This is a genomic window from Limnospira indica PCC 8005, assembly GCF_000973065.1.
Taxonomy (GTDB): domain Bacteria; phylum Cyanobacteriota; class Cyanobacteriia; order Cyanobacteriales; family Microcoleaceae; genus Limnospira; species Limnospira fusiformis.
Genome location: NZ_FO818640.1, coordinates 1495623 through 1726308 on the forward strand (window position 1 = coordinate 1495623; position 230686 = coordinate 1726308).

A 230686-nucleotide genomic window follows, 5' to 3' on the forward strand; every position below is an offset into this window, starting at 1 on the left:
TTTGAACCTGCGACGGCATCAAATGGACTTACATTGGTATTTGCGCCAACTAGAAGAAGTATTGATTCGGACAATTAGAGTTTGGGGAATTGAGTCCCAGCGCATCGAGGGTTTGACAGGGGTTTGGGTGGGGGAAACTAAAGTAGCAGCCATTGGGATTAAGGTCAGTCGCTGGATTACTATGCACGGGTTCGCTTTGAATGTTTGTCCTGACTTAACTGGATTTAAAGCGATCGTTCCCTGTGGTATTTCTGATTTCCCCGTAGGGAGTCTGGCTGAATTAGTCCCGGATATTTCCATCGAGCAAGTCCGGGATGTCCTCGCGGCCTGTTTTGCTGAAGTTTTTGGAGTCACCCTCAAACTTACTCGAGAGGAAAAGGCGCCCGGAACGATCGCCATAACTTGAGCCAAAGGAGCCCCACAAGGGTCTATTCACCCATCAAAACTAAGATTTTGACTGAATTGCTGGGGTAGATGGCTCATGCTTGCGGAAAGTTTCCTCCCATTGATTAGGAGATAGTCGGGGGATTAACCACTTGCCAAACTGGGTATATAAGGCTGGAATGACTAACAGGGTTAAAGCCGTAGAGGTGAATAATCCTCCTAATACCACGATGGCGAGGGGTTGTAGAACTTCATTTCCGGCCCCCTGTGCGATCGCCAACGGTAACATTCCCAGAGCAGAAGTTAAAGCCGTCATCAGGATAGGATTTAACCGCTCTAGGGACCCTTGAGTAATAACCTCTTTTAACAGCATCCCTTGAGCAAACTTCTGGTTGTAGTTATCCACCAACAGCAAACCATTGCGGACAGCCACCCCAAACAGGGTAATAAACCCGATCAGAGAAGCAATGGAGATTACCCCCCCCGTTAAGAGAATCGAGACAATACCACCCACCAAGGCCAGGGGAAGATTGAGCATAATCGCCACAGTTGCCGGGAGAGACTTAACCGAGAAGAACATCAAAATGGCAATCATAATCGCGGCCAGGAGGCTATACCAGACCAGATTATTGGTGGCTTTTTGTTCCGCTTCAAACTGTCCGCCATATTGGATAAAGTAGCCATTGGGTAACTGGACATTTTGGCGGATAGCAGCTTGAATGTCACTCACCACACTGCCTAAGTCTCTTTCCGCAACGTTGGCTGATACGACAATTAAACGAGACACATTTTCCCGATTCACCACATTAGCCCCCATACCATATTCAACTCTAGCCACAGCACTGAGGGGAATAATTTGTCCGGTGGGGGTAGAGAGGGGAATCGCCCCAATGGCATCTAAATTATTGCGTGAGGCGATCGGCAAACCGACGATAATATTAATCAGTTGTTGATTTTCCGGGACTTGGGACACCACTTGACCATTGAGGGCGGTTGCCACGACTTCAGAAATGGCAGCCATAGTTAAACCATAACCAGCCGCCGCCGAGCGGTCATAATGGATTTGAACTTGGCGGATGGGTAATTGGGGTTCTAATTGTAAATCTACCACTCCCACAATGGGTTTTATGGCATCGCGGACTTGTTCCCCGACTTGGCGCAACTGGACTAAATCAGGGCCAAAAATTTTCACAGCGATCGCACTTCTGACCCCCGATAAAACTTCATCCATGCGGTGAGAAATAAAACCGCCAATATTGGGAGCAACCCCCGGCAATTGCAGAAACTTCTCCCGCAGTTGCTGAACAGCAGCCTCTCGGTCTTCCAGGGCAACATCACTCAACTCTACATCCACATGAGCCATGTTCACCCCCGCCCCATCAGCATCCCCCGGAGCGCGTCCAGCGCGGACTTGTACCCATTCATAAAGGGGATTATCTTGTAGGGATTGAGCCAGAGCCATTCCCGCCCGATTGGTCATCTCCAAAGAGACACCAGGGAATAAAACCATAGAGTTGACCATGGATTTTTCCTGAAATTCCGGCAGGAAAACCCGTCCCAAGGAAGGCACAACGGCTAGAGTAGCCACTAAGGAGGCTAAGGCTAATCCTAAAATCAGTTGGGGAGTCCTCAGAGACAAATTGAGCAGAGGGCGATACCAACTTTCGGCCAAGCGTGAAATAAAAGTGCCTTCCTGGGGGAGTCTATGATGAGCCAATAAAATGGCACAGAGGGCGGGAGAAAGGGTCATGGCGACCAAAGTAGAGGCCGCAATGGAGAGCAAATAAGCCCAACCCATGGGGGCGAAAATTCGCCCTTCTACCCCCGTTAAACTAAAAATGGGGGCAAAGACGACGATGATAATAACCGTGGAAAAAATGACGGCTAAACGGACCTGAACCGAAGTGTCATAAACCACTTGAAAGGGGGGTTTTGGGGTTTCTTGGGTTTGATTCCGCCGTAAACCACGATAGCAGTTTTCCATATCCACAATGGCATCATCGACCACGGAGCCGATCGCCACCACTAGGCCGCCCAGGGTCATAGTATTGATCCCTAACCCCACAGCTTTCATCAACATTAAGCCAATCAGCAGAGACAAAGGAATAGCACTCAGGGTAATGATGGCCGTGCGCCAATTCATTAAAAAGAGCAACATAATCACCGAAACGATGATGATTCCTTGAATCAGGGAGCCGCTAACGTTGCCAATGGCAGAATCAATGAAGTTTGACTGACGGAAAGTGCGTTGAACTTCCACATCAGGGGGAAAGGTAGACTGTAGGGAGTTCATCACCGCTTCCACGGCTTGGGTGACGGTGGGGGTGTCTATATAGGGTTGTTTGTTAATCATCAACACCACCGCCGCCTGTCCGTTAAAGCTGGCATCTCCCCGTTTAAGTGCCGCTCCCGTTTTGACTTCAGCCACATCTTGCAGCAAAATCGGTTCACCGTATTGAACTTTCACCACCGACTGCTGCAAGTCTTCTAGGGTGTTAACCTGTCCGATGCCTCGGATGAGTAACTCTTGACCTCCACCTACGAGAAAACCCCCTGGGGCGTTGGAATTGGCTTCCCTTGCCGCTTCAGTTACTTCAGTAAGGGAGACTTGACGCGATCGCAACAGTTGCGGATCGACCAAAATCTGTTCTTCCCGTTCATCCCCCCCATAAATAGTCACCTGAGACACACCAGGAACCGAGAGAATCTGATTTCTGAGGGTAACATCCACCAAACGGCGTAAATCCATCAGAGACGTTTCTCCCTGACCATTCACCGTAAAGGCATATTGCAGAATCGTTCCCAAAGGAGAGACTAAGGGGGAAATTTCCGGCGGATGAATCCCTTGGGGAAGTTGACTCATCACCTGTTGCAGTCGTTCCGTTACAGCCTGCCGCGCTTGGTAAATATCAGCCTCCTGGTCAAAGACAACATGAACCATAGAGAGTCCCACCTTGGAGGAAGAACGCACCAGGGTAACACTGGGTAAGCCATTAACCGCACTTTCAATAGGAACCGTAATCTGAGCCTCTACTTCCTCGGGAGCCAAACCAACCGCCTCAGTTTGGATATCTACTTGAGGGGGAGCAAAGGGAGGGAAAACATCCAAGGGCATTTGCGTGATGCTCAAAAAGCCCCAGATGGTTATGACTATCGCCCCGATAACGATTAACCATCGTTGAGCAATGGAATTTTTTAGGGTCTGATTAAGGATGGTGTTAAACATCGACTAACAATAATCCTCCCTTATTTGTCGGAAAAGAGATTTTTGTTCCGACGACTCCCTGTCCAGAAGAAAATCCCACCGCAGAGGAGCAAAACTCCTCCCCCAACGGTAGCTAAAGTTCCCATCGGAAAGTTATTGCTTGTGGTTTCCGCCAGATTACCCTCAACATCCTGTTCCTGTGGGATACCTTGAGCTTCCGCTTGAGCATGAACTTCATCGGGGGGAGTGGTGGCGGTTTCTGGACTGGGTGCAGTTGCTGCTGTTTGGGTTTTGCGAGATTCAGCATAGAGGGACAAACTACCCTGGGTAACCAGTTGTTCCCCAACGGATAACCCTTCGATTACTTCGACAAATTCCCCTTCAGTTGCCCCGATTTGCACGGGAACTGGCTCATAAAAATTACCATACAAGACAAAGGCTAACTGTTTCCCATCGGCATCGACTAGGGCGGTCATGGGAACAAGAACGCGGTAACTCCCATCCGCCGCCGGAGCAATGGGGGTAACATTAATCCCTAGGAGGGAATCGGTTTCTGGCTTGACAGGAACCCGATCAATGCCGCCTTCGGCCTGAAACTCATCCCCATGTCCCACATGGGCTAAGGTTAGGGTGGGTGTGCCGAAAATTAAGCTCAGAGCGAACATTGAGCCAATCATAGAAGTTGTGTTCATTAGACCTCCTCATTAAAAAACATCTGGTTTTATGCCAAATCTTCCCCACTGTGCCAAAGAGGAGATGAAATCTAGGTGAAATCTCACCCCTTTTTTCTCGCAGTCTGTTAACCTCGATCCAAGCAGTCTCCCCCTTGCACACGATGCGAATTCTGTTGGTCGAAGATGAGGCGGAATTAGGCTTGGCCATTAAGCAAGTTCTGGTCAATGAGAAATATATTGTCGATTGGGTGACGGATGGAGTGCAGGCCTGGCATTGTTTAGAAAGTCAGTGGACGGATTACACGGTGGCGATTCTGGATTGGCTTGTGCCGGAGTTGTCGGGTTTGGAGTTATGCCAACGCATCCGCTCTCACCAGAACCCCCTACCGATTTTGATGTTAACGGCTCTGGGACAACCGGAAAATCGAATTACTGGACTTGATGCGGGGGCTGATGATTATTTAGTGAAGCCTTTTGTGATGGCGGAATTATTGGCTCGTTTACGCGCTCTCCAAAGGCGATCGCCCACCCTCCAACCCCAAACCCTGACTGTAGGCGCATTTATGCTAGATTACGCCAACAATACCATCTGTAATCGACTCACCCAACCCCCAAAAATGATTCCCTTAACGGTCAAGGAATTTCAGATTTTTGCTTATTTAATGCAAAATCCCGATCGCATTATTCCGGGGAGTAAAATCCGCTATCAACTGTGGGATTTAGAGGAGGAACCCATCAGTAATGTGGTGGCGGCGCAAATGCGCTTATTGCGGCGCAAATTAGCCAGTTATGGCTGTGAATGCCCCATTGAAACCATCCGAGGTCAGGGTTATCGTTTTAATACCTCCCCGCGATGAATAGCTATCAACTGTTTCGCCATAGCAGAATCCGTCTGGCGCTTTGGTATGCGTTAGTGATGGGTGGGATTTTGGGCTTATCGGGGTTTGGGGTGTATCGCTCTCTGATTCAGTCGAATTGGACAGCGATGGAACGGGAAATGGAATCAATCGCCGGGACACTTCATGATAGCTTAGAACCCATGCTCCCTCAATCGGGAGAGCCAACAGGTATCCTACGACAAATTTTTCCCGATTTATGCCTACAAGGACAACCTTGTAACCATCACCCCACCTTAATTCAGCGTCATACTATTGGCATTAGCGATCGCAGTACCTACTATATCCGGGTGTTCAATCATCGCGGTCAACTTTTAGCCTTTTCCCCAAATCACCCTCTCCCCTTACCCCAAACCCTAAACCCCACACCTTGGCAAACCTTTCGCAGTGCGAGAGGGACGCGCTACCATCAATTCACTACCATTCTCCACAGTGGCAAGGTTAATCCTCAAACGCCAATGCACTTAGATTCCTCTTGGGGATATATCCAAATTGGACGCACTTTAGCGACGTTTGATGCAGAAGTTAATCGAATGAGGTGGATTTTAGGTTTAGGGTTTCCCTTGGCGTTAGGTTTAGTCGTGGTGGCTGGTTGGTGGCTTTCTGGATTAGCGATGGGGCCTATTTACCAATCCTATCAACAGCAACAACAGTTTACCGCCAATGCTGCCCATGAACTGCGCTCTCCCCTCGCGACTCTTTTAGCAACTATTGAGGCTATTTTACGGGTTCCCCCATCAAATCCCCAGCAAATGCAGGCGATGCTACAAACCCTTGAACGACAGGGACGACGTTTAAGCCATTTAATCGCCGATTTATTATTTCTCAGTACCTTGGAACATCACACATCTAGCCAAATCTTTAAACCCTGTTGTTTAAATGATTTAATTCATGATTTAACTGAAGAATATGCAGAATTTGCAACTCTGGCGGAAATTAATCTAATGCCAGAAGTTCCTGCTGAGGAAATTTATGTGTTAGGTAATGAATCTCAGCTTTATCGTTTAGTGTCGAATTTAATCGCTAATGCCATTCAATATACGCCTAAAGCAGGGGAAGTGGTGGTGAGTTTAATGGTGCGCGATCGCACGGCTTTAATTACAGTCCAAGATACAGGGATTGGCATGGCCGTAGCAGCCCAAACTCGAATTTTTGAGAGATTTTATCGGGTGGATAGCGATCGCTCTCGCCCAACTGGGGGAACCGGATTAGGACTAGCCATAGCACAGGCGATCGCTTATCATCATCAAGCATCTCTGACGGTCAAAAGTGAACTGGGAAAAGGCAGTTTATTTACCCTGCAATTTCCTTGTATAGCAGAACCCAAGTTGCTTAAAAACTTCCCCTCTCTGAAACGGTGAGTCTTTCAAGGGGATTTGAGATTAGAAGGGAATCGGATCGTCATCACCCGGAGTATCTGATTGAGATGGTTCAGGGTTAGGAGTAACGGGAGAGCGAGTTTCCGGTGCATCATATTCTAATCCAGAGGTTGGGGGATTAGGGCTCGTGCGGTTACGACTACCAAGGGGGACCACATTACTCGGGGCGGAACTGGGGGCGGAACTGGGGGCGGAATGAGTGTTGATCGGGGTTTCTGGGTTGCCAGATATCAAACTACTGATAGTATAAATCCGCGTCGCGACCAATTCGGCTCGCTTCTCTTTAAAGCCTTCGGGTCTTTCCACCACGTTCATCCCCAAGCGACCTTCGATGAGTACACAATCACCCACATGATAGTTTTGTCCAATTTCTTGGGCTGTATTTCCCCACCCAATTACTTTTAAGTGTGATGGGGGGTCATTGGGTCGGTTACTGCTGAACTCGACTAACATTTCGGCAATGGGTATTTGATTATCGGCTGTGTAGCGCAGTTGTGGTTCCTGAATAATTTTCGCGGTCAAAATACAGCTATTCATGCAAATTATATCTCTTGAAAACAGTAGGTTACAGCTAGTTATCGAGAATCAGGGCTAATAGTCTTCTCGGTTCATACCTTGAACTTGATTTACAAAATCTTGTACCATATTTCGGTATTCTCTGAGGGTAGCATCAGCCCAATCTCGATCGTCGCTGTTGGCATAGATATGGATTAGGGGTTCTCCAGCATCAGGAAGAATCAAAATCCAATTATCGTCTTGGTAGTTAATGAGTTTGACTCCATCGATCAATTCTAAGTTTTCTGGCGCATGGGTTTCTACTAGATGTCGCATGAGTGCACCTTTGACAGACCAAGGACAACGAACAGTATAGCGACGGTGTATGACATGGGGGAGATCGGTGCGAATTTGACCGAGCGATCGCTCCTGTGTGGTCAGAATTTCAATCATTTTGGCAATCGAGAACATGGCATCAAAACCGGGGTGCATTTGGGGGAAGATGAACCCCATATCACCACTACCGCCGAGTACGACATTAGGATGAGCTTGACAGGCTTCCATTAAAGCCGTGGGGTTGGCTTTAGTGCGGATAACTATGCCATCGTGTCGTCGGGCGATTTGTTCCACGGCGGAGGAGGCTTGAACGGGTACTACCACCGTGCTTCTGGGGTGAGCGGTCAGAACCATAGTCACCATGAGGGCGGTTAGTTCTTCTCCCCGAATCAGGCTACCACTTTCATCTACCAAAATGAACTGTTCGCCATTTGCATAGACTTGAACCCCGAAGTTAGCTCTGAGGGCTTCAACTACCCGGCCTAGTTGATCCAGTAGATTTTCGCGATCGCTTGGGGAAATAGCAATTTGATTTAGACTAGCATTGAGGACCACCGCATCGCAACCAAACTTAGCAAGTAGGCGGGGTAAAAGGGCTCCCGACACTGCATAGACATAATCTATGACCACTTTAGCATTGCTGTGGCGCAGCCCATCGATATTGAGGTGTCTTTCAAAAGCCGTGCGGTAGGTGTCGATCACCTCGCTGGGGTAAGTCATGTTACCAATTTCCGCCACCCCGGCGCGTCGCAGGTCTTCTTTGAAGTAAGCACCTTCGATTTTTTTCTCTTTAGCTTTGGTGATGTTAATGCCTTTGTTGTCGAGAAATTCAATCAGAATCTGATCCGAGCGATCTGGAGATAGACGCACATGAATACCGCCCACAACAGTGAGCTTACGAATCACCGTGCGGACTACCGGAATGGCTGTATCTTCTAGGTTAAGGACATTGACTCCCACGGACATCAAGCCAGAAATTAGCGATCGCGTTACCATCCGAGAAATGCGGCGTTGGTCACGGGATACCGCCACCGTAGCCACTTGTTTAAGGGTTGACCCGTAGGCTGCTCCCAATTTAACCGCAAATTCCGGTGTAATATCAATGTTAGCCAGTCCGAGAACTCCCCGTTGACCGAAAAGGTTACGCCTAGCCGTGTTTCCCCAAATTAAGTTAATGTTGAGGGTAGCGCCCGATTCAATTTTTTTGCTAGGCCAAACCCGGACATTGGGGCTGATCAGGCTTTCTTCTCCTACCGTAGATAACGAGCCGACCACTGACCCCTCTAGGACATGGGCGCGGCGGTCTACCCTTGCTCCTCTAGCAATCACACAGGCGCGTAAGTGTACATCTTCACCGATAATGGCTCCGTTCCAAACAATCGGGCGTTTAAGGTTGGCATCACTCCCTATGGTGACATTATCTCCGAGGATGGTTCCCGCTTCTATATGCGCTCTAGCTGCAATTCTACAGTTATTACCAATAATCACAGGGGCTTCAATGCGGGCATAATCATCGATATAGGTGTTTTCACCGACCCAGACTCCTGGCGATCGCTCTCGCACGTGAAAATCTAGCTTAACTTTCCCCCGTAGTGCATCATATTGGGATTCACGATAGGCTTCTAAGTGACCCACATCGCACCAGTAACCCTCTGCAATAAAGCCATACATGGGAACCCCTTTTTCTAATAACAGCGGAAAAAGGTCGTTAGAAAAATCGCATTCTTGATTAGGGGGCAAATATTCCAGCACTTCCGGTTCTAGGACATAGATTCCCGTGTTGACCGTATCGGAAAATATTTCGCTAGTCGAGGGTTTTTCTAAAAACCGCTTGATGCGTTGATTTTCGTCCGTAATCACCACCCCAAAATCGAGAGGGTTGGGAACCCGGGTTAATATCAACGTAGCTTTCGATTGTTGGGAAGTGTGAAACTTAACCGCCGCGCTGAGGTCAAAATCAGTTATGCTATCGCCGCTGATCACTAAGAAGGTACTGTCTAGGAGTTCGGCAATGTTTTTCACACATCCTGCAGTTCCCAGGGGTTGATCCTCTTCCACCGAATAGGTGATTTGAACGCCAAAGTCGCTGCCATTATGGAAGTATTCCCGCATGATGTCCGGTAAATAGTGCAGGGTAGCGATAACTTCCTGGAAATGGTGCCGCCTCAGTAGGTTAATGATATGTTCCGCAATGGGGCGATTCAGTATGGGCACCATTGGTTTGGGTAAATCACAGGTAAGAGGTCTGAGTCGTGTTCCTGACCCCCCAGCCATCAGCACTGCTCTCATAGTTCCTCCTGGCGACTTATTAAAGACAATATTAAACTTTTTCGGCTAATATTTAGCTTTTCTTTAGATTCATTTTGGTTTTGCGGACCGAATGCTGCCAAATATGAGATTTTTATTAATTTAGCCGAAAAATTCGAGTGTACAGGGCTAGATTGTATTTAATTTTACCCCTTTATGGGCAGCTTAGTTGATATAACTAAGTTCCATTTCACAGATGATTTGGAGGCAAGTATGCAATACACATTTAACTTGGTGGGAGTTTCTCCAATTCTTTCGTTTTTTTACCAGCAACAGCAGCAACAGGAACAACAGACCAGCGGCATTGAATATCTGGGCCATCGTCAGTGTACCCTGGATATGTTTCTTGAGTCAGTGGAAATGGTGGCATCCAAGCGAGGATGGCAATGCGATCGCGTTGTGGATACCGTGATTAATTTTTGGATGAATAATTCTGAGAGTATCCAGTATTGGAAAGGCCGACTGGAGGATGCTGGTCACGAGAATTTGCTAGTGGCGCGGGTGGCTGATTTAAAGTCTTTGCGGACTACTTTTGAGTCGTTACTTGATGCTTAATTGGTAGATGGGTCGTGGCGGGTGGTTTGAGGAAAAACAGAAAAAACCCGCCCGGTAATAGTCCCACATAAATACCGAACTATTGATATCATTTGTGATCGCACTCTTGAGGTAGTTTGCTGATGGGTGCGAGTTGTTTCGTGGCTTGATCTGATGTCTCGTGCTAAAGCGCTGCAATTTTATGTGATTACTCGGCTGTTGTTGGCCCCGCTGATGTTGTGGACGATTACTTCCGTGGTGTTTCTATTGTTGCGGGCGACACCCGGTGATCCAGTAGATGCTATTCTTGGCCCTAGAGCGCCTAGTGCGGCTAAGGAAGCCTTGCGATCGCAGTTAGGTTTGGGGGGGTCCTTGCTAGAACAATATATAAGTTATATGGGCGCTCTACTGCGCTTCGATTTGGGCATTTCTATAACTACTCAAGGACAGTCCGTCTGGCAGATTATTGGTGATCATTTTCCCGCTACCGTCGAATTAGCAGTTTTTAGTATGTTGGTCGCCCTCGTCGTGGGAATTACTGTCGGGGCTGTGGCCGCTTTTAAACCTAATACTATTTGGGACACTGGGGGACGCTTATTTGGAATTATTACTTATTCGGTTCCCGCTTTTTGGGCGGGGATGCTGTTGCAGTTGATTTTTGCCGTGTGGTTGGGCTGGTTTCCTTTGGGGACCCGTTTTCCGGTGACCGTGACTCCTCCTCCTAGTTATACCGGACTTTATACCGTTGATAGTTTGTTGAGTGGCAATTTGGGCGCTTTCTGGACGACTATATATTATCTGTGTCTACCCTGTGTGACTTTGGGGATTTTGCTGAGTGGCATTTTCGAGCGCATTGTCCGGGTGAATTTGAGACAAACTCTACAAGCTGATTATGTCGAGGCGGCGCGGGCGCGGGGGGTCTCCGAGTTACGGATTTTGCTGGCTCATGCTCTCAAAAATGCCATGATTCCCGTGATTACCGTTTTGGGGCTGACTTTTGCCGCTTTGTTGGGAGGGGCGATTTTAACTGAGGTGACTTTTTCTTGGCCGGGATTAGCTAATCGCTTGTATGAGGCTATTCGTCTGCGAGATTATCCCACAGTCCAGGGGGTGGTTGTGTTTTTGGCCGTAATTGTCGTGATCGCTAGTTTGGCGATCGATATTTTGAATGCTTGCATTGACCCCCGGATTCGCTATTAATTGCTTCTCAGAAAATATACTTAGTTATTAATACTTAGTAAATTTTGAAGAGACTTTAATAAATTTTAACAAACTAAAAGGCACTGGCAGTGTATAAATGATATTTGAAGGGGTGAGAAGGAAGGCGAATGTTGGTTTATGAAGTTTCATTAACATTTGTATCAAAATATTAAATTCTTCTCATAAACCGCGTACAATCTTTTAAGATTTCAGAAAGTGTTCTAGGATACTTGAGAAATGGACCACGGGGCAATTGTGAAAAGCCTTTGTCCAGGGTTCACCCCGGAAGGGGTCTGAGGAGATGGCACCAGTGGATTGATTGTAGTAATCATTCATGGTGTGTAGAATCCCAAGCTAACTCTAAGCAAGTCAACAAGTAGGAGATAAGTCCATGTTTGATGCCTTCACCAAGGTGGTTTCTCAGGCTGATACTCGCGGCGAAATGCTGAGTACAGCTCAAATCGATGCTCTGAGCCAAATGGTTGCTGAAAGCAACAAACGTTTGGATGCCGTTAACCGCATTACTAGCAACGCTTCCACCATCGTTTCTAATGCTGCTCGTTCTTTGTTTGCAGAGCAGCCCCAACTGATTGCTCCCGGTGGAAACGCCTACACCAGCCGTCGTATGGCTGCTTGCTTGCGTGACATGGAAATCATCCTGCGTTATGTTACCTACGCTGTGTTCGCTGGCGACGCAAGTGTTCTCGAAGATCGTTGCTTGAACGGTTTGCGTGAAACTTACCTGGCTTTGGGAACTCCCGGTTCCTCCGTTGCTGTCGGTGTTGGCAAAATGAAAGAAGCTGCTCTGGCGATCGTTAACGATCCCGCAGGTATCACTCCTGGCGATTGTAGCGCTTTGGCTTCAGAAATCGCTAGTTACTTTGATCGTGCATGTGCTGCAGTTTCCTAATCAAGCAGATCCATAGCATATAACAATTGAAACAGTTTAGCTGAAGTCTAAGTGACTGGACTTCTGTTTGTTACCTAATTTTTTGTAAACCAATCGGGAGATAACTCGAGAATGAAAACCCCCCTAACCGAAGCAGTTTCTATCGCTGATTCCCAAGGTCGTTTCCTAAGCAGCACCGAAATCCAAGTGGCTTTTGGCCGTTTTCGTCAAGCCAAAGCTGGTCTGGAAGCTGCTAAAGCTTTGACCTCTAAAGCTGATAGTCTGATCAGTGGTGCTGCCCAAGCAGTGTACAACAAGTTCCCCTACACCACCCAAATGCAGGGACCTAACTACGCGGCAGACCAACGCGGTAAGGACAAATGTGCTCGTGACATAGGCTACTACCTGCGGATGGTAACTTATTGCCTGATTGCTGGTGGAACTGGCCCCATGGATGAGTACCTGATTGCCGGTATTGATGAAATCAACCGGACTTTCGAGCTTTCTCCAAGCTGGTACATTGAAGCCCTGAAATACATCAAAGCTAACCACGGTTTGTCTGGTGACGCTGCTGTTGAAGCTAACTCCTACCTCGACTACGCGATCAACGCCCTAAGCTAGGTCTTTTTTTGCGTTGCCCGGAACGGTAAATAGCTGTTAGCAATTGGGTTATCAGTTATTTAGCAGTCCGGGCATATTTTATTAAAGCGGGATCAGCTTGGTAAAATCGGTATCCGAGATTACCTAACCGATTAAAAAGAGTTTTTTCTCTATAACGTCAAAAAATCGGGAGAAGATTAATAATGGTTGGTTTAGCAGAAGCAAGTCGCCTAGGAATCAGAGCTTTTGAAGAGTCTGAGCGAGTGGAACTGCGCCCTAACTTCACCGAGGGTGATGTCCAAGCTGTGATTTGGGCTGCATATCGTCAGGTGATGGGTAATGAACACCTGATGCAACGGGAGCGCTTAACAAGTGCTGAGTCTTTGTTGCGCCAGGGTGAAATTACGGTGCGGGATTTCGTGCGAGCGTTAGCTGTTTCGGAACTGTACCGGAAAAAGTTTTTTTATGGGAATAGCCAAGTTCGGTTTATTGAGCTGAACTATAAGCATTTGCTGGGTCGGGCTCCTTATGATGAGTCAGAAATCGCGTTTCACGTTGACCTGTATAACGAGGAAGGCTACGAGGCTGAGATTAATTCTTACCTCGATTCTCCTGAGTATTTGGAAAGTTTCGGGGAAAATGTAGTTCCTTACTACCGTGGTTTTGCTACCCAACGGGGTCAGTGGACTGTGGGATTTAACCGGATGTTCCAACTTTACCGGGGATACGCGAATAGCGATCGCGCTCAAAATCAAACCCAAGGACGTTTAACTTGGGAAGTAGCTCGCAATACATCTTCGCCGATTTCTCCAGCCGGGAGCGGACAAGCTCTGGTGGGGGCTAATGGTGGCTCGCGCGGTCAATTGTATCGTGTGGTAGTAGTACAAAAGCCCACACAGTTGACACCGAGAATGCGTAAAGCTACAGCAGAGTATACAGTAGCCTACGAGCAACTTTCAGGACAGTTGCAGCGGATCAACCGCATGGGCGGACGGGTCATCAGCGTGACCCCTGCTTAGAACAGCAAGTTGTTAACTGTTAACCAGTTAATAACAATAGCATAATCAAGTTAGATTGTCTAGGACTAAATCCGCAAGTAATTCGGTTGTGATCATAGGAGGATTTTAGTGGCCATTACAACCCAAGCGTCTCGGTTAGGGACAACAGCTTTCCAGGAGAGTTCTCTGGTAGAGTTGCGCCCCAATTGGAGTCGTGACAATGCCCAAGAGGTAATTCGTGCGGTATACCGTCAATTACTGGGTAATGATTATCTGATGAGTTCTGAGCGCCTCACGAGTGCGGAGTCACTGTTGTGCGATGGTAGCATCACAGTACGGGAGTTGGTGCGGTGTGTGGCGAAGTCAGAGCTTTATAAAAAGAAATTCTTTTACCCGAATTTCCAGACCCGTGTAATTGAACTAAATTACAAACACCTGTTGGGTCGGGCTCCCTATGATGAGTCAGAGGTGGTTTTCCACTTAGACTTATATCAAAACGAAGGGTACGATGCCGATATCGATTCTTATATTGATTCTCCAGAATATCTGGAGAGCTTCGGCGAAAATATTGTTCCCTACTACCGTGGTTTCGAGACTCAGCGGGGACAGAAAACGGTTGGTTTTACCCGGATGTTCCGCCTATATCGGGGTTATGCTAATAGTGATAGCGCTCAAGGTGAAGGCACTATGTCTCGTCTGGCGCAGGAACTAGGTGCTAACCGCGCTTCTGTGGTAGTGGCTCCTTCTGGGGATTCGGATGGTTGGTCCTATCGTCCATCTGGACAGAGTGTGGCTCCTAGCACTGGATTCAGCCAAGGTGGAGTTCTGCAAGCGGGACGGACTTACCGTGTAGAGGTTTCTGGAATCCGTGAGCGCCGTTATCCCAGAGTACGTCGTTGCAGTAAGGCTTTTATTGTTCCTTATGATCAGCTTTCGGCACAACTGAGGGAAATTCAGCGCCAAGGTGGCACAATTGCCAGCATTACGCCTATTTAGAATGGCAAGAGAAAACTTGATTGTTTTGGGAGATTAATAGGGACAATGTTGGGTTACATCAGTGCCGGAAAAATGGGCAGTAGTCCTTCGGGCGCTCGCTTCTTCAAATATGAAGTGGTGGGAATGCGTCAGAATGACGAAACCGACAAGACAGAATATCAGATTCGCTCGAGTGGGAGTCAATTTGTAATTGTTCCTTACAATAGGATGAATCAGGAAATGCGGCGGATTAACCGCATGGGTGGTAAAATTGTTAGCATTGAGCCGATGACTACCGATAATACGGTGTCTGAAGCTGAGGGCGAATAATTTAGACCATTCAATTCTGATTTTCATGCAGGATTCTGAATCAAAAACCCCAGGTGCATCCCCCCTAGTGGGCGCAGATAATGCGCCTTTAACTGGGGGAGAAGCTGAAGGGGGTGATGCTTGGACAGTAGAACAGGCGATCGCCGCCCTAAACCATCAAGAACCAAATCGTCGCTATTATGCGGCTTGGTGGTTGGGGCGTTTTCGTGTGTGTGATGCGATCGCAGTTGATGCCTTAATTATGGCCTTGGATGATGAGTCCGATCGCACTAAGGACGGGGGCTATCCTTTACGCAGAAATGCGGCTCGGGCTTTGGGTAAATTGGGCGATCGTCGCGCGGTGACTCCCCTAGTCAAATGTTTAGATTGCCAAGATTTTTATGTGCGGGAAGCGGCGGCTCAGGCTTTAGAAGGTCTGGGAGACTCTAGCTGTGTTTCTGCTTTGCGTGGGTTATTGGTGGGTGGAGTAGAAGATACTGCACCGATAGCGGGTAAACCCCATTTAAAACAGCCTTATGACGCAGTAATTGAAGCCATAGGAACTCTGGGCGCAACTGAGGCGTTAACTGATATTGAACCTTTCATAAACCATCCGATCGCTAGAATACAGTATGCGGCTTTAAGGGCTATGTATCAGCTTACGGGTGATCCGGTTTATGGCGATCGCTTAATTGCAGCTTTGCGGGGGGAAGATTTACAATTGCGACGCAGTGCTTTAATGGATTTAGGGGCGATCGGATATCTTCAGGCCGCCGAACCTATCGCCAACACCCTAGCTGAAAATAGCCTGAAACTAATTGCTTTACAGGGAATTCTGGAACACCATCTCAGTCAAATTGGGGAAAAATGCCTATCTGAAGAGGCAGTTAAAATCATGAAGCTGATGGATTCTCTATTATGACAAAGGTTGAGGAACTAATTTTAGCGGTTGAACAGGCGGACTCTGCTGGAAAACTGATAGGCGCGGTGTCACAATTGGCCGCGACTGGTTCTGTGGATGCAGTACCAATGTTAATTCGTGTTTTGGGTTATAACAACCCTGGCGCGGCGGTGGCTGCAGTTGAGGGATTGATAGCCATTGGTAAACCTGCTGTGGTTGGTATACTAGAGAGGTTAGATGGTTATAACTATGGTGCTAGGGCTTGGGCGGTTCGCGCTTTGTCTGGTATTGGTGATCCTAGGGGTTTAGATGTTTTGCTGGAGGCGGCGGGTAGTGATTTTGCTCTGAGTGTGCGTCGTGCTGCGGCGCGGGGTTTGGGAGCAATTCGCTGGGAGGATATGTCACCAGAAGCAGTCTCTGAGGCTAAGGAAAGAACCCTAAAAACTCTGCTGCATACTTCTGAAGATACGGAATGGATCGTTCGTTATGCAACGGTTGTGGGTTTGGAAGGTTTGGCGGCTTCTGAGGTGGATAAACCCCATTGGTTTACACAGGTTTCGCAAAGGTTGGAGGGGATGGTTAATAATGATGAAACTCCGGCGGTTTCTGCTAGGGCTAGTCTGGCTAGGATGAACTTAGGGATTAGTTAATAATTAGTTGCTTTTGGGATGTTGAGATTATACCGTGACCTACGAACCGCTTCACCACAAATATCGTCCCCAAACTTTTGCAGATCTGGTGGGTCAAGAGGCGATCGCTCAAACTCTGACTAATGCGATCCGATCGCGGCGTATTGCTCCGGCTTATTTATTTACAGGTCCGAGGGGTACTGGTAAAACTTCTAGTGCGCGGATTTTAGCGAAATCTCTTAACTGTCTACAAACTTCTAACCCGACAGAAACTCCCTGTGGTATTTGCGAGGTCTGTCGGGGTATCACTACGGGAGCAACTTTAGATTTTGTGGAGATTGATGCTGCTAGTAATACGGGGGTTGATCATATCCGGGATTTAATTGAACGGACGCAGTTTTCCCCGGTTCAATGTCGCTATAAGGTCTATGTAATTGATGAATGTCTGACGGGTGATGCTCTGATTTTAAGCGATCGCGGATGGCTGAGAATTGATGATCCGACTCTCCAAGAATGTCGAGTTCTTAGTTATAATGAGTCTACTCAACAATGGGAATGGCAGCAGGTTTTACGCTGGCTTGACCAGGGGGTTCGTGAGACTTGGAAAATTAAAACCTTTCAGACGGAAATTAAATGCACTGGTAATCATCTGATTAGGACAGATAAAGGCTGGATAAAAGCGGCAAATATTACCCCTAAAATGAAAATATTATCACCGGAAATTGATGCGGCGGTCAAGACGGCATTACAAGATGTAGAATCTATCGAAAAGTTAGGGGTTAATCATGTCTATGATATTGAGGTAGAACATAATCATAATTTTGTGGCGAATGGTCTGCTAGTTCACAATTGCCATATGTTGAGTACAGCGGCTTTTAATGCTTTACTGAAAACCCTAGAAGAACCACCTGATCGGGTGGTGTTTGTCCTGGCGACTACAGACCCTCAACGGGTTCTCCCGACGATTATTTCTCGATGTCAGCGCTTTGATTTTCGGCGCATTCCTTTACAAGCCATGGCGACTCATTTAGAAACTATCGCCGCCAAGGAAAACATTGCTATTACACCGGAAGCGGTGATGATGGTGGCTCAAATTGCTCAAGGGGGATTAAGGGATGCGGAAAGCCTGTTAGACCAATTAAGTTTACTGTCAGGTGAAATTACGGTTGAACGGGTTTGGGACTTGGTTGGGGCTGTTCCTGAACGGGATTTGATGACATTATTAGAGGCGATCGCAGAGGGTAAAGCGACGGCAATTTTAGACCAAACCCGCGAGTTACTGAACCGGGGTCGAGAACCTTTAATTTTGCTGCAAAATCTGGGGGAATTTTACCGGGATTTATTAATCGCCAAAACCGCACCAAATCGCCAGGATTTAGTGAAACTTACTCAACCAACTTGGGAAAGTTTATGCGCCTTTTCCCAACGCTGGGAACATGAAATTATCCTGGCTGGTCAAAAACATCTCCGCGATAGCGAGGTACAGATTAAAAATACCACTCAGCCGCGTTTATGGTTGGAGGTGACTTTATTAGGGTTATTACCGGAGGCTTTGCGTCCTCAAACGGTATCTACAGGGGTGGTAAATGTACAGCCTCAGCCTATCTCAAATCAGCCTACCTCAAAAATGAGGTCACAGCCTGTTTCTCAGCCTCCTGCGCCTGCTCAACCTGTCTCACAAGCTGTTTCTGTGCCGGATGCACCCCCGCCGCCACCCCCGCCGCCACAGCCTACTACTGCTAATCAAGAGGAAGCAGTAAACTATAGTCTGGAGGAACTTTGGGAACAGATACTTAGTGCGATCGAACAATTGGGAACTCAGGCTTTGATGCGTCAACATGGCTGTTTGCGATCGCACCATGGTAATGTAGTCTGTATCGGGCTTAAATCCAATCCATTATTGAAAATTGCCCAGGCGAAAATCTCTAGTTTAGAAGTTGCTTGTCAGAAGGTTTTTAATACTAAAATTCAGGTAAATTTAGAAGTGGGAATGGGGGCAGTTTCTCCTGGGGTTGAACCCGAGAAAAAACCGATATCTGAGAGGGTACAATCGCCGCCACCCCCACCACCAGAACCCCCGCCACCTACTCGGAAACCAGAAACTGAGAGACCGCCGGAATTAACAACTCCTAAAATTGAGGATATTTCAGTTAAAGTAGCTGATAATGACAATAATTCTCCGGTTGATGATGTGGCTATGGCGGCTGAAAAACTGGCAGAGTTTTTTGATGGGGAAATTATCCCTTGGTATCCCGAAAATACACAGGTGACAACTGTTTCTTCTTCTTCTGTAGCATTGGAGGATACTATAGAGTTTTATTCTCCAGAAGATGATGACAGTGAAGATGATGTACCCTTTTAAGTCTTACTGGAAAAACCCGATTTCTTGACACTGTTGAATAAAAAATCAAGCGTATAGCCATAGTTACCCCTAGAGATAAGGATAAGCGATCGCCATAAGTTTGTCAAGAGGTTTGGGAGAAACTCGGTTGTTTTGAGAGATGCTTAGAAACCCGGTTTCTGGGAGAAACCGGGTTTCTTTAGAAGCGATCGCCATAAGTTTGTCAAGAGACTGGGAGAAACTCGGTTTTTTGGTTGACTCTCCAGTTCACAGGAGACTTTAAAATCAATGTATAAAATTGTCAAAGGTAAATTTTCGCTATGAAAACCACTCATTTACAAGTGGGGGGGATGAGTTGTGCATCCTGTGCATCCCGCATTGAAATAGTAGTGAATAGACTTGATGGAGTTAATCAATGTCAAGTTAACTTTGGTGCTGAACAAGCTGCTATAGATTATAACCCAGAAGCGGTCAGTTTAGAGGTAATTGAACAAGCGATTTCTGACGCTGGATATACAACCAAACCTTTAGGGGGTTTAGGAAACTTAGAAAAGCCGGGAGAATCCGAGAGTGATGCCGAGGAAAAAGCACTAATTAAGAAGGTGGCATTTTCGGGATTTGTGAGTTTATTCTTGATGATTGGTGGCTTACCAATGATGACAGGTTTAGACATCCATTTTATACCGGGTTGGCTGCATCATCCCTGGCTGCAATTTGTGTTAACTACTCCGGTGATGTTTTGGTGTGGTCAAGGTTGTTTCACGGGTGCAATTAAAGGATTTAAGCAGCGTAACGCTGACATGAATACTCTAACTTCGATTGGTACGGGTGTGGCTTATGTTTACTCGGTGTTTGTGACGTTATTTCCTAATGTTTTGTTGAGTCAGGGATTGAGTCCCGATGTTTTTTATGAGTCGGCGGCGATGATTATTGCGTTGGTTTTAGTGGGGAGATGGTTAGAACATCGCGCCAAAGGGAAAATGTCAGAAGCTATCAAAAAATTAATAGGATTACAGGCAAAAACTGCTCGTGTAGTTCGTAATGGTAAGGAGGAAGATATCGCGATTGAATTGGTGAAGGTTGGGGATATTGTGATAGTTCGTCCGGGGGAAAAAATCCCGGTTGATGGAGAGATAATCGAAGGGCGATCGACTGTAGATGAATCGATGGTGACGGGGGAAAGTGTCCCGGTAGAAAAGCAGATTGGTGATGAAGTGATTGGGGCGACAATTAATAAAACTGGTAGCTTTAAGTTTACGGCTGCACGGGTGGGAGAAGAAACTGTTTTGGCGCAAATTGTGCAGTTAGTAAGACAGGCGCAAGGTGCAAAAGCACCGATTCAAACATTAGCAGATCAGGTAACTAGCTGGTTTGTCCCGGTGGTGATAGCTATAGCGATCGCCACTTTTGTGATCTGGTTTAATTGGACGGGAAATATTACCCTAGCTATAGTGACTACGGTAGGTGTATTAATTATCGCTTGTCCTTGTGCGTTGGGATTAGCGACTCCGACCTCGGTAATGGTTGGGACGGGTTTAGGTGCGGAACATGGTATTTTAATTAAGGGTGGAGACAGCCTAGAATTAGCGCACAAAATCCAGACTATAGTTTTAGATAAAACGGGAACTTTGACGGAAGGTAAACCGAGAGTAATTAATTATATCACTGTGGGAGGAACCACTAATAATCATGAGTTAAAACTGCTGCGGCTGGTGGCGGCGGTGGAAGCCAAATCCGAACATCCTTTGGCTGAAGCGATTGTGGAATATGCGAAATCTCAGGAGGTGGAATTCCCTTTACCGGAAGTAGTGGAATTTGAGGCAATGCCGGGAATGGGTGTACAGGCTAAGGTGTCCGATCGCTTAATTCAAATTGGTACTTCTATATGGATGGAAGAATTGGGGATTGATACGAGTATTTTTAAGGAAAAACAAGGAAGTTGGGAAACCCAAGCACAAACGAAGGCTTGGATTGCTATTGATGGCGAAATAGAGGGATTATTGGGGATTGCAGACAGTCTAAAACCTGCTTCCGTAGCAGCGGTAAGGGCTTTAAAATCGATGGGATTACAGGTGGTAATGGTAACGGGAGATAATCAGAAAACTGCGGAAGCGATCGCCGAACAGGTAGCTATAGATAGGGTATTTGCACAAGTGCGTCCCGACCAGAAATCAGAGATTATTAAATCCCTGCAACAAGAGAGGCTTAAAAGCTCTCAAAAACAGGCGATTGTGGCAATGGTGGGAGATGGAATTAATGACGCGCCAGCTTTAGCGCAAGCTGATGTAGGAATGGCGATCGGGACGGGAACTGATGTAGCGATCGCCGCCGGAGATATTACTTTAATTTCGGGAGATTTACAGGGGATTGTGACGGCGATTAAACTGAGTCGTGCTACCATGAAGAATATCCGCCAAAATCTGTTTTTTGCCTTTTTCTACAATACAGCCAGTATCCCCCTCGCTGCTGGAGTTTTATTCCCGCTAACCAATTGGTTACTTAATCCTATTATAGCCGGGGCGGCGATGGCTATGAGTTCCGTTTCTGTGGTTACCAATGCGTTAAGATTGCAGCGAACTCGGTTATAGAAACAAATCCCAAATCACTAGGTAGATTAATCATGCTTTATGTACCCAGTAAATAGATCCGGAACCAAAATGAAAGTTAGAATAATCAAGAATTCTTTGACGATGTTAATGTTATTAGGTGCGATCGCATCTATTCCCGTGGAAGCGATCGCATCACCGCACCATCATGATCATGGTGGTGGAGAATATGGTAAATTTAGTAAAATCGAACAACCCCTAGGCTTAAAAGTAGGTATCACCCTAGCCGGGATAGGCTTAATTGGGTTAGAGTTGTGGTGGTTTATGTTCAGCGAACCTCCCAGGAAAAAGTCTAGTGATTAGGTTCGCCAAACCGCCATCTGTGAGAAGATATTGGTGAGACTATGTTGATCAATCAACCGTCCCCTGTCAACTCAGATTAATATGAAGCTGAAGTCGTTTTTCATTCTGCTAGGTATCGCCACTGCGACCCTGCTACTGGTAGGGGTGAGTTTCTTCCTGACGCTGTTAGGTGAAACTCCCCTATCATTATTGGGGGCTAAAGCCAAAACCATTCCCACAGCGACAGTATTTGTGCCAAAAAATGCGCCGTTTACAGCATCGTTGTTGGTCAACCCCGACCGCCTGGAAGCCTTCCGCCAGGTATTAGCTGAACCGAAACAAAGACAGCGATCGCATCAGGAATTTAACCGATTTAAAAAGATACTGCTAGGAAATACAGGACTAAATTACCAACGGGATATCAAACCCTGGTTAGGAGAGGAAATAACCCTGTCTCTGATCGCCGCAGATATTGATCGCGATAGTAGTAATGATAAACAACCGGGATATCTTCTTGCCCTCACCAGCCAAAATCCCCAACAGAGTCAGGAATTTCTGGAATTATTTTGGCAACGACAAGCGGTGTCGGGAGTAATGGTAACCTCGGAAACCTATCGAGGGGTAACTATTACTTACCGCCAAAGGGAGTCGGTAGAATTAGCGCCCACATTAGCGACAGCAGTATTAAGCGATCGCTTTATTTTATTTGCTAACTATCCAAAAGTATTGCGGGAAGCCATTAATAATTTCCAGGTATCCACCCTCAACCTAGCCAACTCCGAGAGTTATCAAAAAGCGATCGCCGCTTTAGACTCCAGCCAAATTGGATTAGTATTTTTAAATTTAGGGAATTGGGAATTAACCCCCGATGAAATCAACGCCCTACCCATTCAACCCAGTTTAGCCCTAGGACTGACCCTAAACCCCCAAGGATTATTAGCAGATACAGCCATAATTGCTACCACCAGCGAAGAATTTGAGCCGCCGTTATTGTCGGAACCCCCCACAGCCTTAAAGTATATCAGCGCCAATAGTCCCCTAGTAGTGACCGGACGAGATTTAAAAGATTTGTGGGCGCAAACCTCCGGGACTATCGGGAGTAATGAGACCTTGGGGGGAGTTTTAAGACGCGCGCAGGTTTCCATACAAGAAAGTTGGGGTGTTGATTTACCCGAAGATATTTTTAATTGGGTAACAGAAGAATACGCGCTCGCCTTAGTCCCCCACCCCATAGGCGATCGCAATGATTGGGTATTTGTTGCCAAACGGACTCCTTTAGCCGAAACTGCTATCGAGGCTTTAGACGCGATCGCCACTGAGAGGGGTTACAGTGTCGGGAGTTTTGTATTAGGGGACTATACCCTATGGGCTTGGACACAACTTAAAACTGTTCCGATCAAGTCTAAAAACAAGACCAGCGCCAGAAAACAGATGATTGAGGCGGAACCCAGAGGAGTTCACGCCACCGTTGGGGATTACGAAATTTTTGCCACTTCTGTTGAGGCGATCGATGCTGCAATTCATGGGGTGGAAACTGGAAACATTCTGACTAATCCTGAATTTAGCAATAGTCTCAAGTTACTCTCCGAGAAAAATGATGGCTATTTTTATATTGATTGGGATGTCAGTCGGGACATTTTACGCCAACAAATGCCTTTGCTAAGATTAGTGGAATTATCCGCCCAGCCTTTCTTTAATCATTTGCGATCGCTGACTATCAGCGCCAGAGGTCGCGAAAATGGCGTACAAAAAGCCACAGTTTTCGCCCACCTCCAATAAACTCCTAGTTAGTTGTCTATCCAAAACATCCAGGTTGGGCAATAATAGAAATAACTCCTCACACTTGATGTTAGCGCGTGTATTTAGGAGAATCATCAAATGAACCGTCGTCTTAATGTAGCCGGACTAGGTGTTGTAACTACCTTGTGTTTATCCTTGGTAGTACAGCCAAAAACCCTTAATGCTTCCGAAACAATTACAGGACTTATTCTCGCCCAAAATCGTCCGGCTGCTTCTACCTATAGCCCCGGACCTTGGCAACCTGTCGCGCGAATTAATCCACAACGGTCGGTTAACCTAACCCTAGTCAATCAATCTAGTGTCACCCTAGAGTATGGTTTGACTACCACCGAAACCGCCAATTTAGCCAATGGACAAAGGATTAGTTATAACAACATTCCCCTAGACTCCTATTTGGTGATTAACCCCTTAGTTGCTTCTTTGAGTCTGCAATATAACCTAGAAGTTGTTAATAACAACGTCACCCTTACAATTCGACCCAGTGGCGACCAAGCTGGGTTACGCACTGTTAATATTCAATCAACTGGAGGTATTTTTATTTACTAAATTCTGATTTAGTTAGTCACAGGTGCGTCAGTTACAGCCTGTTCAGAAATCATCTGATCACCTCTCAAAGTCCCTCTCCCTCTCTGGGATCCAGATTTAGGGTGAGGGCAATGTATTAAGCGACTGGTGAACAAGCTGTACAGCCTTTGCTGACGCACCCAACCCGTTATTAATAGCTGTCAATTATCCCGTGTTCAAATCGTGAAAATACCTTTGGGATTGACAGATAATAATGGTCGTCTTTGCAATCCTTCTTGGTGTATAATATCATTAGCCGCCAATAAGCCACTACTAACCGCCCTTTCCATTAAACCACAGGGAAAAGGCATTTTTACCCAATCTCCCGCAAATTGGAGATTAGGGACACCAGAATCAGTGCAAGGGCGATCGCTATAACTACCCGGTGGATAGCCAGAAAAGTTCTTTTGATTGACTAATTCTCGATGTAATAGAGTGGCGTTTTGCAGTTCAGGGACGATTTCATATAGTTCTTTTTCAAAGGTGGTTAGCAACGCTGATTGAGTAGGGAAATCCGCTTCTTTATAACAGTATGCGTGCAGTTCTACCACACTTCCTCCCGTTTGTTGATGCCATTGTTGATAAGTTTCTTGAATGCGATGATATAGGGTGATACTATCGGTTAATTTATAACCCGATACCGAGGTAAAATCGCTATGTTCCCAGGGGAAATCTCGGTCAAACCAGAATCGACACACCGCAAAAGGGTCAGCGATCGCCAATTTTTCGATTTGTTGTTGAACCTTCCGGTTAACATCCCCTATAGACAGGGAAAATAAAGATTTAACCCCCGGAACATCAGTAGCAAATATGTAATAGTCTGCTGCTAAACTAATCGTCGATTGTGTAACATATGTAACGGAAAGTTGAGAAGCCGCCATTTTAGAGTAGTGCGAGCTTACCTCCTGTTTTAGCTCCCTATTATCCCCCCTACCTTTGGGGGGTTTGTTGGTTTGAGCAATTAACTGTAGGCGAGTAGTGTCATATTTGAGAACCTTAAATCGGGGTAAATCCTGTTGAGTCGGACCCGAAATCACCCGACCTTGTTGATCATAAATAGCGCCATGACAGGGACAGTAAAAACGTCCATCAGACTCCTGATTAACAGTACAACCTTGGTGAGTACAGGTGAGGGAAATCGCTTCCGTTTTATCGGGGTTAACAGCATAAACTTCATCCGCAGCGCCAAAATATTCCCCAGTGTTTCCTAAACTGACATGACGATTTACCCAAAAAGGTGCTGACCCATGACGGTCTCCGGTGGTGTAGGTGAGGGAGTCAATTTTTCCATCTCGCCATTTCACCTCAGAAACTACCCCTCCGGTGATAATTTTACCCCCTTTGGCAATAATTGCATCGGCTATGGGTTGGACGAGACTGCTACCCATATCTTCGCGGGTCCCGTTAAAGGCTAGTCCTTCTGGGTTCCCGAAAAAGTAGAAATGGAAAAACTGCATTAGTTCTCCGGCGCTAAGAGAATCCGGCGCATTTAGGCTAGACTTAGCGAAGGGGAGAAAGTACAGGTCGTAAAGACCTTGGGGAAATTCTCCCTTTACCCAGTCGCTGACGGAGATCTGATCGAGTCTTTCAAAGCTGTCGGGAATGGCGAAACCACCAATTTCTCGGAAAACTTCCCAGTGTTGGCGTTTGGTGAGGTTAATTCCCCACCGGAGTCGGTTGGGTGATGCGATCGCTAAATCTACTATATTCCAGGGAAAGGCTGAATGATTGGGGCGAAACACTTCCGGCTCATAAGTGTTATTTCTCAGAACTACCGAGTAGAATTTAAGAGATAAAAAATTATCTCTGATGTGGAGTTCCTCAATGATGCGGTTGAGGTTATAATACTGGGGGAAAAACCCGTGGAACCCATGTTCCATCATAAACGTCTGGTTTCCTACCTGAATCGGCCAACTGGCAATTTTGCCACCGAGTTGGGGCGCGCGTTCCAATAAGGTCACTGCAAACCCCCGTTGGCTGAGTTCGTAGGCACAGGCTAAACCTGCTAATCCGGCACCGACTACAACAACTTTTTTAGGGTTGTTTAAAGTATAGGGAAGGGCAATTGAGTCTTTTTGGGCGATCGTAGGTTGGGTTTTTTTGAATCGGGAATAGCCTAGGATTCCACCAGCTATACTGACTCCCAAAATCTTGATAGCTTGTCTGCGAGAAATAGATGGCAAATTTAGTAATTGATGAAATTCAGGCATTGGCAACTAATTAGTTGATTGAGATTAAGATTACCAGTCCCAGTGCTATAATCAGCAGTTGGGGTGGAGTTTAAACGGCTATTTGATAGATCATAACACGCAGTCTAAATTTTAGTCAGTCGGATTTCAAGATTTGCTGATTCTTGTTGTTTAAGTTAAGGGTGTCTCTACAAAAACCATCAAAAGCTATTACTGAAGGTTGATTGATTTCGACCGATAGGATTGTGCTTGATTAACAAAAAGTGAGTTTTTGTATGATAAATAACCCTCCGAAAACTGTGCTGGTTGCTCAAATCTCGAAGCCACAGCAAATGATTTGGAATTTAATCTTGTCTTCTCAAGGTCTATCAGTTTACAACTACCATAAATCATCACATTTAAAGTTCTTTTTGCAGAAAAAAGCTCGAGAAAACCAGCTACCAGATTTATGTATAGTTGATGTCATGTATTTTATCAGGCAAGAAGAAAGCCCCTATGAATTTTGTCGTTGGTGTGATTTAAACTATCCCGAAGTTGAAGTTATTTTAACTCATGAAACCGCCCCAAAAGTATCACAAGCAGAACGTCTTTGGGCTATCAAACAAGGGGCGCAGGATTTATTACCCGGATTTCCCGCCCTACACTTACGGGCAGAAATTATTTTAGGATTACAACGAGTTTTAGAAGTGCTGGATTTACTACCTATTGACCAAATAGAATTAGGTTATGTATTCACCAAAATCCAGAAAATCATGTTTAATTACCATCAGTTAGACAGATTAAATATGGGATAATTCATGATAATTGAAAATAGATGTCAACCCGTAGGGTGCGTCAGATAGGGATAATTATCATCAAGGGAGGAAATGGATTTCTGACGCACCATGGCGATCGCTGTGCTGCGTCAGGCCCAAATTTTCCGGTTAGGATTCATATAGTCGGCTTCTGACGCACCCTACGCAGCCCGCTGGCTATGGGACTTTGGGACATGGGTTGAAAAGCAATAAGGAATATAGACAAAATCTGTAACCAAGAATACAATGGAGGGTGAGACCCCCCATAATAATTGCAATGGAACGTAGAAATGGAACATAAATGATCCGAAACGCTCCAATATTCCCCTGTAATTTCTAACTGTGCCGACTAGATGCAATTAACCGGAGTATCGCGAATTGTGAATAACCAGCCCACACAATCTTTTTCATCCCAGGAGACGGCATCAGTTAGCAATGGCTATAATTGTGGCTATAATTCTATGTATAGTGCAGCAGTTCCAGGGAGATCAGGAGATATACTATTTAATCAACTGATGGCATCAATGCCGACAGCGATCGCTATGGTCGATCGCCAAATGCGCTATATTGCCATATCTCAGCAGTGGCAAGACGAGTATAATCGTCAGGTGGCGGATAATTTATTGGGTGTATGCCATTACCAGCTATTTCCGAACTTACCAGATTGTTGGCATGAAAACGCCGGGGCATCTTTAGCAGGAACCTTAGACAGTTGGGAATTAGAAACCTGTCTGAGCCTGAGTGATGGTAGCATAGAATGGGTGAAATGGGTTGTCAGGCCTTGGAAAACGGAAACCGGGGCGATCGCTGGTTTAATCCTGTCCTTAGAAGCCATTACCGCATCGAAACAGTTAAAGGATACCCTACAACTGACCCAATTGGCGATGGATAGGGCGGCGGATGCGGTATTGTGGATTACCCTTGATGGTAGGTTATGCTATGTTAATGACACTGCCTGTAGGTTATTAGGCTATTCCCGGGGGGAATTACTAAAACTGAAAATCTACGATATTGATCCTGACCTATCCCCAACTATCTGGTCTGTCCAGTGCGAGGATATTCGCCATAAAGGTTCGCTGACTTTTGAATCACGCCATAGTTGTCGCCATGGCGTAATTTGTCCCGTGGAAGTCAATGTTAACTATTTAGAGGTTAAACCCTCAGATATTGATATTAAGGTTAATACTGCCATACAAACAGGCGATCGCCATTCTCCCACCTTACCGTTAATCTGTTGGTTTGCCAGAGATATCTCCGAACGTCAAGTGGCTTCCTCAGTCATTACCGAGTCGCGCGACCAACTCGAAGCTGTTTTAAATGCGGTACCAGGGTTAGTGTCTTGGGTAGGTTCAGACCTGAGATATTTAGGGGTTAATCAACACCTAGCTAATGCTTATGGTGTACCGACCCATCAATTCATCGGTAAAGAGGTAGGTTTTCTGCAAACCAGCCCAGAATTTAATGAATTTGTCTATGCTTTTTTTGATAGGAATAACTGGACAAGTTCTCGGGAAATTACTGCTAATGTTAAGGGTGAACCACGCACCTATTTAATTGTAGCTCAAAAATATCATCGGGGCGCGGCGGCGGTATTTGTCGGGTTAGATATTACCGAACGCCGTAATATGGAAATGGCGCTGCGACTAAGTGAGGAACAGGAAACTCGCCGCCGCAACGAGTTAGAAGCGGCTTTAGTACAGTTAAAACGCGCCCAAACCCAATTAGTGCAAACTGAAAAGATGTCTTCTCTGGGACAATTAGTAGCAGGAATTGCTCACGAAATTAATAATCCGGTTAATTTCATTTTTGGTAATCTGGGTCATGGATATAAGTATATTGAGGATCTACTGAGATTGGTAGATTTATATAACGAGTATTATCCAGAAACCCCGGAGGAAATTGAGGAAGAAATGGAGGAAATAGGTCTTGATTTTATCAAGATAGATTTACCCAAAATGTTTGAATCTATGCAGGTGGGGGCGGAACGCATTAGGGACGTGGTGCGATCGCTGCGTGTATTTACCCGTCTAGATGAATCCCAAATGAAGGAGGCGAATATTCATGAAGGCTTGGATAGTACCTTGCTGATTTTGCAAAATCGCCTACAGGCTAAGGGAGGGCGAGGGAGTATTAAATTAGTCAAAGACTATGGATATTTACCGTTAATCGAGTGTTATCCCGGACAATTAAATCAGGTATTTATGAATCTAATCACCTACCATATAGATCGGCTAGAAATGGCGATGGTAGGAGGCGATCGCATGGTTGATCCTACCCTGTCAGTCAGCACTACCATAGTGGAGGAGAAAGACAGAAAAAGGGTAATGATTTCCATAGCTGATAATGGTCCAAGTTTAAGCCCAGATGAATTTCAGCAGGTATTTGAACCATTATTAGCCGCGCCTACTTTTGGTCAAACAACCGCCCTAGGATTGTCTATAGCCCATCACCTAGTAGTTGAAAAGCATGGTGGTGAACTGGCTTGTGTTTCCCAACCCCAAGGCGGCTTGGAGTTCAGAATATATATACCGCTGAAGTCTAACTAGAGAACTTGGTGGGTGTAGGCGTGTTGTTTAACGTTATCTTCCGCGCTAACAATTCGTTCAGAATTAAGTAGGCGTTTGCGTTCGGTGGAAAAGTTCAATTTCTCGAAGGTAGTCCCGACTGAAATATGAGACTTAGCCACCTCACGGCGTTTGTAGGTACGCGCGGCGGCGATGGTACGTTCTCTAAAGTCGTCACAGAGTTGAGTTTCTGGGCTGAAGGCTTCAGGAAGTGTGACAGACTCATCGGTGAGTAAAGTTCCCAGGGTGACAGCAGAGGCGATTTGATAGGAGGTAGGAATACCCTTGATAATCGCTTCTAAGGCGGCTGAGGGGATGGGTTCGGCGATCGTAACCGGTTGGACTTCCCCATCTTCTTTAATAAAGCAGTGGGCTAAACCAATAACAATGTAATCATCACCTGTCAAATCAGGAGCATCGGAAAGTGTAGTTGCAGAAGTCATAGTTATTTGGCGATAAATTTAGCAACAGCTATAGAATATTTTGCCACACAAGTGGCAACGGACAATTGAGGTGAGCTATTGCCTCATGCTATCAGCGATTTGGTGATAACCGTCAGCGATCGCCAACTTGGCGCGTAATAAGCCAATACTAGCCCCAGGACAAATCCATTGTAACGTTTCCGGTGTAAATCTATCCAATAGGACCTGCACACTGCGAACTTGTCTCGACCAGTGAAAAGTTTTAGCAGTTCGTAGGGGGACTGGCTTACCCTTAGCATCAGGTAACAAATGGCGACCGGAAAACAAGATCCCGCCATACTGGGAAGTATAAACACAGGAGGAACCGGGAGAATGTCCAGGAGTCCAAATCACCATAATCTCTGGAGTTAGGGAAAATTCCCTTTCAAAAGATATGACCTCAGCTTCTGGTAACAGATAGGCTTCCTGTTCCTGACACAAAATTTGACAGTCAGTAGCTTTCTGAATTTCCCTAGCTTTACCCATACCGCCGCGATGGGTGATCACTAACCACTTTAGCCCCCCCTGTTGCTGGATAAACTCTTGTTCAGTTTCTGTCCAAGGCGGAGAATCGATCAAGATATTACCTGAGTTTTCTACAATGAAGTAAGCTGTCCCACCCAGAGTATCTCGGTTTGGTGAAAATCCATAAATTGTTTCAAAAATAGGTTTCGGTGGTTTGGTTGTAGACTGCTGCTGGGCCATTACGCTGTTTCCACTGGTGTTCCTATGGGCCATTTTTGAATCTCAACGAGTTATCGGTAAACTATACCAGATCCTTTTTTGTGGTTTCCCTGATTCCCGGTTACGGTGTTCCCTGCGATCAAAATATCATTATGCTTTTATTGCTACTAATTCTAGGACTTGTCACTTATTTGGTTTTGCGTCAAAGTGTCACCCGCATTACCAGGACTCCCGTGTGGATCTTGTGGTTGGTGATGATGGCACCTGCTTTCATCTGGACTGGCTGGGTGATAATTTATGGCAAACAGACCCCGATTCCGGCTTTACTGGTGATTATTCCATTTATTGTCTGTCCTTGTCTATATTGGGTTTTGGTGCATATTGGCCGCCAGTATCCTACCCCAGAAGATGCCGGAAGTGAAACAGATTCTTCTGTCTCAGAAACTACCAAAACTCCAGAACCTGTGTCACCTATCAGCCAGAGTGAGGAGACTAAATTAAGGGCTTGTTTCCCTTGGTCGGTGTTTCCGTTGCATGATGTGGAATATCGACCCCAGGCGGTGATTTGTCGGGGTCAATTGCGATCGCAACCTGATATAGCTTATCAAACCGTAAGAGAGAAAATTGAGGCAAATTTTGGCGATCGCTTTTTGGTAATATTCCAACGAGACTTATCTGATAAACCCCTATTCGCCCTTGTCCCTAATCCCCAACGTCACCCCGACGCTCCTCCCAAATCTGATCAAGACCTGCTGAGTCAGCCTCTGTTAGCCTTGGCGCTAATGGTGATTACCCTGTTTACAACTACTGTCGCGGGAAGCACAATTATGGGAATATCAAATCAGGATTGGCAGGATGATCCTTCCCTATTGTTGACGGGGTTTCCCTATGCTGTCGCTTTAATGGCGATTTTGGGGGTTCATGAGTTATGCCACTACTTGACCGCTAGACACCATCAGATTCAGGTAACCCCTCCCTATTTTATTCCAGTTCCCTTTTTTCTGGGAACTTTTGGCGCTTTTATTCAAACGCGATCGCCATATCCCCACCGCCGCGCTTTATTTGATGTCAGTGTGGCTGGTCCCTGGGCTGGTTTACTGGTGACCATTCCTTTATTATTCTGGGGATTTGCTCATTCGGAAGTCGTCGATATTGTGCCTGATCAGTCGGGAATTTTGACCTTTAATGCCCTCAATCCTAGGTTTTCGATGTTTTTGGCTATCTTGGCAAAACTGGCTTTAGGAGATGCTTTAAGCCGGGATATGGCTATCAGTTTGCACCCGGTGGCGATCGCTGGATATATAGGCTTGGTAGTTTCCGCTTTTAATTTACTCCCTATTGGTCAATTAGATGGAGGCCACATGGTTCATGCTATGTTTGGTCAGCGCCTCAGTCTAATTATTGGTCAAATTACCCGCTTTTTGATGTTATTCGTGGCTTTAATTCAGTCGGAATTTATGATTTTAGCCATCCTGCTATTCTTTTTACCCCTTAATGATGAACCAGCCCTTAATGATGTTAGTGAAGTTGATGATGTCCGAGATATCATCGGATTGATGACTTTAGGCGTTTTACTAACAATTATTTTACCTATGCCTCGCCTATTGGCTCAACTTTTGAATTAACCACCATTCACCACAATTCCTAAAGTTACACCCCATTAAGACAGGTCGAGGGGCCTGGTCATACTGTTCACTATTTGGCTCACCCGATCGCATTACCTAAAATGGTGAGGGCAGATGTCAAGTTTTGTCTGATCATCAAGATGGATGGAAAAAATTAAGAAAACTGACAGCAGGCAGATATGTCATCCGAACAATTCCCGGTGTTCGATGATGCCTAATTTACGGTTGGTGTGATTTGAGAAAGTGGGTAATAAACCCACAATAGTTGCTATACTAAGATGGTTGCTTGGAGTGAAAAAAGATGTTAAAACTAAGTCAATGGAAAGGTTTGCTGGTGGTAGCTACTTGTGCGATCGCTTCTCCGGTATGGTTTGCTAGTCAAGGTATAGCCCAGTCTGGGTCAGTAGTTTATCAAAATATTTCTGAACAATACATGGCTATGAATCACCCCATTGCAGATAGTAGCTGGAAACTCTCATTTTGGAGTCAAGCTGATAGGTTAGTTGATGTGGTTGCTGGTAGTGAAATCACCCTAGCTTTTGACCAAAATGGAATTAGTGGTTCGGCGGGATGTAATCGTTTAATGGCAGGCCATAAAGTCCATGATAATCGCCTAGAAATAAGTGCCGTAGGTAGCACGAGAATGGCTTGCGAAGAAGCCTTAATGAGCCAAGAGTTCCAATTTGTTAAAGCCTTAGAAGGTGTGCAAGAATTTCGGGTCAATGGTGATAATTTAATCATGAATTACCAAAATGATTCGGGGTCGGGTTTTATGGTGTTTAGCAAGTATGATGAACCTAGTGTTAACTCCATGTTAAATAAGCCGTGGCGGTTGTTGTTTTGGACAAAATCTGACTCCATGATTGATTTAGTCGCTGATAGCAAAGTCACCCTAGAGTTTGCCGAAAATAGCATTTCTGGAACTGGTGGCTGTAATCGTTTAATCGGTGGTTATGAGGTCAAAGAACAGCAACTAGAAATTAACACCTTAGCCTCAACTTCCATGGCTTGTGAACCAGAGTTAATGACTCAGGAATCAGAGTTTATTCAGGCTTTAGAAGGCGTGCAAGAGTTTCGGGTAAATGGTAATAATTTGGTGATGACCTTCCAAAACGCATCAGGTTCAGGTATCATGGTATTTGAGCATGATAATTGAGTAAGGATAATTGATAATTAGGCGGTTAATTTGACATCAACCGCCACCAAGAAACCTGGTTGATCTGTTAGCAATTATTTGCCACGGTCAAGTTCTTGGCTGAGTAGGGTCTAAAAATTGGGGACGGGTTGATAAACCCTGTCCCTAGCCCCTAGTCCCCGTTTCAGCAAAATTACGGCTATCCTTACTGCATTATTGCTAGAGTAGCGATAGAGTAGGGATAGGCAAAATACACAAAAGTTTACAAATCTTGGTGGTGTGATGTTCCTCCTGCACGGATCAAAAGCACACCCCAGGGTTAGCTAAGTACAATAGCTGGACGGGAAAAGCACAAATGTTTGAATATTTTTCAGATCAAGCGATCAAGGCCGTGATGCTGTCTCAGGAAGAGGCGCGACGTTTGGGACATAACTTCGTCGGTACTGAACAACTGCTACTGGGTATTATTGGAGAAGGAACCAGTATCGCCGCCAAGGTACTCTCAGACCAAAACCTAAACTTGGATAATACCCGCCGTGAGATAGAATCTATTATTGGGCGCGGTTCTGGTTTTATGCCACCAGAAATTCCGTTTACGCCTCGCGCCAAGAGGGTCTTTGAGTCGGCGATGAAAGAGGCTAGGCAGTTAGGCAATAATTATATTGCGCCAGAACATATATTGCTAGGCCTGTTGCAAGATGAAGAAGGCGTAGCAGCCAAGGTTCTGGAAAACTTCGGTATTGAGCGCCGACAATTGCGGACAGAATTGATTAAAAATTTAGGGGAGGAAGTCCCCGCCTCAGCCGGGGGAAACTCCCGCAGTCAGAGTCGTAAAACGGCGACCCTTGATGAGTTTTCTACTAACTTGACTCAGTTGGCAGCTCAAGGAAAGCTAGATCCTATTGTAGGACGCGATCGCGAAATAGAACGGGTGATTCAAATACTCGGTCGCCGTACCAAAAACAACCCGGTGCTAATTGGTGAACCGGGGGTTGGTAAAACAGCGATCGCAGAAGGACTCGCTCAACGTATTATTAATGGAAATGTGCCGGAACTTCTGGAAAATCGCCAAGTGGTGAGCCTGGAAATGGGAACTCTGGTGGCGGGAACCCGTTTCCGGGGAGAGTTTGAAGAACGACTCAAAAAAATTGTTCAGGAAATTAAGGCTAATGGCAATATTATCCTATTAATTGACGAAATCCATACCCTGGTGGGAGCGGGAGCCATTGAGGGAACTATGGATGCGGCTAATATGCTCAAACCGGCTTTAGCAAGGGGAGAATTGCAGTGTATCGGCGCAACGACTCTGGATGAATACCGGAAGTATATTGAGCGTGATGCCGCCTTAGAACGCCGATTTCAGCCGGTAATGGTGGGAGAACCTAGCGTTGAGGAAACTATCGAGATTCTATTTGGGTTGCGATCGGCTTATGAACAACACCACCGCTTGACTATTTCTGATGAGGCGGTTTTGGCGGCGGCGAAACTATCTCACCGCTATATTAGCGATCGCTTTCTTCCTGATAAGGCGATCGATTTAATTGATGAAGCTGGCTCGCGGGTGAGGGTGATGCACTCTAAGTTACCCCCAGAAGTGCGAGATCTGAAAGTGGAACTGTCCGACATTGTTAAACAAAAAGATGTCGCTGTTCAAGTTCAGGATTTCGATAAGGCTGGAGAATTGCGCGATCGTGAATTGAAATGCAAAGACCAAATTGAAGCCGCTTCCCAAGTGGAAACCAGCATCAAAACTAACTTAATTGTTACCGAAGAAGATATCGCCGATGTCCTCTCAGCCTGGACAGGAATTCCCGTCACTAAAATGACTGAATCTGAGTCCTATAAACTGATGCACATGGAAGATACCCTACATCAGCGCCTGATAGGTCAACATGAGGCTGTGAGCGCCGTTTCCCGCGCTATTCGTCGCGCCAGGGTGGGACTGAAAAACCCCAACCGACCGATCGCCAGCTTTATCTTTTCCGGTCCGACCGGGGTGGGAAAAACCGAACTAACCAAGGCTTTGGCTTATTACTTCTTTGGTTCCATGGAAGCGATGATCCGTTTGGATATGTCCGAGTTTATGGAACGCCACACGGTTTCTAAGTTGATTGGTTCCCCTCCCGGTTTTGTCGGCTATGATGAGGGTGGACAACTGACGGAGGCGGTGCGTCGTCGTCCCTATACGGTGATTCTGTTTGACGAAATCGAAAAGGCTCACCCCGATGTCTTTAATATGCTATTGCAGATTTTGGAGGATGGACGGTTGACTGATGCTAAAGGTCGCACGGTCAGTTTCAAAAATACTCTGATTATCATGACTTCCAATATCGGCTCGAAGGTGATAGAAAAGGGTGGCGGCGGTCTGGGTTTTGAGTTTGAGCAATCACAGGAAGAGGCTCAATATACTCGGATTCGCAATTTGGTTAATGAGGAGTTGAAACAGTATTTCCGACCGGAGTTTATTAACCGTCTCGATGAGATTATTGTTTTCCGTAAGTTGACCAAAGATGAGGTTAAACAGATTGCTGATATCCTGTTGGAGGAAGTGTTTGCTCGCTTGCGGGATAAGGAGATTGTCCTGGAAGTTAGCGATCGCTTTAAAGATCATATTGTTGAGGTGGGATATGATCCTAATTATGGCGCTCGTCCCCTCCGTCGTGCGATTATGAATCTGTTAGAAGATGTCCTGGCGGAAACCATGCTATCGGGTGCGCTTAAACCGGGTGATCAGGCTTTGGTAGACTTGGATGATGATGGACAGGTAAAAGTTCTCACTGGTGAAGAACGTCTGCGTCGGCTTCCTGAATATGCCACTACTAACGGCTAAGTAGTTTATATTTGGAGACAAGGAATTATCCCTTGTCTCTAATTTAGCCATGGATTTTACCTGATTTCAATAATGCGATCGTCATCAGATTTACAAATGCGATCGCATTTCTACACAATCTTACAGTTGCTTCCTCCGACTTCCCTATATCCCTTCTTATCTGGGTTTATCTGGGTGTTTCCCATTCTTTCCCTAGACAATTTTACCGATTCACCGTCGCCTAATACTCATCGGTACAGTCCAAGACCTCAACCCCTATAATCTAATTAGGGCAGACATCATCATAGTGATACTAGCATATCAACCTCCAAATAGTCAACATATTAATCCTAAATTTCCACATCTGATTTTAGCCAACCCACTCAAAGGAGGCGACATGGTAACCGAGATTAAAACCACTCCCCAAACCCCAATTATCTACCCCGAAAGCGACGGTCAACCTATGGCAGAAAACACCGAACAATTCCGCTGGATTGTCACCATTCAAGGAGGGATTGATGCCCTCTTTAAAGATGACCCTAACGTATTTGTAGCCGGAGATTTACTCTGGTATCCCGTAGAAGGCAACAATAAACTGCGAGTAGCTCCAGATGTGATGGTAGCCATAGGACGACCCAAAGTTAAACGGGGGTCTTATTTGCAATGGGAAGAAGATGATATCGCCCCCCAAGTAGTTTTTGAGGTATTATCTCCCGGTAATACCTTAACCGAAATGGCGAAAAAGCTGGACTTTTATCAGCGTTATGGAGTGGAAGAATACTATATATATGACCCCGATAAAATCGATGTCTGTGGTTGGATTCGCACAGAGAATCAACTGACATTAATTGACACCATAAAAGGCTGGATTTCTCCCCGGCTAGGGGTGAGATTTGAAATGTCGGAGTCGGGGTTAGAATTGTATCGTCCCGATGGTCGTAAATTCTCGACTTATATCGAATTGGACAACCAACGCCAACAAGCCGAAGAACGCGCTAACCGCCTGGCTGAAAGACTGCGAGAATTAGGCATTGACCCTGATGCTATGTAATCCCCTTTGACGACGAATACACCCATAAAGCACCCCAAGGAGGCCACATGGTAACCGAGATTAAAACCACTCCCAAAACCCCAATTATCTACCCCGAAAGCGACGGTCAACCTATGGCAGAAAATACCGAACAATTCCGCTGGATTGTCACCATTCAAGGAGGGATTGATGCCCTCTTTAAAGATGACCCTAACGTATTTGTAGCCGGAGATTTACTCTGGTATCCCGTAGAAGGCAACAATAAACTGCGAGTAGCTCCAGATGTGATGGTAGCCATAGGACGACCCAAAGTTAAACGGGGGTCTTATTTACAATGGGAAGAAGATGATATCGCCCCCCAAGTAGTTTTTGAGGTATTATCTCCCGGTAATACCTTAACGGAAATGGCGAAAAAGCTGGACTTTTATCAGCGTTATGGAGTGGAAGAATACTATATATATGACCCTGATAAAATCGATGTCTGTGGCTGGATTCGCACAGAGAATCAACTGACCTTAATTGACACCATAAAAGGCTGGATTTCTCCCCGGTTAGGGGTGAGATTTGAAATGTCGGAGTCGGGGTTAGAATTGTATCGTCCCGATGGTCGTAAATTCTCGACTTATATTGAGTTAGAGAGCGATCGCCAAAAAGCAGAAGAACGCGCCCAACAAGCGGAAGAACGCGCCCAACAGGAAGCAGAACGCGCTAACCGCCTGGCGGAAAGACTGCGGGAATTAGGTATTGACCCTGATACTATGTAAGGGAAAAAGTTGAACCACTTTATGCACAGAACTCACCCCAAGGAGGCAACATGGTAACCGAGATTAAAACCACTGCCCAAACCCCAATTATCTACCCCGAAAGCGACGGTCAACCTATGGCAGAAAATACCGAACAATTCCGCTGGATTGTCACCATTCAAGGAGGGATTGATGCCCTCTTTAAAGATGACCCTAACGTATTTGTAGCCGGAGATTTACTCTGGTATCCCGTAGAAGGCAACAATAAACTGCGAGTAGCTCCAGATGTGATGGTAGCCATAGGACGACCCAAAGTTAAACGGGGGTCTTATTTACAATGGGAAGAAGATGATATCGCCCCCCAAGTAGTTTTTGAGGTATTATCTCCCGGTAATACCTTAACCGAAATGGCGAAAAAGCTGGACTTTTATCAGCGTTATGGAGTGGAAGAATACTATATATATGACCCCGATAAAATCGATGTCTGTGGTTGGATTCGCACAGAGAATCAACTGACATTAATTGACACCATAAAAGGCTGGATTTCTCCCCGGCTAGGGGTGAAATTTGAAATCTCGGAGTCGGGGTTAGAATTGTATCGTCCCGATGGTCGTAAATTCTCGACTTATATTGAGTTAGAGAGCGATCGCCAAAAAGCAGAAGAACGCGCCCAACAGGAAACAGAACGCGCCCAACAGCAGGCAGAACGCGCCCAACAAGCCGAAGAACGCGCCCAACAGGAAGCAGAACGCGCCCAACAGGAAGCAGAACGCGCTAACCGCCTGGCGGAAAGACTGCGGGAATTAGGTATTGACCCTGATACTATGTAAGGGAAAAAGTTGAACCACTTTATGCACAGAACTCACCCCAAGGAGGCAACATGGTAACAGAGATTAAAACCACTGCCCAAACCCCAATTATCTACCCCGAAAACGACGGTCAACCTATGGCAGAAAACACCGAACAATTCCGCTGGATTGTCACCATTCAAGGAGGGATTGATGCCCTCTTTAAAGATGACCCTAACGTATTTGTAGCCGGAGATTTACTCTGGTATCCCGTAGAAGGCAACAATAAACTGCGAGTAGCTCCAGATGTGATGGTAGCCATAGGACGACCCAAAGTTAAACGGGGGTCTTATTTGCAATGGGAAGAAGATGATATCGCCCCCCAAGTAGTTTTTGAGGTATTATCTCCCGGTAATACCTTAACCGAAATGGCGAAAAAGCTGGACTTTTATCAGCGTTATGGAGTGGAAGAATACTATATATATGACCCTGATAAAATCGATATCTGTGGTTGGATTCGCACAGAGAATCAACTGACATTAATTGACACCATAAAAGGCTGGATTTCTCCCCGGTTAGGGGTGAGATTTGAAATGTCGGAGTCGGGGTTAGAATTGTATCGTCCCGATGGTCGTAAATTCTCGACTTATATTGAGTTAGAGAGCGATCGCCAACAAGCCGAAGAACGCGCCCAACAGGAAACAGAACGCGCCCAACAGCAGGCAGAACGCGCCCAACAAGCCGAAGAACGCGCCCAACAGGAAGCAGAACGCGCCCAACAGGAAGCAGAACGCGCTAACCGCCTGGCGGAAAGACTGCGGGAATTAGGTATTGACCCTGATACTATGTAAGGGAAAAAGTTGAACCACTTTATGCACAGAACTCACCCCAAGGAGGCAACATGGTAACAGAGATTAAAACCACTGCCCAAACCCCAATTATCTACCCCGAAAACGACGGTCAACCTATGGCAGAAAACACCGAACAATTCCGCTGGATTGTCACCATTCAAGGAGGGATTGATGCCCTCTTTAAAGATGACCCTAACGTATTTGTAGCCGGAGATTTACTCTGGTATCCCGTAGAAGGCAACAATAAACTGCGAGTAGCTCCAGATGTGATGGTAGCCATAGGACGACCCAAAGTTAAACGGGGGTCTTATTTGCAATGGGAAGAAGATGATATCGCCCCCCAAGTAGTTTTTGAGGTATTATCTCCCGGTAATACCTTAACCGAAATGGCGAAAAAGCTGGACTTTTATCAGCGTTATGGAGTGGAAGAATACTATATATATGACCCTGATAAAATCGATATCTGTGGTTGGATTCGCACAGAGAATCAACTGACATTAATTGACACCATAAAAGGCTGGATTTCTCCCCGGTTAGGGGTGAGATTTGAAATGTCGGAGTCGGGGTTAGAATTGTATCGTCCCGATGGTCGTAAATTCTCGACTTATATTGAGTTAGAGAGCGATCGCCAACAAGCCGAAGAACGCGCCCAACAGGAAACAGAACGCGCCCAACAGCAGGCAGAACGCGCCCAACAAGCCGAAGAACGCGCCCAACAGGAAGCAGAACGCGCCCAACAGGAAGCAGAACGCGCTAACCGCCTGGCGGAAAGACTGCGGGAATTAGGTATTGACCCTGATACTATGTAAGGGAAAAAGTTGAACCACTTTATGCACAGAACTCACCCCAAGGAGGCAACATGGTAACAGAGATTAAAACCACTGCCCAAACCCCAATTATCTACCCCGAAAACGACGGTCAACCTATGGCAGAAAATACCGAACAATTCCGCTGGATTGTCATGTCACCATTCAAGGAGGGATTGATGCCCTCTTTAAAGATGACCCTAACGTATTTGTAGCCGGAGATTTACTCTGGTATCCCGTAGAAGGCAACAATAAACTGCGAGTAGCTCCAGATGTGATGGTAGCCATAGGACGACCCAAAGTTAAACGGGGGTCTTATTTGCAATGGGAAGAAGATGATATCGCCCCCCAAGTAGTTTTTGAGGTATTATCTCCCGGTAATACCTTAACCGAAATGGCGAAAAAGCTGGACTTTTATCAGCGTTATGGAGTGGAAGAATACTATATATATGACCCTGATAAAATCGATATCTGTGGTTGGATTCGCACAGAGAATCAACTGACATTAATTGACACCATAAAAGGCTGGATTTCTCCCCGGTTAGGGGTGAGATTTGAAATGTCGGAGTCGGGGTTAGAATTGTATCGTCCCGATGGTCGTAAATTCTCGACTTATATTGAGTTAGAGAGCGATCGCCAACAAGCCGAAGAACGCGCCCAACAGGAAACAGAACGCGCCCAACAGCAGGCAGAACGCGCCCAACAAGCGGAAGAACGCGCCCAACAGGAAGCAGAACGCGCTAACCGCCTGGCGGAAAGACTGCGGGAATTAGGTATTGACCCTGATACTATGTAAGGGAAAAAGTTGAACCACTTTATGCACAGAACTCACCCCAAGGAGGCCACATGGTAACAGAGATTAAAACCACTGCCCAAACCCCAATTATCTACCCCGAAAACGACGGTCAACCTATGGCAGAAAATACCGAACAATTCCGCTGGATTGTCACCATTCAAGGAGGGATTGATGCCCTCTTTAAAGATGACCCTAACGTATTTGTAGCCGGAGATTTACTCTGGTATCCCGTAGAAGGCAACAATAAACTGCGAGTAGCTCCAGATGTGATGGTAGCCATAGGACGACCCAAAGTTAAACGGGGGTCTTATTTGCAATGGGAAGAAGATGATATCGCCCCCCAAGTAGTTTTTGAGGTATTATCTCCCGGTAATACCTTAACCGAAATGGCGAAAAAGCTGGACTTTTATCAGCTTTATGGAGTGGAAGAATACTATATATATGACCCCGATAAAATCGATGTCTGTGGTTGGATTCGCACAGAGAATCAACTGACATTAATTGACACCATAAAAGGCTGGATTTCTCCCCGGCTAGGGGTGAGATTTGAAATCTCGGAGTCGGGGTTAGAATTGTATCGTCCCGATGGTCGTAAATTCTCGACTTATATTGAGTTAGAGAGCGATCGCCAAAAAGCAGAAGAACGCGCCCAACAGGAAACAGAACGCGCCCAACAGCAGGCAGAACGCGCCCAACAAGCCGAAGAACGCGCCCAACAGCAGGCAGAACGCGCCCAACAGGAAGCAGAACGCGCCCAACAGGAAGCAGAACGCGCTAACCGCCTGGCGGAAAGACTGCGGGAATTAGGTATTGACCCTGATACTATGTAATCCCCTTTGACGACGAATACACCCATAAAGCACCCCAAGGAGGCGACATGGTAACCGAGATTAAAACCACTCCCCAAACGCCAATTATCTATCCTGAAAGCGACGGTCAACCTATGGCAGAAAACACCGAACAATTCCGCTGGATTGTCACCATTCAAGGAGGGATTGATGCCCTCTTTAAAGATGACCCTAACGTATTTGTAGCCGGAGATTTACTCTGGTATCCCGTAGAAGGCAACAATAAACTGCGAGTAGCTCCAGATGTGATGGTAGCCATAGGACGACCCAAAGTTAAACGGGGGTCTTATTTGCAATGGGAAGAAGATGATATCGCCCCCCAAGTAGTTTTTGAGGTATTATCTCCCGGTAATACCTTAACCGAAATGGCGAAAAAGCTGGACTTTTATCAGCGTTATGGAGTGGAAGAATACTATATATATGACCCCGATAAAATCGATGTCTGTGGTTGGATTCGCACAGAGAATCAACTGACATTAATTGACACCATAAAAGGCTGGATTTCTCCCCGGCTAGGGGTGAGATTTGAAATCTCGGAGTCGGGGTTAGAATTGTATCGTCCCGATGGTCGTAAATTCTCGACTTATATTGAGTTAGAGAGCGATCGCCAACAAGCAGAAGAACGCGCCCAACAAGCGGAAGAACGCGCTAACCGCCTGGCGGAAAAACTACGGGAATTAGGCATTGACCCTGATGCTATGTAATCCCCTTTGACAACGAATACACCCATAAAGCACCCCAAGGAGGCAACATGGTAACCGAGATTAAAACCACTGCCCAAACCCCAATTATCTACCCTGAAAGCGACGGTCAACCTATGGCAGAAAACACCGAACAATTCCGCTGGATTGTCACCATTCAAGGAGGGATTGATGCCCTCTTTAAAGATGACCCTAACGTATTTGTAGCCGGAGATTTACTCTGGTATCCCGTAGAAGGCAACAATAAACTGCGAGTAGCTCCAGATGTGATGGTAGCCATAGGAAGACCCAAAGTTAAACGGGGGTCTTATTTGCAATGGGAAGAAGATGATATCGCCCCCCAAGTAGTTTTTGAGGTATTATCTCCCGGTAATACCTTAACCGAAATGGCGAAAAAGCTGGACTTTTATCAGCGTTATGGAGTGGAAGAATACTATATATATGACCCTGATAAAATCGATGTCTGTGGTTGGATTCGCACAGAGAATCAACTGACATTAATTGACACCATAAAAGGCTGGATTTCTCCCCGGCTAGGGGTGAGATTTGAAATCTCGGAGTCGGGGTTAGAATTGTATCGTCCCGATGGTCGTAAATTCTCGACTTATATTGAGTTAGAGAGCGATCGCCAACAAGCAGAAGAACGCGCCCAACAAGCCGAAGAACGCGCCCAACAGGAGGCAGAACGCGCCCAACAGGAGGCAGAACACGCCCAACAGGAGGCAGAACGCGCCCAACAGGAGGCACAACGCGCCCAAAAAGCAGAAGAACGCGCTCAACAGCAGGCAGAACGCGCCCAACAGCAGGCAGAACGCGCCCAACAGCAGGCAGAACGCGCCCAACAGGAAGCAGAACGCGCCCAACAGGAAGCAGAACGCGCCCAACAGGAAGCAGAACGCGCTAACCGCCTGGCGGAAAGACTGCGGGAATTAGGCATTGACCCTGATGCTATGTAAGGGAAAAAGTTGAACCAGTTTAGGCACAGAACCCACCCCAAGGAGGCAACATGGTAACAGAGATTAAAACCACTCCCAAAACCCCAATTATCTACCCCGAAAGCGACGGTCAACCTATGGCAGAAAACACCGAACAATTCCGCTGGATTGTCACCATTCAAGGAGGGATTGATGCCCTCTTTAAAGATGACCCTAACGTATTTGTAGCCGGAGATTTACTCTGGTATCCCGTAGAAGGCAACAATAAACTGCGAGTAGCTCCAGATGTGATGGTAGCCATAGGACGACCCAAAGTTAAACGGGGGTCTTATTTGCAATGGGAAGAAGATGATATCGCCCCCCAAGTAGTTTTTGAGGTATTATCTCCCGGTAATACCTTAACGGAAATGGCGAAAAAGCTGGACTTTTATCAGCGTTATGGAGTGGAAGAATACTATATATATGACCCTGATAAAATCGATGTCTGTGGCTGGATTCGCACAGAGAATCAACTGACCTTAATTGACACCATAAAAGGCTGGATTTCTCCCCGGTTAGGGGTGAGATTTGAAATGTCGGAGTCGGGGTTAGAATTGTATCGTCCCGATGGTCGTAAATTCTCGACTTATATTGAGTTAGAGAGCGATCGCCAAAAAGCAGAAGAACGCGCCCAACAAGCCGAAGAACGCGCCCAACAGGAGGCAGAACACGCCCAACAGGAGGCAGAACGCGCCCAACAGGAGGCACAACGCGCCCAAAAAGCAGAAGAACGCGCTCAACAGCAGGCAGAACGCGCCCAACAGCAGGCAGAACGCGCCCAACAGGAAGCAGAACGCGCCCAACAGGAAGCAGAACGCGCTAACCGCCTGGCGGAAAGACTGCGGGAATTAGGCATTGACCCTGATGCTATGTAAGGGAAAAAGTTGAACCAGTTTAGGCACAGAACCCACCCCAAGGAGGCAACATGGTAACAGAGATTAAAACCACTCCCAAAACCCCAATTATCTACCCCGAAAGCGACGGTCAACCTATGGCAGAAAACACCGAACAATTCCGCTGGATTGTCACCATTCAAGGAGGGATTGATGCCCTCTTTAAAGATGACCCTAACGTATTTGTAGCCGGAGATTTACTCTGGTATCCCGTAGAAGGCAACAATAAACTGCGAGTAGCTCCAGATGTGATGGTAGCCATAGGACGACCCAAAGTTAAACGGGGGTCTTATTTGCAATGGGAAGAAGATGATATCGCCCCCCAAGTAGTTTTTGAGGTATTATCTCCCGGTAATACCTTAACGGAAATGGCGAAAAAGCTGGACTTTTATCAGCGTTATGGAGTGGAAGAATACTATATATATGACCCCGATAAAATCGATGTCTGTGGTTGGATTCGCACAGAGAATCAACTGACATTAATTGACACCATAAAAGGCTGGATTTCTCCCCGGCTAGGGGTGAGATTTGAAATCTCGGAGTCGGGGTTAGAATTGTATCGTCCCGATGGTCGTAAATTCTCGACTTATATTGAGTTAGAGAGCGATCGCCAACAAGCAGAAGAACGCGCCCAACAAGAGGCAGAACGCGCCCAACAGCAGGCACAACGCGCCCAACAGGAGGCAGAACGCGCCCAACAGGAGGCACAACGCGCCCAAAAAGCAGAAGAACGCGCTCAACAGCAGGCAGAACGCGCCCAACAGCAGGCAGAACGCGCCCAACAGGAAGCAGAACGCGCCCAACAGGAAGCAGAACGCGCCCAACAGGAAGCAGAACGCGCTAACCGCCTGGCGGAAAGACTGCGGGAATTAGGCATTGACCCTGATGCTATGTAAGGGAAAAAGTTGAACCAGTTTAGGCACAGAACCCACCCCAAGGAGGCAACATGGTAACAGAGATTAAAACCACTCCCAAAACCCCAATTATCTACCCCGAAAGCGACGGTCAACCTATGGCAGAAAACACCGAACAATTCCGCTGGATTGTCACCATTCAAGGAGGGATTGATGCCCTCTTTAAAGATGACCCTAACGTATTTGTAGCCGGAGATTTACTCTGGTATCCCGTAGAAGGCAACAATAAACTGCGAGTAGCTCCAGATGTGATGGTAGCCATAGGAAGACCCAAAGTTAAACGGGGGTCTTATTTACAATGGGAAGAAGATGATATCGCCCCCCAAGTAGTTTTTGAGGTATTATCTCCCGGTAATACCTTAACTGAAATGGCGAAAAAGCTGGACTTTTATCAGCGTTATGGAGTGGAAGAATACTATATATATGACCCCGATAAAATCGATGTCTGTGGTTGGATTCGCACAGAGAATCAACTGACATTAATTGACACCATAAAAGGCTGGATTTCTCCCCGGCTAGGGGTGAGATTTGAAATCTCGGAGTCGGGGTTAGAATTGTATCGTCCCGATGGTCGTAAATTCTCGACTTATATTGAGTTAGAGAGCGATCGCCAACAAGCAGAAGAACGCGCCCAACAAGAGGCAGAACGCGCCCAACAGCAGGCACAACGCGCCCAAAAAGCAGAAGAACGCGCCCAACAGGAGGCAGAACGCGCCCAACAGGAGGCAGAACGCGCCCAACAGGAGGCAGAACGCGCCCAACAGGAAGCAGAACGCGCCCAACAGGAGGCAGAACGCGCTAACCGCCTGGCGGAAAGACTGCGGGAATTAGGCATTGACCCTGATGCTATGTAATCCCCTTTGACAACGAATACACCCATAAAGCACCCCAAGGAGGCAACATGGTAACCGAGATTAAAACCACTGCCCAAACCCCAATTATCTACCCTGAAAGCGACGGTCAACCTATGGCAGAAAACACCGAACAATTCCGCTGGATTGTCACCATTCAAGGAGGGATTGATGCCCTCTTTAAAGATGACCCTAACGTATTTGTAGCCGGAGATTTACTCTGGTATCCCGTAGAAGGCAACAATAAACTGCGAGTAGCTCCAGATGTGATGGTAGCCATAGGAAGACCCAAAGTTAAACGGGGGTCTTATTTGCAATGGGAAGAAGATGATATCGCCCCCCAAGTAGTTTTTGAGGTATTATCTCCCGGTAATACCTTAACCGAAATGGCGAAAAAGCTGGACTTTTATCAGCGTTATGGAGTGGAAGAATACTATATATATATATGACCCTGATAAAATCGATGTCTGTGGTTGGATTCGCACAGAGAATCAACTGACATTAATTGACACCATAAAAGGCTGGATTTCTCCCCGGCTAGGGGTGAGATTTGAAATGTCGGAGTCGGGGTTAGAATTGTATCGTCCCGATGGTCGTAAATTCTCGACTTATATTGAGTTAGAGAGCGATCGCCAACAAGCCGAAAAACGCGCCCAACAAGCGGAAGAACGCGCACAACAGCAGGCACAACGCGCCCAAAAAGCAGAAGAACGCGCCCAACAGGAGGCAGAACGCGCCCAACAGCAGGCAGAACGCGCCCAACAGGAAGCAGAACGCGCCCAACAGGAAGCAGAACGCGCTAACCGCCTGACGGGACGGAAAGACTGCGGGAATTAGGCATTGACCCTGATGCTATGTAAGGGAAAAAGTTGAACCAGTTTAGGCACAGAACCCACCCCAAGGAGGCAACATGGTAACAGAGATTAAAACCACTCCCCAAACCCCAATTATCTACCCCGAAAGCGACGGTCAACCTATGGCAGAAAACACCGAACAATTCCGCTGGATTGTCACCATTCAAGGAGGGATTGATGCCCTCTTTAAAGATGACCCTAACGTATTTGTAGCCGGAGATTTACTCTGGTATCCCGTAGAAGGCAACAATAAACTGCGAGTAGCTCCAGATGTGATGGTAGCCATAGGAAGACCCAAAGTTAAACGGGGGTCTTATTTGCAATGGGAAGAAGATGATATCGCCCCCCAAGTAGTTTTTGAGGTATTATCTCCCGGTAATACCTTAACCGAAATGGCGAAAAAGCTGGACTTTTATCAGCGTTATGGAGTGGAAGAATACTATATATATGACCCCGATAAAATCGATGTCTGTGGTTGGATTCGCACAGAGAATCAACTGACATTAATTGACACCATAAAAGGCTGGATTTCTCCCCGGCTAGGGGTGAGATTTGAAATCTCGGAGTCGGGGTTAGAATTGTATCGTCCCGATGGTCGTAAATTCTCGACTTATATTGAGTTAGAGAGCGATCGCCAACAAGCAGAAGAACGCGCCCAACAAGAGGCAGAACGCGCCCAACAGGAAGCAGAACGCGCACAACAGGAAGCAGAACGCGCTAACCGCCTGGCGGAAAAACTGCGGGAATTAGGCATTGACCCTGATGCTATGTAATCCCCTTTGAGGAGGAATACACATAGAAGTTAAAGGAATCTGCCGATTGTGTTCTGGGTGTGTTTATCGCGCCTTAGTTATGTTCGGATAAGATGAGCGATCGCTGTTAGACACACAAGAAACCGGGTTTCCATAATAACCTTAGCCACAAAACCTAGGGTGTCAACCCAATATAAACCCGGTTTGTCTGCTCAAATACGAGGATGTTGAATGCTTCCATTCAATCTCAATCGGCGATCGGTTCTTAATCCCAACGACTATACAATTTCATAGTAATTTTCTCCAGAGAAGCAGTCGGAAACATAATGCCTGATTTTTTAGTTGTAGGATTCAAAGTATTAAATACCCTGTCCCAAAATCCATGAATGCCATAGTTTCCCTTGAAATTGGTATGATGCAGATCGTGAAAATCTGAGGATATGAAAAATATTGACAATGCACTATGACCTTCTAAGTTGTAAGCATTACCGACAAGAGTCCAAGCCAATAGTTGTGTGATATCATATCCAAAGATAAAGATAGGTAAAATATCTGTAATCGTAACGATAATATATTCACCAAAACTCTTATGACCAGCCACAAAACTGGACGAGTCAGAAAATTGATGATGTTTGAGATGTATTTTCTGTAAAAATCTTCTGTGGAATAGCCAATGGGTGACATAAAAACAGAAATCCGCAGCCATTATTCTCATCAAGAACCATCCCAGATTCAGAATAAAATCATTACCTCTATGGACTTCTGGTGCTAGGTAGAGGATAATTAATGCGGCGATAAAACTCTTTAATTCTCCAATCACAATACCTTGAGTAGTAAAGGCAGGGTAAGGTTGTTTTTTGACTTTCTTAGTTCTAGTATTCCTCTTAACTCTAAAATAATCATTTTTTTTAAGTACCTTTTCTATGAAAATACCTATGGCATAAAATGAGACTGAACCAACCAGCCAGTATAGGACAGGACTACTTGGGTGATAAAGTTGACTTCAATATCATGCAATATCCAGTAAAAGAGTTGCTGAAAAATTGTGCAAGTTATCGCAACTTTCAGATAAAATTCTATCTCAAACAATAAATTAAAAAGTTTTTGCATCTGTTTAATCTCTGAACATTAGATAGTTAGCAGTCATTCCATTTATAGTGGTAGATAGAGTTAACCTTTAAAGCAGAGTGGAGACCTAGCCAAGATAGAGCCAGATGATTATACCACATTATCAGTACGTTCGCCTCAGATTGTCGCATCTATGGGCAACTCAACTATCGGCAGCCAGAGTAGAGAGAATGGCATAGCGTGCAAATTACTATTAGAGAAAACACTGGATTCGTTGGCTCGGAGTATGCGATCGCTCCATGAATTGGCCACAGCTCGAATGAGGGATTGCTGACAATAATTAAGTTAGTTGTTCAATTAAATTTTTCCTAACGCTGGCAATGTTTGAATATCTTGTTTTCAATATTCTACATTATAATGAATGCAGATATTGCGACTGTTAATGGTAGCACTAACCCCGCCAGATGGTAGGCGCGATCGCCCGTTAGTTATGTTCGCCTCAGATGAGCGATCGCCTAATTTTCCCGAAAGAAAGGGGGTTTCTGGGGGTTCCCAAAAGAAAACCGGTTTCGGAAACCTCCGCGATAACTAACCTGATGATGAGGAATATACCCCATTTATGCTTCGGTATAGATATTTGGTTTTATAAAACCTCCAATTCCATTGAATTCTGAATATTTAATTCCAGTATTCCATCACCTATTTGATTCGGGACTACTCCCATAACTTTAATCTCTTTATTCTGAAGTTCCAGCAAATTCGTAGCACCAGGAACTTGATTGAGAATTTGCGAAGATACTACCACCCGATAAAGTTGATTACCTTCTGCCATCAAATTTAACCAAACTGTGTCAACAGTCGGCCGCCTCCAGCCATTGACTCGACCCCTGATCTCATTCCCACCATGATTAACTGTTGTAGGAACTGTACCCACCCCAGTTCCACAAAAGAAATTAACGGGATTCTGCCTAAAATTAGAACAAACTAAAATTTCTTCGGTTCTCCGGATAATTCCTCTGAAATTGGTATAATCTGGTTCTGAGCCTGGGCCATAGTTGGCTTGTTTTTGAAGGTCTGGAGGGGCGTTGAGCAAAACTCTTTCGATTACCTTTCTGTCTGATTCTGAAAGTTCGGGAGAGAGATATACTCCTGCACCCGGAATAGCTCGACTCAGGTGGATGATACGGATATCTGGATCGTTTTTGACTGTATCACCTAAAGCCCCCGCACCCAAATCGGCTTTTCCAGTCCTCACCATTTCCCGAATATTCTGCCCTCGGTGTCCCATATCTACGGTTAGAGTTTTGCCATACAAATCGTAAACGGGCATATAAAAACTCGATGCTGAGTTGAACCCGCCCAAGGCAATTACGGTGCTTGGTGTTATGTCATTGATAGATTGAATTGGGCTGTCCGCTCTGACGTACAATGCAGAATAATAATAAGGCGGACCTTCAGGAAACATTAAAGCGGCAAACGTATAACTGTTATCTTTGGCAGCAACAGAAATGATCGGAGACAGGGTAAAGACGACATCCCACTCTTTCTTGGCTATTCTATCCTTGGCTTCTTGGTAAGGTAGATTATGGTCACCATCGATCGCCAAGTCTACTTTTTTACCCAGAAAAAAATCAATAAAATTACTGGGGATTAACTCTTGTCGTAAATAATCTACTAGGTCGGTGTTGTACTTGGGATTGCTTAAACTGCCAATTGTTAAGGATTGGGCTTGTACTTTCGGTTTCCACAGGTAGGGAAGCGATCGCCACCCCAACCCCAGAACAACCAGAGAAACAATCGTCGATAGAACCAATAGCCCACGTTTTGTTGATGTCGATGTGGGTTGTGGTGCAGGAGCGGGAATATTATTATTATCGGGCTGCATATATGTATCCGTAAGGGATTTCAAGGCATCGAGCATTTCTTTGGCGCTAGAGTAGCGATCGCCAGCGTGGGAGCGAACTGCTTTATCTAACACATTGGCTAAACCGACACTCACTTCTGGTGCATCTTGTCGCCAAAGGATTTCTGCCGTCCCAGGATCCATCGCCAAATCTTGCGGCAGCTTACCTGTTAGCATATAAATCGCGGTCAGTCCCAAACTATATAAATCACTAGAATAAACAGGTCTACCGATTGCCTGTTCAGAAGCCATAAACCCAGGAGTACCAATTATAATGGAGTTAACCGCATTTCCTTGGGTATTGAGCTGGGTACTCATGGCTTCCTTAACCGCACCAAAGTCAATCAACACTGGCTTGCCATCTTCCTGGCGCAAAATAATATTGTCCGGTTTGATGTCGCGATGGACTATTTGCTTGCTGTGTATGTATTGAAGCACTCCCAACAGACTGGTCAAAATTTCCCTCACGGCACTTTCGCTGAGTTTACCCTCCCTTTGCACCTTCGCTTCTAGGGTTTCACCCTCGATATACTCCTGCACTAAGTAAAACTTGTTCAGCTCCTCAAAGTAAGCGTACAACCGAGGAATCTGGTTATGCTGCCCCAAAGTTTGCAATGTTGCCGCTTCCTGCCGGAATCGTTCTTTAACAATATTGTTAAACTGGCGTTGAACTTGGCGCTTGAGTTGCTTGATCACATAGTGTTGCTGCAAGGGCATCTGGGTGTCTTGTGCCAGGAATACCTTGCCGAAACTACCGGTTCCCAGGGATTGTATAACTTGATAGCGACCATTGATAAGTTGATGCTGATTATTTAAGGGCGTTTGCATGATCGGTACTCGTGGCTAGGGCTGATTCGGTGAGTGGGACGGACTGGACGGACGGAACGATCGCCTTTTAACGTCAATCATAAGTTCTGCTAATTATCCATTAAAGCCGTTCTGATGTTTCCAGACATCAGTATTTTCACGGAATTTCCTTGACACATAAGCAGGGCGGGGGAGCGATCGCTTGTAAATTGACAATCCGCATGACTCCTGAAATTGTAGGTGATACCTACCTATCGCCTTCGCGGATAACTTTTACGCAAATTGGGAAAAATTTTTGGGGTTAATCGTTAAACAGCCCAGAAACCCCGTTTCTCCCGTCGAGACTAACGACAACAACCGCCGATCGCCTCATTAGCTAGATGACCCAAACCAATAGATTCCAGAAGTTCCGTCCACCCGGCGGCGATATCTGCATTTCCTGCATTATCCCGACGTAATTCGGCGAGAGTCGTGAGGGTATCGTGCCATAACCCATTCGCCGCATAGATTTCCACCCGCTGCATGGGTGTTGTTGCCGCTTCTAGCTGACTGGTTAGACTTCTCGAGGCGGCAACTCTTTCCACCATTGCTTGTACATAGTCATCCTCAGCCCTAATTCTGGGATGACATCTATAGGAGAATTGCCACAAATATTTTTTGCCAATTTCCAAGGGGGGGAGGCTGTCCGGTAGGCGGAAACTCACAATTCCCGGTGTATCGGTAATCCTCACGACGGTTTGGTAAACTTCGGTTTCTTGTTCGTCCAATACCACAAATTCTACCTCACGGGTTAGCTCGGAGGAATAAGGTACATAAAACCAGAATGTGGGATGTCCCGATAGGGTGTAGTTCACTTGACTGGGAATTAATGCGGTCAGAGGTTTATCGACGGCGGGACAAGAGGTGCGACTCCCAGAACCTTCCCGATCTTCTGGGGGTTGGGGGTCTGGTACGTCAAAGGCTGTGGCGACAAGGGTATCGGATAATGGCAATTGATGATTTTCCGGGCGTAATTCCCTGCTATAAGTGCCGTAAACTCGCTGTATTGGCACTATCCCGATTAAGAGAATCAAGGCGATGGATAACTTAAATTGGCGGGGTTTTGGGGGTTTTCTCGAAGGACTGGACAAGCTGCTACTCCTGGGTAGTTGGGGTTATATTTACTTATCGCAGTCAGGGCAGAAATTTACGCAAAAATTTCGTCAAAAAAGGACCGATCGCCAATGTTAATAGTGGGGGGAGGAGGGGAACCCAGGTTCCTTGCAGGAATAGCAGATAGCAAAGGATATATAGGATCGCGATCGCTATCACGATCGCGGCGATCGCCCATCCCCGATGGCTGATATACAATGCGATCGCACTTCCGGCTATTGACCACAATACCACCCAAATCACTTCTTGCCACCAAAGCCATACCCTAATCAGCGGACGACCGTTAAGGGCGGCACTAAGAATATGGCTGACCATCTGTGCTTGGACCATGACTCCTGGTACTTGCTCAGAAGGAGATTTTCCGGCGCGGTAGGGGGTGCTAAAAAATTTGGCGTTGACTCTACTGGTAAAACCAATCAGCACAATTCTGTCTTTGACTAGGTTGGGGTCAAAATCTCCCTGCAAAACTTGGGTGAGGGTCAGAGTTCTGGCTATGGGAAAAGAACGATAATTTAACATCACAGACCAACCTCCGAGCGCTATATTTTGGTATCCTCCTGTATGGGGACTTTGCAGAGGGTGAAAAATGGCTTGACCGAATTTTAATGGGTTGTTTTGATTGCCTTGATTGTCGGGAAAAATATTCTCAGACTCCAGATATTTGCGGGCTAATTGAAAGCTCAAGGAAAAAGCGGTGTTACAGTCGGGGTTGGCTCTCATAAAGAATAGGTGACGGCGCAAAATTCCATCAGGATCGACTAGGACATCATCGAATCCTAAGCGATTTTTGGGGATGACATCAGGCGATCGCACTGCGGGTTCATTAGACCTTGGGAAACTACATATAGCAAATAAATTGTCTTGTTCCTGCATTTGTGTTCGCCATTCTGACTCCCCAGGAGGAACGGGAAAATCTCGATAAATGGTTAACCCGATCGCTCTGGGTTCATGGGGTTCTAATTGCTGCAATACTTGACTAAGAGTGCCATCTGAGATAGAATATTCTTGTCGCAATTGTAAATCATTTTCGGTCACTTCAATGACTAAAATTCGGGGGTCTGGTGGTTCGGGAGGACGCGATCGCATTAAGTGGTCATAGAGTCGCAATTCCCACCCTTGTAAAATTCCCAATTGCCGGATAATTAGAATCATTAAAGTTATCGCCAAACTGGTTAACCCAAAAGAGCGATCGCCCCTTGGTAAAAAATTCCGTTTTGGCGGTGGCGGTTGCTGTCGCCAGACTATGGGTGATTCGGCAGGATTTTGACAGATAATTGGCAACCAACTCGCACAGGGGAATTTATCTTCTAAACCCTGTAAACGTTCCCGGGCTTCTCGCACTGCTAAATAAAAAGAATATCCCCTCGAAAAAGCCTGGATAAATTGCGCCAAAAAGGCATGGGCTACCCTGTCCGACACGGGTTCTCGCATTACAATAATTTGGGGAATATGTAAATCCGCCAATTCTGTAGCTAACGCCAACCCCTGGCAAGAATTAAAAATCGCCAGTTGTAAACCTCTGCTGATAGCCTTTCTTAGAGATAATTTTAGATGAGAAATGCCGATTTTCTCGGTGGAATTAATCGCCAATAACCCCCCGTTCCCATTTTCTTCACTCTCACTATGACCAGCAAAAAATAAAATATCCCAACCGCGATCATCCCATAACTGTTGGTCAACTTCTTGACGGGAAGGTTTCCACAAAAAAACAGTTTCCGCATCATCGTTTTCTGACAACACCTGGCGATCCGCCTCTATGTCGAGACCGTTATCATTGCCTAGAATAGCTAAAATTCTCATCTTTTTTCTGGGGTGCAACTTCTTCTTTACTCGATGATATTCGGGGACGCTTAAAGCAATTTCGGCTTGGGGATAATCAGACAAAAAATCCCACAAATGCCACGGTAAACGCCTCACTAATTCGTCATCGGTTTCCAGAATTAATTGGATTTCGTCATCATGGTAGAGATGCGATCGCAATTGGCGATCGATATTTCTAAATGTCTCTGCACCCAACCACTGATTAATTACCTCAATATACTGCTGGCAAATGTCCGCAAATTCTACCTCAGAAACATTGGTGATATCTTCCTGATCTATTTGAATGCGTGGATACCATCCCGGACGGCGATACAGTGCTTGATAAATCAAATTCCAGCGACGATAAATCCCATCCAATTCCGGGGCGGGAGGTAACGCGCCAGTAAACTTGAAGGGACGGTGATTTTCTGATTCCCAAAGCAGTGCGGTGACATGGGGAAAACCGGATAGCAAATTCCCATATCCTAAATTAATGACGACAAGAGTTGATTTTTGGGGGCTGGTCATTAAATTTGAAAGTTCTCTATAATCATGGCATTTTCTAGGGCGACTTGAATAGAAAAGCGTTCCCCTATTTCTCCGCTAAAGCGGGGTAGTTGGATATAATTATCATGACGGCGCGATCGCACTTCTTCTAAAGTATCCGCCTGGTCTGATAGTAATGCTAACCGTAAATTATGGGGTAAATAAATTTCTCCATCAGGGGGATAAAGTCGCACTCTGACTGCCATGGTGTCAAATTCTGGTGTTAGCGCCACCAACAATACTACCATTTGACTGCCCAACTGCATTTGCAAATCAATCAATTTTGCTTTTTCTATCTCGGCTTGGCTATCTGGTGGAGAATTGCGGAAATTGTAGGCGATATTTTGAGTGCTAAATATTGCCCCCAAATCCTGCCACGTTTCCTCAAAGATGCCTTGGCACCATTGACTAAGGTTAACCAAATTCTGCCGACGCAACCCAGATAAAGTGATCAGCAGTGCTTCTATGGGTTGCAACTGACTCCGGGGAATTTCTGGGCGATCGATATTATTCATAAATCCCAGAATATTGGCGGCTTTTAAAGAATCTTCAATTTCCACGACTACATAGCCAATGCGATCGCCCCAAACTTCTGGGGGAATTCGGCAAATTTGCTGATTTTCGCGGATCGGACGACATTCGAGAATCCCCAATCCGGTCACCTGTAGATCTGCCACATCACTAGCCAAGCGGGCGATCGGATTCCAACTATCACCAGCATTAACTTGGGTAGCAATTCCCATCCACTCTAAATAATTACGCACCACACATACCGCCAGAGTGTTAAAATAAACCTGTTCAGCTTTTTGGCGATTGGGTTGTTCCCTCGCAAATTGTTGGGCGAGGCGGCGCGAATTGATGCCGATCAACATGGGTAAGGCAGAATTTTCGATTTGTTGGGTATGATTAGCCATAATTGTTATTGGTGTAATGACCTTTTTATAGATATCCGGCTGATTTGCCAAATTTACGCAATTGTGGCAGACATTTCCGCTGATAAAAGCTGCTGAGGGTAGAAACTGGTAAACCCAACTGTGCGGAAAGATCCTCCCAGGTAGTTTCTGGGGGTAAACGCCGTAAAATCAACAGTTGACAGGTAACATCTTTTCGACCCCGGAGGTGGACACGCTGCAATTCTCCCTCTGGGTCAGTTTCCGCCCACTGGCGGGTCGCTTGTAGGATCGGCGGGATATCTGGCGGCGCTTCTAAGGTATCCAAAAAGGTGAGGGTGTCATCATCACATAACGCTTGTGAAGCGGAAACCATTTGCTGTTTCTGTTTTTGCTGTTTGATAGCCCTATCTTTGAGGCGCATTTTTAGGTAAACATTTAGCCAGGTGGTGATGCTACTGCGATCGCTATCATATTTCTCTTTCCCGGTGGTGGCTTCACAGAGATTTAGGCAAAAATACAGCCAAGTTTGTTGCCAGACTTCCTCATAATAGGGGGTTTTTTCTCGCCATAGCTTGCCTGAATTGACAATGATTCGATACAGTTGAGTTAACCCTTGCTGCCGTTTGAGGCTGCCGGGAGGGTGCCGACAAGTCTCGGCAATTAGCAATTGTAACTGGTCATTCATCATTTAACTAAAATGCCTCTCAAAAAAAATTGGTCCTGTGTGTTCCTGATTGGGTTTCTGACTCTGGGTAAAATTGAGTTTATCAAATTTCTTTCCTTCCCGGTAATAGGGCTGCCAGTTTTGGCACAAGAAAGGGGAGAAGGTGGGGTCAGTGAAGCGATAGAATTGTATGAACACGGATATAAACAGGTCGATCGCGGTGAGTTGAAAGAAGCGTTGATAACCTTCGATCGCGCTTTGCAAAAGGTGCGTTTTGAAGGCGATCGCCAACTAGAGGCGGTAATCTTAAATGAGATCGGTATTGTCTATCGCCATTTGGGCAATTATCCCCAGGCTGGGCATTTTTTAAACGAGGCTTTAACTATTAGCCAAAATATTAACGACAGACAGGGAATTAGCCAAACTCTGATGAATTTGGGGGCGCTTTATTACTCCCAAGCTAACTATCCCGCCGCCCTGGATATTTATCAGCAAGCCATGGAAGTTTTGCCAGCAGAAGACTATTATGGTTGGGCGGTTATTTATAATAATCTTGGGAACATTTATCGGGCTTTGGGACAACCTCAAAAAGCCCTGATTTATTTTCAACAAGCCGGGGCGCTATTTGCACAAGAAGATGATGATGTTGCGGTGGGAATTACTATCGCTAATATGGGGGCGGTTTATCATGCTCTGGGGGAATATTCCCAAGCGTTAGAATTCTATGCCAAAGGGTTAGCGATCGCCTCGGAAAGAGGAGATGCTGTCGGGGTTGGTCAAACTCTGTTGAATATGGGGGCTGCTTATGAGAAATTAGCCAACTATTCCCAAGCCTTGGAATTGTACAACCAAGGATTAGAAATTATGAGGGCGATCGGTGAAGAAGATTCCCAGGGTCAAGCCTTGAATAATATCGGCTCAGTTCATCGATTAATGGGGGACTATTCCCAAGCGATAGAATTTTACGATCGCGCCTTAGAAATTAGGCGAAATTTACGGAATACAGCCGGAATTGCTGTCACCCTCAACAATAAAGGTGTCGCCTTATTTGAAGCTGGAAAAATCGCCGAAGCTACCCAAACCTTATACGCCGCAATTGACGCATTAGAATCTCTGCGACCCGGCTTGAGCGATATTAATAAAGTCTCGATTTTCGATAAATATCGGTCTAGTTATAGTATACTACAAAAAGCATTAATTAGCGCCAATAAACCGGAAATCGCCTTAGAAATTGCGGAGAGAGGACGCGCCCGTGCTTTCCTGGAATTAATCGCCCAGCAATTATCTCCTGAAGCGGTCGCAGAATATGCGCGGGTAAATAATCCGCCGATGACAATTTCGGACATTCAAAAAGTGGCAGGACAGCAAAATGCTACCCTAGTTCAATATTCGATTATTAGTGATAATTTCGGGGAAAATTCGGCTTTGTTTATCTGGGTGGTGCAACCGACGGGAAACATCACATTTCGGGAAGTCAATTTAAGCCAATTAGAAACCTTTAGGGATACTTTAGTGCCTTTTTTGGCGGAGGGGACGGACTCGGAAGGGGAAAGTTTACTAACGGCTTTGGTGCGGGGAACTCACCAGGTGATCACGGAAAATCTGCCGACGATTTCTACCCGAAATCTCCGCGAGAGTCACCTGCGACAACTCCATGATGTGCTGATAAAACCGATCGCCGATTTACTCCCCCAAAATCCAGAAGAGAAGGTGATATTCATCCCCCACCAGGAGTTATTGTTTGTGCCGTTTCCGGCGTTACTGGATGAAAGCGATCGCTATTTAATTACTCAGCATACTATTCTGATCGCCCCAGCAATTCAAGTGTTAAAATTGACTCGCCAACTGGCAGAAAACCGGATGCCCAACAGAAGCACTAACCCCATAAATGCTCTAGTGGTGGGCAATCCAGTGATGCCAAAATTGTCGATACAACCGGGAGAAGGACCGGAGAGATTAGCTAATTTACCGGGTGCAGAAGCGGAAGCGATCGCCATCGCCTCTATGTTGAATACAGAAGCGTTAATTGGTAGTGCAGCCACGAAATCAGAGGTTTTGGAACGCATTAATGCGGCGGCGATCGTGCATTTGGCAACCCACGGCTTATTGGATGATTTTAGTGAGTCTGGGGGTGTTTTAGGAGCGATCGCACTAACTCCCAGTGATGGCGATCAAGGGTTTCTGAGTTCCGAGGAAATCATGGGATTGAATTTAACAGCTTCCTTGGTGGTTTTAAGTGCTTGTAACACAGGTGGCGGCAGAATTACAGGTGATGGTATCATCGGATTATCTCGTGCGTTTATTGGTGCGGGGGCGGAAAGTGTGATTGTCTCTTTATGGCAAGCCACCGATGAACCCACGGCAAAATTAATGCAGGAATTTTATCGACTTCTACCCGAAAAAGGCGATCGGGCTGTGGCTTTACGACAAGCGATGTTGACCACTATGGAAGAATATCCTCAACCCAAACATTGGGCAGCTTTTACCCTCATTGGGGAATCTCTCAAATAGAAATACAACCCCGTTTCTGACTCCTGGTTTGTGACCCCCCTACCGGAAACTGTAGCGGGGGAGGAAATTTCCCGGTGAATGAATGACCGTTACCAGACCGGGAGAAACCGCTAGGGGGAGGAAAACCCGATCGCCAGGGCGCAATGCCCCACCAAGGGGATATGCTGGTAATGGTTTATACTAATTAACAATTGTTCATCTTCACACTAGGAGTATTTATGACGGCTACACAAGTTTCTGCACGCGAACTTTTCCGGGCGGCTTATGAAAATCGCTACACCTGGGATGCCGATTTCCCAGGCTATACTGCTGATATCACCTACGAACATGATGGCAAGGTGATTCATGGTCGCGCGAAGGTAGGGGCGGACATGAAGGCGGAAGTGTTAGATGTTGCTGACGAGGCGGCGCAAAAGGCTATCCATGGACAACTTTGGGAAACGGCGATCCACCGGGTACGTCGGGATTTTGAATCGGTACATGGAGAAAATACGTTTAGCTATGGCGAAACGGACGAAACCGGGGCGGTGGAAATCATTATCGGCGGGAAAGGAGAAGGCGATCGCTACCAACTCCGCAATAATGAGGTCTGCATGGTGCATCGTCACATTCACGGGGTGGTAGTGACCATCTACACCCACAGCAGCCACCAAACGCCGGAGGGTTATCTTTCCCACCGTTATGATTCGGTTTATCATGACCCCAAAACGGGGGAACAGAAGGGGGAAAAAAGCGATTTTGAAGATTCCTATACCCAAGTGGGTAAGTATCAAATCCTCAATCAGCGGATTATCCACAACCCAGAAAGTGGTCGAAGCGATCGCTTTACCTTCTCCAACATCCAACTTTTGAACAAAGCCACGACGTAGGGGCAGGTTCCGCCGGGAATTCCAATTCACAACCCGGATTTTGATCAACCCGCCCCACCCCGATTTGGTGAATAAACCCGCCCCACCCCGATTTGGTGAATAAACCCGCCCCACCAGGATTTGGTGAATAAACCCGCCCCACCCAACGTAGGGGCGGGTTCCGCCGGGAATTCCAATTCACAACCCGGATTTTGATCAACCCGCCCCACCCCGATTTGGTGAATAAACCCGCCCCACCCCGATTTGGTGAATAAACCCGCCCCACCCAACGTAGGGGCGGGTTCCGCCGGGAATTCCAATTCACAACCCGGATTTTGATAAACCCGCCCCACCCAACGTAGGGGCGGGTTCCGCCGGGAATTCCAATTCACAACCCGGATTTTGATCAACCCGCCCCACCCCGATTTGGTGAATAAACCCGCCCCACCAGGATTTGGTGAATAAACCCGCCCCAACCGACGTAGGGGCGGGTTCCGCCGGGAATTCCAATTCACAACCCGGATTTTGATAAACCCGCCCCACCCCGATTTGGTGAATAAACCCGCCCCACCAGGATTTGGTGAATAAACCCGCCCCACCCAACGTAGGGGCGGGTTCCGCCGGGAATTCCAATTCACAACCCGGATTTTGATAAACCCGCCCCACCCCGATTTGGTGAATAAACCCGCCCCACCAGGATTTGGTGAATAAACCCGCCCCACCCAACGTAGGGGCGGGTTCCGCCGGGAATTCCAATTCACAACCCGGATTTTGATAAACCCGCCCCACCCCGATTTGGTGAATAAACCCGCCCCACCAGGATTTGGTGAATAAACCCGCCCCAACCGACGTAGGGGCGGGTTCCGCCGGGAATTCCAATTCACAACCCGGATTTTGATAAACCCGCCCCACCCCGATTTGGTGAATAAACCCGCCCCACCCGATAATCCCGATCCAGTTAATCACCTAGGGGCTGTGGTTAGTTGATGCAGCTACAGCCTTTTCCCAAGGAGGCGGCTGGGCGCCCAGAAATCGCCCAAATGTGGGAAGCCGCCTCTCTGTGGATTGGCGAATTTAGCCTAGCTTTGATCGCCTCGGTTCATGCGACGCAAGTTGAGAACATCACTGATATTTTTAATTTGTAGACAGGTCTGCTCAAATTGATTGCGATCGCATATTTCGATACCCAACTCAATTAAAGCCGGAGCGTCGCGAAACGTCTTAACCTGAGCGCTACAAACGTTGATATTGTTGTCTTTGAGTCGAGATAAAATATCATTGAGTACCCCCACCCGGTCTAATACCTCAATCTGAATTTTCACCGGATAAGTTTTGGGTCGTCCTTGGTCAATGGGGGTAGGATTCCAACTAACTGGAACTAGGCGATCGCCACTAACCTTGCTAACATTATGGCAGCCTTGGCGGTGAATGGAAATGCCACGAGTCCGGGTCACAGTCCCAATAATTGGCTCTCCAGGAATCGGATTACAGCATCCCGCGATATGGTACATTAACCCCTCTACCCCGGCTATGGGAGACTTGCTAGTAGATGTAGAAGTAGGTACAGACCCATGTAATGTATTTCTAGGGGCTAAATTCTGCATTTGTAGGTTATTAGCCGCCTGTTCCATCGAAACTTCTGGAACCGGACTATTAGCTTTCACGACATCCTGGAGTCGATGCACCACCTGTTTCAGGGTAATTTCTCCATAACCCAAAGCAGCTAATAAATCATCAACACTGTGATAATTGCAGCGATGAACCACTGTTTGCATCGGGGCGGATTTCAGTAGAGATTCCAAACCATTCCGACCCATTTCTTTCTCTAAAAGTTCCCGACCTCTGGCGATATTTTCATCACGATGCGATCGCTTATACCATTGACGGATACGATTTTTAGCCGTGCTAGTTCTGACAAAATTCAACCAGTCTAAACTCGGGTGGCTATTTTTATTGGTTAAAATCTCGACAATATCCCCATTTTTTAACACCGTATCCAGGGGAACCATCCGTTCATTAACCTTCGCCCCCTTGCAATGATTGCCCACTTCACTATGCACCCGATAGGCAAAATCTACCGTAGTGGCACCATTGCTCAAAGCCATCACATCACCATCAGGGGTGAACACATAAACATCCTCATCAAAGAGGTTATTTTTAACCGTATCTAAATATTCCTGAGCATCTTTCAGATCGCTTTGCCATTCCAGTAGTTGCCGTAACCAGGTAAACTTCTCATCGGTTTCTGTTAATTTGCCAAATTCCGAACCGCCAGTTTCCTTATATTTCCAATGGGCAGCAATTCCATATTCCGCTATATGGTGCATTTCTACCGTGCGAATTTGCACTTCTACCGGGCGACCAGTGTTCCCGATAACTCCCGTGTGTAGAGACTGATAACGGTTGGGTTTTGGCAGTCCGATATAATCTTTAAAACGTCCGGGAATGGGGCGATAAGAATCATGAACTATGGCTAAAGCCCGATAACATTCCTCATTAGTTTCTACGATTAAACGCAGGGCGGCAATATCATAAATCTCATGAAACTGTTTGTGACGTTCTTGCATCTTTTTATAGATGCCATAAAGGTGCTTAGGACGACCGGTTACTTCATAACATCGAATCCCCGATTTTTCCATGCGATCGCGTAAAATATCCGCCAAGGCTGCTAGTTTTTCTTCCCGAGTAGCGCGGCGGTCAGCTACGCGGATTTGAATTTCGCGGTAGGCTTCCGGTTCTATATATTTAAAGGCTAAATCTTCCAATTCCCACTTCAGACGACCAATCCCCAAACGGTTCGCTAACGGGGCAAAAATTTCGCGAGTTTCTAAAGCAATACTTCGCTGTTTCGATTCTGACATAAATTCCAGAGTTCGCATATTATGGAGGCGATCGGCTAGTTTAACCACAATCACTCGAATATCTTGAGCCATAGCCAGAAACATTCGCCGGAAATTCTCAGCTTGGCGTTCTGTGGTATTAGAAAAGTTAAACTTAGATAGTTTGGTCACGCCTTCCACTAAATGGCGGACTTCTGGCCCGAAGTGGCTTTCTAATTCTTCCGGAGTGACATCAGTATCTTCGATGATGTCGTGTAGAAAACCCGCCGCCACCATAGCCGTATCACTACCTAAAAATCTCAGGATACCTGCTACAGCAATGGGATGGTTAATATAAGGTTCCCCTGATTTGCGATATTGTCCCTTATGTAGTTGGTAGGCGAATAGGAAAGCGCGCGAGATCAGATCATTGTCTGGAGAAAATGACGGCGTATCTGATGACTCCAGGCTGTGGGAGTTGTCCAAACAATGTTGTAGCCAGTCGGGAACTAAGCATTCGTAGGTGTTTGAGGATGATAGAGTTTTGATGTTCATGGTATTTATGCCTATTCAATTACAGATACTTGATGACTTTGTAGTTTTGGATACAAAATATGTGGGACTGGGGACCCAGAGTAAAATAGGGCTTTCTCCTGACTAACAGCAGTCAGTATGGAAAAAATAATCGATGATTTGACCGCTGGAGTTTCCACAACCCCGGCGGCGATGCTACTATTGGGTTAGCGATTCATACTCCCACACACAGGCCTTTAGCTGGTGGTTCCGGGAGCGATCGCTCTGAATAGGGGATGTTTTCACGCTTTGGGAAATATCCTAACTTATCCGCCAGATATTCCCCACATATCCCTGTATACCCCTATAGGGCGATCGCCCATAGCCGCGAACCACAACAATTCACCCAATTGGATGCTAATTGCATAGGGATCACGATTAAGCTAGATTAACCTGGGGTAGGCTGGGTAGCTGTTAGGTACAATTTTTGTCTATGATGGTTAAATAATAGACAAACTTCTTAACATTATGTTAACAAAGGAGTTCCATAAAGCGATCGCACAATTCAGGCAATCTTTGGAAAAACTCCAAAAAACCATGGTTTCTGACCAATCCGATGTAAATCAGATGACTGAAGCCTTTGGCGAGGTTCAGACGGTGTTTGAGAGTCGAATTATGCAGCTATGCGATAGTGACAGCCAGCTACAACTTCAGTCCTACATTACAGAAACCCATAAGCAGATGCGATTGTTGGGATTAGACCTAAGATTTCTGAAAGCCTCGCGCCATAGTGCTACCACCCGGGAGCGACTTGCTTCTATGCGCGATCGCATTTCCATTCTAATTGGATATTCCACAGTTGTGTTAGACAAAACCACAGATAATTAAGGATTAATTAAGTCCCCACGATTAAAACTAATCGTGCTAAAACAGTAAATGCGATCGAGTACAGCAACAGCTCCCGATATTGATTTGGATTTAACAGGTTTGACCATGACTGCTACCACTTCCGCCATTTCCTACATTCCCTCACTCGTCCGTCAACCCACCACGGTTGCTGTGCTTGCATCCCTTGGTTTACACGCCGTATTTGCTCTCAACCTGGAAAATATCCGTCTTTATCCAAATACTGTGCAATTACCCCCCAGTGTAGAACTGGTGGAACTATCTCCTAGTCAAATTGACCAGGTTTTTCCAGCACCGCCGCCCCAATTTTCCTTTACCCCCTTTCCTGAACCTCCGTCCTTAGCGATGTGGGGTAGCGCCCCCACCCCATCCCCATTTCCTCCCTCAGCCCAACAACTTCCCGTTTTTCCCTCCACATTGCCACAACCGAGGGATTATCCTTTTGGTGTCGTCCCCAGTGGACCCCCCCAAATATTCAACAATCCCAGCAATAGTACATTTTTACCCCCTGTTCAGACTTCCTCCCCGCCGCCTGCTCAATTTAGTTCGCCGCCACCTATTGAGTTTTATCAAACCCCACCTGCTCAACCCAGTTTTCCATGGGACCGAAACAGTGAGGAATTGTCGCGCCTACAAAATAATCCTCGATTTAGTCATCTGTCACCGGAGGAACAACGATTACTCGAGGAGCAGTTTTCCATGTTGCCACCCCCTCCGCCTAGGCCTCGGTTTCCTGAACATGACCCTAACTATAATCAACCTCCCCGAATACCTAGGGAATCTGGGGGCTCTGGGGAACCTACCCAGGAGTTCACCCCGGAAACCCAAGTACAACAACCTGATGGGCGGGGTTCAATATTAGCTAGACTAGAGGCAGACAACCAGCGCCGCGCCGAGGCTGTTGGTTCTCCTTCTTCTGATGATGCGGTTGCACCACCTACCCCTACCGGGGAGGTTTCCGATAGTCAATATGCCATGTTAGAAGGGGGAGGAGCCTATGTAGAATGGGTGCTGTCGATGCTGCCAGATTATCCTGACTTGGACACCAGCCAACCTCGCACTATCTCGGCACTATATCCAGCAGAAGCCTGTGAGCAAAATCTCAGCGGTCAAGCCTTGGTCGGTGTGATGATTGGTTCTGATGGTGGCGTAATTGCCGGACCCCGCTTATTAAGGGGAACGGGTTATCGGATTTTGGATGATGCGGCGGTGGCAGCTATTGCCAATATTCCCTTTGAGGGTCAGGGTCGCCCTATTGCTTATCAGTATGCTTTTAATTTCGATAGCGAGAATTGTCGGTCAATGGCTCCGGCTCCCGCTGCGGCTCCGGCTCCGGCTCCGGCTCCGGCTGCTTCCCCAGAATTAGCCCCGGAAAGTGTCCGGGAACCACAACCGCAACCACAACCGCAACCACAACCGCAACCACAACCGCAACCACAACAGGAATTTAACCCAGAATTAGCCCCGGAAAGTGTCCGCGAACCGGAACCACAACCGCAACCACAACAGGAATTTAACCCAGAATTAGCCCCGGAAAGTGTCCGCGAACCGGAACCACAACCGGAACCAGAGGTGCATTCTGGCTCAATACTTCAACAACTACAGGATTCTCTCGAAAATCCCGAGCAATTTTCGGAGGAATTTATTGATTAGTGATGAGTTATGAGAGTTGGAGAAGGGGCAGTTTTCCGATGAGAAAATAGAGGATTGAGGACTATTTTTCTAAGGGTTCTCCTGCTTCTTTCCAGCCATTAATACTGGGGGCAAATCCTTTGATATTGTTGTAGCCTAATAGTTGTAAGGAAGCTACGGCAATGCCTGTCCGGTAGCCACTGGAGCAGTAAATAACCACCTGGCGGTCATGGGGAATATCGTCTAGGCGTTCGGTGAGGGTCCGTAGGGGAATATTAATTGCTCCTTGGATATGACCTTGCCTGTATTCGGAGGGTTCTCGGACATCAATAAATAAAGCGCGATCGCTTTGGGAAAGTTTTTTAACCTTGGCGATTTTATTTATGTTATAATAGTCGCGGGGCAACTTATGAATAAACTGATCAACACCCTGGGAAACTTCCTCGCTGGGGGTAATAATGACGGGTGTTTTGGCAGCCTCAGCGGGGGGAATTATCCCCCAATTCCACACCGGAAAAAGTAATCCCCAGCAGCAGATACTAATTACTAAAAGCGCTTTTTTGAGTTTCATAATTCCAAACCAGATCAATGGTCGATGGTTGTAGGGTAGCCACAAAACTACCCCCAACCCTATTAAACCATATCGGCATCTGTAAAGTAGATTCCCAGCCTCAGAGAGATTAACCTGCGAGACCAACAGCCACCAATTAAGTAGAGGTAGTAATATCAGCTTGGGTGACAGGTTGCTTAGGACTTTCAAGCATAGTTGATGCTGGTTGTACCCGCTGAGTCAAAGCAGCCGCCATTAGGAAAAATACACCACCAATAATCACAGCAGATAGGCGGTCATTATTCAGGAGATTTCGCATCACCCAACCAAACCCGAGAGAGACGGTGATTTGTGGTAAGACGATAAAGAAATTGAAAATCCCCATATATATACCTGTCCGGTCTGGTGGTAGACATCCCACCAACATAGCATAAGGCATAGATAGAATACTAGACCAAGCAATACCTATACCAATCATTGGTAGGAATAGGAAGTATTGATTATCAATGGTCGCCAGAGAGAATAATCCAACCGCCCCACATATTAAGCAGAAAGAATGGGCAATTTGGCGATTAGTGGATTTTGCTATTTGGGGTAAGATAAAGGAGAACCCGAAACAGACGGCATTATAAGCGGCGATACAAAGTCCAGCCCATTCTATCCCCTCAGAATATAATAGGGAATCCTGATCAACTGCGCCAAAAATATTGCGGGCAACTGCTGGGGGGAAATACAGGAAAATACAATACATTCCCATCCAGGTAAACCACTGTACCCAGGACAATTGTACCATGGTTTCTGGCATATCTCGGAAAGCATCCCAAATGTCTTTTATGCCTTGGAGAATACCGCCTTTATTTTGATTGTTGAAGTTCTGGATATCTTGGGGTGGATATTCTTGGGTGGTTAAGACAGTCCAGAGGACAGTCCCCAAAAAAACGGCCGCGCCGATATAAAAGGAAAATTTGACGGTTAAGGGAATTGCTTGTCCGTCTATTCCGACTGATGAGATGTCAAAAACATGGTTTAAAAACCAGGGGAATACGGAAGCAACTACAGCCCCTAAACCAATGAATAGACTCTGCATAGCAAAGCCTCGCGTTCGCTGGTTTTCGGGTAGTAAATCCCCAACAAAAGCCCTAAAGGGTTCCATGCTGATATTAACGGAGGTATCTAGTATCCATAAGAGACCAGCAGCCATCCAAAGACTGGAGGAACTGGGCATGAAAATTAAGGCGATCGCACTGAGAATAGCACCGACTAAAAAGTAAGGTCTTCTGCGTCCTAAAAAGTTCCAAGTGTTGTCACTCATGTGACCGATAATTGGCTGAACAAATAGCCCGGTGAGTGGTGCAGCCAGCCATAAAATGGGGATTTGGTGGGCTTGAGCGCCTAGGTGTTCAAAAATGGCGCTCATATTTGCCATTTGCAACCCCCAGCCAAACTGAATGCCGAAAAATCCGACACTCATATTGATGAGTTGAAAGAATGTTAAATGTGGTTTTTGGGATGTCATTAATTTAATCGTTATTCAGCAGTTATAGGTCATATTTTGAGAGAGTATGGGTTGAATTAGTTGGGGGGTGTTGAATGTGTAACTATGATTAGATGCAGATGTGCGTTTTTTGCCTATAGGCTTACTCCTATTATACCAAATGTCGATCGCTATATACAGCTTGTTCACCAGTCGCTTAATAAATTGCCCTCACCCTAAATCCTGGATCCCAGACAGGGAGAGGGACTTTGAGAGGTGATCAGATGATTTCTGAACAGGCTATATATCTATCTAAGGTTCAGGTTAAGTTATTTGAATTTCATAGCCAATAATGCCGCGCCTAATGCAGGTTCGTGACGGGGCCATACTATTTCAGCTTGGGGAGCGATCGCATTAATTCCAGTGATAAATTCGGAGCGTAAATTTGACCAGCCGCGCCAAATACCACCTACTGTTACAATTTCGCAAAAATCACCGGAATTAAATAAATCAGCGATCGCCACTTGAGTAGCCAAAACCAATTCCTGAGCCACATCAGTTATGATAGTTTCTGCTACGGGGTCTCCCTCAGCCGCCACGCGGTCAATAATAGTAGATAATGCCGCCATATCTCGCACCCCTAAACCACGCCTATAAACGGCTTCTATGAGCCTTTCAGGAGACTTTAAACCGAGTTCATTGAGTAACTCTTGAGTCAAGCGAGTTGGCGGTAAACGGCCATCAAACGATCGCATAACGGCGCGCAACCCCCGGACAGCGATATCATAACCGCCGCCTTCATCACCCAAAATATAACCCCAACCACCAACCCTTTTTATTTTCCCGTGGTGGTTACGTCCAAACACCTGAGAACCTGTCCCAGCCATAGCGACAATTCCGACATCATGACCCAACCCTCCCACGAGTGCGATCAGACTATCGCCGCCAATAAAAAAATTTTCCGGTGCAATATTCCAATTAATTTGTAGTTGTTCATTGGACTGAATTTGTCGCACCAATTCCCGCACAATTTCGATATCTTCGGGGCGACCCACCCCCGCCAAACCCAACCCCAAACTACCAATACAAATCCCCGGTTGGTGATAGCTAACGGCTTGAGAAATAGCGTTTTTAATAGCCATTGTGGCGGCGGACAAACCGATACTTTGATAATTCGAGGGTCCAGCTTCTCCCCTACCTAAGACCTGATAGCGATCGTCAATTAACAGACAAACAGTTTTCGAGCCACCCCCATCAATTCCTAGTCCATAAACCATCAATAAATCACCATCACTTTATCAGTTAATTCACGGGTTCGGGCAACTAAAAAGCTGCCCGATTTTCGGCGATATTTAAGCTGTAAGTAACTTGCGAGCCCTTTCGGCGCGTGCTTCGGCAGAATCCATCACTTCGGGGAATTTATCGACAATTTCCCCGGGGTAATTTTCCAGAAGTCGAGTAGAAAGAGACACGCGCTGGCGACCCTCTTCTAGGCTAATAACTAAGGCTTTGACGGTTTGACCTATGGTAAATATATCAGGGAGAGAACCGACATATTTTTGGCTAACTTCCTTAATATGAATCAACCCAGTTACGCCTTCTAGTTCGATAAACACACCAAAAGGTTTAATACTTCCGACAGTTCCCTCTACCAGTTGACCAACTTGAAGCTGGCTAAAGGAAACGGATTGAGAAGCCATACGTTGAGACAGTACCAGCTTTTCACGATCGCGATTAAATTCGAGAACAGTGACGGTGATAGTTTCACCGACCAAAGCCTCTAAATTATCCCGAACCAGGAGATGCGATCGAGGAATAAATCCGCGCAAACAATCGGCATCTACAGTCACGCCGCCGCGATTAACGCCAGTAACTACTACCTGTAAACTTTCGGAATTTTCGGCGATTTCTGACAAATTATCCCAAGCCTTTTCAACTTGCAATTTTCGCAGAGACAGTAATACCTGACCATCGGAGTTTTGGTCACGGATAATCAAAAACTCTTGTTCTTCACCTAGGGGTAAAATCTCCGATAGATTATCCCCTGCGGTGAAGGAGATTTCGGACATGGGTAAAAATCCGGGTGATTTACCACCTTTGATTTCAATATATGCACCATTAGAATCATACTCAAATACCCTACCTGTCACGATTTGCCCTTTTTGTAAATCATAATTATGAGCTTCTAGGGCTTTGGCAAAATCATCAATTGAAAACGACTGATTTCCTGTAGTCATAGAATAAACCAACCCAACACAAATTCACACTGTAACCCGTTCTCGCACTTTCCCTGGATTTCCGAGTTTTGGCTGCTCTCTGAGAACAAAAGTCTAAGATATCCTAAGATGAGAAGCCATTTAGTAGACCGAATTGAAAGGGTTAAGCGATATGCGATCGCCAACCCCTCAAGGGTTCCCAAGTTCCTAAGAGCCGGTTAGTTCCTGAGCGAACAGTTCCCTAACTTGTTTCCAGGCATCTTCAGCAGCATCTTTATTATAGCTATCTCGCTGCTCACAGAAAAAACCGTGGGTGGCTTGATAACGAAAAATACGATGGGGAATCTTATATTTTTGCAGTTCCGCCTCAATTTGGTCAACCTCAGAATTAGGGATTAAAGGATCTTCGGTACCAAAGAAGCCATACAGAGTCCCTTTAATTTCGGGAGTGCGAGTGACGGTAGCAGGTCCGCCGCCGGGAGTTCCGGTAACAATTCCCGCGCCATAGAAGGAAGCGATCGCCCCCAGGTCAGGGAGGGTAGCAGCCAAATAAGTCACATGACCACCAAAACAGAAGCCAATAGCCCCAAAAGGCGCATTTTTGACATGATCTTGCTGTTTGAGGAAATCAATAGTGGCTTGAATATCGCTCAGGAGTTCCAGGGCTGTAGTTTGTTCCTTGTATTTGCGTCCCAATTGCAGATCGGCGTCGGTGTAACCGACCTCAAAACCGGGAGCCAAGCGTTGGTAAATAGCAGGAGCGATCGCCACATATCCTAGCCCAGCAATGCGATCGGTAACATCTCGGATATGGGAATTGACCCCAAAAATTTCTTGGATCACCACCACACCGGGATAGGGTCCCCCCTGGGTAGGTTGCGCCAGATAAGCCGCGATATTCAGATCGCCATTTTTAACGGTAACATGATTGGTACGAATTTCTAAATCTGCCATAATTCCATGATTCAGTTATTTTCGGTAACACAGGAAAGCCAGCCCCAAAATCATCCATGGGCTGATCATGCTTTACTGGTTACACTTTAAAGTATCTCTCAAACCCGACAGTTCCCCTAACCGTCAAACCCCACCGCAGGCTAAAGTCTGCTCATACCGACCCTCTGGAAATTGGTTATGGTTCAGTTTTACATTCAACCCGATAGCGACATTCCTGCTTCCAATCAACTTTTTAACCAAATTCGGTTTGCCATAGCTTCTCGCCAGTTTCCCCCAGGACACCGCTTACCCAGCACCCGTCAACTGGCGATGCAGACAGGACTACACCGCAATACGATTAGTAAAGTTTATCGACAATTGGAAGACCATGGTTTAGTAGAAGCCCAAGCCGGGTCAGGAATTTATGTGAAAGCCTTGGGTCATGAAGGCGGTTCCCGGGCTAGTTCTCCCATTTTGGAGCATTACCCACAAGCTAACCAAATTATTCAACAGAGTTTAGATAACTTATTATCCCAAGGCTGTAGCCTCAATGAAGCCCGCGAACTATTTTTAGCGGAAATTGACTGGCGGTTACGTTGTAGCGCCCGCGTCTTAGTCACAGCCCCCACCCAGGATATTGGTATTGGTCAGTTAATGGCTCAGGAGTTAGAAGTCGCCCTAAAAATTCCGGTCCAACTCATACCCATTGAAAAACTAGCAGAAACCATAGAACAGGTTCCGTCGGGAACTGTGGTCACCAGTCGCTATTTTATCGGACAAGCGGAAGCTGTAGCAGGTCCGAGGTCGGTGCGGGTCATTCCGGTAGACATTTATGATTTTGCTAAGGAAATTGCTTTGGTTCAACAGTTACCCAAAGGAACTTATTTGGGAATTATTAGCCTCAGTTCGGGGTTGTTACGAGCCACGGAGGTGATTATTCACAGTCTGCGGGGGGATGATGTATTAGTTATGACTGCTCAACTGCCAAATGACTATAGAATTAATGCTATTGTTCGCAGTGCTAAGGTCGTGATTTGCGATCAGGCTAGTGTCAAAGCTGTTAAGGATGCCATACTGGCTAATCGTGAGGAGATTATCCGCCCCCCTCAGTTGGTCTGCTGTGAAAATTATATCGGTAGCAAGTCGATTAATTTGCTCAAGCGGGAACTAGGCTTAAATTAATGGCTCGCTACAGCTTGTTCACCAGTCGCTTAATAGATTGCCCTCACCCTAAATCTGGATCCCAGAGGGGGAGAGGGACTTTGAGATGTGATCAGATGATTTCTGAACAGGCTGTAATCTAACAATTTTCCTATTATTACGTTAGGAGTGAAGCATGAAGGCAACCCTTCAAGAAAAACCATCATTGACTAGAAACTATCCGACAACGGATACATCTGTCGCCCCGGATTTACCCAATCCTTTTGAGCATGAGTCGGAGTATGATACTGCGATCGATGATGCTGAAAATCCTTTTGACCCGCAGGATTTGGAAGATTTGGTTCTGACTGATGGCTCGGAGGGTGACTCTGAGAAATCTCCGGGTTTACTCAGGAAAATTCTGCTCTCTCCTCAAATGGGGGTTGGGGTGGTGGTGGCTTTGGCTTGTTTGTATACTCTCACCCGTCCCTGTGTGATTGGGGAATGTCGGGAAATTGACCAGGCGAGGAGTTTGGCTCAACAATCCCAAAATACTATCGAAACTGTACCGACGGCGAGAGCGCCGGGATTGGCTCGTCAGGAGTTGGTAGGAGCGATCGCATTACTGCAAAGCATTCCCTGGTGGTCTCCTCATCATTTGGAGGCGCGGATGCTATTGAGGGATTATCAGTCTGAACAACAGAATTTAAGTTCTGTGGTCACGGCTTTGACTATGGCTGGGGTGGCGGCGCAAATGAGTCAAAATCCCCCCCACCCTATAGATGATTGGCTGAAAATGCAGCAGTTATGGGAAGATGCGATCGCTCAACTACAAAAAGTCACCCCAGAGAGCATTATTTATCCCTTTGCTGAAACCCGCTCAACTCAATATCGTGCCAATTTAGCCACAGTCCGTGGGCGGCTCTCATTGGAGCGAGAAGCCCAGCAAACCCTGGAAAGGGCAAAAAACACCGCACAGGTCGCCAGGGCGCGTCAGGGGGTCGCTAGACACGCGCAAAGTTGGCAATCAGTCTATGATACCTGGCAAAGTGCCACCAATATTCTGGCAGCGATTCCGCCGGGTACTATGGCTTACCAGGAGGCTCAATTATTACGGGTTCGTTATCAGCCCAGCTTGGAAGATGCTCGCGATCGCAAAACTATTGAACAGGTCGGTTTGGAAGCCTATAACCGAGCGGTAAATAATGCTGACCAAGCCCGCATTTTTGAAGAAAGGGAAGCCTGGAATGAAGCCTCTCGCTCCTGGGGTCGTGCGATTTCTTTTGCTAATAATGTGCCTCAGAGTAGTTCCTATTACCTGGAAATGCAGTCCCTAATACGAGGTTATAATGAAGCATGGCAACGGGTACAGGCTCAGGTGCAAATTGAATCGCGGTTAGAAAAAGCACGGGGGGATCTCAGTCGCACTTGTGCGGGAAATCCGAAAGTCTGCAATTATGGCATTAGTCGTGATTTGATTACAGTCCGGTTAACTTCTGAGTATGTTCAGCAAATTAAAAACTCGGCAATTGCTGGAGATAGGGCGGGAAATCCACAGCCGCGATCGCAGGCGAGAAACCATGTTAATACACTGATTGTAGCTTTGGAGTCTATTAGCGATAATGCTAAGATTCCCCTACAAGTTTATATGCCAGACGGTCAGAAAATCGGCACTCATTTTCCCTCAATGTAATACCCCTATTAGCATATTGGGCGGGCGAAGACGACCATAACCCGCCCAAACATAGCACCCAACCAAACACGCCAATTATCAATTACTTTGTTGCAGGGGAAAGGTAACAGTAACGGTTGTTCCCTGATTAATTGCACTTTCCACCTCAATTTTACCTCGATGATGATCAACGATCGCTGATACGATCGCCAAACCTAGCCCGGAACCTGATGTCTGGGGGGTGTCGGAAATCTGAGTAACTTCCCCAGATTTTTCCGCCTCTAAATTGGGGCGGGCTGGATCTACTCGATAAAAGCGATCGAAAATGTGGGGAATAGCTTGTGGGGGGATACCAATACCATTATCTTTGACTATCACCTGTAAGCCCTCAAACTGTTCTTGCCAATGGTAGTATTCTTTGGAGTTACCATGATGCGGCGATCGCTTATTTTTGGGGAGATATTGCAGAGTTAAAGACACCTCTCCCCCTCTGGGAGTATAGCGGAGACTATTACTGACTAAATTAATCAACAACCGAACCAATTGATCGCGATCGCCCTCCATAGTAAACCAATCAGTTTCGGTTTCTGGGGGTAAAGTATCACCCGCCGACAACAGGGAAGGAGGATCGACCAAATTCAGTGATAAATTAATATCAGCCGCCTCGGCGTTAGCAGACTGTTCCTCCATGACTTCCATCAGCAAAGCATCGAGGGGAACAGAAGTAAACTGAGATTCCACAATTCTACCATCGGTGCGGGCTAAAAATAGCAAATCATCCACCAAGCGACCTAAGCGTCTGGTCAACCTTTCAATAACCTGTAATTGCTGATGAATATCTGCATTAACATCAGTTTCTGCTAAAGCCACCTGGACATTAGTTTGAATAGTGGCGATCGGGCTACGGAGTTCGTGGGAAGCATCAGCCGTAAACTGTTTAAGATGTTGATAGGATTCTCGCACAGGTTCGATCGCTAATTCCGATAAAAACCAACCAATAGCCGCCACGGAAATTAAAATCATCACCCCCCCCATAGCCAAATCGGTTAATAATTGACGAATAGGCTTTGTGACCTCAAACCAGGGATGACTGACCCGTAAATATCCCAACACCTGGCGACCTCTTTCTACGCGGTCTGTGACCTGTCGCAAGACGACTTCCTGAGAGGTGAGGTGAGAATTTCCAGAAAGTTGACTAGCCAAAGACCAATGATGATCGGTTAGCCTGACAGTTTCGCCATTGCGGTGGGTATGGAGGGGAATATCAAGGGGTTGAGAGAGGGTAGACCATAACAACTCTCCGGTGGGGCTGAACCATTCTAAATCAATATGGTCATCATCAGCAGCAGCATCAACATTATTGCCAAAACTGGCTTCGACATTAACAGTGATAAGCCCCACCCCCTGGGAAGATGGGGAAATGGTGCTGAGGGCGGGTTCAATGACAAGCGATCGCTCTACTACCTCGACGACATGGTTGAGAGTGTCATCAATGCGATCGATTAACGTATTGCGGACATACAGATAAAACCCACTAGCAAATAACAACAACAAAACCGCAGTTACAGCAGTGTACCAAATCGCTAAACGTCTTCGAGTAGCTTGGAACATAGGGGGAGACCATAACCAGAGAAAGTGGGGGTTTTTTGCCCCCACAAGTACCTAGTTAGTATACAAAAGTGTCGAAGTTATTTTGGCTAATGGTATTAGCATCGACACCCAAAAGTTCCGCCAGCACTGCTGACCCAAACAGAATCTGAGTTTGACCCCCAACAGAGGCGATCGTCAGTTCCTCAAAAGTTAATCCACCATCAAGGAGAATCGTATCCTGACCAACGGTGAAATCAGTAATCGTATTAGTGCCATAGGTAGCAGCAATCACAAAGCCATTCCGACCTCCTCCACCTGTCAGCGCATCATTACCTTCCGCACCAATCAGGATATCATCACCTTCTCCACCAAAAATCAGGTCATCACCTTCTTCACCGAAAATGGTGTCATTTCCTTTGTCTCCGAATAGAGTATCATTTCCCGAACCTCCGTGGATGAGGTCATTTCCTTGACCGCCATAGATAAGGTCATTGTCTGAACCACCGAAAATCGTGTCATTACCCTGGTTTCCAAACAAGGTATTATTACCCTCATTTCCTTGGATGAAATCATCACCAATATCACCAAAAATCAGGTCATTTCCACCGCCACCAGAAATGGTGTCATTTCCTTGACCACCATAGATTTCATCATTGCCAGAGCCACCAAAAATCAGGTCATTTCCTTGGTTGCCAAACAGGGTATCATTTCCCGGACCGCCAACAAGGGTATCGTTACCCATTTCGCCGAAAATCAAACTATTGCCATTAGCAATAACCATGTCATCCCCTTGACCGGCGAGGATAGTATCATCTTCTTCAGTACCTACAATCACATCATCCCCTTCTGTTCCCTGAATTACGCCATCATCACTGGTGAAAATTCCGGGAGTTGGAGACATCATTTCCGGCGATAACAACAGAGGGAAGGAGATAGGAGCAACGAAGTTAGCCGGGTTGTATAAGGTAGAAACACGGGGTACTGTTATCGGTGTTTCTTCAGTGTCCTCAGCAATAGGTTCGGGAGTCGGTTCACTCGGTGGCATTGGAGGCATCGGAAACACAGGAGGAACAGGAGGAATTGTGGTAATCACATCATCTTGTACAGGAGTTTCCTCGTCTACAGGAGTTTCCTCGTCTACGGGAGTTTCCTCATCAACAGGAGTTTCCTCGTCTACGGGAGTTTCCTCGTCTACGGGAGTTTCCTCATCAACAGGAGTTTCCTCATCAACAGGAGTTTCCTCGTCTACAGGAGTTTCCTCATCAACAGGAGTTTCCTCGTCTACAGGAGTTTCCTCATCAACGGGTTCATCCTCGTCTACGGGTTCCTCCTCGTCTACAGGAGTTTCCTCATCAACGGGTTCCTCCTCGTCTACGGGAGTTTCCTCATCAACAGGAGTTTCCTCTTCTACAGGAGTTTCCTCATCAACGGGTTCCTCCTCGTCTACAGGAGTTTCCTCATCAACAGGAGTTTCCTCATCAACGGGTTCCTCCTCGTCTACGGGTTCCTCCTCGTCTACGGGAGTTTCCTCATCAACAGGAGTTTCCTCTTCTACAGGAGTTTCCTCATCAACGGGTTCCTCCTCGTCTACAGGAGTTTCCTCATCAACGGGTTCATCGTCGTCTACGGGTTCATCGTCGTCTACGGGTTCATCGTCGTCTACGGGTTCATCGTCGTCGTCTACGGGTTCATCGTCGTCGTCTACGGGTTCATCGTCGTCGTCTACGGGTTCATCGTCGTCTACGGGTTCATCGTCGTCTACGGGTTCATCGTCGTCGTCTACGGGTTCATCGTCGTCGTCTACGGGTTCATCGTCGTCTACGGGTTCATCGTCGTCGTCTACGGGTTCATCGTCGTCGTCTACGGGTTCATCGTCGTCGTCTACGGGTTCATCTAAGGTGAAACCATCAGATGCCTCAGAGATGTTACCAGCAGCATCGGTGGCTGTAGCTGTCAAAATTCCGGCACTGAGTTCCTCACTACTGGTAAATGTCCAGTTTCCATCCCCATCAGCCGTAGCTGTACCGATAGAGTCACCGTCTAGGAAGATTTCGACTGTGCTTCCGGGTTCGGCTGTTCCTTGAATCACGCCGTTGGTGATATCACTGGTGGTAATCGTCGGTGCATCGGGTGGGGTAATATCGATGGTTAAGGTAACTGGGTTAGAAGTCCCAGAAACATTCCCCGCAGCATCGGTGGCAGTAGCCGTGAAGTCAAACTCACCTTCGGCTAAGTCGGTGTCTGGGGTAAATGTCCAGTTGCCATCCCCATCAGCAATGGTTGTCCCCAGAGATGTTCCACCTTTGAAGACTTCGACGGTGCTTCCGGCTTCGGCTTCTCCGGTAATGTCTGGGGTGGGGTTGTTGGTGACACCCGTGCTGGTAATCGTCGGTGCATCGGGTGCAGTGATATCATAAATCCGAGTTAACTGGGGGGCAGCAATATTACTATTCCCTGCTAAATCATCTGCCCCACCGGCGGCAATATCTACCGTAACATCACCCTCATTCGTAGGAGTGACCTCAAAGGTGTAAGTCGTAGCATTAACTACCTCAAAATTACCGACTGTGCCGTTAGCTACGGTAATATCCGAGGCGTTAAAGTCAGTGACATCTTCACTGAAAGTGGCAGTCACGGTAAAGGCAGCATTCACTGTATCCGCTGCATCGGTAGTTAAGGTTACTGTTGGGGGAGTAATATCCGCTGTCCGAGTTAACTGGGTGGTGGCAGGAATATTAGGATTCCCCGCCAAATCCGTTGCCACATCTGCCTCAATATCTACAGTAACCTCACCATCATCCGTAGGAGTGACCTCAAAGGTGTAAGTCGTAGCATTAACTACCTCAAAATTACCGACTGTGCCGTTAGCTACGGTAATATCCGAGGCGTTAAAGTCAGTGACATCTTCACTGAAAGTGGCAGTCACGGTAAAGGCAGCATTCACTGTATCCGCTGCATCGGTCGTTAAGGTTACTGTTGGAGGGGTGATATCATAAATTCGAGTTAACTGGGTGGCAGCCAGATTACTATTCCCTGCCAAATCCGTTGCCCCACCGGCGGCAATATCTACAGTGACATCACCCTCAGCGGTAGGAGTAATATCAAAGGTGTAAGTAGTAGCGTCAACTACCTCAAAATTACTGGCTGTGCCGTTAGCTACGGTAATATCCGAGGCGTTAAAGTCAGTGACATCTTCACTGAAAGTGGCAGTCACGGTAAAGGCAGCATTCACTGTATCCGCTGCATCGGTAGTTAAGGTTACTGTTGGGGGAGTAATATCCGCTGTCCGAGTTAACTGGGTGGTGGCAGGAATATTAGGATTCCCCGCCAAATCCGTTGCCACATCTGCCTCAATATCTACAGTAACCTCACCATCATCCGTAGGAGTAATATCAAAGGTGTAAGTCGTAGCATTAACTACCTCAAAATTACCGACTGTGCCGTTAGCTACGGTAATATCCGAGGCGTTAAAGTCAGTGACCTCTTCACTGAAAGTGGCAGTCACGGTAAAGGCAGCATTCACTGTATCCGCTGCATCGGTAGTTAAGGTTACTGTTGGGGGAGTAATATCCGCTGTCCGAGTTAACTGGGTGGTGGCAGGAATATTAGGATTCCCCGCCAAATCCGTTGCCACATCTGCCTCAATATCTACAGTAACCTCACCATCATCCGTAGGAGTAATATCAAAGGTGTAAGTCGTAGCATTAACTACCTCAAAATTACTGGCTGTGCCGTTAGCTACGGTAATATCCGAGGCGTTAAAGTCAGTGACATCTTCACTGAAAGTGGCAGTCACGGTAAAGGCAGCATTCACTGTATCCGCTGCATCGGTCGTTAAGGTTACTGTTGGAGGGGTGATATCATAAATTCGAGTTAACTGGGTGGCAGCCAGATTACTATTCCCTGCCAAATCCGTTGCCCCACCGGCGGCAATATCTACAGTGACATCACCCTCAGCGGTAGGAGTAATATCAAAGGTGTAAGTAGTAGCGTCAACTACCTCAAAATTACTGGCTGTGCCGTTAGCTACGGTAATATCCGAGGCGTTAAAGTCAGTGACATCTTCACTGAAAGTGGCAGTCACGGTAAAGGCAGCATTCACTGTATCCGCTGCATCGGTAGTTAAGGTTACTGTTGGGGGAGTAATATCCGCTGTCCGAGTTAACTGGGTGGTGGCAGGAATATTAGGATTCCCCGCCAAATCCGTTGCCACATCTGCCTCAATATCTACAGTAACCTCACCATCATCCGTAGGAGTAATATCAAAGGTGTAAGTCGTAGCATTAACTACCTCAAAATTACCGACTGTGCCGTTAGCTACGGTAATATCCGAGGCGTTAAAGTCAGTGACCTCTTCACTGAAAGTGGCAGTCACGGTAAAGGCAGCATTCACTGTATCCGCTGCATCGGTCGTTAAGGTTACTGTTGGAGGGGTGATATCATAAATTCGAGTTAACTGGGTGGCAGCCAGATTACTATTCCCTGCCAAATCCGTTGCCCCACCGGCGGCAATATCTACAGTGACATCACCCTCAGCGGTAGGAGTAATATCAAAGGTGTAAGTAGTAGCGTCAACTACCTCAAAATTACTGGCTGTGCCGTTAGCTACGGTAATATCCGAGGCGTTAAAGTCAGTGACATCTTCACTGAAAGTGGCAGTCACGGTAAAGGCAGCATTCACTGTATCCGCTGCATCGGTAGTTAAGGTTACTGTTGGGGGAGTAATATCCGCTGTCCGAGTTAACTGGGTGGTGGCAGGAATATTAGGATTCCCCGCCAAATCCGTTGCCACATCTGCCTCAATATCTACAGTAACCTCACCATCATCCGTAGGAGTAATATCAAAGGTGTAAGTCGTAGCATTAACTACCTCAAAATTACCGACTGTGCCGTTAGCTACGGTAATATCCGAGGCGTTAAAGTCAGTGACCTCTTCACTGAAAGTGGCAGTCACGGTAAAGGCAGCATTGACTGTATCCGCTGCCTCGGTCGTTAAGGTGACTGTTGGGGGAGTCCTATCAAAAGTTACACTACTAGAGTCAGTTGTATCTGTTACTGCCGTTCCTGCATTACCGGCCACATCGCTAAAGGTAATATTAATCGGTAAATCCCCTTCGGTATCTGCGGCTTGCAGAGTATAGGTGGCGCTGTAATCATTATCACCAGTATTCGTCACTGTGGCAGCTTGACCACCAATAGTCACCGCAGGCAACTCACTGAGGGGTTCACTAGCGGTAAAAGTTACTGTCACCGTATCCCCAAGTTTGGCTAAATCACTGTTGGCATTACTAGAAGCTATGGCTACTGAGGTTAAAGTGGGGGCTACGCCATCAACCAGGATGGCTGTGGTATCGCCGATATTATTTAAGGTTCGGTTAGCCGTGAAGCCATCGTCATTTTGAATGGTGGCACCGGCAGGTAAGACTAAAGCCGTACCAACCTCGATGCCATTGGTATCCTCATCGCCCTCATTAACCGTGTAACGGAAAGTGTGGCTGGTAGAAGATGACCCATCACCCACCAGGGTGGCATTCACCACACCTCCTGTGTCTAGGGTAATGGGCAAGGAGACCGCACCGGTGATAGTCACCGCCTCTGAGAAAGTGACGGTAAATTCGAGTTCCTGTCCGATACCGTAGGTTTGGTCATTGGGTACGGTGACTTCGGTGATGAATGTCCCGATGGTTCCGAAAATATCATTATTATTTTGGTCTTCGCCGACCCCATCTGCGGGTGCAGTCCCGTCGGCGTTGGCTGCACTGTTAGAGGTGAAGCTAACGTTGCCGAGTTGTACGACTGGCAAATCGCTAGGCATTCCTTGGTGGTTACCGTTCGTGTTGGTGGTGGACTTCATGGCGAAGATAGCACCGCCGAGTCCCTGACCCTGGTTAGCCCCTGTTCCACCTGTGGTGCTGTTATTACTGAAGCTGGTGTCCGAAATGCTCAGGCTGCCACTGCGAATGAAAATCGCACCACCGAATCCCGCGCCGCCGCCGCCGCCGCCGCCGCCAAAGCCGCCGCCAAAGCCGCCATTGCCAAAGCCTTCGCCAAAGCCGCCGCCGCCGCCATAGCCACCGAAGCCGAATTCGCCGCCGCCGCCGCCAAAGCCGCCGCGACCGAAGCCGCTGTCGCCGCCGCCGCCGCCAAAGCCGCCGCGGCCGCCGCCGCCGGGGCCGCTTCCGCCGCCAAAGCCGCCTGGGCCGGGGCCGGGGCCGCCGCCAAAGCCGCCATAGTCACCGAAGCCGCCATAGCCACCGAAGCCGTCAACGCCGGAACCACCAAACAACCCGCCGCCGCCGCCGCCGCCAGCATCACCAAACATCCCGCCGCCGCCAGCGTCCAATTCATCTACAGCACCATTCCCACCCTGGGCAAGGTTGTTGGTAAACTGAGCATTCTCAATCGTGACCGTCCCATCATAAATGAACAGCGCACCCCCCATCCCGGCACCCCCGCCGCCCCGGTTACTACTGCCACCCAAGGCTTTCCCCTCGGTGAGAGTCAAGTTGTTGAGGTTGACGGTTCCTGACTTGACAAACAGGGGGCGAAACTTGTCACCACCGCTAATGGTGGCTGTCTCTATTTCCGGGGTATCCGGGTCATCCCCGGTAATGGTGATGTCGCTGTTAATCAACCGCTTCATCACACCTTCAATGGTCACATTGGTTTCTAGGACAATTGTGGCGGCTGCGGGGTCTTTATTCGCCTCAAATATTGCCCAGCTTAGGGTTCCTTCTGTATCGCCTAAACCATTATCTGTGGCTTGATTAACTCTAAAAATTGCCATGATGTTGACCTCCTTTAGATAAATAAAAATGACTGATGGGTGAAAACAGAGTGCAGCTTAGGATGCCTCTCCCGTCTGTGGGGGGAGGCAGGCTAAAGGCTAGGCGGACGAGCTAAATTGGGTTTCACGCTCAGGAGTCTCCTGTTACAGTGGGTAAGAGTCCCGGATAGAACAACTCGTAAAACCAGCGATAAGAGGTTTGCAGTTCGAGTTGCATCCGAGAGGAAATCGGATGTTTCCCTGGGGGCTGAATTTGGGGATAGGTTTGATGGAGATATTTGAAGCGGTAATAACTGTCGGCTTCTGAGGGTCGCACCGTTAGGTTTTGGGGGTCAATCTTCACGGGTTCTAGGTTCAACCAGGTGAATAAGTCCCCCATGACTTCCAGGGGTTGGCTCATCAAATGCTCGAAAACCACGAAAAATAACCGTTCTTGCTGCTCTGGAGTTCTCTCCTGTAGCCCCTGAATCGCTCCCAGAGGACCGCCAACCACTCCTTGAGGGGCAAACAGCCGCTCACATCTTTGGTAAGGGGCGAGATTGGCTAAGTCATCGGGAAAGTCTAGCAGGAGAGTCTTCTGGTGTTGCTGTTCAATGGAACCATAGATTTGTCCCAGTTCCCTGACACAAACGACCATGCGACAGTTGGGGTCTAGGTGTAGGGCTAAATCCAGGGAGTTCAGCCAACCTCGATTTTTATCAACGACCCAGTTTTTCTCCGTTTCGGCAAACCAACCGTTGATAAATCCCCGATAGGCATTCAACAGCCGTTGATAGACGGGTTCAAATTGATGGTCGAGTTGGGAGAGCAAAAACTCGTTATCACTCAGGTGGCGTTGCAGGGTTTTAATCCCACTGAGTAAGGGGGAACTGTGACCGGGACTATAAATGGCTGGATGTTCTCCCAGCAGTTGACAGGTGAGAGTTGAACCGGACCGGGGTAATCCGGTGACATAGATGATATTTTTATGGAGGGTTGGGGTTGATAAAGACATTTTGGCTCGGAATTTTAGACTTGGGCAGCTATGGACTCAAGATGCAGTGGTAGAGGGAAAAACTGTTTTTCCAGCCTGCTCCTGTTGGGGAATGAGGGGGTGGGTCTGAAGTTCTATGACCCTGACTCCCTCCGGTCTGGGGTCGGGTCCAGTGGGGTGAGTGGCAGCCAGGACATAGAGGCGGTCTGAGGTAGCCTGAAGTGCCATGGGAGGGTCAAATTCCCAGATGGGGTGTAGATTTGGCGGTCGGGTTGGAGTCCTCTGAGACAGAGGCGGTTGGTTTGATAGGTGGTGAGTCCTAGGCTGAGTTGCTGTGGGTCTAGCCATTCTCGGAAATGGCGGGAATACGGAATGGTGAAAGTTTTGGGATTTGACATCATCTTAGTTATGGCTGTGTTTCCCCTTTATTTATGAGTCAGGAAAATCATCTGGAATAAGTTGGGGATTGGCTGATAATAGTCAAGAGGTTGGCAGGTTTAATGGTTGGTGTGGGATTTTTGACAGCACAAAAAACCCCCATCAATCTGCATGGGAAAAAACTCAACTACTTGAGCCAAATACAGCCTCGGAGAGAGACACGACGTGAATCTCGGAAACTGGTCGTAATTATCCAGATTATTCAGTCAATAAATCGCAGCCCGTCTGTGTTCAGCTAACAACTGCACACACAGCTTGATTGAGAATATATTGGATTGTTTCCTGACCAGATGGGATTAGGTAGACTCGATTCCCCTGAGCTTCAGAGGATAACCCCGAAACCAGCGAGGAGTCATTGGTCTCGGTTTCTGATTGGGAAAACGAGATGATTAACTAGGGCTTTAGTAAGCCAACCAGATAACTCTATCACACCTCCCTCAATTTTGTAAAACTTTTTGAGGGCTGGGACTGGGGTCTGATGATGCCGGATAGTTGATGTGAAATAGCCCTTTGATGCGGGAGCCAAAAAGCGATCGCTCTACTACAGGGAATCCTATTAAGCGACGATATCCCATTAATAATACAGTATGGGGGCGGGATAATTTATAATGGATAATAAATTGACTCTATTAATCTCATGCCATGACAAGAACTGATATATTATCAATGCTAACCTGGGACTTACTGAATTTGATGTGGATAGCCTGCGGGTTATTTGTGGCAGGAGTTTTAGAAGCATTCTTATGGAAAACTCCACCGTTTCAATTATTAAACTTCCCGGTGCAAAAAGAATGGTTTGGCGAAAACAAAAAATGGCGGGGTCTCATTAGTCTACCCCTCACTTTTATGGTGAGTGTATTCGGGTTTCAATTCCTAGAATCATTGGCGGGAATTAACCCGGATTTTCCTATCCATTTCCAAGACTTTAAGGCGGTTGAATTTGGGTTGCTAACGGGGTTGGTATTTAACCTGTCAGAATTGCCCAACTCTTATATCAAACGTCGGCTAAATATTGCCCCGGGAGAAGAAGCGAATATCATTACTTATCTGTTTGACCATATAGACTCGACCTATGGAGTTCTGATTTTATGGTATTTTTACTTCCACTTTCCCCTACATTTTATCAGTGTGGGTTTAATCGCCACTCCCTTATTATTTATGGGTGCAACTTGGCTACGAAAAAGGTTAGGGTTGAAGTAATATCATACCATATTCACGAGTAGAGGCGGGTTCTGGAGTTGGCTATATTCCTCCCCAAAAGCAGGACATACCCGCCTGTTATAGGCGGGTGAGACTCTCTAAAAAATCAGAAAATCATCGGGTGATAACTCGGTTATCCCTGTGATATTTTGGAGTCTGGCTAAAATCTGGGAGTCGTCCCCGGTAGTATTATCACCATCACCATCATAAATGATGTAAGTATGGCTACCATCATCATAAGCAAACAGATTATTTCCATCCAAGACATTAGATGAAATATCAGTTTGAACGGTTAGGAGAATGCGGTCAGTATTGGGAATCAAATCACTAGATAAAGCGATCGCATCTCCTTCGGTTTCTCCCAGACCTGTGAAATCGGCGATCGTATCATATAACCCCGTACCAATTTGTTCAGTAATACTACCTGTACTATCAGCATTAAATGCTGTGCCGCCACCATCATCAGGACTCTGGTATAAAAAGCGATTATTTCCCTCTCCTCCTACCAAAGAATCACTCCCCAAACCACCAAATAGCGTATCATTACCGCCCAATCCTGATAAGGTATCATTACCAGTACCACCATATAACAAGTCACCAAAATTACCGCCTTCAAGACTGACAGGAGTATCCCCAGGTGCGGGTCTCCTATCAACGATAACTGTGGCTGTTGCTGACTGGCCATCCGCACTCATAGTGTATGTAAATCGATCCTCCTCGGTAAAAGTACCAACAACGGTGTACCTTATTTCATTAGGTGCTTCCGCCGGCGAAAGTATAGTAGGTGATTCGAATTCGCTTTCGCTTAGAGTCAAAGTAGGATTCACACCTTCTGGAAAGATATCATTAGAGAGTATATCAATAAATAATACCTCAAATTCCGATTGGATATTGGTAACAATCGGACCAACATCATTAGCAATCAGAGGAACAAACATATCAATAGTTGTCCGAGGTTGATTACTGTCATCACTGCCATCATTCACGACCACTGTTACTATCCTGTCTGTGGTATTAGGACGGTTTGAGGTATTGTTGTAAAACACGCGGGAAATAGCTGTTTGATAGTTGGCTAAAGAGGCACTACCAGAGAGGCTAAGAACCCCCGTTTCGGGATTATAGGTTTCGGCAGTGATACCCCCCGGAAGTCCGCCAATGACGGATAAACCCTCATCTTCCCCATTGATGGGATTGGTCAGAGTAATAGTTGCGGATTGGATGGTAGTATTATCTGGGTCGGTAATGCTGACATTATTGGAAGCGATCGCCACTGGCTCTCCTCCCCTTTCAAAGGTAGTAGCGAAGTTGTTACCGCCGACGACACTGTTAGTGGTATCTAAATCAATTACAGGGGGGTCATTAACCGCCACGACAGAAATAGTGCTAACAGCTAGGGGGTTATTATCATCCCTGCCATCATTTACCACGACTTCAATAATGCGATCGCTTGTATTTGGATCGAGGGAACGATTTATATATGTTACCGTTGCCAAAACCTCTTCGTAAACACTCAGGGAATTTTCCCCAGAGAGTGTTAACACCCCCGTAGTTTGATTATAATTAGCCGTAATATCGGTATCACCCGTATTAACTGCTAATTCCTCAAAATCCCCATCTAACAGATTAGTAATCCTGACAGTAGCGCCCACTAGGCTATCATTATCAGGGTCGGTAATCCTAACACCATCACCAGAAGCGATCAAAACTGGTGGCTCTTTTTCGGTGAAAGTAGTGGCAAAATTAAGGGTTCCCGAATCATCAGGACTCAGATCCACAACAGGAAGTTCATTAACCCCGGTGACAGTAATGGTGACGGTAGCCGTGGCTGTAAGACCCATATCATCAGCTACTGTGTAAGTAAACGTATCTTCTAAAGTTTCCCCTTCCTGCAATGCTATAAATGATTCTACCTCCCTTGGGTCAAAGGTGTAGCTACCATTAGGATTAACCGTAACTGTAGCACCCCGAGAACTATTAGAGTCAAAATCAACCACCTCTAACGGACCCCCTTCCGGGTCGGTATCATTAACCAAAACTCCTTGAGCCGCATTTACAGTTAAGACTGTATTCGCCAGGATACTATTGCTATCATCGACAGCAACAGGAGGTTCATTAACTCCAGTTACAGTAATGCGGACGGTAGCCGTAGCCTGATTACCATCAATATCCTCGATAGTGTACGTGAAAGTATCAACTATCTCCTGTTCTTCCCGCAACGCCAATAAAGCATTAGCATTTCTGGGGTCGAATGTATAACTACCATCGGGATTAACTTGTACTGTAGCACCCTGAGCGCTCCTGCCATCAAAAGCCACAACCGTTAACGGATCCCCGTCTAAATCGAAGTCATTGGCGAGAACTCCCTCCGATGACTCAACACTCAAAATTTGGTTAGCAAGGGTGTTATTCTCGTCATCAACAGCCGTAGGGAGAGATTTTACCAGCACCGTCACTGTGGCTGTGTCAGTACCTGAACGTCCATCACTAATGGTGTACTCAAAACTAGCTTCTCCGAGAAAGTCCGAGTCCGGGGTAAATAACACATCACCCGCTTCTGGGTCTAGTTCTACTGTACCGTTATTAGCATTAGCCACTTCTATGATGGTCAGAACATCACCATCAGGGTCGCTATCATTAGCTAGTAAAGTTTCCCCAGGGATGTTTATGGCAGTATTTAGTAAAGCATCAACCTGATCATCTTCCGCGACGGGTGGTCGGTTTAGGGTTTCAATGGTGATGGTATCTGTAGCCGTTAAAGGATTATCAGGATCTCCACCACCTTGGTCATTAGTCGTAATTTCCAAGCTACCATTTTCGTTGAGAAACTCTGGTAATGGGGTAAATGTTAACCCTTCTAAGGCTTGGTTAATAGCTGAGAGAGTACCAGTCAAGGTGAGAGTTTCCGTGTTTTCGCCAGTAACTTCCACCGCTTCGGTATTTTCCCCAGGGGTAACTGTCCCATTGGTCGCCACTATAGTCACCACTAACGGGTCATCCCCCGCGTCTGGGTCAGCAATGGTAATAGCATTATCAGTTTCTGTGCTAAATACCAGCGGTGTATCAGTATTAGTGGCTTGGGTTTCTGGTACGTTGTTACTGGGTGGTTCATTAACCCCGGTGACAGTAATGGTGACAGTAGCGGTGGCTGTACTACCCATATCATCAGCTACTGTATAGGTGAAGGTATCTTCTAAGGTGGCACCAGCCCGCAATGCTATAAATGATTCTACTGCGGTTGGGTTGTAGGTGTAGCTACCATTAGAATTAACGGTAACTGTAGCACCCCGAGAACTATTAGAGTCAAAACCAACCACTTCTAACAGACCCCCTTCCGGGTCGGTATCATTAACCAAAACTCCTTGAGCCGCATTTACAGTTAAGACTGTATTCGCCAGGATACTATTGCTATCATCGACAGCAACAGGAGGTTCATTAACTCCAGTTACAGTAATGCGGACGGTAGCCGTAGCCTGATTACCATCAATATCCTCGATAGTGTACGTGAAAGTATCAACTATCTCCTGTTCTTCCCGCAACGCCAATAAAGCATTAGCATTTCTGGGGTCGAATGTATAACTACCATCGGGATTAACTTGTACTGTAGCACCCTGAGCGCTCCTGCCATCAAAAGCCACAACCGTTAACGGATCCCCGTCTAAATCGAAGTCATTGGCGAGAACTCCCTCCGATGACTCAACACTCAAAATTTGGTTAGCAAGGGTGTTATTCTCGTCATCAACAGCCGTAGGGAGAGATTTTACCAGCACCGTCACTGTGGCTGTGTCAGTACCTGAACGTCCATCACTAATGGTGTACTCAAAACTAGCTTCTCCGAGAAAGTCCGAGTCCGGGGTAAATAACACATCACCGGCTTCTGGGTCTAGTTCTACTGTACCGTTATTAGCATTAGCCACTTCTATGATGGTCAGAACATCACCATCAGGGTCGCTATCATTAGCTAGTAAAGTTTCCCCAGGGATGTTTATGGCAGTATTTAGTAAAGCATCAACCTGATCATCTTCCGCGACGGGTGGTCGGTTTAGGGTTTCAATGGTGATGGTATCTGTAGCCGTTAAAGGACCGCCTTCTCCGGTGTTTCCGAGGTCGTTGGTGGTAATTTCTAACTGTCCGTTTTGGGCATTAAATCCCTCGGTGGGGGTAAAGGTTAAACCATCTAGGACGCGGTTAAGTGAATCTATTACACCTGTAAGGGTTAGGGTGTCGGTGTCGCTGCCGTTAATTTGCACCCCTTCTGTATTGGTGCCGACTGTTAAAATGCCGTTGGTGGCAACTAGGCTAACTTCTACTGGGCTACTACCAGCATCAGGGTCGGCAATACTAATGGAATTGTTGTTCTCTTCACTGAATACTAAGGGGGTTTCTCCATCGGTTTCTTGTGGTTCGGGAACTGTATTTTCCGGGGGGTTATTAATGGCGGTAATCCTAATGATAGAATTGGCGGGATTACTGTCTTCAATGCCATCACTAAGGATGACGGTAATTAGGCGATCGCTTGTCCCTGGTGCTAGGGATGTGTTATTATAAAATATTCGGGAAATGGCATCTTCATAAGCTACGGGAGGCGCAGTTCCAGTGAGTAGTAAAACCCCCGTATTTGGGTCATAAGCATCGGCGGTAATATTGGGAGATAAAAGCCCGGTAATTGATAAACCTTCTTCCTCTCCATTGGCGGGGTTGGTAATAGTAACAGTGGCTGAAACTATATCATCACCATCTGGGTCGCTAATGCTAATACTACCCAGTGCGCCAATACGGACAGGAGAATCTCCTTCGGTAAAGTCGGTGCTAAAATCGTTCCCAGGTGCGGCAGAATTGAGGTCAATAACAGGAGGCTCATTAACTAACTCTACATTAATGAAAACTGTAGCAGTAGCAGTTTGACCAGCACTATCTCGCACCGTATAAACGAAACTATCTACCCCCACAAAATCCCTGGGTGGTGTATAGATAAAAGATGAATTAGTCCGCTCGATTGTGCCACCTTCGCTGGTGGTTGATGGTAGATCTGTGATGGTGAGAATATCCCCTGGTCTTGACGGACTATCATTCTCTAACAGAGTGGAATTATTAACGTTTAATGAACTGTTCTGTGCCACACTAAGGGTATCATTTCCGGCTTCAATACCATCAGAAGGAGTCGGAGTCGGAGTCGGGGTCGGAGTCGGAGTCGGGGTCGGGGTTGGCGTGGGAACCGGGGGAGGAGTGGGAACAGGAGGAGTGGGAGTCGGTTCAGGACTAGGAGTCGGAGTCGGAGTCGGACTAGGTTCTGGCTCTGGGTCGGGTTCGGGTTCTGGGTCGGGTCCGGGTTCAGGTTCGGGTTCGGGTTCGGGTTCGGGTTCAGGTTCAGGTTCAGGTTCGGGTTCAGGTTCAGGTCCGGGTTCAGGTTCAGGTTCAGGTTCAGGATCTACTAAAGGTCCGTCTGGGTCGATGAGAAAATCTGTTTCGTCCAGCATGGCTGGATCTACATTTAATAAAACTGCTAAAAAGTCTCCGGTATTGCGGTCTATGAGCAATGTATTTCTGATATTGGCACCTTCACCACGACGAATTTCAATATCCGCAAAGGTGAGTCCTCCGGTTAATCCAATTTTGTCAACACCAGCTTGAAAGTCGGTGATCAAATCTGCTAATTCTGGGGAAGCGCCGCCAGTGGTACCTGTAATTACACTACCACCACCTTCAGACGCACTGACAACTAAGCCAACAACAAATATATTTCTACCACCACCACCAGTGAGGGTATCAACACCACGACCGCCTTCTAGTAAATCATTACCTTCATCTCCAAAGAGGCGATCGTTACCCTTTCCGCCTCTTAATATATCATTACCATCACCGCCAAAAATTATGTCGTCACCGGGACCGCCAAAGATAGTATCATTCCCCTTACCACCAACGAGTTCATCATTACCATCATCACCAAAGAGTAAATCGTTACCAGTCCCACCAAACAGGAAATCATTATCAGCGCCACCATAAAGGGTATTATTGCCACCACCAGCTAATAATGTATCGTTACCCTTATCGCCAAACATCAGGTCGTCATTTTCACCCCCTATGAGGCTGTCATTACCTTGACCTCCATACATGGTGTTATTACCAGAGACACCGAAGAGGATATCAGCATCTTTATCACCGAATAACAGGTCATTCCCACCTTCACCAAAAATCAGATCATTACCCTGACCACCCCGGATACAATCATCTCCGTCGCCACCATAGATGGTATCATTACCGGCATTGCCATTAATGGAGTCTGCACCATCACCCCCTCGGATAAAGTCATCTCCCCCTAAACCGAAAATGATGTTATTACCACCTACACCATCGATCGCATCATTAAAATCACTACCCAGAATGGTATCGTTTCCCTCTGTACCAACTCCTGAACCTTGTATGGTGATGATTTCTGGTTCTGGGTCGGGTGCGGGTTCTGGGTCGGGTGCGGGTTCTGGGTCGGGTGCGGGAGTTGGTGCGGGAGTTGGTGCGGGAGTTGGTGCGGGAGTTGGTGCGGGAGTTGGTGCGGGAGTTGGTGCGGGTTCGGGTTCGGGAAACTCAAAACCCTCTGGTCGAAAAAGAATTTCCCCGCCACCACCAGGTAAAGTTTCTCCGACTTGTCCTGTGAGACTTTGCAAGCCTGAGTCAGTTTGTTCAAGATAAACAATGGAACTGGTAGCGATCGAAACAGCTTGTAAAACCGGTTGTTCAGGAATAAATAAGAGTTCCCCATTGGCTCCGGTCATGGTATCCCCGATAGTCCCCCCAAAGGTTTGAAATTTACCAGGAATGGGGTCAGCCGGAAAAATTAATTCAATATTATTAGTGTTTAGTAGACTATTACCAGGAATAACTCGGCGAGAGATGAGAGCGAGGGTGGTAGGGATATTAACACCAGTCATGATGGAACTCCTTAATAGTGATCAAGTATTAGGGGGAATATTGAAACAGGGGAGGATATGGGTTTAACTGTTCTCCCCGGCTTTGGGAAATCAGGAACTATGGCTAGATGATGATGAAATCATTAGAGCCGAGAATGGTACTAATGTTATCGGTCGAAGGATCAATTGATTGCAGAATAGCCAGGTCAAAGGCGGGTAAACTATCATCAGATAAGTCCGGGTCAAAACCGAGAATATAGTTACCTTGGAAACCTGGATAGGTGAGGTTATTCCGGTAGAGGAACAAAGCGGAACCGCCATCTGAACCCCTTTGATTTTTGAGCGCGGCGTTAACGGCTTGAATATTATCAAAGGTGTCTTGGAAGATAATTAATTGTCGTCCGCTAATGTCGGTACCTTCGGAGCCTAGAGCGCTAATGATAGCACTTTGGAGGGGTGCGGCGGCGGTGCCAACGGTGGGAACTAAGCCATCAAAATTGTTTTCTCCAGATACAATTAAGAAGCGATCGTTTCCTGGTTGTTTAAAATCAGTGATGATATCGACTCCCTCGCCGGGGTTGAGGTAGTAGAAGACATTGTTACCGGAATTTCCTGTGAGTAGGTCAGAACCTGCTCCCCCAGATATGGTATCATCTCCAGTGCCACCAAAGATGGTATCATTGCCACTGTCTCCGAAGATGAGGTCGTTACCATCACCACCAAAGACCTGATCATTACCTGGTCCAGCAAATACGGTATCATTACCGGGTCCGGCTATAATCGAATCATTCCCAGCGCCGCCAAAGATGCTGTTATCACCGCCAATTCCATCAATGGTGTCGTTACCTTCACCACCAAACAGGGTGTCATCTCCCTCGCCGCCAACGATAGAATCGTTACCCAGTCCACCAAAAATGGTGTTATTACCAGAGCCAGCAATTAGGGTATCATTGCCTGGTCCGCCTTGAATGAGATCTCGACCAATTCCACCGAAGATTAAATCGTTACCGTCATCTCCAAATAATTGGTTATCGCCTCGCTCAGTAATTATGGTGTCATTACCATCACCACCAAAAATGGTATCGTTACCTGTGCCACCAGTGAGGGAGTCATTACCAACACCACCACTGAGTAAATTACCATCATCACCGCCGATAATGGTATCGTCTCCACCTTCTCCAAATAGACTGTTAATTCCGCTACCGCCAATGATGGAATCGTTACCGGGTCCACCAAAGATGGAGTCGTTACCTTCGTTACCCAATAGGGTATCGTTTCCTTCTCCACCATCAATGACATCATTACCACTTCCCCCCACTATGGAGTCATTTCCCGGACCTCCATCGAGGATATTTCGACCGCCAACACCCACGAGGGTATCATTACCACCAAATCCTTGAATGTACTCACTCAAGGCGGTACCCTCTATGTTGTCATCTTCATCAGTTCCCTGAATGAAGTCATCCACGACTGAGATACTAAAGATTTGCTGGGGTAAGGTGGCCACACTATCTGTGAGTCGGAATACTAAATCATCTACGCCAGACTCTCTACCAGAGGTATAGATAATAGCACCAGTATTAATGCTTTCTTGGCTGAATCGATCGCCAGTTCTAATGCGATCGGTGGAAGTAGTCCCCAATCTCTGCATAATACCAGCTTGAGGCTCTCTTAATACCTCATAAAATACCTCAGTCGGAAGATTGTCTGGGTCTTCGGCAAATAGGTTATTAACTGTGATGGTTTGTTGCTGAGTTGGCAGTAGGATAATCCCGCGATTAACTACTAATTCTGGCGGTTGATTAACCTGTATAAATACAGTGGCTTGGGCAGTGTTACCACTACCATCAGTTATGGTATAGGTAAAGGTTTCCGGCTCTACAAAGCCAGGATTAGGAGTATAAGTAAATGTTCCGCCTCTGGGGTCAGCAGGACTTTGGATTAAGTCCCCCCCTGTGGTCATGGTAAATTCAATCACCCTAATAGGTTGCCCTTCTGGGTCGCTATCATTGGCGAGTACGTCAAAGGTCACTGGTTGGTTCACTGCTCGTCTCACCCGGTCATCAACTGCGTTAGGTGGCAAGTTGATAGGGGGTGGGGGTGGCGGAAGTGGAGGTACAGGAGGGGTCGGTGTGGGTGTCGGTGGTGTCGGTGTGGGTGTCGGTGGTGTCGGTGGTGTCGGTGGTGTCGGTGGTGTCGGTGGTGTCGGTGGTGTCGGTGGTGTCGGTGTGGGTGGTGTGGGTATGCCGATGTCCAAGCCGACGACGGGGACAAAATCGGAGGCGGTTAAGTTATTGCTGTTAACCCCAATGAGAACTGCTAGGAACTCTCCATCACTACCATTACGGATAATAGCATTCCCGGCGTTTTCCTCGCTTTGGGTAATGCTGAGTTGTTCAAAGGTGAGGTTCCCCAACAAACCAATTTTATCAGTCCCACCAGTGAAGTCATTAATGACATTAGCTTCTTCTACGCTACCGCCGCCACTACCTTCGGCGATCGCAAAGGTGTCACTACCGGAACCACCTGTGAGGGTATCGGCTCCGAGACCTCCAAATAATAAATCATCTCCCACTTCTCCAGCAATTTGATCATCACCTTCGCCGCCGATGATAGTATCGTTTCCTGGTCCACCAAAAATGGTATCGTTTCCAACTCCCCCAAATAATAGATCAGCACCATCATTACCGAAGATTAAATCATCTCCTTGGCCACCATAAATCGTGTCGTTGCCGTCATCTCCCCAGAGGATATCATTACCTTTGTCACCAAAAATCAAGTCATTCCCAACACCACCCCGAATGCAGTCGTTGCCGTCCCCGCCATACATAGAATCTGCACCAGGTCCCCCCAATAGGGTATCGTTGCCGAGGTTGCCGAATAGTAAGTCATTACCATCCCCACCAATAATCAGGTCATTGTCCTGACCTCCATAGGCGGTATCATTACCCGGTCCGCCGTCTAGGGTATCGTTGCCTTGGTTGCCGAAGAGTAGATCGTCGCCTTCGTCACCTTGTAGGAGGTCGTTTCCAGCTAAACCGAAGATGGTATCGTTTCCAGCTAAACCATTAATGACATCATCCCCTGATGAGCCGATAATGGAGTCATCTCCGGTGGTTCCTTGACCTATTCCTTCGATAATTTGGGCTAAATCGCCAGGTTGAACTGAGATCACCACTTGCGCTAGGTCGGAGTCTGTCCCGTCGGTGACATTGTAACTAAAGCGATCAGTACCAAAGAAGTCTGGGTTAGGTCGATAGGTGAATATTCCCGCACCGTTGAAGATTAAGGCTCCGTTGGCGGTGCTGCTGAAGTTTTGAACGCTGAGGGTATCTCCGTCTGGGTCTGTGTCGTTGAAGAGTACATCAAAAAAGGTGTCTTGTCCCTGGGTGGTGGTGACAAAAACATCGTTGGCTATGGGAGGTTGATTTTCTCTGGGTTCTGGGTCTGGGTCAGTTCCTGGGTCAGTTCCTGGATCTGGTGATGGGTCAGTCCCTGGGTCTGGCTCTGGGTCTCCTGCATCGTCAGGGATAAAGACAAAGGAGCCGTCTGCACGGCTTTGGAGTCTACCGGGTTCTCGATTTAGAACGGTGAGGAATCCTTGGTCTTGTCCGCCGGCTCTAACTACTATTACGGTTTCACTGCTACCTTGAATTGTAGCTTCAAAGCCTGGCTCATCGGGAACAAATAGTGTGACTCCTCCCTCTCCGAGTAGGGTATCCCCTAAGCCGTTGGAGGCGGGTAATATGTTGGTGATGGACCCAGGGAAGGTTTCAAATCTGTTGGGTATTGGTTCGGCGGGAAAGATGAGGACAACTTGGTTGAGGCTGAGAATTTGATCTCCAGGAGATACTCGCAACGCAAGTTGAGCGGGGGCGGTGGGAATGGTTGAACTGGTCATGAGGTGACTCCTAATTGGTGATGACTTGGGAATTTTGGCATAGACAAGGGGTTATTTTAACGGTTAGGCTATTTAAGTTTTTGGGGGCATGATTTGGGGAAGGTAGCCACATGGGTGATTTGAAGTCATCGCCATAAGATGAATGGCTATCAATTTAAACAGATTAATGATGGCTCAGTCAATGCCCGTATACTAATATCGCAGAAACTGTGACTTTTAATCATAAATTATTGAGGTTTTCCGGTGACTGATTCTGGAAAATCAAGAGGTATTATTGAGTATATTTGTCATGCACAAACACTGAGAATTTACTGGTTCAGGGTGAATTATAGCTGAATTGGGAATTAATCAGCATTAAAAAATATTTGGTATGATTGAGATTATCTGATGAGTTTAGGGGGGTATTGAGCGGGATTTCATAAATTTAATTTGATTCATATGGCGGTTTTCCTAACTTCTCTCTTGGCAGAACTGATATATATACTACCCAGTTTTATCTGAGGTTTATCGACGGTTTCAACTATTGGGGAATGTAGGGTCGCAAAATTTTTCGCCCCTACAGATTAGGTCTAGGGGCGTATTGTACACTATTAACGAGGGGTAGAAGAGGTCCGAGTTGTTCTTGACCGTTAACTGATAATTCACTATGACACAGGTAAAGGCGATCGCTAACCCGACTTAATAAATCCCAGACTATCCTTTGTAGTCTTTGTTGGTTTGCTGCCATCATATCCTCACTGGTCCAAGGCTGTCTCTGCTGTTGAATATCTCTGAGAAACAGAGGCGCACCCCAAAGGCTACTGGCTCCCTCTTGGAACCAGAGGGGTGAGGCCACATCTAGCCAAAAGTGCCAGGAATGGGATTGGTGATTGACACGGTATTGGAAAATGGTGGCGAGGGTGACACGATGAGGTTTAACAGCCATTTCTCCCATGGGATAGGGGTTGGCGGTCACAACTCCCCGGCGCAACAGTTCAATAAATTGGCGAGTGATTTCGACGGTTTCTAAGGGTGATGGCTGGGGTTTGTCTCTGGTATAAATATTCCAAAAGTGGATGGCGGTTTCCATTAATTCCCGCAACAGGTCGATTTGTGCAAAAACCTTTAAGGCTGGGCGATTCATATCCATAATTAAGTAAGATGAACCTGTAGCCCTAGGAAGGAAAAATTCCTGGATGGCTCGCTCTAATAAGGCGACAGGACTGGGGAGGAGGTTCTGATGATACTGCTGTTGCTGTAGGGCTAACCACTCACAAATATATTTATAGGTGTTGGCTGCACGGTAGCCGAGGCAGTCCCAGCGTGGAAAGGTATTAATTGGCAGTAATTTCGGATTTTGCACATCAAGGGCGAAACAGTGATCAGCTAATAAACCGGCTCGCACTGGATCGATCGCATTCTGGATGGGAAAATTGGCCGCGGGTGAGTCGGGGTCTGATGTGCTGCTGTGTTTACTCTCTGGGATATGGCTACTGATAATGGTCAGCATTTCGGCGATCGCATCTCTATCTACTAACCGCCCTAAGCCTGGATATACTAAGGCGAGTAGGATAAGTAGCGATCGCACTACGGAAGAAGTGATCAGCGGTTGCTGTGGTTGGATTTCTTCTAGTGCAATACCCTCATGGGTTAAAATTTCCCGAATGCTATAGCGGGCGATCGCATCTAGCCCCGGAGCGATGATAGCAATATCCTGGGGCTGTACTTCATCATTTTTAATGGCTTCTATGATGGTTGTAGCAGTCCGCCGCAATAGTTCAGCCCTAGAGGTGGTTTCTATGGCAAAAACTGACTGCTGAGAGTTGCTCAAGTCGGGAAAGTGACCATAATCTTGATTTATCCATGACACCACCTGAGTACCGAGAGTTTTCGCTAAACCCTCGACAGGAGAAAGCTGTTCTATCTGACAGCGATCTTGCAACTGTGCTAGATATTTAGGATCTGCCCCTAAACCTAGTCTCACTGCACCTTGGGGATTGTAAGTAAATGCTCCCATCACTTGATTCTCTAATAAAAACTCGAATACATGGCGGGCGATCGCTGGGTATTCATCCACATCATCGGCTAAGATAACTCGATGCTGATTGAGCAGATGCTTTTGATAGGTGGGATGCTTTAACAAATGTGGCCAATATAAATCTGCTATAATCCCATAAGTCAGTAATCCCTTTTGCTGACACCAATTTTGCCAACGCAGGAGCATCTCGGTCATACAGGTATAGGTTGTCTCAGGAATGTCATCAACAGCCTCATGGCGTTCTAAAATACTAGGCAGATCTTCAACAGGCGTGCCGCTGAGTGCTGCTAGTTGTAATAGATCGAGGGTTGTACGGACAATGCGATCGCGTCCTTTCCCAAGGTCCGTTAATTTTCCGCTATCGATTTCAGGACTCCAAAGTTGGCTGGCAAGTTCCTGTTCTAGTTCAGGACGCAACCTCTGGGGAAATTGGGCTCTCAGGTCTAGGGCTTCAATTAGCAGGGGCCAGAACAAAAGCACTTCCTGCTGAAAAAATCCCATAATGGTGATGGCGGAAAATGGATATTGTCCAGCAGATGCTTGGGTTATCCTATCAACTAAATGGCGTTTATTGGTTCCATTAGCAGCTAAAACTAGGGGACGCAAGCCTTGTAGAGGGTGCTTGGGCTTAAATGGGGCTGAATAGGGCGCTTTGAGAGCGCCTAGATACATTTGACTCCAAAGACAAAATTGCTCTACCAAACGGGTAGTTTTACCTGTTCGTGAGCCTCCGGTAATCCACAGTGATTGCCAAACCACAGCCATTTCAGTAAAAGTGCTAATATACCCCGTACATTACCATTTTTTCGCGCCTAACCTCAAATAGGTGTTTATGGCAACTCACTATGACATCCTCAAATTGGACTCAGTTTAAGCGGTTTCTCAATCGCGCTAATCAGTGGTTTCGTGATACTCCTGATCGAGCTTTAGATCAGGCATTAGATGCGGCTCTCAAAATCCGCTCTCTGGAAAATGAGCATTTTCATGGTGAGGCGATCGGGTCGTCTTCTGATGAGTATAGCGATCGAGTCTTGTCTTATTTTAAATCGGAGGTTAATAGGTATTTACAAGTCATTCAAATGCGGTTGGCAGAATTTAACACTAGCCGCTCTATTTTCGCCATTTCCGAACAAATAGACCCCGCCGAACTTAATCGAAAGTTGCGGAATCAGGATGATATTTACGATCGCCATCAAGATGCCGATACCATTGCGATCGTCTGTGAAAAACTAGAATTTATTGATGCTGTAACTAGCCGTTATCATCAAAAAAAATCCCCAAGCAAAGTACCATCAACATCTAAAGCACTGGTAAAACTTGAGGACTTAGAAAGCCGTTCTCTGATACCTAACGATCCAGAAAATGGACTGGTTTCGCTTCCCCAAAAGTCTAAGTCTATTCTCAGTTCAGATATCCCTATTTCTCCCCCCAAAGCGGATAATAATCTTAAAGATAACCTCCAATCTGAAAACTCCGGCACTAGCTTTCTACCTCGAACTTTGCTCAGAACTGTGACTCGCATTAAACGGGAACTTAACCCAGAGTCAGAAGAACAGGTCATTAAAGATTATCGGAAATCGAAAGTTAAAACTATTATTGCAATTAGATTTATTCTCATTTTGATTTTAGTGCCGCTTCTGACTCAGCAATTGTCGAAAAACTTTGTGGTTGGTCCCTTGGTCGATAGATTTTGGGTAAATGAAAACACGCCCATATTTATGAATGTTGACATGGAAGAAGAAGCATTGATGGAAATCGAGAGATATGAGGCCAGGTTAAAGTTTGAGATGATGGTGGGTTTCATACCAGAATTAACCGAGGAAGAGTTGGAGGAAAGAACCCAAGCCAAAGCCATCAAAATTGCCGAGGAATATCGCACATTAAGTTCTAATGCTATTAAAAACATTTTTGCTGATATTATATCAGTGTTTACGTTTGTGTTAATTTTGTCTAACAACAAGCAAGAAGTGCAAGTTTTGAAATCATTTATGGGGGATATAATTTATGGTCTCAGTGATAGCGCCAAGGCATTTATCATTATTTTGTTAACTGATATGTTCGTAGGTTTCCACTCCCCCCACGGTTGGGAGGTAATTCTGGAAAGTGTGGCTAGACATTTCGGAGTAGCAGAAAGTCGAGATTTTAACTTTCTGTTTATTGCAACATTTCCGGTTATATTAGATGCGGTATTTAAGTATTGGATTTTCCGCTACCTCAACCGCAGTTCACCTTCCGCAGTATCGACCTATAAGACTATGAATGAATAACAGCAGCCCCGAGTTGGATCGGGTTTATTAATATGGTGGGGTGGGAAGGCGATCAACTAACAGAACCCGCCCCCATAATTATTAATTATTAATTATTATGGGAGGTAATTATGGAAAGTGTGGCTAGACATTTAGGAGTAGCAGAAAGTCGAGATTTTAACTTTCTCTTTATTGCAACTTTTCCGGTTATATTAGATGCGGTATTTAAGTATTGGATTTTCCGCTACCTCAACCGCAGTTCACCTTCCGCAGTATCGACCTATAAGACTATGAATGAATAACAGCAGCCCCGAGTTGGATCGGGTTTATTAATATGGTGGGGTGGGAAGGCGATCAACTAACAGAACCCGCCCCCATAATTATTAATTATTAATTATTATGGGAGGTAATTATGGAAAGTGTGGCTAGAAATTTAGGAGTAGCAGAAAGTCGAGATTTTAACTTTCTCTTTATTGCAACTTTTCCGGTTATATTAGATGCGGTATTTAAGTATTGGATTTTCCGCTACCTCAACCGCAGTTCACCTTCCGCAGTATCGACCTATAAGACTATGAATGAATAACAGCAGCCCCGAGTTGGATCGGGTTTATTAATATGGTGGGGTGGGAAGGCGATCAACTAACAGAACCCGCCCCCATAATTATTAATTATTAATTATTATGGGAGGTAATTATGGAAAGTGTGGCTAGAAATTTAGGAGTAGCAGAAAGTCGAGATTTTAACTTTCTCTTTATTGCAACTTTTCCGGTTATATTAGATGCGGTATTTAAGTATTGGATTTTCCGCTACCTCAACCGCAGTTCACCTTCCGCAGTATCGACCTATAAGACTATGAATGAATAACAGCAGCCCCGAGTTGGATCGGGTTTATTAATATGGTGGGGTGGGAAGGCGATCAACTAACAGAACCCGCCCCCATAATTATTAATTATTAATTATTATGGGAGGTAATTATGGAAAGTGTGGCTAGAAATTTAGGAGTAGCAGAAAGTCGAGATTTTAACTTTCTCTTTATTGCAACTTTTCCGGTTATATTAGATGCGGTATTTAAGTATTGGATTTTCCGCTACCTCAACCGCAGTTCACCTTCCGCAGTATCGACCTATAAGACTATGAATGAATAACAGCAGCCCCGAGTTGGATCGGGTTTATTAATATGGTGGGGTGGGAAGGCGATCAACTAACAGAACCCGCCCCCATAATTATTAATTATTAATTATTAATTATTAATTGTTAATTATGAGATTTCGGGGGGAATGGGGACGACAGGGGGTTCCTAAGCAAATTTGGGCTGCTGGTAGGTCACTGAAGACGCTGGATCTAGCGCCGACAACTGTATTAGCACCGATCGCCACACCCGGTCCGATAAAGCAATCTGTAGCCACCCACACCCCAGGGGCGATCGCGATTGAGGCGGTTTGTAGACCAAAAGCGGGGTCATGGATATCGTGGCTTCCGGTACACAAATAGGACTTTTGAGAAATCACGCAATGCTCACCGATTTCGATACGGTCTAGGCTATAAAGTACCACATCATCACCAATCCAACTATAATCACCGATCGCCACTTTCCAGGGGTAAGTAAACCTAGCGGTAGGTCGAATAATTACCCCTTGACCAATTTTGGCCCCAAACAGTCGCAAAATCCCACAGCGAATGTTATTAAACGGGTGAGGAGTGAGGGGAAAGGCGATCGCCTGAACCAGCCACCACAGCAAAATAAACCATCCTGGCTTCCCCCGGTCAAACCCAGATTGATCATACTTTCGCAGATCAACCCAGGCTTCTGTCGATGTGTCGGTTTTCGTCATTTTTCCACTGTTTGAGGTACAGACTGAGGCGTGACCGTGTTTGTGGTGGTTTTAGCCACATTCAACTGACCACCAAATTGACGCAATTCGTACAGTTTCACCCCAATTTGATATTCATATTGGCTCAATAGTCGGCCATAAATATAGCCAGCGCGACCATCCAAAAAACCCAGTTGGATAATATAGAATAGGATAAATCGCAACAGAGGCTTAAAGGGCAGTCGGACCCAAATAGTTTTTAAAAAGCGTTTCCGCTGGACTGCATCTCCAAATAAATCAGCCCCAATGGTTTTACTATCGTCCTGACCCGTGAGGATATTGTAGTAAACCCGTGCTTCCCAGTTAGAATAACGGTTATGGCGTTCTATCCAGTGGAACAAATCCCGGAAATCCTCATGAAGCATATCTTCTTGAAGATAACCGACTTTTCCTTCCGAGATAACTACGTGCTCGTGTACTTCGTTATCTCCGGTATTGCGGACATTCTCCGTGTTTAGATTTTCGTAGCGACCTAGTTTATGCTTGAATAGACGCAGGTTCCAGTCGGGATATTTACCGCCGTGGCGAATCCATTTCCCCAGGAAGAATACCCGACGATTAATGTAATAGCCAGAATATTCCGGGTCTTGGATTTTTTGGGCAATTTCTTGCCAAGATTCGGGGGTGATGCGTTCGTCACAGTCCACAATTAGCACCCATTCATTACGAAAGGGGAGGTTTTCTAAGGACCAGTTTTTCTTTTTCGGCCATTGACCATTGAAGTGGAATTGTACAACTTTAGCTCCCAGACTCTCGGAAATTTCCACAGTGCGATCGCTACTTTGAGAATCGACCACCAAAATTTCATCAGCCACAGCCACACTAGCTAGACAAGCGGGGAGGTTTTCCTGTTCATTTTTGGCAGGAATTAGCACGGAAACGGGAATTTTGGATGCAGTAATGCTCATAACACAATGTTGATAAGTAGACCATTAAGATAGGTGATTTCTCATGTTTTGGGTTTGGTGGCTGTGTTGTTGATGTTTAACAAACCAGCGATCGCCGCTCCTAAATAGCCAATTTGACCATAAGCATAAACCAAATTATCAAATCGGGTAGCTGGATCGTTAAAATACTTTAGGGATTTGTAAAGTCCTCTGACCATATTCTCGCCGCCCCGCCCTAATTGTCCCCAGTTGGCGCGTCCTGACAGTTGTTCACGGTAACACTCACTAATTCCCTGCCACCAGCCTCTCTCCATGAACCAACTGCGCTTAACTCTTTCCGGAGCGACATTATGAGCCACCAAAGCATCGGGAATATAAGCCACCTCCCAGCCTCGGTTGAGAGCTTCTTCTGTCATCACCAGTTCTTCGTTAGAAAGCAGCCGTTTTCCCACTCTACCTAGATTAGGGTCAAAGCCTCCAATTTGGTCAAGAAAGGTGCGGCGGATAGAGTAGTTTAGTCCTCTGGGGGTTAAGCCGGGATTAGTGATATAAAGGATATCATCTCCCAGGTTATATGCTCCTAAGTTTTCGGCTAAACCGGGGGATAGCCATGGGGGTGGGGTGATGCCTTCTGGCCAAATTAAGGTAACGCGACCTCCTGCTACGGCTAGTTTATGGTTGTCTTGATACGCTCTGTAGAGTACCCTTAGCCATTGGCGACTAGCGACGGCATCATCGTCTAGGTAAGCTAAAATTTGAGCCTGGGCGGTTTTGGCTCCGGTATTGCGGGCGACGGACAGACCTGTGATCGGCTCGTAGACATAACCGAGTTTAGGGTGATCGAGTTTGCTTTCGACTATTTCACGGGTGCGATCGCTCGAAGCATTATCTACCACTATCACCTCAAACTCATCAAATTCCTGGTCTAGCAAGCTATCGATCGCCGCCCCTAAGTAGTTGGCTCGATTATGGGTACAAATGATCGCAGAAATCAGCGGTTCAGACATAACTAGAGTTCCTAGAGGTTGCTGATGGGTTTCCCAACCGTTGATGCAAATTCCCTGACCACTAATCTGGGTTAACTTAGTCCCCACGGGTCGCAGTTACGAGCCTAGATTAGGATGCTATCATTTTACACAATCTTTATCAAAATTCCCATTATTTTTACAGAACCCCCTGTTAAATTGGTCTAGCCTTGGTGTTTAATCATCCTCGCGGGGATTAAATAATTTTGATAGCGTTCCTCCCTATAACATTAATTACAGCTTGTTCAGTCTTGAATTTTTACAGTAGCAGCATTTAATAAACCAGTTGGTAAAGGCATTTGTTTCAATGAGCATCAGACCGAGTTTAATTACAGCTAAATGGGAAAGAATTGTTGACTTGTGTTGATGTTGGTATTATAATAGAAGTAACTGGTTGTTTTTCATAAACCTAGCGATCGCTGTAAAATTGAGCGAAGGGCGATCGCTTTTTTTGTGATGTTAGCCTTGAGGGAGGTTAGACAGAGGTTAGACCAAGGTATCGCCATTGGAGCATGATTTAATCTCAAATTAGGTTAATATTTTAGGGCAATAGGGTATAATAAGCGAGAAGGGTTGAGGATAAACCTATTGCCAGATATGTCAAACCCAAGGAAGCGGCCCAAATCCTTCGAGTCCATGAAAGAACACTCCGCAGATGGGACTCCAATGGCTCAATCGAGACCATCAGAACCCCCGCTGGGCAACGACGATACAACGTTGAGTGATATACTGCCAAATCAGGCAGTGACAAACGCAAAGTCGTTATCTATGCCAGAGTTAGTAGCCGCGCCCAGCAGTCAGACCTCAACCGACAGGTGGCCGCACTGTCCAACCTCTACCCCGAAGCAGAAGTCGTCTCAGAAATCGGAGGCGGGCTCAACTTCAAGGGAAAGAAAATGCTGGCCTGACTGGGACATCATTTGTCAGGAGATGTCCGCATGGTTGTCGTTGCCCACCAAGACCGATTGGCAATATGGGGATTTGACTTGTTTCGATGGCTCTGTGAGCAAAACAGTTGCTCACTCATGGTTCTCAACGAGACAAGTCTCAGTCCAGAACCAGAAATGGTTGAGGACATCCTCGCCCTCCTCCACTGCTTTAGCTCCAGATTATACGGACGGAGTAAATACAAAACTCAGGTCAAAGAAGATCCGGATTTACCCCAGCCCGGAGCTAAATCAAGTCTGGCGCCAATGGTTGGCCGCTTGTCGGTATTGCTACAACCAAGCAATTGCATTATCCCGGAGTGGTAAACGACTAAGCAAGTTAAAGTTACGCAATAAAGTGATGCAGAGTGACTTACCCGAATGGGTCAAAGAAACACCCTGCCATATTCGGCAGAATGCTATCTTTGATGCCTATCTCGCCTTTTCAGCCAGTCCTGGCGCAAGGTTTAGGAGCTGTCGGGATAGTTCTCAAGCCATCAAGTTTAACGATGCTAATTTCTCTTCAGGGAGTTGGTATCCAAGACTCACGAAAGGATTAACTTTCATGGTTTCCGAACCCATCCCTAAAACTTGCGGGCAAGGGACTCAGTTGGTGTTTACCAAAGGTCGATGGTTGGCGATTTTCCCTGAACCAGTTGCCGTTACCACAACTGACGCTACTGGCGTGATTGCATTAGACCCGGGCGTCCGAACTTTTATGACCGGGTTTGATGGTTCACGATTTCTGGAATTGGGCTCCGGGGATATTGGACGCATTACTAGGCTATGTCAACATTTGGATGATTTGATGAGCCGAATCGCCAAGGAACCCTGTCGTTCAAGAAGGCGACGGATGAGGCAAGCGGCTCAACGAATGAGAACCAAAATCCGCAATCTAGTTGATGAAGCCCACAAACAAATTGCTCACTACTTGACTCACAACTACAGCCTAATTTTTTTGCCGACCTTCGAGACTTCCGATATGGTTGCCAAGGTGAAGCGTCTAATCAGGTCTAAGACTGCCCGCGCCATGCTGACATGGGCGCATTATAGATTCAAACTAACCCTGAGACATCAAGGGGAAATAACTGGAACCACAGTTGTAGATGTGACGGAAGAATACACCAGCAAAACCTGTACTCACTGTGGTCATGTCCATTCCCAGCTAGGTGGCTCAAAAGTGTTCCGATGTCCTGAGTGCGGGTTCACTCTACCCAGGGACTGGAACGGTGCTTTTGGAATCTTTCTAAAAGCTTTGCGGGATACCGCCTCTGTTACCTTAACGGGTAATAGTGCTATCGTCGCATTGTCAGGCAATAGCCGGATAAATGTCGCGTAAATGTATCAGTCTACTAATCCAGAAGACCGGGCGCTTGAGCCGGAGAACTGTGATTGTGCTAAGGTTTGAGGGAAGGTATGCGTTTAGATTAGCTGGTAGTCAACAACAGCTAGTCAGTTTCCCAGCTAATGGAGATATTGCATGAGTTTACCATCAACCAATGCCCAACTCAAAATTCACAGCAGCACATCTGTTTCGGAAATACTCATTGATAATGGGGTAGCTTCCATTGGTCGCGCCCCCGATAACACCGTAGTATTAACAGATATGAGTGTTTCGCGGCATCACGCCGAGATTAAACTAGAAGGCGATCGCTATGTAATTGTGGATTTAGGCAGTACCATTGGCACACTGCTAAACGCAGATACAATTCCCCCCAAAACGCCACAACCCTTAGCCAATAATGACACCATCCAAATAGGCGATACTAAACTAACCTTTTGCTTTAGTTCCCTGGCTGTAGCCCCAACCCAAGCCGCCGCCCCAGCCAGATCAGAAAAAACAGTGATTGATAACACTATAGGGCAGAGCAGTGGCACGGTACTAAGTTTTACCCTAGAGTTACGGGGAAAAGATCTAATTACTATTGGTCGCGATGGGAGTAATCATACAGTCATTAATCATCCCTCCGTGTCTCGCCACCATGCCCAAATTGCCCGGAAAAACGGGTCTTTTGTGTTAACAGACCTAAACTCTACCAATGGAACCTTTGTCAATGGTAAAGTAATTACAGGCGATCGCTCCCTGGCGGTGGGAGATAATATTCGCATCGGTCCTTGTCGGTTCACCTTAAACATTGATGAGACCCTAGTACAGGTCAACGAAGAAGGTAATCTGCGCCTCGATGCGGTAGGCTTAAATAAACAGGTTTCCAAAGAAGTTAACCTACTCAATGATATTTCCCTATCGATACAGGCGCGGGAATTTGTGGTAGTGGCTGGGGTTAGTGGCGGCGGTAAATCTACCCTTCTTGATGCCCTAAACGGCTTTCGTCCAGCTACGGGGGGTCATGTATTAGTCAATGGGGTTGACTTGTACAAAAACTATAACGCCTACCGCACCGAAATTGGTTATGTTCCCCAAAAGGATATTGTCCATACTGAGTTAACTGTGACTCAGGCTTTGGATTATGCAGCCCAATTACGAATGCCTGCTGATACCACTGTAGCAGAAAGACAGAAACGGGTTGATGAGGTTCTCCAGGATTTGGGATTATCTCACCGTCAAGATGTTCCGATTAAAGCCCTCAGTGGCGGTCAACTCAAGCGGGTATCTATTGGGGTGGAATTGTTGACTAAGCCTAGTTTATTCTTTTTGGATGAGGCAACCTCTGGCTTAGATCCGGGTACAGAAGCTGATATTATGAATCTGCTGCGAAATCTGGCAGACCAAGGTAGGACGGTGATTTTGATTACCCATGCTACCGATAATGTGATGCTGTGTGATTTAGTAGTCTTTTTAGGTGCGGGGGGTCGGATTGCTTATTTCGGCCCTCCTCAAGAAGCCCAGGAATATTTTGGGGTTGAGCGCTTTAATCAAATTTATCATAAGGTGGAAAGGGAGCGATCGCCTGAAGATTGGCAGCAGGATTATCTCAACTCTTCCCAATACCAAAGGTTTGTGGTTAAACGCCAAAATACTCTCAGCAATGTTCAGGCTGAAACTAATGGTAATAGGCGATCGCAACAGGTTCCCGGCGCGACAATTAAACGGGTTTCCGCTTGGCGACAGTTTCTGATTTTATCGAATCGGAATTGGTCAATTTTAAGGCGCGATCGAGCTAGTTTAATCTTAATGTTAGCGATCGCGCCTATTCTCGGTATACTGGACTGGTTTACGTGGAATCGCTATATGTTTGACGATACCAAAGGCGATTTTGGGCAGGTCATTACCATGCTATTTGTTACCGCCTTAGTCGCCGTCATGGTCGGTAGTATCGCCACCATGCGCGATATTGTCAAAGAAGCCGATATCTACCGCCGGGAAAGGACTATTGGTTTACAAATTCTTCCCTATATTCTTTCCAAGGTTTGTATAGCTTCAGTATTCGCCTTATATCAAGCTGCAATTTTCCTATTGTTTAAACTGATAGCTGTTCAGATTCCTGGTGACTTTTCCGTTTATGGTTCCTTGTACATAACCTTAGTTTTGGCTACCATGGCAGGAATGGTAATGGGACTATTGGTTTCCGCTATTTCTCCCAATCAGAATATCGCCCCTTTATTGACCATTATCTTTTTGGTTCCTCAAATTACTTTTGGCGGAGGAATGCTACCTATTAACACCTTGGGATTACCAGGACTCATTATTAATCATCTCACCCTCACCAAATGGCCGTTTGAATCCTTTGTTACTATCACTGGAGTAGGTCGAGATGTAGCTGAAGACCCCTGTTGGCAGTTAGATGAGGATGAACGCGATGCCTTAACTGATGCCCAAAAACAGGACTGTATTTGTTTAGGAACTAGCCTATTTAGTCAATGCAGTTTTCCCGGTATTTTAGCTAAGTATAATCCGGCTGTTGACCAGCCAGAACCCGTCCGTCCTGAATCTCCTGGCGACCCTCCCCAACAACCTACTAGACCTGATAACCCATCTTTTCAGGCGCAACTGGACTATGAGGATGAGATGGATCAATATCAAGCCGATTTAGAAGCCTATCAAGACCGGGTTAATGAGTACCAGACAGCTATTCAACAATGGCAGGATGAGTATGGAGAATGGCGAGGTAAATATGAGGGTGCTTTAGGCGAAGCGGAAGGAACCATTAAGCGTTTTTTCCAGGACTATGGTTCCATGTTTAATGTGAATGTCGGCAAATATTGGGGGATTTTGATAGGTTTAATTGCGGTGATGTTTGGCTTGTTATTAGTCGTGCAAAAACGCAAGGACGTAATTTAACAACCCTGATACAATTGAGGGTGGGGGTGAAACTAGATGTCAACGCAACATCAAGTATTAATCTCACCCCCATAGTAACTTGGTTGAAACGCAGAAAAGTAGGTTGGGTGAAACCCAACAGAGTAGGTTGGTTGAAACCCAGAAAAGTAGGTTGGGTGAAACCCAACACAGTAACTTGGTTAAAACGCAGAAAAGTAGGTTGGGTGAAACCCAACACAGTAACTTGGTTGAAACGCAGAAAAGTAGGTTGGGTGAAACCCAACACAGTAGGTTAGGTGAAACCCAGAAAAGTAGGTTGGTTGAAACCCAACACAGTAGGTTGGGTGAAACCCAACACCAAGCCAGGATTGTTCAAAGGTAAGCAATTACACTGATGACGCTGGTTAATTGGTGGATGATAATAGGACTAAGCTAGAACAATTGCTTAATTAGTTAAACCATTGCTGGCTGAATATTTGACCTAATTAATTCTGGAGTCAATCAATGAGTGCCAAGAAACTGTTGCTGTCTGCTGGTCTATCTATGGTTATGATAGCTGCCGCTGTAGTTCCGGCTTGGGCTTATCCGGCGCGTTTATTTGCGAGGGATCCGGGGTCTCAAATTAACATTCGTTCAGGACCTGGAACTAACTATTCTATAGCTCATTATGGTTATGCGGGAGACTATGTTGATGTGATTAATGAAAGGGTAGTTGGTGGCTATAGGTGGTATTATGTGGAGTTTCCAGCGTCTAAGGCTCGTGGTTGGGTTCGGGGTGATTTTATTACCTATAAGAACTAGGTATTAAAGTTTAATTAATCGCGACAAAGTGGGGAAGAAAGCCAATTTTACCCCTGGTTTACTCGCGTTTTCCTTTGAGCAAATAAGTGGTCATTTCACCCTTGCCTTTAATGGGAATTGTGCCGCGCTTTTCAAAGATATAGCGATCGCAAAGTGCCATATATGTTTCTTCTGTCACCTGAATTTCATCAGCGATACCATGGGACTCCATTCGGGAAGCAATATTAACGGTATCTCCCCACAGGTCATAAATAAACTTTTTCAAGCCAATTACCCCCGCAATAACGGGACCGGTAGCAATACCAATACGGATTTTAAAACCCTGTTGATGTTGTCGGTTGAACTCCCGGAGAGTCCGCTGCATATCCAGAGCCATATCAGCGATCGCTTCCGCATAATTGTCTCTAGGTAAAGGCAACCCAGAAACCACCATATAAGCATCCCCAATAGTCTTAATTTTCTCCAAACCGTGTTGTTCTGCTAACCCATCAAATCTGGAAAAAATACCATTTAGCAACTGCACCAAATCCGTGGGACTAAACCTGGTTGAAATCTCGGTAAAACCGACAATATCAGCAAAAAGCACCCCCGCATCGGTAAAATCATCAGCAATAGTTTTAGGGTCTTGTTTAAGGCGTTCGGCGATAGGATATGGTAGAATATTAAGTAGCAGTTTTTCGGAATTTTCCTGTTCTTGTTTAACCTGTTCGTAGGCAGTAACTAAGGCTTTACGGGAGTTAAACTCAGAATGGGCGAGACGGTCATATAAATAAACCGACAAATTGCAAATAACACAGATCCAAAAAAAGTATAACACCAGAAAATCCTGAGTCATCCAATCCACAGGTAACCGGACTGGAAGATCTAGGATAATTTGAGTGCCAAAATAATAAAGTAATACCCCCAATTGAGAAATGAGATGTAACCACCAGCAGATAGGAAGCAGGGTAGCTTGGGAAAAGAACATGAGGGGCCACTCAATAATCGCGGGTTGAGATATGCCCAAAAATGTTGCCCGAATTTGGGGGCTGAGTGTGACCATCCAGGATAATAGCAGAAAAATCAAACCTGGGTATTGGCGACCGATCGCGGTTCGTAATAACACTAACCCTACCAATACCCCCAATTGTACACATACCTGAGTAATTAACCAATCTAGGCGAAAATCTTGGGGATAGAATAGCCAATTCTTGATTTGGGATAGGGAAAAGGTCAAATAGACTATCAAAGCCAGCCATAGTCCCAAACCCAGGCGCTGACGCATAAAACTATGTTGCCAGGTTTGATAGTTAGCCGCTTTAATGATGTCGGGGGCTTTAAATATCTGTTTCATTGTGCGATCTAACCATGGACCCAATTGGCGATCGCCTGGGGTATATTTACTCATAATTTGACCGAGTTTCAGGCAGCCGATAGAATGAAATTAACTGCCATATCGTGATAACTGGTAATTATCGGCCGATACGACCCGTAAAGCCAGAAGCCTTAAATTGCTTAAACTTAAAGGGCTTTTCCAGATTAGAGGCTATAGAAATTCGGATTTCAAAATCGCTAATACCTGGAGGGACAACATCAATACTACCGAGGCGGGTGCGGTTTTGCATTACCCGATTATCGTTAGCATCATAGATCCGCCCGAAGATATCGGCATCGACAACGGTTTTACCAGAGGTATTGTTAGCTTTTCCGGTAACAATAAAACAGTCTGCCTCTTGGATAGAACCACTAGAAACCATACCTTCTGATAACTCTGCCGGACAGTCTTGATAACCGATATCAAATAATTCGATCTGAATCATCGCCCACGCGGGGGGGGTCCACAGCCAACTGAGGAAGCCGATAATCACAGAAGCCAAGATAACTGGAAAGAATCGCGATCGCATAAACTCACTCATTACTACTGATTTTGATAGTTTAACTCAAGTTTAGCCATTGCTAGGGTTCAGCAAAATCAGCGGGTTGGTAAACCCCAAAGGGTTTCAGTGGATATGGGGAATCGGTGACGCGCCCCCATAAAGGCTGATATATGATGGTTAACAATATCAGCATTATAAAGACTGAAGGAGCGATTTGTGAGTCCAGAAACTTTAATCAGAGATGACGGTCTAGGAACGGGGGCTGAACAGTTCAGTATCGATCGCTTTAACGCGAATGTTATGAACACTTATGGGCGGTTTCCTATCGCCCTGGAAAAAGGTTCTGGCTGTAAGGTGTGGGATACAGAGGGGAAAGAATATCTGGATTTTGTGGCGGGAATTGCTACCTGTACCCTCGGACACGCGCACCCCAAGTTAATAGAAGCGGTAACGGAGCAAATCCAAAAGCTGCATCATGTCTCGAATCTCTACTATATCCCGGAACAGGGAGAGTTGGCAGCTTGGTTAACTGAGCATTCCGCAGCCGACCGGGTTTTTTTCTGTAACTCTGGCGCAGAAGCCAACGAGGGGGCGATTAAACTAGCGCGTAAATATGCCCACGATCGCCTTAATATTGAAGATCCGGTAATTATTACCGCCCACGCTAGTTTTCATGGTCGCACTCTGGCTACAATTACGGCGACTGGACAACCCAAATATCAAAAGGGATTTAGTCCCCTGGTTCCAGGTTTTGTCTATACTCCCTATAATGACCTTCCGGCTTTGGAAAATGCGATCGCAGAAGTTGACCAAAACGGTCGCCGGGTGGCGGCTATCCTTTTAGAAGCCCTACAGGGTGAAGGGGGAGTGCGTCCGGGAGATGTGGCCTACTTCCAAAAAATTCGCCAGATTTGCGATGAAAAGGGAATTTTGCTGATTCTCGATGAGGTACAGGTGGGAATGGGTCGCACTGGTCGCTGGTGGGGATATGAAAATCTGGGTATAGAACCGGATATTTTTACTTCCGCTAAGGGACTCGGTGGGGGTATTCCTATCGGTGCGCTGATGTGTAAGTCTTTCTGTGATGTGTTTGAACCGGGAAACCATGCGAGTACCTTTGGTGGTAATCCGTTCGCCTGTGGTGTGGCTTTGGCGGTGTGTCAAACTCTGGAAAGGGAAAATATCCTTAGCAATGTACAACAGCGGGGAGAACAGCTCAGAAACAGCCTACAGGCGATCGCTTCTGAGTATCCTGATTTAATTGCTGAGGTTCGCGGTTGGGGTTTAATTAATGGGATGGAATTAAAACCAGATGTGGAATTGACTTCTATTGATCTGGTTAATGCGGCGATCGCACAAGGGGTTTTATTAGTGCCAGCAGGTCCGAAAGTTGTGCGATTTGTACCTCCTTTAATTGTGACGGAGGCGGAAGTTAATCAAGCCTGTGAGGCGGTAGCTCGCGCCTTACACAATCGATAATGGGGAAGATAATGTAGGGGGGTTGGGCTGTTAATTACCTCTGCTAACCAGAAGATTAATCAACCAGCCTCCTCTTCAATTAATAATTAATAATTAATAATTAATAATTAGGGAGCGATCAGGTTAATATAGCTGCCCTCCGGGAAAGGGAGGATAGGTTTAGGGGCATGATTTATGGATAATATTAAACTGGGGAAATATCTGTTTTTAGAAGAGTTTTGTACTTGTACAAAAACTTATGCTAAATATAGCGATCGCATTAATCCTTACCCACAACAGCCAGAAAGTATCGAGGCGATCTATTTAATTAATAATTAATAATTAATAATTAATAATTAGGGGGCGTTCAGGTTAATATAGCTGCTCTCTGGGAAAGGGAGGATAGGTTTAGGGGCATGATTTATGGATAATATTAAACTGGGGAAATATCTGTTTTTAGAAGAGTTTTGTACTTGTACAAAAACTTATGCTAAATATAGCGATCGCATTAATCCTTACCCACAACAGCCAGAAAGTATCGAGGCGATCAAGGACTTAAATCAAGCAATTCTCGACCCAATTATTGATGAATTTGGGCGCGATCGCTTTCAGTTAACCTATGGATTTTGTTCTAAGGACCTGAAAAGATACCTAGAAAAAAAAGATGACCACACCGGAATCAAAAACGGTAGGGTTGCCCCTAACCTAGACCAACATCTAGCCCATGAACTTAACCAAAAAGGCAAATATTACTGTTCTCGATTAGGGGCTTCCTGTGATTTTATGATCATAAATCTGGAAAGTAACCAACTGGTTGATTGGATTATAGATCATCATTTACCCTTCGACTCTTTATATTTTTATGGATGCGATCGCCCCATTCATATTAGTTATGGTCCCCAACATAAGCGGGATATTTGGGGATTTACCGCATCAGGAAAACCCACTAAAAGAGGAATCGAGACTTGGCTAACAAAAATCATCCCGCCGCCGTCAACAGGGAAGTAAATTAATGTGCTTGAGGGCTTACATAACGCAACCTATCAAAAATAGAGGGTCGCTTGAGGGTAGTGACAATTTCTTCTAGGGGTAGGACACGAAACTTAGAATAGAGTGCATTCACCTGATACACCGTATTAGTATCAAGTTCCAGGGCTGTTAGCCAACCACTCTTAGCATGATAAACCCCTGTATCTATACCCAACCAACCTTGTCCTTGGACAAGATTTCCTGGTTCCACCCCATCAAAAGTAAAAGTGATCGTGTGACCGATAATAATCTGTTTTTTGTCAAAATAGGGTTTTGGGATAGAATGGAACTCTTTACGAATCCAGCAAAAATCGGAAGCAGTTTGCTGTTCAATTGGTCGCCTGGGGTTAACTCCGGCATGAACCAGCCAAGTATCTCCGAGGTCGAGAAATAGGGGCAGCGATCGCATCCAATGCAGATGGTCGCGAGGGATAATTTCCGCCTCTTGATAGGAAGCCACAGTAGTTTGACCACCACTATAAAGCCAAGCCTGCCAAGCCTGTTGATTTCTACCTACTTCCGGGAGGGCTTCCAACATGAGTTGTTCATGGTTACCCATTAAGCACTTATAGGGGCTATTTTTGACAAATTCAACCACCTGAGCGCTTTTCGGGCCGCGATCGATGAGATCCCCAAGAAAGTAGACCTCATCATCACTATTGGGAGCCACCTTGTCAAGAAGGGCCATCATTCCTTTATAGTGGCCGTGTATATCACCAATAACAATCCGCCGCTTAGACATTTTCTTTCTTTATGTCTCAATGAATTGCCCTGAGTGAAAGGTGGCTTATCTACTCAAAGCATTGATAAAACTTTGCAGTTCGGACAGAAAACCTTTTTTCTTAGCAGGTGGTAGGTTGGGTGTAACAGATGACGGGTCATCTCCCTGGGTGGCACGAGCCAAGATTTGTTCTAGCTGATCACCCACAGGTTTAGTTGATTGTTCGGTAATTTTTTGGTATTCCCCCTCAATTTCTAGCCAAACTTCCCAAGTTCCTGGATAGCAGCGAAATAAAGCCGCGCCATCGAGAGGCTTGAGATAGTAGCAAGACTCAATAATGTTTAGGAAGCGTTCCCGCAGTTGGCGAGCCGCGTATCCTATGCCTATGATAGCAACATCTTCTAAACGGGGATTAAGAAGAACCACCGAGCGATCGCCTGCCAATTTATGCAGATTTTCGACTTGGTTAACTTCTACAGGAGATGGAGACACGACCAAAAACTGCCCATCATCGGGTTGTAGGCGAGTTTCTACGGGGGAACGACTGGTTCCTATATCGGTGACTCGGAAAGGAGTTTCTCCCCAATCTCGACGAGCCAAAGCTGCCGACCCTGCATCGGGAAAAAAGACTTTAAGCAGGGTGTCGGGTTTTTCGAGGGCGGGGATAAACTGGGAGGCGATCGACTGAGCTTGAAGTTCAATTTCTGGGAATACCAGTTCAACTTGAATCAATTTGTAGCCATCATCGAGAGCAGCAGTTGCCGCTTGTTTGGCTTGTTCGATCGCTTCAGATAGGGTAGTTGGGAGTTGTGTCATCTCAAAATTCTGTAGGTCGAACCCTTGAATGATACCCACACGGGTTAAAGCGCGGAAATAAATACCGCCTTAGACTCATTCTACCAAAGAATCCGGGACTATGAGGACTATTTTTTCCTAAACTGGCTATCTTGAATGGAAGAACCAATACCTTGAATAATACCGCGGCCAATCAAGCCTATACCCCGACCTAGCACCTGAGTTAATAGATAAACTGCTGTGCTACCAATAAAGGATATAGCTGTTCTCACCCTAGGGGCGATCGCATCGCGACCTTCTAAGACCAATGTCACCGCCAACTGAATGCCGGAAAGTTGTTCTAGTTCTTGGCGACGGGAGGCATAGATTGTCAGTTTTTCAATCCCGCGATCGCCTAAAATGAATAATGTATAGCTACTTTCAAAAATCGCCTGGGGTTCACTCATATAGCGTCTCACGCGATATCGCCAGGACAAGTTATTCCTAAATTTTTCAATTTCCCTAGTTGACAGTAGCCGCCGATCATAGAATGTTTGTTTAACTTCCTCCAGATCCGCAAAATGATTAAGTAAAGGCTGCATTACCCCATTAGCGACTTGAATCACCCAATGTTGCAATAAGGCTTCGGCGCGTCGTGTGGCTTCCCAACTACCTAGGGCATAAACTTGATTATCAATGGTTAGGGGTTCTCCGAATAACAAATGAGCCAGTAAATCCCTAATCAGGGGAATATGATTAAGAATTTCCTTTTCCACTAGGGGAGCATCCCTCAATAATACCGGTACTACTTCCACTTGAGCATCTCTGACATTGAGCGAATAATACTTACCAAAAAAATCGGCGATCGCTTCTTTCCACAAATCTATAATCAGGCTATAACTTTTTCTATCTAGCTGTTCTGGCTGTATCTCCGACAGCCTTAATTCATTGATTAAATCCTCGGATTTACGCAATATTGTATAAATCAGCTCTTGTTTTTTAGTTAGTTTAAGTATATCTATTTCTAAGGGGATACCAGTATAATTAACCAAACCTGATTGCAGTTTAGCCACAGTCACATCAAATAATAGCGACTGTACATCCACCGTAGAAGTCTCAGTAGCTAATACTAAACTAGAATCGTTTGTGGTTGCTAATTGACCAGGGTTGGGGGGTTGGTTAGTTCCTGGGGATGATGGTTGACTAAGGGGGTCTGGGGGTGAGGGAGGATTATTAACAGGGGGTGGTAATGGTGGTATTAACTGACTCACCAGCCACCTGGCGGCGCGTAACTCCCGATAGCGACCCCTAGTAATCAGCAAGTTTAGCATCATAACCTTATCACTAGGGATAGATTCAGCCTCCTGGAGTTCTTTGGTTAATTCTTGTAGCGCTTGTTCAATCGACCTTAGCCCCGGTTTAACTAAACCATAGCGAAATTTTTGCCAACTGGTGAGCGCGCGCTGTGGGTTTCTCTGGGAAGATAGCGCCGCCCCAGAAATAGGACTGACCCAATAGCGTTCTCCGGCTGCTACTTGTCGCAGTGCGATCAAAAGTTCTTCTAATCCTACTCCCTTGGGACAATAACCCTGGACTCCTAAATCCCGGAGAGAGATTAGTAAGTTAGGATCTGATTCCGAGGTAAATAGCAACAGGGGTATATTTTTATAAGAGGCTTGGATTTGCTGACAAAATGCGATCGCTGAACGTTGCTGATTCAAAGTACCCTGATTTTTTTGGGCAGTTAAATCTTTAATCCTCAACTCCAAAATCGCCACTTTCACAGTATCAGGAATCACTCCCGATGTAGGCGCGACTGGTGGCTTTACCCAATTATCTAACACTGCTAAAGCCTCTCTCAGAGTGACCGCTTCTGCAATCACTTCCAGGTCAGAAAATGGCTCACAAATTGATTTGACTCCCATTCTAAATATAGGATCATCATCAATCAGCAGCAGTTGAATAATCGATTGGCTCATATCCAGTCCGAGCAAAATAATAAAAGTATTTTTGTCGTTGGTTTCAGGGACTTATACCTGACCTGATGGCATCAGTACCCAAGCACAACCACCATCGGGAACCATTTTTTTGAGCCTCAACCTACAACCAGAAATCACCTGAGGAATCTTCTCAAAATGTGATTTGTGTTACTCCAAGAAAAAATTAGAATCGGGAGCGCTGTAATCTCCAGAAATAGCCGGCGCTGGGGCTGGTTCATAGGCGGGCGCTGGGGCGGGTTCATAGGCGGGGGCGGGGGCGGGTGCTACATAATCAGAATAACCTGACGAGTAAGAATCCCAATTATTAGAATAACTTGACTCGTTTGAACCCCAATTATCAGAGTAACCTGACGAGTAAGAATCCCAATTATTAGAGTAACTTGGCTCGTTTGAACTCCAGTTATCTGAATAACTTGGCTCGTTTGAACTCCAGTTATCAGAATAACTTGACTCGTAGGACCTAGAGTTATCGTAAGACTGACGAGCCGGAGCGCGGTAAGATTCCTCTGCTGCTCGTTGACTTGCCCAAATAGCGTTGCGTTCTGCTGACCATCGAGCGATCGCATTTCGAGCCTCAAAATATAAAGCGCGACCAGAACCAATCTTAGAGGCTTCGTTAATAGCTGCTGTCAGGCTACCCCGACTTGCTAATGAGTAGGCGCTATCCAAAATTGGCTGATCTTCCGCCGTTTGAATGGTTGTCACCCATGCAGCAATTTTCTCCTGAGCGTCGTTATATAGGGCGCGACCTTGGTCAATTTCTGAAGCCTTTTTCACCGCCTCACTCAATTTATTATCTTGAGCCAGGGCTAATGCTTCGCTAAAAATGGGTTGATCTTCAATAATCTGAATCCGTTTTGTCCACTCGGCAATTAGAGTTTGGGCTTCAATGCGTAAAGGTCGCCCAAGTGCCACATTTTCAGCATAGGCTACCGCTGTCCTAAAACCATCGACGGTTTCCGTTCTGGCTGCTTCTCTCGCTATGAGGATATAGGGTCTATCCTGTATCCGTTGTACTTCATTGCGCCAATGTGCTACTAAGGTTTGAGCCTGAAGGCGACGGGGACGCTCTGGGGCAATCATCTGGGCTTGATCTATCGCCAATTGTAAAGCCCAGGGATGGTTGACTTTAGCTATGGTACTGGCTAATTGTATGCCTACTAAATCCTGAATTTTTGCCGAGGCATCATCCACCATGGCCTTAGTTTCTTGATACAGAAGGCGATCGCTTGGTATTCTTTCTAGCGCCGCTTGACCCTCAATTAACGTGGCCATTTGTAGCAGAGGCTGTCCTAGGGATTGGTTAGAAATCACCTGTTGCAGCTCAGTTAGTAAGATAATATCCTTCGCTTCCCTGTGAACCGGAGAATACGAGGGAACCATTCGGGCGATTTTAATCCCCTGATCAAAATCTTGTTTCTCAGTCGCGGATACCGCCAACTCTAAGAGTTTCTGACTCCAGGAGGTAATTTCTTTTTTGGCTAACGAAACTATAAACAGTTGCTCATCAACCTTGTTAGCCAGTTCTATCGCTTCAACTAAACTCTCGGGAGTAGAACGCTTGGCTATGTTGGCAGCTTCTTTGAGGCGCTGTTCTCCTTGCCTTTCTAAGCTAAGGCGATCGAGTAGTTCATTAAATCGCTTAGTGTTCCAGTGTACATTATTGAGCTTACCCACAGCTTGAATATAGCGGAAAGCCTGATTCCAGTCCTGGGATTTCATCGCGTTTTCCGCTTGTCTGGCTAAATTTAAACCCTCATCCCAATAATTCTGCCAACCCACCATGGCTCGCTGTACTTCCTCATAGGCGGGGCTATCAATCGGGACCACCGCCACCAAATCTAAGGCTCCTTGCAAGTCTCCCGCTTCTAGTCTTTGATTGGCGAAGAATATCAGCCTCTGAGACCATTCTCGCATCATGTGTCTTCCCTGGTTTTTCAGGGGGTGGTCTTCTGGCCAACCGTTAACTAGGGCAAATGCTGCTTGAATATCCTCTAGTTTACCGGATTTTGTACTTTGGTCTGCACAATGTAGGCGATCGCCTGCTGCCGAAATTGCTGAGATTTCTTCACAATTAGGAGGGGGTGGCGTAGTCAGTAGCCATAATAATGCACCCGTTGCCGTCGTTCCGAAACCTAATAGGAAAAATAACCAAAGCAGTTGCCATCCCCAAAAACCCTTGGGGACACCCGGCCTTTTGCCTCGCTTTTTCGGGTAAACTATAGGTTGACTTGTTTCTGCAATCATTCCCGCATCACTAGAGACAACCACATCACTGGATGCACTTGCTTCTAATGCAGGTTGGCTAGAGTGTTCAAATTGGGGAGTTGCCATAACTTCATCTTCCTTTGGTGCTAATGGTTCAGCCTAACCATGGTGGGTGGGTTCCTTTAGTTGTCCCCTGGTTCTGCCCAAGGTTACTTAAAAACACCATTCTAGGGCAACTTGATGTTAACAGATCAATTCCCTTTGAGCATCATTGTTAAGTTTCCCTGGAAACTTCCCAGCTAATGGCACTGTATGTTAGCCTTAATACTCAGGCAATTTTGGCTAACCGCAGCTATACCGATTCCTTTGTCAAGCAATGATAAAATTAAAGTAACCCGCTAATTGTAGCTTGGCCCAAGTTAAACTTAATGACCATTAGAATCACACTAGACTCCCACTGCATCAATCATCTGGATATCTCACCTGTTGACAAGGTTGTTGAGCAACTGATTCAGGAATCACAGCTCAGAAGTGCCGAACCAGAAATCAGCTTTGAGATTGACTATCCCCTAGATGACCAAGACCCCCGCGAGTTGTCTGAGGTGCCAGAGGTTCGACTGTGGTTTATTTGTCTTGATAGCCAATATCCCTGGCTACCTTATGCTTTAGACTGGCGATCGGGAGAGTTGGCTCGTTATGTCGCTATGCTAGTTCCCCACCAGTTTCACGGTCGCGAAGGCATACAATACAATCCAGAAGCTCTGGAGATTTTCCTGATGCAGAAAATTTTTGTGATTACCCGTTGGCTTCAGGAGATGGGATTACCAAGTCGCTCCCGGCTTCAGTCTATGGCTCAAATGTTAGGTTACGATCTCGATGAGGGTTTATTTGATGTGATCGAACAGCGATCCTAAAACACTTTCGATTAACAAGTTAAACTATAGCTATCGGTTCTAGTCAGGGAAGGTCTTAGCCTATACCCTTAAACTAGCTGACTTTAACCAGACTGATTATTCTCAGTCAATTATACACCATTTAAGGAAAAACAGCGCCATGGGATTATTTGACCGTATCGGCCGAGTTGTAAGGGCCAACTTGAATGACTTGGTGAATAAGGCAGAAGACCCGGAAAAGATACTTGAACAAGCTGTTATTGAAATGCAAGAAGACCTGATCCAGTTGCGCCAAGCCGTCGCTCAGACCATCGCCCAGCAAAAACGTTCTCAACAACAGTATAATCAAGCCCAGTCCCAAGCTAACCAATGGCAGTCTCGCGCGCAACTAGCTCTACAAAAGGGCGATGAAAACTTGGCGCGGGAGGCCCTCCAGCGCAAAAAGGGCTATGTCGAAACCGCTAATACCCTGGAAATGAGTCTCAGGCAGCAAACTGAACAGGTAGAGACTCTCAAGCGGAACTTGGTTAGCTTAGAGAGTAAAATTTCCGAAGCCAAGACTAAGAAAAATATGCTCAAGGCTAGAGCTCAGGCGGCTAAGGCTAATGAACAGCTCAATAATCTCCTTGGTGGTATTAATACCAGTAGTGCTACCTCGGCTTTTGAACGCATGGAGGAAAAAGTCATGATTCAGGAAGCCAAGTCTCAAGCGACGGCTGAGTTGACTAGTAGTGGCTTGGAAGAAAAATTCTGCGCCCTGGAAGCGGGAAGTGATATTGATGATGAGTTGGCGGCTATGAAGGCTCAACTGGCTGGCGCTCCTGCTAATCAGCCTCAATTATCACCTTCTGAGCCTACTGATAGTTCGGCTTCTAATCCGGAGATTGACAACGAACTTGAGGAGTTGCGTAGAGAACTTAATAAATAAGTTGCTGTCTCGGAGGCTTCAGTCTGGGGTCGGAAAACCGGGAAGTAGTAGGGTGTAGGGTTTTTTGGGGCGTGGGGTGTAGCGCCCTGCTTTGGGCAACTGTTCCCTGCTCCCTAAATCTTCCCCAGGTTTGAGTGTGGCTAATTCTTTGACTTTGGGGACTAAATCAGCAATAATCTTGTTGAATCCGAATCAAGCACCTACTTATGTTGTTTGGGGTTATAACCATTGGTAAGCATAAATTAACTTCTCATTCTACGATCTCGATGAGGGTTTATTTGATGTGATTGAACAGCGATCCTAAAACACTTTCGATTAACAAGTTAAACTATAGCTATCGGTTCTAGTCAGGGAAGGTCTTAGCCTATACCCTTAAACTAGCTGACTTTAACCAGACTGATTATTCTAAGTCAATTATACACCATTTAAGGAAAAACAGCGTCATGGGATTATTTGACCGTATCGGCCGAGTTGTAAGGGCCAACTTGAATGACTTGGTGAATAAGGCAGAAGACCCGGAAAAGATACTTGAACAAGCTGTTATTGAAATGCAAGAGGATCTGATCCAGTTGCGCCAAGCCGTCGCTCAGACCATCGCCCAGCAAAAACGTTCTCAACAACAGTATAATCAAGCCCAGTCCCAAGCTAACCAATGGCAGTCTCGCGCGCAACTAGCTCTACAAAAGGGCGATGAAAACTTGGCGCGGGAGGCCCTCCAGCGCAAAAAGGGCTATGTCGAAACCGCTAATACCCTGGAAATGAGTCTCAGGCAGCAAACTGAACAGGTAGAGACTCTCAAGCGGAACTTGGTTAGCTTAGAGAGTAAAATTTCCGAAGCCAAGACTAAGAAAAATATGCTCAAGGCTAGAGCTCAGGCGGCTAAGGCTAATGAACAGCTCAATAATGTCCTTGGTGGTATTAATACCAGTAGTGCTACCTCCGTTTTTGAACGCATGGAGGAAAAAGTCCTGGAAATGGAAGCTCGGTCTACTGCGGCGGCTGAGTTGACTGGTGGTGGCTTGGAAGAACAATTCCGCGCCCTGGAAGCGGGAAGTGATGTTGATGATGAGTTGGCGGCTATGAAGGCTCAACTGGCTGGCGCTCCTGCTAATCAGCCTCAATTATCACCTTCTGCGCCTACTGATAGTTCGACTTCTAATTCGGAGATTGACAGCGAACTTGAGGAGTTGCGTAGAGAACTTAACAAATAAGTTGCTGTCTCGGAGGCTTGAGTCTGGGGTCGGGAAACCGGGAAGTAGTAGGGTGTAGGGGTTTTTTGGGGCGTGGGGTGTAGCGCCCTGCTTTGGGCAACTGTTCCCTGCTCCCTAAATCTTCCCCAGGTCTGAGTGTGGATAATTCTTTGACTTTGGGGACTAAATCAGCAATAATCTGTGTAAATCCAGATCAAGCACCTACTTATGTTGTTTGGGGTTATAACCATTGGTAAGCATAAATTAACTTCTCATTCTTTGAACTTATGATGCTCAAAGTTCGATTTTTAACCATCAGTGCATTTGCGGCTGGTTTTGGTCTATGTTCTATTGTATTTGCTCTATTTACGGTGGTTTCCGAGTTGAGTTTAGCGGCGGCTATTAGAACCATTTTAACTTCTTTGTTTTTTGGAATCAATATGGTTTTTATGCTGCACTATTATACATCAATATATAAGGAGCAAAAATTAATTTCGCGACTGCGTGCCGAAGTTAAAAACATGAACTATATTAATTATAATTAATCTGAGTTTTTGCTAAATAATAGGAGTTGATAAAATGCTAGATTTTCTGAATAATATTATCGGCAGAAATCCCGGTAAATTCAAGGCTAAGGTTGAGGTGTACAGTTGGCAAACCTGTCCTTACTGTATCCGCGCCAAACTGCTGCTGTGGTGGAAAGGGGTTGAATATACTGATTATCAAATAGATGGCGATAATAATGCTAGAGAAGCCATGGCACAACGGGCTAACGGTCGGCGCACGGTTCCCCAAATTTTTATCAATAATCAGCATATCGGCGGCTGCGACGACCTCTATCAGTTAGACAGTGAAGGGAAATTAGAACCGTTATTAATTCCGCCACTATCTTAACATTTGGGCTGGGATTGTACATCTAAAATTAATGGTTGGAGAAGTTAAATTATGTCTTTTGTAGGACTGCATATTCACAGTGACTACAGCCTCCTTGATGGTGCTTCTCAACTCCCACAGTTGGTCAGTCGCGCTGTGGAATTAGGAATGCCAGCGATCGCTCTTACGGATCATGGGGTGATGTATGGGGCGATCGAACTTATTAAAATCTGCCGCAGTAAGGGTATTAAACCTATTATTGGCAATGAAATGTATGTCCTCAATGCTGATGTGACAGTTCAACAGCGAGGAATTAAAAAATATCATCAAGTCGTCTTGGCTAAAAATACCCAAGGCTATAAAAACTTGGTGAAATTAACTACTATTTCTCACTTAAAAGGTTTTCAAGGAAAGGGAATTTTTGCTCGTCCTTGTATTAATAAGGAACTATTAGAAGAGTATCACGAAGGCTTAATTGTTACCAGTGCTTGTTTGGGTGGTGAGGTTCCCCAAGCTATTCTTCAGAGGCGCATGGATATCGCACGCCAAACTGTTGAGTGGTATAAAAGGGTGTTTGGGGATGATTACTATTTAGAAATTCAAGATCATGGTTCCCCAGAAGACCGCATTGTTAATGTGGCTTTGGTGCAACTGGCGAGGGAATTTGAAGTCAAAATTGTAGCGACTAATGATTCACACTTTATTTCCTGTAATGATGTGGAAGCACATGATGCCTTATTATGTATTAATACACAAAAGTTAATTACTGAGGATAACCGATTACGTTATAGTGGCACAGAGTACCTAAAATCGGCGGAAGAGATGATGCAACTGTTTCGAGATCATCTCCCAGATGAGGTGATTAAAGAAGCGATCGCTAATACCTTAGAAGTGGCGGAAAAAGTGGAACCCTATACCGGAATTTTAGGGGAACCTCGTATTCCTGATTATCCGATACCTCCGAATCATACCGCTGATACTTATTTAGAAGAAATCGCCTGGGAAGGCTTGAAAAAACGATTAAATGCTCAAGGGCGATCGGAAATTAAGCCCGTCTATCGAGAAAGGCTCGAATATGAATTAAAAATGATGCAAAAAATGGGTTTTGCTACCTATTTTTTAGTAGTTTGGGATTACATAAAACACGCTAGAGATAATCATATCCCTGTCGGTCCTGGTAGGGGTTCGGCGGCGGGTTCCTTGGTCGCTTACGCCTTACAAATTACTAATATTGATCCGGTTCATCACGGGTTACTATTTGAGCGTTTTCTGAACCCAGAACGAAAATCTATGCCGGATATTGATACAGATTTCTGCATAGACCGCCGTGATGAAATGATTAAATATGTTACCTCCAAATATGGGGAAGAGAAAGTTGCTCAAATTATCACCTTTAACCGCATGACTTCTAAGGCGGTACTCAAAGATGTTGCTAGGGTGTTAGGAATACCCTATAGCAAATCGGATCAAATGGCAAAAATGATTCCGGTATCTCGTGGTAAACCGACTAAATTAAAGGTGATGATTTCTGACCAAAGTCCATCCCCGGAATTTAAACAAGCATACGATAATGACTTTGTACCCATTAAAAATGATGCTGGTGAGGAAGTGGGAACTATTGCTGTGCGCCAGTGGGTTGACATGGCAATTCGTATTGAAGGGACTAACAAAACCTTTGGAGTTCACGCAGCGGGGGTGGTGATTTCTAAACAGCCTTTAGATGAAATTGTCCCTCTTCAACGGAATAATGATGGGTCGGTCATTACTCAATATTTTATGGAAGATATAGAAGCCCTGGGTCTGTTGAAAATGGACTTTTTGGGCTTAAAAAACTTGACGATTATTCAAAGAACTTTAAACTATATTTCCCAAAATCATCACATAGATATTGACCCCTATAATTTAGCCGCTGAGGAACGTAAAGCCATGGATATTCTGGCTAAAGGTTCGGTGAAAAAAATGCCGGAGGATGTGGCGAAAACCTATAAGATTTTGGAACGAGGAGATTTGGAAGGTTTATTTCAACTAGAATCTTCGGGAATGCGTCAGATTGTGAAGGACTTAAAGCCTTCCAGTATTGAGGATATTTCTTCTATTTTGGCATTGTATAGACCCGGACCTTTAGATGCTGGTTTAATTCCTCAGTTTATTAATCGTAAGCATAAACGAGAACCAATTCGCTATGAACATAAACTTTTGGAACCTATTTTGAATGAGACCTATGGAATTTTGGTCTATCAAGAACAAATTATGAAAATGGCTCAAGATTTGGCGGGGTATTCTTTGGGTCAGGCGGACTTGCTGCGACGTGCTATGGGGAAAAAGAAAGCATCGGAAATGCAGAAGCATCGGGAAACTTTTATTGATGGTGCGACGCGCAATGGAGTCCCCCAAAATATCGCAGAACATCTGTTCGACCAAATGGTTAAGTTCGCTGAATATTGTTTTAACAAATCCCATTCTACCGCCTACGGTTACATTACTTATCAGACGGCTTACTTAAAGGCTAATTATCCGACAGAGTATATGGCGGCTTTGCTGACGGAGAATAGTGGCAATACTGACAAGGTTAGGGCTTATATTGAATCCTGTAAGCATTTGGGTATTGATGTAGTTCCACCTGATATTAATCGCTCTAATGTGGATTTTACGCCTATAGAAAATAGGATTGTATTTGGGTTGTCGGCGATTAAAAATGTGGGAGATGGCGCGATTGAACATTTGCTATCTGTACGAGAGGAAGGGGGACCTTTTCGCAGTTTGGCGGATTTGTGCGATCGCATTAATCTACAAATGGTTAATAGTCGCGCTTTGGAATCTTTAATTAAATCGGGTGCTTTTGATAGTCTCCATGCTAACCGCAAGCAATCAATTGAATATTTGAATATAGTTATTCCTTGGGCGCAAGATAGGGCGAAAAATCGAGAAATTGGTCAAACGAATTTGTTTGATTTGGTCAATTATGCAACTACTGAGAGTAATTCACCTTCGGGAGAACCTGCTTTTCCGAAAGGTGATGATTATGCGCCTAAAGATAAGTTGCAATTTGAGAAGGAATTACTAGGCTTTTATGTTTCGGATCACCCTCTCAAGTCTTTGTTAGACTCAGGGATACTCCCGGATAATGTGACTTTGGATAAACTGCCAGAACAAAAGTCAAAAGCTGCTGTTAAGGTGGCGGTGATTTTAATTAATATTAAGCCCCATTTGACTAAAAAAGGCGATCGCATGGCGTTTCTACTACTAGAAGATTTGACGGGACAAATTGATGCTGTGGTGTTTCCTAGTAGTTATGAGGCGGTACAACAGGAGTTAAAAGAAAATGCGGTTGTTGTGGTTGAGGGTAAGGTGGAAAAACGGGATGATCAGACTCAAATTATTGTGGACGCTATCAAGTCTGCTGATGAGTTAATTAAACCGAATAATCAGCCAGGTTCCCCCTCGCAACTTCCGCCTAATTTGGCTGCTTCTTCAGTGATTCAACTCTGTTTAACTCCTGAAGAAATTTGCCAATTGGAAAGGTTACAAATTCTCAAAGGCATTTTGGAAGAATATCGAAGTAATCAAGGCTTGGGAAGGGTTCCTATTCAAGCCATTGTTGATGGTCAAGTTTCGCCTAAACCATTGGTACGCTTTGGCTCTCAATTCTGGGTAGAAAATCAAGAGGCGATCGTACAACAGTTAAAAACTTCTGGTTTTACCGTTGATATACTATCAATTGATAATGAATAACCCACCCGGCAATTATTAATTATTAATTATTAATTATTAATTATTAATTATTAATTATTAATTATTAATTATTAATTAGATTGTTGATGGTCAAGTTTCGCCTAAACCATTGGTACGCTTTGGCTCTCAATTCTGGGTAGAAAATCAAGAGGCGATCGTACAACAGTTAAAAACTTCTGGTTTTACCGTTGATATACTATCAATTGATAATGAATAACCCACCGGCAATTATTAATTATTAATTATTAATTATTAATTAGATTGTTGATGGTCAAGTTTCGCCTAAACCATTGGTACGCTTTGGCTCTCAATTCTGGGTAGAAAATCAAGAGGCGATCGTACAACAGTTAAAAACTTCTGGTTTTACCGTTGATATACTATCAATTGATAATGAATAACCCACCGGCAATTATTAATTATTAATTATTAATTATTAATTATTAATTAGATTGTTGATGGTCAAGTTTCGCCTAAACGATTGGTACGCTTTGGCGCTCAATTCTGGGTAGAAAATCAAGAGGCGATCGTACAACAGTTAAAAACTTCTGGTTTTACCGTTGATATACTATCAATTGATAATGAATAACCCACCCGGCAATTATTAATTATTAATTATTAATTATTAATTATTAATTATTAATTATTAATTAGATTGTTGATGGTCAAGTTTCGCCTAAACGATTGGTACGCTTTGGCGCTCAATTCTGGGTAGAAAATCAAGAGGCGATCGTACAACAGTTAAAAACTTCTGGTTTTACCGTTGATGTACTATCAATTGATAATGAATAACCCACCCGGCAATTATTAATTATTAATTATTAATTATTAATTATTAATTATTAATTATTAATTATTAATTAGATTGTTGATGATAATAGCCATGACCTGTCCTAATGCTAACCCGCCATCATTGGTGGGAACCTGTTTAGACCAATAGTGAATAATGCCTTCTGAAGTTAGTCGCTGGATAGTCTTTTCTAATAAATATCGGTTTTGAAAACATCCTCCAGTCAAGACAAGGGGAACCTCTGGAAACTTTTGAGATACCATAATGATTCCCTCTATTAAGGTATTGTGAAATTTAGCAGAGATCAGGCTGACAGGAACATGATTGTTAAAATCTTTAAGTACCTGCTTGACCATGGGTTCCCAATCTAAAATGATTTTACCTGAACTTTGGTGCAAATTAATTGGGTAATGCTCATCAGTAATTACATCGCCGATCGCAAATTCTAAGTCCATGGCGGCTTGTCCTTCAAAACTGATATTGTCGCGATGACCGACCAAAAAAGCGATCGCATCAAATAACCTCCCGACACTAGATGTTCTAGGTGTATTAACTTTCCGGTTCAGCATTTGCAAAATTAACTTTAACTGGGGGAAATTCCCTAAGCTAATTTTCTGCTTATTCAAATAATCCCATAACTGTTCCCCCCACAATTCATATAATAATCCTAAGCCTAATCGTCGGGGTTCTAAGACGGCTTTATCACCTCCAGGAAGTGGGAAATTTCGCCAATGTCCGACTCGCTGAAAGCCGATTTTATTAATTAGTAGAAACTCTCCCCCCCAGATGGTTTCATCTAATCCATAACCAGTCCCGTCCCAAGCTACTCCTAAGACGGGAAATGATAATTGATGTTCTGCCATAACCGCCAAAACATGAGCATAATGATGTTGTACTGGAATGACGGGAACTTGCCGTTTTTCTTGTTGCCAAATATCAGCAGCTAATTGATACGCAAACTCAGTGGAAATATAGTCTGGGTGTGCGTCACAAGCAATCACATCAGGCTTAAAATCATAGATATTACTGAGGCTGTTAATTGCTTCTTTAAATGCCTGAAACGCTTGTGGACTCTGCAAATTGCCAATATATTGACTGATAAAAACTTGTTTTTCTACGGCAATAGCAATGGTATTTTTTAAGTGTCCACCTACTGCCAAAATATATGGGTATTGACAATTAGAAATGCTCTGTGATAGAATAGAATCATGTGTTGTATGGTGGCTATCTTTGTCTAAAATTGTCACAGGTAGGGGTGCATAACCTCTAGCGCGGCGAATAACCATCTGTTCACCCAAAACACTCCGCACGACGGAATCATCTACTGGTCGGGCGATAGGGCGGTTGTGAACCAGAAAGATATCGGCAATTTTCCCCAAACGGTGGAGGGCTTCCGTCTGGTCAGTACAGATAGGCTCGTTGGAAAAATTACCGCTGGTGGCAACAATGGGAAAATCTAACTCAGCCATCAACAAATGATGGAGGGGGGTATAAGGTAACATAACCCCCAAATTAGGATTACCGGGAGCGACATTATCCGCCAAAGCGGATGCACCGGGCAGCCTTGATAATAGCACAATGGGGGCTTGAGGCGATCGCAACCATTGTTCCTCGGCGGCGGATATATCACAAACCTGGGCTATTTGCTGTATACTGCGATACATTACAGCAAAAGGTTTATGGGGTCGATGCTTACGGACTCGCAATTGTTCAACGGCGGCGGCATTAGTAGCATCTACAAGTAACTGGAAGCCTCCCAAACCCTTCATGGCGACAATTTGACCGCGACCCATGGCGGCGGCGGCTTGTAATAAGGCATGATGGCGGTTAGCCAAAACCTGTCCCTGATGATTCCATAATTCTAAAATGGGACCACAGACGGGACAAGCATTAGGTTGAGCATGAAAACGGCGATCGCCAGGGTGGTGATATTCGCGATCGCAATTAGGACACATTGGGAAGGCGGCCATAGTAGTATTCTCCCGGTCATAGGGGAGAGTTTTAATAATGCTGTAGCGCGGCCCGCAATTAGTACAATTGGTAAAGGGATAGCGGAAACGGCGGTTATGGGGGTCAAAAATATCTTGTAAGCATTGGGGACAAGTGGCAAGATCTGGCAAAACGATCGCTGATTTAGCGCCCTGAATAGTTGACTGAGAAGCTCTAATCTCAAAGTGAGAATAGCCAGCCAGAGGCAGCCAAACGGCTTCTAAACTGTGAATATGCGATATTGGTGGTTTTTCTATTTGCAGGCGCTGTTGGAAGCGCTCAAGACTCTCTGAACAGCCTTCGACTTCAATAAAAACCCCCCCCACGGAATTATTTACCCAACCTTTGAGGTTCAGTTGGGTAGCGAGTCGATAGACAAAGGGCCGAAACCCGACACCTTGAACAGCACCGCGAATAGTTAAACTGAGGCGAGACAGATTTTGATCAGAAGTAGACAACATAGGAGATCGGAGAAACACTAAACTCAAACTCTCGAAAATTTATCTGATTGGTTAAAATAAGTCCGAATTGATGAGTTAACAGAAGAAACAGAGATTAATGATACAATTACCAGAGTACGCGATGACTGGTGTTCACGGAAAAAGCCGTCAAATCAAACGACTGACCAGCAGCTTGTTTTTAGCACTTGCTGCTGTGTTGCTGATTGTAACTAAGCCAGCGGTAGCCTTTCAAGTTCAAGTTAGCCCTACCTCCCCTCAGTTGGGAGATACTATTTCGGTGGTGATAAGTGGGGTCAATAGCCAGGAGTCACAACCAACAGTGACAATGGGAGGGAAAAACTATCCTCTGTTTGCGCTGGGTGGCGATCGCTATCGCGCTTTAATTCCGACGACTCCCCTAGACCAACCGGGTGCGAAATCAATTCAGATTAGCAATGGTAGCCAACAGAGTAATGTGAGCGTGCAATTGCGCGATCGCCGTTTTCCCACCCAGTCAATTTGGCTTCCACCAGATAGCGCTGGGCTGCGAGGTACAGACCATGAGTTTGACCGGGTTGATGAATTTAAACGAATTGTTACTCCCAAAAGACATTGGAATGGGCCGTTTTTGCGTCCAAGTTCCGGTGAGGTGACAACAATTTATGGGGTCCGAAGATACTATAACGGGAAGTTCGCCGAAAACTATTATCATCGAGGGGTTGATTATGCCGCTCCGACCGGTTCTCCGGTGATAGCACCAGCAGCGGGTCGGGTGGCTTTGGTGGGGCGTGAGTCCCAAGGATTTGAAATCCACGGTGACACTATTGGTATTGATCACGGTCAGGGAGTTACCAGTATTTTCCTTCACTTGAGTCGAATTGATGTACAGGAAGGACAAATGGTGACAGCAGGCCAGACCATTGGGGCGATCGGATCAACGGGGGCCTCTACGGGACCACACCTTCATTGGGGTCTTTATGTTCACGGCCAATGTGTAGATCCAGTCCCTTGGCGGTTTGACGGTATAGAATAAATGATTCTCTTGATGGTGATTAGAAAATTTAGTTTTGTGGAGTTTGAGTTAATCAGTGGTTGATTGGTGTAGAACTAATTTTATTCTCTGGGCGAATCACGCAACGGAGATTCGGGAATGAACCAAAAGTTCTCACAGGCCTAGTCAAAGCGCCCCTATAGGTGGCTCGAAGGCTTTACTTTTTTTCGATGTCCATTTTGCCCCTCGCCGATGAAACCACTTTGCTACCGAACATTTCTGCATTATGCAAGTCTGCCCTCACGGGATGTTAAGCCCCTAAATAGACGGGGCTATCAAGCTACTGCGTAAAGATTGTCGGTTTCTATCCTACAATTCGTGGCGTATAGTTAATTAATTTGTAAAGCCGTCCTAGAAGGACGGGGTTTTAGACCCAGGAGTTTCGATGAGTATTGAAAAAATTGTTGATCAGGCTTTACAGGATGGTTATTTGACACCATCTATGGAAGCAGAGGTAGGGCGGATATGTAATACAGCTTCAGAATTATCCATCGAGGAGTATATGGCTCTCGATCGCCTCATGGGTGCTTTGTTGACGGGGGAAGTGGTTGTTTTACCCCGCAAGCAGTTTATTAATGTGATGGAAGAGTTAGTTCTCAGTGAGGCGATCGCTCAAGTGGCCCAAATTGATGAAGTAAGCGAGCAGTCTTTGGATGTGGGGGATATTGCCGCCTATGCTCTCAACCGCTTACCCCCACTGTATGCTACTACAGAGGAGGGGGCGCAATATCAGAGGTCTCGCGCTAAGGAGGAACTACAAGCCCTCATTTCTAGCCAAGTGAAAGAGGCTATTGCACGAAACTTAGACCGCGCCGCCCAAAATCAAAAAGTGTTAGGCCAGATATCCGATAGTTCTCTATTGGGACAAATGAGCGGTTTACTGAAAGCCTACGCGGAAGACTACGAACCGGATCACGAAACTAATACCCCAAACTAATTTAAGGCGATCGCTCAGTTGGTGCTAACTAATGCACCTATTGCGATCGCCACCGATAACCACTGGCTTAGGAATCAGACACCTGATCATCTTTGCTAGGGTTCTTGCTACCAGAGGTGGCAGTTTGGCTTTGGGCGGCCCTTTGTTCCCGCTTCTTGCGTTCAGCTTGGGTCATCTCCTCTACCATTAACCGCGCCTGAGCGACCTTTTCTAGGTTGGTGCGGTACAGGTCTAAATCCTTCTCCAGCTTGTCTTTAGGTAGCCTTAAAGCCTCACTAAAATCAATAATGATGTTTTTTAACCCTTCCGAGTCCTGAGCCGCTGTGACATCGCTTTTTTCTAGGAGAGTATATAAACCAATGGCAAATAGCCGAGAGTATTTGAATTTAGGGTTATTGGCGATCGCATGAAAACAGGACTGCAAAGGGTCATCCCCGGAACTTTCCTGAGCTATCTTAGCCCTTTCGGTCAAATCTTTCACAGAAAGGGTCGCCGCTTGTGCCTCTAAAGCCGTAGCATCAGCCCGATATTGATTAGGGTCGCTTTCTTGGGCCATAATCAAAGCCGCCCAAATCGACAATTTATCGGCTTCGGGGATGTATCCTTGCATAAAGCGATCGAAGGCCGTGACCACACCCAGGGCATAAATGGGGTCATATTTAAAATCGACATTGACGGACAACAGGTGCATTTCCACCATTAACTCCTCAACCACGCGACGATAGATAGAGTTAATCGGCCGAGTATGGATGTTGTAAAAAGCTCGCTTGGTATCTGAAACAGTGCGGATATTGTTCACGGTTAAAATTTCTAAAAGCCCCGCGTCTATGTGACCGGGAGGGACTTAAACTAATTGTCCCCTGAGACGGTAAATTTGCCAAGACTGTCAATAGTAGTTAGAGCAATCAGCGATGATTAGCACCAACAACCGGGACTTCGTAGATGAACCCCCGGCCATTCTTGCCTAACATGAAGCTCACCCCACCTGCCCAAGGCAGGTGGGGGTGTCGGTGCTAACCTGGAACCGTGCTAGTCCACAGGTCACACAAACAAGCCCAGCTTCTAGGCGATCGCCCTCGAACTTTGGATCGAGGGTTCCTCACTGTCCTTTCGGCGAGTGAGCTGAAGAATACCTCGTGCAGCAATATTGAGCGCCCCATTGAGGTCGGCATTGTATCGCTTGCCCGAGGAAAATTTAGCCAGAGCATAGTTGTTGGAGTCTCGCCCTTTCGACTCCACTGCCGTCATAAGCCAGTTTTGAGGTATAGGCGGCTACGACATCAATGACCTTACCGCCTATTTCTTGCCACTTCATCTCGGTCAAATCTCGAATCATCCCTTTGAGCCATCCATGAAAGCGTTGGCGCAGTAAGGAGCGTTTGCGCCCTCCCTTAGCCTTCCATCCTTTCAGGTTCTCAAAGACAATGGCATCGGCATTGAATTGTTGGGCAATCTGCACGATACGCTTGGAGACAATCTGCGCAATTTGACGGTTGATATTACGACATTTGCGGTAGGTATGAGAGCAGAAGCCTTTCTGGAGACTTCCACCTAGCCCCATCGTCTTACTAGCTCGTTTAGATACCGATTTCAGCCGCTTATCCCGACGGTCGCCGTTCCGCTGGACGCAGGTTCGAGCGGCTGCGGCGACTTCGTCTATGTCTCTGGCTGGATGAATAAACTCCCGATAGGTTACAGTGCCGTCAAAATTCACGACTGCCACGGTAGCGGTGGTGTTGATACCCAGGTCAACACTTACAACTCGACCCTCTCCCTCCCGTTGAGGTGGATGACACTCAAATGGAACTGAGAGATGACAGGCTTTTTTCTGCTCATTGAAGATAAGGGACGGTGACAGCAGCTTGTTACTATCTACGGTATGCCGTTCTCGTAGGCTGGTTATCTCAATGGTAGTCCAGACCCAATCAGTTCCGTTAAATACCTTGATGTCGATGCGGTCATAGCCATGGAGTTTATAGCACTGACCCTTATACAGGGTCGGATAACAGCCACTGTTGGGATTGAGTACGGGAGGTTTAGCATCCCGACGTTGACGAGTTCCCGATTGCCATTCCCGATATCGGGTCATGTAGCTACTGACTTGGCCAGCGGCGAAGACGATGGCAGCCCTTCGGTAGTAGCTGGGGAACTTGTAAAAGGTCTGGTCAAATTGCCAGTATTTGGGGTTGGGGTTCTTGGCGGTTTGGTGAATCAGTTTCTCAACGGCTAGAACCCGTTTTTGACTCGATAACCCTCCGATAGACGGCCAATGGGTTAAGAGAATTCCCATCAAATGCCGACAGACACCTAGGGAGACCTCAACCGTTTGGCTCAGAAGCACTCGCGCTGCTGCTGTCGGGTTAAGATTCCATCGGTCTGTACGGATGATTGATGTGGTTTGTGCCATCACGCGCTTGCTATCCCAAGGTTTGTCAGATCGGCGGCTCCTTGACCCCCACCTGCCGTTGGGCGAGGTGGGGGAATGCGTGGCTATTTTTGTTCAAACTCACCGCCTTAACTAGCTCTGACACCGCCCTCTAAGGCTTCCTTTTCCGTCTCAAAAATCTCAAACACAGAATCCATCATCGTCACTTCAAATACCAGTTTGGCTTCTGGGTGAACATTACAGATGCGGAAACTACCCTTAACTTTATCAGCATCTCGCATACCAGCCACTAGGGAGGTCAACCCGGAACTGTCGATAAAGTTCACCTGACCCAAATTCACGACCACATGACGACTCAGCTTAGATATACATTCTTGCAGTTTGAGACGAAACTGCCAGGCGGTGGTGATATCTAAGCGTCCTGTTGGTGCTAATACTATGACCTTAGTGCCATCCTGGGTCGTATGTTCCTTTTGATCGATATGAATCACTGACCGTCCCCTCTGAAATTCTTGATTTTGCGATGGTTGCTTCTTTGACTGTGACAGTCCCCGCCAAAACTGTGACGGGGATTTTCCTTGGTGATTTATACAGTAACCTGCTGGCTGCTGAGTATTCACCCAGTCACCATAATGGTTTTTCTAGGCAGCCTCAAGCCGAAAGAAAATGAAAGTTCTTGGAGCTATCAAAGACCCCATCCCTCAGAAAGTATAACCCCAACAGAGGCGCAAACCTTCCCAACCACAGCTCTTTGTTCACCAAGCGCGTTCTAGTCAGCATCAGGCCAATACCAGCCAAACTTGGGTCTAGCAACAGCATTGACCCTTGACCAAGAATACCATTGCAGTTATCAGATTCGCTGTTGTCCGGGGACTGAATCAAGATCAATTTCTGTCCTTTTCCCTCCATCTGGCAGTCAGTCCCCCCTAGCAAGTCCCATGAGACTTACGGTTGAACCTAGACCTGTGACTGAGGATCCGTCCAGTTAGACCAATCTTGAGGTTTCAAGAACGTCTCATAGAGTTCAGCTTCCGGCGTACCCGCTAATGGTTGATAACCATATTCCCATCTTACCAAAGGAGGTAAAGACATGAGAATCGACTCAGTGCGACCCTTGGTTTGCAACCCGAAAATTGTGCCTCGGTCGTAGACTAAATTAAATTCTACATATCTTCCTCGACGATAAAGCTGGAAGTTCCGTTCACGATCGCCATATTCTATAGAATTACGGCGCTCTACAATCGGACCGTATGAGGGTAAGAAAGATTTACCACAATCTTGGATAAAACTAAACAAGCCCTCCCAGTCCCGTGATTCCGGTGCGCCCATGCGATCGCTATAAGTCGCCGCCTCGCTTTCAGTCTCCTGCCCACGATACAGCAAACCCTCACCGCCTTGGTAATCAAAGAAAATGCCACCAATTCCCCTGGCTTCATTGCGGTGTGTCAGATGAAAATATTCATCACACCAGCGTTTAAACACCGGGTAATATTCGCTATGATGGCGATCGCAAGCCTCCTTTAACGTCTTATGGAAGTGAGCTGCATCTTCCGCAAACGGGTAGTAGGGAGTTAAATCAGCACCCCCACCAAACCACCACACCGGGCCCGCCTCGAAATAGCGATAATTCAGGTGAACAGTTGGCACATAGGGGTTACGGGGATGTAACACCATCGAAGTTCCCGTCGCATAAAATCCATTACCCGCCGCCTCTGGACGCTGGCTTAAAATCGACGGTGGCAAATTCTGGCCCCAAACCTCCGAAAAGTTAACTCCCCCTTGTTCAAACACATTACCTTCTCGGATCACCCTAGTCCGACCGCCACCCCCTTCCGGGCGCTCCCAAGCATCCTCTACAAAGGTTTTCGCCCCATCTAGTTTCTCTAATCCGGCGCAGATTTCATCCTGAATTTGTTTCATCCACTGACTCACGCGCTCCCGCGAGTCCGCCGGAGGGGGTGATTGAACTGTAGCCGTATCAGAAGCCGTCGAAACTGTCATAATCTAATTAAGCTCTTGTATGTTAATATTTTCGCACTTGATGAGCCACCAACTCACAGAAAGCGAAATTATTTCATCTTCCCCGCTTATGGATTCCTCAGTCAAGTTGTTTAACCCATAAGTCCATATAACTTAACAGTTAACTATGGAAATCTGCCCGGTGGGACTACCATTTGCCACTACCAGCAGTAACAACACCCTTTCCCAGTTAAGCTATTAGCAGTATTACCAGATAGCAACAGCCATATATCATGCCAGATAAGTTAGATGCCAGTTCCGTACTGGAAGTTTTAAGACCCGTTCAAGACCCCGAACTACAAAAGAGTTTGGTGGAATTGAATATGATCCGTAATGTGAAAATCACTGGCGGAGATGTCCGTTTTACCCTGGTTTTGACCACCCCCGCTTGTCCTCTGCGCGAGTTTATCGTCGAAGATTGTCAGAAGGCTGTTAAACAGCTTCCCGGAGTCGAAACCGTCGAAGTAGATGTCACGGCGGAAACTCCACAACAAAAATCTCTCCCAGACCGTCAGGGAATTAGCGGGGTGAAAAATATCTTCGCTATTTCTAGCGGTAAGGGTGGGGTTGGTAAAAGTACCGTTGCGGTTAATGTGGCCGTCGCTCTCGCCTCTACCGGCGCTAAGGTCGGTTTGATTGATGCTGATATCTATGGCCCCAATGACCCCACTATGTTGGGTCTGGCTGATACTCAGGTCATGGTTCAGCAAACTCCCGAAGGCGATCGCTTGGAACCCGCTTTTAACTATGGCGTTAAGTTGGTGTCCATGGCTTTTCTGATTGACCGCGATCAACCTGTCATTTGGCGCGGTCCTATGTTAAATGGCATTATCCGACAGTTTCTCTATCAGGTGTATTGGGGTGAGTTGGATTATCTCATTGTCGATATGCCACCCGGAACCGGAGACGCTCAGTTAACCCTCGCACAAGCTGTTCCTATGTCTGGGGCGGTCATTGTTACTACTCCCCAAGAAGTCTCTCTGTTGGACTCCCGCAAAGGCTTAAAAATGTTTGAACAGTTGGGTGTGTCTATTTTGGGCATTGTCGAAAATATGAGCTATTTCGTCCCCCCAGATCTCCCCGATCGCAAATATGATATCTTTGGCACGGGCGGCGGTCAGAAAACTGCTGATGATTTGGGAGTACCACTATTGGGCGCTATTCCCCTGGAAATGCCTGTCCGACAAGGTGGGGATTCTGGGGTTCCTATTGTGGTCTCTCACCCCGACTCCGCCTCCGCTCAGGAGTTGACTGCGATCGCAAAAAAAATCGCCGCTAGGGTCTCGGTTATGGCTCTGGCTTAACTCTCTTCCCTTCCCGGCACCAGGGATAATTGACCTTCATCAATTCCTCTGGCTGCCTGGCTTGCTCATACCTCACTCAGTATCTGAGAAATTACACCATTCTTTTTGAGGATAATAAACACATGATTCTACCAGGTTCCGCCGTTCGCGTTATTAATGCTGATGATACCTACTATGAGTTTCAAGGACAAGTCCAAAGACTCGCTGACGGCAAAGCTGCCGTTTTATTTGAAGGCGGAAATTGGGATAAATTAGTCACTTTTAAACTCTCTGAACTAGAGGCGATCGACACTACCACTGGACGCAAAGGTAAGTAGTTTACATCCTCTCGCTAGAATTATGTTAAGTTTTGTAACGGCCCCGCCTCAGTGGGGTGGGGTGGCTTTTTCCTGACCCCCGTGCTACTATATTAGATAATGGGGATATTCGCAATTTCAAAATTTGTTAACAGATTACCATTATGCTATAAGAGTATGTCAATATCTTACCATGATTTTCCGCCGCCTGTCAACCCCCCAACCCATCTATAATTGATACCAAGATTTCCCTTTTCCCCCAAACCAAAATCATGTTAATTCCTCTAGTCTATGCGACCATAGTTTTTCCAACAGATGCGGGTGTAGTGGACGTGACCACCTATGGCGCTATTCCTAACGATGGAAAGGACGACACGGAGGCAATTCAACAGGCATTAAACGACCACCCAACCGGAAATCATATTTTCTACTTTCCTGATGGAGTGTATAACGTTAGCGGTCAAATTAGATATGCGGGAACCGAAAAACGGAACATTCTACAAGGTCAAAGCCGTGACGGAACCATTATTAAACTTGATGATAACTCCGGTTTAGATACATCAGTAATTTGGACAGGTTCCCCACCAGCGCAAAGATTTCGGAACAGTATTCGAGACCTGACCGTTGATATTGGTCGCGGTAATCCTAACGTTAATGGGATAGATTTTATTGCCAATAATCAGGGTTCAATTCGCAACGTTAAAATCATCTCAAGAGATGGTCAAGGGAGAATCGGCTTAAACCTTTCCATCGATGAAAATGGGCCCCTACTAGCTAAAGATATTCATGTAGTTGGATTTGATATCGGCATCCAAACCTGGAACCCTACAGCCAGTCAAACCCTGGAACATATTACCCTAGAAAACCAAAATCAGTACGGCTGGAAAAATTTTAATCAAAATGTTTTTGTCCGAGGCTTACAGAGTACCAATCAAGTGACAGCAATTTGGAATATGCCTGATGGTGGTAGTGTTTTTACGCTGATTGATTCTGAGTTAACTGGATTCGGTTCTGCTTCGGAATTGCCAGCGATTCATAACCAAAAAGCAATGTATGTTCGCCAATTGAGAACTTCGGGATATCAACAGGCAATTTGGCAGAATGATAAAGGTCGTGGTAATGCTTCTCAACCTGATGGTTATGTGAAGGAGTGGATAGCTAGGGGAGAGTTTCAGAGTCTTTTTGACAGTCCCCAAACTATGCTAAATCTGCCGATTAAAGAAACCCCAGAATTGCCTTGGCATGATTTATCAGAGTGGGTAAGTCCCCTGGCTTATGGGGGGAATCCTAATGATGGTATTGATGACACACAAGCGATACAAGCTGCTATTGATTCGGGAGGGAAAACTGTTTATCTTCCTAATGGGGTTTGGGATGTTAATGGCACTTTGGAATTAAGGGGTAATGTACAGCGGTTAATTGCTACGGAAGCTAGAATTGTTGGTGATGGTGTCATTAGAATTGGACAAGGAACATCCCCGACGGTGATTATCGAAAGAGTAGAGGCAGCTTCTATTTCTATTGTACATGAAAGCGATCGCACTTTGATTATTTCTAGTTCTCTTGTCAATAGCTATAGTAGTACCCAAGGAAACGGCGGAGATGTCTATATTGAAGACGTTGGCGGCGGTCCCTGGGTGTTTACTAATCAAAATGTGTGGATGCGTCAAATTAACCCGGAAATTACACATAGTCCTAGGATTACCAATGATGGCGGGTCTCTGTGGATTCTTGGATATAAAACCGAAGATGAGGGGACTTTGGTTAAAACCATTAATGGCGGGAAAACAGAAGTATTAGGCGGCTTGATTTTAAATGGCAGATTTGCAGATATTCCCGGATTTATTAACATTGATTCATCCCTGAGTTATGCTAATGTTGGGTTTCTCACTTTTAGTGGCGGTTCAATACCTATTGGAGTGGCAGAAACCCGTAATGGTGTCACCCTCATGACTGACCAACTACCACCCTACTACACTGGTTATCAGCAGCCAACATCCTCCCGTCAATCTGAAAATTTCCTAGTCAGTTGGTGGCGGTTTATACTCCGACTATTTGCTATGGTTTAATGGCGAGTTGGGGTAGGCAGTTTACGGTAAAATTAGACGACTTGACCTCAGTAACTCAGGATTAACAACGCCTGAAAACTACGGAAAAATTATTGGCAGGCATGGGGACGGTTTCCACCAATTCTAGGTTATAACCCTTGGCTAATTCTACCACATCATCAAGGTTTCTGACACCCCACTTGGGGTTAGAAGTTCGCAAATATTCATCAAAGGAAGCGTTACTAGGTGCGGTGTGTTTTCCACCGATTTTATAGGGTCCATAGAGATATAAAATTCCCCCTGTTTTCAAAATGCGATCGCTTCCCGCCATTAACCCTTCACAAGCCGACCAAGGCGAGATATGAATCAGGTTAATTGCTACAATAGCAGTGATGGGAAATTCCGATAATTCCAAAGGTAAATTATTCCCTTCGACTGACCAGGGGTTAGCTTCTACGTCTAACCCTAGGGGAGGGTAGAGATTATCTGAAGGGTAATGAGTTTGCCATGCTTTAATACTCTGTTGTAACAAAGGTTGCGGGTCGGAAGGTAGCCACCGCCTAGGTGAGAGACGGGGAGCAAAAAAAACCGCGTGTTGTCCTGTGCCGCTGGCTACTTCTAAGACGGTTCCCGTGGGGGGTAACACCCTTTTTAATACCTCTAAAATCGGTTGACGGTTTCTTTCCGTGGCTGGTGCATTTTGTCGCAAATCTTCGGAAAAATTCATGATTTAATCTGGTCATATATTTGAGATTTGGGCGGCTTTGATAAACCCGAATATTGAGAAATAAGTGATTATCTCCGCTACCCCGATTATACATCTTTTGATGATGCTTGAATGTTAATTTTTACCCAATCTTTGAGATTGTTTAATCCAGGTTTGGATGACATCAACAGATGGACATATTTGGCGAGATTTAATGGTTCCTACATATAGCCGTAAAATCTGTTTATGTAGTTGTTGAATAGACATATGAGAAAGTTGATTGACTGAACTTACGCCACTATGTAATAAGACACCACAATATTGATAACCAATACTGGGAACCCTGGCTAAGTCGGACATTGCTACCCATTTACTGATATTTCTGATGTTGATACCTAGTTGGTTGGATAAGGCGATTTTATGAGCATTATTACTCCCGCGCGCGAGAAGTTGCTGGGTGTTTTCAATACCACATTTATTCAGGAGTTTAATATTATCTGCATCTAACCCAGGTAGTTGAGAAATTTCCCAATAACAGGAGGTAATTTTTGGATGCTTAGTTGTGGGATGATTCATAATTAATTATTTGGATTCAGAATGGTTGTCCAGTCTCAAAGATTTAGCCATCAAAATATCAGGTTTCCCGATACCATTAGCATCGGGGACTACTCCCATAATCACAAAACCGCATTTATGATAAAACTCATAGGGATGGCGACCATGATTTTTTATATTAGCAATATGTTCCCAACAGTGGGGGTATAATTCGACACCAGATAGGGAGGTTAAATGATTTTCGTCATCGGTACCCAACCATAAAGTTAAGCCTCCTTGTAACCGCACATAATCCTCTAAATGAGCGACCAATTTTCGCCCTATTCCCAACCCTTGATAATCCCTTCTGACTACCAAAGGATGTAATTCCCAAACATGACCTTGATATTGACTAATCCCACCAATCCAGCCTAGAATATTATCATGGTCATCGACGGCGACCAGATTAACTCTACCGTCGCCAAAAGACTCCATAACCTCGGCTAAACCACGTTGATAAGTCGGCCAAGCATTCGGCCAATTTTCCCGAAATTCTGCGACTAATAAAGTAGCCGCCTGGTGGATATGATGTTGATGATTAGGGCTGAGATTAATAATCCTCATCCTCAACCTTTGACCCCCGTAGCTGTATCTGTAGGGACAATATACCGTTGTACTATTAAAAATAGTAGTAACACAGGGGCAATAGAAATGACGGAACCGGCGGCGACTATCCGCCAATCGAGAGAGAAAGTTCCGGCTAGATTTGCTACCCCTAAAGGCATGGTATAATATTCTGGGCGATCGACTACAATTAAGGGCCACAGAAAATCACTCCAAGACCCGATAAAGACAAAAATGGCTAAAGTCATTAAGGCGGGACGGACTGAGGGTATCATAATATGCCACCAAATGCCTAATTCTGAACAGCCATCAATTCTGGCTGCTTCTTCTAACTCTTTGGGAACTCCCATAAATGCCTGTCGCAAGAGAAATATACCAAAAGCTGAGGCTAAGGATGGAAAAATAATGCCTAAATAAGTATTTCTTAATCCTAACTGTACGGCTAGAATATACAGGGGAATCATGACAATCTGAAAGGGTATCATGATGGTGGAAACGATCGCACTTAGGAGAAAATCGCGACCCCAAAAGTTTAATCGCGCCAAAGGATAGGCGGCCAAGGAACAAAATAGCAGATTTAATCCGACGGTTAAAACGGCGACGAGGGTACTATTAAATAAATAGCGACCAAAAGGATTAGTTTGCCAAACTCTGACAAAATTCCCGAAAGTAGGTTCCCGAGGAATAAACTGGGGGGGAACCTGAAAGATGTTTTCGGTAGGGGATTTAAAGGCAGTTCCCACCAACCAAAATAGGGGAAATAGCATAGCGATCGCTATAGCAATGAGTACCATATAAGTAGCGATCGCCCGATAATTTACGCGGCCACCAGAAGTTATTTTGACAACTCCCATATACCCTCCTCAGTACAAACCGCGGCCAAAGGTTGGTCCCAACTATCCCTAGGGAGAGTATCCACCCTGGCGGCCGCAAACACAATTCCCACCGTAGGAATTTTAGACCACTCAGACCGACTCAACATCCGGTCATAAAATCCTCCCCCATATCCTAACCGATAGCCACAGCCATCACAGGAAACGGACGGAACCAGGATTAAATCGACCTGAGACGGCTGCAAAACCGGTAAGCGGGGGTCCGGTTCCATTAAACCAAAAGACCCCCTTTGGCGGGCATTTTCCGGCCGCCAGTGATGCCAAATCAAAGACCCATCCACACAGCGAGGAAACCCCCAGACCTTTTCTGGGGAGACGTACCAGAGAGGACTCAAATCGGGTTCTTGGCGAAAACTAAAATAAGCCAAGATAGTCTTGGCTTGCTGAAATCGCCACCAACGGCGTAGATGGTCAGTAATGCGATCGCTATTTTGTCGCCAAACAGTCGTGGCTAGAGATTGGCGATCGCTTAACAAACGGCGGCGTAGTTGAGACTTACTCACAGATCAGGATTTTGTCGATACCAGTCAATAGTATTTTTCAGACCCTGGCGAAACTCGACCTCAGCCACAAACCCAAACCTTTCCTTAGCGCGATTTGTGTCTAAACAGCGGCGCGGTTGACCATTAGGCTTATCAGTTTCCCAGACAATTTCTCCCTGAAACTCCATCAACTCACAAATCAACTCTACCAGGTCCCGAATAGTAATTTCATAATTAGTCCCCAAATTCACCGGGTCTGGTTCGTCATAATGTTGGGTAGCCATGACAATTCCCCGCGCCGCATCAGTCGAGTAGAGAAACTCCCGACTAGGACTACCATCACCCCACACCGGAAGCTGTTTATCCCCCCGTTGTTGTGCTTCATAGACCTTACGCACCAAAGCCGGAATCACATGGGAACTTTTCGGGTTAAAATTATCCTCTGGGCCATAGAGATTCACCGGCAATAAGTAAATCCCATTAAACCCATACTGCTGTCGGTAGGCTTGCAATTGCACCAATAGGGCTTTTTTGGCTATACCATAGGGGGCATTAGTTTCCTCTGGGTAGCCATTCCATAAGTCATCTTCCTGGAAGGGAACCGGGGTAAATTTAGGATAAGCGCAGATAGTCCCCACACAGACAAATTTCTTGACCCCTACTTGATAGGCTGAGTGAATCAACTGAGCCCCCATCATCAGGTTATCGTAGAACAACTCAGCGGGTTTTACCTGATTTAAGCCGATACCCCCCACATGGGCCGCCAAATGGATAATGATATCCTGACCTTTAGCGGCTTGTTGACAGGCTTCTAAGTTTCGCAGGTCACAATTATGCGATCGGGGCACCGAAATATTTTCAGATTTAGCCCCCGCCTTCAGAAGCTGGTCAATCACCTGTTTTCCCAGAAAACCAGCCCCTCCCGTAACCAAAATCCGTTGGTCTTGTAAATCCAGAGTATTCATGTTATTTACCCGTCATTTAGTCTAAAAATTAATCAAAATGGTCTCCCTCTTCATGAGGTTCTTCCAATAGTGTTAGGTCACTATCAACCATCAGCTTTACCAATTCCTCAAAAGACACTAACGGCTTCCAACCCAAGACATTTTGGGCTTTAGTCGAATCCCCAATCAGCAATTCTACCTCAGCCGGGCGTAAATAGCGTTCATCAAATTTGACATAATCATGCCAATCCAAATTGACATAATTAAAAGCCACATCCAAAAACTCTCGAATTGAATGAGTTTCATTAGTTGCCAACACATAATCATCCGGTTGATCATGTTGCAACATCATCCACATTCCCCGGACATAATCCTTAGCATAGCCCCAATCCCGTTTGGCATCCAGATTACCCAGATAAAGTTCCTTCTGCATTCCCTTCACAATCCTGGCTACAGCGCGGGTAATTTTGCGGGTAACAAAAGTCGGACCACGGCGGGGACTTTCATGATTAAACAGGATACCATTACAGGCAAATAAACCGTAGGATTCCCGATAATTAACCGTTTGCCAGTGTCCGTAAACCTTCGCACAAGCATAGGGACTACGAGGGTAAAAAGGTGTAGTTTCTTTCTGGGGGATTTCCTGAACTTTCCCAAACATTTCCGAAGAACCTGCTTGATAAAACCGCACCTGAATCCCTGTGCGCTGCTGATAATCTCGAATAGCTTCTAATAGTCTTAATACCCCTAAACCCACCGTATCAACAGTATATTCTGGACAGTCAAAACTGACCCGCACATGGGATTGAGCCCCCAAATTATAAATTTCTACCGGCTTAACCTCTTCTAAGATACGACGCAGAGTAGTACCATCTGTTAAATCCCCATAGTGTAAGAATAACCGAGCATTAGGATTATGGGGGTCTTTGTAAATATGTTCAATGCGGTCTGTATTAAAACTAGAACTACGACGAATAATTCCGTGAACTTCGTAGCCTTTTTCTAATAGTAACTCACTCAGATATGAACCATCTTGACCTGTGATACCTGTGATTAACGCTGGTTTACTGTTTGACATCTGACTATTTTCCTTTCCATACGAATCAGCCCGCCCATGGCGGTTGTCTATACTCTATTATGCACCCTCATGATTATTCCCTAGTGGGGCAAGTTTGCCACTGGCACTCATTATAAAAAACCCGGTTACTTAGACAAGAACCATAAATATCTTAACTCAGAAACCGGGTAGGACACATAATTTCTGATGACTCACCCCTCCAGGTTAATAAGCACCATTATCCTTGGGAAAAATTACCACACCAATAGTTTTGATAATGATCCATAAGTCAATCCAGAAATTCTTGAAATTAACATAGTGCAAATCAATCTGAACTCGACGAGGATAGGGAATATCATTGCGTCCTGAGACTTGCCAGAGTCCAGTGATTCCCGGTCTGATGGTCAGAACCTTATCCATGTGACGACCATATTTATGTAATTCCTCGGCTACCAGGGGTCTAGGGCCTACTACACTCATATCACCTTTGAGAACATTCCAGAATTGGGGAAACTCATCAAGGCTAGTCACACGCAAGAATCTACCTATCCAGGTAATTCGAGGATCATGTTTAAGTTTAAACGTATCCTGAAACTCTTGGCGGAGATTAGGAGAGGTTTCCATGATCTCCATCAGCATCTCATCTGCATTACTAACCATGGTCCTGAATTTGATACAACCAAACCGTTGGCGATTTTTGCCGACTCTTTCCTGGACGTAAAACACGCTACCAGGGGAACTCAGGGCAATTAACAAGCTCAGTATCAAATAAACCGGAGAAAACAAAATCAGAACCGATAGGGAAAACACAATGTCAAATGAACGCTTAAAAAAATCTCCGTTCAGACTCTGTACCAGAGACAGGGTTCGTTGCTGACGCGGACGCACTAAGGGTACAAAGCCACGCCTTGTAAATGCACGTCGAAGTCCCCTACCGAAGATAAGTTGGCTATTGGCAGTCATCTTACTCCTTCAATTCACACCACACACAGTCATGATCATAAAGCCTTGAGACACTCAATAAGGATGATTGAGTATCTTGTACTCATATACTAAGATCCCAGATGGCAGGTCGTCACCGGGGAACCAGTCTGGACAATCCACCTAAATTAGGGCTTTTCAGCTTTTCTGGCTCTCTTAAATACTTTGGCATTTTAGCTGAAATTTTGGGAGTCCATTGTGTTCAAACACTTATCTACGAAATTAAGATAGTCCTCCCGAAACCGACTTTGATCAAATTGACTCGCATGAGTTCGGATAATTTCAGGATGAAATTGCCCATTGAGACTTTCAAAGACTTGGACTGTCTCCATTAAACCTGTTTCTGTTTGCGGCGTAAATAATAACCCGGTCCCGGAGTCGGGATATTTGCGAATATCTCGCACGGTTTCTGTCGCGCCTCCTACTCCTAATGCGATCGCAGGTGTTCCGCAAGCCATGGCTTCTACGATCGCCATTCCAAAGTCTTCGCAGGCGGCATAGACAAATGCTTTGGCTTTGGACATATATTCCCCTACTGCCTGATCACTTTGCCAACCTAAAAGCTGGATATTATCTTTGGCAATTTTCTTGATGCGATCGCATTCGGGACCTGTGCCAATTACTACCAGCGGATAACCCAATTCGTTAAAGGCTTTGACAATTAGGGAAATTTTCTTGTAACTCACCAGACGGCAAACGGTCAGATAAAAATCTTCTTTTTGGGCCTGAAATTTCATATTGTCCATCGCCACTGGGGGATAAATTACCTTCGCCTCACGACGGTAACATCGCCATATCCTCCGGGCTGTATGTTGAGAGTTAGCAATAAAATAATCAACCCGGTTGGCTGAAATCACATCCCATTGCCGTAGTTGGTGCAGCAACACACGGGTTAACATACCGGGGACTCCTGAGCCGACAGAGCTACCTCTGAGATAGTCAAAGGTGAGATCCCAAGCATAGCGCATAGGAGTGTGACAATAGCAAATATGCCTTTGTTGAGGCGTTGTAATCACTCCCTTGGCTACAGCATGGGATGAAGATAATATTACGTCATACTCCCGCAGGTCCAACTGTTCGATCGCTAACGGTAATAGCGGTAAATATTTCTGTACACCATTTCTCGCCCAGGGAAAGTCCTGTAAAAATGTGGTCCCAATCTTTCGCCCATATAGATAACTGTCAGGATTACTTGATTCAAAATCAATCAGCGCATAAACTTGGGCATCAATATGCTTGAGAATTTCTCGCACCACTAACTCTGACCCCCCTGTGGCTTTCGGTGTTAACCATTCATGGACCAGAGCATACTTCAACGACACAACAGATATCTAACCCCTAATGCCTTCAGAATTTACTATCTCACAGGGCGGAAATTAATTGTGAACTGTGTTAATTTTTTTTAACCAACCCCCCGACCCACACCCTGGACCCACACCCGTGGCTGTTGGAGAAATCACTTTCCACTGGGTCCCCCATAGCCGTTTCTTACGGTCTATTTAGTGGTAGCTTGGCGATTATTTAACATAGTGCGATCGCCTCTTTAATGGTATCATATCCAACTCATAATTTAACTACAATTCAGGCAGAATTATATCACTGGGAATTAATTTCCGCCATTAACTGATCTAAAAACTCCCGAACTTGGTTCAGCTTGCACATTCGATAATCCCAATGTCCGAATCGACCATCGCTGTTAACAGCTTTCACCCAGCGCAAAGCCGCCGCCTTTTTCTCCTCGGTTCCCTCGTAGATATAACCCTTGGTTTCCAGGATAACGTAGTGGGTGGCGGTAGTTTTCAGACGGATGATAAAATCCGGGTGGTAGTCGCGATCGCTGCCATCATAATAATAGGGAATAGTAAACCCTAGCCGTTCATTTTTCACGAATGCCTCAGTAATTGGGTGAGTGTCGATGATGTAGGCGCTGGCTTGTTCCCATTGATCCGTATCTGCTACCACACAGTTGATATGGCAATGCTGGACACTGTAGACTTTCTTACTGGTCCAGAAATTGATATCATCGGTTGAGCCATTACCGCGATTAGCTTCATATTTGGGAATTTCTGGGGCTTCTCCTGCGTCAGTGTCAGGGTAAATCGCACCGTTGAGATTTTCGATCACCCAACCATAATAGGGGGCTAACCAAACATCAACCAACTGACACGGCTTGACCACCTTGATTTTTTCGGTGAGGTAGCGATCGCAAATAGTTCGCAGTTGAGGGAAGAGAACATGAGGCGGCGCTTCACAATTGGGATTTTGACAATAGGTTTTAGTCAAATCTGCGGCTAACTTAAATACTAACTCTTGCAGCCTTTTCCCTTGGCGGTAAGGATTGAGATCCAAACTTTTTAACTTACCTGGGCCACAAAGACTGGGGCGACCTTGATTATTGGGGAGAGTGGCTTTAATCTGCACCTCTGGTGCAATATTGAACGGGTCAATTGTCAATGGTGCGATCGCATCCCAATCCACAGTCACGCGATTTTGGATACCCTGACAGAAGCCTTCCACTCTGGGAAATTCGATGCGGTATTGTGTCTTTCCCGCGACCGAGTAAATATGGTGGCGTTTTTCAGGTTTCTTGAGTTTTCCCCCTTGGGGATTGGCTTTAAAGGGGACAACCTCAAAGGGAACCCCGAAGATATTAGCGGTTTCCTCGGCAAATTTACCGTCTTCGGTGAGTTCATAGCTACGTCGCCGCAAACCTCTCCCCACCACTTGCTCACAGAGTAACTGAGACTGAAAGGGTCGGATACCGATGATGTGGGTCACAGTCCGAGAATCCCAGCCTTCGGTCAGCATTCCCACGGAAATGATACAGCGGATATCCCGACCTGGTGGATGAAGCGATCGCCCTAATTTCATAGCCAGGTCATAGAAATCTTCCGGGTAGATAGGTCTTCCTTGGTCATCACAGGGCCAGTTAACCTGACCCACTGTATCCAGGGTAAAGCGCATCCATTTCGAGTCATCGGATCTGCTGTTCCCGGACTCCAACTCTTCCACCACTTTCGAGTCTACGCGAATGGTATTGGTTTCGGTTTCACTATTGCGAAGGGATGCCAAACCTAATGAGGGGATGTAACCTGGTTTAATATCCTCAGCAATCCATTCATAGAGGACCTTGGCAATTTTGGTATTTTTGCAGACGATGATAAAAACTGGCGGTCTGGGGTCATCGGGGTTTTCTGCCCACAGTTGACGGGTGTTTTCCCAATTCCCACCTAAGATGATAATAGGGTGTTGAGTATGTTTTAGTACAGCTTCCGGTTTCGGTGCGCTGCCTTTTTTACCCCGTTCTGTTGGGGTCATTTGGTTGGTAATCCATTTCCAAATGTTAAAATAGGCTAGTTCTGCCATTTTAGCTCCGGTGGTATCTCGCGCGGGAAGCTGGGGGATTTTCACTAACCCCGATTCAATGGCATCCATCAAGCTAAAGTCACTGACTACCCAAGGAAACGGTTTATTGCTGTCTTTTCCAGCGGCTTGTAAATAGTACGGGGTAGCCGATAAATCTACGCACAGATTCACCGTCCGGTATTTGTGGATGCGATCGAGTCCTTCCACCCAGATAGTGGCTTCCTTTTGGCTGTAGTCGGTTAGTTCCTCATCCTCATCTTGCTCTGACTCAGCTTGTGCGATGCGGTAGGCGTGATGTGCTTCATCATTCAGAACTAGGATGCGTTTTTTGTTCCCAATTTCAGCGGTCAGTATGCGCCGAATCCAAGCCGCGTCACTTTCTAGGTAGCGGGTTTGTTCAACTTTCACAGTTTTGAGATTTCCTTGGCGATCGCGGTCTTCCTCCAAAACTTTAATCTGTCCCAGGTGTTGCTGTTGTTCCAACTTTTCCAGGGTCAGGTAGCGGGTCCCTCGCATGGTGTCATTTTTTGCGCCAATCTTAATGGCTTCTGTGGTAGTAACCGGAACTCCCACTTTCACCACTTTGGCTGACTCATTCCCTGGGGTGGGAGGCGATCGCTTTTCAAAAATATGCCAATTAGTCACCAACACTTTCCCCCGTCTCAGTTTATCCATCAGGTGAGGGGGAACCAAGTCTCGCATTCTGTACAAGCTGGCTTCCCCATTCGCCGGGTTTAATTCTTCTAAGCGTCTCTTGATAGTCACGTTGGGACAGACAATCAACACCACATCAGAGAATTTGGGATTTTGGCGATCGCTCACTTTATTGAGAATTGACCACGCCGCCAACATCCCCATTACCGTCGTTTTTCCCGAACCCGTAGCCATTTTGCAAGCGTAGCGGGTGAAGGTTTTGAGAGTTACATCAGCAGGTGAGTCAATGGGAACATCAATTCCTTGCTTTAAATCTCCTCTGGCTTCGGTTAGGAAAATAATTGTTTCCGTCGCTTCCATTTGTGTAAAAAATAGACGGTGTTCTCTCCCTTCTCGCTGCCAGTAATTCAGCAAGTCTAAAGTAGTCCGGGTTACGCCGGGATAACCGAGCGATCGCCATTCTTTGACCCTTTCCCTCAGTTGGTTAACCAGCGTCATTTCATACCCCGGATAAAACTCTTCCACCGGGGATGGTTTCAGAACCTCCCCCAAATCCCAATCTACATTACCTTCTAGTGGTGGATAAGCGATCGCTGGACGACGACCCTTAATCAGTTCCGGTTCATAGCCATCTCGGATAAACCAATAGTGGGACGGTTCATCAAACGGCGAATTAAGGATTGGTTCGTTTACTTCGTAGGTCATCGTTATAATTCTCCATTTCTTTAAACTAAATATTTTTGATAAATTCTCCCAGATTATGAGCCTAGAAAACAATCTTTTCTTCAATCCCTTCACCGATAATCAGTTTTGGCTTATCAATCCTTATCGGTTTCCTCATTATCTCATCTCCAAGTTCAAAGCGATAGAAGTTTCAATATTTTCTTGTTCATAAATCGCAGCTTGAATAAAATTAGTTTCCGGTTTTCTTTCCAGTCGAAAATATCGAAAGTCATAGCTTGCTAAATTCTCAAAGGCTTCGTGAGCAGAATTAATACATTCCTGGCTATGAGTTGTGGCAAAAATTTGGGTGTTAAATCTCTCGCTGGCTGCCGCTATTGATTCCCAGATTTTAGCCATTACCGAATAGTGTATGCCATTTTCTATTTCGTCGATTAAAACCGTCCCTCCTGAAGCATTCATGATAGATAAAACCATCGATAATAACCGACTCATACCCTCTCCCATTAACGAAACAGGAATTAAATAATTCCCTCCGATATCACCATTAATCATAGGGACTCCCCCTGTCACCAACACAGATAAGCGTTTTAGTCGTGGTTCTAATATCTTCAGTATTTCGACAATTTCATCCTGCTTATTTTGAGCCTCCAAAAAGCTAAATCTTTCCGCGTCTTCAGTTGGGGAAATTCGCAGGCGACTACTAATAAAATAGCTGGGGGAAAAAGTGGGAATTTCTAAGTCTTCCGGTGATTCATCTTGGTTGACTATACCTAAACGTGGCGTATCAGGTTCTTCCTTGTCTGGTGCTAAAAACATGGTAAATTGTAAAGGTTTTTGGTCTCCAATTTTGAACTCTAATTTCAAATCTTTAAGGGTTTTGCGTCGGTGAGAAGTCAAAGTTAGGGGAAATAGTCTGGGACTCGCCGCTTTTTCTAGGCTTAATTTCAGTTCGCTTTTAATGTCTTGTTCATCGATAACTTGGATTTTAATTGCTTTATTGGCTTTTTTTTGGTAGAATAACCATTCACATATTTCTTCTACGTCAAAAGTCCTGGGACTAAAAACTCCCCTATCAAAGTTTAGCTTCAAGGGAATTTCCATAGAACCCAAGCTGGTCATTAAATAAATGGCTTCCAATAAAGCAGTTTTGCCAATATTGTTCATTCCCCCAATTAAGTTGACTCGCTCTATTTGGCTAATAGTCAAGTCTTCAAAACATCTAAAGTTTTTGACTGTGATACTTTTAAACATAATGGAAAACTCATATCTACTTCGATACAATTTCAATTTTTTATGCTGAGAATTATTCGTTAATTGTTAACTCATCTACTCTCACAATTAAATCTTCTCAGTAACTAACAATTCATTGCCTCGGTCATCAATCACCTTAACCGCAATTTCTTTATACTCCCCCGGTTCAAAAGGTGCGCTTTTGGTTCCCGCCAAATGTTCCCAAACTTCATCATCATAGGTTCCTTTTAGTGCTTTTTTAATACCCTCCCAAGCACTGGTGCGGGGGAAGAATGCTTGATTAACGTGGAAACATAGACCATTATAGTCCGTGTCGAGAAACCATGCGGGGACATTTTTTCCGGGTTGTGATTCCACCTCCATTGTGGTGGGGTCGAAAACATCCAAGCCTAGTAACTCTACTTGATATTTTCCATCCTCCGTCCTGTGTACTTTAATTTCAGGGAGTCCACAGACACTAAAGATTTGAGAACTTTTCATGTGTTTGAGTAAGTCCCCCATCAATAAATCAGGGGTGGCTTGAATATAAGTAGCCGGAATACTCATGGTGTCTTGGCAGTGTTCCACAAACTGACGCGCGATCGCTGAAATAGCAAAGCCAATCACAAATAAATGAGCATACTTTTTCGAGTGTGCTTCCCGCGCCGCTTCAAATACTGTCCGTTCCGCGATCGCTCCATTTTCTGGCCCAAACAGGAAGGCGATCGCTTTCTCAGTTTCACCGGTTTCCGCAATTTCTAAATCCCTTGCTTGAGTCATCGCTTCTGCTGATAAATTTCGCGATCGCGCCGTTTCCCGAACTTGATAGAGCCTAATCGTGCGATTTTGGGGAAGGTGCAATATCGGAGACTTCCTGAGAATTTCCAGCATTCGCTGTTCATAAGACCTACTATTTTCAATCACCACCGCTTCTGTTTCCGGTTCCTCTTGGTTTTCCATATCCACCGGAGGCGGTATCGTTCCCTCAATGGTAAACGGACTACACACCCGCACAATACTGTTATCCATTTCGGGACGGTCTACTAAAATTTCCTCCGCCGGAGGTTCATCATTAGCAATACTCTTGAGGGTAATATGCGGCACAATTCCCCCCACTTCTTCCCCTTTCTTGTTCTGCTTCCGTTTATACACAAACCCACCACTGGGGGAATTACCGTCTTTTAGTTCATACCACGGGAAAGTTGCGGTTAATAGTCTCTGTCTTGCTAAGGCTAACGGAACTCTACTCACATCACAAGTTATCCACCTTCTCCCCCACTGTTCCGCTACATAAGCAGTCGTCCCACTTCCGCAGGTTATGTCGAGGACTAAATCACTGGGGTCTGTGGTCATTAATAGACAGCGTTGGATGACTGTAGAAGTGGTTTGAACTACATACATCCTACTTCCAAACTCAATTGTGTCTTGCCATGAATTAATTAGTGAGGTATAGCCAAAATCACTAAGGTACAGTTTATAGTAAAGTTTATTCCCAAGGGTAAATAGTCTATTTTTATTTTTTAAACGTTCAATACCCTCTTGAGTTGTTCTCCAGCTTTTTCCTTTAACAGGATAAAATGTTTGATTATCAAAAACAATAGGAAAAGTGCATGAAGGAGTATAACCAGATGAACTTAAGTTAGAACGCTTAAATATTTTATTTTCCCTAGCGGTATTTTCAAAGTCAAGCATTTCACTTTTGTCTAACTTGCGATATTTGCCATTGTCTACATCAGCGAAAGAAAACTCTGTCCCTATCCCTACATTTTTGGGAACAAAAATATTTCTATATTTAATCGAATTTGAATCTTTGGCATACCAACAAATATAGTCAAAAACTGACTCAATATTACCAGACTCTAATGGCATCATCGTTTTAAAATTTATGTTGGCAACAAAATTCTCCGCCCCAAAAACCTCATCCATAATTTCCCGGACATGATGAACATTCTCATCAGAAATCTGGACAAAAACACTGCCACTCTCAGTTAATAACTCCCGCGCCAATAATAACCTATCTCTTAAATAAGATAAATAACTGTGTAACCCCAATTCCCAAGTATCGCGGTAGGCTTTAACCATCTCCGGTTCGCGGGTGAAGTGTTCATCCTCGTTGTGTTTAACATCCCGTTTTTTCACAAAAGGCTGAAAATTCGAGCCAAACTTCACCCCATAAGGCGGGTCCATATAAATCATCTGTACTTTCCCCGCCATGCCTTCATATTGTACCAGAGAATTCATAGTGATTAAAGAATCCCCCAAAATCATGCGATTAACCCAATTTCCTTGGTATTCGTAAGCCCTCAGAATTTGGTCAGTAATCGACCATTGGGGGTCATTAAATAGGTCGAAAAGATTAAGTTGATCACCCCCAATTTCATGAGATTTGAGAGTTTCAATAATCGCCCTAGTCGAAAGTCTTTCATGCACAAATAGTGGCAATGTTGGCACTTCCAAACTGCTGCGTTCTGCTTTTCCAGACCAATTAAGGAAAGGTTCCCCCATAGACTTCAACTCAAGCGCGGCGGCTTGTGCTTCTTCCAAACTGGTAGCATTGAGAATTTTAGTAATTAAAGCCTCCGCTTTTTCCCTGGCTGGGTTTTCATCCCAATTTAACTCCGGTGCGAGGGAAGAATCATAGCGATAGGTAACGGGAGGTTTAGGCTTCTGAAATTGTGATTCTGTGCCAATATCCGGTCGTTGGGGATGTTGTTTATTGTGGGTGTAGTCCTGAACTTCTTTCAGCTTTTTGGGAGTGTTTTTTCTAGGCATAATTACTCCAGGGGTCTAGTCTGGTAGATAGCAGTTGAGCGAACCCAATCCTCTCTCAGACAGTATACACTCTCCGCTGACATCATAAATATAAAGATTTTCCCATCATTATTCCCCGTCAAAAACCAGGAATTTTAAGATTAATTTAACAATTGCTGAAACCGACCAATCACAGCCTGTCAATTGTCAATCCCCAACCGCCAAGAAATCCCCACCCCAAAGCGATCGCACCTATTGGGACAGCCATATCATTATGCGATCGCTTCTGAGATTTGACCATGAACCGAAATTAAACTCTGATCAAAAACCACAGAAGTCATTAACTATTATGGCTAACAATTAGACAAGTTTAACCGTCACTTAATAGCTACTTTAGCTTGTCCGATTTCACAAGTCATTCCTTGACGACACCAACCCGCCCCTATTATATCATTGAACATCACATCTACATCAACTACAGAAACTTTAAATTCCGCATTTGGGGGCGCACTGAGGCTAAATCTGCATAGATAAGAATTGGAACAGTTAGGGTTCTTAATACTGTCAGGTGTAGAACCATCAGGAATACAAACAGTTCCCAATCTTTGATTAGACAAACAAATTGCCAAATCCGGGGCTCCATTTAATACATCCCAAGACTCATTGTTATATTTGCTCTGTTCCACTGCAACATCAACGGTTATTATATCAGCATGAGACGGTTCAGGAAAGCCGAATACAATTAAAACTAGCAGGACTAGACATAACACATAACTCCTGAACAAATTACGGAAATCCCAGGGTTGATAAATCCCTTTATTTCCTAGTAATTTGGCTAGTGGCGGCCGATATTTAAGGTTAATTTGATGCAGTGTATACATGGAATTTCACCGATTTATAGTTAGTGTTACTATCATTCTGCCAGCACAACCCGCCACTGACAGCATACCCCCTATTGGAGAGGGTAGCTAATCGCCGAACGGCTGTACAAGACGCGAACCAAATCCTCTGTCAGACAGTATACACTCTCCGCTGACATCATAAATCTAAAGATTTTCCCATCATTATTCCCCCTCAAAAACCCCGATTTTTAAGATTAATTTAACAATTGCTGAAACCGACGAATCACAGCCTGTCAATTGTCAATCCCCAACCCCCAAGAAATCCCCACCCCAAAGCGATCGCTCCTTTATTCTCCTTCCCCATAGCCGTTTCTCACCCTCTAGTTAGTGGTAGCTTGGCGATTATTTAAAAGGTGCGATCGCTCCTATATGCTACTTGATTAATCATGTAATACATCCCACGCAGTCCCTCTCCCACCTGGGGAGAGGTATTGAGGCTTAGGGTAATATTTTCAGCCAATTCTCAACAACCTGTCATCTCCAATTCCACCTCAATTAATCGCGTTTTTTCGGGTTACTTTTACTCATTTCTTGACTCAAAGATTCTAAACTCAAAAATTCATCATTATCATCGATTTTTGATGATGATTTATTTTCCGCCTGTTCAAAACTGCTCAAGATATCATCAAGAGTTACATCAGAATCACCCCATTCCGTCAAAGGATTATCTGATACAGTTGCCGATTTTTCGGGTTTACCCGCCGAATTAGAAGCAGCAGAACGCGATGTTTTAACACTCGAATTTAGCTCGCCAAACAAGTTATCAAAAGTAATCATTTCCTCCTCAGAAGGCATAGAAATCGGTTGATAATCCTCCCCGGAATCTTCAGCTAAGATATCTTCAGCTAAGATATCTTCAATCTCATTAGATTCCGGGCTCTCTAACCTAGCCAATTCTGCCTCTAATTGTTCCAGGGTACTCTTATCAACTAACAGCCGAGAATCCATCGATTCATCATCATCGCTACCATCATCAACACCCGGAAGCAAATTCTCATCAGGAGAAGCATAGATAAACTGTTCATCCTCCTTTAAATTGGGTTCTTCAAAGATATTACTAAAATCTTCAAAAGTATCCTGACTAGCAGATGGAGAAGCCTTTTGATTGGGCGTGTCTCTATTCATCTCTACTGGCTGATTTTGATTGATATTTTCGCTCAAAATATCGTCATCCTCCCAGAGAAGTTCCTGAGCATCATCTGGCTGTAAACTTCCGTATAAATCTAATTCTTCCGACACAGAGAAGCCATCAAACGGGTCTGACTGGCTACCATTTCCACCCCCCGCAGAAGATACATTTCTCCGAGTTTCTCTCGCCACTGGTAGCTCTTCCTCTGGGGTATCCTTAAACAAATCTTGAGTATCCAACCTCAGATCTTCCTCATCAGGTTCTGATTCTGATAAATCTGTAGATGTCTCTGTAGATGTCTCTGAGGTATCCCCAAATAAATCCTCAGCATCCCAACCCCCATCATCTACCGATTCAGGAGAGATATCAGCAGCAGTTTCCGCCACTATATCATCACTATCATCAGCCTCATCATCACCGAATAAATCAGCACCCCAATTCCCCTCATCTACGGGTTCAGGGGGGATATCAGCAGCAGTTTCCGCGACTATATCCTCTTTTGGTTCCGGTCGTGGTTTTGATTCGATGGGAGTTTCGGAAACTCTAGTGGGTAAGGGAAGTTCCACCCCCGCAAAAGGAAAGAAATCATCGTGATCGGGAACAGAAGATATCTCTGGAGACGGTTGAGTTTCGGGAGTCATAACCACCCCCTGCTGACCGATCGCATTAGGTTTAAGCGGGGGAGTACCCTGTCTAGGTTGTAGGTCAAGCAGTTGTATAGAAGATTGAAGTTCAGAGGTTGTAGCCTGACTCAACTGCTGGGTGAGATAATTAATCCAAGCCGAAAGAATCACCTCTCCCTGTTGTCCCAAACCGTGCATTTTCTCAATATTTTGGGACAGAGATTCCTGATAAGTTTGTAAATTGCTTTGTAGGGCTTCAAAAATGACACTTAAACTAGAATCAAGGGTCATCAGCATCTGATCAGACTGAGCCTGTAGAGTCCGCATTTGTTCCAGTCGTTGGGCTGGAGTGAGTCGGGGTAACATCTTAGAAGTTTCCAACTCCTCCGCATAGTCCCCACCAGCATCAGAAAAAACCCGAACATCGCGGCTACTGTTTGCGCCTTCACCTCCCCGACGACCCAAAGCCGTAGTGGACTCACTGGGGGTAGTCTGAACAGTATCCCCCAACAGCAGGGCGTTAATAACCTGTTCCTCCAGGTTACTGAGGGTTTCGCTAACACTCTCAGTGAGACTTTCCTGAAGACGATTCATCAATTCTTGCAGAAACTCTGTAATAATTTGCTGCTGGTCGTGGGATTGGTCAACGGAGAGCAGATTTTCCTGTCGCCGCAGTTCTAAAGCTCTGATATCCTGTAATAGCAGTTGTCGCTCATGGCGTAACTCTTCTACCTCAGACTTTAGCAAAGCCGAAAGTCGCGATCGCAAATAACCCATTTCTTCCCGCAAGGCTTGCCAAAAATTCTGCTGTTGGGACTCCGAAAGAGATGATGGGTCAGCGGAACCTGTAGATCTCAGGGACAATGAAGAGTCATCAATATCTTGTTGAAGAGATACGAGATAATTCCGAACACGCTGCAACACTTGACGGGCGCGGGTCACGGTTTCCCCAAAAGCCACCCAAGGTAGCCTGGGGCTGGGTTGACTCAGTACCTCGTCAATTTCAGCAATAAGAGTCTGAATTTGATCCTGATGAGAAGTCAAGGGAGGGACCTCAATTTACTAGCGTTTGACGAGAAAATTTAACCGGGATATCAATATAGTTTGAGTTTCAATAGTCCAGATTTAACCTTTAAAATAGTGTTGTTAGGAGTAGGCGTAGCTCGATGCTGGGCCCAAAGTTGGGGGGACCACCCCCAGCTCACATCTGTGAGTTAACATCCAATTTAGGTTAATTTTGGTAGGATACAGTGATTTTGACTCTATATCCCTTTAAAATGATAACCTGCCTGTGCCAATCTAGTTCTCAACTCATCCCTGGTTAGTCTACTGTGTAGGCTGATGCCCTCAATTATAATCAAAGCCAATCTCGGATTACATCCGTAGTCAAACCTTAGCTATTGTAGTTAAGTACAACGAAACTCCACAATAATAGTGGTATCGTTTGACTAAAGTTGGCTCTGTGAATGGTGACAGTCAATTGTCTATTGGACAACTCCTGCTAACTAGCCACGGATAAGCGCTAATTTCAAACATCATAGCCCAATGGAAGATCGGTACTTCTCCCGCGAGTCACAATCAGATATCACCCGGATGATTCTCTCGACTGCCTTTTTTGAGGGTTTACCCGACGAGGTAGCCGAAAGAGCCACCTCTCATGTGGTGGGTCGAAGCCACCCCCCCAATCAAGTGATTTTGCTGGAGAATGATTGGGGTAGCTCAGTATATTTTATCTTAGATGGTTGGGTCAAAATTAGGACCTACAACCTTGATGGTAAGGAAGTTACACTCAATATTTTGGGGAAAGGTGAATTATTTGGAGAAATGGCAGCCCTTGATGAGGTCCCCCGATCCACAGATGTAATTACCCTCGCCCCAACCATGATTGGCAATATGCCAGCTCAGGATTTTGTCCAACTGATTAACACGGAACCATTGGCAGGTATTAGGTTGGCTCAGTTAATGGGCCGCCGTCTGCGTCAGGTTAATCGGCGGTTACGGTTGCGTGAGTCAGATAGTGCTTCACGAGTGGCAGATATTTTGTTGTTTTTGGCAGAAGGACAAGGTAAAACCACAGAATCAGGAACGACAATTCCTAATTTACCCCACCGAGAACTCAGCAGTTTGAGCGGACTAGCTCGCGAAACTGTGACTAGGGTACTCAGTAAACTGGAGAAAAAGGGATTAATTCATCGCGATCGCGATCTTCTCAGCATTCCCGATGTTCATGCCCTAGAGAGGATGTTGGTTTAACATGGGTTAGCGGTCTTGGTGCTACCATGGCCTCGCCTAACCTCGTTCCTGACCTAAGATAGCATGAGTGATTTTTCTAACCATAGCCCCCAACCATCTCCTAAACCATCGGACAGTTTCCCTTCTGTCTCCCCCCTCGTCATGGTGGAAACTGCCTTTCTGGCATCCACGGCTAGTTTGATTTGGTTTATCAACTACTACTTTCCTCTCGGTCCTCTGTTGCGAGTCTTTTTTCCCCTACCTATTGCTTTGCTATATTTGCGCTGGGATCGACGGGCGGCGATTATGGGTGCTGTAACCTCTGGGTTACTTTTGACAGTTTTAATGGGTCCTACACGCAGCATTCTCTATGTGATCCCCTATGGTTGGATGGCTGTGGTTTTGGGCGGCTTGTGGAAACGAGGAGCCAAATGGCCGGTTACTGTGGCGATCGCCTCCTTAATTGGCGCTATTGGCTTCTTTTTCCGTTACTGGCTGCTGTCAATTCTCTTGAGTCGGGATTTGTGGGTTTATGCGACTACCCAAATTGCACAACTGCTAGAGTCTATCTTTATTCGTTTGGGGATACTTGCACCCCCAAGTTTACTATTTATTCAGATTGTGGCTGTATTGATGGTTTTGGCTAATAATATCGTTTATCTGTTTTTGGTGCATTTGGTGTCTCTGTTGATGCTCGATCGCCTTAAAAGTCCTATTCCCCGCCCCCCCCGTTGGGTACAGATTTTGCTCGACTATGAGGAATAATGGCAGTCCGAATTTATACACAGCCCCGTAATGGTCAGGCTTGGTTAAGCCAATATCGACACCAAAAGCCCATTTTTGCCTGTGTTTTGGGATTTACGGAAACGGGTTTAATTCCCGGAATTTCCGCCGCTGGCGCTACACCTGCCGATCGCCGCCGCACCTATCTCGCAGACGCTGAATTTCTGGTCACAGGTCCTGTGCCATCTCCCCGTTATCCTTTACCGCCTTTGGTGGCTGGTGCTTCCCCGGTATTGATTTCGCGGGCTGTAGTGGCGGCGCTGAATATCCCGATTAACTTATTTAATGCTGGGGTTCCGGTAATTCCTTGTGTACCAACTATCGACCTGGGAGGAGTCCCGGCTAAGTGTCTCAGTTCCGGCGCTGCTTTGAACTCTACCATAGTTCAACATCTATTTGAGTCGGGGTTGGCTTGGGGCGATCGCATTGCTGCTATGGCTGATGATAGTTATGTGATCATCGGAGAATGTGTCGTCGGGGGAACTACCACCGCTCTGGCTGTGTTGATGGGTTTGGGAATTCCCGCGGCCGGAAAAGTTAACAGTAGCCACCCCCAGTGTAACCATGACCAAAAATTAGCGATAGTTACGGCGGGACTCCGGGCGGCTCAAATTACCCCAGGTCAAGTCGATCCCCTGACACTGGTTGCTGCTGTTGGCGACCCTATGCAAATTGCGGTTGCTGCTATGACTATTGCTGCTAGTCGCCGGGTAGGGGTTCTTTTGGCGGGGGGAACCCAAATGCTGGCTGTTTATGCTTTGGCTGAGGCGATCGCTTCTGCTAAAAATCTTTCCTGGTGTCCGGGACGGGTCGCGGTTGGTACTACTCGCTGGGTTGCAGAAGATACCACAGGGGATACTGTCGGACTCGCTAAGGCGATCGGTCCGGTTCCCCTATTGGCAACCCAACTTGATTTTACCCATTCCCATTACCCCCAACTACAAGCATTTGAGCAAGGATATGTTAAAGAGGGTGTCGGAGCCGGAGGATGTGCGATCGCTTCCTATCTGTGCAGTCAGTGGACATTAAGCCAGTTACTGACACAAATTGAACAGCTTGCTGGCCATCTCTAACCCCTCTCCCTTCAAGCGCGCACCCGCCGAGACAATAACTGCTCTTCTAAGGCGGCAATACGATTGTAAGCAGCAGTAAGCTGCGCTGTCAAACGCTGGATCTGAACATCTGCACTAAACATGGTTTCTTGGCTTACCATAGTGCTGCTATTTATATAGTGATCATCACTTAAAATATCTTTGTGTGTACCCTGGCGTTCCTCAAATCTTACAGTCATTGCTGGGGAAGGAACTGGGTATAATCCACTATTGTATTTGCGATCGTGCAGCTCCGATTCTTCCATCACCACACTGCTATCTGTCAGTCCTTCCTCAGCAGTCCGAGTCAATGAAAACATTTCCGAAAAACCATGATCATCCCTAGGAATATTTCGGCGTAGCTGCATGACTACCTCATACAGCGCATCCACTTTATTTGTTAAGGTCATGACTTGTTCTGTCAACATATCCATAGATACTCCATGCTAGGTGATTAATAATCTTTGCCCCCATCCTAAAACAAGATTCCGCTAACCCCTGATTACTTCCGATTTATTTAACCTTTTAACTTCCCATTGAAGTTTACCCAATTCCTGGGGCGATATACTCCTATACCAGAGTCAATCTCTGGCAGTTCAAACCTTAATATAACTTAAAGAATTCCCCCATATATATTCATAATCATGGGCGAGACTATTTCCCACTAATTTGCATAAGTATATTTACGGTTGAAGGCTGCCATCACTCCACCAATTCCCAGCCCAGAGGGCTTGACTAAATATTTGACCAGAATTAAATCCGATAATTAAAGCAAGTGTTGTGTCTGATGTTACCAAATTTTCTCTGATGAGATTTAAGCCAGTAATGACAGTACAATGGTTCTAAACAACAAAGTGGCAACCCATCGCGATCACCCCCGTACAGGTGAGGGTCAAGAATCGGGGAACGCCACCCCACCTTATAAATATGTCACTGAACCGACGATCTTTCCTGTGGGGAACAAGTCTATTAGCACTGGCGGAATTAATCGGGGGATGTGATACCCCCACAAATTTTCGGGTCGAGTTGCTAAATGGCTCTGTTCCCGTTCAACTGGTAAACCGCTTTCGCCGCCAACAACCGCAGCGGCCTGGGTTAAGTTTTGTACCCAAGTTTAATCTCGAAGACCTCTACCAGGAATTACAAGCGGAAGCCACTAGCAACCCCGCTGATTTAGTCATGATTGGCGACTATTGGCTATCAGCAGCCATTAGAGAGGAATTAATCGAACCCCTCAACCCAGAGGATTTATCCCAGTGGCAGCAATTACCCGAAAACTGGCAAAACCTAGTTAGACGTAACCCAAATGGAGAATTGAGCAACTCCCCAGAAGGTCAAATTTGGGGCGCTCCCTATCGCTGGGGGACAACAGCGATCGCTTATCGGGTTGATAGATTTGAGAAATTAGGCTGGACTCCAACCGACTGGCAAGACCTATGGCGGTCTGAGTGCCAGGGTCGTATCTCCCTATTAGATCAAGCGCGAGAGGTGATTGGTTTAACCCTGAAAAAATTGGGCTACTCCTACAACACCCCTGATCTGGATCTAGTTCCCGACTTGAAAGCGGAATTGGAACAACTACACCAAAATGTCCGCCTCTATGATTCTAATAACTATCTCAAACCCCTAATTTTGGGTGATACTTGGCTGGCTGTCGGTTGGTCGGGAGATATTTCTCCCCAAGTGCAACGACAACATAATATAGCGATCGCTATCCCTAAATCTGGTACTGCTTTATGGTCTGATGTGTGGGTCAAACCGATCGCCACCAGTGCCACGAATAACCCCCTAGTTCAAGCCTGGATTGATTTTTGTTGGCAACCTGAAATAGCTACCCAAATGTCATTATTGACTGGCGCAACCTCTCCCATAGTTTGGGGAATGTCGCGAGCCGATTTACCCAAGGATTTACGGGAAAATCCGCAACTGTTACCGGATACCGATATTTTAGAACGCAGTGAATTTTTGCTGCCCCTAACTGTTGCCAGTATGCAACAATATCAGCGCCTCTGGCAGCAGATCCGTTCCGTAGTGCGATCGTAGCGCCTTCCCCGGCTACAAAGCTAGTAAGACACTGATGATGATAATAATCACAATAGCCAGCCCTAGGGGGTTTCTTCGTACCCATTCACCCACAGAGTGTGGAAATCTCCCCTGGTGGTTGACAAACGGCTGAGGCACAATTGGTTTACTCCGGTCTTGATAGAGAGTGCATTCCCTGGCATAAGGACGTTTGGGAAAGTTGCAGGTGTCGTCTTCATGATAAAGACAACTCTGGCACAGAAACTCCCCTTGATCAGCGCGGTGTAACGGAATACCCGGATGACCAAAAGCCTTGAGTTCATATTTGCAGTAGGGACAGGCGATCGCCTGAGAATCAACGGGTTGACGACAACGGGGACATTCTGGCATAGGAAAATCAATAGCGATCGACAGTAGGGGGCTTCCAACAAAAAAAGTGAAAAGTGATACAGTTTGTTTGACCGTAAATCTAGCTTAAATTGTACTAGATACTTAAAAACCTATGGATGACAACAATTTACTCAAACAGCTTTTGATGATCGGCATTGGTACCACCTCCCTGGTAGCCGAGAAATTGCAGGAGGTTACAGATCAGTGGGTCAAAGAGGGAACCCTTAACCCAGATGATGCTAAACGCTTTATTGATGAGATGATGCAGCGCCTGAAAATGGATCAACAAAGCCTGGAAGAGTTGATGCAGCGCCAGATTAAAAATATGATGCAGGATATCGGTGTTCCCCGCCAGGCAGAACTTGATGAGTTGCGGGGACGCTTAGACCGTTTAGAACGTCAGATGCGAGATTTGGAAAATCGCCACTGGCGCTAAGGACCATAACCTGTCAAACTGGAATAGTTACCACCAGTTTTTCTGTCAAATTTCAGGTGTACTCAATGGGGTCATGTTCATCAAAACTTAGGAAGCCAGAACCCTTGGCTATGTCCCCATGGCGGAATGACTCCCCTTGATGTATCTGAATCAACAGTTAGCCGGTTCTTGGTAAAATGATTTTCCCTAACTTAACTGAGGAGGACGATAAAAGGTGCGAGAAATTTTGATCAGCTTTGGGGTAATTGTGGCCTGTTCCCTGGTTCTCATTGTTGCTCAAATTACCTATTCTGGAAAAGAAGCTAATGCTTCCAATATGGGAACCCAGGTCAGACCTGAAACCGAAATCAAGGTTCAGGAAAGGAAGGTTTCTACCAATTCCTTGCTGTCAGGAGGTATAGCAGCACCGACAGCTAATTTCACCATTGCTCAAAATATGACAAATACAGAAGAAAACCTAGTTACAACAGATTCCGGTCTCCAGTATGTGGATTTACAGGAGGGAACTGGTGCTAGTCCCCAAGCGGGTCAGACAGTTACGGTTCACTATACCGGAACTCTGGAAGATGGCACTAAGTTCGACAGTTCCCGCGATCGCAATCGGCCTTTTTCCTTTACAATTGGGGTTGGTCAAGTCATTAAAGGCTGGGATGAGGGAGTCGCCTCTATGCAAGTAGGGGGACGCAGAAAACTGATTATTCCTGCTGACTTGGGATATGGCGCTCGCGGTGCGGGTGGCGTGATTCCTCCGAATGCTACCTTAATTTTTGATGTGGAATTATTGAAAATTTCCTGATAGCAACTCACAGCTAAACTAGGGCAAAATTGACTCAACACCCAGATCTCATCCGGTTAACGGTGGTTAGATTTGCCCTGGTTTTCCCTAGCCCAGCACTTGACAAAACCATTTATTAATGGTAGGGATTTAAAAATTTGTGATCAATCCCCTTTCCCAACCCTAGGCTTGGTATAACCCTGGTGCTTCCAAGGTACAATCGCTGTTTGATTAATTAACAGATCTGTCGCTGCTGTCAATATCCTAAACTTGGCATCTAGGCAGGACTTATTTTAACTTAGGAGTCGAGGAACAGATTGCTTGTGGAAAAAATTCGGATCGCAATTGTTGGTATTGGTAACTGTGCGAGTTCTTTAATCCAAGGGATTGAATATTATCGCGACAAAAATGCCCAGGATGCCATCGGACTTATGCACTGGGAAATCGGCGGCTACAAACCCTCTGATATGGAGGTGGTCGCCGCCTTTGATATCGATCGCAGAAAAGTTGGCTTAGATGTGGCAGAGGCAATTTTTGCCCCCCCTAACTGCACCACAGTTTTCTGTTCTCATGTTCCCCCAACTGGGGTTAATGTGTCAATGGGTCGCATTCTCGATGGTGTAGCAGAACACATGGTTGATGTAGATGAACGCTACAGCTTTCAACCCAGCGCGCGACCTGAACCCTCGAAAGCAGAAGTAGTCAAAATTTTACAAGACTCCCGCGCAGAAATTCTAGTTAATTATCTGCCTGTTGGTTCCCAGGAAGCTACCGAATTTTATGCCGAATGTGCCTTAGATGCTGGGGTCGGTTTCGTCAACTGTATCCCCGTATTTATCGCCAGTAATCCCCTCTGGGAGGATAAATTTAGACTTAATAAGGTTCCTATTATCGGCGATGATATTAAATCCCAATTAGGCGCAACTATTACTCACCGCGCCTTAGCTAATCAATTCCAAAAGCGAGGAGTCAAAATCGATCGCACTTACCAAATTAACACGGGCGGAAATACGGACTTTCTGAATATGTTAGACCGTCGCCGCCTCGACTCGAAAAAAGAGTCCAAAACTGAGGCAGTTCAGAGCGTGGTGCGAGAACGTCTAGCCCACGAAAATATCCACGTCGGACCTAGCGATTATGTTCCTTGGCAAAAGGATAATAAAGTCTGCTTTATCCGCATGGAAGGACGACTATTTGGAGATGTTCCCATGAACATCGAATTGCGCCTGTCTGTGGAAGATTCTCCTAACTCAGCCGGAGTAGTTATCGATGCTATCCGCTGCTGTAAATTAGGACTAGACAGGGGACTTGGCGGCGTGTTGGACTCTCCCTCAGCCTTTTTTATGAAGCATCCGCCAAAACAGTTCGTTGATGATGAGGCATACGAAATGACGGAACGATTTATCGCCAACCCATCCTAAAAATGGCGATCGCGTAACTCAACTCTGGGACACCCGTTAACCTGCGGGTTCCTAGGGCTTCTAGTTATGCTTATGTTCTAGTTCAGCTTGTCGCAAGGCTTCCAAAACAGACCCGGCGACAAATCCCATCATGGCTCCCCCTACAGTATATGCTTGGGGATGCCGGGACTGGCTGTAGCCAACATCATTATGAACAGAAACCACGCCACAGCATTGATAGGGTTTTGCTGCTATATGAGACATAGCCAAACCAAACACAGACCCTATACCAGCCATGACAATTCCCGAAAAAATCACTAGCCTTATATTCATGGAAACTCCTGGGTCGGAAACCCCGTCCTTCCAGGACGGCTTTACAAACCGCCTATCTTCAGGCTAACAGAGAATCATCCTATATAGGCGAAAAATTAACGAAAATTAACGATACTTCCCCAATTGTGGCAGGCTAGTTAGGGTTACCTATCGATCAAATTGCCTAGAGAAAGATAAAGGAAGCAATCAGCATGAAAAGTGTACCAAAGAAGAGTATATGATTAATCCAATCATCGGATGACCAATCTTTAAACATTAGCTTATTCTTGAATTAATTAAGGGTGAATTTTGCGAAAAAATGTGATTTATTGTAACCCTTAATCCTGGGTTTTTCCATAGGTGGGGTGCGTCATAAGGATGAAATATAATATTAAGGGGAAGATTGATAACTGACGCACCAGAAACACGCGCAGGGTGGATTAAACGCCACATCGAATCAATCTGGCGAGGAAATAGACTGCCATTTTAGCACCATAAGCCGATCGCCACCAGTTAGAAGGATGACATCCAGGGGGGGCAGATATAGTAAAGTTAAGGTCTGGATAATCTAACCATTTATGTTCTTCGCGCCACCCCAAGCGATCGCTTACTTGAGTAAGCAAATCTATGTCAATCTTAGAGATATCATCATCTCCCCCTAAGTCGGTATAAATTTGTCGTTGAACGCTAAAGCCAAAGCGATTATTGCTATACTTAACCCAGAGGCTATCGATAAGATGTAGAGCGCTACAGGGAAAAATCATGACATCATCAGGCTTCAAATCATCATGATAAGCCTGAGTAGCAATTTCCAACATCACCTTAGTAGTTTCTAAATCTGCTTCTCGCCAATTTCCCTCAGCCAGCAAATTCTGTAACCGTCCGTAACGGTACTTATCACTAAGCAAAGACAAAATCTGGGCTAAAGTATCCTCCAATTTAGTAACTCTTTCCTCAAGGGAGGAGGAACTAACCGGAGCATGGGAAGTTTCCGAGGTTTCCAGAGGTAAATTTGGGGAAGGGGTAGGATCTTCAGAAGGTAGATCGGTAGATTCAAATTGCTGTGTATCTTCAGACATAATCAGTTTTATAGGTAATGCAGGTGCTAATTTTCGGTAAGGGTATGATCTAAGGGTTGACTTTGTGGTTGGTGTTGTTGATGTCCATTGGTCTGAGAACCATTAGAGCCAGAACCATTAGAGCCAGACCCATTAGGTCCAGACCCATTAGGTCCAGAACCATTAGAGCCAGAACTATCAGAAGGTTGAGGCTTTTCACCTTTGAGGAAACGAGCCTCAAGGGTTTTAATAGCAATATAGAGGTTAGGAGTAATCAAGAGACTCAATAGAGTTCCGACTAACATTCCGCCAAAGATAGCAGTTCCCAAAGACCAACGACTAGACGCACCGGCACCGGAAGCAATTACCAGAGGCCAGAATCCGACCAAAGAAGAGATCGCGGTCATCTGAATAGGTCGGAAGCGTTGCTCTGCGGCTAGTGCTGCTGCTTTCTGAATATTAAGTCCCTTGTCTCGTAGTTGGTTAGCAAACTCGACAATGAGAATGGAGTTTTTAGAAGCCAAACCAATCAACATGACGAGAGCGACCTGAGCATAAACATCATTGTTAACTACAGGCCAAATGCCGCCAGCCATCAAGACATTAGAACGGAACCAAATAGCAGCCAAAGCGCCCAAAACAGCGAGAGGGACGGCTAACATAATAATGAGGGGGTCGATGTAGCTTTCATATTGTGCGGAAAGGACTAAAAAGGCAATGACAAATCCGAGTCCGAAGATGACGATCGCCGCACCGCCAGCAGCTTTTTCCTCTAAAGCGCTTCCTTGCCAAGCATAGCCGAAAGATGGGTCAAGGGTCTCGGCGGCGGCTTGTTCAATAGCTGCAATGACCTGTCCAGAACTGAAACCCGGAGCGGGGTCAGCCTGAATTCTCATAGATCGATAAAGATTAAAGCGGGTGATAATTTCCGGCCCGACTATTTCTTCAAACTTAACCAAGTTTTCCAAAGGAATTAAGTTCCCATCAAGCGATCGCACTGATAGGCGGCCGATATCAGAAGGATCAGCCCTAAACTCGGATTCTGCTTGAGCCACAACCCGGTATTGTCGTTGTCCGAGGACAAAATCATTGACATATAGGGAGCCAAAATAAATCTGTAGGGTGCTAAAAACATCACTGATATTGACATTGAGAGCCAGAGCGCGATCGCGTAATACCTGGATATTTTTCTGACCCTTAGATGCAGAAAACTGGCTAAAAGCCCTACCCACAGCCGGATATTTATCAGAGTTCAACTGAGCCAGTAAGCGATTACCATTTTCTACCAAAGCAGAAATCGGCAAATTACCACTGCGGTCTTGAATTTGGATTTCCACCCCCCCAGTGCTACCCATACCAGGAACCGGAGCGGCATTAACCGCAAAAGCCTGTACTGCTGTAACCCCTCTCAAAGCTCGATTAATGCGACCGAGAACCCCATAAACGGACTGTTCCGGGGTGGGTCTTTCACTCCAAGGCTTTAGCTGAACAAACATCACCCCCTGGGATGGATTAAGACCATCAAAACCAAACCCCGCCGCCGCGAATACTGATTCAACTTCTGGTTCTTCTAAGATCAGATCAGTAATTTCCTCAGCAGCATTAGCGGTGTAGTTAAGGGATACGCCATCAGGACCCTGTAGAATTACCAAAAAGAAGCCTTGGTCTTCTTGGGGAACAAATCCAGTAGGTACCCAGCCATACATAAGGACAGTCAGCACCAAACCACCGACAAAAATCCCCATCACCAGGGTATTAATCCGCACCAGAAACCGAATCAACTTGGCATATTGATTTTGTATGAAGCCAAAACCTTGGTTAAATTTCTCAAAAAACCATCCTAAAGGCCCCTTAGTTTTCTTAGCCGGACGCAATAGCACCCCAGCCATAGTCGGAGAGAAGCTGAGGGCGTTAAATGTGGAACAGATAATCGCAAAAGTAATGGTTAGGGAGAACTGCTGAAAGATGATTCCAGTAGTTCCGGGGAAAAAGGCAACGGGAATAAATACAGCCAGCAATACTAAGGAAGTGGATATGGTAGCGCCAGTGAGTTCTTCCATTGCGTCTAAGGCGGCTTGTCGTGGCTTCATGCCCTGAGCAATTTTACTAGAAACTGCTTCCACAATGACGATCGCATCATCAACGACCAAACCCGCAGCCAATGTACAACCAAACAGTGTGAGGGTATTGAGTTCAAACCCCATCGCCTTTAGACCTGCCATTGAGCCAATGAGTGCCACTGGGATAGCAATAGTAGGAATTAGGGTTGTGCGCCAATCCTGCAAAAACACAAAAATTACCAAAATTACCAGGGTAATAGTTTGCAGGAGGGTGATCACCACTTCCTGTAGGGAGGCTTGCACAAATAGAGTTGTATCATAGGGAATGGCATATCTAACCCCTGGAGGGAAAGATGCACTCAACTCTTGCATCTTTGACTTGACCGCCTCGGCTGTTTCCAAGGCATTACTACCGGGTCTTTGGTAAACAGCCATCCCCACGGCGGCTTGATTGTTATAGGTTGCGTCAAGGTTATAGTCCTGTGCGCCTAACTCTACCCGACCTACATCTGTAATTTTAATCAGAGTGCCATCGTTTCCGACACCAACCACCAATTCCTCAAATTCGGAGACATCTCGAAGGCGACCCTGAGCGCGCAAGGGGATCTCAAATCTTTGCTCCGGGGGGGTGGGGGCCTGACCAATTTTACCAGCGCCGACCTGAATATTTTGCTGTCGTAAGGCGGCGACTACATCTTGAGCAACTAATCCCCTAGCTGCGATTTTTTGGGGGTTTAGCCAAATACGCATGGCATATCTACGTTCCCCCAAAATGGTTACACTCCCGACTCCAGGAGCGCGGGTAATTTCATCAAGAACATTTAAATCTAGGAAGTTACTGATAAAAACATCGTCATAAATAGGCTGGTTATTTTGATCAGTATCTGAATAAAATCCCAGTACCAACAGGATACTGGGTGAAGATGCTTCTACGGTGATACCGACCTGTTGAACGACATCAGGTAAACTTGATGCTGCCTGAGATACTCTATTGTTAACGTTAACCTGGGCAATATCTCGATCAACGTTGACAGGGAAGGCTACAGAGACATTAGAAACCCCATTATTAGCGGTGTTTGATGAGATATATCTCATGTTATCAACGCCGTTGATTTCCCGCTCTAAGATGCTAGTCACAGTGGTTTCTGTGGTTTCGGCATCAGCACCAATATTGACTGCAGTTACGTTGATTTGAGTGTTAGCCAGTTGTGGTAGTTGAGAAATAGGTAGCAGCGGAATAGATATCACCCCTACCAATACAATGAGAATGGAGCAAACTGTAGTGAGAACGGGGCGCTTGATGAAGGTGCTAACAAATAACAGCATAGACAATCAAATATAGGTGGTTAAGCATAGCGATCAAGATAAGGAACTTAATTTAGAGCGAGGGGGGGAAAGTAGCCTGATTATCAATGTTATCAGCCAGAAACCAAAGCAACTCTCCCCTATATGAAAGTTGATAATACCCGATTATGGCAATTTTAGGGCTTAGTTATTGGCGGGTGGTATCTAGTATCGGGGTTCCATCTCGCAATTGTAGTATGCCTTCGGTAATAACGCGATCGCCTGCTTGCACCCCAGAAAGCACCTCAAAACTCTGTCCTTGAATGCTTCCCAGTGTTACCGGAGCTTGTCTAGCGACTAAAATGGTTTCCCCGGAGGGGGTAGCTTGTTGTTGTGCTAAAAACACAAAACTCTGTGCGCCAATGCGGGTGACGGCATTAGTGGGAACTGTCACCCCAGTTTCCTGTTGCCAAATTACCCTAGCTCGGACTACTTGATCGGTGCGGAGTTCATTATTAGTGTTAGGGTAAATGGCTTTAGCCAAAATAGTCTGAGTCCCACTTCCGGCGTCAGGAGCAATATAGGATATGCTGGTGGTGCCAATGACTTCCCCAGTTTCTTGGCTTATCAGTTGTACAGGTATCCCCACCCTCAACTGAGGTAATAGGGAAATGGGGATATTGATATTAACCTCTAGGTTCTGGTTTTGTCGGATAGTGGTAACGGTGGTTTGGCTATCGACCAAATCTCCCGCTTTAATCGGCACATTACTGACAATGCCGGAAATAGGAGCGACGACACTATAGTAATCTAACTGTACTTGTTGAGCGACAGCCCCAGACCTAGCCCCTTGGATTTCTCTACCTATGAGGGCTATCTGTGCTTGCTGGGCTTCAATAGCTTTCTCCTGGCTGGCTATTTGAGCCTCTAGGGTAGCAATTTGGCGTTCTAGATCTCGGCGGGAACTTTCCACACTCGCCCTAGCTGCTTCAATGGTGCGCCCTTGACGAGATAAATTCATCCGAGCAGATTGGACTCTAGCGGTGGCGGCGAGAACTTGTTGTTCTTGGTTAGCTACCTCAGCCTCGCTGGTTTGTCTGTCCCGCAGTTTTTCATCATATAGCTCGCTGGAAACTACGCCTTCCTGCCATAATCTCTCGTAGCGCTCGTAGGTAGCCTGTCGCTGTTGTCGCACTGCTTCGCGTCTATCTAATTCGCGACGGGATCCTTCTAGGTTGTCTTGGGCGTTTTGTAGTTCAAATTCTAGTCTTTCCTGTTCTTCAATCTGAGCCTCTAACTCCCGCTCGGAACGCTGTAAATTGGCTCCTTGAGATTGAAATGATAGTTCGGCTCTGGTTCTGGTTAAGTTGGCTCGGAGGGCTTCTAATTCGGCTTCGGCACCACTTAATTGAGCCTGTCTGGCTTGTACTGTGGCGATCGTACCTTCAAAGTTGGCTAACTGTTGGGAACCATCAATTTGAATTATCGGATCTCCTACAGTTACCTGATCACCTAAGCGCACATATACTTCTTTTACTAATCCACTAACTCGCGGTCTGATGATCGAGTTTTCGATACCTTCAACTCTGGCATTATATTCGCTGCTGAATTGAACATCGGTGGTATCTACGTTTTCTATCTTGACGGGGACGGGTGGGCGACCAATGGCTTGAGGTTCGGCTGAACAAGCATTGATGAGTACAAATAATAATAGCAGGGGTAGAGATGCGCTAGTTTTCAATAATATTTTGTTCATGGTACTGTCGGGCAATTCGATGAGGAGATTTTACCAGGTTTAGAGGTAAATTTTCGCCTGACCCTTGGGTTGAGGATGAGATAAATTACTGATATTTTACGGTCATTAACACTCCCGGCTGGGGATTATTGCGGTTTTTCCCAGGGGTTGACAGGAGGCTTTGATGAAAATTATGGATAGCTGACTCAAGCCCGATCGCACAGGGGGGAACGCACACAGAGATATAGCAGAGGTCCGAATAGGGGAATGAGTGTCACCAACCATAACCAAGTCGGAGCCTGGTTGCCGCGCCGCGCGATATCATCTCCTAATAAGGCGGGAAATAATACTGATAATAAACAGAAATCCAGGCTCATCACGTGAATAAAACGGCTATTTTGCCATTGATAGATAAAGTCACGCCAATCTCCCTGAGTGATACCATAAAAGACTAGAACGATCGCTCCTACCATTAGCACTATGGCTGTGAATTTGCTGTCCCAAATGCGGATGAAGAGATTGGGAACTCCAGAAAATTCGGGGTTAGGTTTGCGCCACACCAAATAGGGTAAAATGGCGAAGGCACCCACGGCAAAAGATGCGATCGCAAAAAGCCACGCGGGGTTTTTTTGACCTTGACCATCGGCAAAAATTACACAGCAGTAAATTAACGGCCAAATTCCCATGAGATTAAATAGGGATATAATCAGGGGATTAATCCCCTCCCAATTCCCTACACTCAGGTTTTTAATCAAGTTAAAAGTAATTTCTGGCTGGTCTGGCGGCGCTAAGAAAAAGGCATAAATCACGAAGGTCAACCAGACCATCGCTAAGGCAATTTGAGAAGTTTTGACAGGGTTTTGGCTAGATACAATCATGGTATAAATCTGTCTAAGGCGGCTTTTAGTTCCTCAATTTCCACGTCTATATTACCTTCTTTAGCTGCTCTGGCTATACATTCGGTTAAATGTTCATCTAGGATAATTCTAGCGACGCGATCGAGAGCCCCCCTAACGGCCGCAATTTGCACGAGTACATCGGGACAGGGGCGACTTTCTTGGACCATAGTTTTGACACCGCGAATATGTCCTTCAATGCGGGAGAGTCGATTGATAATACGTTTGAGTGATTCCTCGCTATGGACATGGGGATGAGTATGAGTAGAAGGGTCCCCATGGTGGCGATCGCTCACAGATACGCTAGGAACCCGGTCTGAATCTGATCCGATCATTTAACCCTGTGCCAAGCAACTACATCAACTATTATTGTAGATAAGCGATCGCAAATCTATCAATACCAGCCAGGTCCGGGAGGATTTTAAGATCCCGATAACACCCTGCTGATTCTAACATGGATGTAACCGCTTCTCCCTGTCCTGCCATCATTTCTATGATCCAAATACCCCCAGGTTGTAAAAATTGGGGTGCTGTTTGTACTAGATGATGAATGGAGTCTAAGCCAGATTCGCCGCCATCGAGTGCTAGAGGGGGTTCATATAGGATTACTTCTGGTTGTAGGTTTGGTAGCTCCTGGCTAGGAATATAGGGCGGATTTGCCACCATGCCGCTGACCTTCCCTTTCAGGCTATGGAGGGGACCCCACCAAGACCCCTGGTAAAATTTTACCCTATTTTGATAACCTAGACTTTGGGCATTTTCCAGGGCGATCGCTAAAGCTGACCAACTGCAATCTACAGCATGAATCATGGCTTCGGGGAATACCGATGCTAACCCCAAAGCGATCGCACCACTACCTGTTCCCATATCTACCCAATTTCCTGACCCGGCTGATGGCGCGGCATGATAGGCTATATCAATGATTAACTCTGTCTCTGGACGGGGGATGAGAACGGCAGGAGACACCTTGAGGGTAAAATTTCGCCAGTGAACTACACCTAATATATACTGTAGGGGGACTCGTTCCGTGATGCGACGTTCCCAGAGTTTGACAATTGCTGACCAGGGCTGATTTAGTTTAATGTATGGGCGATCGCCAAAGTCGTCTAATCTCAGGTCTAGGCGAGTCAGATCGGTGAGTGCTTCCAAAAACATATCTAATTCTATGGCGGAAACTTCGGCAGCGATCGCATCATTTTGAGCCTGTTTTTGCCACTGTCGCAGTTCCTCACCAGATATATAGTCACTTTCCCCTGTTTCCACCATTTAGCACCACCTGAAAAATTGTAGAGGCTGATGATATGGGGGGAAGTTGACAAGCAATTCCCCCCCACAAGTTGCCCTAACCCTAATTATTTCTCAAAAATTCCAAGGTTTCCCGGGGTGGAACTAAGATGATCCGATCTAAAAATTGGTTATCATCAGTTCGGAAGGCTTCTAATAACGCTTCCAGGGGAACCACCTGGACAGTAACCGAAGATATTAAGTCCGGTTGCTGTTCTTGAAATTGGGATAACATCCCCTCTAAGTCTTGTTTAGAGAAGAACATGGGAATCACTTGGTCATTGCCACGTTGGATGGTTAAATAACCATTGTCTGGGCCTCCTCTTGCCATAAACAGAGGCACGCCATTAAACTCATTAGGCGATCGACCACTTTGCTGCATTACCGCCCGGGCTGATTCTACCTCTCGCTGCACCGGAACATAAGCAAATTGGATATCATCAGGACGGTTGCGACTCTGTTGGCTCATTTTATAGACTTCCCCCAGAGAAACTGCTGTTACCTCCACGGAGTTAGCCAATTCAGGGTTATTGTTTCTCAGATTTTCCACAAATCTTAGAGCATCCTGACGGCTAATAAATATCCCTGCTACCGCAGCGGTACCGCTGCCATTTTCTCCAGCGGGAACTGTGGCCACTAGGGGGGAACCGGTAGGGTCGGTAATGGTAAATACTGGGACTGGCCGTAATTTTTCCTGAATTTCCTCTAATGTTAATGCTTCAGCCGCCTGGGTTCCCAGCAGAGATGCTCCCACGGTCCTCGGTGGGAGGATGGGACTCATTAACAAATGGCTACTGATAACTCCCAGTAACAGGCTCAAATGGAAAAATGATTTAATCATGTTCTCAAGTTGCGATCGTAATAGTTCATTTTGACATTTCCCCCACGCTTCCATATTGGCGTTATACCTGTAGGCTCATACAAATATGACAGCGAGGGTTGATCCATACCACCCATCAAGTCTGTTGATGGAGGCTAGAGTATTCCTGTATAGCGCAATTCTTACCCTGGCACGATAATAGTTAGACTGACGACCAAAAACAATTTTTTCTCCCGAACTCCCCAATAATTTTATATATTCTCACCCCCGGAGGATATGCCACGGGAGTTTTACCCGCACATTTTCCAGATCCTAACACAAACTTGCCCCGAATGGTCAAATTTGGGGACGAACGCGATCGCATTATTCAATCCCCAACACTACAGAATCATTATTCTCCTGGGATAACATTCGGATATCCATAATTCTTAATGAATAAACATAGAAGATGGTAAAACCAAGATTTATCATAGTCAGAAAAAGGGTCTGTTATTATGTTTTCCGATATCATCACTCAAAACGGGTTGACTTTTGCTATGGCTAGTCCAGCTAACGATTTCATGATCGTCTCGGAACTGCCAGATGAGCAAATTGCGCGCTTGTCAAGTCCGGGATTACCACAAGCGATCGCCCTTTTGCAGGGTGATGATTATTTGGTCAATGATGCACAAGGACGCATCCTCTTAGGACATCAGGGGAATGATACGATTATCGGTAATTCCGGCAATGATACGATTTATGGCGGTCAAAACGATGATTACTTGAATGGTGGTTCTGGTGATGACCTGTTATTTGGTAATCGGGGCAATGATACCATTTATGGCGGGTCTGGCAATGATACTATCTATGGGGGTGTAGGCAATGATTGGATTGTCGGCGGGTCTGGTAATAACGTTTTATCAGGCGATCGAGGTTTAGACACTCTCACCGGAGGCAGTGGTGCTAATCAGTTTATTTTGCAATCATCGACTCTCAATCAAGATCTGATTACCGACTTTAAGCCTGGTATCGATAAATTACGGGTTCCTGATGGGGTTACTATTGCAGATTTACGGATTAAACAATCCGATACCTCTACCTTGATTTTACTCGATGGTCAGACTGTGGCAACCCTGGAAAATGTCGATGTTGAATCAATCACTACTCGCGACTTTATTGGGGAACTAGGAGCAGCAAATCATGCTGATATTCAACTAGACTTAGGTGAAACTGGTTCTAACTTGCGTTTTGAACAGCAAGTGCTGGAATTGGTCAATCAAGAACGAGTTAGGGAAGATTTGCAACCACTAAGGCTGAACCCCCTACTCACCCAGGCGGCGCGTACCCATAGCACTAATATGGCACTGCAAGACTTTTTTAGTCACACCGGAATTGATGGATCTAATTTAACTGACCGGATTAGGGCCACAGGGTTTACATTGATAGTGCCATTTGCCGAAAATATGGCGGCGGGTCATACTACGCCGGAGTTAGTGGTTGAGGGATGGATGGATAGTCCCGGACATCGTGATAATATTCTTAATCCAGATTTTACTCAGATTGGGGTGGGTCACTATTTCCTGGAAAATGATACGGGGGATCTGATGGACTATAACCATTATTGGACTAAAGTCTTCTCTGGTGGCTGATTTCAGCATCTCGGTCCAGAAAGTGCGATCGCCTATTAATCACAAAATAGCCAACTCTCAGCGGTGAGCTTGCACTTTCAGAATTTTGTGTTATCCTGGTTCGTAAGTTTCGGATATCCAGGAGGTGATGCCCATGAGTGACAGTAGTAAACGCATGGGTCACTGTGTTGGAGAACGCCGGCTGTGCGCCGGGGCTGACCTCTAAAATTCGGCCTAGGTTCCTATTGCTAGGAGCCGAAAAGCCTACTAAATGGTCTGGCTGGATTGGAGAGATCCTTCCGGCAGTCAGGTTCCAACAACAGAGACCCGCTAGACCGCTCTCATATCGCTAACTGATGTCCTGGTGGTATCCAAGGCTTGAGTTATCCGTGGGAGCGGATAGTTTTTTTTAGATGTAATAGAATTGGTGTATTTTTGATATGGCTGAACTACTGAGTGCAACTGAAATTCAACAAATGGCTACTCAGGTTCCCGAATGGTCTGTTGAGGGTAAAACTATTAAGTGTCTGAAAACCTTTAAGGGGTTTGTGGAAGCGGTGGCTTTTGTTAATCAACTGGTGGAACCCGCAGAGGCGGCAGGTCATCACCCGGATTTGGAAATTTCCTATAATAAGGTGACAATTACCCTGACTACCCATGATGCTGGGGGGTTGACTAAAAATGATTTTGCTATGGCTGATAAAATTTCCAGTTTGAGCTAGATTCTATCAACGGCCCCACAATCCGCTAGAATTCCACAAAGTTGGGTAGCTGTAAGCTGGTTCTAGGTTATGATGTGGGATTATGGTCTTTGATAATCTTAATGTGTCTGTAGGGGTTAGTGAAGAGTTGCTGCTGATTGAAAAGCTGTTGGATATCGGTACGGCACTTTCGGGAACTCATGATTTGGGAAAGCTGTTAAAGCTGATCCTCAGTAAGAGTCGGGAAATTACCTGTAGCGATGCGGGAAGTGTTTATCTGGTAGATTACAGTGATGATCGCCCTAAACTGCTGTTTAAGGTGGCTCAAAATCAGTCTTTGCCAAATTTGTCGTTCCGAGAATTTGCGATCGCTCTGACTGATAGGAGCCTGGCTGGTCATGTGGCTTTGACTGGGAAAAGTCTCAACATTGATGATGCTTACGACTTACCACAGGGACAGCCTTATCGTCTCGATCGCAGTTTTGATGAGAATATCTGTTATCGGACTCGCTCGGTTTTAGTTCTCCCCATGCAAAACCGGGAAGGGGAAACCCTGGGGGTTCTACAACTGATTAACCGCAAGCTACAATCTGAGCTGGTGCTGACTCCTGAAAATACCATGGAGTACACCCAGCCTTATTCTGATTGGGAAGAACGGATTTTGCGGAGTCTCGCTTCTCAGGCGGCAATTTCCATTGAACGCAGTGATTTACAAGAGAGTATTGAGTTACTATTTGAGGGGTTTGTGAAAACCTCCGTGCAGGTCATTGAGGCGCGAGACCCCTGCACTTTCGGACATTCGGAAAGGGTGGCAGTTTTGACGGTGCGTTTGGGGGAGGAAATTAATCAGATATCTGAGGGTCCCCTGGCGGCGGTACAATTTAGCGATCGCCAACTCCAAGAGTTACGTTATGCGGCACTACTTCATGATTTTGGCAAAGTGGGAGTTCCTGAAGCTGTTTTAAACAAGGCTAAGAAACTTTATCCTTGGGAATTGGAAATCATGAAAAAACGGTTTGCGATCGCTCGACAGAGTTTACAGATAGACTGTCTACAAAGGAAATATCAACTGCTTTTAGACTACAGCAGCAACCACTCCCAGAATAGCACAGAATGCCCCCACTGTCAAACTCTTGAAAGTATGGATTTGGAAATGAATCAGGAGATTGAGCAGTTGCAAGGGTTTTGGGAGATGGTGCAGGAAGCCAACGAACCGGAGATTTTACATTCTAAACCCCTGGAAAAACTCCATGATTTATCAAAGATTACCTATCGGGATATAGATGGCAAGATTAAGCCGCTGGTGACACCAGAAGAGATTGAACAATTGTTAATAACTCAGGGTAATTTGACGGCTTCCGAACGCGAAATTATTGAAGGTCATGTCACCCATACCTATAATTTCTTAAAGCAAATTCCCTGGACTAAGGGACTGGAAAATGTGCCACAGATTAGCTATGGACATCATGAAAAGGTAGATGGTAGTGGCTATCCTTTGGGATTGAAAAAGGAGAAAATTCCGCTCCAATCACAAATGATGGCGATCGCTGATATTTATGACGCACTAACAGCAGGCGATCGACCTTATAAGCATGGAATTCCTACGGTTACAGCTCTGAAAATTCTGCGCAGTGAAGCGGCGGCGAATAAGATTAATGGGGATATTTTAACTGTATTTGAACAGCGCCAAGTCTATGAGTCTCTAGGACATACTTTAGATGTGGTGATGGAACTGGCTTAATGTTAGCATGAGAGTTAAGGATGGTTATGAGTAGCTCAATTCCTCACCCAGATAGCGGTAGTTTTAGCGTCAATTGTGCGGTTTTAACTGTGAGTGATACTCGCACTGAGTCCACGGATAAAAGCGGTGATTTGATTAAGCAAATGCTGAGAGATAATGGTCATCATCTAGGAAATTATGTGATAATTAAAGATGAACCGGACTTGATTACTCAGGCGCTTAATCAATGCTGTGGTGATGCTAAAATTCAGGCGGTGATTGTGAATGGGGGAACGGGAATAGCACCACGAGACACGACTTATGATGCTATTGAGGGGTTACTAGAAAAAACTTTACCTGGCTTTGGGGAACTGTTCCGGTTTTTGAGTTACGATGATATTGGTTCCCGTGCGATCGCCTCTCGCGCCACCGCCGGGGTATATCGGGAAACTCTATTATTTTCGGTTCCCGGTTCCCAAGGAGCAGTTAAACTAGCTATGGAAAAGCTGATTTTACCTGAGTTAGTTCATCTAGTTAAGCAATTACAAAAAGGCAGTTAATGAATCAAAATCAACCCTCAAGTGATAATCCTTGGGACTATAAACCCTGGTGGTGTCAACCGTGGTCAATTATGCTGACGGGAGTTAGCTTAATTAGCGGGAGTTGGTTAATCTTTCATCAGGTTTGGCTATCGGTAATTGTAGGGGTTCCCGTCCTGACCTGGATGGGATTTTTCCTGCTGATCTGGCCGGGATTAATGCGATCGGCTATGATGTCAGATGCTGAAGGTGACGATTAGGCTTTTTCTAGGGGAGCCATTGTCAAACCTTCGCGACTGAGTTGGGTATGGTACAATTCCGCTTGTTCTAGGGGGCCTACCCACACGGTCGCCTGACCTTCATAATGGACGCGGTTGGTCAACTCCCAGGCTTGATCGCTAGTCATTCCCGGAAGATATTTCATCAGACAGTTAGCGACGTGCTGAAAGGTATTAAAATCGTCATTAAGGACAATTACCTTATAGTTAGGGTAAGGCTTACGGACGGTTTGACTAGAACGACTGGGTGTAGTGGTAGGTGAGGCTATCATAGCTCTAGTTTAGGGTTTGACTAAATCAATATTTTGTACTTATCACAAATCTATTATATTATACAATGTCACAGTCTGAGATAATCTCAGATAATCTCAGAGAATTAGTTTAGGGTGGGTATAGTTAGTAGATGCACTCTATATAATCACTGAAAGTTAAGAGAAATGTCGTCGCATAGTTAGGCAGTTACGATGGTCATCCAGGCGACAATAAGTTACTTCATCAGTGAGTTTAGACATCAAAATCAAACCCCTACCTTGTTCCTTTTCCAAAGGTGCAATCTTTTCGTTAAGAATAAAATGCAGGGTTTTGGGGAAATCAAAAGGTTGACCAAAATCCCAGAGTTTGATTTCGATAGAATTAGATAAAATCTTCACCTGAATATCAATGGGAGTGTTTTTAGATAATCCATGGTGTGCATGACGAACCGCATTAGTGAACCCTTCGGTAATAGCAATCTTGCATTCGTAGTTCAGATCGGGAGGCAAAAAGGGAGTAGTTATCTGATCAAACCATTGTAATACTTCCTCTAAAAACAGTAGATCTGTACCTACTTTAAGATGCGATCGCATTAGTAGACTTTCATCTTCCATTAATCTTACATTGCACCACTATTTTTTTTGAACAAAATGACGATCGTGCGGACAATCATTTTGAGATCATACATCAAGCTCCAGTTTTCCTGATATTTGAGATCAAGGCGAATAATATCTTCAAAATCCTTAATCTGCGATCGCCCGCCGACTTGCCATTCTCCAGTCATACCGGGTTTAACATCTAGGCGTTGCCATTGGGGAACCTCATAACGTTCGACTTCATCGGGAGTAGGTGGTCGAGTGCCGACTAGGCTCATTTCCCCCATTAAAACATTCCAAAATTGAGGTAATTCATCCAGGCTAGTGCGCCGCAAAAACCGACCTACTTTAGTAATCCTGGGGTCTTGATCATTTTTAAAGATTTGACCTTTCGCCTGATTAGGAATTGTGTTTTTGAGTTCTTCAGCATTAATCACCATAGAGCGAAACTTCCACATACGGAAACGCTTACCCATCCAACCGCAACGAATTTGACCAAACAAAATCGGACCAGGACTATCAAAGCGAATAGCAATGACAATTGGAATAGATAAAACTGCAGTAATTACTAATCCGACTAGAGCGCCGACAATATCAATAGAGCGTTTAACCACAGAGCGAACGGAAGGATGAGTAACGGGTAATTGGCTATTATCCCCATGAGGTGCGGGTTCATCCTGTTGAAAGGTTAAAACCTGATCAAGGGATGTTAAAGAAAAAACCGCCATTACCTGGGGACTGACATTTTTTAGCAAAAGTTCCACATTTTTGTTTTTGGCGGCTTTGAGGTTACTGACTAAGGCACCGACTCCGCTGCTATCGATAAATGTAGTCTCGCTAAAATCGAGAATAATAGCCTGTGGAACCTGATCTCCCAAAACGAGATTATGACAAGTTGACTTAAAATCCACAGCCTCCAATACACTGAGGCGATCGGGAATTTTGACCCAGGCTATATGATTTTGAAAATGGACAGGAAAATTAACTTCTGGGCTAGGACTGACCATATTAGTCTCTTAATGCTAGTAGGTGTATTTAAACTTACACAAATTATTGGGGTTGCATAGTTCTAATTTTAATCAAGAATTTCTCCGATCGCTACACGAGTGCCATTGACAAAATCCCAACCGGACTGAACCCGTTTTCCGGGTAACTTGACTTCGGAAACCAATAGGTATCCTGACCCGGTCTGAACAATTGGGCCGAAGCGTTTGGCGATCGCCACAATTTCCCCAATGTTACCGGGGTTAAGATCGGCGGTAGACAAACGAGCCAATGGTGGAGGAAGTTCTATTTGGGGAACAGAACCCAAGGGAACCGAGCCGCTAATTTTCAAACTTTGTCCCCTAAAGGTAGTGACACAATGGGGATAAAAGGCTCTAATTTGATTATGGAGGGCAACTGCTGACTTCGACCAATCAAGTTGATAATCTTCTGGCTGAATGAGAGGCGCTAATGTAGCTTGAGTATCATCCTGGGGAATAGGTTGTATCGTTTGCGATCGCATTTGTAGCAAAGTCTCCGTTAAAAGTTCCGCCGCCATATTAGCGAGACGTTCAGCCAAATTAGCTGCTTGGTCCTCCCAACTAATGGGGGTGTAACTCTTCAATAGCATGGGTCCTGTGTCCATGCCTTCATTCATCAACATGGTAGTAATTCCGGTTTCAGTCTCGCCATGATATAAACACCACTGAATAGGTGCCGCTCCGCGATATTTTGGTAAAATCGAGCCGTGAGCGTTGACACATCCTAATTTAGGGATCTGCAAAAGTTCCGGGGAGAGGATTTGTCCATAAGCGACTACCACAAAAACATCAGCCTCAACTTCCCGCAAATTAGCCAAAGTTTGTGGATCCTTTTTAAGGCGACGGGGTTGCCAAACTGGTAGACCTGCACATAATGCGATCGCCTTTACCGGGGAAGGGCTAGTTTTACTACCACGTCCCCGTCGTTTATCTGGTTGAGTAACCACCCCAACCACCTGAAATTGCTCATCAGTCAATAATCGTTGCAAACTAGGCACAGCAAACTCAGGCGTACCAAAAAAAACCAGTCTCATGTATAAATTTTCCCTTTGTGTTTAGATTTAGGTTTTTCAGGGGGGGGTAATGGCAACTTCAATGCGGCGGTTAAGTTGTCTATTGATGTCCGAGGTATTTTCCAACGCTGGGCGAGTCATACCATAACCGATCGCCACCCAATGATAAGCCTGGTAGTCCACAGCATTAGAGAGGTATTGCACCACTGCTTCCGCCTGTGCAGAGGACAAAACCAGATTTTGCTGACGGCGAGCGCTATCATCAGTATGACCTGCCACCCGCACTACTGCCCCCCGATAGTTTTGCAGATCTGGAATCAAGTTATCCAGGATCACATTAGCCCCAGGGCGCAAAGTGCTACTACCTGGGTTAAATAAAATATCACTGGGTAAAGTCATGATCAAGCCACTTCCAGATCTAGACCTAGCAGTGCGGGGAGTTGGTGGGGGTATATTTTCCGCCTCCGGGGAGCTAGGGGCTGTTAATTGCTGTTCTATAATTTGTAAGCGTCTCTCCAACGTTTCTGCTGGCCGACTATTACCGATTTGAATTTCTAGGGCGGCGGTGCGACCGATCAAGGCATTGAGATCTTGTTGTAATTGTTGGAGTTGGGGTTGTAAGGTTTGTTGGACTTCCGGAGTTAGGGAAGTAGGCGACGCTTTGGGGGGAGTGAGTCTAGGAGTTTCTCGGTCTGGGAAAGAGGGTTGATATGCTGGCTCGCGCCTTAATAACTGTTCAGTTAGGGGCATTTCCGAACTGGTGTTCGGGTAAACTTGAGCTACAGCCATTCCCACTACCCAAGCCACAGCACTACCTACCCCCAACAATAACAGACGAAAAATGAAGGACAACAGCCCCACCAAAACCCCGGAATTGGATTTAGGGGAAGATTTACTTGGTTTTGGATCTGCCATAAATTTACCCTCAATTGCCATTAGGTTATCAGTTTTCCCAAGGACGCACTTCTAACGGACCTGCGGGATGATTAAATATCACCATCATATCCGCTTGGGGTTCTGCTGGGTCAGGTCCTACCTGCTGAAAGCGTAACTCTGATAGGGGAATGGGAGCCTCTTCCTCTGGGGTAACATCCTCAACTGCTTCATAATCTATAATTTTGCCATCACTGGCTACTGTAACCCGATAAACTAGGGTTCGGTTAATGCGAGCAACCCATGCTTGGTTTATCTGAGCAAACAATTCTCGCTGTAATCTCTCAATTTCCTGGGGGTCATCAATAGATGGCGGTGAGACTAAATTAGGTTGTAAATTAGACTGGCCAATGGTAGCACCGGGTTCGCCAATAGTGGTATTTTCCCCCTCTGTGTCTGTATTAACTCCCTGTGGTGGAGATTGTCCGGCTGATGGTGGTCTTTCAGTTTCTGATAGTGATTGGGTTTCTGTGGACTCTTGAGGATTAGGTTCTAGGGGTCGCCGAACCTCTGGAACTGGCAGAGCAAATAATGCGATCGCTGCAATAGCCAATCCAGACACCCCTACCGCTACAGGTATCGCCCTTTGGGTAACAGATTGCTCTGCCTTAGTATAACGCTTAGGAATAGCTTTTAACTGCAAGGAAAGCTCAGGTAAAGTCCCAGAATCAGCGAAAAACTGATCCACTGCTTCCACCAGATCAAATAACTGCACCGTGGTTAAATCTAATTCCACTGGGGATGTCGGATCGGTTTTCATCTGGGAATCCCCATCTAACGGGGTATTACGGACAATCAGGCGGTGTAAATTGCCGTCTAGTCTGCGTAACTCCACCATAGGAACCTCAGCAGCAGTGTTAGCAGAGGGGGGATGTGATACGCCGCTGAGAAATTCTTGGGCGTATTGACTCACCCGTTGCAGTAAACACTCGAAAAACTCTTTCCCTCCCACAATAGGCTGAGGATAACCGACAAAATGGCACTCCGCATTCATCAATCGCGATAAACGGGGCCGAGTTTCTGAGGTATTATCTGTGGGACTACTCAACCCATGCAAAATCAGCTTGCAGTTAGGCAAACTGTACTGACGTATAATCGTCATGCTATCTCTCCATCAAACAGACTCATCCAAAACCGTTGCATCCCTGCCGTGCCTGTACAGAATAGCAATTTTCCCAGCAAAGCGATCGCTAAATCATTGAGTTTCTCTGGGGAGTTGTAAGCAATTACACCCGCGCGCCGAGGATTCATCCGACTACGGAAGTGAGCCTGGAACCTTTCCAGATAGCTATATAATTGCAAATGCTGTTCTATGGGGATTTGCTTGCGCTGCATTTGCTCAAAGTCAATCAGCAACTGGCGAATTCTCACTGTTAACTCTCGACTTATCATGGCAATAATCACCACTAGGGCTTTAGCTTCCTTCAGAGTGAGGGGTTGTCGTTGGCTGTAGCGTCGCAGGGGGTTAGTGCTACGCAGTCGCCATAATACCACTCGATTCGGGATAATTCCTTGCAGTTCTAACTCGGATATCTTGACCAGCATTCGTTCGGAACTCCCCAGGGCGAGGGCTTCAATGGCTAGTAACATCAGGTCGATTTGTAATCGCGCCCGACGGGGACATCCTTTGTCGGAGATGGGTATATCCGGCAAACTGTCTAATATGACTGGGTTTAAATTAGTTTGATAGGGTTCTACTTGCATTATGCTCACGGCAACATCGATTCCAACACAATATATAGTTAAAGATTGGTTAGCAAATCTCCTAATATTTACATTACCCTGATGGATCTTAAATCTTTTATTCGCGATATCCCAGATTTTCCTAAGCCCGGTATTGTCTTTAGAGATATTACTACCCTGTTAAGGGATTCTCAGGGCTTACGTTATACGATTGACACTTTGAAGGATAAGTGCGATCGCCTCTCCCCAGATTATGTCGTGGGTATGGAGTCCCGTGGGTTTCTGTTTGGGGTTCCCCTGGCTTATCAGTTGGGTTGTGGGTTTATCCCCGTGCGAAAACCTGGGAAGCTACCAGGACAGGTCATCGCTGCACAATACCAGTTAGAATATGGGAGCGATCGCCTGGAAATGCACATTGATGCCATGGCACCAGGTAGCAAGGTTCTGATTGTTGATGATCTGATAGCTACCGGGGGAACGGCGGCGGCCACGGCTCAATTGGTACAAGAGGCTCAGTGTCATTTGGTGGGTTTTGCTTTTATCATCGAGTTAAAGGCCTTGGGGGGACGAAATCAATTACCTGATGTCCCCATTGTCACTTTAATAGATTATCACTGAAAAAAAAATATGAGCATTGACTCTGATAACTTGTTGTATGTGGCGAAACGACTTTTTCAGGCGCTGATTACTCTGCTATTGGCTTCTGTACTCTGTTTTGCGATCGTCCAACTGGCTCCGGGTGATTATCTTGATAAATATATCAATAATCCCCAAATTTCTGAGGACACTCTCAATCAGTTTAGAGAACAATTCGGATTAGACCAACCTCCTATTATCCAATATTGGAATTGGCTCACCCAAATTGTCACTAGGGGGAACTTTGGCTATAGTTTTGAAAATCAGCGATCGGTCACGGATTTACTCTGGGAAAGAGTCCCCGCTACCCTACTGTTAGCTATTTCTTCCCTCATTCTAACTTGGGCGATCGCACTTCCCCTAGGAATTTTGGCCGCCGTTAATCAAAACCGCCGAGTCGATCGCACCCTACAAGTAATCAGCTACACTGGTCAAGGGTTCCCCAGTTTCATCACCGCCTTACTGTTACTATTTTTAGCCCAAAAAACTTCCCCTCTTTTTCCCGTTGGAGGTATGACCAGCATAGACTATCCTGATTTGTCTCTCTTGGGGAAAATCGGTGATATTGCTTGGCACATGATTTTACCAACCCTGGCTTTAAGTATAACCAGTTTCGCGGGTTTACAGCGACTCATGCGCGGTCAATTACTCGATGTCTTACGTCAAGACTATATCCAAACGGCGCGCGCTAAAGGTCTCCCAGAAAACCGAGTGATTTATGTTCACGCTCTCCGAAATGCCATCAATCCTTTAATTACCTTATTAGGATTTGAATTCGCTAGTTTATTAGGCGGCGCTTTTATTGCCGAAACCTTTTTTAACTGGCCGGGACTAGGAAGGTTAACTTTAGAAGCAGTTAGACAACAGGACCTTTATCTAGTTATGGCTAGTTTAATGATGGGTGCTGTTATGCTGATTCTGGGTAATCTTTTGGCGGATTTACTTTTAAAATCAGTAGACCCTCGCATCAAACTCGAAAACCTGAATTAATCCCCCCTCCGGTGCGTCATACCCCGGTTATATTCATCCTCACCCCTCTCCTCTCCTACACTGGGAGAGGGTATCTAACCTATAAGGTGGCAAATTTATCTGATATGTCAATTAGCGCTTTTTGAATGCCTGGTTCACTCATGGAATGTCCAGCATCAGGAATAATAATTAACTCGGCTTCCGGCCAAGCCTGATGCAATTCCCAGGCGGTTTTCATGGGACAAACTACATCATAACGACCCTGAACGATCGCCGCTGGAATATGACGGATACGCTGAACATTAACTAATAGTTGGTCTTCGGATTCAAAAAAACCTTGATTGACAAAATAGTGGCATTCAATTCTAGCGAAAGCCGTGGCAAAATTGCCATCACCAAATCTTTGGATTAAATGCTGATCTGGCAATAATTTACTGGTGCTGGCTTCCCAAATTGACCAAGCCTTAGCCGCCGCCAATTGTATTTGGGGGTCATCACTGGTTAAACGACGATAATAAGCTGAGATTAAATCGTGACGTTCTTCTGGGGGAATAGGTTTGATATATTCCTGCCAAGCATCAGGGAAAATGTAGCTGGCTCCCTCCTGATAAAACCATTGTAGTTCGGCTTTTCTTAACATGAAAATACCCCGCAAAATCAACCCTTGACAATGTTGGGGGTAAGTCTGACTATAGGCTAGGGATAGGGTACTTCCCCAACTACCACCAAACACCACCCAACTGTTAATATTTAGGTGATTTCGCAGGCGATCGATATCTTCTACTAAATGCCAAGTCGTATTTTCTTCTAATTCTGCATGGGGGATACTTTGACCGCATCCCCGTTGGTCAAACATGATAATTCGCCACTTTTCGGGGTCAAAATATCGACGATATTCTGGTAAGCATCCGCCGCCGGGTCCCCCATGAAGTATCACCACTGGTTTACCTTCTGGGTTCCCGGACTGTTCAAAATAAATGGTATGTAAGGAACTAACTTGTAGTTTGCCTTCGGCGTAGGGTTCTATGGGAGGGTAAAGTTGGCTCATGTTTGAGTTATCCTATGGTTGGTAATTAGTTGTTGATAATGAGGGGATAAACGGCTTGAGGATTAAGCTGTAGGCGACACATTTCTCGCCTAGCTAAACCATCAGCATAGCACTGATTAATTTCTGTGGTTCCGTCTTCTGAGGCGATCGCTTCTATGAAAAACACCTGGGGAACCTCCGCAAAAGCCCAGCCAAATTTACCAGTTTCTCCAGGTTGTAACTCCCCTGGGCTAACGGTGGCTTGGTGGCTTTCTACTTCCACTAAAATATTACCTTCCTGACGGTATAAACGATAAACTACTTGTAGCGATCGCACTACCTCTGAACTCTGATTAGTCAGTTTACCTTCTACCGTATAACGTCCGGCGGTGAGGGTTTCATTAGTCACCATTTGCATTTCACTAATTTGGAAGGGTTGATTTTGGGCTAATAACAATGGAGATGAAACCACTATATGGGGAACTGATATAGCCGGGTTAGGGAGTAAGGTTCCCAGTCCTAATGCTGAAATTAAGAAAATCCGCGAATAACTTAACATAGGTCAAATCTGATATATACTGATGATGGTGGTTAGCCTAGGCAGGAATTGCTAAGGACTGCACCACTCCAATTTTATCGCGATCGCTGTCAATTTTCATCACCTAGAGGAAGAAAAAGGCAGAATTCCCCTAGGGCTGATTATCTGCTAAAATCATGATAAAATTAGTACACCCACAGCCATTATAAATCATCTATGACTGCAACTGTCTCCACTCCCCACCGGGTCAGCACCGAGAAAATTCGCCCGGCAATTCAAGCACTACAGCCACAGTTAGTTAAGTGGCGGCGGCATATTCACCAATACCCAGAGTTAGCATTTCAAGAAAAACTAACCGCTAAGTTTATTGCCGAAAAACTAGAGGAATGGGGAATTAATCATCAAACACAAATTGCCGAAACCGGAATTGTAGCCATTATTGAAGGTCATCAACCGGGGCCAGTTTTAGCAATTCGGGCGGATTTTGATGCCTTACCTATTCAAGAACAAAATGAGGTGAGTTATAAATCTTGTCATGATGGCATTATGCACGCTTGCGGTCATGACGGACATACAGCGATCGCCCTAGGAACTGCCTATTATTTATCGCAACACAGACAGGATTTGTGTGGTACAATAAAAGTAATCTTTCAACCTGCTGAAGAGGGGCCAGGCGGCGCATTGCCCATGATTGAAGCTGGGGTATTAAAAAATCCTGATGTTGAGGCAATTTTGGGGTTGCATTTGTGGAATAATTTGCCATTGGGAACGGTGGGGGTGCGTGCTGGTGCGTTAATGGCGGCGGTAGATATCTTTGAATGTCGCATATTTGGGAAAGGGGGACATGGAGGGATGCCGCATCAAACCATAGATGCAATCTTGTTAGGTTCCCAAATTGTTAATAACCTGCAAACCATTGTAGCAAGGAATGTTGACCCCTTAGAGTCTGCCGTGGTTACTGTGGGTTCTTTCCATGCTGGAGATGCTCATAATGTGATTGCAGACCAAGCGACAATCAAGGGGACAGTCCGCTATTTCAATCCTCAATTTAATGAATATTTTAGCAACCGAATCGAGTCAATTGTGGCGGGAATTTGTCAAAGTCATGGGGCGAGATATGAGTTAAATTATCAACACAATTATCCGCCAGTAATTAACGATCCATCCCTAGCCAATTTGGTGAGAAGCGTGGCGGAATGTGTGGTAGAAACGCCAGCGGGGATAGTGCCAAAATGTCAGACTATGGGAGGTGAGGATATGTCATTTTTCCTGCAAGAAGTACCGGGGTGTTATTTTTTCATGGGGTCTGCTAATAGCGATCGCAATTTAGCTTATCCGCACCATCATCCTCGGTTTGACTTTGACGAAACCGCCCTAAGTATGGGGGTAGAAATGTTTGTGCGGTGTGTAGAAAAGTTTAGCGGTGAAAAATCCTAACTGCTGAACCCAAAAGAGTGATCGTCATGTCTACAATAGGGTGCAGAGCCTTAAAATGCAGCTCTCGGTAGAGAATAAAAATTGATCACGGTATTCCAAAAGCTCATGAAACGTAGAACTAAGCCCACATCTCCCATAGCTTCCGCCTTTAACTATACCGCGATGGCAGTGATAGCAGGCGTTCTGGTGTTGGGAATTGGTATAGGTATGGCGATAAGTTCCACCGCCACCCTAACCCCCCAGAATGTAGCATCCAGCGAATTCATTGATCGCAGCGCTCCCAACCCAGAAATCTGTGTTAAATTCGGAGCCAGTGCCATGGTGACAGATTTACGGGTATTTGTGACCCTGAACCCGTTTAGTGTTTTCGTCGCTCAACCTCGGATGCAACCGGGATGCGTTTTGCGGACCAGTAACTGGGCTCTACTGAGACAGCGGAACCTGATCACCGTGGAAGAGGAAAGAGACTGTAAACACCGGATGAACACCTTTGGCTATACGGGAGACCTGAACGATGATGCAGAGGTAAGCTGTATTTACCAAAACAATAGCGCCCAGAACGATTTTCTGAATCAATCAGGTCTCATCCCGAACCGTCCTAGACCGGAGTCCGATCGCTTTTAAAACCCTTTAAAATCGTGGGCTAGTTGGTAAAGCTGGGGTGATTCCTAGCAAAAAGTCATTTTGGGCTAATTCCTGAACCAATCGGACTTGGACAACCTGACCCGGTTCAAGAATATGCTGTTGAGGGGAACTAATAGCGCCAACAACAGCCCCTCCCACAGCCCCAGCTAGGAATCCCAATCCATCAAAACCACTAACGAGTAATCCTCCCAAACCGCCAACTCCTGACCCAATAGCCACATTTTCCGGCTTAATTGGTCTCGCACCTGGAATCCAAGTTGATTCAGCCACAAAGGGAATGCTACGACCTTCTAAGTTAATGGCTTGGGCGACAAAACGGGTTCCCTGATTAGTGGTTTCAAACCTTCCGACGACAGGGGTATCTGGAGGTACGACAAAATTACCTGCTGCGTCTACAATTCCCCCTTGCAAAAGTAAAACATCTTGGCGGTTGAATTGGGATTTTAGGCGCACATCGTCAATTCCAGGATATTGGAGAGTGACAGTTGTACCGACGGGTAATAAAATACGACGGTCGGGGCGTTGGGGTTCTGGTACGGGTCGAAAACCTTGGCTAGGTGGTGGTAATTCTGTGGGTAGAGGTTGACCAAAGGGGATAGCTGCAGTTGTGTTAGACATGGGGAGAATTTGAGTTCCGACTTGTTGAGCAAGTGGCTCTGGTCTCACCAAGCTGGTTTGGGTGGGGCGATTTAGGGGGACTCGCAGAAACTCAACATCTGGGAAAGGCTGGGGTTGAGGATTGGGTAAGGCGCTGATGGGGCGTGGTTGGGGGGTTAATTGGGGGGAAATATTGGCGGATGTGGGAGACTGAGTTATGGGGGTTGTGGTTAAGTTATTTTCTGCGGGGGGTTGACGACGGGCTAACAAAACGGGACGCAATACCCACTGATTTTCTACGCCAACTCGTCTGAGTTGAATTTCTCTGTCATCAAGAATGAAGCCAGGAGCGAAATCAACTGTCATTCGCGCTACGGTGGGTTCAAGTTGGCTAACGCTGACCCGACGCACTAAGCCGGACTCGTAGAGTTCGGTGACATTAACACCTAAATCTGTATCTGGTAGGTCGATAATAATGCGGCTGGGTTGTTGGACTACGGCTAGTCGGGGTCTAACTCCTTCTGGTAGTTGGACTTGAACGGTTCCGTTATTGGGGTTGAGGGTCCACTGGGGAACGGTAACGGCTAAAACTGTGTTGACGATCGCCTCTGTACCTACTATCAAAGTGGCGATCGCTGTAGTTAGACCTAATTTGAAAAGACTAGGGAACCGCGGCCGTGTCAATTTCCCGATTGGGAGTGGTTGGGTTGGCGCGGCACTGGAAAAACCAAGTGACACTGGAAACGGTCTATACTTGTTTTGCATGATCGCCACATCAAAAAAAGTTTTCTGAGATGATTGCTACTATAGCTCATCTCTGGAGTTCGTATCATGTTTTTAGTTAGAATGCAACCCTAAACTCCTAGATTTGGAAACTCATGCAAAAGTGGCAAAGATTGCGATCGCAAATGATCATAGATCATCCTTGGTGTCGGGTGCGCCAAGATGCGATCGCCCTTCCCGATGGGAATATTATAGATGATTTTTTTATCAATATTCGGCCTGATGTCGCCTTAGTTTTTGCTGTCACCGAAGACCAGCAGGTGATTTTTGTTCGCCAATACCGACATGGAGTCGAGCAGATTTTATTAGAACTCCCCGCTGGCGGTTTTGACCCGGCTACCGAAACCCCCACCGTCGCCGCCTTACGGGAACTTAGGGAAGAAACAGGTTATGTCGCCTCCTCTTTAATTCCCCTAGCTACCCTATACGATAATCCCGTCAAGGACACTAATTCTATTCACCTATTTTTGGCGGAAAATGTGCAACTGCAGCACCAGACCCAACTGGACCCCACCGAAGATATCCAAGTGGTTCTGATACCAGTGGCTGAAGTTATAGATGCGATCGCCACCCAAAAGATTCAAGTAGCCGGAACCATTGCTGCTATCTTTTTAGCCTGGGAATATCTCCAGAGTAAAAAAACTCAGTAATCGATGAGCTATTATCTGCTATAATCATGTCATAACTCTATTCTTATACTTCCGCTTTCTGAGCAGCGATCGTCCATTAATGCTTGAAATTTGCCGCACCCCAATTCCCCCCGCACGCACTAAGCGCATCGAAATCCCCGTGGCTCGCCTTCCCACTCAAACTATGCTATCCCTACCCGTTATCGTCATCAATGGCTATACAGAGGGACCCATACTCTGGGTGAGTGCCGCTATTCACGGCGACGAAATTAATGGCGTTGAAATCATTCATCAAGTCTTGCAAAAAATTTCCCCCAAGCGTTTGCGGGGGACCGTAATTGCTGTTCCCATTGTCAATGTCTTTGGATTTATCGAACAATCTCGATATTTACCAGATCGCCGAGACTTAAACCGCTCATTTCCGGGTTCCAAAAGAGGAAGCCTCGCCTCCCGTATAGCTCATTTATTCGTCCAAGAAATTGTCAATCACTCCACCCATGGAATTGACCTACATACAGCATCAGGTCACCGTAAAAATTTACCACAAATTAGAGCCAACTTAGATGATCCTGTTACCTACCAATGTGCGCGCGCTTTTGGAACTTCTGTGATTATTCACTCCCAACTTAGGGATGGTTCCCTACGTCAAGCCGCCACTCAAAAAGGGATTCCGGTTCTTCTATATGAAGGAGGGGAGGCGCTACGATTTAATTCCCATGCTATTTATATTGGCGTTCAAGGTATCCTACGGGTGATGGAAACCTTAGATATGTATGACTTCCAATTTGATAACTTTCCCCTGGAACCTATAGAAGTGCAAAATACTCAATGGGTGCGTGCTTCTCGTAGTGGGATATTACAACTATCTATTGAGTTGGGGGAACGGGTATATAAGCGCCAACTCCTAGGTGTTATATCTGATGCTTTTGGTGATACCAGCGTCAAAGTCAGGGCTCCTGCTGATGGGTTAGTTATCGGAAATCAGCAAAATCCCTTAGTTAATCAAGGGGATGCTATAGTTAATTTGGCTCTCCTCAACTCTGAAGAGAATCTCGTTCATTTTCCATCTTAGAATACTGTTCACTTGGGAGATAATATCGTCCGGTTTTGCTTAATACAGAAGGTCGCCGGGGAATTTCGATCGCAAATTCTGACCCCTTAGTTAGTACCGACTTACAGGTTAAATTTCCCCCATGTTTAGCCACAATTTGATAACTCATGGCTAATCCTAAGCCGGTACCATGACCCACAGGTTTAGTGGTAAAAAATGGCTCAAATAATCGTTTTCGCACATCTTCTTCCATACCCAAACCATTATCAGAAATTTTAATTGACACCCAATCCGAGTTAATTAATTCAGTGCTAATCTGAATAGTTGGATCGAAGTCAACCAAGCCATTTTCGAGTTTTTCTACTTCTAAAATCGCATCAATTGCATTACTTAAAATACTCAAAAATACCTGATTCAGTTGACCCGCATAACATTCTACTTTGGGTAAGTATCCATAATTACGAATGACTTTAATTTCGGGAAACTCATGTTTTTCTAAGGTGGGAAGTCGTCCTTTGAGTCGATGTTGCAGGATTAATAATGTACTCTCAATCCCATCATGAATATTGACGGGTTTCATTTCCGACTCATCAAGTCTCGCAAAATTCCGCAGAGACAAAACAATCTGTCGAATCCGATTTGCGCCGACTTCCATTGAATCTAAAATGCGGGGTAAATCGTATACAATAAAACCTAGTTCGACTTCCTCAATGCGATCGCGAATTTCCGCCACTGGCTGTGGATAATATCGCTGATATAATTCAATCAGTGCCAACAAGTCTTGTACATATTGACCCGCATAGCTAATATTACCATAAATAAAAGTAACTGGGTTATTAATTTCATGGGCAATTCCTGCGACCATTTGACCCAGACTGGAAAGTTTTTCATTTTGAATTAATTGTGCTTGAGCCTGTCGGAGTTGTTTAAGGGTTAGTTCCAACTGTAATGCTCTGGCGCGTTCCCTAGCTTCCGACTGTCGCAAAGCATCTTCAGCCTGTTTGCGATCGCTAATATCCCTAACTGTCCCGGTCATGCGTAGGGGTTTACCTTGCTCATCTCGACTCACCACTTGACCATGATTAAGCACCCATTTCCAACCCCCATTATTGGTAAACATCCGGTGTTCAACCTCACAAAAATGCGTGTGATTTTGCCAGTGTTGTTTTAAGCAATAAATCACCTGATGGCGGTCTTCAGGATGCACCAGCTTCAACCAAGACCGAGGATGGTTGTTGATGTGCTTCATATCATAACCCAGCATTTGTCGGCATTGAGGGCTAAAATAGACCTCATCAGTGCCTAAATTCCAATCCCATAAACCCTGATTAGTTCCAGTTAATGCTAATTGTAACCTCTCCTCATTAATCCGCAGAGCTTCCGAGGCTTGTTTTTGTTTAGTAATATCAAAAATTGCCCCCGCCAAACATAAAACTTGTTGGTCATCATCAAAGATACCTTGACCCTTATCATAAACCCATCGTTCGGAACCATTGGCTCGCCGTAACCGATACTCTAAAATATAGGGATGGCGTTTTTCTACGGATATTTGAATCGCGTCTATAACTGTTTGTTGGTCATCAGGATGAATCAGACTTGCAAAGCTGATAGTTCGGTTTAAAATCAAATCATTAGGGCTATAACCAGTAATAGATTCCACCCCCGGACTCATAAAGGTCATGGTGCGATCAATGTCTAAATTAGAGCGATAAACTGCACCGGGAATATTAGAAACCAGGGTGCGAAATTCTCCCTGACGTTCCCGCAGCATTCTCTCAACTTGTTTGCGATCGCTAATATCTCGGATAAACACACATTGATATTCCTGACCTTTAAAGTTCAGATGATTAATCATCATTTCCACGGGAATGAGGCGATTATGTTTAGTCCGATAGCGAGCCTCAATTTTTAAAGACCCACAGCGGCGCAGGATTTGCCAATGTAAATGCCAAGAATCTCGCGGAAAATCCGGGTTAATATCATGAATCGTCAATAACAATAATTCGCTAGGGGAGTAACCCAACAGGCGAGAAGCTGACTCATTCACATAAATAATTTCTCCTTCTATTCCAATCCAAAAAATCGCATCGGCGGCTTTATCAATAGAAAATTGTGTCAGGGATATGGTATCTTCCGCAGACCAGTTATTGATCTTGGCGTTTACTTTGATAGTTAATGGATTGGGATTTCCTGAGTTGGGGGAGTTATTGGCGGCTGAATTATCTAGGCTAGATGTCAAATTCTGGCGGCGGATAAACCCCAACATAGGTATCTGAAACCACCACAGCCAAAAGAATATTAAGTTGGTAGCGAGTAATCCTAAAATGGCTAAGATAGTTATCACAAATATTCCCCCGACGGGATACCAGACAATTTCTGTGTCAAGTATTTGAAAATTCCCCGCCATGACTAACCCCAAGCTGAGTAACCCCGAGTTACCGATGAAATTACCACCGCCGCGCCAAAAGGGTTGATTTGGGGTTGAGAATTTACAGCGATCGCCATAGATTGATAAGCTATTGTTGAGCATACCTGCTGACAAGTAACTAACCAATGCGATCGCAGCAGTTAACCACAAATGTAGCCAGTTTGATAGTGATTCTGGCGAAAAGCTATACCCCCTGAGCATTATATGAGGCTCAAAGGTTAATAATTGGGTAAAAACATATACCAACAATTCTAGCATTTGTTAAATTATTTTTTGGGGTTCGCTTCCCGTCAACAGAGAGAGCAGATATTTGTCCACTAGGGGAAAACCTATCTATAAGCACCCATCATTCGGTGGTTATCCCCATTGAAAAGCATAATTAACCTAGCAAATTAGTTGCCAAATATTGAGATGTCTATAGTAATGGTGATAATAGGTGACAGTTAATACAACCCGATTCCAGAAGATACCGGAATGGGAGGCATTTACTCACCAACCAAGGGGTTGGCGGTTGGCGGGGAAATGGATCATTGATTGCCATAACCAGAAAAGGTGCAAAATGGGAGCAATCCCCCAGGCGATCGCCTCCGAACTGCATAGGGGAATTGCCATCCTGGTTAGGAATTAGCCAGAACCCAATTCACCAGGGTTCGGACAGGGAATCCGGTCGCACCAGTTTTATTATAGCCCTTATCCTTATCTGTCCAAACTGGGCCAGCAATATCCAAATGAGCCCAAGGGGTATCCTTAACAAACTGTTTCAGGAACAGAGTAGCCGTAATCGAACCCCCAGCGCGAGGTCCCGTGTTTTTCATGTCAGCATGAATAGCCTTGAGTCCTTCAAAATATCTTTCCTCAATTGGCATCCGCCAGAATTTTTCCCCAGCTTTTTGGGAAGCAGATTGTAACTGTTGCGCCAGTTGATCATCAGGACTCCATAACCCAGCGATATCATCTCCCAAGGCAATGATACAGGCTCCGGTGAGAGTTGCTAAATCCACCATAGCATCAACCCCTAGGCGGTCAGCAAACACCAAAGCATCAGCCAAAGTTAAACGCCCTTCAGCGTCCGTATTATTGACTTCAATAGTTTTGCCATTAGAAGCGCGCAGGAAGTCTCCAGGGCGCATAGCACGGCCGCTAATCATGTTTTCGGTTACGGCACTGATAAAATGCACCTCAACTGTGGGCTTTAAGGTGGCGATCGCCTTAGCCGCGCCAAAAGTCGCCGCCGCCCCAGCCATATCCATTTTCATCATTTCGATGCCGCTACCCGTGGGTTTCAGGTTCAAACCACCCGAATCAAAAGTCAAACCCTTACCCACAATAGCTAGTTTCCGGGTCGGTGTTCCCTGGGGTTTATAGGTGAGATGGATAAACTTAGGAGGCAAATCCGAGGCTTGAGCCACCCCTAAAAATGCTCCCATTCCCAATTTTTCGCAATCTTCCCGTTCCAAAATTTCCAGTTCCAACCCATACTCAGCAGCCAGAGATTTAGCCAATTCTGCCATAGTTATGGGGTTAACTTCATTAGCCGGAGCCGCCACCAACTCCCGCGCCAAGAACACCCCAGAACAGACCTGTTGAGCCAGGGTAATGGCTGCTTCTGTACCCGGAAACCCTAGCAGATCTACAGACTCGACTTGAATTTCTTTGTCCTTAGTTTCCGACTTAAAGCGATTATCCTGATACAGAACTAACTCTAATCCTTCTACAATAGCCCCCACCGTCTCCGACGCATTACCCACCGGGAAACTGATACCCAGGGTTTTACCTTTGAGTGCTTTCGCCGCCTGTCCTGACGCAGCCGCACCACGTCGGATAGCTTCTAGGGTGTAGTCCTCAGCAGACCCCAACCCCACTAAAACCACCTTACGAATGGGACTATTGCCACCCACACGACCAGAAGCACTACTATCAGCTTTTCCCTGAAAGTCTGATTCTTCGATAAGTTCTTGTAGGGTCCCACCGAGTTTTTGATTGAGTTCTGCTAAATCCCCACTCAGTTGGACTTGTCCTTCAAACAGACCTATCGCTAATACATCTCCACTCCAGTCTAGGCGGTTAGTATCTGTGGCTCTAAATTCCATGTCTTAATCTCAATGCCTTTTAAAGTACGACTTGGGTCATCTTTCTTAATCCTATCGTGAGGGCGGAAATTATTTACCCCAAATTTGGATTACCCTGCTCCCCGGACTGTACCCGCTAAAACTCCCCATTTAAGGGAATTTTTGTTAATCCCGACAAAAAAAGTCGGGTATGGTTGACGGGAATTTGACAACTGTGATAGTCTTCATCCAACAGTTAGAACAGCAGAAAAAGCAGAGGTAAGTGTCATGACCCAGGCAACCCATAACCACACCACCACCCCCACCGCCGGAGCTACTTTTGATAAACTCAAATGTAAAGAGTGCGGCGCGGAATATGCTCTGGAAGCCAAGCACGTTTGCGAGGTGTGTTTTGGTCCCCTGGAAGTTCACTATAACTATGACAACCTTCGCCAACTGGTAACTCGCGAAACTATTGAAGCTGGCCCAAATTCGATCTGGCGTTATCGTCACTTTTTACCGGTAGCTACAGATAATGTTATTGATGTGGGAACTGGGATGACTCCGTTGGTGAAGTCAGAACGGTTAGCCCGCCGCCTCGGTCTCAAAAATCTTTATATTAAAAATGATGCTGTTAATATGCCTACCCTTAGCTTTAAGGATAGGGTGGTATCTGTGGCTCTCAGCCGCGCTAGAGAGTTAGGTTTTTCGACGGTTTCCTGTGCGAGTACGGGAAATTTAGCGAATTCTACGGCAGCGATCGCAGCTAAAGCGGGATTAGATTGTTGTGTATTTATTCCCTCCGATTTAGAAGCTGGGAAGGTGTTAGGAACATTAATTTATAATCCGATTCTGATGGCAGTTAGGGGCAATTATGACCAAGTTAATCGCCTCTGTTCAGAAGTAGCTAATACCTACGGTTGGGGTTTTGTTAATATCAACCTGCGCCCCTATTATTCGGAAGGTTCTAAAACTCTGGGTTTTGAAGTAGCAGAGCAGTTAGGTTGGCGACTGCCAGATCATGTAGTAGCGCCGATCGCTTCTGGTTCGTTATATACCAAGATTCATAAAGGTTTCCAAGAGTTTGTTAAGGTGGGTTTAGTGGAAGATAAACCCGTGCGTTTTAGTGGCGCACAAGCGGAAGGTTGCTCTCCTGTAGCCCATGCTTTCAAGGAAAATCGCGACTTTATTACGCCAGTTAAACCTAATACGATCGCTAAATCTATCGCTATTGGTAATCCGGCTGATGGTGTGTATGCAGTAGAATTAGCCAAAAAGTCTGGCGGTAGTGTGGAGTCAGTTAATGATGCTGAAATTATCGAGGGTATCAAATTACTGGCGGAAACTGAAGGTATCTTTACAGAGACGGCTGGCGGAACTACGATTGCGGTGTTGAAAAAACTGGTGGAAGCGGGTAAAATTGACCCCGATGAAACTACTGTTGTTTACATTACTGGAAATGGCTTAAAAACTCAGGAGGCGGTTCACGGCTACATTGGCGAACCTCTGACCATTGACCCGAAACTAGATAGCTTTGAAGTGGCGATCGAACGCGCACGGACTCTCGATCGCTTAGAATGGCAACAGGTTTTGGTTTAAGATTAGCCAAAATCCGGTAAGATGTCAGCACCCCCGGCTGAAGCACAGGGGCTTCGTGCCCCCCTTTCAGGTAGCTGACCAGCTATAGCCTTAACTGGCTACGTTCAGAGCAAGAGTTAAAGTTCCTACCCTGGAATGCGTGCTAGTTCCAGGCCCTAGAACCGAATCGTTAAACATCTCTAAGGGGTTAAGGACGTGCGATTTGGATAGTACCGACTCTGAACATTGGCGAAGCAAACATTACCCCGCAAGGGAGTCGGAGCCAACCATAGCTCCATGGAGGGGCAACCATACCCCTCCACCCCGCAAGGGGGTGCTGGCGGCGGTCAGCCGCTTGAGTCGGTTTTCCTCTCCGCGATAAATCACGGAGCTTCCAACTCTCCCAGGAGTTTTACGTGAAATCTTGGGGGAAGGTGCAAGCCTTCTCCTTTTGACGGCAATTTTCTATCCAATTAATCAACAATGGCTGTTAAAGTTTTAATTCCCACTCCCCTGCAAAAGTTCACTAACAACCAAGCTACCCTTGAGTGCGAGGGGACGAACATTATGGAACTAATTGATTCCCTGGAAGCTAGTTGTCCGGGTATCAAGAAAAGTCTCTGTGATGATGAAGGAAAACCGAGGCGCTTTTTGAATTTCTACGTCAACAGTGAGGATATTCGCTTCTTAGATGGTACGAATACCGCCTTAGCTGATGGTGATGAAGTGAGTATTGTTCCGGCTGTGGCTGGAGGCTAGAGAGAGGACTGAGAAACCTGGTTTCTGATACTTTGACCGGGTGTAACGGGTTCCGTGACTCCTTTTCGGATAGGAACCCGGTTACCCGGAAAGTCTAGGATATTAAGTCATTTTCTCAGAGCATTAGCGATCGCTCCTTCTAATTCGCTTTGGGAGAGGCTAGTCACAAAAAAGACTTCCTGAACGGTTTTTCCCGCCCTAGCCAAGACCTTAAAGCCGCCGCGAATAGGAACAGATACTCTTAACTTCATGTGCGGACAATGAGCCTTAGCCCTAGTAATTACTCCCGGGGTAATCGTATGAATTCCCTGATACTTGGTTAATCTATCTAAGACAGGGATCAAGCCCTGAAGGTGGGTAGAGTGATTCCAAACCAAGCGCCCCGAGTTTTTATTATTCATGATTTTTGTGAAAACGCTACTACATCATTCTAAAAAAAAGTAGGGACAATTCACGAATTATCCCTACATATATTATCGATGCAATAACAATAGGCTTAAAAACCTACGCCTAGCAATTAGTCAGCGGCTTGGGGGAGCAGTTCCCGTTTTTCGCCTTGTAAGACTTGAACTTGACCGTCCTCATTAACATCAACGATCGCCGTATCGCCTTCTTTGACGCGACCAGAGAGGATTTCCTCGGCGAGGCTATCTTCCAGCAAACGCATAATGGCGCGACGCAGGGGACGCGCACCGTAGCTGGGATTATAACCTTCTTCTACCAGTCTTTCTTTAAAGCGATCGGTAATTTCCAGGCGAATGCCTTTTTCAGTGAGGCGACCGAACACCTCGTTAAGCATAATTACCGCAATTTCCTTGACCTCATCTTTATTGAGTTGACGGAAGACGATAATTTCATCAAGACGGTTAAGGAACTCAGGACGGAAGTATTGTTTAAGTTCTTCATTAACCAGGTTGCGGATGCGGTTATATTGAGCATCAGCTTGATTTTCTTCAAACTCGAACCCAAGACCGCCGCCACCTTTTTCGATCACCTTAGAGCCAATGTTGCTCGTCATGATGATCAGGGTGTTTTTAAAGTCTACGGTGCGACCTTTAGCATCGGTCAAGCGCCCATCTTCCAAAATCTGCAATAACATATTGAAGACATCGGGGTGAGCTTTTTCGATTTCGTCGAACAGCACCACGGTATAAGGACGACGGCGCACGGCTTCGGTGAGTTGTCCACCTTCGTTGTAACCCACATAGCCGGGAGGAGAACCGATGAGTTTAGAAACGGTGTGCCGCTCCATAAATTCCGACATATCCAGGCGGATCATAGCTTCTTCTGAGCCGAAGAAGTAGGCGGCGAGGGATTTAGTCAACTCGGTTTTACCTACGCCTGTGGGTCCAGAGAAGATGAAACTAGCGATGGGTCGGTTGGGGTTCTTGAGTCCGACACGCGCACGACGGATGGCGCGAGAAACGGCTTTGACAGCTTCTTCCTGACCGATAAGACGCTGGTGGAGGGTGTCTTCCATGTGCAGGAGTTTCTCGGACTCGGACTCGGTGAGTTTGTTAACGGGAATCCCGGTCCAACTGGCCACGATTTGGGCGATATCCTCTTCTGTTACCATGGGGGAATCATCGTCGTCGGTGCGAGTTTCGGATTTTTTGTTTTGAGCGATCGCCCGAATTTGGGATTTAATTTCCATTTCGCGATCGCGCAATTCTCCGGCTCGGTCAAAGTCTTGGGAGCGCACCGCGTCGTCTTTTTCCTTGAGGACTTGTCGCAATTCCTTGTCGAGTTCCTTAGCGGCTGGGGGAAGTTGGGAGTTAATCAGGCGCACCCGCGATCCGGCTTCATCAATCAAATCGATCGCCTTATCGGGGAGATAGCGATCGCTAATATAGCGATCGGACAATTTCGCTGCTGCTTCGAGAGCCTCATCGATAATTTTAAGTTTGTGGTGCTGCTCATAGCGTTCCCGCAGTCCATAGAGAATCTCAATGGTTTCCGGTACCGAAGGCTCACCGACCATCACGGGTTGGAACCGACGTTCTAGGGCCGCATCCCGTTCAATATGCTTGCGGTACTCATCGAGGGTAGTAGCACCGATACACTGCAACTCACCCCGCGCCAAAGCTGGCTTGAGGATATTAGCCGCATCGATAGCTCCTTCCGCAGCACCTGCACCAATGAGGGTGTGAACCTCATCAATTACCAGGATGACATTACCGCAAGAGCGGATTTCATCCATAATCTTTTTGAGTCGTTCCTCAAACTCACCCCGATACTTAGTACCCGCCACCAATAGACCGATATCGAGGGTAACAACTCGTTTATCTTCCAGAATGTCGGGAATATCATTTTGAGCAATGCGCTGGGCGAGACCTTCGGCGATCGCTGTTTTACCGACACCCGGTTCTCCAATTAGGACCGGATTATTTTTGGTACGCCGACCCAAAATCTGGATCACCCGCTCAATTTCCTTTTGTCGTCCCACTACCGGGTCAAGTTTGCCCTCAGCGGCCATTTGGGTCAAATTAGAGCCAAACTCATCGAGGGTTGGGGTCTTAGTGCGACCGCTACTTCCCCCGGCGGTGACTTCCGCCGTTTCACCCAACATCCTAATTACCTGGGTGCGAACCTTCGACAGGTCAACGCCCAAATTTTCCAGGACGCGAGCGGCTACTCCTTCTCCTTCTCGGATCAGACCCAGAAGCAAATGTTCTGTGCCGATATAATTATGCCCGAGTTGACGAGCCTCTTCCAAGGAAAGTTCTAAAACCCTCTTGGCGCGCGGAGTGAACGGAATTTCAACGGCTACAAACCCGGAGCCACGGCCGATGATTTTTTCGACCTCGATCCGAGCATCTTTGAGGTTGACCCCCATGGACTTCAGGACTTTGGCTGCTACGCCAGTCCCTTCGCCAATCAGACCCAGGAGGATCTGTTCTGTTCCTACGAAGTTATGTCCCAGGCGGCGTGCTTCCTCCTGGGCTAACATGATCACCTTAATGGCTTTTTCTGTGAAGCGTTCAAACATGGCTAATTTTTATCACCTGCTGCTGGCTCGTATGCTAATTTTAGCGTGATATTTTCAATGATCGGGTAAAACTATGCCGAAAGTTGCTCAACAAGTTTTACTTATGGGATTGACTCATTTTTAATTGTATCTACGGGATGAGGTATTTAGGTTGGCGATCGGCTCGTCTTTGGCCATTGAGTAATCCCCAATGACTACGGGATCTGCCGAATAGGGACAAAGTACCCGAAATGGAATCAGTGATTCTGTATCGTGGTTGTCTGTCTCTGACCCGGATTTTAGCACAATCTCAAATAAGACTTGGCAGACCAGAAAGCCAAAGTATTAGGGCATCTTCTCCGGTGTCGGCATAGTATTTTTTGCGCCTTCCGGCAATTTGGAAGCCGAATTTTTGATATAGAGATAGGGCGATATGATTGGAGGGCTTAACTTCTAGGGTAGCGTGGGATAATCCTCGCTGTTGGGCGAGTTGCAGTAAAGCCCGCAGTAAATCGGCCCCTAGACCTAAGCCGCGATAATCGGGATGAATGGCTAGTAAAGTGATATGGGCTTCGTCTACAATAGCCCAGAGACAACCGATGCCTATGACTGGTAGGGGTGGCGTTTGGGCGACTTGTACGGAAATTGGCTGTAAACCTGATAAGGGTTGTCCCTGGGTTGGGTGTGTCCAGATGACCAGATCGCTATTGGGGCTATCTAATTCCCGTTGATATCCCGATTCATTCCATAGTCCACCTAAGCAAAGGCGATCGAGTTCTACTACTGCGGGTAATAAGTCGGGGGTGAGAAGTTTGAGTTGTAGGATGGTCACAGAGGCTGGGCTGAAAGCTAATAGATAGATTAAGATTAACCATGGTGACAGAAATTTGGTACGATCGCAGATACACGCGCCGATAAAAAAACTAACTATTGATACTAAAACTGTGGAAAATTCAGGACTTCAGTACCTACTCAACTCGGAAGAAAGCACAACCGAGCGATCGCCTAACCAACAACTGTTACCCCTCACCGCTAAGGTCAACCACCAAGACCACCTAGAAATTGGGGGTTGTGATGTCGCGGAAATGGTCAGTCAGTTTGGTTCCCCTCTATATATATTAGATGAAGTGACCCTGCGTACTGCTTGCCGTCAATACCGGGAGGCTTGGGCGAAATACTATCCGGGAGAATCGCTGATTCTCTATGCTTCTAAGGCATGGAATTGTTTAGCGATTTGTGCAATAGTTGCCTCGGAAGGTTTGGGAACTGATGTGGTTTCTGGTGGGGAACTATACACCGCGAAAACGGCGGGGGTGAGTCCCGATAAGATTTACCTACATGGTAATAATAAATCGCGATCGGAACTGGAGTTAGCCATTAGCACTGGCTGTACTGTAGTGGCTGACAACTGGCTAGACCTGACCAACCTGGTGGAATTGGCAGATGAAATGTCTGTACAATCCCCCGTGCGGGTGATGATCAGATTTACCCCAGGAATCGAGTGTCACACCCATGAGTATATTCGCACCGGACATCTTGATAGTAAATTCGGATTTGATCCTAATCAACTTGATGAGGTGTTTAAATTTGTCAGCAGTAACCCATCTCTATGCTGCGAGGGAATTCACGCTCATATTGGCTCTCAGATTTTTGAACTGCAACCCCATCAAGACTTAGCTGGGGTGCTAATGGATGCGGTCACTAAAGGCAGTCAGTATGGTTTAAATATTACCGAAGTTAATGTGGGGGGAGGTCTAGGGATTCGGTATACAGAAGATGATGACCCCCCCAGTATTGAAAGTTGGGTAAGTGCGATCGCCTCATCCGTCGTCGCCGCCTGTGAACAGCGCCAAATCCCTTTACCTAAGCTGTTGTGTGAACCAGGGCGATCGATTATTGGTCCGGCTGCGATCACTGCTTACACGATTGGTTCTCGCAAAGAGATTCCAGATCTGCGGACTTATATAGCCGTTGATGGGGGAATGTCAGATAATCCCCGTCCGATTACTTATCAATCTGTGTATAGAGTGGTAATTGCTAATCGGATGTCCGCACCATTAACCGAAACCATAACAGTAGCTGGCAAACATTGTGAATCTGGGGACATCCTCATTCAACAAGCCCATCTCCCCGGAGATTGTCAAACTGGTGATATCTTGGTGGTAATGGCAACAGGAGCCTACAATTATAGTATGGCTTCTAACTATAATCGTCTGCCTCGTCCGGCAGCCGTTCTGGTGAATGATTCCCTAAGTTCGATAATTATTCAACGGGAGACCTATTCGGATCTGATTCGTCAGGATCGTTTACCCGAGAGGCTTGGCGATCGCCCTTGATGCCTTAATTTAAGTAACTAACGCGGGGTTAGACATCGCCCCGCATCATGCCTCTCCCCATTTAAGGATGAGGAATCGAGTCCCCAGCAATATAGATAATTAATTCATTATCGATAAGTTGGGAGTTCCGGAAGATGTCAATAGTTTTAACCTCATATCGCGTTCAATGAGTTCGGGTCAAAGTCAAGACCCTGCCTGGCTTGAGTCCTGGTTGGTTAACAGCATCGATATTGGACTGGTTTTTGCCGTCGCCTATATCGTCCTTGTGATTATTGGAGAGCGTCGAACCTTGTGGATGGTTCGAGGTTTCATTGTGTTAATGCTGGCAACGGCGATCAGTAATTGGGCTAATCTGAGACTGCTTTATATTGCCCTAAATAGTTTGGTAACTGGTTCCGCAGTGGCTATGGCTGTGATTTTGCAGTCAGAGTTTAGACAATTTCTGGAAAAATTAGGGCGAGGGGAGGTGCTGCAACTGTTTGCTGCCAGCCGAAAAGGTATCCCTGAAACCGATGGAGTCATTGATCAAATTGTCGAGGCGGTCAAAGAACTTTCTCAAAACCGTACTGGGGCTTTGATTATAATTGAAATAGGCAGTCCCATTGATGAGCGTGATTTTTCCGTTCCGGGTGTGCGTTTAAATGCCGAAGTTTCCAGGGAACTGCTACAGACGATTTTTCAGCCTAAAACTCTACTCCATGATGGTGCGGTGCTGATTAGAGCCTCTAGGGTGGCTGCTGCCGGGGTGATTTTGCCCCTGTCTGAAAGGATAGCCTCGCGACAGTTGGGAACCCGCCATCGAGCAGCTATGGGCATTACAGAAAAGGTTGCTAAGTGTGTATGTATTGTGGTTTCTGAAGAAACCGGGTCAATTTCTCTGGCTGATAAAGGTGTACTGAATCGACCCCTAACCAGTAGTAAACTCAAGGAGTTATTAGAAGCTCGGTCTTTTGTGGCGGGGGATGATAGAACTAAGCCTCCTATTTCCATAGATACCCTTAAACGGCGAATAGGATTAAAGAGGTGGTCGTTCATTTCCCAGGTGTTCCGTTTTCGTTCGTCAGCTTCTCGGGAGAAAAAATGAGTCGAAAGCCAAGGGTTATACATGAGTTACCTGCTGACCTTGACCGAAATCGCCTCCCAAACCATGTCGCGGTGATCATGGATGGTAATGGTCGCTGGGCGAAACGTCGGGGACTACCACGCACTATGGGACATCGGCGAGGGATTGATGCTCTCAAGAATTTACTCCGTTACTGTCGTGATTGGGGAATTAATGCTTTAACGGTTTATGCCTTTTCCACGGAAAATTGGGGGCGACCCCTAGAAGAAGTAGATTTTTTGATGGCTTTGTTTGAGCGGGTTCTCATGCGGGAACTTGAGGAGATGATGGAGGAGGAGGTTAGGATTAGGTTTGTGGGTAATTTGCATCGGCTTCCCGGTTCTCTGAGAGAGTGCATTGAGAAGTCAATGGAGACTACCCGCAATAATGAGGGGATTTTGTTGACTGTGGCTACTAATTACGGGGGACGGGAGGAGATTGTTAGGGCTTGTCAGGCGATCGCCAACCAGGTTAAACAGGGTACTCTCGAACCGGAAGCCATTGATGGGGCTTTATTTGAAAAGTATTTGTATACAGCCGGAACTTCTGACCCGGATTTATTGATTCGCACCAGTGGGGAATTACGGATTAGTAATTTTTTGCTGTGGCAAATCGCTTATGCTGAGATTTATGTGACTGACACTCTCTGGCCGGATTTTAACAGCCATGAGTTTCACCTGGCCCTGTGTTCTTATCAGCAGCGAGAGCGTCGATTTGGTAAGGTGGGTACTCGTGAATGAATTAGGGACCGGAAAAAACCGCTTGTTCGATATCTTGACGACTCAGGGAGTATTTAAAAGACCGTTGAATGTCTTGGCCGTCTGTACCTGCGCCAATGTAACGGACTGTTATTTGGTCAATATCTAACCATAGCTCCGCTTTCCAGGTGGGCTTTTCTACTTGCCAAGAATGGAGTTCCTGGGAGTCCTGTTCCCCACCAAGGGAACGTAACCAGTCTTCGATTTCTGGTAGGGGATGATTATATAGGGGGGTATTGGGACTGGGTAAGGTCATAATTGATTGCTGTTGAAAATTTTTCTCGCTTAAAGGGTTATATCTGAACGAAACATGGCGATCGCTATTGCTAATCCTAAACAGCTTATCAAACTGACTGCCATCATTAACAGAGCAAATAGTTCTCCGGGAGATAAAGGCCGATTTTCGGCGGCGATCGCTTCCGTCGCGCTGGAATGCCTCGATTTTGATGGTCTCGAATGGTGCCGATAATTAATCTCAGTGGGGGGAGTGATCACCCGCGTTGTACTAATAGTTTGATCATAGATTTGACGGCGATCGGGATTACTCAGAATGCTATACGCCTCATTCAACTCTTGGAATTTAGCCTTAGCACAATCTTCTGATAAATCTGTTGTATCTGGATGATAACGTTTACTCAGCTCTCGGTAAGCCCGCCGAATTTCCATGGATGATGCCGAGGGATGCAAGCCCAACAGCGTATAATAGGTGGGTTTGATACTGCCCGGCCATGGTTTCTGTGATCTGGCTTGTTTATTAGTCACGGCTATACCTCATATCATATCTTCCCTAGGGCGCAGTGGTCGCACGTTGTTGCGCTATACGCTGATTCTCAGCATACTGGCCAACCCTCTCTTGAGCAGCCTGATAGTTTTCGCTGTCCTGTGGAACCTGGCTCATGAGTTCACTGGCTTTTTGCCACTCACTGGCTACCGCATTCCATTCAGCTTGAGATTGGGCGGTCTGGGCTAGGGTCGCCGCATTCATTGCCGCATTAATGCCGTCACGCCAAGGGTCCGTCGGGACCGTGGGGGGGGCGGCGGGTTCTGCCGTTTGGGGAGTTTCTGGGTCTGTCGGTTCCGCCGTTTGGGGAGTTTCTGGGTCCGTCGGTTCCGCAGTGTCGGCGGGGTCCGGGTCGGTGGTCATTTCTGAACTACCACCAGGGAGGAAAGGTAGAGAGAAGATACCAGCAAAATGCAATCCAGCTAAAGCAGCGATCGCCACCAATAATACGATCGGAATCAGTAACAGGACTTTATTACTTTTCGGATGAGAAGGTTGTACTTCTTGGGTTTTGTCCTCATCATCATCATCATCATCATCATCAGGATCATCATCTTCTTCTGGAATGTAGCCACCCTGGTCATCATCATCAATATCTTGGTCATCATCTATGTAGTCGGGGTCAATGTCATCATCATCGACAACATAATCATCAATATGATCATCCTGATCGAGGAGGGTATCTTGTTCGCTGAAATCGTCCTCAATATCACCTACATCAGGGGGAATCATATCATCTTCCGGGTCGATCGCCTTCGGTGGTGGCTCCTTCAAAACGATCTCTTCTTCCCAAGCGGGATCATCCCCCAATTGTCGTCCATAGATTTTCACAGTATAGATAGAGGGGACATCTAACTTAGTCATCCCATTGCGAACAAATGTCACCAATGATTGTTGATTGTTAGGAACCGCATCCCCTTCTAGCATGATGTGTAGGGAGTTATCTTCCCGACAGACATCGGCATTAATGTTTTTAGCTTTTAGGGAATTGTTAATCACATTGGCAATCGCCTGGGGATCGCCCTGCTTGGCTAGTTCCAGTTGGCTTTGGTTTGGCATGGCTAACCCTCACGAGAACCTTGGGGAATTTTCAGTGATACCTCGGACGTGACACAGATTCAGAAACGGGGGAGCCAGGCTCCAGGGCTTTTAAGCTGCCCTTACACCCGATATTACAGGGGCGTAAAGATACCAGACCCAGACTGAAACGGCGAACTGTGCCACTCAAATGATAATCTATCATACATCAGCGGTGAAATAAGCGACAAAGTTCGATGATCTGTGTTTGTAGCGTTGACTGTTCATCTGCGCCACGTTTAAGGCTAATTTCCAATTGCAGCAGTTTCGGTAAGGTTTGTTGAAGTTGCTGTAACGAAAGGGGCTGCACTTCTTTTTTCAGAAAGTATATCCGCTTGGGGTTCCCCACTTCCGCGAGGCGGGCGATTTCTTTATCATCTCTGGTTCCGGTTTCGATCATCAATTTGACCCATAGCCAGGTGCGGAATTGTCCTACTAGGGTAGCTAGGATTTTGAGGGCGGGTTCGTTGTGGGCGATTAAATCGGCAACTAACCCTAGGGCTTGGCTAGTTTTGCCTTCTCTAATGGCGATCGCCAGTTTTAGACTATTCTGGGTATTGCTGTGAATTAGGGGAGTAATAGTTTTGATGTCTAGGGAACCGTCTGTCGTCTCAGCATATAGTTTAAGTTTTTCCATTTCGCCATAAAGTTGGCGGGTATCATTTCCCACCGCTTCGGCTACAAAAGCCACTGATTCTGCTTTGAGTTTAACCCCCAGTTGTTGGGCTACTTCTCGGACTCGCTGTTCCAATTGGTCAGTTTTCCAGGGGGGTATTGCCGAAAATTCCTGAACTTTGGCATATTTTTGTAGGAGTTTCGTGGATTTGAGGCGGCCATCAGGTTTATTGGGACTGCTAAATAATAGGGTGGTGGTTTCGGGAATAGCCGGTAAGGTTCGCTCTAACTCCTGTAGAATTTCTGGAGAACAATGCTGAGTCAGGGGTGTGTTAACTAGCCATACTAAACGATGTCCCAACCCGAATGGTGGAGTCATAGCTTGATTTAGTCCAGAAATGACTGAATCTGGTGTATCGGGCAGAATTTTGTCAAAATTGAAACTAGACCAATTGGGATCAACGACAGATTCCCGCAAGGTGTCCACTGCTTTGCTCAGGGAGAAGTCGTCGTCCCCCCAGTACAGGTAAATTGGCATAACAAATTGTCTTTGAATAACGAGGAAAACAGACTTGGACGATAACTATCAAACCTATGTCAATCGGGTCGCCAGGATGACTTTAGGGCCGGCTTACCTATCACAACTGGAACATATCCAGGAATCCCCTAAATTTACCCTTGATGCTCAAGGTCAGAGGAAGCCGGTTCCTTTTCCTGGTTACAGTGTGATTACGCCTCCGGCTGGGGAAGATGTTGATAATGCCGATTTTTATCAAAATTTGACCGATTGTCAACAGCAACTGGCACGAATTTTAGACCCTGATTTTTTTGTGAAGATTCCCCCAGATAGCCTCCATTTTACTTTGGCTGATTTGATTTGGGATGATTTGTATCGAGATGCTTCTCAGCAAATACCCGATTTTGAAAGTAAAGTTCAAGAGGCGATCGCCGAATCTTTTACTATTTTTGAATCTCAGAAAATCTCCCAGCCTTTTCAATGGCAGGTTTTGGGTTTGATGGTGATGACTAGGGCGATCGTTGTTTGTTTGGTTCCTAGGGATGAGGAGGCTTATAATTTGTTGATTCAATTCCGAAGGTCTATTTATCAGAATCGTAGTTTAATGGCTTTGGGAATTGAGCAGCAATATCACTTGGTGGCTCATGTTACTTTGGGATATTTTGGCTCTATCCCTAATGATTTAGACCGAGAAACTTTGAGCCAACAAATTTTTGAGTTAAACCATCAATGGCTCGATAATCCCCAAGAAATACTGATAAAAAAAGCCGATTTTAGGAAATTTGAAGACATGATGGCTTATCGCCGAGAACCTCACTGGCCGCGATTTGTTTTTTAAGGCTTTTTTTTGGGTGCGTCAGATGCAGTTTTTTAAGATGCTCTCAATTAGAGTTAATTGTGCTGCTGACGCACTGAACATATCCAATCATAATTGAACGCGACAATATCAGGATATTGTTTAAAGTAGTAAAATCTGGCTAATTATTGACCAAAAATGGCTGTTAATTGATTAATTGTGAATATTGACAATTTACCTAAAGTAGATAGTTGACGATACATATTATTGGCATTAATTTAGATGGATTGGCGGGACTTTCCGACTCCGTTCGCCGGGTGGTTAAACGGGGTAATCTGTTAGTGGGTAACTCTCGAAATTTGGGTTATTTAAGCAGCTATGAGACTATTCCGAAATTGCTGTTAACCGATATGGTCGAAACACTGTCCGAACTGAAACAATGGCTAACCAATTGGGAAAGGAATTATCAGACTAACCCGGAGGTGATATTTTTAGTATCTGGCGATCCGTTATTTTTTGATGTGGGGGGATTATTAGCCGCTCACTTTCCAGCAGATCAGTTAATTTTTTATCCCCATATTAGTCCAATTCAGTTAGCTTTTAACCGTCTGCAAATTCCTTGGGAAGATGCGAGAATCATTAGGGTTGATAGTCGGTCAATAGATAGCTTAACTCAGGCTTTAAAAGAGGGGGTTAAAAAGATAGGCATTTTGACAAGTGTAGATTATCCCCCTCAAGCGATCGCTCAATTAATCTTATCCCTAGATTTAGCGAAAGTTTATCAATTCTGGGTTGCCGAAAATTTGGGGGGCGAAAATGAGCGAGTACAACCCTACCCGGTAGACCGGATAAATAACTATCAATTTTCACCCTTAAACTTGGTGATATTATTACCCGATTTACCAGCGATTATCGACCAGGTTGATTTAGCCAATCTTCCCAGTTTAGGAATACCAGATCACCTATTTTTCGGCAATAGCAATCAACCCGAATTAATCACGCCACGGGAACTGCGTATCTTAGCATTAGGGGAACTAGGGTTACAGCCAAATCAAGTAGTTTGGGATATGCAAGCCAGTCCGGGTTGTCTCTCAGTAGAAATAGCGAGATTATTTCCCCAGTCCACCATTTACGCCATCGAAAAAACGGCATCGGGAACCTGTTTAATTGAACAAAATTGCCGCAGATTTCAGATAAACAATGTGATATCAATTAATGGGGAAGCTCCCTCTATATTACATCATTTGAGAACGCCCGATCGCATTTTTATGGGCATTCCCGACAACAATTTACCGGAGATTTTAGGAATCTGTAGCATTCGACTTTCTCCGGGAGGTAGGATAGTAGTAGTTTTGAGAACTTTAGAACATATCAATTTAGCATTACAGTGGGTTAAAGACAAAATTACCAGGGAAAAACACTGGAATTATCATCTGTTACAAGTACAGCTTTCCCGTTCATTTTCTCTGGGGAGTTTAACCAGATTTGTTTCTGTAAATCCTGTGACCATTTTAACCATTTATAATCACAGCTTATTTAGTTAAACTCGACCAATTCAGCTTAGACAAATCATCGAAGTTTAGCCCCATGATTAACAAACTGCCCAAAATTTGTTATAGTTAATTAATACTGTTCACAAGTCAGCCATGTTAAATTTACCAGTTGACCAAATTTTTAATGTCGCCAACATATTTGTACTGCCTTTTTGGGGTCTAATGGTGTTTGTTCCCAATTGGGGAGTTACCAGAAAAGTGATGGAATCATATATTCCCTTTATCCTGTTGGCGTTAACATATTTGTATCTGTTTGCGGGTAGCATAAACCCGGAAAGTGCGGCGGCTTTATCCAACCCCCAATTAGCAGATATCGCTAAGTTTTTCGGAGATGAAACGATCGCAGCCGCCGGGTGGGTTCACTTTTTAATCTTAGATCTGTTTGTGGGACGTTGGATATATTGGGAAGGACAAAAAACCGGAGTTTGGACAATTCATTCTCTGATTTTATGTTTATTTGCGGGTCCAATGGGTTTACTTTCCCACATTATTACTGCTGCTGTAACTCGCCAATTTTTCGCGGGTGGCGGGTCAGAAACTACCACCGATCCATCTGTGAGTTAATCAGAAGTTGGGGTAATTTTCAGTTATTACTCAGTTAAGTTTCCGGCTACCTTCAGATTAATGAGTTTATCATATTCTGGAGGTAGCAAATTCATGTGATTTAATTAGGGGAAAAATTATGGCTGTGGATTATGATATTATCGTCATTGGTGGGGGTTCCGGGGGTTTGGTTGTGGCTAGTGCTGCCGCACAATTAAAGGCTAAGGTCGCCCTAGTGGAACGCGATCGCTTAGGGGGTGATTGTCTCTGGTTTGGTTGTGTTCCTAGCAAGTCTTTGATTCATGCTTCTCGCCGGGCTTATCAAGTCAAAAATGCCGCTAAATTTGGCATACATACAACCTCGCCAACCATTAATTTTGCCGAAGCGATCGCTCATGTTCAACAAGTAATTAAAAATATAGAACCCCATGACTCCCCACAACGTTTTCAAGGATTAGGGGTTGAGGTAATTTTTGGGGATGGTCAATTTATTGATGCCAAAACTTTTGCAGTCAATGGGAAAAAATTAACAGCTAGAGCGTTTGTTATTGCTACCGGTTCCCGTGCCGCTATTCCCAATATACCAGGTTTAACAGAGGCTGGTTTTCTCACTAATGAACAGGTATTTTCCTTGGAAAAATGCCCGAAATCTCTCGCTATCATTGGGGCGGGTCCTATTGGTTGTGAGTTAGGACAGGCTGTTTCTCGGTTGGGTTCGGAGGTGACAATTATTTCCAGTCGCGATCATATTTTACCGAAAGAAGAACCGGAAGCGGCTAGGGTAGTTGAACAGCAATTTCAGGCTGAAGGAATCCGCATTTTGCCGAAATCACGGGCGGAAACTGTGGAAATTGCCCAGGGTAAAAAACTGATTAAAGCCGGGAATAATACGGTTATTGTTGATGAAATTTTGCTGGCTTCAGGGCGATCGCCTAATGTGGAATCCCTCAATTTAGAGGCGGCGGGAGTAGCCGTAGAACCTGGGGGAATTAAGGTCAATGAAAAGCTACAAACTACCAATTCCCGAATTTATGCCTGTGGGGATGTAATTGGGGGTTATCAGTTTACCCATGTGGCGGGTTATGAAGCCGTTGTGGTGTTGACTAATGCCCTGTTTTTCCCAGTAAGTAAGGTAAATTATCGCGTAATTCCTTGGGCGACATTTACTGACCCAGAATTGGCGCGGGTGGGGTTGACAGAAGCACAGGCGAAGGCTGCTTATGGGGATGATGTTTATATTCTTAGACAACAGTTTTCTGATGTGGATCGCGCCCAAGCTGAGGGAGAAACGGGGGGTTTTGGGAAAATTATTGTGCGCGGAAATGGGGAGATTCTTGGGGCTCATCTTGTCGGACCAGTGGCGGGGGAATTAATCCATGAGGTAGTTTTGGCAATGGCTAATAATTTGAAGGTTTCGGCGTTAACAGGTATTCACGTTTACCCGACTCTTTCGGAGGTAAATAGCAAGGCTGCTTTATTGTTGAAAAAGCGGAAATTTGCTGAAAGTAAATGGCAGCAAAGTTTATTAAACAGGTTTTTTGACTGGCGGCGATCGCTACATTAACAGACCTTCTCTGGGATTTCTGGCAGATATTAGGATACTAACAGTTTCAGATTGGGAATGAGAATAGCCAGCAGAAAAATGGCTAACTGCATGGTGACAATACTGGGACCGGAGGGCAAGTTTAATAAGGCTGATAACATCATACCTAAAACCGCACTAAATCCACCTAAAGCCGATGATACGATAATGTAACTGATAAAATTGCGGGTTAGTAACCTAGCCGCACAGGCGGGAATTACCACAAAAGCACTAATTAGCAATACACCGATCGCCCTGATGGATATTCCCACCAGTAGGGATAATAAGACTATAAAGACAGTGCGATGGGGTGTGACAGCCACGCCGCGCGCAATGGCTAAAGGTTCATTTAAGGTTAGTAACATCTGCGATCGCAAAGTGAGGGCAATAAATGCAATGCAGATTAATAGTAACAAACCAGACAAGATTAAATCCGATTCGCGAATCCCCAAAATATCGCCAAATAAAATATTATTAATTCCCCCTCGGTAATCGTCTCTAAAACTCAGGATAATAATACCAATAGCCAGAGATGAAGAGTAAATTATATTTAATAAAGCATCAGTCCAGAGTTGGGTACGTTCCATAAAATAGGTAACACCGAGGGCAAATAATACGGCAAAAGGTAGAATCACCCAAGACGGATCAAGCCTTAATAACAGGCTAATACTAATGCCTAATAATGCGGAATGTCCGAGGGCATCACTAAAAAAAGAAAGCTGTCTTAAAATGGTGAAACTGCCTAACATTCCCCCCATCAACCCAGTCAGAATGCCACCCATGATAGCTCGCTGCATAAAAGGCAGTTGAAAAAGCTCAATCATACGCATTAAGTCGGCTGGAATATTCAAGGGTTAATCTCCTTATAATTAGATCAGATTTCCATGTTACCGGGTAATAATTAACCCGTGATTTGATTGTTTATATGATGATTATTGGTATGGATTAATCGTAATTGAGAACCATAAGCGATCGCTATATTTTCGGGAGAAAGGATAGTTTCCGGGGTTCCTTCTGACAATACCATGCGATTTAAACACAGTACGCGATCGCAGTGTTTTTTCACCTGATCTAGGTCGTGGGAAATCTGCAAAATTGCCCAACCTTCTTCTTTTTTGAGTTGATATAATAATTGGTAAAAATCCAACTCTCCCTGAACATCTAAACCAGCCAAAGCCTCATCAAGTATCAATAAGCGGCGGGGACGCACCACACAATAAGCTAATAAAACTCGCTTCATTTCACCACCGGAAAGACCACCAATCAAGTGATGGCGTAGGTTCCAAGCATCCACCTTAATTAAGGCTTGTCTAATAGCCTGATAACGGCTTCTGGAACCCACCCAAGGCAGTTGTAAACCTAATTTATCCCATCCCAAACCGACTAATTCCTGAACAGTGATAGGAATGCGGCGATCGAACATAAAATTTTGAGGTAAATAGGCAATTTCCCGGCGGACATAATTAGGCAAATATCCTGAGCGACTCAAAGGCTGTCCTAGGATAAATACATCACCATTTTGGCGGGGTAAAATGCCTAAAATAGACTGAATTAATGTACTTTTCCCAGCCCCATTGGGTCCAATAATTGCCATATCGGTTCCTTCTTCTAAGCTAAAAGAAACCTGGTCAACAGCCAAATATGTCTCATGATAAACAGTTAGTTTATCTACTATTAACACGGGATTGTTCAATTTTAATCTCCTTAAATTTAGCACAATTAATGATTAATTACCGGGCTAAATAACCCGGCAATCTCAGAGGGTTTAACCTAGAAGCGTAAGCCAACTGGTTGGGGAATAACCGCCACAGATTTAGGCGTTGATAAAGGTAGCCATGACTGTGTTTGTCCGCCGAGAGCATCTAATACATTTTGAGCATTTTGCCGCATGACACGCAGATAATATTCAGGTTCGATCGCTTCAGGTCCGCCAGTTTCCATAGGGTTAAAGACACCGACACGAATTCCCATATCTCGGGCGATCGTAGAAAACATATCCTGATCTACTTGGGGTTCAGTCAGGATAGTTTGTAGTCCTGATTCGGCAACTGTATTCATAACTCTTTGTACATCTTGGGGGGATGGATTTTGTTCCGGGATACCCACAAAAGATTGAGATATGAGGTTATACCTTTCGGCAAAGTAGGGGGCAAAATCATGGAAGACTACAAAAGTTTGTCCAGCAAAAGGCGCTAGTTTTTGGGTAATCTCAGCATCAAGTTCTCGCAGTTTTTCGATGAATGCAGCCGCATTGGCTGTGTATTTTTCGGCCCCTTCTGGATCAGTGGCTATTAACCCATCTCGAATATTTTCGACTTGCTGAATTGCGCGTTTAGGATCTAGCCAAATATGGGGGTTAAATTCTCCATGATGGTGGTGATGATGTCCGTGACCGTGATCATGACCGTGACCGTGACGTGATCATGACCGTGACCGTGACCGTGACCGTGACCGTGACCGTGATCATGTCCGTGACCGTGACCATGACCGTGATCATGATCATGATCTTCATTAGCAACGGTAGGGATGCCTTGACTAGAGTCAATAATTACTAGGTTATCATTGCGGGCATTCTCAATCAAACTATCTAGGAAAAACTCCATTTCCAAGCCGTTTTTCACCAAGACATCAGCGTTGACGATCGCCTGTATATCTCCTGGTCTAGCCTGAAAATCATGGGGTCCCACATTGGTCGGCATTAATTGCACTACTGTGGCGCGATCGCCTACCACAGCTCTGGTAAACTGTGTCATGGGTAAGAATGTGGTCACCACCTGCAACTGTGCTTCTGTGGCTACAGTTGTAGCTTGAGTCTCTGGTGTTTCTGTCTCGCCAGTGGTATCTGTCGGACCACAACCTCCTAAACCTAGGGCGACTGTTGAAGCCACCAATACTGTTAAACGTCCGAATAATCGAGATCTGGAAATCATCAAAACCTCCTGCTAACTGGTGATCATGCTTTTCACGTAAAACTCCTGGGAGGGTTGGAAGCTCCGTGATTGATCACGGAGAGGAAAACCTACTCAAGCGGCTGACCGCCGCCAGCACCCCCTTGCGGGGTGGAGGGGTATGGTTGCCCCTCCATGGAGCTATGGTTGGCTCCGACTCCCTTGCGGGGTAATGTTTGCTTCGCCAATGTTCAGAGTCGGTACTATCCAAATCGCACGTCCTTAACCCCTTAGAGATGTTTAACGATTCGGTTCATGAGCCTGGAACTAGCACGCATTCCAGGGTAGGAACTTTAACTCTTGCTCTGAACGGAGCCAGTTAAGGCTTAAGCTGGTCAGCTACCTGAAAGGGGGGCACGAAGCCCCCGTGCTTCAGTCGGGGGTGCTGACTCCACGGGAATAATCGCTTCTGATATGGGTGAGTTGGCTGCCCTGGGTGAGAATGATTATCATTGTAGACAATTTTAGCACCAAGTGACGGCGACAAGACTTGAAAAATGATTAAAAATCTCAGGCTGGGGTCTGGGGGACGATTAAGCTGCGGTAGATCAACAGAAATAATTAATTTGGTGTGGAATGCTATATAATGTGTAAACTGTGGTATAATGCCATAAGAAGTTTAACCGAAAACTTGGGGCTATAATTATGGCTGCTGCCATCACTTTTGCACTGGGAAATTTAGCTGATCATGCCGTTTATGTGGGGTTTATGGGGAAAGATGCCATAGACATCTATACCTTTAATCATCCGGTGAAGGGACGGTTAAATTGTTCTGTGGAGGGCTTTAGTGCTGGGGTGGAATTGCGACTAAAAACGGCTAGGGGTCGCCTGGTAAGTCGCCAATTAGTGCAGCCGAATGAAGGGTCGGCGATCGCCTTTAATTTACCGGCTGGTGTTTATGTGCTAGAAATAGCGGCAGCCGATGGAAATACTACCTATCAATTAACTCTACAACAGGAACGCGACCTGGCAGCGACGGAAACAATTATTATTAACCCTTCAAGGCGGCGACCCGGCGATAGACCGCTAAAACCAAGTCGCCAATCCCCCAAAACGGCTATTTTGGCGAGTTTAGGGATGAGGATAAAAGGGAGAATTTGGCAGTTATTGAATGCCCAAAATATGACCAACTTGGGGAATTTTAGGAGATGTATATTTAGGAGCGATCGCTTATTGGCTTTAGCCAGAGGTCATCCCAATTTACCTATCAAGTGTCGGGAATATATACCGACTGGTTAAATCCCCGGAATGTTCACTGCTAAGACTTGATAAAGATTCGTGAAAACTGACCAGGTTAATCCCACAGCGATCGCTCCTTTTGTGAGATGTGCTTTAGGGTGTATCAATAGGGAATATCCCCATGTACATTTCTATGGTTTATCAGAGGAAACTGATTTAGTTCCTCATCGTCAACTCAACCCAGCCTTTTATGGTTGTTTGGACTGGCATTCTGCAGTTCATAATCATTGGCTGTTAGTGCGGGTGATGCGTTGTTTTCCGGGAGTGGAATTTAGGGAAGAAGCCAGGGAAAAAGTCAGCCAAAACTTGACCCCAGAAGCGATCGCTCAAGAAGCCGACTATCTGAAAGATAGACCAGAGTTTGAGTGTCCCTATGGTTTGGCGTGGTTATTACAATTAACCGCCGAATTGCGAGGATGGAATGATAGCCAGGGAAAACAGTGGGGGGAAATACTGCAACCCTTAGAAGAAGTAGCAGTTAATAACCTGCGACAATGGCTGTTAGATTTAGCCTTTCCTAACCGCAGTGGGACCCATATTCAAACCGCCTTTGCTATGGGTTTAATCTGGGATTGGTCTAAAACTACCGATAATCAGGATCTGGCTGGTTTACTGAAAGAACGAGCTAAGATGTTTTATCATGGCGATCGCAACTATCCCTTACACATTGAACCTCTCGGCTGTGATTTCCTGTCTCCGACCCTAGCGGAAGCCGATTTAATGAGGCGTTTTTTAGATGCTGAAAACTTCGCCAATTGGCTGGGGGAATTTCTCCCAAACATCCCAGAAACCCCGGAAATAGACTGGTTATCTCCAGTAATTCCCAGCAACCCCACCGACTATCAACAATCCCATTTTGATGGTCTCAACCTAAGTCGCGCTTGGATGTTAGAGGGAATTATCGCGGGACTTCCCCCCGATGATCGACGCATTAACAGTTTACAAGCCGTGGCGGCGGTACATCGTCGAGTAGGGTTAAAACCGGTTTCTCTGTGTGATTACGCCGGAAGTCATTGGTTGGGGAGTTTTGCGGTTTATTTATTAACCCAAAGGGGGTTAAGATAAATTTAGGCTGTGGGGGGGTTGTCGCTATTGCGAATAACCTGGGCGGCGAGGTAAATTTTTGACCATTCACTGTATATCCGGGAAACTTTGGTTTTGAGGGTTTTGGCGATCGCATCAATAGAATTATTAGCTTTGAGGAGATCAATAAGGCGACGTTGAGTAGGGGTCAAATCCTGATAAAACTTTTCCCACTGAGAGGGAGTCAGACCGAGGCGATGGTTAGCCAGGGAAATTCCCAGCCAGTCCATAACCAATTCTGGGGCGATTTTGACAGCAAAGTTGCGGATCGCATGATAACCGACCTTTTCCCGCATTCGATATACCTGTTTGATGGGTAGCTGCAACTTTTCGGCGATCGCCTCTTGAGTGTAGCCCCGCAGGTATAATTCTAGCCATTGAGCGGCGATCGGATCGACATTTTCCCGGAGATAGGTTTGAAACTCTTTTTGGATGAATACCCGCTGGGCTTTTTGTTCCTCCAAATACTGAGACTCCTGATATTGAGCGATCGCCGAATCATCCAATAGGCTGATCGGTTCATCGTGATCTCCCAACACAATTTCCTCAGAGACTTGTTTAACCCACTCTCCTGTCGGAACCTGAGTCAGTCCCCCCCGGTGAGACCGATAAAGATAGTTAACAAACCGATAAACCAGTAGGGGTTGATTGCGAATGGGACGCAGACAATATTCCTCAACTGTGGTCAATAACAAACTATTACGCAGTCGCGGATCGTCTGTACATTCAGCGATCCACTGAATTTGCTGTTTAAGATAGCGATCGCGATCCAACATATTTTGGATGATCTCTTGTAGGACATCCACCACCTGACGTTGGCGATCGCGACTGGTAGCGACCCAAGTTTGAATTTTCTGACGCAGGATCACCAAACCCCCCAAACGTTGCATCAAATTCCGATAGGCTTGATCTGAGGAAACCCCCCAATAACGTTCTTTCAGAATCCGATAACGAAAATTTAACCCAGCTTCCAAGGCAGGACGGCGATCGGGTTCTAAACTATCCCAGCGATCGGGATTTTCTCCCAACAGCCAAACCACCACACTAGACCAAGTATCAGGACTAGCTTGAGGATAATCATTCTGTAAGCGGGAAAGCCAATGCTTTTCCAAAGTTTGACAGTATCTCAACAACTTTCACCAAAGCCAACCAAACACCTATGCTACCATTAACAGATAATGAATACCATCTGATTCCAGGTTAGTGGAGTTTTTGTTGATTCATCAAATAGGGTATTAGCCGTGAATCTAGCTACTGTCAAAAGTTTGTTAAAAGAAACCATCACCGAATGGCAAAAAGACAAAGTTCCCATTCTCGCCGCCGCCTTAGCCTATTATATGGTATTTTCCCTAGCCCCTTTGTTAATGATTGTCATTGCTGTAGCTGGTTCCATTGTCGGGGAAGCCGTAGCCCAAAAAGAAGTTATTGAGCAACTAGAAACTTTGATGGGTGAACAAGGAGCCTCAGTCATTGCCAATGCTATCCAATCTCAATTTCAGCCTAGTTCTAGCATAATCACCACCATCATTGGTGTAGTGACTCTCCTATTTGCGGCTACCACAATATTTGCTCAATTAAAAGAATCCCTCAATATAATTTGGCACGTTGAAGTCAGACCCGGGCAAGGAATCTGGGAATTTATCCGCAGCCGAATCCTCTCAGTCATCATGGTGTTAATTGTCGGGTTATTGCTGCTAATGTCCCTAGGAATTAGCTCATTTTTGGCGGGAATGAGTGACTGGTTAGATAAGGTAGTATCCATTCCCAGCCTATTGCGATCGCTCATAGATAATGGCGTTTCTTTTATTTTAATCACCATCTTATTTGGTCAAATATATCGAATTTTACCAGATGTCAAAATTGCCTGGTCAGACGTAGCCGTTGGTTCAGGTATTACCGCGATTTTATTTATTATCGGTCGCACCTTAATTAGTTTCTATTTAGGACGTGCTACTGTAGCTTCTGCTTACGGTGCCGCCAGTTCCTTCGTCGTCCTTCTGCTGTGGATCTTCTATTCTTGTCAAATCTTTCTATTAGGGGCAGAACTCACTAAAATATGGTCAAGGCGATATGGTTCCCAAATTCGCCCTAGTTCCAACGCCGTTATGACTAAAAATTACCGTCCCTAGCAGTCCCCAAAAGCCATCAAACCGCCGTGTTTTCCCCTTTCCCCAGCACTCTCCCAGAGTCAGAGGGGGGGAATGTACCATAATTAAATGTCAAAACAGCCATTTTCCTCTACAATAGGTAAATGCAAATGCTAAGGATGTAAACTCCATGCCTCCCCGTTGGCCCCGTGAACCCGATCGCCAAGATCCCGACTACCGTCGTTTAGACGATCGCATGAATTTCGCCGTCCATGTAGCCATTTTCGCCGCCTGCAACTCAGGACTGTGGTTTTTTCACAACCTATCTCAAGCCTCATGGTCTTGGGCGGTTTGGGTAACAGGCATTTGGGCATTAATATTATTAGCGCACATGGTCTATATTTTTGCCATTGCCGACTATACTTCCGCCCGCATTAACAATTAATAATTAATAATTAATAATTAATAATTAATTGTAGGTTGGGTGTAGGAGTAGGTTGGGTGTAGGAGTAGGTTGGGTGAAACCCAACAGAGTAGGTTGGGTGTAGGAGTAGGTTGGGTGAAACCCAACAGAGTAGGTTGGGTGAAACCCAACAGAGTAGGTTGGGTGAAACCCAACAGAGTAGGTTGGGTGAAACCCAACAGAGTAGGTTGGGTGAAACCCAACAGAGTAGGTTGGGTGAAACCCAACACTAGGCAAATCAGCTTTTTTTGCAAATCACCGGAGTTTTCTAAATGTCTAATTCTGGCAATACCCAAGCGATCGAAAAACTCGCCGCCGAAATTGGCGAAAACGTTTATATGGATATTACCAAATGGAATTTATACCTAGGTGATGCCAATTTACACACCCCAGTTGCGGAAAAACTCTATCCCATATTAGAAGAAGCCGCCGACTTAGAGGAAGAAACAGTCATTAACATTCTGAAAGATACCCCCGTGAAGTTGGGGGGTGGTAAAACAACCCTTTCCCTAGCGGATCTAATTCCCAGCCGGGTAATTACCGATTTAATGAAGCTGTTGGAAGAGTTCAAAAAAGATATGTAAATTGCGACTAGGTGCGTCAGTAGGTCAAACGCGCCTGGTCTGCTATATATAGGTTTGTCAGATGACTAAGACTAGAAATTGGCAATTATTATTAATTGGTCTGACTGCCTCAAGTTTAGGTATGATTGGGGTAGTTGTTCCCTGGTTAGGGGTAGCGATCGCCACAGAGGGAATTACCCTAATTAGTGCTAATACTGATGAACTAACAGCCACAGAAGTTAATGCGATCGCCGCCGAAATCACCGTCCGCATTGAAGGTCCCAAAGGTGGTTCTGGGGTAATTGTCGAAAAACAGGATCACACCTACTATGTGCTAACCAACTGGCACGTCGTCAACCGAATTGGGGACTATGAAATCATCACCGCAGACGGTCGTCGCCACTCAGTCTACTATAGCCTAATTCAACGGATACCCGGACTAGACTTAGCGATCGTCCCCTTCAGTAGTTCCCAACGCTATCAGATAGCAACCATGGCGAACCCTGAGAGCGTCAATGTAGGAGATACCGTCCATGTAGCAGGATGGCCGAGATCCGGTAGTAGTTTAGGACAAAGGCTTTTTTTCAGTAGCCAAGGACAAGTTACCCACCGCCAAAATCGCCAACAGGGTTACAGCCTAGTATATACCAATCTAGTCCGCAGTGGTATGAGTGGCGGTCCGGTTTTAGACTCTCGCGGTAATCTGATTGGCATTAATGGTATTGTTCAATTTGGGCTAAACCCGGATACCATTGCAGCCGCAGCTATTGAAATTAATCGATTTTGGCAGTGGCGGAAAACAGCAACATTGCCATCTATCCCCACACCGCCTCAGCCGGTCGCTAGAGAGGATATACCCACAGTAGTTAGTCCCCCCACTTTGCCGGTTACAGGGGGTGCGAATGGCGCACCAGGAGCCGCTGAGGGAGGATTTGCCATGGCATCCCGGTTTAAACAAACATCAGGACAAATAATGGCGATCGCCACTACAGACTCCCTGGGAATTAGTGGCAATAGCAATGGCACAGTTGACATCTGGAATTTAGCCACGGGGGGATTAAGACAGTCCTTTTCCGCCCATAATAGGGAAGCTACCAGGGTGTTAGTCACTCCTAATGGTCAGCAACTAATCACCGCCGGAGAAGATGGGATAATTAGAATTTGGGATCTGGCGGCGGGTTTACAAACAGGTAGCTTTTCTCCTGTACAAACCATAACCGGACATAATAGCGCCATATTAGCGATCGCCATTAGTTCCGACGGCAAAACCCTAGCCAGTGGAGGCTGGGACGGTAGCGTTAAATTATGGGATCTGGCAACTGGTTCCCTACAACAGACCCTAGAGGGACATTCCCAACTGGTGGGAGCGATCGCCATTAGTCCCGATGGTAAAACCTTAGCCACAGGTAGCCGCGATCGTACTATCCGGCTGTGGAACTTAGAAACAGGAGCGCTAAAGCGGACCCTAGAAGGTCACGAACTCTCAGTTTTATCTTTAGCGATCAGTCCCAATGGAGAAATCCTCGCCTCTGGTAGTGCTGATGGGACTATTACCATCTGGAAACTAGACAACGGACAACCGATCCGCCGTCTCAGCGGACATAGAGACGGGGTTTGGTCAGTGGCGATCGCTTCTAATAACCAAACTCTGGTCAGTGGGAGTTGGGATAAAACCGTGAAAGTCTGGAATCTCACCAGCGGCACCATAGAAGCCAACCTAGGAGGTCATACCGGTTATGTGACCGCTATTGCTATCAGCTCTGATCAAACCATGATTCTCAGTGGGGACTGGGATGGAGAAGTGAAAGTCTGGAAGCGTCCCTAATCCCCCACCTTGGGGGGACTTGTTGTTATAAAACCCTCAACAAACTAGGAAAGCGATCGACGATATCCATGTGTTTTAACTCATCTAGGGCGGCACGGAAATTTCCCTCTCGCACATCATGGGTGACCACCACAATCTCAGCTTGTTTCCCGTGGGTGTCAATTTGCACAATTGATTCTATGCTGACTTCATGGTTGCCAAAACAGGTTCCCAATTTACCAATCACTCCTGGTAGGTCGCGGGTAATAAATCGGGCGTAGAATCGGGTGATTAATTCTTCTATGGGGGCGAGTTCACAATAATGTTGGTGGGTACAAGTCATCAGGGGATGGGCGGACTCGGCTAAACCATGGGGGGTGTTAGTGGTGGTGATAATTCCGGCAATATTGAGAATGTCCGAAACTACGGCGCTGGCGGTAGGTCCCGCTCCCGCTCCCGGACCGAAAAACATCACTTGTCCGATAGGTTCCCCTTCGATGAAAATGGCATTATTAACGCCGTTAATACTGGCTAGGGGGTGGAGTTTCGGCACTAGGGTAGGATGCACCCGCACGGATATATTATCGGTATCAGATTCAAGGCTACGGGAGGCGATCGCTAATAGTTTAATGGTAAAACCTAGGCGATCGGCATAGTCAATATCGGTGGCACTAATTCCCCGAATTCCCTCACAATAGACTTGCTCAAGTTTAATCCTTTCCCCAAAAGCTAGGGATGCCAAAATCGCGATTTTATCTGCTGCATCCAAACCATCCACATCAGCCGTGGGGTCTGCTTCCGCATAACCCAATTCTTGCGCCTGTTGCAGAACTTCATCAAAGTTCGCCGCCTCTGCCTGCATCCGAGTTAGGATATAGTTAGTTGTACCGTTAACAATACCCATAACTGTATTAATCCGGTTAGCCCCCAGGCATTCCTTCATGGGTTGAATAACTGGTATCCCCCCACCTACAGCCGCTTCTAGGAGAACATAAACGCCTTTTTGGTTGGCGGCTGAGAAGATTTCCGCCCCATGACGGGAGATGAGGGCTTTATTGGCGGTGACAATATGTTTCCCATGGTCGATCGCCTTGAGGATTAGCGATCGCGCTGGTTCAACTCCCCCAATCAACTCTACCACAATATCTATTTCTGGATCGGTGACGATCGCTTCTAAATCTGTGGTTAATAGGTTTTCTGGTAATGCGATCGTCCGGGACTTGGAAAGCGATCGCACCCCTACCCTCACCAGTTCGATTTCTTTGAGCAGGGGATGGCGACCCTCACGATCTAATAAAATTGCAGCAGTTCCCTGACCAACGGTTCCCAATCCCAATAAACCAATTTTGAAAGCCACGATTTCAACCTATCCATCAACACTTCTATCAACCATTTTGACACAAAATAACACCGGAGCCTTTCCGCCGGGTTCTTTAGATGGCAGTCCCAAAGCCACGCGCCGGCTACGCCGCAGTCCGATCTAGTGAGGGCGATCGCCACCATTTTAAACTATAATAATCCACATCAACAACCTTTCACATATTGGCTACCTAATGGGAAATACCTGGGGGTAAAGAAACCCAGTTTCTCCCTGGGGGGGTCAAGAAACCTAGTCGTAGGTTGGGTAAAGCGAAGCGACACCCAACAAATTCAGGTATTGTGGGAGGTAAAGAAACCCGGTTTCTAGTCGTAGGTTGGGTAAAGCGAAGCGACACCCAACAAATCCGGGTATACAAATTAGGCGATCGCTCCCCATTTCTCAGGGTCGGTTTCTCCCTGGGGGGGTAAAGAAACCCGGTTTCTAGTCGTAGGTTGGGTAAAGCGAAGCGACACCCAACAAATCCGGGTATACAAATTAGGCGATCGCTCCCCGTTTCTCAAGTTCGGTTTCTCCCTGGGGGGGTAAAGAAACCTAGTCGTAGGTTGGGTAAAGCGAAGCGACACCCAACAAATCCGGGTATACAAATTAGGCGATCGCTCCCCATTTCTCAAGGTCGGTTTCTCCCTAGGGGGGTAAAGAAACCTAGTCGTAGGTTGGGTAAAGCGAAGCGACACCCAACAAATCCGGGTATACAAATTAGGCGATCGCTCCCCGTTTGTCAAGGTCGGTTTCTCCCTGGGGGGGTAAAGAAACCCGGTTTCTTTGAGAAACCGGGTTTCTAGTCGTAGGTTGGGTAAAGCGAAGCGACACCCAACAAATCCGGGTATACAAATTAGGCGATCGCTCCCCGTTTCTCAAGTTCGGTTTCTCCCTGGGGGGGTAAAGAAACCTAGTCGTAGGTTGGGTAAAGCGAAGCGACACCCAACAAATCCGGGTATACAAATTAGACGATCGCACCTTGAGCGATCGCTTCTTTCATTGATGCTAAATAAACCGGTTTTCTGTCTGGGTAAGAGAGGCAGCCCGAGCCGGTGACGACATCAATTTTAGCCGCTTTGGGGGCGGGTTATAAATAGACTTTGCCAGAGGGGGTAAATGGCGATATTAATAATGCGATCGCCTGGTTTTCATGGCAGCCATTCCATAATTTCTGGGGGAATAGTTGCCCTTCCCTCTGGGGTGATTCCGGTCAGTGCCATCAGGGGGTAATTCCATGGGTGGGATGCCATCTATTTTAACCGAAATGTAGCCGAATTGTGCAGGTAAAATCCCTAAAATAGCAGCAGGTCGGGGCAAAAAAAACCCAGTTTCTGGCAGGATAGCGATTCCTTCACAAAGATTTAAGAAATCAACCGGGTGTCTCAGGGTTGGTCAGGGGGTAAAATGGGGGTGACTTCTCCCGGTGCGCCGCTATGGATGAACAACGAGTGCAAGCCTATCTCTCCCTAATTCAAGAACTCCTCACCTGTCCGAGTGGGGAGGAACCGGATATCCTCAACCAGTCCAGTGAGTTGGTGGATGAGGGGTTTGTGCAGGTGTGTGAGCAGGTGGCGGCACAGTTGCAGCAAGGGGGACAAGAGGACGAGGCGGCGTTTCTGCGGAATGTGGCGCAACAGGTGGGGGCGTTTTTGGCGCAGCGGGGGACTGGTGGAAATCAGCAAGCGGCGTTACTACAATTTTGGGAGCAACTGCTGCAAGCACAAATGCAGGGCGATACAGTCGCCGTACATCAGGTGATGCGGCAAAATATGGGGTTGATTGTTCCCGC

The 230686-nt window shown here is 45.8% G+C and carries 194 protein-coding genes and 7 pseudogenes (2 of these 201 only partly in view); 106 read left to right on the forward strand and 95 right to left on the reverse strand.

The genetic code is table 11. The features are described 5' to 3' along the window. Window positions 1-406, forward strand: the 3' portion of a protein-coding gene (gene lipB / locus XZ46_RS06675) for a lipoyl(octanoyl) transferase LipB (RefSeq protein ID WP_008049224.1). 311 nt of this gene lie to the left of the window's left edge; 406 of the gene's 717 nt are visible here — the last part of the coding sequence; its start codon lies off the left edge, out of view; its stop codon occupies window positions 404-406. Between the two features lie 39 nt (window positions 407-445). Here lipB and XZ46_RS06680 read toward each other — a convergent pair whose 3' ends face one another. Beyond that, a complete protein-coding gene (locus XZ46_RS06680; protein WP_008049225.1) occupies window positions 446-3610 on the reverse strand; it encodes a CusA/CzcA family heavy metal efflux RND transporter in 3165 nt (1054 codons plus the stop codon). Window positions 3611-3630: 20 nt separating this feature from the next. Further along, entirely contained in the window at window positions 3631-4281 is a 651-nt protein-coding gene (locus XZ46_RS06685) for an efflux RND transporter periplasmic adaptor subunit (RefSeq protein ID WP_008049226.1), read from the reverse strand. A gap of 143 nt (window positions 4282-4424) precedes the next feature. Here XZ46_RS06685 and rppA point away from each other — a divergent pair, with 143 nt between their 5' ends. Further along, window positions 4425-5120, forward strand: coding sequence for a two-component system response regulator RppA (rppA, locus tag XZ46_RS06690; RefSeq protein ID WP_008049227.1), 696 nt, complete (start codon window positions 4425-4427; stop codon window positions 5118-5120). Continuing rightward, entirely contained in the window at window positions 5117-6520 is a 1404-nt protein-coding gene (rppB, locus tag XZ46_RS06695) for a two-component system sensor histidine kinase RppB (RefSeq protein WP_008049228.1), read from the forward strand. The genes rppA and rppB overlap by 4 nt, the downstream gene beginning before the upstream one ends. Window positions 6521-6541: 21 nt before the next feature. Here the strand turns inward: rppB and XZ46_RS06700 are convergent, their stop codons facing one another. Continuing rightward, complete coding sequence (locus XZ46_RS06700) at window positions 6542-7075, reverse strand: single-stranded DNA-binding protein (protein ID WP_006620881.1); 534 nt, start codon at window positions 7073-7075, stop codon at window positions 6542-6544. Between the two features lie 54 nt (window positions 7076-7129). Then, window positions 7130-9658 (reverse strand): mannose-1-phosphate guanyltransferase, encoded by a 2529-nt coding sequence (locus tag XZ46_RS06705; RefSeq protein WP_048894972.1) that lies wholly within the window; start codon window positions 9656-9658, stop codon window positions 7130-7132. 231 nt (window positions 9659-9889) lie between these two features. Between XZ46_RS06705 and XZ46_RS06710 the strand changes: the two genes are divergently transcribed. From XZ46_RS06710 to dnaX, 10 genes are all read left to right on the forward strand, one after another. After that, the gene (locus XZ46_RS06710; RefSeq protein WP_006618342.1) at window positions 9890-10231 is read left to right on the forward strand and encodes a hypothetical protein; all 342 of its coding nucleotides are present in this window, start codon (window positions 9890-9892) and stop codon (window positions 10229-10231) included. A 153-nt stretch (window positions 10232-10384) separates the two neighbouring features. Beyond that, window positions 10385-11410 (forward strand): ABC transporter permease, encoded by a 1026-nt coding sequence (locus XZ46_RS06715; RefSeq protein WP_006668090.1) that lies wholly within the window; start codon window positions 10385-10387, stop codon window positions 11408-11410. A gap of 391 nt (window positions 11411-11801) precedes the next feature. After that, on the forward strand, window positions 11802-12320 hold the full coding sequence (gene cpcB, locus XZ46_RS06720; protein ID WP_006620877.1) for a C-phycocyanin subunit beta: 519 nt from the start codon (window positions 11802-11804) through the stop codon (window positions 12318-12320). A 111-nt stretch (window positions 12321-12431) separates the two neighbouring features. Then, a complete protein-coding gene (gene cpcA / locus XZ46_RS06725) occupies window positions 12432-12920 on the forward strand; it encodes a C-phycocyanin subunit alpha (protein ID WP_006620876.1) in 489 nt (162 codons plus the stop codon). Between the two features lie 182 nt (window positions 12921-13102). Then, window positions 13103-13918 (forward strand): phycobilisome linker polypeptide, encoded by an 816-nt coding sequence (locus tag XZ46_RS06730; RefSeq protein WP_006620875.1) that lies wholly within the window; start codon window positions 13103-13105, stop codon window positions 13916-13918. A gap of 108 nt (window positions 13919-14026) precedes the next feature. After that, window positions 14027-14893 carry a phycobilisome linker polypeptide gene (locus XZ46_RS06735; protein ID WP_006620874.1) on the forward strand — a complete coding sequence of 289 codons (867 nt, stop codon included), beginning with the start codon at window positions 14027-14029 and terminating at the stop codon, window positions 14891-14893. 45 nt (window positions 14894-14938) lie between these two features. After that, window positions 14939-15202: a rod-capping linker protein CpcD gene (cpcD, locus tag XZ46_RS06740; protein WP_006620873.1), complete on the forward strand. Its 264-nt coding sequence runs from the start codon at window positions 14939-14941 to the stop codon at window positions 15200-15202. 25 nt (window positions 15203-15227) lie between these two features. After that, window positions 15228-16103 (forward strand): C-phycocyanin alpha-cysteine-84 phycocyanobilin lyase subunit CpcE, encoded by an 876-nt coding sequence (gene cpcE, locus XZ46_RS06745; RefSeq protein WP_006620872.1) that lies wholly within the window; start codon window positions 15228-15230, stop codon window positions 16101-16103. Beyond that, complete coding sequence (cpcF, locus tag XZ46_RS06750; protein ID WP_006620871.1) at window positions 16100-16732, forward strand: C-phycocyanin alpha-cysteine-84 phycocyanobilin lyase subunit CpcF; 633 nt, start codon at window positions 16100-16102, stop codon at window positions 16730-16732. The genes cpcE and cpcF overlap by 4 nt, the downstream gene beginning before the upstream one ends. Before the next feature lie 34 nt (window positions 16733-16766). Beyond that, window positions 16767-19073, forward strand: a complete 2307-nt coding sequence (dnaX, locus tag XZ46_RS06755) for a DNA polymerase III subunit gamma/tau (RefSeq protein ID WP_008049233.1) — start codon at window positions 16767-16769, stop codon at window positions 19071-19073. Window positions 19074-19142: 69 nt separating this feature from the next. Here the strand turns inward: dnaX and XZ46_RS37485 are convergent, their stop codons facing one another. After that, window positions 19143-19268: a hypothetical protein gene (locus XZ46_RS37485; protein ID WP_257720190.1), complete on the reverse strand. Its 126-nt coding sequence runs from the start codon at window positions 19266-19268 to the stop codon at window positions 19143-19145. Between the two features lie 104 nt (window positions 19269-19372). On the opposite strand from XZ46_RS37485, the gene XZ46_RS06760 reads away from it, so the two are divergent. The 4 genes from XZ46_RS06760 to XZ46_RS06775 all read left to right on the forward strand — a co-directional run bounded on the left by XZ46_RS06760 (window position 19373) and on the right by XZ46_RS06775 (window position 24286). Continuing rightward, window positions 19373-21640, forward strand: a complete 2268-nt coding sequence (locus tag XZ46_RS06760) for a heavy metal translocating P-type ATPase (protein WP_008049238.1) — start codon at window positions 19373-19375, stop codon at window positions 21638-21640. Window positions 21641-21709: 69 nt separating this feature from the next. Continuing rightward, window positions 21710-21961 (forward strand): hypothetical protein, encoded by a 252-nt coding sequence (locus tag XZ46_RS06765; RefSeq protein WP_008049239.1) that lies wholly within the window; start codon window positions 21710-21712, stop codon window positions 21959-21961. An 81-nt stretch (window positions 21962-22042) separates the two neighbouring features. Further along, window positions 22043-23719: a DUF3352 domain-containing protein gene (locus XZ46_RS06770; protein ID WP_006620864.1), complete on the forward strand. Its 1677-nt coding sequence runs from the start codon at window positions 22043-22045 to the stop codon at window positions 23717-23719. A 99-nt stretch (window positions 23720-23818) separates the two neighbouring features. Further along, on the forward strand, window positions 23819-24286 hold the full coding sequence (locus XZ46_RS06775; RefSeq protein WP_008049241.1) for a hypothetical protein: 468 nt from the start codon (window positions 23819-23821) through the stop codon (window positions 24284-24286). Window positions 24287-24480: 194 nt separating this feature from the next. Here XZ46_RS06775 and XZ46_RS06780 read toward each other — a convergent pair whose 3' ends face one another. After that, window positions 24481-26514, reverse strand: coding sequence for an FAD-dependent oxidoreductase (locus XZ46_RS06780; RefSeq protein WP_006620862.1), 2034 nt, complete (start codon window positions 26512-26514; stop codon window positions 24481-24483). Window positions 26515-26768: 254 nt separating this feature from the next. Between XZ46_RS06780 and XZ46_RS06785 the strand changes: the two genes are divergently transcribed. Beyond that, entirely contained in the window at window positions 26769-27287 is a 519-nt protein-coding gene (locus XZ46_RS06785) for a response regulator (protein ID WP_006668087.1), read from the forward strand. A 353-nt stretch (window positions 27288-27640) separates the two neighbouring features. Then, complete coding sequence (locus XZ46_RS06790; protein ID WP_048894974.1) at window positions 27641-29833, forward strand: PAS domain-containing protein; 2193 nt, start codon at window positions 27641-27643, stop codon at window positions 29831-29833. Here the strand turns inward: XZ46_RS06790 and XZ46_RS06795 are convergent. Both XZ46_RS06795 and XZ46_RS06800 read right to left on the reverse strand, forming a co-directional pair. Next, window positions 29830-30294, reverse strand: a complete 465-nt coding sequence (locus tag XZ46_RS06795) for a hypothetical protein (RefSeq protein WP_006620858.1) — start codon at window positions 30292-30294, stop codon at window positions 29830-29832. The two genes, XZ46_RS06790 and XZ46_RS06795, sit on opposite strands and share 4 nt — an antisense overlap. A 75-nt stretch (window positions 30295-30369) precedes the next feature. Then, on the reverse strand, window positions 30370-31017 hold the full coding sequence (locus XZ46_RS06800; RefSeq protein WP_006620857.1) for an MBL fold metallo-hydrolase: 648 nt from the start codon (window positions 31015-31017) through the stop codon (window positions 30370-30372). 80 nt (window positions 31018-31097) lie between these two features. On the opposite strand from XZ46_RS06800, the gene XZ46_RS06805 reads away from it, so the two are divergent. From XZ46_RS06805 to XZ46_RS06885, 17 genes and pseudogenes are all read left to right on the forward strand, one after another. Next, on the forward strand, window positions 31098-32621 hold the full coding sequence (locus XZ46_RS06805; RefSeq protein WP_006620856.1) for a site-2 protease family protein: 1524 nt from the start codon (window positions 31098-31100) through the stop codon (window positions 32619-32621). Between the two features lie 301 nt (window positions 32622-32922). Next, the gene (locus XZ46_RS06810) at window positions 32923-33777 is read left to right on the forward strand and encodes an META domain-containing protein (RefSeq protein ID WP_006620855.1); all 855 of its coding nucleotides are present in this window, start codon (window positions 32923-32925) and stop codon (window positions 33775-33777) included. A gap of 334 nt (window positions 33778-34111) precedes the next feature. Beyond that, complete coding sequence (locus XZ46_RS06815) at window positions 34112-36586, forward strand: ATP-dependent Clp protease ATP-binding subunit (RefSeq protein ID WP_048894975.1); 2475 nt, start codon at window positions 34112-34114, stop codon at window positions 36584-36586. Window positions 36587-36962: 376 nt separating this feature from the next. Further along, on the forward strand, window positions 36963-37616 hold the full coding sequence (locus tag XZ46_RS06820; RefSeq protein ID WP_048895381.1) for a Uma2 family endonuclease: 654 nt from the start codon (window positions 36963-36965) through the stop codon (window positions 37614-37616). A gap of 47 nt (window positions 37617-37663) precedes the next feature. Further along, the gene (locus XZ46_RS06825) at window positions 37664-38359 is read left to right on the forward strand and encodes a Uma2 family endonuclease (RefSeq protein ID WP_048894976.1); all 696 of its coding nucleotides are present in this window, start codon (window positions 37664-37666) and stop codon (window positions 38357-38359) included. 50 nt (window positions 38360-38409) lie between these two features. Next, entirely contained in the window at window positions 38410-39168 is a 759-nt protein-coding gene (locus XZ46_RS06830) for a Uma2 family endonuclease (protein WP_048894977.1), read from the forward strand. Between the two features lie 50 nt (window positions 39169-39218). Beyond that, complete coding sequence (locus XZ46_RS06835) at window positions 39219-39977, forward strand: Uma2 family endonuclease (RefSeq protein WP_048894978.1); 759 nt, start codon at window positions 39219-39221, stop codon at window positions 39975-39977. A gap of 50 nt (window positions 39978-40027) precedes the next feature. Then, entirely contained in the window at window positions 40028-40786 is a 759-nt protein-coding gene (locus tag XZ46_RS06840) for a Uma2 family endonuclease (protein ID WP_048894978.1), read from the forward strand. 50 nt (window positions 40787-40836) lie between these two features. Further along, window positions 40837-41579: pseudogene (locus tag XZ46_RS06845) on the forward strand (Uma2 family endonuclease). A 50-nt stretch (window positions 41580-41629) separates the two neighbouring features. After that, window positions 41630-42409, forward strand: a complete 780-nt coding sequence (locus tag XZ46_RS06850; protein ID WP_048894979.1) for a Uma2 family endonuclease — start codon at window positions 41630-41632, stop codon at window positions 42407-42409. Window positions 42410-42456: 47 nt separating this feature from the next. Next, complete coding sequence (locus tag XZ46_RS06855; protein WP_048894980.1) at window positions 42457-43131, forward strand: Uma2 family endonuclease; 675 nt, start codon at window positions 42457-42459, stop codon at window positions 43129-43131. Between the two features lie 47 nt (window positions 43132-43178). Beyond that, entirely contained in the window at window positions 43179-44084 is a 906-nt protein-coding gene (locus XZ46_RS38235) for a Uma2 family endonuclease (RefSeq protein ID WP_048894981.1), read from the forward strand. A gap of 50 nt (window positions 44085-44134) precedes the next feature. Then, the gene (locus tag XZ46_RS06865) at window positions 44135-44977 is read left to right on the forward strand and encodes a Uma2 family endonuclease (RefSeq protein WP_048894982.1); all 843 of its coding nucleotides are present in this window, start codon (window positions 44135-44137) and stop codon (window positions 44975-44977) included. 50 nt (window positions 44978-45027) lie between these two features. After that, window positions 45028-45891, forward strand: a complete 864-nt coding sequence (locus tag XZ46_RS38240; protein WP_006668080.1) for a Uma2 family endonuclease — start codon at window positions 45028-45030, stop codon at window positions 45889-45891. Window positions 45892-45941: 50 nt separating this feature from the next. Further along, window positions 45942-46763 (forward strand): Uma2 family endonuclease, encoded by an 822-nt coding sequence (locus tag XZ46_RS38245; protein WP_048894983.1) that lies wholly within the window; start codon window positions 45942-45944, stop codon window positions 46761-46763. Window positions 46764-46810: 47 nt separating this feature from the next. Further along, window positions 46811-47620 (forward strand): annotated as a pseudogene (locus tag XZ46_RS06880) (Uma2 family endonuclease). 50 nt (window positions 47621-47670) lie between these two features. Continuing rightward, window positions 47671-48387, forward strand: a complete 717-nt coding sequence (locus tag XZ46_RS06885; protein WP_048894984.1) for a Uma2 family endonuclease — start codon at window positions 47671-47673, stop codon at window positions 48385-48387. A gap of 244 nt (window positions 48388-48631) precedes the next feature. Here XZ46_RS06885 and XZ46_RS06890 read toward each other — a convergent pair whose 3' ends face one another. Together XZ46_RS06890 and XZ46_RS36365 are read right to left on the reverse strand one after the other, a co-directional pair. After that, window positions 48632-49186, reverse strand: coding sequence for a sterol desaturase family protein (locus tag XZ46_RS06890; protein WP_228116502.1), 555 nt, complete (start codon window positions 49184-49186; stop codon window positions 48632-48634). Window positions 49187-49299: 113 nt separating this feature from the next. Then, the gene (locus XZ46_RS36365; protein WP_228116503.1) at window positions 49300-49476 is read right to left on the reverse strand and encodes a hypothetical protein; all 177 of its coding nucleotides are present in this window, start codon (window positions 49474-49476) and stop codon (window positions 49300-49302) included. A gap of 400 nt (window positions 49477-49876) precedes the next feature. On the opposite strand from XZ46_RS36365, the gene XZ46_RS33995 reads away from it, so the two are divergent. Continuing rightward, complete coding sequence (locus XZ46_RS33995; protein WP_157234372.1) at window positions 49877-50026, forward strand: hypothetical protein; 150 nt, start codon at window positions 49877-49879, stop codon at window positions 50024-50026. 51 nt (window positions 50027-50077) lie between these two features. Here XZ46_RS33995 and XZ46_RS06895 read toward each other — a convergent pair whose 3' ends face one another. The 5 genes from XZ46_RS06895 to XZ46_RS06915 form a co-directional block, all read right to left on the reverse strand. Continuing rightward, window positions 50078-52165, reverse strand: a complete 2088-nt coding sequence (locus XZ46_RS06895) for a protein kinase domain-containing protein (RefSeq protein ID WP_008049247.1) — start codon at window positions 52163-52165, stop codon at window positions 50078-50080. 323 nt (window positions 52166-52488) lie between these two features. Continuing rightward, entirely contained in the window at window positions 52489-53274 is a 786-nt protein-coding gene (locus tag XZ46_RS06900; RefSeq protein WP_006620847.1) for a DUF928 domain-containing protein, read from the reverse strand. Window positions 53275-53317: 43 nt separating this feature from the next. After that, a complete protein-coding gene (locus tag XZ46_RS06905) occupies window positions 53318-55624 on the reverse strand; it encodes a CHASE2 domain-containing protein (protein ID WP_008049248.1) in 2307 nt (768 codons plus the stop codon). Then, on the reverse strand, window positions 55624-56556 hold the full coding sequence (locus XZ46_RS06910; RefSeq protein WP_006620845.1) for a DUF1822 family protein: 933 nt from the start codon (window positions 56554-56556) through the stop codon (window positions 55624-55626). Before XZ46_RS06910 ends, XZ46_RS06905 begins: the two co-directional genes overlap by 1 nt. A 25-nt stretch (window positions 56557-56581) precedes the next feature. Continuing rightward, the gene (locus XZ46_RS06915) at window positions 56582-57223 is read right to left on the reverse strand and encodes a hypothetical protein (protein WP_006620844.1); all 642 of its coding nucleotides are present in this window, start codon (window positions 57221-57223) and stop codon (window positions 56582-56584) included. Between the two features lie 9 nt (window positions 57224-57232). Here XZ46_RS06915 and XZ46_RS06920 point away from each other — a divergent pair, with 9 nt between their 5' ends. Beyond that, window positions 57233-59710: a CHAT domain-containing protein gene (locus tag XZ46_RS06920; protein WP_008049250.1), complete on the forward strand. Its 2478-nt coding sequence runs from the start codon at window positions 57233-57235 to the stop codon at window positions 59708-59710. 218 nt (window positions 59711-59928) lie between these two features. Next, window positions 59929-60579: a DUF3386 domain-containing protein gene (locus XZ46_RS06925; protein ID WP_006620841.1), complete on the forward strand. Its 651-nt coding sequence runs from the start codon at window positions 59929-59931 to the stop codon at window positions 60577-60579. 300 nt (window positions 60580-60879) lie between these two features. On the opposite strand, the gene XZ46_RS06935 is transcribed toward XZ46_RS06925, so the two are convergent. After that, complete coding sequence (locus tag XZ46_RS06935; RefSeq protein WP_008049252.1) at window positions 60880-61524, reverse strand: hypothetical protein; 645 nt, start codon at window positions 61522-61524, stop codon at window positions 60880-60882. 113 nt (window positions 61525-61637) lie between these two features. After that, window positions 61638-63932 (reverse strand): RelA/SpoT family protein, encoded by a 2295-nt coding sequence (locus XZ46_RS06940; RefSeq protein ID WP_008049253.1) that lies wholly within the window; start codon window positions 63930-63932, stop codon window positions 61638-61640. A gap of 486 nt (window positions 63933-64418) precedes the next feature. On the opposite strand from XZ46_RS06940, the gene patD reads away from it, so the two are divergent. Both patD and XZ46_RS06950 read left to right on the forward strand, forming a co-directional pair. Beyond that, window positions 64419-64778, forward strand: coding sequence for a heterocyst frequency control protein PatD (gene patD / locus XZ46_RS06945; protein WP_008049254.1), 360 nt, complete (start codon window positions 64419-64421; stop codon window positions 64776-64778). A 48-nt stretch (window positions 64779-64826) separates the two neighbouring features. Next, a complete protein-coding gene (locus XZ46_RS06950; RefSeq protein WP_008049258.1) occupies window positions 64827-66449 on the forward strand; it encodes an energy transducer TonB in 1623 nt (540 codons plus the stop codon). Between the two features lie 61 nt (window positions 66450-66510). On the opposite strand, the gene XZ46_RS06955 is transcribed toward XZ46_RS06950, so the two are convergent. The 5 genes from XZ46_RS06955 to XZ46_RS06975 form a co-directional block, all read right to left on the reverse strand. Further along, entirely contained in the window at window positions 66511-66999 is a 489-nt protein-coding gene (locus XZ46_RS06955; protein WP_006668065.1) for a rhodanese-like domain-containing protein, read from the reverse strand. 136 nt (window positions 67000-67135) lie between these two features. After that, complete coding sequence (locus XZ46_RS06960; RefSeq protein ID WP_006620823.1) at window positions 67136-68494, reverse strand: MFS transporter; 1359 nt, start codon at window positions 68492-68494, stop codon at window positions 67136-67138. 287 nt (window positions 68495-68781) lie between these two features. After that, window positions 68782-69729, reverse strand: a complete 948-nt coding sequence (locus tag XZ46_RS06965) for an N-acetylglucosamine kinase (RefSeq protein WP_008049260.1) — start codon at window positions 69727-69729, stop codon at window positions 68782-68784. A 75-nt stretch (window positions 69730-69804) separates the two neighbouring features. Beyond that, window positions 69805-70689 (reverse strand): S1 RNA-binding domain-containing protein, encoded by an 885-nt coding sequence (locus XZ46_RS06970; RefSeq protein WP_008049262.1) that lies wholly within the window; start codon window positions 70687-70689, stop codon window positions 69805-69807. 186 nt (window positions 70690-70875) lie between these two features. After that, window positions 70876-71622 carry a dienelactone hydrolase family protein gene (locus XZ46_RS06975; RefSeq protein ID WP_008049264.1) on the reverse strand — a complete coding sequence of 249 codons (747 nt, stop codon included), beginning with the start codon at window positions 71620-71622 and terminating at the stop codon, window positions 70876-70878. A 177-nt stretch (window positions 71623-71799) separates the two neighbouring features. Between XZ46_RS06975 and XZ46_RS06980 the strand changes: the two genes are divergently transcribed. Both XZ46_RS06980 and XZ46_RS06985 read left to right on the forward strand, forming a co-directional pair. Then, window positions 71800-72783: a GntR family transcriptional regulator gene (locus XZ46_RS06980; RefSeq protein ID WP_006620819.1), complete on the forward strand. Its 984-nt coding sequence runs from the start codon at window positions 71800-71802 to the stop codon at window positions 72781-72783. 184 nt (window positions 72784-72967) lie between these two features. Beyond that, window positions 72968-74434, forward strand: a complete 1467-nt coding sequence (locus tag XZ46_RS06985; protein ID WP_228116504.1) for a hypothetical protein — start codon at window positions 72968-72970, stop codon at window positions 74432-74434. A 78-nt stretch (window positions 74435-74512) separates the two neighbouring features. Here XZ46_RS06985 and XZ46_RS06990 read toward each other — a convergent pair whose 3' ends face one another. From XZ46_RS06990 to XZ46_RS07005, 3 genes are all read right to left on the reverse strand, one after another. Next, window positions 74513-76024, reverse strand: coding sequence for a sensor histidine kinase (locus XZ46_RS06990; RefSeq protein ID WP_006620817.1), 1512 nt, complete (start codon window positions 76022-76024; stop codon window positions 74513-74515). 55 nt (window positions 76025-76079) lie between these two features. After that, window positions 76080-82790, reverse strand: a complete 6711-nt coding sequence (locus XZ46_RS35920) for an Ig-like domain-containing protein (RefSeq protein WP_176564511.1) — start codon at window positions 82788-82790, stop codon at window positions 76080-76082. A 130-nt stretch (window positions 82791-82920) separates the two neighbouring features. Continuing rightward, window positions 82921-83784 (reverse strand): sulfotransferase family protein, encoded by an 864-nt coding sequence (locus XZ46_RS07005; protein WP_008049275.1) that lies wholly within the window; start codon window positions 83782-83784, stop codon window positions 82921-82923. 1083 nt (window positions 83785-84867) lie between these two features. On the opposite strand from XZ46_RS07005, the gene XZ46_RS07010 reads away from it, so the two are divergent. Then, a complete protein-coding gene (locus tag XZ46_RS07010; protein ID WP_006620808.1) occupies window positions 84868-85401 on the forward strand; it encodes a CDP-archaeol synthase in 534 nt (177 codons plus the stop codon). A 98-nt stretch (window positions 85402-85499) separates the two neighbouring features. Here XZ46_RS07010 and XZ46_RS07015 read toward each other — a convergent pair whose 3' ends face one another. From XZ46_RS07015 to XZ46_RS07025, 3 genes are all read right to left on the reverse strand, one after another. Next, window positions 85500-92321 (reverse strand): cadherin-like domain-containing protein, encoded by a 6822-nt coding sequence (locus XZ46_RS07015; RefSeq protein WP_048894986.1) that lies wholly within the window; start codon window positions 92319-92321, stop codon window positions 85500-85502. Window positions 92322-92424: 103 nt separating this feature from the next. Next, window positions 92425-96201, reverse strand: a complete 3777-nt coding sequence (locus tag XZ46_RS07020; protein ID WP_008049280.1) for an Ig-like domain-containing protein — start codon at window positions 96199-96201, stop codon at window positions 92425-92427. 556 nt (window positions 96202-96757) lie between these two features. Beyond that, a complete protein-coding gene (locus XZ46_RS07025; RefSeq protein ID WP_008049281.1) occupies window positions 96758-98983 on the reverse strand; it encodes a hypothetical protein in 2226 nt (741 codons plus the stop codon). 80 nt (window positions 98984-99063) lie between these two features. Between XZ46_RS07025 and XZ46_RS07030 the strand changes: the two genes are divergently transcribed. From XZ46_RS07030 to XZ46_RS28570, 5 genes and pseudogenes are all read left to right on the forward strand, one after another. Beyond that, a complete protein-coding gene (locus XZ46_RS07030) occupies window positions 99064-100485 on the forward strand; it encodes a proton extrusion protein PcxA (protein ID WP_006620804.1) in 1422 nt (473 codons plus the stop codon). Between the two features lie 98 nt (window positions 100486-100583). After that, a pseudogene (locus XZ46_RS28555) lies at window positions 100584-100766 on the forward strand (proton extrusion protein PcxA); the annotation flags it as partial. Between the two features lie 98 nt (window positions 100767-100864). After that, window positions 100865-101047: pseudogene (locus XZ46_RS28560) on the forward strand (proton extrusion protein PcxA); the annotation flags it as partial. 98 nt (window positions 101048-101145) lie between these two features. Further along, a pseudogene (locus XZ46_RS28565) lies at window positions 101146-101328 on the forward strand (proton extrusion protein PcxA); the annotation flags it as partial. Window positions 101329-101426: 98 nt separating this feature from the next. Then, window positions 101427-101609, forward strand: a pseudogene (locus tag XZ46_RS28570) (proton extrusion protein PcxA); the annotation flags it as partial. Between the two features lie 102 nt (window positions 101610-101711). Here XZ46_RS28570 and hpsU read toward each other — a convergent pair. The 3 genes from hpsU to XZ46_RS07045 are packed head-to-tail and all read right to left on the reverse strand — an operon-like array spanning window position 101712 to window position 104229. Continuing rightward, entirely contained in the window at window positions 101712-102296 is a 585-nt protein-coding gene (hpsU, locus tag XZ46_RS07035; RefSeq protein WP_006620803.1) for a hormogonium polysaccharide biosynthesis acetyltransferase HpsU, read from the reverse strand. After that, complete coding sequence (locus XZ46_RS07040) at window positions 102293-103243, reverse strand: glycosyltransferase family 2 protein (RefSeq protein WP_006620802.1); 951 nt, start codon at window positions 103241-103243, stop codon at window positions 102293-102295. Before XZ46_RS07040 ends, hpsU begins: the two co-directional genes overlap by 4 nt. 41 nt (window positions 103244-103284) lie before the next feature. Further along, window positions 103285-104229, reverse strand: coding sequence for a glycosyltransferase family 2 protein (locus tag XZ46_RS07045; RefSeq protein WP_174447157.1), 945 nt, complete (start codon window positions 104227-104229; stop codon window positions 103285-103287). A gap of 605 nt (window positions 104230-104834) precedes the next feature. On the opposite strand from XZ46_RS07045, the pseudogene XZ46_RS38535 reads away from it, so the two are divergent. From XZ46_RS38535 to XZ46_RS07070, 4 genes and pseudogenes are all read left to right on the forward strand, one after another. After that, window positions 104835-105407, forward strand: a pseudogene (locus tag XZ46_RS38535) (IS607 family transposase); the annotation flags it as partial. Beyond that, window positions 105316-106512: an RNA-guided endonuclease TnpB family protein gene (locus XZ46_RS28575; RefSeq protein ID WP_081593244.1), complete on the forward strand. Its 1197-nt coding sequence runs from the start codon at window positions 105316-105318 to the stop codon at window positions 106510-106512. The pseudogene XZ46_RS38535 and the gene XZ46_RS28575, both read left to right, overlap by 92 nt. Window positions 106513-106653: 141 nt before the next feature. Beyond that, window positions 106654-109413, forward strand: coding sequence for an FHA domain-containing protein (locus tag XZ46_RS07060; RefSeq protein ID WP_008049294.1), 2760 nt, complete (start codon window positions 106654-106656; stop codon window positions 109411-109413). 483 nt (window positions 109414-109896) lie between these two features. Continuing rightward, entirely contained in the window at window positions 109897-110193 is a 297-nt protein-coding gene (locus XZ46_RS07070) for an SH3 domain-containing protein (RefSeq protein WP_006668052.1), read from the forward strand. 58 nt (window positions 110194-110251) lie between these two features. Here the strand turns inward: XZ46_RS07070 and XZ46_RS07075 are convergent, their stop codons facing one another. Beyond that, window positions 110252-111580: an adenylate/guanylate cyclase domain-containing protein gene (locus XZ46_RS07075; protein ID WP_006668051.1), complete on the reverse strand. Its 1329-nt coding sequence runs from the start codon at window positions 111578-111580 to the stop codon at window positions 110252-110254. Between the two features lie 64 nt (window positions 111581-111644). Then, the gene (locus XZ46_RS07080) at window positions 111645-112076 is read right to left on the reverse strand and encodes a hypothetical protein (protein ID WP_006668050.1); all 432 of its coding nucleotides are present in this window, start codon (window positions 112074-112076) and stop codon (window positions 111645-111647) included. Between the two features lie 189 nt (window positions 112077-112265). Between XZ46_RS07080 and XZ46_RS07085 the strand changes: the two genes are divergently transcribed. The 3 genes from XZ46_RS07085 to XZ46_RS07090 all read left to right on the forward strand — a co-directional run bounded on the left by XZ46_RS07085 (window position 112266) and on the right by XZ46_RS07090 (window position 114515). Further along, complete coding sequence (locus XZ46_RS07085) at window positions 112266-113528, forward strand: aspartate aminotransferase family protein (protein WP_008049301.1); 1263 nt, start codon at window positions 112266-112268, stop codon at window positions 113526-113528. 174 nt (window positions 113529-113702) lie between these two features. After that, complete coding sequence (locus tag XZ46_RS34020; protein WP_008049302.1) at window positions 113703-113846, forward strand: hypothetical protein; 144 nt, start codon at window positions 113703-113705, stop codon at window positions 113844-113846. Between the two features lie 84 nt (window positions 113847-113930). Next, window positions 113931-114515 carry a hypothetical protein gene (locus tag XZ46_RS07090; protein ID WP_006620791.1) on the forward strand — a complete coding sequence of 195 codons (585 nt, stop codon included), beginning with the start codon at window positions 113931-113933 and terminating at the stop codon, window positions 114513-114515. 1 nt (window position 114516) lies between these two features. Here XZ46_RS07090 and XZ46_RS07095 read toward each other — a convergent pair whose 3' ends face one another. The 4 genes from XZ46_RS07095 to XZ46_RS07110 all read right to left on the reverse strand — a co-directional run bounded on the left by XZ46_RS07095 (window position 114517) and on the right by XZ46_RS07110 (window position 120365). After that, entirely contained in the window at window positions 114517-115278 is a 762-nt protein-coding gene (locus XZ46_RS07095; protein WP_006668048.1) for a metallophosphoesterase family protein, read from the reverse strand. Between the two features lie 45 nt (window positions 115279-115323). Then, window positions 115324-116073 (reverse strand): DUF1995 family protein, encoded by a 750-nt coding sequence (locus tag XZ46_RS07100; RefSeq protein ID WP_006668047.1) that lies wholly within the window; start codon window positions 116071-116073, stop codon window positions 115324-115326. A 107-nt stretch (window positions 116074-116180) separates the two neighbouring features. Next, complete coding sequence (locus XZ46_RS07105) at window positions 116181-118010, reverse strand: DUF3685 domain-containing protein (protein WP_006668046.1); 1830 nt, start codon at window positions 118008-118010, stop codon at window positions 116181-116183. Between the two features lie 168 nt (window positions 118011-118178). After that, complete coding sequence (locus XZ46_RS07110; RefSeq protein WP_008049306.1) at window positions 118179-120365, reverse strand: hypothetical protein; 2187 nt, start codon at window positions 120363-120365, stop codon at window positions 118179-118181. 302 nt (window positions 120366-120667) lie between these two features. Here XZ46_RS07110 and XZ46_RS07115 point away from each other — a divergent pair, with 302 nt between their 5' ends. From XZ46_RS07115 to XZ46_RS31985, 9 genes are all read left to right on the forward strand, one after another. Continuing rightward, entirely contained in the window at window positions 120668-121153 is a 486-nt protein-coding gene (locus tag XZ46_RS07115; protein WP_006620786.1) for a CRR6 family NdhI maturation factor, read from the forward strand. Between the two features lie 139 nt (window positions 121154-121292). Then, window positions 121293-122060 carry a PspA/IM30 family protein gene (locus XZ46_RS07120; protein WP_008049308.1) on the forward strand — a complete coding sequence of 256 codons (768 nt, stop codon included), beginning with the start codon at window positions 121293-121295 and terminating at the stop codon, window positions 122058-122060. 443 nt (window positions 122061-122503) lie between these two features. After that, window positions 122504-123271 carry a PspA/IM30 family protein gene (locus XZ46_RS07125; protein WP_008049310.1) on the forward strand — a complete coding sequence of 256 codons (768 nt, stop codon included), beginning with the start codon at window positions 122504-122506 and terminating at the stop codon, window positions 123269-123271. A gap of 558 nt (window positions 123272-123829) precedes the next feature. After that, window positions 123830-124144, forward strand: coding sequence for a glutaredoxin 3 (grxC, locus tag XZ46_RS07135; RefSeq protein WP_006620781.1), 315 nt, complete (start codon window positions 123830-123832; stop codon window positions 124142-124144). Between the two features lie 51 nt (window positions 124145-124195). Next, window positions 124196-127855, forward strand: coding sequence for a DNA polymerase III subunit alpha (locus XZ46_RS07140; protein ID WP_008049315.1), 3660 nt, complete (start codon window positions 124196-124198; stop codon window positions 127853-127855). A 109-nt stretch (window positions 127856-127964) separates the two neighbouring features. Further along, on the forward strand, window positions 127965-128072 hold the full coding sequence (locus XZ46_RS31970) for a hypothetical protein (protein ID WP_006620779.1): 108 nt from the start codon (window positions 127965-127967) through the stop codon (window positions 128070-128072). A 73-nt stretch (window positions 128073-128145) separates the two neighbouring features. Continuing rightward, entirely contained in the window at window positions 128146-128253 is a 108-nt protein-coding gene (locus XZ46_RS31975) for a hypothetical protein (RefSeq protein ID WP_006620779.1), read from the forward strand. A gap of 80 nt (window positions 128254-128333) precedes the next feature. Next, window positions 128334-128441, forward strand: a complete 108-nt coding sequence (locus XZ46_RS31980; protein ID WP_008049317.1) for a hypothetical protein — start codon at window positions 128334-128336, stop codon at window positions 128439-128441. A gap of 95 nt (window positions 128442-128536) precedes the next feature. After that, window positions 128537-128644 (forward strand): hypothetical protein, encoded by a 108-nt coding sequence (locus tag XZ46_RS31985; RefSeq protein WP_008049319.1) that lies wholly within the window; start codon window positions 128537-128539, stop codon window positions 128642-128644. Window positions 128645-128701: 57 nt separating this feature from the next. Here XZ46_RS31985 and hypF read toward each other — a convergent pair whose 3' ends face one another. Further along, a complete protein-coding gene (hypF, locus tag XZ46_RS07145) occupies window positions 128702-131092 on the reverse strand; it encodes a carbamoyltransferase HypF (RefSeq protein WP_008049326.1) in 2391 nt (796 codons plus the stop codon). A gap of 97 nt (window positions 131093-131189) precedes the next feature. Here hypF and XZ46_RS07150 point away from each other — a divergent pair, with 97 nt between their 5' ends. Both XZ46_RS07150 and XZ46_RS07155 read left to right on the forward strand, forming a co-directional pair. Beyond that, window positions 131190-132104, forward strand: coding sequence for a M23 family metallopeptidase (locus XZ46_RS07150; RefSeq protein ID WP_008049327.1), 915 nt, complete (start codon window positions 131190-131192; stop codon window positions 132102-132104). A 403-nt stretch (window positions 132105-132507) separates the two neighbouring features. Beyond that, the gene (locus tag XZ46_RS07155; protein ID WP_006620775.1) at window positions 132508-133059 is read left to right on the forward strand and encodes a late competence development ComFB family protein; all 552 of its coding nucleotides are present in this window, start codon (window positions 132508-132510) and stop codon (window positions 133057-133059) included. Window positions 133060-133126: 67 nt separating this feature from the next. Here the strand turns inward: XZ46_RS07155 and psb29 are convergent, their stop codons facing one another. The 3 genes from psb29 to XZ46_RS07170 all read right to left on the reverse strand — a co-directional run bounded on the left by psb29 (window position 133127) and on the right by XZ46_RS07170 (window position 135936). Next, window positions 133127-133858: a photosystem II biogenesis protein Psp29 gene (psb29, locus tag XZ46_RS07160; protein WP_008049328.1), complete on the reverse strand. Its 732-nt coding sequence runs from the start codon at window positions 133856-133858 to the stop codon at window positions 133127-133129. A gap of 396 nt (window positions 133859-134254) precedes the next feature. Next, window positions 134255-135466, reverse strand: a complete 1212-nt coding sequence (locus XZ46_RS35815; RefSeq protein WP_006668037.1) for an IS200/IS605 family accessory protein TnpB-related protein — start codon at window positions 135464-135466, stop codon at window positions 134255-134257. Between the two features lie 107 nt (window positions 135467-135573). Further along, window positions 135574-135936: an STAS domain-containing protein gene (locus XZ46_RS07170; RefSeq protein ID WP_006618416.1), complete on the reverse strand. Its 363-nt coding sequence runs from the start codon at window positions 135934-135936 to the stop codon at window positions 135574-135576. 32 nt (window positions 135937-135968) lie between these two features. Between XZ46_RS07170 and XZ46_RS35285 the strand changes: the two genes are divergently transcribed. Further along, the gene (locus tag XZ46_RS35285) at window positions 135969-136115 is read left to right on the forward strand and encodes a hypothetical protein (RefSeq protein WP_006620772.1); all 147 of its coding nucleotides are present in this window, start codon (window positions 135969-135971) and stop codon (window positions 136113-136115) included. A 287-nt stretch (window positions 136116-136402) separates the two neighbouring features. Here the strand turns inward: XZ46_RS35285 and hemF are convergent, their stop codons facing one another. Further along, window positions 136403-137446, reverse strand: a complete 1044-nt coding sequence (gene hemF, locus XZ46_RS07180) for an oxygen-dependent coproporphyrinogen oxidase (protein WP_008049333.1) — start codon at window positions 137444-137446, stop codon at window positions 136403-136405. 251 nt (window positions 137447-137697) lie between these two features. On the opposite strand from hemF, the gene XZ46_RS07185 reads away from it, so the two are divergent. From XZ46_RS07185 to XZ46_RS07195, 3 genes are all read left to right on the forward strand, one after another. After that, complete coding sequence (locus XZ46_RS07185; RefSeq protein ID WP_006620770.1) at window positions 137698-138768, forward strand: Mrp/NBP35 family ATP-binding protein; 1071 nt, start codon at window positions 137698-137700, stop codon at window positions 138766-138768. Window positions 138769-138890: 122 nt separating this feature from the next. Continuing rightward, the gene (locus XZ46_RS07190) at window positions 138891-139085 is read left to right on the forward strand and encodes an NAD(P)H dehydrogenase subunit NdhS (RefSeq protein WP_006620769.1); all 195 of its coding nucleotides are present in this window, start codon (window positions 138891-138893) and stop codon (window positions 139083-139085) included. 311 nt (window positions 139086-139396) lie between these two features. Further along, window positions 139397-141133 (forward strand): glycosyl hydrolase family 28-related protein, encoded by a 1737-nt coding sequence (locus XZ46_RS07195; protein WP_322786899.1) that lies wholly within the window; start codon window positions 139397-139399, stop codon window positions 141131-141133. A gap of 61 nt (window positions 141134-141194) precedes the next feature. On the opposite strand, the gene XZ46_RS07200 is transcribed toward XZ46_RS07195, so the two are convergent. The 14 genes from XZ46_RS07200 to XZ46_RS07265 all read right to left on the reverse strand — a co-directional run bounded on the left by XZ46_RS07200 (window position 141195) and on the right by XZ46_RS07265 (window position 159716). Next, on the reverse strand, window positions 141195-141839 hold the full coding sequence (locus XZ46_RS07200) for a DUF938 domain-containing protein (RefSeq protein ID WP_008049335.1): 645 nt from the start codon (window positions 141837-141839) through the stop codon (window positions 141195-141197). Between the two features lie 114 nt (window positions 141840-141953). Beyond that, entirely contained in the window at window positions 141954-142394 is a 441-nt protein-coding gene (locus XZ46_RS07205) for a DUF4332 domain-containing protein (protein ID WP_008049336.1), read from the reverse strand. Between the two features lie 6 nt (window positions 142395-142400). Beyond that, window positions 142401-142976, reverse strand: a complete 576-nt coding sequence (locus tag XZ46_RS07210) for a GNAT family N-acetyltransferase (RefSeq protein ID WP_008049338.1) — start codon at window positions 142974-142976, stop codon at window positions 142401-142403. Between the two features lie 2 nt (window positions 142977-142978). After that, the gene (locus XZ46_RS07215) at window positions 142979-143830 is read right to left on the reverse strand and encodes a carbohydrate ABC transporter permease (RefSeq protein ID WP_006668034.1); all 852 of its coding nucleotides are present in this window, start codon (window positions 143828-143830) and stop codon (window positions 142979-142981) included. Continuing rightward, the gene (locus XZ46_RS07220; RefSeq protein ID WP_008049346.1) at window positions 143812-144372 is read right to left on the reverse strand and encodes a 5-formyltetrahydrofolate cyclo-ligase; all 561 of its coding nucleotides are present in this window, start codon (window positions 144370-144372) and stop codon (window positions 143812-143814) included. The genes XZ46_RS07215 and XZ46_RS07220 overlap by 19 nt, the downstream gene beginning before the upstream one ends. Beyond that, window positions 144369-145316, reverse strand: a complete 948-nt coding sequence (locus tag XZ46_RS07225) for a GDP-L-fucose synthase family protein (RefSeq protein WP_008049347.1) — start codon at window positions 145314-145316, stop codon at window positions 144369-144371. Before XZ46_RS07225 ends, XZ46_RS07220 begins: the two co-directional genes overlap by 4 nt. 28 nt (window positions 145317-145344) lie before the next feature. After that, the gene (gene gmd, locus XZ46_RS07230) at window positions 145345-146373 is read right to left on the reverse strand and encodes a GDP-mannose 4,6-dehydratase (protein WP_006668033.1); all 1029 of its coding nucleotides are present in this window, start codon (window positions 146371-146373) and stop codon (window positions 145345-145347) included. 204 nt (window positions 146374-146577) lie between these two features. Continuing rightward, window positions 146578-147315 (reverse strand): undecaprenyl-phosphate galactose phosphotransferase family protein, encoded by a 738-nt coding sequence (locus XZ46_RS07235; RefSeq protein WP_006668032.1) that lies wholly within the window; start codon window positions 147313-147315, stop codon window positions 146578-146580. A 191-nt stretch (window positions 147316-147506) separates the two neighbouring features. After that, the gene (locus tag XZ46_RS07240) at window positions 147507-148655 is read right to left on the reverse strand and encodes a glycosyltransferase (protein ID WP_006620757.1); all 1149 of its coding nucleotides are present in this window, start codon (window positions 148653-148655) and stop codon (window positions 147507-147509) included. Window positions 148656-148929: 274 nt separating this feature from the next. Continuing rightward, window positions 148930-152058 carry a BPTD_3080 family restriction endonuclease gene (locus XZ46_RS07245; RefSeq protein ID WP_048894990.1) on the reverse strand — a complete coding sequence of 1043 codons (3129 nt, stop codon included), beginning with the start codon at window positions 152056-152058 and terminating at the stop codon, window positions 148930-148932. A 135-nt stretch (window positions 152059-152193) separates the two neighbouring features. After that, window positions 152194-153288, reverse strand: coding sequence for an AAA family ATPase (locus XZ46_RS07250; RefSeq protein WP_048894991.1), 1095 nt, complete (start codon window positions 153286-153288; stop codon window positions 152194-152196). Between the two features lie 87 nt (window positions 153289-153375). Next, on the reverse strand, window positions 153376-156039 hold the full coding sequence (locus XZ46_RS07255; RefSeq protein WP_008049356.1) for a site-specific DNA-methyltransferase: 2664 nt from the start codon (window positions 156037-156039) through the stop codon (window positions 153376-153378). Window positions 156040-156395: 356 nt separating this feature from the next. After that, window positions 156396-156899, reverse strand: coding sequence for a hypothetical protein (locus tag XZ46_RS07260; protein ID WP_006620750.1), 504 nt, complete (start codon window positions 156897-156899; stop codon window positions 156396-156398). A gap of 516 nt (window positions 156900-157415) precedes the next feature. After that, a complete protein-coding gene (locus XZ46_RS07265) occupies window positions 157416-159716 on the reverse strand; it encodes a hypothetical protein (protein WP_006620747.1) in 2301 nt (766 codons plus the stop codon). Between the two features lie 501 nt (window positions 159717-160217). Here XZ46_RS07265 and XZ46_RS07270 point away from each other — a divergent pair. From XZ46_RS07270 to cobT, 3 genes are all read left to right on the forward strand, one after another. After that, the gene (locus tag XZ46_RS07270) at window positions 160218-160925 is read left to right on the forward strand and encodes a Crp/Fnr family transcriptional regulator (protein ID WP_006620746.1); all 708 of its coding nucleotides are present in this window, start codon (window positions 160218-160220) and stop codon (window positions 160923-160925) included. A 63-nt stretch (window positions 160926-160988) separates the two neighbouring features. Beyond that, window positions 160989-161669 (forward strand): DUF2232 domain-containing protein, encoded by a 681-nt coding sequence (locus tag XZ46_RS07275; RefSeq protein ID WP_008049360.1) that lies wholly within the window; start codon window positions 160989-160991, stop codon window positions 161667-161669. Further along, window positions 161669-162760 carry a nicotinate mononucleotide-dependent phosphoribosyltransferase CobT gene (gene cobT, locus XZ46_RS07280; protein ID WP_008049362.1) on the forward strand — a complete coding sequence of 364 codons (1092 nt, stop codon included), beginning with the start codon at window positions 161669-161671 and terminating at the stop codon, window positions 162758-162760. Before XZ46_RS07275 ends, cobT begins: the two co-directional genes overlap by 1 nt. Window positions 162761-162771: 11 nt before the next feature. Here cobT and XZ46_RS07285 read toward each other — a convergent pair whose 3' ends face one another. Further along, window positions 162772-163206 (reverse strand): hypothetical protein, encoded by a 435-nt coding sequence (locus XZ46_RS07285; RefSeq protein ID WP_228116505.1) that lies wholly within the window; start codon window positions 163204-163206, stop codon window positions 162772-162774. 499 nt (window positions 163207-163705) lie between these two features. Between XZ46_RS07285 and XZ46_RS07290 the strand changes: the two genes are divergently transcribed. Continuing rightward, window positions 163706-164821, forward strand: coding sequence for an extracellular solute-binding protein (locus XZ46_RS07290; RefSeq protein ID WP_006620741.1), 1116 nt, complete (start codon window positions 163706-163708; stop codon window positions 164819-164821). A 12-nt stretch (window positions 164822-164833) separates the two neighbouring features. On the opposite strand, the gene XZ46_RS07295 is transcribed toward XZ46_RS07290, so the two are convergent. Beyond that, entirely contained in the window at window positions 164834-165190 is a 357-nt protein-coding gene (locus tag XZ46_RS07295; protein ID WP_006620740.1) for a zinc ribbon domain-containing protein, read from the reverse strand. A gap of 112 nt (window positions 165191-165302) precedes the next feature. On the opposite strand from XZ46_RS07295, the gene XZ46_RS07300 reads away from it, so the two are divergent. The 3 genes from XZ46_RS07300 (at window position 165303) to XZ46_RS07310 (ending at window position 167822) form a co-directional block, all read left to right on the forward strand. Then, window positions 165303-165626 (forward strand): phasin family protein, encoded by a 324-nt coding sequence (locus XZ46_RS07300; protein WP_008049368.1) that lies wholly within the window; start codon window positions 165303-165305, stop codon window positions 165624-165626. A 214-nt stretch (window positions 165627-165840) separates the two neighbouring features. Then, entirely contained in the window at window positions 165841-166422 is a 582-nt protein-coding gene (locus XZ46_RS07305; RefSeq protein WP_006620737.1) for an FKBP-type peptidyl-prolyl cis-trans isomerase, read from the forward strand. A 302-nt stretch (window positions 166423-166724) separates the two neighbouring features. Then, the gene (locus tag XZ46_RS07310) at window positions 166725-167822 is read left to right on the forward strand and encodes an inositol-3-phosphate synthase (RefSeq protein ID WP_048894992.1); all 1098 of its coding nucleotides are present in this window, start codon (window positions 166725-166727) and stop codon (window positions 167820-167822) included. Between the two features lie 60 nt (window positions 167823-167882). On the opposite strand, the gene XZ46_RS07315 is transcribed toward XZ46_RS07310, so the two are convergent. From XZ46_RS07315 to XZ46_RS07350, 8 genes are all read right to left on the reverse strand, one after another. Then, window positions 167883-168134 carry a hypothetical protein gene (locus XZ46_RS07315; protein WP_006668022.1) on the reverse strand — a complete coding sequence of 84 codons (252 nt, stop codon included), beginning with the start codon at window positions 168132-168134 and terminating at the stop codon, window positions 167883-167885. A gap of 419 nt (window positions 168135-168553) precedes the next feature. After that, window positions 168554-169192, reverse strand: a complete 639-nt coding sequence (locus XZ46_RS07320) for a GUN4 domain-containing protein (protein ID WP_006668021.1) — start codon at window positions 169190-169192, stop codon at window positions 168554-168556. Window positions 169193-169218: 26 nt separating this feature from the next. Further along, the gene (locus XZ46_RS07325; RefSeq protein ID WP_008049370.1) at window positions 169219-172557 is read right to left on the reverse strand and encodes an efflux RND transporter permease subunit; all 3339 of its coding nucleotides are present in this window, start codon (window positions 172555-172557) and stop codon (window positions 169219-169221) included. 166 nt (window positions 172558-172723) lie between these two features. Further along, window positions 172724-174271, reverse strand: coding sequence for an efflux RND transporter periplasmic adaptor subunit (locus XZ46_RS07330; RefSeq protein ID WP_008049371.1), 1548 nt, complete (start codon window positions 174269-174271; stop codon window positions 172724-172726). 185 nt (window positions 174272-174456) lie between these two features. After that, window positions 174457-175128 carry a hypothetical protein gene (locus XZ46_RS07335; protein ID WP_008049372.1) on the reverse strand — a complete coding sequence of 224 codons (672 nt, stop codon included), beginning with the start codon at window positions 175126-175128 and terminating at the stop codon, window positions 174457-174459. Then, the gene (locus tag XZ46_RS07340; RefSeq protein WP_008049373.1) at window positions 175125-175481 is read right to left on the reverse strand and encodes a metal-sensing transcriptional repressor; all 357 of its coding nucleotides are present in this window, start codon (window positions 175479-175481) and stop codon (window positions 175125-175127) included. Before XZ46_RS07340 ends, XZ46_RS07335 begins: the two co-directional genes overlap by 4 nt. Before the next feature lie 31 nt (window positions 175482-175512). Beyond that, complete coding sequence (gene prmC / locus XZ46_RS07345) at window positions 175513-176412, reverse strand: peptide chain release factor N(5)-glutamine methyltransferase (protein ID WP_008049374.1); 900 nt, start codon at window positions 176410-176412, stop codon at window positions 175513-175515. 82 nt (window positions 176413-176494) lie between these two features. Continuing rightward, window positions 176495-177271 (reverse strand): Tic22 family protein, encoded by a 777-nt coding sequence (locus XZ46_RS07350; RefSeq protein WP_311737396.1) that lies wholly within the window; start codon window positions 177269-177271, stop codon window positions 176495-176497. Between the two features lie 473 nt (window positions 177272-177744). Between XZ46_RS07350 and XZ46_RS07355 the strand changes: the two genes are divergently transcribed. The 5 genes from XZ46_RS07355 (at window position 177745) to XZ46_RS07375 (ending at window position 182077) form a co-directional block, all read left to right on the forward strand. Then, window positions 177745-178878, forward strand: coding sequence for a CAP domain-containing protein (locus XZ46_RS07355; protein ID WP_008049375.1), 1134 nt, complete (start codon window positions 177745-177747; stop codon window positions 178876-178878). Between the two features lie 419 nt (window positions 178879-179297). Next, the gene (locus tag XZ46_RS07360; protein ID WP_008049376.1) at window positions 179298-179579 is read left to right on the forward strand and encodes a 4a-hydroxytetrahydrobiopterin dehydratase; all 282 of its coding nucleotides are present in this window, start codon (window positions 179298-179300) and stop codon (window positions 179577-179579) included. 82 nt (window positions 179580-179661) lie between these two features. After that, complete coding sequence (locus XZ46_RS07365; protein WP_008049377.1) at window positions 179662-181299, forward strand: HD domain-containing phosphohydrolase; 1638 nt, start codon at window positions 179662-179664, stop codon at window positions 181297-181299. 26 nt (window positions 181300-181325) lie between these two features. Next, window positions 181326-181838, forward strand: coding sequence for a MogA/MoaB family molybdenum cofactor biosynthesis protein (locus XZ46_RS07370; protein WP_006620721.1), 513 nt, complete (start codon window positions 181326-181328; stop codon window positions 181836-181838). Then, window positions 181838-182077 (forward strand): DUF6737 family protein, encoded by a 240-nt coding sequence (locus XZ46_RS07375; protein WP_006620720.1) that lies wholly within the window; start codon window positions 181838-181840, stop codon window positions 182075-182077. Before XZ46_RS07370 ends, XZ46_RS07375 begins: the two co-directional genes overlap by 1 nt. On the opposite strand, the gene clpS is transcribed toward XZ46_RS07375, so the two are convergent. From clpS to XZ46_RS07410, 7 genes are all read right to left on the reverse strand, one after another. Next, on the reverse strand, window positions 182074-182367 hold the full coding sequence (gene clpS / locus XZ46_RS07380) for an ATP-dependent Clp protease adapter ClpS (protein WP_006620719.1): 294 nt from the start codon (window positions 182365-182367) through the stop codon (window positions 182074-182076). The two genes, XZ46_RS07375 and clpS, sit on opposite strands and share 4 nt — an antisense overlap. Before the next feature lie 156 nt (window positions 182368-182523). Continuing rightward, the gene (locus XZ46_RS07385; protein WP_008049378.1) at window positions 182524-182961 is read right to left on the reverse strand and encodes an ATP-binding protein; all 438 of its coding nucleotides are present in this window, start codon (window positions 182959-182961) and stop codon (window positions 182524-182526) included. A gap of 5 nt (window positions 182962-182966) precedes the next feature. Continuing rightward, window positions 182967-183950 carry a sugar transferase gene (locus tag XZ46_RS07390; protein WP_006620717.1) on the reverse strand — a complete coding sequence of 328 codons (984 nt, stop codon included), beginning with the start codon at window positions 183948-183950 and terminating at the stop codon, window positions 182967-182969. A gap of 68 nt (window positions 183951-184018) precedes the next feature. Beyond that, window positions 184019-185002 (reverse strand): methionyl-tRNA formyltransferase, encoded by a 984-nt coding sequence (gene fmt, locus XZ46_RS07395; RefSeq protein ID WP_006670151.1) that lies wholly within the window; start codon window positions 185000-185002, stop codon window positions 184019-184021. A gap of 36 nt (window positions 185003-185038) precedes the next feature. Further along, window positions 185039-185896, reverse strand: a complete 858-nt coding sequence (locus tag XZ46_RS07400; protein WP_006670150.1) for an OmpA family protein — start codon at window positions 185894-185896, stop codon at window positions 185039-185041. A 28-nt stretch (window positions 185897-185924) separates the two neighbouring features. Beyond that, entirely contained in the window at window positions 185925-187016 is a 1092-nt protein-coding gene (locus tag XZ46_RS07405) for a DUF4335 domain-containing protein (RefSeq protein WP_008049380.1), read from the reverse strand. Beyond that, window positions 187013-187618 carry a DUF3038 domain-containing protein gene (locus XZ46_RS07410; protein WP_006620713.1) on the reverse strand — a complete coding sequence of 202 codons (606 nt, stop codon included), beginning with the start codon at window positions 187616-187618 and terminating at the stop codon, window positions 187013-187015. The genes XZ46_RS07405 and XZ46_RS07410 overlap by 4 nt, the downstream gene beginning before the upstream one ends. A gap of 81 nt (window positions 187619-187699) precedes the next feature. On the opposite strand from XZ46_RS07410, the gene XZ46_RS07415 reads away from it, so the two are divergent. Next, window positions 187700-188215 carry an adenine phosphoribosyltransferase gene (locus XZ46_RS07415; protein WP_008049381.1) on the forward strand — a complete coding sequence of 172 codons (516 nt, stop codon included), beginning with the start codon at window positions 187700-187702 and terminating at the stop codon, window positions 188213-188215. A 9-nt stretch (window positions 188216-188224) separates the two neighbouring features. Next, on the forward strand, window positions 188225-189223 hold the full coding sequence (locus tag XZ46_RS07420) for an ABC transporter permease (protein ID WP_006620710.1): 999 nt from the start codon (window positions 188225-188227) through the stop codon (window positions 189221-189223). 79 nt (window positions 189224-189302) lie between these two features. Here XZ46_RS07420 and pip read toward each other — a convergent pair whose 3' ends face one another. Continuing rightward, window positions 189303-190250, reverse strand: a complete 948-nt coding sequence (gene pip / locus XZ46_RS07425; protein ID WP_006670147.1) for a prolyl aminopeptidase — start codon at window positions 190248-190250, stop codon at window positions 189303-189305. A gap of 25 nt (window positions 190251-190275) precedes the next feature. Continuing rightward, entirely contained in the window at window positions 190276-190788 is a 513-nt protein-coding gene (locus tag XZ46_RS07430; protein WP_006620708.1) for an FxLYD domain-containing protein, read from the reverse strand. A gap of 195 nt (window positions 190789-190983) precedes the next feature. On the opposite strand from XZ46_RS07430, the gene XZ46_RS07435 reads away from it, so the two are divergent. Both XZ46_RS07435 and XZ46_RS07440 read left to right on the forward strand, forming a co-directional pair. Next, entirely contained in the window at window positions 190984-192204 is a 1221-nt protein-coding gene (locus XZ46_RS07435) for a M20 metallopeptidase family protein (protein ID WP_008049391.1), read from the forward strand. 105 nt (window positions 192205-192309) lie between these two features. Then, complete coding sequence (locus XZ46_RS07440) at window positions 192310-192828, forward strand: DUF3172 domain-containing protein (RefSeq protein ID WP_006620705.1); 519 nt, start codon at window positions 192310-192312, stop codon at window positions 192826-192828. A 6-nt stretch (window positions 192829-192834) separates the two neighbouring features. On the opposite strand, the gene XZ46_RS07445 is transcribed toward XZ46_RS07440, so the two are convergent. Next, complete coding sequence (locus XZ46_RS07445) at window positions 192835-194130, reverse strand: AMIN domain-containing protein (protein WP_008049392.1); 1296 nt, start codon at window positions 194128-194130, stop codon at window positions 192835-192837. Window positions 194131-194324: 194 nt separating this feature from the next. On the opposite strand from XZ46_RS07445, the gene XZ46_RS07450 reads away from it, so the two are divergent. Together XZ46_RS07450 and XZ46_RS07455 are read left to right on the forward strand one after the other, a co-directional pair. Then, window positions 194325-194879: an NUDIX hydrolase gene (locus XZ46_RS07450; RefSeq protein ID WP_008049393.1), complete on the forward strand. Its 555-nt coding sequence runs from the start codon at window positions 194325-194327 to the stop codon at window positions 194877-194879. Window positions 194880-194958: 79 nt separating this feature from the next. Then, window positions 194959-195930, forward strand: coding sequence for a succinylglutamate desuccinylase/aspartoacylase family protein (locus XZ46_RS07455; protein ID WP_006670142.1), 972 nt, complete (start codon window positions 194959-194961; stop codon window positions 195928-195930). On the opposite strand, the gene XZ46_RS07460 is transcribed toward XZ46_RS07455, so the two are convergent. Further along, on the reverse strand, window positions 195893-198538 hold the full coding sequence (locus XZ46_RS07460; protein WP_228116506.1) for a PAS domain-containing protein: 2646 nt from the start codon (window positions 198536-198538) through the stop codon (window positions 195893-195895). The two genes, XZ46_RS07455 and XZ46_RS07460, sit on opposite strands and share 38 nt — an antisense overlap. A 235-nt stretch (window positions 198539-198773) precedes the next feature. On the opposite strand from XZ46_RS07460, the gene XZ46_RS34025 reads away from it, so the two are divergent. Beyond that, a complete protein-coding gene (locus XZ46_RS34025) occupies window positions 198774-198965 on the forward strand; it encodes a hypothetical protein (RefSeq protein WP_157234378.1) in 192 nt (63 codons plus the stop codon). Here the strand turns inward: XZ46_RS34025 and XZ46_RS07465 are convergent. After that, window positions 198955-200427, reverse strand: coding sequence for a leucyl aminopeptidase (locus XZ46_RS07465; protein WP_008049396.1), 1473 nt, complete (start codon window positions 200425-200427; stop codon window positions 198955-198957). The genes XZ46_RS34025 and XZ46_RS07465 overlap by 11 nt on opposite strands. Before the next feature lie 246 nt (window positions 200428-200673). On the opposite strand from XZ46_RS07465, the gene thrC reads away from it, so the two are divergent. Further along, window positions 200674-201984 (forward strand): threonine synthase, encoded by a 1311-nt coding sequence (gene thrC, locus XZ46_RS07470; RefSeq protein WP_006618431.1) that lies wholly within the window; start codon window positions 200674-200676, stop codon window positions 201982-201984. A gap of 240 nt (window positions 201985-202224) precedes the next feature. Here thrC and XZ46_RS36370 read toward each other — a convergent pair whose 3' ends face one another. Further along, window positions 202225-202425, reverse strand: a complete 201-nt coding sequence (locus tag XZ46_RS36370; RefSeq protein WP_071829319.1) for a hypothetical protein — start codon at window positions 202423-202425, stop codon at window positions 202225-202227. Between the two features lie 21 nt (window positions 202426-202446). Between XZ46_RS36370 and XZ46_RS07475 the strand changes: the two genes are divergently transcribed. Next, window positions 202447-202722 carry a MoaD/ThiS family protein gene (locus XZ46_RS07475; RefSeq protein ID WP_006618430.1) on the forward strand — a complete coding sequence of 92 codons (276 nt, stop codon included), beginning with the start codon at window positions 202447-202449 and terminating at the stop codon, window positions 202720-202722. Between the two features lie 107 nt (window positions 202723-202829). On the opposite strand, the gene XZ46_RS07480 is transcribed toward XZ46_RS07475, so the two are convergent. From XZ46_RS07480 to rimI, 3 genes are all read right to left on the reverse strand, one after another. Then, window positions 202830-203123 (reverse strand): DUF2103 domain-containing protein, encoded by a 294-nt coding sequence (locus XZ46_RS07480; protein ID WP_006618429.1) that lies wholly within the window; start codon window positions 203121-203123, stop codon window positions 202830-202832. A 116-nt stretch (window positions 203124-203239) separates the two neighbouring features. Next, on the reverse strand, window positions 203240-205711 hold the full coding sequence (locus XZ46_RS07485; RefSeq protein WP_006620698.1) for an ATP-dependent Clp protease ATP-binding subunit: 2472 nt from the start codon (window positions 205709-205711) through the stop codon (window positions 203240-203242). 289 nt (window positions 205712-206000) lie between these two features. Beyond that, window positions 206001-206522, reverse strand: a complete 522-nt coding sequence (gene rimI / locus XZ46_RS07490) for a ribosomal protein S18-alanine N-acetyltransferase (RefSeq protein WP_006620697.1) — start codon at window positions 206520-206522, stop codon at window positions 206001-206003. Window positions 206523-206634: 112 nt separating this feature from the next. Here rimI and lysA point away from each other — a divergent pair, with 112 nt between their 5' ends. From lysA to uppS, 3 genes are all read left to right on the forward strand, one after another. Then, entirely contained in the window at window positions 206635-208026 is a 1392-nt protein-coding gene (lysA, locus tag XZ46_RS07495; RefSeq protein WP_006620696.1) for a diaminopimelate decarboxylase, read from the forward strand. 166 nt (window positions 208027-208192) lie between these two features. Further along, window positions 208193-209110, forward strand: coding sequence for a diadenylate cyclase CdaA (cdaA, locus tag XZ46_RS07500; protein ID WP_008049403.1), 918 nt, complete (start codon window positions 208193-208195; stop codon window positions 209108-209110). Further along, window positions 209107-209868 carry an undecaprenyl pyrophosphate synthase gene (gene uppS / locus XZ46_RS07505; RefSeq protein WP_008049404.1) on the forward strand — a complete coding sequence of 254 codons (762 nt, stop codon included), beginning with the start codon at window positions 209107-209109 and terminating at the stop codon, window positions 209866-209868. Before cdaA ends, uppS begins: the two co-directional genes overlap by 4 nt. A gap of 1 nt (window position 209869) precedes the next feature. On the opposite strand, the gene XZ46_RS07510 is transcribed toward uppS, so the two are convergent. The 4 genes from XZ46_RS07510 to holA all read right to left on the reverse strand — a co-directional run bounded on the left by XZ46_RS07510 (window position 209870) and on the right by holA (window position 212897). Then, the gene (locus tag XZ46_RS07510) at window positions 209870-210142 is read right to left on the reverse strand and encodes a DUF3143 domain-containing protein (RefSeq protein ID WP_006670136.1); all 273 of its coding nucleotides are present in this window, start codon (window positions 210140-210142) and stop codon (window positions 209870-209872) included. A 29-nt stretch (window positions 210143-210171) separates the two neighbouring features. Further along, window positions 210172-210648 carry a J domain-containing protein gene (locus XZ46_RS07515; RefSeq protein WP_006620692.1) on the reverse strand — a complete coding sequence of 159 codons (477 nt, stop codon included), beginning with the start codon at window positions 210646-210648 and terminating at the stop codon, window positions 210172-210174. 25 nt (window positions 210649-210673) lie between these two features. After that, window positions 210674-211726 carry a hypothetical protein gene (locus XZ46_RS07520; protein ID WP_006670134.1) on the reverse strand — a complete coding sequence of 351 codons (1053 nt, stop codon included), beginning with the start codon at window positions 211724-211726 and terminating at the stop codon, window positions 210674-210676. A gap of 187 nt (window positions 211727-211913) precedes the next feature. Next, window positions 211914-212897 (reverse strand): DNA polymerase III subunit delta, encoded by a 984-nt coding sequence (gene holA / locus XZ46_RS07525; protein WP_008049405.1) that lies wholly within the window; start codon window positions 212895-212897, stop codon window positions 211914-211916. A gap of 34 nt (window positions 212898-212931) precedes the next feature. Here holA and XZ46_RS07530 point away from each other — a divergent pair, with 34 nt between their 5' ends. The 4 genes from XZ46_RS07530 (at window position 212932) to XZ46_RS07545 (ending at window position 217332) form a co-directional block, all read left to right on the forward strand. Then, the gene (locus tag XZ46_RS07530) at window positions 212932-213714 is read left to right on the forward strand and encodes a DUF1868 domain-containing protein (protein WP_008049406.1); all 783 of its coding nucleotides are present in this window, start codon (window positions 212932-212934) and stop codon (window positions 213712-213714) included. A 209-nt stretch (window positions 213715-213923) separates the two neighbouring features. Further along, window positions 213924-215216, forward strand: coding sequence for a bifunctional cobalt-precorrin-7 (C(5))-methyltransferase/cobalt-precorrin-6B (C(15))-methyltransferase (locus tag XZ46_RS07535; protein ID WP_008049407.1), 1293 nt, complete (start codon window positions 213924-213926; stop codon window positions 215214-215216). 102 nt (window positions 215217-215318) lie between these two features. After that, on the forward strand, window positions 215319-215789 hold the full coding sequence (locus XZ46_RS07540) for an ABA4-like family protein (protein WP_006670130.1): 471 nt from the start codon (window positions 215319-215321) through the stop codon (window positions 215787-215789). Between the two features lie 118 nt (window positions 215790-215907). Further along, complete coding sequence (locus tag XZ46_RS07545) at window positions 215908-217332, forward strand: dihydrolipoyl dehydrogenase family protein (RefSeq protein ID WP_008049408.1); 1425 nt, start codon at window positions 215908-215910, stop codon at window positions 217330-217332. Between the two features lie 29 nt (window positions 217333-217361). Here the strand turns inward: XZ46_RS07545 and XZ46_RS07550 are convergent, their stop codons facing one another. The 4 genes from XZ46_RS07550 to XZ46_RS37195 form a co-directional block, all read right to left on the reverse strand. Next, window positions 217362-218201, reverse strand: coding sequence for a metal ABC transporter permease (locus XZ46_RS07550; RefSeq protein WP_008049409.1), 840 nt, complete (start codon window positions 218199-218201; stop codon window positions 217362-217364). 50 nt (window positions 218202-218251) lie between these two features. Next, a complete protein-coding gene (locus XZ46_RS07555) occupies window positions 218252-219043 on the reverse strand; it encodes a metal ABC transporter ATP-binding protein (protein ID WP_048894994.1) in 792 nt (263 codons plus the stop codon). A 77-nt stretch (window positions 219044-219120) separates the two neighbouring features. Then, a complete protein-coding gene (locus XZ46_RS37190; protein WP_322786900.1) occupies window positions 219121-219699 on the reverse strand; it encodes a metal ABC transporter solute-binding protein, Zn/Mn family in 579 nt (192 codons plus the stop codon). Then, entirely contained in the window at window positions 219690-220280 is a 591-nt protein-coding gene (locus XZ46_RS37195; protein WP_008049417.1) for a metal ABC transporter solute-binding protein, Zn/Mn family, read from the reverse strand. The genes XZ46_RS37190 and XZ46_RS37195 overlap by 10 nt, the downstream gene beginning before the upstream one ends. A gap of 663 nt (window positions 220281-220943) precedes the next feature. On the opposite strand from XZ46_RS37195, the gene XZ46_RS07565 reads away from it, so the two are divergent. Both XZ46_RS07565 and XZ46_RS07570 read left to right on the forward strand, forming a co-directional pair. Then, the gene (locus tag XZ46_RS07565; protein WP_008049419.1) at window positions 220944-221537 is read left to right on the forward strand and encodes a T9SS type A sorting domain-containing protein; all 594 of its coding nucleotides are present in this window, start codon (window positions 220944-220946) and stop codon (window positions 221535-221537) included. A gap of 39 nt (window positions 221538-221576) precedes the next feature. Beyond that, window positions 221577-222602 (forward strand): DUF2891 domain-containing protein, encoded by a 1026-nt coding sequence (locus XZ46_RS07570; protein WP_008049420.1) that lies wholly within the window; start codon window positions 221577-221579, stop codon window positions 222600-222602. Between the two features lie 2 nt (window positions 222603-222604). Here the strand turns inward: XZ46_RS07570 and XZ46_RS07575 are convergent, their stop codons facing one another. Next, a complete protein-coding gene (locus XZ46_RS07575; protein ID WP_006620678.1) occupies window positions 222605-223753 on the reverse strand; it encodes a HetZ-related protein 2 in 1149 nt (382 codons plus the stop codon). 108 nt (window positions 223754-223861) lie between these two features. Here XZ46_RS07575 and XZ46_RS07580 point away from each other — a divergent pair, with 108 nt between their 5' ends. The 4 genes from XZ46_RS07580 to XZ46_RS07600 all read left to right on the forward strand — a co-directional run bounded on the left by XZ46_RS07580 (window position 223862) and on the right by XZ46_RS07600 (window position 227558). Beyond that, the gene (locus tag XZ46_RS07580; RefSeq protein ID WP_006620677.1) at window positions 223862-224749 is read left to right on the forward strand and encodes a YihY/virulence factor BrkB family protein; all 888 of its coding nucleotides are present in this window, start codon (window positions 223862-223864) and stop codon (window positions 224747-224749) included. A gap of 148 nt (window positions 224750-224897) precedes the next feature. After that, window positions 224898-225152, forward strand: a complete 255-nt coding sequence (locus XZ46_RS07585; RefSeq protein ID WP_006620676.1) for a 2TM domain-containing protein — start codon at window positions 224898-224900, stop codon at window positions 225150-225152. Between the two features lie 290 nt (window positions 225153-225442). After that, the gene (locus XZ46_RS07595; RefSeq protein WP_006620674.1) at window positions 225443-225754 is read left to right on the forward strand and encodes a DUF3181 family protein; all 312 of its coding nucleotides are present in this window, start codon (window positions 225443-225445) and stop codon (window positions 225752-225754) included. A gap of 61 nt (window positions 225755-225815) precedes the next feature. Further along, window positions 225816-227558 carry a trypsin-like peptidase domain-containing protein gene (locus tag XZ46_RS07600; RefSeq protein WP_008049426.1) on the forward strand — a complete coding sequence of 581 codons (1743 nt, stop codon included), beginning with the start codon at window positions 225816-225818 and terminating at the stop codon, window positions 227556-227558. Between the two features lie 25 nt (window positions 227559-227583). Here the strand turns inward: XZ46_RS07600 and XZ46_RS07605 are convergent, their stop codons facing one another. The 4 genes from XZ46_RS07605 to XZ46_RS34040 all read right to left on the reverse strand — a co-directional run bounded on the left by XZ46_RS07605 (window position 227584) and on the right by XZ46_RS34040 (window position 230214). After that, on the reverse strand, window positions 227584-228894 hold the full coding sequence (locus XZ46_RS07605; RefSeq protein ID WP_008049428.1) for a homoserine dehydrogenase: 1311 nt from the start codon (window positions 228892-228894) through the stop codon (window positions 227584-227586). Window positions 228895-229274: 380 nt separating this feature from the next. After that, on the reverse strand, window positions 229275-229640 hold the full coding sequence (locus XZ46_RS34030; protein ID WP_174447136.1) for a hypothetical protein: 366 nt from the start codon (window positions 229638-229640) through the stop codon (window positions 229275-229277). Next, window positions 229615-229776 carry a hypothetical protein gene (locus XZ46_RS34035; protein WP_157234379.1) on the reverse strand — a complete coding sequence of 54 codons (162 nt, stop codon included), beginning with the start codon at window positions 229774-229776 and terminating at the stop codon, window positions 229615-229617. Before XZ46_RS34035 ends, XZ46_RS34030 begins: the two co-directional genes overlap by 26 nt. Window positions 229777-230022: 246 nt before the next feature. Then, on the reverse strand, window positions 230023-230214 hold the full coding sequence (locus XZ46_RS34040) for a hypothetical protein (protein ID WP_008049429.1): 192 nt from the start codon (window positions 230212-230214) through the stop codon (window positions 230023-230025). A gap of 116 nt (window positions 230215-230330) precedes the next feature. Between XZ46_RS34040 and XZ46_RS36375 the strand changes: the two genes are divergently transcribed. Continuing rightward, window positions 230331-230686: the 5' portion of a hypothetical protein gene (locus XZ46_RS36375; protein ID WP_008049430.1), read on the forward strand. It continues 169 nt past the right edge of the window; the window shows 356 of its 525 coding nt (coding positions 1-356); it begins with the start codon at window positions 230331-230333; its stop codon lies beyond the right edge, outside the window.

What these genes read in the sequence shown, in the direction of transcription:
- XZ46_RS06680 (WP_008049225.1), bottom strand. Translation starts at nt 3,610, where the DNA reads ATGTTTAACACCATCCTTAATCAGACCCTAAAAAATTCCATTGCTCAA.
- XZ46_RS06685 (WP_008049226.1), bottom strand. Translation starts at nt 4,281, where the DNA reads ATGAACACAACTTCTATGATTGGCTCAATGTTCGCTCTGAGCTTAATT.
- rppA (WP_008049227.1), top strand. Translation starts at nt 4,425, where the DNA reads ATGCGAATTCTGTTGGTCGAAGATGAGGCGGAATTAGGCTTGGCCATT.
- rppB (WP_008049228.1), top strand. Translation starts at nt 5,117, where the DNA reads ATGAATAGCTATCAACTGTTTCGCCATAGCAGAATCCGTCTGGCGCTT.
- XZ46_RS06700 (WP_006620881.1), bottom strand. Translation starts at nt 7,075, where the DNA reads ATGAATAGCTGTATTTTGACCGCGAAAATTATTCAGGAACCACAACTG.
- XZ46_RS06705 (WP_048894972.1), bottom strand. Translation starts at nt 9,658, where the DNA reads ATGAGAGCAGTGCTGATGGCTGGGGGGTCAGGAACACGACTCAGACCT.
- XZ46_RS06710 (WP_006618342.1), top strand. Translation starts at nt 9,890, where the DNA reads ATGCAATACACATTTAACTTGGTGGGAGTTTCTCCAATTCTTTCGTTT.
- XZ46_RS06715 (WP_006668090.1), top strand. Translation starts at nt 10,385, where the DNA reads ATGTCTCGTGCTAAAGCGCTGCAATTTTATGTGATTACTCGGCTGTTG.
- cpcB (WP_006620877.1), top strand. Translation starts at nt 11,802, where the DNA reads ATGTTTGATGCCTTCACCAAGGTGGTTTCTCAGGCTGATACTCGCGGC.
- cpcA (WP_006620876.1), top strand. Translation starts at nt 12,432, where the DNA reads ATGAAAACCCCCCTAACCGAAGCAGTTTCTATCGCTGATTCCCAAGGT.
- XZ46_RS06730 (WP_006620875.1), top strand. Translation starts at nt 13,103, where the DNA reads ATGGTTGGTTTAGCAGAAGCAAGTCGCCTAGGAATCAGAGCTTTTGAA.
- cpcD (WP_006620873.1), top strand. Translation starts at nt 14,939, where the DNA reads ATGTTGGGTTACATCAGTGCCGGAAAAATGGGCAGTAGTCCTTCGGGC.
- cpcE (WP_006620872.1), top strand. Translation starts at nt 15,228, where the DNA reads ATGCAGGATTCTGAATCAAAAACCCCAGGTGCATCCCCCCTAGTGGGC.
- cpcF (WP_006620871.1), top strand. Translation starts at nt 16,100, where the DNA reads ATGACAAAGGTTGAGGAACTAATTTTAGCGGTTGAACAGGCGGACTCT.
- XZ46_RS37485 (WP_257720190.1), bottom strand. Translation starts at nt 19,268, where the DNA reads ATGGCGATCGCTTCTAAAGAAACCCGGTTTCTCCCAGAAACCGGGTTT.
- XZ46_RS06760 (WP_008049238.1), top strand. Translation starts at nt 19,373, where the DNA reads ATGAAAACCACTCATTTACAAGTGGGGGGGATGAGTTGTGCATCCTGT.
- XZ46_RS06765 (WP_008049239.1), top strand. Translation starts at nt 21,710, where the DNA reads ATGAAAGTTAGAATAATCAAGAATTCTTTGACGATGTTAATGTTATTA.
- XZ46_RS06770 (WP_006620864.1), top strand. Translation starts at nt 22,043, where the DNA reads ATGAAGCTGAAGTCGTTTTTCATTCTGCTAGGTATCGCCACTGCGACC.
- XZ46_RS06775 (WP_008049241.1), top strand. Translation starts at nt 23,819, where the DNA reads ATGAACCGTCGTCTTAATGTAGCCGGACTAGGTGTTGTAACTACCTTG.
- XZ46_RS06780 (WP_006620862.1), bottom strand. Translation starts at nt 26,514, where the DNA reads ATGCCTGAATTTCATCAATTACTAAATTTGCCATCTATTTCTCGCAGA.
- XZ46_RS06785 (WP_006668087.1), top strand. Translation starts at nt 26,769, where the DNA reads ATGATAAATAACCCTCCGAAAACTGTGCTGGTTGCTCAAATCTCGAAG.
- XZ46_RS06790 (WP_048894974.1), top strand. Translation starts at nt 27,641, where the DNA reads ATGCAATTAACCGGAGTATCGCGAATTGTGAATAACCAGCCCACACAA.
- XZ46_RS06795 (WP_006620858.1), bottom strand. Translation starts at nt 30,294, where the DNA reads ATGACTTCTGCAACTACACTTTCCGATGCTCCTGATTTGACAGGTGAT.
- XZ46_RS06800 (WP_006620857.1), bottom strand. Translation starts at nt 31,017, where the DNA reads ATGGCCCAGCAGCAGTCTACAACCAAACCACCGAAACCTATTTTTGAA.
- XZ46_RS06810 (WP_006620855.1), top strand. Translation starts at nt 32,923, where the DNA reads ATGTTAAAACTAAGTCAATGGAAAGGTTTGCTGGTGGTAGCTACTTGT.
- XZ46_RS06815 (WP_048894975.1), top strand. Translation starts at nt 34,112, where the DNA reads ATGTTTGAATATTTTTCAGATCAAGCGATCAAGGCCGTGATGCTGTCT.
- XZ46_RS06820 (WP_048895381.1), top strand. Translation starts at nt 36,963, where the DNA reads ATGGTAACCGAGATTAAAACCACTCCCCAAACCCCAATTATCTACCCC.
- XZ46_RS06825 (WP_048894976.1), top strand. Translation starts at nt 37,664, where the DNA reads ATGGTAACCGAGATTAAAACCACTCCCAAAACCCCAATTATCTACCCC.
- XZ46_RS06830 (WP_048894977.1), top strand. Translation starts at nt 38,410, where the DNA reads ATGGTAACCGAGATTAAAACCACTGCCCAAACCCCAATTATCTACCCC.
- XZ46_RS06835 (WP_048894978.1), top strand. Translation starts at nt 39,219, where the DNA reads ATGGTAACAGAGATTAAAACCACTGCCCAAACCCCAATTATCTACCCC.
- XZ46_RS06840 (WP_048894978.1), top strand. Translation starts at nt 40,028, where the DNA reads ATGGTAACAGAGATTAAAACCACTGCCCAAACCCCAATTATCTACCCC.
- XZ46_RS06850 (WP_048894979.1), top strand. Translation starts at nt 41,630, where the DNA reads ATGGTAACAGAGATTAAAACCACTGCCCAAACCCCAATTATCTACCCC.
- XZ46_RS06855 (WP_048894980.1), top strand. Translation starts at nt 42,457, where the DNA reads ATGGTAACCGAGATTAAAACCACTCCCCAAACGCCAATTATCTATCCT.
- XZ46_RS38235 (WP_048894981.1), top strand. Translation starts at nt 43,179, where the DNA reads ATGGTAACCGAGATTAAAACCACTGCCCAAACCCCAATTATCTACCCT.
- XZ46_RS06865 (WP_048894982.1), top strand. Translation starts at nt 44,135, where the DNA reads ATGGTAACAGAGATTAAAACCACTCCCAAAACCCCAATTATCTACCCC.
- XZ46_RS38240 (WP_006668080.1), top strand. Translation starts at nt 45,028, where the DNA reads ATGGTAACAGAGATTAAAACCACTCCCAAAACCCCAATTATCTACCCC.
- XZ46_RS38245 (WP_048894983.1), top strand. Translation starts at nt 45,942, where the DNA reads ATGGTAACAGAGATTAAAACCACTCCCAAAACCCCAATTATCTACCCC.
- XZ46_RS06885 (WP_048894984.1), top strand. Translation starts at nt 47,671, where the DNA reads ATGGTAACAGAGATTAAAACCACTCCCCAAACCCCAATTATCTACCCC.
- XZ46_RS36365 (WP_228116503.1), bottom strand. Translation starts at nt 49,476, where the DNA reads ATGCAAAAACTTTTTAATTTATTGTTTGAGATAGAATTTTATCTGAAA.
- XZ46_RS33995 (WP_157234372.1), top strand. Translation starts at nt 49,877, where the DNA reads ATGGTAGCACTAACCCCGCCAGATGGTAGGCGCGATCGCCCGTTAGTT.
- XZ46_RS06895 (WP_008049247.1), bottom strand. Translation starts at nt 52,165, where the DNA reads ATGCAAACGCCCTTAAATAATCAGCATCAACTTATCAATGGTCGCTAT.
- XZ46_RS06905 (WP_008049248.1), bottom strand. Translation starts at nt 55,624, where the DNA reads ATGACCAGCCCCCAAAAATCAACTCTTGTCGTCATTAATTTAGGATAT.
- XZ46_RS06910 (WP_006620845.1), bottom strand. Translation starts at nt 56,556, where the DNA reads ATGGCTAATCATACCCAACAAATCGAAAATTCTGCCTTACCCATGTTG.
- XZ46_RS06915 (WP_006620844.1), bottom strand. Translation starts at nt 57,223, where the DNA reads ATGATGAATGACCAGTTACAATTGCTAATTGCCGAGACTTGTCGGCAC.
- XZ46_RS06920 (WP_008049250.1), top strand. Translation starts at nt 57,233, where the DNA reads ATGCCTCTCAAAAAAAATTGGTCCTGTGTGTTCCTGATTGGGTTTCTG.
- XZ46_RS06925 (WP_006620841.1), top strand. Translation starts at nt 59,929, where the DNA reads ATGACGGCTACACAAGTTTCTGCACGCGAACTTTTCCGGGCGGCTTAT.
- XZ46_RS06940 (WP_008049253.1), bottom strand. Translation starts at nt 63,932, where the DNA reads ATGAACATCAAAACTCTATCATCCTCAAACACCTACGAATGCTTAGTT.
- patD (WP_008049254.1), top strand. Translation starts at nt 64,419, where the DNA reads ATGTTAACAAAGGAGTTCCATAAAGCGATCGCACAATTCAGGCAATCT.
- XZ46_RS06950 (WP_008049258.1), top strand. Translation starts at nt 64,827, where the DNA reads ATGCGATCGAGTACAGCAACAGCTCCCGATATTGATTTGGATTTAACA.
- XZ46_RS06955 (WP_006668065.1), bottom strand. Translation starts at nt 66,999, where the DNA reads ATGAAACTCAAAAAAGCGCTTTTAGTAATTAGTATCTGCTGCTGGGGA.
- XZ46_RS06960 (WP_006620823.1), bottom strand. Translation starts at nt 68,494, where the DNA reads ATGACATCCCAAAAACCACATTTAACATTCTTTCAACTCATCAATATG.
- XZ46_RS06965 (WP_008049260.1), bottom strand. Translation starts at nt 69,729, where the DNA reads ATGGTTTATGGACTAGGAATTGATGGGGGTGGCTCGAAAACTGTTTGT.
- XZ46_RS06970 (WP_008049262.1), bottom strand. Translation starts at nt 70,689, where the DNA reads ATGACTACAGGAAATCAGTCGTTTTCAATTGATGATTTTGCCAAAGCC.
- XZ46_RS06975 (WP_008049264.1), bottom strand. Translation starts at nt 71,622, where the DNA reads ATGGCAGATTTAGAAATTCGTACCAATCATGTTACCGTTAAAAATGGC.
- XZ46_RS06980 (WP_006620819.1), top strand. Translation starts at nt 71,800, where the DNA reads ATGGTTCAGTTTTACATTCAACCCGATAGCGACATTCCTGCTTCCAAT.
- XZ46_RS06990 (WP_006620817.1), bottom strand. Translation starts at nt 76,024, where the DNA reads ATGTTCCAAGCTACTCGAAGACGTTTAGCGATTTGGTACACTGCTGTA.
- XZ46_RS35920 (WP_176564511.1), bottom strand. Translation starts at nt 82,790, where the DNA reads ATGGCAATTTTTAGAGTTAATCAAGCCACAGATAATGGTTTAGGCGAT.
- XZ46_RS07005 (WP_008049275.1), bottom strand. Translation starts at nt 83,784, where the DNA reads ATGTCTTTATCAACCCCAACCCTCCATAAAAATATCATCTATGTCACC.
- XZ46_RS07010 (WP_006620808.1), top strand. Translation starts at nt 84,868, where the DNA reads ATGCTAACCTGGGACTTACTGAATTTGATGTGGATAGCCTGCGGGTTA.
- XZ46_RS07015 (WP_048894986.1), bottom strand. Translation starts at nt 92,321, where the DNA reads ATGACTGGTGTTAATATCCCTACCACCCTCGCTCTCATCTCTCGCCGA.
- XZ46_RS07020 (WP_008049280.1), bottom strand. Translation starts at nt 96,201, where the DNA reads ATGACCAGTTCAACCATTCCCACCGCCCCCGCTCAACTTGCGTTGCGA.
- XZ46_RS07025 (WP_008049281.1), bottom strand. Translation starts at nt 98,983, where the DNA reads ATGGCTGTGGTTTGGCAATCACTGTGGATTACCGGAGGCTCACGAACA.
- XZ46_RS07030 (WP_006620804.1), top strand. Translation starts at nt 99,064, where the DNA reads ATGACATCCTCAAATTGGACTCAGTTTAAGCGGTTTCTCAATCGCGCT.
- hpsU (WP_006620803.1), bottom strand. Translation starts at nt 102,296, where the DNA reads ATGACGAAAACCGACACATCGACAGAAGCCTGGGTTGATCTGCGAAAG.
- XZ46_RS07040 (WP_006620802.1), bottom strand. Translation starts at nt 103,243, where the DNA reads ATGAGCATTACTGCATCCAAAATTCCCGTTTCCGTGCTAATTCCTGCC.
- XZ46_RS07045 (WP_174447157.1), bottom strand. Translation starts at nt 104,229, where the DNA reads ATGTCTGAACCGCTGATTTCTGCGATCATTTGTACCCATAATCGAGCC.
- XZ46_RS07060 (WP_008049294.1), top strand. Translation starts at nt 106,654, where the DNA reads ATGAGTTTACCATCAACCAATGCCCAACTCAAAATTCACAGCAGCACA.
- XZ46_RS07070 (WP_006668052.1), top strand. Translation starts at nt 109,897, where the DNA reads ATGAGTGCCAAGAAACTGTTGCTGTCTGCTGGTCTATCTATGGTTATG.
- XZ46_RS07075 (WP_006668051.1), bottom strand. Translation starts at nt 111,580, where the DNA reads ATGAGTAAATATACCCCAGGCGATCGCCAATTGGGTCCATGGTTAGAT.
- XZ46_RS07080 (WP_006668050.1), bottom strand. Translation starts at nt 112,076, where the DNA reads ATGCGATCGCGATTCTTTCCAGTTATCTTGGCTTCTGTGATTATCGGC.
- XZ46_RS34020 (WP_008049302.1), top strand. Translation starts at nt 113,703, where the DNA reads ATGGATAATATTAAACTGGGGAAATATCTGTTTTTAGAAGAGTTTTGT.
- XZ46_RS07090 (WP_006620791.1), top strand. Translation starts at nt 113,931, where the DNA reads ATGGATAATATTAAACTGGGGAAATATCTGTTTTTAGAAGAGTTTTGT.
- XZ46_RS07095 (WP_006668048.1), bottom strand. Translation starts at nt 115,278, where the DNA reads ATGTCTAAGCGGCGGATTGTTATTGGTGATATACACGGCCACTATAAA.
- XZ46_RS07100 (WP_006668047.1), bottom strand. Translation starts at nt 116,073, where the DNA reads ATGACACAACTCCCAACTACCCTATCTGAAGCGATCGAACAAGCCAAA.
- XZ46_RS07105 (WP_006668046.1), bottom strand. Translation starts at nt 118,010, where the DNA reads ATGAGCCAATCGATTATTCAACTGCTGCTGATTGATGATGATCCTATA.
- XZ46_RS07110 (WP_008049306.1), bottom strand. Translation starts at nt 120,365, where the DNA reads ATGGCAACTCCCCAATTTGAACACTCTAGCCAACCTGCATTAGAAGCA.
- XZ46_RS07115 (WP_006620786.1), top strand. Translation starts at nt 120,668, where the DNA reads ATGACCATTAGAATCACACTAGACTCCCACTGCATCAATCATCTGGAT.
- XZ46_RS07120 (WP_008049308.1), top strand. Translation starts at nt 121,293, where the DNA reads ATGGGATTATTTGACCGTATCGGCCGAGTTGTAAGGGCCAACTTGAAT.
- XZ46_RS07125 (WP_008049310.1), top strand. Translation starts at nt 122,504, where the DNA reads ATGGGATTATTTGACCGTATCGGCCGAGTTGTAAGGGCCAACTTGAAT.
- grxC (WP_006620781.1), top strand. Translation starts at nt 123,830, where the DNA reads ATGCTAGATTTTCTGAATAATATTATCGGCAGAAATCCCGGTAAATTC.
- XZ46_RS07140 (WP_008049315.1), top strand. Translation starts at nt 124,196, where the DNA reads ATGTCTTTTGTAGGACTGCATATTCACAGTGACTACAGCCTCCTTGAT.
- hypF (WP_008049326.1), bottom strand. Translation starts at nt 131,092, where the DNA reads ATGTTGTCTACTTCTGATCAAAATCTGTCTCGCCTCAGTTTAACTATT.
- XZ46_RS07150 (WP_008049327.1), top strand. Translation starts at nt 131,190, where the DNA reads ATGATACAATTACCAGAGTACGCGATGACTGGTGTTCACGGAAAAAGC.
- XZ46_RS07155 (WP_006620775.1), top strand. Translation starts at nt 132,508, where the DNA reads ATGAGTATTGAAAAAATTGTTGATCAGGCTTTACAGGATGGTTATTTG.
- XZ46_RS35815 (WP_006668037.1), bottom strand. Translation starts at nt 135,466, where the DNA reads ATGGCACAAACCACATCAATCATCCGTACAGACCGATGGAATCTTAAC.
- XZ46_RS35285 (WP_006620772.1), top strand. Translation starts at nt 135,969, where the DNA reads ATGGTTGCTTCTTTGACTGTGACAGTCCCCGCCAAAACTGTGACGGGG.
- hemF (WP_008049333.1), bottom strand. Translation starts at nt 137,446, where the DNA reads ATGACAGTTTCGACGGCTTCTGATACGGCTACAGTTCAATCACCCCCT.
- XZ46_RS07185 (WP_006620770.1), top strand. Translation starts at nt 137,698, where the DNA reads ATGCCAGATAAGTTAGATGCCAGTTCCGTACTGGAAGTTTTAAGACCC.
- XZ46_RS07190 (WP_006620769.1), top strand. Translation starts at nt 138,891, where the DNA reads ATGATTCTACCAGGTTCCGCCGTTCGCGTTATTAATGCTGATGATACC.
- XZ46_RS07200 (WP_008049335.1), bottom strand. Translation starts at nt 141,839, where the DNA reads ATGAATTTTTCCGAAGATTTGCGACAAAATGCACCAGCCACGGAAAGA.
- XZ46_RS07205 (WP_008049336.1), bottom strand. Translation starts at nt 142,394, where the DNA reads ATGAATCATCCCACAACTAAGCATCCAAAAATTACCTCCTGTTATTGG.
- XZ46_RS07210 (WP_008049338.1), bottom strand. Translation starts at nt 142,976, where the DNA reads ATGAGGATTATTAATCTCAGCCCTAATCATCAACATCATATCCACCAG.
- XZ46_RS07215 (WP_006668034.1), bottom strand. Translation starts at nt 143,830, where the DNA reads ATGGGAGTTGTCAAAATAACTTCTGGTGGCCGCGTAAATTATCGGGCG.
- XZ46_RS07225 (WP_008049347.1), bottom strand. Translation starts at nt 145,316, where the DNA reads ATGAATACTCTGGATTTACAAGACCAACGGATTTTGGTTACGGGAGGG.
- gmd (WP_006668033.1), bottom strand. Translation starts at nt 146,373, where the DNA reads ATGTCAAACAGTAAACCAGCGTTAATCACAGGTATCACAGGTCAAGAT.
- XZ46_RS07235 (WP_006668032.1), bottom strand. Translation starts at nt 147,315, where the DNA reads ATGACTGCCAATAGCCAACTTATCTTCGGTAGGGGACTTCGACGTGCA.
- XZ46_RS07245 (WP_048894990.1), bottom strand. Translation starts at nt 152,058, where the DNA reads ATGACCTACGAAGTAAACGAACCAATCCTTAATTCGCCGTTTGATGAA.
- XZ46_RS07250 (WP_048894991.1), bottom strand. Translation starts at nt 153,288, where the DNA reads ATGTTTAAAAGTATCACAGTCAAAAACTTTAGATGTTTTGAAGACTTG.
- XZ46_RS07255 (WP_008049356.1), bottom strand. Translation starts at nt 156,039, where the DNA reads ATGCCTAGAAAAAACACTCCCAAAAAGCTGAAAGAAGTTCAGGACTAC.
- XZ46_RS07260 (WP_006620750.1), bottom strand. Translation starts at nt 156,899, where the DNA reads ATGTATACACTGCATCAAATTAACCTTAAATATCGGCCGCCACTAGCC.
- XZ46_RS07270 (WP_006620746.1), top strand. Translation starts at nt 160,218, where the DNA reads ATGGAAGATCGGTACTTCTCCCGCGAGTCACAATCAGATATCACCCGG.
- XZ46_RS07275 (WP_008049360.1), top strand. Translation starts at nt 160,989, where the DNA reads ATGAGTGATTTTTCTAACCATAGCCCCCAACCATCTCCTAAACCATCG.
- cobT (WP_008049362.1), top strand. Translation starts at nt 161,669, where the DNA reads ATGGCAGTCCGAATTTATACACAGCCCCGTAATGGTCAGGCTTGGTTA.
- XZ46_RS07285 (WP_228116505.1), bottom strand. Translation starts at nt 163,206, where the DNA reads ATGTTGACAGAACAAGTCATGACCTTAACAAATAAAGTGGATGCGCTG.
- XZ46_RS07290 (WP_006620741.1), top strand. Translation starts at nt 163,706, where the DNA reads ATGTCACTGAACCGACGATCTTTCCTGTGGGGAACAAGTCTATTAGCA.
- XZ46_RS07295 (WP_006620740.1), bottom strand. Translation starts at nt 165,190, where the DNA reads ATGCCAGAATGTCCCCGTTGTCGTCAACCCGTTGATTCTCAGGCGATC.
- XZ46_RS07300 (WP_008049368.1), top strand. Translation starts at nt 165,303, where the DNA reads ATGGATGACAACAATTTACTCAAACAGCTTTTGATGATCGGCATTGGT.
- XZ46_RS07315 (WP_006668022.1), bottom strand. Translation starts at nt 168,134, where the DNA reads ATGAATATAAGGCTAGTGATTTTTTCGGGAATTGTCATGGCTGGTATA.
- XZ46_RS07320 (WP_006668021.1), bottom strand. Translation starts at nt 169,192, where the DNA reads ATGTCTGAAGATACACAGCAATTTGAATCTACCGATCTACCTTCTGAA.
- XZ46_RS07325 (WP_008049370.1), bottom strand. Translation starts at nt 172,557, where the DNA reads ATGCTGTTATTTGTTAGCACCTTCATCAAGCGCCCCGTTCTCACTACA.
- XZ46_RS07330 (WP_008049371.1), bottom strand. Translation starts at nt 174,271, where the DNA reads ATGAACAAAATATTATTGAAAACTAGCGCATCTCTACCCCTGCTATTA.
- XZ46_RS07335 (WP_008049372.1), bottom strand. Translation starts at nt 175,128, where the DNA reads ATGATTGTATCTAGCCAAAACCCTGTCAAAACTTCTCAAATTGCCTTA.
- XZ46_RS07340 (WP_008049373.1), bottom strand. Translation starts at nt 175,481, where the DNA reads ATGATCGGATCAGATTCAGACCGGGTTCCTAGCGTATCTGTGAGCGAT.
- prmC (WP_008049374.1), bottom strand. Translation starts at nt 176,412, where the DNA reads ATGGTGGAAACAGGGGAAAGTGACTATATATCTGGTGAGGAACTGCGA.
- XZ46_RS07350 (WP_311737396.1), bottom strand. Translation starts at nt 177,271, where the DNA reads ATGATTAAATCATTTTTCCATTTGAGCCTGTTACTGGGAGTTATCAGT.
- XZ46_RS07355 (WP_008049375.1), top strand. Translation starts at nt 177,745, where the DNA reads ATGTTTTCCGATATCATCACTCAAAACGGGTTGACTTTTGCTATGGCT.
- XZ46_RS07360 (WP_008049376.1), top strand. Translation starts at nt 179,298, where the DNA reads ATGGCTGAACTACTGAGTGCAACTGAAATTCAACAAATGGCTACTCAG.
- XZ46_RS07365 (WP_008049377.1), top strand. Translation starts at nt 179,662, where the DNA reads ATGGTCTTTGATAATCTTAATGTGTCTGTAGGGGTTAGTGAAGAGTTG.
- XZ46_RS07370 (WP_006620721.1), top strand. Translation starts at nt 181,326, where the DNA reads ATGAGTAGCTCAATTCCTCACCCAGATAGCGGTAGTTTTAGCGTCAAT.
- XZ46_RS07375 (WP_006620720.1), top strand. Translation starts at nt 181,838, where the DNA reads ATGAATCAAAATCAACCCTCAAGTGATAATCCTTGGGACTATAAACCC.
- clpS (WP_006620719.1), bottom strand. Translation starts at nt 182,367, where the DNA reads ATGATAGCCTCACCTACCACTACACCCAGTCGTTCTAGTCAAACCGTC.
- XZ46_RS07385 (WP_008049378.1), bottom strand. Translation starts at nt 182,961, where the DNA reads ATGGAAGATGAAAGTCTACTAATGCGATCGCATCTTAAAGTAGGTACA.
- XZ46_RS07390 (WP_006620717.1), bottom strand. Translation starts at nt 183,950, where the DNA reads ATGGTCAGTCCTAGCCCAGAAGTTAATTTTCCTGTCCATTTTCAAAAT.
- fmt (WP_006670151.1), bottom strand. Translation starts at nt 185,002, where the DNA reads ATGAGACTGGTTTTTTTTGGTACGCCTGAGTTTGCTGTGCCTAGTTTG.
- XZ46_RS07400 (WP_006670150.1), bottom strand. Translation starts at nt 185,896, where the DNA reads ATGGCAGATCCAAAACCAAGTAAATCTTCCCCTAAATCCAATTCCGGG.
- XZ46_RS07405 (WP_008049380.1), bottom strand. Translation starts at nt 187,016, where the DNA reads ATGACGATTATACGTCAGTACAGTTTGCCTAACTGCAAGCTGATTTTG.
- XZ46_RS07410 (WP_006620713.1), bottom strand. Translation starts at nt 187,618, where the DNA reads ATGCAAGTAGAACCCTATCAAACTAATTTAAACCCAGTCATATTAGAC.
- XZ46_RS07415 (WP_008049381.1), top strand. Translation starts at nt 187,700, where the DNA reads ATGGATCTTAAATCTTTTATTCGCGATATCCCAGATTTTCCTAAGCCC.
- XZ46_RS07420 (WP_006620710.1), top strand. Translation starts at nt 188,225, where the DNA reads ATGAGCATTGACTCTGATAACTTGTTGTATGTGGCGAAACGACTTTTT.
- pip (WP_006670147.1), bottom strand. Translation starts at nt 190,250, where the DNA reads ATGAGCCAACTTTACCCTCCCATAGAACCCTACGCCGAAGGCAAACTA.
- XZ46_RS07430 (WP_006620708.1), bottom strand. Translation starts at nt 190,788, where the DNA reads ATGTTAAGTTATTCGCGGATTTTCTTAATTTCAGCATTAGGACTGGGA.
- XZ46_RS07435 (WP_008049391.1), top strand. Translation starts at nt 190,984, where the DNA reads ATGACTGCAACTGTCTCCACTCCCCACCGGGTCAGCACCGAGAAAATT.
- XZ46_RS07440 (WP_006620705.1), top strand. Translation starts at nt 192,310, where the DNA reads ATGAAACGTAGAACTAAGCCCACATCTCCCATAGCTTCCGCCTTTAAC.
- XZ46_RS07450 (WP_008049393.1), top strand. Translation starts at nt 194,325, where the DNA reads ATGCAAAAGTGGCAAAGATTGCGATCGCAAATGATCATAGATCATCCT.
- XZ46_RS07455 (WP_006670142.1), top strand. Translation starts at nt 194,959, where the DNA reads ATGCTTGAAATTTGCCGCACCCCAATTCCCCCCGCACGCACTAAGCGC.
- XZ46_RS07460 (WP_228116506.1), bottom strand. Translation starts at nt 198,538, where the DNA reads ATGCTCAGGGGGTATAGCTTTTCGCCAGAATCACTATCAAACTGGCTA.
- XZ46_RS07465 (WP_008049396.1), bottom strand. Translation starts at nt 200,427, where the DNA reads ATGGAATTTAGAGCCACAGATACTAACCGCCTAGACTGGAGTGGAGAT.
- thrC (WP_006618431.1), top strand. Translation starts at nt 200,674, where the DNA reads ATGACCCAGGCAACCCATAACCACACCACCACCCCCACCGCCGGAGCT.
- XZ46_RS07475 (WP_006618430.1), top strand. Translation starts at nt 202,447, where the DNA reads ATGGCTGTTAAAGTTTTAATTCCCACTCCCCTGCAAAAGTTCACTAAC.
- XZ46_RS07480 (WP_006618429.1), bottom strand. Translation starts at nt 203,123, where the DNA reads ATGAATAATAAAAACTCGGGGCGCTTGGTTTGGAATCACTCTACCCAC.
- XZ46_RS07485 (WP_006620698.1), bottom strand. Translation starts at nt 205,711, where the DNA reads ATGTTTGAACGCTTCACAGAAAAAGCCATTAAGGTGATCATGTTAGCC.
- cdaA (WP_008049403.1), top strand. Translation starts at nt 208,193, where the DNA reads ATGAGTTCGGGTCAAAGTCAAGACCCTGCCTGGCTTGAGTCCTGGTTG.
- uppS (WP_008049404.1), top strand. Translation starts at nt 209,107, where the DNA reads ATGAGTCGAAAGCCAAGGGTTATACATGAGTTACCTGCTGACCTTGAC.
- XZ46_RS07510 (WP_006670136.1), bottom strand. Translation starts at nt 210,142, where the DNA reads ATGACCTTACCCAGTCCCAATACCCCCCTATATAATCATCCCCTACCA.
- XZ46_RS07520 (WP_006670134.1), bottom strand. Translation starts at nt 211,726, where the DNA reads ATGCCAAACCAAAGCCAACTGGAACTAGCCAAGCAGGGCGATCCCCAG.
- holA (WP_008049405.1), bottom strand. Translation starts at nt 212,897, where the DNA reads ATGCCAATTTACCTGTACTGGGGGGACGACGACTTCTCCCTGAGCAAA.
- XZ46_RS07540 (WP_006670130.1), top strand. Translation starts at nt 215,319, where the DNA reads ATGTTAAATTTACCAGTTGACCAAATTTTTAATGTCGCCAACATATTT.
- XZ46_RS07545 (WP_008049408.1), top strand. Translation starts at nt 215,908, where the DNA reads ATGGCTGTGGATTATGATATTATCGTCATTGGTGGGGGTTCCGGGGGT.
- XZ46_RS37195 (WP_008049417.1), bottom strand. Translation starts at nt 220,280, where the DNA reads ATGATTTCCAGATCTCGATTATTCGGACGTTTAACAGTATTGGTGGCT.
- XZ46_RS07565 (WP_008049419.1), top strand. Translation starts at nt 220,944, where the DNA reads ATGGCTGCTGCCATCACTTTTGCACTGGGAAATTTAGCTGATCATGCC.
- XZ46_RS07585 (WP_006620676.1), top strand. Translation starts at nt 224,898, where the DNA reads ATGCCTCCCCGTTGGCCCCGTGAACCCGATCGCCAAGATCCCGACTAC.
- XZ46_RS07595 (WP_006620674.1), top strand. Translation starts at nt 225,443, where the DNA reads ATGTCTAATTCTGGCAATACCCAAGCGATCGAAAAACTCGCCGCCGAA.
- XZ46_RS07600 (WP_008049426.1), top strand. Translation starts at nt 225,816, where the DNA reads ATGACTAAGACTAGAAATTGGCAATTATTATTAATTGGTCTGACTGCC.